This window comes from Mesorhizobium sp. LCM 4576 (genome assembly GCF_001854815.1).
Taxonomy (GTDB): Bacteria; Pseudomonadota; Alphaproteobacteria; order Rhizobiales; family Rhizobiaceae; genus Mesorhizobium; species Mesorhizobium plurifarium.
On record NZ_MDDT01000057.1, the window covers coordinates 403,699 to 634,384 of the forward strand.

Consider the following 230,686-nt stretch of genomic DNA (forward strand, 5'->3'; position numbering starts at 1 on the left):
CTCGGCACCGGCCTTTTCGACCGCGTCCATCTTTCCGACCGCGTCGCCTATCTCACCGCCTTGGCCGACATGCGCGAGGGCGCGCCGAAGCGCCGGCTTGATCTGCGCATCCGCTTGCCGCGCGAGGGTTCGAGCGCGTCCGACAATTTCCGCCCGTTCAGCCTCGAGCTGCTGCGGGGCGAGGCCGACCGCGATGTCTTCACCCTGGTCCTGCGTGAAAACGACGATGTCGCGGCACTTCGCGAGGAGCTTGCGGAAGCGAGGGAGGCGGCCGCGACCGCCGAAGTGGCCAAGGGCCGCTTCCTTGCGGTGGTCAGYCACGAGCTGCGCACGCCGCTCAACGCCATCATCGGCTTCTCCGACATGCTGCTGCATGAGATGTTCGGCGCCTTCAAGGATCCGCGCCAGAAGGAATATGTCGGCCTCATCAGGGAGTCCGGCCAGCATCTTCTGTCCGTCGTCACCTCGATCCTCGACGTATCGCGCATCGAGGCGGGCGCCTATGCGACCGAGCTGGAGCCGTTCCGCTTCGTCGAGGCGGTCGACATGTGCCGCTCGATGATGCGGCCGCTGGCCGACGCCAAGGGCATAGTTCTCGCCACGCAGATCGCGCCGGATGCGGGCGAGATCAATGYCGACCGCCGCGCCGTGCAGCAGATCCTGATCAATCTCGCTTCGAACGCCGTCAAGTTCACGCCCGATGGCGGCAGCGTGGTGATCGGCGCCAAGCGCGTCGGCTCGCGCCTGCATTTCTGGGTGAGCGATACCGGCATCGGCATCGCCGAGGAGGATATGGCCAATCTCGGCAAGCCATTCATGCAGATCCAGAACGACTACACGCGCCGCTTCGAGGGAACCGGGCTCGGCCTGTCGCTGGTCAAAGGTCTGGTGGCGCTGCACGACGGCACGATGTCGATCGAGAGCGCGCCGGGTGAGGGYACCACGGTGACGATCGGCCTGCCGGTGAACGGGCCGAAGCGGCATACCGGTGCGCCTTCCGGCGTGCTGGCCATGCCGGCGGCGAAGCCGAAGGGGGATAGAGATGGGGAGAGGAATGGCTCGCTCCGCAAAACGGCCTAAGGTCGTCGAACCCGAACGCGGCGTCCTTGCCGAAGGCGCGGTCGCGGTCGGTCAGCTGATCGCAAGCAATCCGGTCCTCGTCGGCGGTTCGACCGCCTTCCTGGTGACGCTGTTCTATGTCTCGGCCAATGCGCTCTGGTACCAGCCTTTTCCACATACCGGCGCCTTCTTTGCCACCCGCAGCATCGAGAATTTCCCGCACACCGTCTCCAACGAACCGGAAACCACCATCAACATCGTGCGCCAGGCACCGGCGCAGCCCGTGGCCAAGCCGGACCCGGTCGTCCAGCAGGTGCAGGGCATTCTGAAGGACCTCAATTTCTATGACGGTACGGTCGATGGCCTTACGGGTCCGGCGACCCGAAAGGCCATCCAGGCCTATCAGCTGAAGGTCGGGCTGCCGGGGTCGGGCGAGATCGACGGGGCGCTGCTCGACCAGCTTGGCGCCCGCCAGACGACGGCGGCCATTCCCCACCCGGCGCCGCGGCCGGCCGATGCGGCAGCCGCCACGCCGTCCGCCAAGCCATCGGTCATTCCGGTCTCGGCGCCGGCCGGTGACCCCACATTGTCTCCCGACGCCCGCATCGTCAGGATCCAGGCCGGCCTCAAGGCCTTCGGCAACAACGACATGCAGCTCGACGRCAAGGTCGGCGCCCGCACCAAGGCTGCGATCAAGGAGTTCCAGGCCCTCTTCGGCCTCCCCGAGACCGGCGAGCCGGACGAAGCGGTCTATGTCAAGATGCGCGAGATCGGCCTGACGAACTGAGCGACCGCATCCGATCGTTTCGGTTCCTTCACCGCTGCTGTAAGGAACCGCGCATGCCATCCGGAAACCTCCCATGCGCGTAACCACTGATCTCTGGGTTTCGGCCCTCGTCCGCCGCGTCTTCGGCGCCGGCGGTTTTGCCGCTATCGTCAAGCGCGGCGCGACCGAGGCGGGCGCCGTCTTCGTGCTGTCGCGCGGACGTCTGGGGGAGGTGGCCCTCTACGGGCCGGCGCCGCAGACGAGCTACGATTCGGCCAAGCCCGACGAGCGCTTCTTCACCCTGCTCGATTCAAGCGACGACAGCTCGGCCTTCGATGCCCGGCTGGAGCGGGAGAAGAAATTCGATCCGGACATCTGGGTGGTCGAGATCGAGGCGGGAGCCGTTCCGGTCGAAGAGCTTCTTTCCGTGAAGGCGGAGTAGCCGCGTCAGGAGGCCTTGAGGCCGGCGCGCGCCTCGTCGCTGTTCGAGGCTTCGCGGCTCTCGATGCTCACCGCGTCGGGAGCATTGCCGCGGATCGCCCGCGAAAGGGTCTCCGCCTTCCAGGCGCGTACCTTATCGAGCGCCGCCTCGCGGTGCATCAGCCGGTAGCGGTCGAGGAAGAGGCGGATCGCCTGCGGATGCGGGAACTCGCCGGGATAGACCGCGACCGCGATCAGGAAGGCCCTGTCTTCGCTGAGGTCGAGGGCGCGCAGCGCTGCAAGCAATGCGCCATAGCTCGATTGCCCGGTCACCGAGCGGGCCGTCGCGAAGTCGATCCCCAGCGCATCGGCAAGGGCGGTCTGGAAGAAGGCAGCGTTGCCGGTCAACGCCGTCTCGCGCAGCTTCACATAGGCCGGCTGGCCGAGGAATGTGTTGACGTCGGCAGCGTCTCCGGTCGGGCGCATCATCGACCGCAGGCGGCGCCGCGCGTTCTCCGCGGCTTCGCCGGAGGCGGGACGGTCGGAGTCGGTCTTTCCCGCGGGCTCCGGTTTCGGCGTGAGCTTCGTGACCGTCTCCGGCGGCCGCGTCTTGACCAGCGTCGGTCTTTCCAGCGCGCGGATGAGGTCGGCGATCGTCGGGTTGAGCTCCTTGCGGCGCGCGATGGCGCGCGCGTGCGGCAGCCCGTGCCGGCCGATCAGCGCGATGAGATCGATGTCGCTCAGCGCATTGGAGCGGGTGAGCAAGGGAGCTGCGGTCTCGACCGGCTCCTCGGYCAGCCGCCGCACCAGGGCTGTCGGCGCGTAGTCGCATTCGGAAAGGGCGGCGGCGACGTAGCGGCGCGACTCGACCGAGACCTCATCGAACAGCGGCAGCGTCAGATCCTCGAGCTGCGCGATCTCGCGGCGCGAGGGACGGGTCAGCGAGCAGAAGGCCGACACGGCGGCGCGGAACAGCCTTTCGGCCTTTCCCGCTTCGGTCCGGATAGCGATTTGCCTGAAATCCGAAGATGACACGGAGGATAYGCCCGACACTCGACACAATCCCGAACTTGCGCAATCCGGCCGGGCCGGTTTCGCGTCTTCAGGAAAAACAAACATCAAATTAGCGGCGATCCGTTAGCGCTCCGTTAACCCTCTACGCCCCTTAATCGACTTTGGAGGCGTTGCGTTGTGCTCCGGTCAAACCGAGAGGAATGCGCGAACCATGGGCATGGTCCTGTCTTTTGTGCCGCGTGCGGCACCTGTAAATCGAGCAAGTCACGACACCACGACGGCGGCGGCGGTCATTATCTTCCCCGGCGTCCGCTATGAGTTGCGTCCGCAGGCCGATGAGGCCCGGCCGGACAGCGGCGCTGACAGGCCGGGCTCCCCGCCACCCGCCAAGCCGCATCACTGATCGGCCCGCCTTTCTCAGTAGTCCTGCAATTCGCAGGCGCTCTGCTCGAGGAAGCGTGACACGATCGGCTTCCAGCTCTCGTCCGGCACGAAGGCGCGGACGACGAAGATACCTTCCTCGATCGGCGCTTCGACGAAGATCGCGCCCTGCAGATCCTCCGGAAGGTCGCGCCGCACATCGATCATCTGCGCCGGCGTCAGCACCACCGCATCGAGCTTCTCGCCATTGGCGTTGTGATCGTTGAAGGAATAGATGTTGTGGYCGTTGCGGTCGTAGACCGAGGCCGACCAGAACGGCACGTCGCCCGGCGCCCTGATCCTGACCAGCCCGTCCGTGAGATCGAACCGGCAGGCGGCGGCATAAAACAACGGGTCGACCGACTTGACCACCGGCGCGCCGCCGGCCTCGGCGTCCAGCCGCGTCATCTTGTAGAGGTCGGATGCCATCGCCAGCCGCGACCAGGCATCGCGTTCGGAAAATTCCGGCACCAGGAACAGCACCACGATATGCACGATGCCGGCGCCGAGCAGGCCGAGGATCAAGGCATGCAGCAGCTTACGCATTGCAGCCCGCCTTCAGGATGCGCGGCAGCGTGACGTCCGAGAGACCGGTGCTCGAGGCGATCGGCGTGTCGTAGAAGGTCAGCACGAAATACATCTTGCCGGAGCCGCCAGTCAGYAGCCAGTTGCCGGGAGCAGGGCGGCTRCCGACGGAAATGACGACCGAATTGTCAGGCCGGCGCAGGACTTCGTAGGACTGAAGCGCTGATTGCCTCGKCTTGCCTGTGTCGATCACCCCTAGCGACTGGTCGGCGGCATAAAGCGTCCAGAAGCGGGCGGCGGGATAACCGCCTTCGATCGTGTAGGTGCATTCGCGTTTCAGCGGCTCGCCGGCATCGTCGCGCTCGGCGACGAATGCAAGCCCCTCGGCCTGGCCKAGCGCCAGCACGCCCTCGCGTGCCACACGCGCCTTGGAGTAGGGGTCGGCGGCTAGAGTCCCGACTTCGGGGAAAGCGGTCCATTGGCCGATGCGGATCGCGCCGACGCCGTCCTGCGCATTAAGCGCATACCAGACGCTGTAGCCGCCGAGCCCGATGGCAATGGCAAGCGAAAGCAGCGTCAGGATGGCGTTCTTGAGCATGAGAGCCGCAACAGAGGAGATTGCCCGGGATATCGCGACGCGGGGTGCCGTGGCAAGCCGGCTTCACGCCAGCGCCGCCCTAAAGCGCATCGCAATTTTTCAGATTCGCTCCCTGCACTTTAGGTTTTTGATTTTACRCATGTCGTCATCCCGAAACCGGTTCCAACTTTCGGGAGACATGCTTTTTAAAGCGCCGAAAGCGTCTCCGGCAAAGCGGGGGCGCTGAGCACGGGCGCGGCCTGGAAAGCCTTGGTCATGTCCCGCAGCGTCTGACTGGTGCGGCTGGACAGCACCGGCGGGCGTTCGGCCTCGGCCTGGGCCGCCGCGGCGTCGGCTTCCTTCTTCGCCGCTTCCTCGGCCTTGGCTGCGACCTCTGGATCGACCCAAGGATGATCGATGCCCGGGATCGGCTTCAGGTCGATGTTCTGATGCGCATAGACCATCAGCCGCTGCCAGACCATCGCCGGCAGCGTGCCGCCGGTCATCTTGTTGGTCGGCGTGAAGTCGTCATTGCCGAGCCAGACGGCGGCCGTGTAGTTGCCGGTGAAGCCGACGAACCAGGCGTCGCGATAGGATTGGGTGGTGCCTGTCTTGCCGGCGACGACGATGTTKGGCAACTGGGCGCGCCGCGCCGTGCCGATCGCCGGCACCGCCGCCAGCATCGTGTTCATGTATTTCAGCGCCTTTTCCGACAGCACGCGGTGCGGCGGCGGCGCATCCTTGGCCCAGTCATAGACCACCTCGCCGGTGCGGGTGACGAGCTGGGTGATGCCATGGCGGRAGCCCACGAAACCGTTCTGGGCAAAGACGCTGTAGCCGGTCGCCTGGTCCWTCACGGTCATGCCGGACGTGCCGAGCACCATGGTCTTGTGCGATTCCAGCGGCGATTCGACGCCCATCGATTCGGCCATCGCCTTGATCGGGGGAATGCCCAGGTAGTCCTTGGCCAGCCGCACCGGCACGGTGTTGATCGACTTGGCGATCGCCGTGAGCAGCGTGACATTGCCGGCCGAGCCGCCATTGTAGTTATGCGGCGACCAGCCGCCCCAACTGATGGCGCCGCCCGAAACGACCGAATCCGGCGTGAAGCCATGCTCCATCGCGGTGGCATAGACGTAGGGCTTGAACGACGAGCCGGTCTGGCGCAGCGCCTTGGTCGCGCGGTTGAACTGGCTGGTGCCATAGTCGCGGCCGCCGACGATGGCGCGAACCGCGCCATTGGTCTCGATCACCACCACCGCGCCTTCGGTGACGTTGTATTCCTTGCCGAACTGCCGCAGATGGAATTCGACCGACTCTTCCGCGGCCTTCTGGATATTGGCATCGAAAGTGGTGTGGGCGACCAGCGAGTGCTGGCCGGGCTTGGCGATCTTCTTCACCTCGTCGAAGGCCCAGTCGAGGAAATAATCCGGGCTCTTCTGCTCGCCGCGGTCGACGACGTCGGCCGGATGCAGCCGCGCCTGCAGCACCTGGCCTTCGGTCATGAAGCCGGCGTCGACCAGGTTGGACAGCACCACATTGGCGCGTGCGCGCGCCGCCGRCAGGTTGATGTGCGGGGCGTATTTGGTCGGCGCCTTGAACAGGCCGGCCAGCATCGCCGCCTCGGCGAGGCTCAGGTCCTTGACGCTCTTGCCGAAATAGAAGTCCGCCGCCGCCTCGATGCCGAACGTGCCGCCGCCCATATAGGCGCGGTCGAGATAGAGCTGCAGGATCTCCTTCTTGGAGAGATTGGCCTCGARCCACAGCGACAGGAAGGCTTCCTTGATCTTGCGCTCCAAGGTGCGCTCGTTGGACAGGAAGAGATTCTTGGCGAGCTGTTGGGTGATGCTGGAGCCGCCCTGGACCACCGAATTGGCGCGCATATTCTCGAAGAGCGCACGCGACAGGCCGAGCACGTCGATGCCGTAATGGTCGAAGAAGCGCCGGTCCTCGGTCGCCAGCACCGCCTTGATGACGATGTCCRGCATCTCGTCGACCGGCACGGAATCGCGCTGGATGATGCCGCGCTGGCCGATCTCGTTGCCGTAGCGGTCCAGGAAGGTGACGGCGAAGTCGCCCTGGTTGYGCCAGTCGCCGGCGGTGATGTCGAAGGCCGGCATGGCGAGCGCCAACAGCACCACGAAGCCGCCGGCGCCCATGGTGAAACCCTCGCTCAGCACCTCGATGATGGCGCGGCGCCAGCCATGCACGCGGAAACGACGGGAAAAGATGGTCGCCGCTTCCCAGAATTCGCGCGCTTTGAAGCTGATCTCATAGAGCGAGGAATCGAGCCAGGCGTCGACGGCAAGAGCCGCCGAGGCGATCCGGCCTCTTCTCTTGCGTGGTTTCGAAGGACTTGCCATTCCAGACTTCCGCCCCAACGCGCTTTCGCCCGAAAACAGCATGCGGGCAGTTTCAGGGTGGCGCCCCTGTCGAAACTATTCGACCATTTTATCACCGCCCACAAGGGCAGCGAAGCCACAGCACAAGCTTTGTTGATTGGAAGTACGCCGTTAGCGGCCGATCGGTATCACCGCGCCGCGATGAAGCGCATGAAATGCGCCACATCCGCCTCGGTCGGCTCCAGCCCGGTGAAGGAGCGCAGATAGGCGGCGAGATGGCTGACGCGCGCCTCCACCGGCTCCTTGAGGTCAAGCACGTAATAGCCGATCTGCATGTAATAGAGCACGCGGGCGCGGATGAAGGCGTCCTCGCTCTCATAGCCGTGCCGGCGGTACATGTCGCGTATGGCCAGCAGGCGCTCCTCGTCGGCCTTGTCGATCATGCGCCGCACGTCGTCCGAGCGCCTTGCCCATTCGCGCACGGCGAAGTCGAGCCGCGGATCGAACAGGCGCTCGTCGGCCCAGCATTCGAACACGTTCATCACACCCATGATGATGGTATCGGCCGGCCGGCGGGCCCGCTCGACGATCGCCGTGGTGTTGGTCTCGTGCCAATGCTTGAGCAACTGGTCGAGCAGGTCCYGCCGGCTTTCGAAATACCAGTAAAAGCTCGAGCGCGAGACGCCGAGCTTCTGTCCCAGCGTCAGCACGCGCACGCTCTCGATGCCGTCGGAAATCAGCGTCTGCAGCGCGAGGTTGATCCAGTCCGCGCGGGTCACCTTGATATTGCCGGGCGGCGGCTCGTCCCGGGGAGCAGTCATGATCATGACCGAACAAGTGGCACGGCGCGCGGCGGCGTGCAAGCTCTGGACAGAAGTGTCTAGACACATATGTCCAGGAGATGTATCGTAAAAGCCTCCAACGAGAGGGAGAGGCTCGTGAAGTCGCATTACCGGGCAGTTGTCATCGGGGGAGGCGTGGTCGGCGCCTCCGTGCTCTATCATCTGACGCGTTTTGGCTGGAGCGATGTGGCGCTGATCGAGCGCGCCGAACTGACGGCGGGCTCGACCTGGCATGCGGCGGCCGGGTTCCACGCGCTCAACGCCGATCCCAATGTCGCGGCGCTGCAGGATTACACGATCAAGCTCTATCGCGAGATCGAAGCCGAGTCCGGCCAGAATGCCGGCCTGCACATGACCGGCGGCGTCAACATGGCGAGCGACCCGCAGCGCTGGGAGTGGCTGAAATCGGCCTGGGCGGTGTTCCAGTCGGTCGGCATCGAGACGGCGCGGCTGGTCACGCCGGAGGAAATCAAGGAGATCTGCCCGATCGTCGACGTGAATGGCGTGCTGGGCGGCCTTTATGATTCCAACGAGGGCCATCTCGATCCTTATGGCACCACGCACGCCTATGCCGGCGCCGCCAAGAAGCGCGGCGCCGACGTCATCCTGCGCAACCGCGTCGTCGAGCTGAAGCAACGCGCCGACGGCGGCTGGGACGTCGTCACCGAGAAGGGCACCATCGTCGCCGAGCACGTCGTCAATGCCGGTGGTCTTTGGGCCAAGCAGGTCGGGCTGATGGCCGGCGTCGACCTGCCGGTGACGCCGATGGAGCATCATTACTTCGTCACCGAGGACATTCCGGAAGTTGCCGCCCTCGACAAGGAACTCGGCCTGGCCGTCGATCTCGACGGCTTCTCCTATCTTCGCCAGGAGCGGAAGGGTGTGTTGCTCGGCGTTTACGAGCAGAACCCGAAACATTGGAACATGGACGGCGCGCCTTGGGACTACGGCATCGAGCTGATTCCGGAGGATATCGACCGCATCAGTCCCGAGCTTGCCAAGGCCTATGAGCGCTTTCCCTGCCTGGCCAAGGCCGGCATCCGCAAATGGGTCAACGGCGCCTTCACCTTCACGCCGGACGGCAATCCGCTGGTCGGTCCCGTCAGGGGGCTCAGCAACTACTGGGTCGCCTGCGGCGTCATGGCCGGCTTCAGCCAGGGCGGCGGCGTCGGCAAGTCGCTGGCCGAGTGGATGATCCACGGCGAGCCGGAAGCCGAYATCTTCGGCATGGACATCGCCCGCTACGGCGCCTTTGCCGCCAACCGGGAGTATCTGCGGCAAACCACGGGCCAGTTCTATGCCCGCCGCTTCGTCATGACCTTCCCCAACGAGCGCCTGCCTGCCGGCCGGCCGCTGAAGCGCCCAGGCGCGTATGAGGGCATGAACGCCGCCGGCGCCGAATGGACGGCGTCGTGGGGGCTGGAGATCCCGGCCTATTTCGCGCCGATGGGGTTCCGCGAGGAGACGACGCTGAAGCGCTCCAACGCCTTCGAGATCGTCGGCGACGAGGTGCTGCAGGTTCGCCGCGCCGCCGGCCTCGTCGATACGACGGCCTTCTCGCGCTATGCCGTGTCAGGCCCCGGCGCCGCGGCCTGGCTCGACAGGCTGCTCGCCTGCCGGCTGCCGAAGCCCGGCCGCGCGAAGCTGGCCCCGATGCTTGGCTCCGACGGCCGGCTGAAGGGCGATCTCACCGTGCTCAACTGGGGCGGCGGCGAATACTGGATCATGGGCTCCTACTATTTGCGCGAATTCCATATGCGCTGGTTCGAGGCGCATATCGCCGAAGGCGTCTCCGTCACCGACATATCGGATGGGATGTCCGGTTTCCTCGTCACCGGTCCGAACGCACGCCGGATCGTCGAACGCACCACGCATCAGGACGTCTCGGCGGCAGCCTTGCCGTTCATGGCTTGCGGTGAGTTCGACATCGGCATGGTGCGCGCCCGAGTGGCTYGGCTGTCGATTGCCGGCGAGCTCGGTTTCGAGATCAACGGCCCGGCCACCCTRCATTCGACCCTGCGCGAGACGCTGCTTGCCGCCGGCGAAGACCTCGGTCTRGCCGAGATCGGCTATTACGCGCTGAATTCGCTCAGGCTGGAAAAGAGTTTCGGCATCTGGTCGCGCGAATTCACGCAAGGCTACACGCCCGGCCAGACCGGGCTCGACCGCTTCATCGCTTTCGACAAGGGCGATTTCATCGGCCGCGAGGCGGCGCTGAAAGAGCGCGAGGCCGGCGTCTCGCGACGCATCGTGACGCTGGAGGTCGACGCCGTCGACGCCGACGCCAGCGGTTTCGAGCCGGTCTGGTCCAAGGGCCGGCGTGTCGGCTTCGTCACCTCCGGCGGCTACGGCTACACGCTTCGCAAGAGCGTCGCCCTGGCGTTGCTCGATGACGGTTTCGCCGGGGAGGGGACGGAACTTTCCGTACACATTGTCGGGGTCGAACGGCCGGCGCGCGTCATCGCGGCCTCGCCCTACGACCCCGAAGGCAAGGCGATGCGGCAATGAGGAGGAACCGCCATGATCGATGAGGCCGCACGTGATGTCCGGCGCGAGCGCCGGCGGGGACGCACCGGCGAGGCGGGCAGCGAATCCAGCCGCCACCCGAACTACCGGTCGCTGAAGAACCCCTTCCTGCCGCAGCCGATCTTTTCCGACGATCACGTCGCCGCCATCCACGCCACCGCGCTGCGCGTGCTGGAGGAGCTCGGCATCAAGGTGCTGCTGCCCGAGGCCCGCGCCGTCTACGCCAGGGCCGGCGCCTTGGTCGATGAAGACAGCCAGATGGTGAGGATCGGCCGCGACATGGTCGAGGCCGGGCTCGCCTCGGCGCCGCRCTCCATTCCTGCCTTTGGCGGCGACCGCTCGCGCGACCTGATGCTCGAACTCGGCTCGATGGCCTTCCTGGCCGGCTCCGGCGCCCCCAACGTCACCGACCTCGAGCGCGGGCGCCGGCCGGGCACGCTCCAGGCCTTCGAGGAATTCACCAAGCTGATCCAGCATTTCGACGTGCTGCATATGCTCGGGCCGTGCGTCGAGCCGCAGGACATTGACAATCGCTTCCGCCACTACGCCGTCAACCGGGCGCAGCTGACGCTCTCCGACAAGTTTCCCTTCGTGTTCGCGCGCGGCACACCTCAGGTCGAGGACAGCTTCGAGATGATCCGCCTGGCGCGCGGCCTCTCCGAGGACCAGTTCCGCGCCGGCGCCCATTGCTACACCGTCATCAACACCAATTCGCCGCGTCAGCTGGACATCCCGATGGCGCAAGGCATCATCGATTTCGCCAAGGCCGGCCAGGTTCTGGTCATCACGCCCTTCTGCCTGGCGGGCGCGATGGCGCCGATCRCGGTCGCCGGCGCGCTGACGCTGCAGCATGCAGAGGCGCTGGCGGGCCTGACGCTGGCCCAGATAGCGCGCCCCGGCGCGCCGGTGGTCTATGGCTCCTTCTCGTCCAATGTCGACATGAAGTCCGGCGCCCCGGCCTTCGGCACGCCGGAACACATCAAGGCGACGCTTGGGGCGGGGCAGCTCGCCCGCTACACCGGCCTGCCTTGGCGCTCCGGCGGCGGCAGCGCCGCCAACGTCTCCGATGCGCAGGCGGCGCATGAGACGCAGTTCGCGCTCTGGGGCTCGGTGCTGGCCGGCGCCACTATGTGCATCCACGCTGCCGGCTGGCTGGAAGGCGGCCTGAGCGTTTCCCTGGAAAAGCTGATCACCGACATCGAGGCGCTGCAGACCGTCGCCGAACTCTGYGCGAAGCCCCCGGGCGACGAGGATGCGATCGGCTTCGAGGCCATCGCCGAGGTGCAGCCCGGCGGCCATTTCTTCTCGGCGGCGCATACCATGACGCGCTACCGCACCGCCTTCTATGAGCCGGTGGTGGCCGACTGGTCGAATTTCGGCAACTGGACGCAGGCCGGCGGCAAGACGGCGACAGAGCGCGCGACCGGTATCTGGAAGCGGATTCTCGCCGACTTCCAGCCGCCGGCCTCCGCTGCCGCCGCCGGCATGCTCGACGAGTTCATTGYAAAGCGCACCGAGGAAGGCGGCGCCGCGCCGGTCTCCTGATTTGACGAAAACGTAATAAATTCGAGACCTTCGCCATTCACGTTATAGTCAAAACGATTCGCGATCTGGCTTCGGATCGCGAGCGCGGCTACGTTGTTGGGCCGCGGCGCGGAGACATGTGTTGGCGATGGACGGTAGATGACGGCGCCTGGCGATTTGATGCAGGCCTTGTTCCTGAGGCTGAAGACCGATGCGTCGCTATCGGCGCTGCTCGGCGGCGCCGGCCTGCTCGAGCAGGCGAACGACAAGGCGGCTTTTCCACACGTGACCTATGGGCGCACCAGCGCCTTCGACCTGGACACCGGAGCTGACAACAATGGTGACCAACTGATCACCTTGCATGTCTGGTCGAAAGCGCAGGGCGAGGCCGAGACGCGCCTCATCATGGACAGCATCAAGGCGCGCCTCGATGGCGCGGCACTGTCCATCGGCCCGCGTGGCCAGACGCGGCTGTCGCTGGAATTCGCCGAGGCGCGTTATGACGAGGACCTTGCGGTCCATCACGGATTGCTGCGCTTCCGCGCCTTGACACAGGAAGCCGTCTGAGACGCTGGCTAGCGCATGATCCCGAACCGAAGGTCAGCGCAGCAAAAAGTGGGAACCGGTTTTCGGAAAAGATCATGTTCAACAAGGAGTTGGATCAGGGTGACGATTCAACGAAACGTCATCCTGATCTAAGCTGCCCCTGGATGGCGGCCTTGTCGATGACCGACCACACCTCTCTTATGCGGCTGCCGTGGAACTCGTAGAAGACGTTTTCGGCGAAGGAAACGCGCTTGCCGTTGACCGGCAGGCCGAACAGCACGCCCTTGGGATGGCAGTCGAAATGCAGGCGCGCCGCCGCGCGCGGCGGCTCCGAGATCAGAAGCTCGATGTTGAAGCGCAAGTCAGGAATGGCCTCGAAATCGCCCTCCAGCATGCGGCGGTAGCCCGAAAGCCCGATCGTCTCGCCATTATACTGCACCTCCTCGCCGACGAAACGGCCGAGATTGTCCCAATCCTGGTCGTTCAGGCAGGCGATGTAGCCCCGGTAGAGATCGGCAATATTGTCGCGCGTCATCGCATGCTCCTATGATCGTCCGGCGTACCTGCACTAGCTAGCGCAGGATGGAGAATCCGCACCCGAAAAGCGTAGCCGATCGACTGTTTTTCCGGCTATGAATTCGAAGCCGGGCTTGAGGAAGCCTTGGCATCGGCACGCGGGGGAATGGCGGCATGAATTTTCGATCGTTCACCGTTCATTTCACGTTCAGCCCATATGCGGTAGAACCGTGATCATGAAAAATCTCGGCTTCCACCTCCGCAAAGCAGTGCTGGCGCTTGCCGCAGCCGGCCTCTTTGCGTCRCAGACGACGGCGATGCCGGTCATCGATCCGTCGGTCGATCAGCCCGTCGTGCTTGCCGCCGGCGATTGCTACGCCATCGGCCAGCAGGTCGCCGCGCAGAATGGCGGCACGCTGGCCAAGGCCTCGCAGGCGACGCGGGGGGGCCAGCAGGTCTGCGTCATCGTCGTGCTCGTTCCCGGCAAGGATGGACAGCGTCCGCGCCGCTCGGAAATCGTCGTCCCGATGGGCTGACCCCTCTCGTTTCCCTGGCTGGCGGAATCGGCCTATACGTCTACCCAACAACAGGCTTCAACCCATGCGCGTGCTCGTCGTCGAGGATGACAAGGATCTCAACCGGCAACTGGCCGAGGCGCTGGTCGATGCCGGCTATGTGGTCGACCGTGCCTATGACGGCGAGGAGGGGCACTTTCTCGGCGACACCGAGCCTTACGATGYCGTGGTCCTCGACATCGGCCTGCCGCAGATGGACGGCATCAGCGTCGTCGAGCGTTGGCGCCGCGGCGGCCGCAAGATGCCGGTGCTGATCCTCACCGCGCGCGACCGCTGGAGCGACAAGGTCGCCGGTATCGACGCCGGCGCCGACGACTATGTGACAAAGCCCTTCCATATCGAGGAGGTGCTGGCCCGGGTGCGGGCGCTGATCCGCCGCGCGGCGGGTCACGCGTCGTCCGAGCTCACCTGTGGGCCGCTGCGGCTGGACACCAAGGCCTCCAAGGCCGACGTAAACGGTGTGCCGCTCAAACTCACCTCGCACGAATTCCGACTTCTCGCCTATCTGATGCACCATATGGGCGAGGTGGTGTCGCGCACCGAGCTGGTCGAGCATCTCTACGATCAGGATTTCGACCGCGATTCCAACACCATCGAAGTGTTTGTCGGCAGGCTTCGCAAGAAAATGGGTATCGACATGATCGAAACCGTGCGTGGCATGGGCTATCGCATGCGTGAGCCGGAGGCGTGACGCGGAACCGCTGAAGCCAACGATGAGAACGTGGCTTTCAAGGCTGYGGCTCTGGCCGCGCTCGCTGACCTTTCGCGTTATCGCCTTTTCGACCATCTGGGCGATCCTGACGCTGGTCGTCATCTTCACCCTCATCACCACGCTTTACCGCCAGGCCAGCGAGCGCGGCTTCGACAGCCTCCTTTCGGCGCATCTGTTCAACCTGATCGGCTCCGTCGGCATTTCCGACAACGGCGCGCTGACCGGCTCGCCCGACCTTGGCGACCTGCGCTTTTCCGAGCCCAATTCCGGCTGGTACTGGTCGGTGGAGCCCGCCTCCGAAGGCGTGCACGGCGAAATCCATTCCTCCTCGATGACGACCTCGCTTCTGTCGCCGAGCGTCGCGGAAGTCCCATTCAACGCGAACTTCCAGCGCAGCTACTCGATGGAGGGCATCAAGGGCGAGCAGCTCGAAGTGTTCGAGAGCGAGTTCGTGCTGGACGCCAAGAACCGCGCCGCGCGTTTCCGCGTCATGGGCAACCACAGCGAACTGGAACAGGAGATCGCCAGCTTCCAGCGCCGCCTGCTCACCTATCTCTCGCTGTTCGGCGTCGGCATGATCGCCATCAACGCCATCGCCATCCTCTTGGGCCTCCAGCCCTTGCGCCGGGTCCGCAATGCGCTGGCCATGGTGCGCGAAGGCACCGCGCAGCGGCTCGACGGCAGCTTCCCGGCCGAGATAGAGCCGCTGGCCAACGAGACCAATGCGCTGATCGAGAACAATCGGCGCATCGTCGAGCGCTCGCGCACCCAGGTCGGCAATCTTGCCCATTCGCTGAAGACGCCTTTGGCCGTTCTGATCAATGAGGGCCGCGCGCTCGGCGGCGCCAAGGGCCAGCTGATCGCCGATCAGGCGGCCTCCATGCAGAAACAGGTCGACCACTATCTGCAGCGCGCGCGTGTCGCCGCGCAGCGCGACAGCGTTGTCTTCCGCACGCCGGTTTCGCCGCTGGTCGAACGCATGGTGCGCGTGCTGCGCAAGCTCAACCCGCAAACGAGACTGACGCTGTCCCTGCCGCCGGCCGAGATCGTCTTTGCCGGCGAGCGCGAGGATCTCGAGGAACTGCTCGGCAATCTGCTCGACAATGCGATGAAATGGGCAAAAAGCGCGGTTGCCGTGACGATCGCCACTATTTCGGGAAGCGGCAACCTGTTTGAAATCGTTATAGAGGATGACGGTCCGGGCATTCCCGAGGACAGCGCGCGAGAGGTGTTGAAGCGTGGCAAGAGACTGGACGAGACGAAGCCGGGAACAGGGCTTGGCCTTGCCATTGTCGCCGACCTCGTCAACGAGTATGGAGGCTCGCTGGCGCTGGAACGGTCCGGCATGGGGGGCTTGAGGGTGGTGGTGAGATTGCGGAGCCTTCAGTGATGTTTCTTATCGATTTGCGTGCGGCTGCCGACGGCCAAATTTCCGACAAATATCAACACTATGGCGATGACAACCTCCTGATGGCGCGCCCCCAGTCCATCCAGTTCCATCCCGCTGAAGAGAACCGGTTGTCGGCATGAAGATTCGCGTCGCGCTCGTTTCCGCCCTGCTCGCCGTTTCCGGCTGCACGACGTTGGGCAGAGGGGGTCCGACCTCTCCTGTCACGCCTGTTTCCACGCCGCCGCCCGGCGGCAAGGTCTCGACCAGCATCGTCTCGGCCATGAATGGCGGGCTTATCGGCGGATCGATCGGCTCGGGCCTCAGCGATGCCGAAAAGCGCAAGGGGCTGGAGGCGGAGTACAAGGCGCTGGAATACAACGCCAGCGGTCAGAAAGTGACGTGGAAGAGCGACAACGCCGCGCATTACGGCGAGGTGACCGCCGCCCAGCCCTACCGGGTCGGCTCGCAGGATTGCCGCCAGTACACCCACACCGTCTACACCAGCGGCGCGGGCGTCACCGCACGCGGCACCGCCTGCCGCAACGCCGACGGCAGCTGGACGCCGCTGACCTAAGGTAGGGGCAACAGCCGGCGCGATTTTTGATATCGATCAAGGCTGGGCGGCGCCTCTGCCGTCAAAGCGTCGCACGATGGTCGTGTTGGCAGGGCAGGACTCTGCCGTTATTGGAATAGGCATGCTGTTCTGGGTCATAGCCGCAATCCTCACGCTGGGCGCCAGCCTGGCGGTGCTGTTGCCGCTCACCGGCGGTATGAAGGGCGCGTCGCCGGCCGGCGATCACGATCTCGAAGTCTATCGCGACCAGCTTTCCGAGCTCGACCGCGACATGGCGCGCGGCCTGATCCAGCCCGGGGAGGCCGAGGAGGCGCGTGCCGAGATCGGCCGGCGCATCCTGCGTCTGGGCGCGGCTGCGCGGCCGGGCTCCGCCACGCCCAAGCCATCGCACGGCGCCAGATGGGTCGCCAGTGTGGCCGTGCTTGTGGTTCCCCTGCTGAGCTGGGGGCTTTACGGCATGCTTGGCTCTCCCGATCTGCCGTCGCAGCCGCTGGCCGAGCGTCTGGCCAAGAACCCGGCCGATTCCTCGGTCGACGAACTGGTCGCCCGCGCCGAGGCCCATCTCGCCGCCAATCCGTCGGACGGCAAGGGCTGGGACGTGCTGGCGCCGATCTATCTTAGGCTGCARCGCTTTCCTGACGCCGTGACCGCCTACCGCAACGCCATCCGCCTCGACGGCGACAGCGCCGTGCGCCAGTCTGGCCTCGGCGAGGCGATCGCCAGCGCCACCGGCGGCATCGTTTCGGCGGACGCCCAAAAAGCCTTCGAGGCGGCCCTGAAGCTCGATCCGGCCAACGCCAAGGCCAATTTCTACTTGGGCGTCGGCCTCGCTCAGGAAGGCAAGAAGGCCGAGGCCGTCGCCGCCTGGCAAAAGATGCTCGGCCAGCTCGCGCCGGATTCGCCTTGGCGCAGCGCCGTCCAGCAGGCGCTTGACGAGGCCGGCGGGCCTGCTGTCGCCGATGCCACGCCGGCCAACGGCCCCGACGCGCAGCAGATGGAAGCCGCGCAGCAGATGTCGCCGCAGGACCGGCAGGCGATGATCGAGACCATGGTCGCGGGGTTGGACGACAAATTGAAGCAGAATCCCCGCGACGAGGAAGGATGGATGCGGCTCATCCGTTCCTATGTCGTGCTTGGCAAGGCCGACCAGGCGCGGGGCGCGCTCGGCCGCGCTGTCGCCGCCTTTGGCGCGGACAGTGAACAGGCCAAGAAATTCACCGCCTTCGCCGCCTCGCTCGGCGTGACGGYGACGGAGTAAGGCAATGACGCGCAAGCAGAAGCGGTTGTCGGTGATCGTGGCGGGCCTGRCTTTCCTCGGGGCCGCCTCGGGACTCACCTTCTACGCGCTCGGCCAGAAGGCGTCCTATTTCTACATGCCGGCCGAACTGGCCACGGCAAGCCTCCAGCCTGGACAGCGCATCCGTCTTGGCGGCCTCGTCGAGAGCGGCACCGTGATGCGCGGCAACGGCGCAACCGTCGCTTTCTCGGTTACCGACACGCAGAAGTCGGTCAAGGTGACCTACACCGGTATCCTGCCCGATCTCTTCCGCGAGGGGCAGGGGGTCATAACCGAAGGCGCTTTCGGCCCGGATGGCGTTTTCGTCGCCGACAGCGTTCTGGCCAAGCATGACGAGCGCTATATGCCGAAGGAAGTCGCCGACGGGCTCAAGGCCAAGGGCGTCTGGGTGGAAAGCAAGAGCCAATAATGGTTGAGACCGGACATTTCGCCCTCGTGCTCGCCTTTGCGCTGTCGCTGGTGCAGATGCTGGTGCCGCTGGTCGGCGCCCGCACCGGCAACCAGCGGCTGATGGCGGTCGGCGGTCCAGTGACCGTCACCGGCTTCGCGCTCACCGCTCTGTCCTTCGCGGCCCTTGCGGGCGCCTATGCCGGTTCGGACTTCTCGGTGGCGAACGTGTGGGAGAATTCCCATTCGCTGCAGCCGATGATCTACAAGATCACCGGCACCTGGGGAAACCACGAAGGCTCGATGCTGCTGTGGGTGCTGATCCTGACCTTCTTCGGCACGCTTGTCGCCGTCTTTGGCAACAATTTGCCGGCAACGCTCAAGGCCAATGTGCTGGCCGTGCAGGGCATGATCGGCGCCGCCTTCTTCCTGTTCATCCTGGCGACGTCCAACCCTTTCATGCGCCTCAATCCGGCGCCGATCGAGGGCCGCGACCTCAACCCGATCCTGCAGGATCTCGGCCTCGCCATCCACCCGCCGATGCTCTATCTCGGCTATGTCGGCTTCTCGATCTGCTTTTCCTTCTCGGTCGCGGCGCTGATTGAGGGGCGCATTGACGCCTCCTGGGCGCGTTGGGTGCGGCCGTGGACGCTGGTCGCCTGGATGTTCCTCACCGGCGGCATCGCTATGGGTTCCTACTGGGCCTATTACGAGCTCGGCTGGGGCGGCTTCTGGTTCTGGGATCCGGTCGAGAACGCCTCCTTCATGCCCTGGCTCGCGGGCACCGCGCTGCTTCATTCGGCCATCGTCATGGAGAAGCGCTCGGCGCTGAAGATCTGGACGCTGCTCTTGGCCATCCTCACCTTCTCGCTGTCGCTGCTCGGCACCTTCCTGGTGCGTTCCGGCGTGCTTACCTCGGTGCACGCCTTCGCCACCGATCCGGCGCGCGGCGTCTTCATCCTGTGCATCCTGACTTTGTTCATCGGCGGCTCGCTGACGCTGTTTGCGCTGCGCGCTTCGCAACTGACGGCGGGCGGTCTATTCCATCCGATCTCGCGCGAGGGCGCGCTGGTGCTGAACAACCTGTTCCTCACCACCGCCACGGCAACGGTGCTGGTCGGCACGCTCTACCCGCTGGCGCTCGAGGCGCTGACCGGCGGCAAGATCTCTGTCGGCGCCCCCTTCTTCGACCTGACCTTCGGCCCGCTGATGCTGCCGCTGCTTGCGATCGTGCCGTTCGGCCCGCTGCTCGCCTGGAAGCGCGGCGACGTCATTGCCGCCTCGCAGCGGCTGATGGCGGCTTTCGCGCTGGCGATCGCCGCGATGCTGGTCACCGGCCTGTTCATCGACGGTGCCTCCGTGTTCGCCGCCCTCGGCGTCGGCCTCGCCGTCTGGCTGGTCGCCGGCGCGCTGACCGACCTTGCCGTCAAATCCGGTTTCGGATCCGTGGCGCCGGCCGCCGTGCTTCGCCGCTTCGCCGGCCTGCCGCGCTCGGTCTTCGGCACGGCGCTTGCCCATCTCGGCCTTGGGCTGACCTTGCTCGGCATCGTCGGCACACTCTGCTTCGGCACGGAGAAGATCCTCACCATGCGTGCCGGCGAAACGGTGGAGCTCTCCGGCCACACGCTGCGCTTCGAGGGGCTCGTCCCACAGAAGGGTCCGAACTTCACCGAGGATCGCGGCCGCTTCCTTCTTATGAACTCCGACGGCAACGCCGATGGCGCGATCACATCGGCCAAACGTTTCTACCCGGCGCGCCAGATGGTGACGACCGAGTCCGGCATCAGGACGCTGGGCTTGAGCCAGCTCTATCTGTCGCTCGGCGACGAGAACAATGACGGCTCCGTCGTCGTGCGCCTCTGGTGGAAGCCGCTGGTGACGCTGATCTGGGGAGGCGGGCTGGTGATGATGGCGGGCGCCGCCATGTCGCTGCTCGACCGCCGCCTGCGTGTCGGCGCGYCGGCGAGGCGGCGCAAGCCGGCCGGCGCCTTGGCGACCCCGACATGAGGTTGAGATTTTCGCTCGCCTCGCTGGTCCTGCTGCTGGCTCTCGCCTTTGCCGGCGCGGCGCAGGCGGTGAAACCCGATGAAGTGTTGCAGGACCCGGCGCTGGAGGCGAGGGCGCGTGCGCTGTCGGAAGGCCTGCGCTGCATGGTCTGCCAGAACCAGTCGATCGACGAATCCGACGCCGATCTTGCCCGCGACCTGCGTGTCCTCGTGCGCCAGCGGCTGGTGGCCGGCGACACCGACCAACAGGTGATGGACTATATCGTCTCGCGCTATGGCGAATTCGTCCTGCTCAAGCCGCGCTTCAGCCTGCGCAACGCGCTTTTGTGGGGCACGCCGGTGCTTCTGCTTCTGGCCGGCGGCCTGTTCATCGTGCTTGGTGCCCGCTCGCGCCGCCCGGCACCGGACAGCACTCTCRGTGCCGAGGAGAAGTCGGCGCTCGACAAGATGTTAGGCGATTAGTCCGGCCATTCCTCGGCTGGCCAATCGCGTGACGTATGAATAACGCGCAGAATGACAACGCTCTCACGACCTGCGACTGGCCGCAGTGCGTAGGCCACGACGTAGGGTAGGCGTCCGACGGGCTTTTCATAAGTCCCGGCCACGCGACCTGGTCGACCCGTTGCCATGTCGCCAAGATTTTGACCCGTGGCACGAATTCGATCCGCAACGCGTTTGGCTGCGGCCGGATTATCGCGCGCGATGAAGGCGACCTGCTGTTTGAAGTCGTCGAGAGCTTCTCGTGACCAGCGAACGGCCCGCTTCACGCCTTACCCGCGCGCTTGACTTCCGCTGCCTCGATTATCGCGTCGAGCTCGAGCATGGCTTCATCGTGGGACACGAGACGGTCTGCCTTAGCGTCCGCCAAGCCACGTTTGATACCTTCGATGATCTCGAGTTCCCGATCGACATAGTCCGAAACCGCTTCGGCCGCGAGAAAGGACTTACTGCGTCTTGTATCGGCGGCGATCCGCTCGAGTTTCTGTTTGGTTTCGGACGAGACTCGGATTGTCATGGTGGTGCTTGCTGTCATGAAGAAAGCCTTATGATTAGTTGTGTACACCATAGCACATATGGCCACCATTCCCAAGGGAGGGAATGAAAGCGAAGTGACGTAGAATCCAAACGACGAGCGGTCAGCCAACATTACAAAACTTTCATGTACCGGAAATGGCGCCGTAATGTGCGGCTCTCTAATCCTCTTGCCCGAGGATGCTTCGCCTGAGCGCATCCCTTCGAAAGAGGAAACGAAATCCCATGAATATTGCCCCCAATTCATATTCCCGCACCCGAAAGCGCCTGATGGCCGCCGTCGCTTCCCTGGCCGTTGTCGGCACGGTCGGCGCGGGCATGCTCGCAACCGGCACCGCCCCCGTGCTGGCCGACGCCGTGCGCGTCGAAGCCCCGCAGATGCCGAGTTTCGCTGATGTCGTCGAGCACGTCTCTCCGGCGGTCGTCAGCGTCAAGGTCAAGGCCAAGATCCAGCCGACCGCCGATGACGGCTCCGACGATCAGGACGGTTTCGACAACCTGCCCGACAACCCGCAGCTGCGCCGCTTCTTCAAGGAATTCCGCGGCTTCGGCGACCAGGGCGGCCAGTTCGGCATGCGTCGCTTCAATCACCGCGACCACGGCAATGGCCAGCCGCGTCCGATCGCTCAAGGGTCGGGCTTCTTCATCTCCGAGGACGGCTATCTCGTCACCAACAACCATGTCGTGTCGGAAGGCTCCGATTTCAGTGTCGTCACCAATGACGGCAAGGAGCTCGACRCCAAGCTGATCGGCACCGATCCGCGCACCGATCTTGCCGTGCTCAAGGTCGATGGCGGCGGCAACAAGTTCACCTATGTCGACTTCGCCGACGATTCCAAGGTCCGCATCGGTGACTGGGTGGTTGCGGTCGGCAATCCGTTCGGCCTTGGCGGCACCGTCACCGCCGGCATCGTCTCGGCCCGCGGCCGTGACATCGGCGCCGGCCCCTATGACGACTTCATCCAGATCGACGCTTCGGTCAACCGCGGCAATTCGGGCGGCCCGACCTTCAACCTCAACGGCCAGGTGATCGGCATCAACACTGCCATCTTCTCGCCCTCGGGCGGCAGCGTTGGCATCGCCTTCGACATCCCGGCCTCGACCGCCAAGCAGGTCGTCCAGGATCTGATGAAGAGCGGCTCGGTCCAGCGCGGCTGGCTCGGCGTCGAGATCCAGCCGGTCACCTCCGACATCRCCGAGTCGCTCGGCCTGAAGTCGGACAAGGGCGCGCTGGTGTCGAGCGCCCAGGATGGCGGGCCGGGCAAGAAGGCGGGCATCGTCGCCGGCGACGTCATCACCCAGGTCGACGGCAAGGATGTAGCCTCGCCGAAGGAACTCGCCCGCATGATCGGCGCGTTCGCGCCGGGCAAATCGGTCGACGTCACCGTCTGGCGCAACGGCAAGGACGAGACGGTCAAGGTCGATCTCGGCACGCTGCCCGCGAGCGACAAGCAGGCCTCGAACGACGACAACAACAAGCAGTCGGCGCCGGCCGCTAAGCCCGACACGCTTGCCGATCTCGGCCTGACCGTCACCAAAGCGGAAAAGGGCAAGGGCCTCGTGGTAACCGACGTCGATCCCGACAGCGACGCGGCCGATCGCGGTATCCAGCCCGGCGACGTCATCACCTCGATCAATTCGAACGAGGTGAACACGACCGACGACGTCTCCAAGGCGATGACCGATGCCGCCAAGGCCGGCCGCAAGGCCGTGCTGATGCAGATCACCCGCGACGACTCGAACCGCTTCGTGGCGCTGCCGGTCGGCAAGGGCTGATCTTTAGGATCTCGACTTTTCCCTGCGGCGGTATCAACACCCCCGAGCCGCCGCCGGGAAAACATGGGGCCGAGCACGTAAGTCAGTCACCGTGTTTCGCTCCTGGCGGCAGCGGGTTTCCCATCACCCGCTGCCGCTTTAACTTGAAGGCATGAAGAATGGCTGCCTCTCAACCTTTCAGTGAAATCGCGTATAACGGTCCCATGAAGATTCTCGTCATGGAAGACGATCGCGAGGCGGCGGATTACTTGCAGAAAGCCTTTGCCGAGGCGGGCCACACCGCCCATGTCGCTGGCGACGGCGAGACCGGCTTCGCGCTCGCCGATGCCGGCGACTATGACGTGATGGTGGTCGACCGCCTGATGCCGCGCCGCGACGGCCTGTCGGTGATCGCCGCCCTTCGCTCGCGCGGCAACACCACGCCGGTGCTGATCCTGTCCGCGCTGGGCGAGGTCGACGACCGCGTCACCGGCTTGCGCGCCGGCGGCGACGATTATCTCACCAAGCCCTACGCCTTTTCCGAATTGCTCGCCCGCGTCGAGGTGCTGAACCGTCGCGGCAGCGCGCGCGAGTCCGAGACCGTCTACCGGGTCGGYGATCTCGAGCTCGATCGGCTGTCGCATTCGGTCAAGCGTGCCGGCCGTGAGATCACGCTGCAGCCGCGCGAGTTCCGCCTGCTCGAATATCTGATGCGCCATGCCGGCCAGGTGGTCACGCGCACCATGCTCCTGGAAAATGTCTGGGACTACCATTTCGACCCGCAGACCAATGTCATCGATGTCCATGTCTCGCGCCTGCGCGGCAAGATCGAAAAGGGATTCGACAAGCCGATCCTGCACACGATCCGCGGCGCCGGCTACATGCTGAAGGGTGGGTAAAGCCGATCATGGCTCTTTCCCTGCCGGCCATCATGAAGACGACGGCGGCCCGGCTCTCGGCGCTTTATCTTCTGCTTTTCGCCCTCTGCGCGGTGCTGCTCGTCCTCTACATGACGTCGCTGTCGGCGCGCATGCTGACCGCGCAGACGCAGGAGACCATCAATGACGAGGTGCTGGGCCTTGCCCAAGCCTACCAGCGCGGCGGCCTGCCGGTGCTGGTGCGCGTCGTCGAGGCCCGTTCGCGCCAGCCCGGCGCCAATCTCTATCTGATCGCCGATGCCAACGGCCAGATCCTCACCGGCAACGTGCAGAGTCTGGAGCCCGGGGTGATCGAGACCGAGGGCTGGACGACCGAGCMCTTTTCCTACCAGCGCTTCGGCGAGGGTGAGCTCGACCGGCTGCGCAGCGGAGCGACCGACCAGCCCGCGCCGCAGGCCGGCGACGGCGCCAACGCTCCCCAGTCGACAGGAGAGGAGGGCCATAACGCCATCGCGCTGGTGCTGAGGTTGCCTAACCAGATGATCATGCTGGTCGGCCGCGACCTCGGCGAGCCGGAGCGCTTCCGCGCCGTCATCAGCCGTGCGCTGACACTGGCGCTCGGCATGATGGGGCTCGGTGGCATCCTGATCTGGTTCTTTGTCGGACGCGCGGCGCTCAAGCGCATCGACAGCGTCTCGGACGCAAGCCGCCGCATCATGGGCGGCGATCTCAGCGGACGTCTGCCGGTCACCGGCGCCGGCGACGAATTCGACCGCCTGTCGGAAAACCTCAATTCGATGCTGGCGAGGATCGCCATGCTGAACGAGGGGCTGAAGCAGGTCTCCGACAACATCGCCCATGATCTCAAGACGCCGCTGACCAGGCTTCGCAACCGCGCCGAGGCGACGCTCGCCGGCAGGCACAAGACGCAGGATTACCGTCAGGCGCTGGAAGGCGCGATCGCGGAATCCGACCAGCTCATCAAGACGTTCAACGCCATCTTGATGATCTCGCGCCTGGAGGCCGGCTATTCCTCGGAACAGACCGGCCCCGTCGATCTCGCGGCCACGGTGAGCGATGTCGTCGAGCTCTACGAGCCGGTGGCGGAGGAAGCCGGCGTCGCGCTGGAAACGACCGTGGCCGAGGCCTTCACGATCAACGGCAACCGCGAGCTGATCGGTCAGGCGCTTTCCAACATCGTCGACAACGCCATCAAATACTCGACCGACGCCGCCGAGGCGCCGAAAGTGCGTGTGGCGTTGGAGCGCCTCGGCAACGAAATCAAGCTTACCGTCACCGACAATGGCCACGGCATTCCCGACGATGCCGATCGCGCCCGCGCCACAGAGCGTTTCGTGCGCCTGGAAAAGAGCCGCTCGCAGCCGGGCTCGGGTCTCGGCCTCAGCCTGGCCAAGGCAATCATGACTTTCCACAACGGAAGGCTTGATCTTTTACCCGCCAATCCCGGATTGTCCGTGGTCATGAGTTTCCCGTCGCGGGAGGCGCATTGAAGCAGGTCGCGTGAAAAGGGATTCACGCGACCTGCTTCAGGTTTTTTGATTTAAGTATGTGTTTGTCCCGAATCCGGGCCCACTTTCGGGAGACATGCTTTGATGGCGCGGGTAAATGGCGAAGAAGAAAATCGAATCCGAGTTCCGGCTTAGCCCGACACTGGCGCTCCGCCCCCTGGACGCGGAGCATRCCCGGCGTGAACTGTCGGAAATCGCCGATGCCGCCGAGGAGGAGGGGCTTTCCCGCCTCGCTGCGTTCCTGGCGGGCGAGGGGCCGCTGCAGCACCTGCTGGCGRCCGTCTTCGACCTCTCGCCCTTTCTTCGCGATGTCGCGCGCCGTCGGCCGGCGATCCTTGACACGCTGTTCGACCAGACGATCGAAGCGCGGCTCGATGCCATAGGCGAGGCGATCGGCGGCGCGGCCAGGGCGGAAGACGCCTCGGAAACCAGCCTGATGATGGCGCTCAGGCAATGGAAGACCGAAGCGCATTTCCTGATCGCGCTGGCCGATCTTTCAGGCGAGGCGGAGACCTCCGCGACGGTGCGCCGGCTCAGCGATCTTGCCGATGGCTGCGCATGCGCCGCCGTCGATTTCCTGCTGCTCGACGCGGACCGCCAAGGCAAGCTCAAGCTGCCGCATCCGGYGGAACCGGCGAGGGATTCGGGCTGGATCCTGCTCGGCATGGGCAAGCTCGGCGCGCATGAGCTGAACTTTTCCTCCGATATTGATCTTGTCGTCTTCTTCGATCCCGAAGCGCCGGCCGTCATCGATCCGCTCGACGCGACCGAATTGTTCTCGCGGCTCACGCGTCGTCTCGTGCGCATCCTGCAGGACCGTACCGAGCACGGTTATGTCTTCCGCACCGATCTGAGGCTCCGCCCCGATCCCGGCTCGACGCCCCTGGCGATCCCTGTCGAGGCAGCGCTTCGTTATTACGAGGCGCGCGGCCAGAATTGGGAGCGCGCCGCAATGATCAAGGCGCGGCCGGTTGCCGGCGACCTTGCCGCGGGCGCCGCCTTCCTCAAGGAATTGCAGCCCTATGTCTGGCGCAAATACATGGACTATGCGGCGATCGCCGACGTCCATTCGATCAAGCGCCAGATCCATGCCCATAAGGGCCATGGCGAGATCGCGGTGAAGGGCCATAACGTCAAGCTCGGCCGTGGCGGCATCCGCGAGATCGAGTTCTTCGTCCAGACCCAGCAGCTCATCGCCGGCGGCCGCTTCCCGGAACTGCGCGGCCGCGAGACGGTGCCGATGCTTGCAGCGCTCGCCGCGCGCGGCTGGATCACCACCGACGCGCGCGATGCGCTCACCCGGCAATACTGGTTCCTACGCCGCGTCGAGCACGCCGTCCAGATGGTGGCGGACGAACAGACGCACATCCTGCCCGAGGAAGACGAGGAACTGAAACGCATCGCACTGATGCTGGGTTTTGCCGGCGAGGCGGAATTCACGCAGGCCTTCCGCGCCTCGCTGCAGCAGGTCGAGCGCCATTATGCGGCGCTGTTCGAGACAGCGCCCGAGCTTTCGGCGGGCGTCGGCAATCTGGTCTTCACCGGCGATGTCGACGATCCCGACACGCTGCAGACGCTGCATGGCCTGGGCTTCCAGCGGCCAAGCGACATCTGCCGCGTCATCCGCGGCTGGCATTTCGGCCGCTACCGCGTCACCCAGTCGGCGGAGGCGCGCGAGCGCCTGACCGAACTGACCCCGGCGCTGCTCAAGGCCTTCGGCCAGACGCGGCGCGCCGACGAGGCGCTGATGCGCTTCGACGAGTTCCTCGCCGGCCTGCCGGCGGGCATCCAGCTTTTCTCGCTGCTGCAGTCGAACCCGGCGCTCCTCAAGCTGATGGCGACCATCATGGGGGCCGCGCCGCGGCTGGCGGCCATCATCACGCGCCGTCCGCATGTCTTCGATGGCCTGCTCGACCCGGCGCTGCTCACCGAATTGCCGGACCGCGCCTATCTCTCGGCCCGGCTTGCCGCATTCATCGAAGGCGACCGCGCCTATGAAGATGTGCTCGACCGCCTGCGCATCTTCGCCTCCGAGCAGAAATTCCTGATCGGCGTGCGCCTGCTTGCCGGCTCGATCGATCCGGCGCGCGCCGGCCGCGCCTTCTCCGATCTTGCCGATCTYACCATCGAGGCGGCACTTCAAGCGGTGATCGCCGAGTTCGCGCAGCGCCACGGCGAGGTCGCCGGGGGCAGGCTGGCCTTGCTCGGCATGGGCAAGCTCGGCAGCCGCGAGCTCACCGCCGGCTCCGACGTCGATCTCATCCTGCTCTACGACCATGACGCGGATGCCGAGGACTCGAACGGCGAGAAGCCGCTGGCGCCCTCGCATTATTATGCCCGCATGACGCAGCGCCTGATCGCCGCCGTCTCGGCGCCGACCGCCGAAGGCGTGCTCTACGAGCTAGACCTGCGCCTGCGCCCCTCCGGCAACAAAGGACCGGTCGCCACCCATATCGACGCGTTCAAGAAGTATCAGCGCCAGGACGCCTGGACCTGGGAGCACATGGCGCTGGCACGGGCTCGCGCCATCGGCGGCGATGCCGAGCTCTGCGCCGAGCTCGAGACGGAAGTGGCGGCGGTGCTGACGCAGCCACGCGATGCCGCCAAGGTGAAAGCCGAAGCCTCGGAGATGCGGGCGCTGATCGAGAAGGAGAAGCAGCCGCGCGACCTCTGGGACATCAAGCTGATCCCGGGCGGGCTCATCGATCTCGAATTCATCGCCCAGGTTGCGGTCATCACCGGCAATGTCGAGGCCGGCCGCCGGGTCACCGCGACGGCCGACATTCTGGCGCGGCTGGCCCCCGGTTTCGCAGGCGGYGATATCCGTGAAGAACTAGGCGAAGCCTACCGGCTCTATCTGGCGCTGACCCAGATGATCAGGCTGTGCCTCACCGGCGAGTTCCAGCGCGACGATGTCCCGCCGGGGCTCTCGGATCTGTTGCTGGCGGTCACCGACCTGCCGGATTTCGCTGTGTTGGAGGCGCATCTCAAGGAGACGTCGCGGAAGGTCAGGCGGAACTTCGACCATCTGCTTCGCGCGGGGGCACGGCTAAACCCCTAGATTAACTCGCGCCTCATTCCTTCGCGCCCCCCTCTGTCCTGCCGGACATCTCCCCCACAAGGGGGGAGATTGGCAGCGTCGGCGCCTCGCTCATTCCTACGGCGCTGGAGATTGGCGAAAGCCGGCGCGACATCTGATCTCCCCCCAAGTGGGGGAGATGTCCGGCAGGACAGAGGGGGGCGCTGTCCCGCCAGCGTCTCAAATTGAAGCCGCAAATTAAGCCGCCGCCTTCACCACAGCTGGCGCCTTCTTCAGCGGAATGCRCACCGACACGATGGTACCGACGCCTTCGGTCGAGCGGATCTTCAGCGCGCCGCCCTGCAGCTCGGCCAGCGAGCGCGAGATGGCGAGCCCGAGGCCCGAGCCGGTGTGGTTCTTGGAGAACTGGTTCTGCACCTGCTCGAACGGTCGGCCGAGCTTGCCCAGCGCATGCTTGGGGATGCCGCAGCCATTGTCCTCGATGGTTAGCAGCAGGGCGCCGGAGGTGTTGCGCGCCCTGACCGTGATCTTGCCACCCTGGCCGGTGAACTTCACCGCATTGGAGAGCAGGTTGATGGCGATCTGCTTGATCGCGCGGCGGTCGGCGTAGACCCGCATCGTATCGGCGATGCGGGTCTCGACATTGATCGACTTTTCCGCCGCCTGCAGCGAGATCACTCGCACCGTCTCCTTGATCAGCGGACAGAGGTCGATCTCCTCGCGGTCGAGCGAGAACTGGCCGGCCTCGATCTTCGACATGTCGAGGATGTCGTTGATGACGCCGAGCAGGTATTTGCCGCTGCCGTTGATGTCGGTTGCATATTCCTCGTAGCGCTCGGAGCCGAGCGGCCCGAACAGGCCTTGCTGCATCAGCTCGGAGAAGYCGATGATGGCGTTGAGCGGCGTGCGCAGCTCATGCGACATGTTGGCAAGGAACTCCGATTTAGCGCGATTGGCCGCCTCGGCGCGCTCGGTTTCCTTCATGTACTTGCGGTTGAGCTCGACCAGCTCGCTCGCGCGTTCCTCCTCGGCGCGCCGCGCAAGGCTGAGATCGTGGATCGTCGCCATCAGCCGGCGCTCGCTGTCGACCAGCTTTTCCTGGTGCAGCTTGATCTGGGTGATGTCGGAGCCGACCGAGACGATGCCGCCGTCGCGGGTCCTGAGCTCGTTGACCTGCAGCCAGCGGCCGTCTGCGAGTTGGCGTTCGAAGCTGACGCCGCCCTTCGGCCCGTTGGCATTGGCGAGCCTGCGCTCCGAGGCGAAGGCCAGCATCCGCTCCTCCACCGCTTCGCGGAGAATRCCGGGCACGACGTCGCGGTCCGAAAGCCCGTTGTCCTTCTGGAACTTCGAATTGCACATGATCAGCCGCTCGGCGGCGTCCCATAGCACGAAGGATTCGTTGATGTTCTCGATCGCGGTCCTGAGCCGCATGTCCRCCGCTTCCGAGCGCAGCGCCAGGTGCCGCTGCTCGGTGAYGTCGACGGCGATGCCGATCAGTTGGATCTCCRGCGCTTCCGGATCGATCACCTGGGCGCGGGCCCGCATCCACACCCATTGTCCGTCGGCGTGGCGCATGCGGAAAACCTGGTCGATATGATCGATCTCGCGCTCGACGATGCGGTTGGCGAGTTCGAACAGGTCGCCGTCGTCCGGATGGATGATCTCGTCGACTTCGCCGAAGGAAAGCATCGTATCGCAGGGCTCKTAGCCCAGCATGTCATACATCGAGCGCGACCAGTACATCTTGCCGCGCACCATGTCCCAGTCCCACAGCCCGCAACGGCCGCGCACCAACGCCATGTCGATGCGTTGATGCGCCTCGAGATAGATGCGGTCCGCGGCCTGGGCGCGCGCCGCCTGGCCGAAATAGGCGTAGAGGATGACGATCAGCACGCCCGCAGTCAGCACGAACAGCGTGACGTTGAGCGACATCGACTTGCGCCAGCTGTCGAACACCGCTTCCTGCGGCACCAGCACGRCCGCGGCATGCTTGCGGTCACCGCTGAGGCTGACGGCGGCAAACCAGTCCTGTCCCGAGATGCTGACATCCATCACGCCGGCGCGGTCGCCGAACATGAACAGCGGCTGGCCGCCCAGCACGAGACTGTCCAGCGTGCGGCCCTGCCAGCCCGTCGACAGCGGCGAGACGGCGATGACCTTGAAGTTGGCGTCGGTGATGGCGAGCACATGGGCGCGGCTCATGGCGCCCTGGCGGCCGATGTTTTCCAGGAGGCTTATGGCGTTGGCGCCGGCCGCTGTGGGGTCGGCGGTGACGGCCTGCGCCATCTGGCCGGCGCCGAGCGCCAGCACCGCCTTCGCGTCGCGCTCGATCTCGTCATGCTCGTTCATCAGCGACAGGAAGCGCAGCGCGGCGATGACGATCAGGAAGATGATGATCAGCGCCGGGATCGAACGGCGCAGCAGCGGCTCGGCGGCTAGGAGCCGCTGATAGGCGGGTTCGGCGATCAGGCGCATGTTGCCGGCAAGTCCATCGTTCCTTGCCTTGCGACGCGCAAAAGCCTTCCCTCCGGGCGCGCCCCACGCGTCCGCCTTGGCCATAAATGGCACTCCCCGATCTGCCGTATACTGGATGATCCGGATACGCCGCACGCCCGAATCGCCATTAAAGAATCAAAGGTGATTCGCCTTGTCCAGAGGCGCGCGCGAAAAAGATTAAAAGTTAATTGAAATTTGCCTTTTTCCTTCTCCCACAAGGGAAGAAGGAAAGAGCGCTAAGCCAGCGTGCGCTCCACGATATCGCGCAAATCCGCCGACAGGTTCTCGGCCTTGGCCATATCGAGCAGCGTTTGCTTGGCCTTGGCTTGCCGCCCTGGCTCCAGCGAGCGCCAGGATCTGAGCGCGGTGGCCAGACGCGCCGCCACTTGCGGGTTGCGCTTCTCGACCTGCAGCACCGTCTCGGCGAACAGGCGATAGCCTTCGCCGTCGGGGCGGTGGAAGCCGGTCTGGTTGGCGCTGGAGAAGGTGCCGATCAGCGAACGCACCCGGTTCGGGTTGGCGATCGAGAAGGCCGGATGCCGCATCAGCGCGCRCACCTTGTYGACGGTCCTCGCGCCRGGCACGCCGGCCTGGATCTGGAACCATTTGTCGAGCACCAGCGCGTCGCCGCGATAGCGCGCTTCGAAGGCCGCCAGCGCCTCTTCGGCCTCGGCCGTGCCCGAATGACGATGCGCCAGCACGGCCAGCGCCGCGGCGCGGTCTGTCATATTGGTGGCGGCGTTGAAGTGCCACGCGGCAAGGGTGGCGCCTTCCGGCAGCAGCGAAAGATAGTCGAGCAGGATGTTGCGCAAGGCTCTGCGTCCGGCGCTCGCGGCATCGGGGCTGAACGGACCCTTGTCGACAAGGCTGTCATAGAGTGCCGAAAAGGCCGCGCGATTTGCTTCGGCGATCGCCCGCGCCAGCGCCTCGCGTGCGGCGAAGATGGCGTCGGGGTCGATGCCCTTGCCAATGTCACGGGCAATGTCCGCTTCGCCGGGTAGCGCCAGCGCCAAGGCCCGATATGCCGGCTCAAGCGTCTCGTCGCCGGCGATCCTGCCGGCGAGCTCGGCGAGGCGCCCTGCGAAGGCCGGCTGCTTGCCGCCGAGGATCTGGCGGAAGCCTGCGATAAGCGCGTCGGTCAAAAGCGTGTTGAACGCCTGCCAGCGCGAGAAGGCGTCGCTGTCATGCGCCGCCAGGAAGAACTGGTCGTCGGCCTTCTGCTGCACCGAAAGCGTGATCGGCGCCGAGAAGCCGCGGTTGAGCGATACCGAGGGCCGCTCCGAGATGCCAGAGAAGCGCACCGTGTGCCGGCGCTTGCGGATATGGATGACGCCRTCATCCACCGTTGCGCCCTCGACCGAGTCCCAAGCGACAGGCTTGCCGTCGGCGCCGACAAGTCCGAACGCAAGGGGAATATGCATCAGCCGCTTACGGCTTTCAGACGGCGTCGGCGGCACCGACTGCTCGATCTCCAGCGTGAACTCCTTGGCGGCGGCATTGTGCGCGGAGCTCACCGTCAGGTTCGGCGTGCCCGCCTGATGATACCAGAGCGCGAATTGCGCGAGGTCTCGCCCCGAGACGTCCTCGAACACCTTCAAAAAGTCCTCGATCGTCGCCGCCTCGCCGTCGTGCCGCTCGAAATAGAGGTCCATGCCGGCGCGGAAGGTCTCCGGCCCAAGGATGGTGCGGATCATGCGCACCACTTCCGAGCCCTTCTCGTAGACCGTCGCCGTGTAGAAGTTGTTGATCTCGCGGTAGCGCCGCGGCCTGACCGGATGGGCCAGCGGCCCCTGGTCTTCCGGGAACTGATGCKCGCGCAGCGTGCGCACCTCGGCGATGCGCTTCACCGCCCGCGAGCGCTGGTCGGCGGAGAACTCGTGGTCGCGGTAAACGGTCAAGCCTTCCTTCAGGCAGAGCTGGAACCAGTCGCGGCAAGTGATTCTGTTGCCGGTCCAATTGTGGAAATACTCATGCGCGATGATCGCCTCGATATTGGCGAAGTCGGCATCCGTCGCGGTCTCCTCGTCGGCCAGCACATATTTGTCGTTGAAGACGTTGAGGCCCTTGTTCTCCATCGCGCCCATGTTGAAGTCGGACACGGCGACGATGTTGAAGACGTCGAGGTCGTATTCGCGGCCGAAGGCGTCCTCGTCCCATTTCATCGAGCGCTTCAGCGCGTCCATCGCATAGCCGGCAAGCCGCTCCTTGCCGGGCTCCACATAGATGCCGAGCTCGACCTCGCGGCCGGACATGGTGGTGAAGCTGCCCGCCACCTTGCCGAGCGCGCCCGCCACAAGCGCGAAAAGGTAGGAGGGTTTGGGGAAGGGGTCGTGCCAGATCGCGTAGTGCCGGCCGTTGGCGAGCGCGCCGCGCTCGACGGGATTGCCGTTGGAGAGCAGCAGCGGCGCCTCGTTGTGCGGGGCCTCGATGCGCACCGTATAGACCGACAGGATGTCGGGGCGGTCGAGGAAATAGGTGATGCGGCGAAAGCCCTCGGCCTCGCATTGCGTGCAATAGACGTTGTTGGAGCGATAGAGGCCCATCAGCGCCTCGTTGCGCGAAGGCGCGATCTCGGTCTCCAGGCGAAGCTCGAAGCGCCGTGTCGCCGGCGGCTTCAGGATTGTCAGCCGGTCCGGCGTCGCCTCGTAATCGCTGGCCGACAGCGCCTGCCCGTCTATCGCCACGCCAAGCAGCATCAGTCCGTCGCCGTCGAGCACCAGCGGCGCCGGCGCGGCGACGCCCTCGCGTCGTTCGATTGTAAGCAGCGCGGTCACATGGGTCGCGTCCGGCGACAGGCGGARGTCCAGGCTGGTCGCGGGGATGAGATAGTCGCTGGCGCGATAGTCTTCGAGCTTGAAGACATGGCCGGTATCGGTGCGCATTCCTTGGGCTTTTCCTGTCGGTTTCGGGCGGAGAGCCAGCTTGGCTGGTCCAAGAATTTTGAGGTGCGCGCTCTTTACACGAAACGGCCACTCGACAAAACTGCGCAAAGGCTTCATTTGCGGCTTCGTTTTTCCGACCATCCTTACGAGGCAAGATGACCGTCGATCATGCCGTCGGCCACAACACGCTGCGCGGCATTACGTTGAAGATCGTCTCGGTGACGGTTTTCGTCGGCATGCAGACCTGCATCAAGGCGGCCGGCGACGTGCCCGCCGGACAGAYCGTCTTCTTCCGCTCCTTCTTCGCCATCTTCCCGATCATCGCCTTCCTCGCCTTCAAGGGTGAGCTGGCCACCGCATTCACGACTAGGCGGCCGTTCAACCACGTCGCGCGCGGCGTCGTCGGCGTCGGCGCCATGGGGCTCGGCTTCTTCGCATTGACCAGRCTGCCGCTGCCGGAAGCGATCACGCTGAACTACGCCCAGYCGTTGCTGGTCGTGGTGTTCTCCTCGGTATTCCTCGGCGAGACGATCCGCGTCTACCGTTGGAGCGCGGTTGCCGTCGGTCTTGCCGGTGTGCTGGTCATCTCCTGGCCGGAACTGACGCTGCTCAATTCCGATGAGGGCCTCGACGACCAGGAGGTGTTGGGCGTCATGGCCGCGCTGATCGCCGCCGCGATCTCGGCGGTCGCCATGCTTCTGGTGCGCAATCTCGTCCAGACCGAGAAGACGGCGACCATCGTTTTATGGTTCTCCTCGACGGCTTCGGTGTTGTCGCTCTTTACGTTGCCCTTTGGCTGGCAGGCGCTGACACCGATGCAGGCCGCGCTCCTTGTTTTTGCCGGCTTCTGCGGCGGGCTCGGCCAAATCCTGATGACGGCGGCCTACCGCCATGCCGAGGCTTCCGTCGTGGCGCCCTTCGAATACACCTCGATGATCCTCGGTGTCGTCGTCGGCTATCTCGTCTTCGGCGACGTGACCTCGCTCAACACGCTCGTCGGCGGCGTGATCGTGGTTGCCGCCGGCATCTTCATCATCTGGCGCGAGCGCCAGCTCGGCCTGGAGCGCACGCGCACCAGGACGGCCGCGCCGCCGCAGGGGTGAAGGCTACGAGGCCGGCGCCCGTTCCTTCGCCAGCCGCACGAGCACCGCTCGGGTCTGCTCGTCGACCGGGAAGAAGGATTCGATCGCCAGCTCCGACAGAGTGACATCGAGCGGCGTGCCGAACACGGTGATGGTGCTGATGAAGGACAGCACCGTATCGCCATGCGCGAGCCGCAGCGGATGCACGATGCCGCTTGGTTCTACCGGCGCCGGACGGCTGCTCTTCAGGCCGGACGGATAGGTGCGCAACTCCCGCTCCAGCTCGATCAGCACCGGGTCGCCGGTGGCGTCGTTCTGGTGTTTCAGCCKCTCCAGCAGATGCGCGCGCCACTCCGCCAGATTGACGATGCGCGGCGCCACGCCGCCGGGATGCAGGCTGAGCCGCAGCACATTGACCGGTGGCGTAAGCAGGGATCCCTCGGAAATGTCGGCAAGGAACGGGGCGATCGCGGTGTTTGCGGAAACGAGGTTCCAGTGCCGGTCCACCGCCAGCGCCGGGAACGGCTCGTGGCCCTTGAGCACGGTTTCGACCGCGGTCAGCGCCGGCGCCAGCGTGGCGTCGGTGAGCGGCTTTTCGCTGAAGCTCGGTGCGAAACCCGCGGCGAGCAGAAGCTGGTTGCGCTGGCGCAGCGGGATCGACAGTTGCTCGGCCAGATGCAGCACCATCTCGCGCRACGGCTGCGCGCGGCCGCTTTCGACGAACGAAAGATGCCGCTGCGAGATGTCGGCTTCCATGGCGAGATCGAGCTGGCTCATGCGCCGCCGCGTGCGCCACTCGCGGATCAGGCTGCYGGCGGAGGGTTCGGATGCGCTCATGGGGGGATGAGTAGGGTGGCGAGCGGAGTAATTCAATTACCTGGGAGGTTATAGCTCCACCTTCTCCCACAAGGGGAGAAGGGAAGGGCGGTCACGCCAACGCCTTCAACTTCGCCTTCACCTCGAGAAAATCCCGCCAGGCCAGCTTCTTGTGCGCCGGCGTCCTGAGCAGATAGGCCGGGTGCAGCGTCGGCATCGCCGGAATGGCTATGCCTGAGGCGGTCGTGTGCACCCGCCAGTTGCCGCGCAGGCGCAGGATGCCCTCGGTCGTGTTGAGCAGCGTCTTGGCCGACGGCCCGCCGAGATTGACCAGCACTTTTGGATTGACCAGCTCGATCTGCCTTTCGATGAAGGGACGGCAGATTTCGGTCTCGTGCGGCGTCGGCGTGCGGTTGCCCRGCGGCCGCCATGGGATGACGTTGGCGATATAGGCCGAGTTGCGGTCGAGGCCGATCGCCGCAAGCATGCGGTCGAGCAGCCGCCCGGAGCGGCCGACGAAGGGCAGTCCTTCGAGGTCCTCGTCGCGGCCCGGCGCCTCGCCGACCAGCATCAGGTCGGCGTTCGGGTTGCCGTCGGCGAAGACCAGGTTCTTGGCGGTGAATTTGAGGTTGCAGCCGTCGAAGGCGGCCATGTGCTGGCGCAGCTCGTCGAGCGTCGAAGCGCTCGCGGCAAGCTGCCGCGCCAGCAGGGCCTGTGCCTCGTCGGGAACGGCCGCGGCCGCCGGCACCCGGGTGGGTGCGTCCGGAATATTGCTGGCGTCGAGGCCGGATAGGGGCGCTGGCGGGTTCTCGACGCGTTCCGGAGCCTGGTCGGGTGCCGTTCGGCTTTCGGGCCTGGTTTCGCGTTGTGGCGCTGCCAGCGCCCGCTCGGCGGGCCTGCGGTCTGCCGGCCCCCGTCCAACTGGTATTGCCGCCGCTTCGGCGAACCGGTTGATCGGCGCGTCCTGGAGCGCGTCGTCGACGCCGGCGCTGGCATAGAAGGCGAGCAGTTCGGCGATCTCGGCTGGTGTGCTGGGGGAAGCGGCAGTCATGGCGCCACCATCGTCCGCGCGGCGCCGATTTGCAAGTTGTCAGCTCCGCCTTGGACGTCGGCGTAATTCACCCCGTCGGAATCCTTGGATCCTGAACGATGTAAAACGTCCAGCGCGGCGTGTAGTCGGTGATCAGGAAATCGAACGTCGCCGTCTTCAGCGGGTCGATCTTGCCGTTGCGGAACAGCAGCCGGTCATAGGGTTCGAACCGGCGGTCGAAATCGGCGAAGTTGCTCGACCAGATGTTGTCGGGTGTCTTGTTGCGCTGGTCGAAGGACAGGCCGTCGCCGAACACGCTGGGTTGGTCGAGGATCTCCTGCAGCTCGAACTGGAACTCCACCCAGGGGAGCGCGCTGTTGTTGAGCACGTCGATGCGCATATACATCACGCCGTTGGCGACCTCGCCGGCCTTGCCGAAGGGCTCGATCGGCTTGGTCGCGCGGATGGTCAGCGTCACTGGGGTTGCCGAGTTCAGCTCCTCCTTGATGACCAGGGGATCTTCCTTGGTGCCGATGCCGGAGGCTCCGGTGATGCGGAAGCCGCCCAGCTCGTCGGAGAAGGAATAGGCGCCGGTCGCCCACACCTTCACCTGATCCGCCCGGACTTGCGTGGTCGAAAGGGCCGGCATGGTCAAAAAGAGGAGCGGAAGAACCGCACGCCAGGCCGCGCCTGGCGTTAAGAGTAAGCGCTTCGATGGAAAGCCGGGCGGCTCTGGACTGCGCATGGCGCGAAGTATTGCCGATAACCGAGCCGTCGAACAATTAAAAACATCCCGGCGCCGCCTGGCCTGCCAACCAATTGGCGCTGGCCTATGCTTGGCCATAGCCGCTGCGTCTGCCTTTTCGTAGGGGAAAACCGCGACTTTTTGTCGAAATCGGCGTTGTCACGTCCGCGCCGGTTTCGCGTCGCGCATTGATGCGCTATGCAGCGCGGGAGCCAGCACAATGCGAGAATGCGGCAAGCCATAGAGGGGTCGATGAGCGAAATCGAACGCGAAAGCATGGAATTCGACGTGGTGATCGTCGGCGCCGGTCCCGCCGGCCTTGCCGCGGCGATCCGTCTGAAGCAAGTCAATCCGGACCTCTCGGTGGTCGTCCTGGAGAAGGGCGGCGAGGTCGGCGCTCACATCCTGTCCGGCGCCGTCGTCGATCCGATCGGCATCGACCGGCTGCTGCCGGGCTGGCGCGAGGAGAGCGATCATCCGTTCAAGACGCCAGTGACGGCGGACCATTTCCTGGTACTTGGGCCCGCCGGTTCGTTCCGCCTGCCCAACTTCCTGATGCCGCCGCTGATGAACAATCACGGCAACTACATCGTGTCGCTCGGCAATGTCTGCCGCTGGCTGGCGACCAAGGCCGAGGCGCTGGGCGTCGAGATCTATCCGGGCTTTGCCGCGGCAAGCCTCGTCTATAACGATGCCGGCGCCGTCACCGGCGTCATCACCGGCGACATGGGCGTCGAGAAGGACGRCACGCACGGCCCGGCCTACGCGCCCGGCATGGCGCTGATGGGCAAATATGTGCTTATCGGCGAGGGCGCGCGCGGCTCGCTCGCGAAGCAGCTCATCGCCAAATACCARCTTGCCGACGGCCGCGAACCCGGCAAGTTCGGCATCGGCCTCAAGGAGCTCTGGCAAGTCAAGCCGGAGAACCACAAGCCGGGCCTGGTGCAGCACTCCTTCGGCTGGCCGCTCGACATGAAGACCGGCGGCGGCTCCTTCCTCTACCATCTCGAGGACAACCAGGTGGCGGTCGGCTTCGTCGTCCACCTGAACTACAAGAACCCCTATCTGTCGCCTTTCGAGGAATTCCAGCGCTTCAAGACCCATCCGGCGATCGCCGGCACCTTCGAGGGCGCCAAGCGCATCGGCTATGGCGCGCGCGCCATCACCGAGGGCGGTTGGCAGTCCGTGCCGAAACTGTCCTTCCCCGGCGGCGTGCTGATGGGCTGCGCGGCAGGCTTCGTCAACGTGCCGCGCATCAAGGGCTCGCACAACGCGGTGCTGTCCGGCATGCTTGCGGCCGAGCATGTGGCCGAGGCGATCGCCGGCGGCCGCGCCAATGACGAGCTTGCGTCCTACGAAGAAGCCTGGCGCGGCAGCGACATCGGCAAGGACTTGAAGAAGGTCCGCAACGTCAAGCCGCTCTGGTCGCGCTTCGGCACCATCGTCGGCGTCGGCATCGGCGGCCTCGACATGTGGCTGAACACGCTGTTCGGCTTCTCGCCCTTCGGCACGCTGAAGCACGGCAAGGCCGATTATGCGACGCTCGAGCCGGCCTCCAAGCATCAGAAGATCGCCTATCCGAAGCCGGATGGCGTGTTGACCTTCGATCGTCTCTCCTCGGTGTTCCTCTCCAACACCAACCATGAGGAAAACGAGCCGGTACATCTGATCGTCGGCGACATGGCGTTGCAGCAGCGTTCCGAGCACGATGTCTTTGCTGGTCCGTCGACCCGCTATTGCCCGGCCGGCGTCTATGAATGGGTGGACAAGGACGGTAACGCCGCCGCCGATCCGTCGGCCAAGGACGTGCGCTTCGTCATCAACGCGCAGAACTGCGTCCACTGCAAGACCTGCGACATCAAGGATCCGAACCAGAACATCAACTGGGTGCCGCCGCAAGGCGGCGAGGGGCCGGTCTACCAAGGCATGTGAGCCACTCCCCCGATCGGCGACCATCCGCGGTTCCGGTCGGCCGGGTCTCTTACGCTTGAAATTGCAGCCGGCTTATAGTTCCTTCTCTGCGGATAGGGAGCAAATGGGCCATGCGCCTGGCGGTTCTTACATGTCTCATCATGCTCGGCGGCCTGTGCGGCGGCACCCCGGAGGCGCTGGCCGRCACCAAAGTGCTGGTCACGACGCGCAGCTATGACATCGCTGGYGCGACGGGCGCCGCGCTGGTCGAAGCGATGAACCGCAAAGGTCCCAAGCACGGCTTCATGACCCGCGCCATCGCCGACACCAGCTACGTCGTGAACTGGAAGCTGGACGTGGACCGTGCCGACGGGGTCTGCAGGTTGCRGGGCGCCGACGGAACGATGGAGCTCACCTACACTTTTCCTCGCCTGRCTTCGCCGCCGAAGCCCGAGCTCGAGCGGCGCTGGCGGCGCTTCCTCGCCGGCGTCCACGCTCATGAGCACCACCACGGCCGCATCGCCAAGGCCATGATGCGTGCCACCGACAAGTCCATTGCCGGCCTTAAGCTGGCCGACAATTGGTTCTGCACCGCCACTCATCGCGAGGCCAGGCGCCGGATCGACTCCGTCTACGCGCAATATGAAGCGAAACAGAACGCCTTCGATGCGCGCGAGCATCGCGACGGCGGCCATGTCGACCGGCTGGTCAATGCGTTGATGGGGAAGAACTGAAGAACTGAAGCTTCAGTCGTTCGCTTAAGAAACGGAGCGTCAACCCTGCGGTCTGTCCGGCGCCTCGTTCRCCGCCAGCGCCGACTTGTGCTCGTCCCCGGGCGCATCGCTGGCGGGCGGCAGCGTGAATTCGATCAGCACCGGCAGATGATCGGAGCCGGTATCCTCCAGTCGGGCCGACGACAGGATCGTCACTCCGCCCTTGCTGAACACCTGGTCGATCGGCAGGCCCGCATAGCGGCGCAGGAAGTCGGGCAGCGTGCGGTGGATCCAGGTCGGGCCGGCCGACGGCATCAGGGTCATGCCGCTGAGCCGCGCCACCCGACGCACCGCCGCGCTCCACGGCACGGCGTTGCAATCGCCGGCCATGATGGYGGTCTCACCGAGCCCGGCCAGCGGTTCCGCCAGTTCACCGATCTGCCAATATTGCTCCTTCGGCCAAGGCCAGCTCAGATGGATCGCAGCGACGTCGACCGGAACGCCATTGAAATCGATCGTGGCGGTGGCCATCGCGCCGCGCGGTTCGCAACGCGGCGCTGTGCCGGCGGCGAAGGGGCGGCGCGAGAGCAGCGCGACGCCGAATATGCCGTTGGGATAGTCGCAAAGGATGCGATAGGGGTAAGCGCCGGCAATATAGCCGAGCTCCTTCGACCACATGCCGGACACTTCGTCGAGCGTGATGACGTCCGGATTGGTTCGGCCGATCAGCGACAGCACCTTCTTCGGCGTCGGATTGTTGAAGCGCAGGTTCATCTGCAGCAGGCTGTAGACGATCCGGTCGGCCGGTTTCGCGATTGCCTGCTGCGTCGGCAATTTGGGCAGAGCGCTCGTCGTCGTGGCGAAGCAGACGATGGCGAAAACCAGCGCCGCGACGGCCTGCAGCCGGTAGGGACCGGCAAGCAGCGCCAGCGCAAGCAAGGCCGCAAGYGCGCTGAGATGCATGCGGAAATGCGAGAAGGAATCGAAGGCCGGATGCAGCGCGCCGAAGAACCCGGCCAACAACGCGGCCGAGCACGCCATCATCGCCAGGAATGTCAGCTGAGCCATCATGCTCAAGCGCGCACCGCCCGTAGTCATCTGCTCCGACCCGCCCGGGACATTTCACCGTTTCACGGAACGCCGAAAGGCCCTGTCTCCTTGTTCTGACCCGATTTCGAACGAAAAACCGCTCGCATTTTTCCTGAATTGCTCCAGTTCCGCTCTGACCRCTTATCGGCCAAATTGCGGCTCAAGCAAGACGACGGATTGCCTCGCCAGCAGCTGGCCGGGACGCGTCTACTGGAAGGCCGTCTCCGAAAAACTTCTGAGCTTGCGCGAATGCAGCCGCTCCATCGGCATTTCGGCCAGCTTCTCCATCGCCCTGATGCCGATGGTGAGATGCTGCGCCACCTGCCGCTTGTAGAACTCGGTCGCCATGCCGGGCAGCTTCAACTCGCCATGCAGCGGCTTGTCGGAGACGCACAGCAGCGTCCCATAGGGCACGCGGAAGCGGAAGCCGTTGGCGGCGATGGTGGCCGATTCCATGTCGAGCGCGATGGCGCGCGACTGCGACAGGCGTTGCACCGGTCCGCGCTGGTCGCGCAGTTCCCAGTTGCGGTTGTCGATGGTGGCGACGGTGCCCGTGCGCATGATGCGCTTGAGGTCGTAGCCGGAAAGGCCGGTGACCTCGGCGACTGCTTCCTGCAGCGCCACCTGGATCTCGGCCAGCGGCGGAATCGGCACCCAGACRGGCAGGTCGTCGTCCAGCACATGGTCCTCGCGCACATAGGCATGCGCCAGCACATAGTCGCCCAACGCCTGCGTGTTGCGCAGGCCGGCGCAATGGCCGAGCATGACCCAGGCATGCGGCCTCAGCACCGCGATATGGTCGGTGATCGTCTTGGCGTTGGACGGGCCGACGCCGATATTGACCATGGTGATGCCCCCGTGGCCGGGCTTCTTCAGGTGATAGGCCGGCATCTGCGGCAGGCGCTGCGGYGGCGTGCCTTCGCTCGGCGCGCCGGCACCCGCCTTGGTCACGACATTGCCCGGCTCGACGAATTCGCTATAGCCGCCTCCACCGCTCTCCATCAATTCGCGAGCCCGCGCGACGAATTCGTCGATGTAGAACTGGTAGTTGGTGAACAGCACGAAATTCTGGAAATGCTGCGGGCTGGTCGCCGTGTAATGCGTCATGCGGTGCAGCGAATAGTCGATGCGCTGCGCGGTGAACGGCGCCAGCGGCCGCGGCTCGCCGAACGCCACCTCGAAGGTACCGTTGGCGATCTGGTCGTCGGTTCCGTCGAGATCCGGTACGTCGAACAGGTCGCGGATCGGCCGTTTGATGCGCTCGGCGGCGGCGCCGTCGACATAGGTGCCTTCCAGGAAGGCGAAATGCAGCGGGATCGGCGTGGCCGACTCCGACACGGTCACCTGCACACCGTGATTGCGCATGATCAGCCGTAGCTGCTCGATGAGGTAGTTCTCGAACAGTTGCGGCTGGGTGACGGTGGTGGCGAAATGACCGGGCGTCGGCATATGGCCATAGGCCTGGCGCGAGTCGACCTGGCTGAACGAGGTCGTGGTGACGCCGATCTGCGGATAGAAGGCCCGGWAGCGCTTGCTCTCGTCGCCGCCCGCGGCAAGGGCCGCGAAAGAATCGCGCAGGAACTTGGTGTTGCGGTCGTAGAGCGTCTGGAGCGCCGCGACGGCCTTCTTGGCGTCGTGGAACTCCTGCTTGCCGAACGGCTCCGGCATGACGACCGATTCGATAGCTTGGGGGTAGATTCGCTTTTCCATGGCTCAATATAGAGACTTGGAAGAGCGGTTGGGAGGGGGAGGCGGGCGTCAAGCCGCCGCACGCGTCGTTTTTCTTCGGTGCGTTACCCGCGCTRCAGGCTGATCAGGAGCACGAAGCCCACGCTGGTGTTCTTGTGCGCCGGCGCCTCGATCGTGTGGCCCGTATCGGCCCGTATCGTCGGCACCGCCAGCACCGGCGCGGCCAGCAGCATCAGGATGAGCGTCGCCCGCGGCAGCAGCCTGAGGATCTTCGTTGCAGTGGCGGCGATGCGGTTCATTTTGGTGGTGTTCCGATTTTCAACTTGGTCGATTTTCAGCTTTGTCGTTTCGGCGTGTCACGAGGTTCACGGAGCCGAGAACGAAGCCACGGGCCGTTCCCATAAGCGGGAGGAATGGCCGCCCTCGGCCACCAGGATGGCGAAGAACATGCCGAACAGGCTCATCAGCAGGCAGACGATGGTGAAGCGACGCGCAAGCATTTCCCTCTCCTTCAATGCGGGAGAGAATGCCGGAATGCCTCTGAACCGGTTCTGAGACCGGTATTCATCTGCGGTTCAAATTGATTGACGAGGTCTGAGCAGGTGCCGGCGGCGCAGCGTCGGTGCGGCGGAGCGTCGCCGCTCCAAAAGAAAACGGGGCCGTTCGGCCCCGTTTCGGATGGTCTGCAGTTTGGCGATCAGAGCTTGTGCCAGGTCTGGCTCTTGCAGATCAGACCGCCGAGCACGCAGCCGCTCATCTTGAGCGTGGTGCCCGAAAGCGTCGCCTTGCCGGAATAGGTCTTGTCGTTCGCCGGGTCGGTGATTGAGCCGGCATATTTGTTGTCGCCGGCCGCCTTCAGCGAGCCGATCGTCTTGCYGGCATATTTGCCGGTCTTGAGTGTGATGGAGAACGAGCCGCCGCCGCCGATCGTCGCCGTCTCGCCGGATTGCGTTTTCCAGCTGCCTTCGATCGGGTCGGCCCACGCGGCACCCGCCATGATCAAGGTGGCCGCCAGGGCCAGGCTCATCTTTCGAAACATCTTGTCCACCTCCCTATGGGGTCGTGGCGGGCTCCGGTCCGCCTTCCTGCCCCTTACGCAAAGGTAAAGCTAATCCAGCTCTGGCCAAAACGAAAGCGGTGCCGCCACGGAAGGTTGCAAGGATTTTCGCCRCGCCGATGGCTGAAAATAAACGCGACCGGAAAAACGCTTCGGTTTCCGTGGTTAGCGAAGTCTTGATTCCGCGCGCGGCAATTTTCGTCGAATTTGATGCAAAATGGCTGAAACGCTGGATTCCCATGCTTAACGAATTTCCGCGTTTACCTCTTGTTTTAGCTTTGTTTTCCTCAAATTAAGCAAGCCATTTAACGGCGGATTCAAAGCCAGGCTTCATCCTCGAAAGCATCGAAAGAGCGGCCCGCCCCAAGGGACACCGAGGGAAAAGGAGGCAGCTCTCGGGAGCCAGACAGGGGATTGAAATGGCACGTTTTGAAATGCTTGAAGACGGCTTCGGCGCCATGGGGGCAACTGCCCAGGCCGACATTCTTTTCGAACTGGGCATGATGTATGCGACCGGCCGCGACTGCGACACCGATGTCGTCGCCGCCCACAAATGGTTCAACATCGCCGCCATCAAGGGCTCGGCCCGCGCCGCCGAGCTGCGCTCGGAACTGTCGGCCACCATGTCGAAGGTCGAGATCGCCACGGCGCTGCGCGAAGCCCGCGAATGGATGACGATGCACTGATCCTGCGGGTACAGCGCCCGAAAGCCTTCAGGGGACAAGGCCGCGATAAGACGGCTGGTTGACAAGATCAAGAACGCGGCAGGCCAACGAACCTCAAGCCGTGCACCAAAACAGGGAAGCGAGCGGGTTTCAGGCGCGGGGGCGTCTGGGGAGCTCGACTGCAAAAGCCGCGACCGACCGAAACAAGGCCGGCGCGGCTTTTTGYATTACGCTGGGTAATCACGCGGGCGCGTGGCCCAAGCAATCCCGGCAGAAATGAACCAAAACCTTCCGAATTGTCCTCTCGACAGTTCCAGCGAAGGGTGAAATTGTCCCGGCTCTGTGAAGGAAGCGCGGCCGGATGGCCATGCGCAAGTGGAGGAGTTCTTATAGTCATGAAAAAATTGGGTATTTTGAGCGCGGCCGCATTTGGTCTGATGATGAGCGCCCCGGTTGCCTTCGCCGACGACATCACCATTTCGGTGGTCGGCCCGATGACCGGCCAGCTCGCCACCATCGGTGACCAGTTCAAGCAGGGTGCGCAGGCTGCCGCCGACGCGATCAATGCCGCCGGCGGCGTCAACGGCTCGCAGATCAAGCTCGACATCGAGGACGACCAGTGCGATCCGAAGCAGGCCGTATCGGTGGCCAACCGCATCGTGGCCAACGGCGTCAAGTTCGTCGACGGCCATGCCTGCTCTGGCTCGAGCATTCCGGCYTCGGCTGTCTATGCCGAAGCCGGCACGCTGATGATGAGCCCCGCCTCGTCCAACCCGGTGCTGACCGATGCCGCCGCCAAGGCGGGCTGGCCGACCATCATGCGCCTTTACACGCGTGACGACGCGCAGGGCGCCTTCATCGGCCCGTGGATCGCCAAGAAATACGCCGGCAARAACGTTGTCATCCTGCACGACAAGAGCGCATACGGCCAGGGCGTCGCCGACGCTGTGAAGGCGACGATGAATGCCGGCGGCCTCAAGGAGGTCGACTATGAAGGCATCAATGCCGGCGAGAAGGACTATTCGGCCCTCGTCACCAAGCTGAAGGAGCTCAAGGCAGACGTCGTCTATTTCGGCGGCTACCACCCGGAAGCGGGCCTGATCCTGCGCCAGTCGGCCGAGCAGAACGTCAAGTTCCAGCTGATCATGCCGGACTCGATCGCCTCGCCGGAATTCTGGCAGGTCGCCGGCCCGGCTGGCGAAGGCACCATGTTCGTCTTCCCATCGGACCCGCAGGCGAAGCCCGAAGCGAAGGACGCGGTCGCCAAGATCAAGGCCGGCGGCTTCACGCCTGAAGGCTTCACGCTGTTCTCCTATGCCGTGATCCAGGCTGTGGCCGAAGGCGTCAAGCGCGCCGGCACCGACGATCCGGCCAAGGTCGCCGAAGCGCTCAAGGACGGCAAGCCGATCAGCACCGTCGTCGGCGACGTCATCTTCGACGAGAAGGGCGACCTGAAGAACGCCAGCTACGACATCAACCAGTGGCACGACGGCAAATACGCGCCGATCAAGCCGTAAGTCGGTTCCGCAGCTATCGAGGAAATGGCCGGGCTCGTCCCGGCCATTTTCGTCTCAGCCCTGGCCGTCTTCCACGAACCGCACCAGCACGGTGCCGTCGCTGACCTGCGCGCCCTCGGCCGCGATCTCGGCGATCACGCCGTCATGCGGAGCGGCGATCATGTGCTCCATCTTCATGGCTTCGAGGATCAGAAGCGGCTGGCCTTTGATCACCACATCGCCGGTCGCGGCGCGCACCAGCTTGACCAGCCCCGGCATCGGCGCGCGCAGGCTGCCTGAAGCCGCCCCCGCCTCGTCGGCTTTGGCCAGCGAATCGGGAACCGTGAACGTATAGCCAACCGCGCCTTCGAAGACGGTGACGTGGCCGGGCCAGCGGACGGCGCGCGGCATGGTCCTCAGATCATGCGTGTTCACCGCGTCATGCGGCGCTTCCAGCGCGACCTGGAAGCGGCCGTCCGGCCGTGCCGAAACCCTGGCCAGGATATTTTCCTCACCGTGGCGCAGGCGGATGCGGCGCGCGAGCGTGTGGAAATGCGCATAGCCTGAAAGCGTGGACCATGGATCGGCGGCGGGACCCGGCGCGCCGGCGTCCGTGGCAGCCAGCGCCGCGGCGGCGATCGTCTCGTCGCTGGGCGCGGGAATGGCGGTGAGCGCCTCCTGATGCCGGCCGATCAGCCCGGTATCGACGTCGCCGGCTGCGAAATCGGCGTCGGCGGCGAGTGCCGCCAGGAAAGCGGTGTTGACGGTCGAGCCGGCCACTTCCGTCCGCGCCAGCATCTCGCGAAGGGCATTGAGCGCCGAGGCCCGGTCCTTGCCGTGCACAACCAGCTTGGCGATCATCGGATCATAGAAAGGCGAAATCGCATCGCCGGCGCGAACGCCGGTCTCGATGCGCATCGCCGCACCCTCCGGCGCCGCGTCGGGGAATTTGAGATGATGCAGCGTGCCGGTCGCCGGCAGGAAGCCTTTCGCGGCGTCCTCCGCATAGAGGCGTGCCTCGAAGGCGTGGCCGGCAAGCGCGATCTCGCCTTGCGTCTTCGGTAGTTTTTCACCGGCCGCGATGCGCAGCTGCCATTCGACCAGATCGACGCCGGTGACCATCTCGGTGACGGGGTGTTCGACCTGCAGCCGCGTGTTCATCTCCATGAACCAGAAGCGGTCGGCTTTCAGTCCTTCGGAAGCATCGACGATGAATTCGATCGTGCCGGCGCCCGAATAATTGATCGCCTTGGCGGCCTTCACGGCCGCCTCCGTCATTGCCTTGCGCAGCGCTGGCGTCATCCCGGGGGCGGGCGCCTCCTCGATCACCTTCTGGTGGCGGCGCTGCGCCGAGCAGTCGCGTTCTAAAAGATGCACCGCATTGCCGAAATTGTCGCCGAACACTTGGCACTCGATATGACGTGGCTTGTCGACATATTTTTCGACGAGCACGCGATCGTCGCCAAACGCCGCCTTCGCTTCGCGCCGCGCTCCGGAAAGCGCTTCGGAGAAATCGTCGGGGTGGTCGACGCGCCGCATGCCCTTGCCGCCGCCGCCGGCGCGCGCCTTGATCAGGACGGGGTAGCCGATCTCGCGCGCCTTGGAAGCGAGCAGCACGATTTCCTGCGCTTCGCCGTGATAGCCGGGCACCACCGGCACGCCGGCCTTTTCCATCAGCCGTTTGGCGGCGTCCTTCAATCCCATGGCGCGGATCGAGGCGGCGGACGGACCGATGAAGACGAGCCCGGCAGCCGTCACCTGGTCGACGAAATTGGGGTTCTCCGACAGGAAGCCGTAGCCCGGATGGATCGCCTCAGCGCCGGTGGCAAGTGCCGCTGCAATGATCTTGTCGCCGCGCAGATAGCTTTCACCGACGGGCGAGGGGCCGATATGCACCGCCTCGTCGGCCATCTCGACATGCAGGGCCTTGGCGTCGGCGTCGGAATAGACGGCCACGGTCCGCACGCCGAGCTTGCGGGCGGTACGGATGACGYGGCAGGCGATCTCGCCGCGATTGGCGATCAGGATCTTGCCGAACATGGAGCCTCCGCATTGAGCGCGCGTTTCGGACGAGGCAGGCGTTCCTTCGCGCCCCCCTCTGTCCTGCCGGACATCYCCCCCACAAGGGGGGAGATTGGATGTCGCCGCCGCCTTCGCCAATTATCGACGTTGCCGCAAAGGCGCTGTCCGCAAAGCTGCTGATCCCCCTCCAAGTGGGGGAGATGTCCGGCAGGACAGAGGGGGGCGCTGTCCCGCCAGCATGTCCAAGCAGACAAATTGTTCGAATCGCTCATGCAGCTCAGCCTTCCCCAATGGCAGCAACGGCCCGTCGATATAGCTCCGCCATAGGCTCATCGAAGCAGCAGAAAGTAACCATCTCCGGCACTATGTTGCGCCGCAGGAAGTCGCTCACGGTGCCGACAGCAATGCCGGTCGCTTCGTCTTTCGGAAAGCGGTAAATACCGGTCGAGATCGCCGGAAACGCCACCGTCCGGCATTCATGGCCGAGCGCGATTTCAAGTGAGCGCCGGTAGCAGGAGGCGAGCAACTCGGCTTCGCCCTTGCCGCCGCCTTGCCAGACCGGCCCGACCGTGTGGATGACATAGCGCGCCGGCAGGCGATAGCCCTTTGTCAGCTTGGCATCGCCGGTCTTGYAGCCATTGAGCATGCGGCATTCGGCGACCAGCTCAGGCCCTGCCGCGCGGTGTATGGCGCCGTCGACGCCACCGCCACCGAGCAACGAGGAATTCGCCGCGTTGACGATGGCGTCGACCGCGAGCCTGGTGATGTCGCCGGTGTGGATGCGGATCCTGTCGCCGAAAGCGCTCATCGTTACATCCTGAACACGCCGAACTTCGTCTCCTCGATGCCGGCATTGAGCGCCGCCGAGAGGCTGAGCGCCAGCACCTCGCGCGTTTTGGCCGGATCGATGATGCCGTCGTCCCAAAGCCTTGCCGAGGAATAGAGCGGGTGACCCTCATGCTCGTATTTCATCAGGATCGGCTTCCTGAATTTGGCTTCCTCCTCGGCGCTCCATTCGCCGCCCTTGCGCTCGATGCCTTCGCRCTTGACCATGGCGAGCACCGTCGCGGCCTGCTCGCCCCCCATCACCGAGATGCGAGCGTTCGGCCACATCCACAGGAAGCGGGGTGAGTAGGCGCGGCCGCACATGCCGTAATTGCCGGCGCCGAAGGAGCCGCCGATGATCACCGTGAGCTTCGGCACCCTTGCGGTGGCGACCGCCATCACCAGCTTGGCGCCGTCCTTGGCGATGCCGCCGGCCTCGTATTTGCGGCCCACCATGAAGCCGGTAATGTTCTGCAAAAAGATCAGCGGAATGCCGCGCTGGCAGCAGAGCTCGATGAAATGCGCGCCCTTCAGCGCGCTTTCCGAGAAGAGCACGCCATTGTTGCCGATGATGCCGACCGGCATGCCATGCAGATGCGCAAAGCCGGTGATCAACGTAGTGCCGTAGTTCTGCTTGAACTCGTCGAACTCCGAACCGTCGACGAGGCGGGCGATCACCTCGCGCACGTCATAGGGCTGGCGCAGATCCGTCGGCACGACGCCGTAGAGTTCGCTCGGATCGTAAAGCGGTTGAATCGGCTTCTGCAAATTCAGGCTTACGGCCTTGTTGCGATTGAGGTTCTTGATGATGCGCCGGCAAATGGCCAACGCATGCTCGTCGTCCATGGCGTAGTGGTCGGCGACGCCGGACAGCCTGGTGTGGACATCGGCGCCGCCGAGCTCCTCGGCGCTGACATCCTCGCCGGTGGCGGCCTTCACCAGCGGCGGGCCGCCGAGAAAAATTGTCGCCTGGTTGCGCACCATGATCGTCTCGTCCGACATCGCCGGCACATAGGCGCCGCCGGCCGTGCAGGAACCCATGACGCAAGCGATCTGCGGGATGCCGGCCGCCGACATGTTGGCCTGGTTGTAGAAGATGCGGCCGAAATGCTCGCGGTCGGGGAAGACCTCGTCCTGGTTGGGCAGATTGGCGCCGCCTGAGTCGACCAGATAGACGCAGGGCAGGTTGTTCTGCAGCGCGATCTCCTGCGCTCTCAGATGCTTCTTCACCGTCAGCGGATAGTAGGTGCCGCCCTTCACCGTGGCGTCGTTGACGACGACCATCACCTCCGTGCCCTCGACGCGGCCGACGCCGGTGATGATGCCGGCCGACGCGATGTCCTCGCCATACATCGACCATGCCGCGAACTGGCCGACCTCGAGGAAGGGTGAGCCGGCATCGAGCAGTTGCGCCAGCCGCTCGCGCGGCAAAAGCTTGCCGCGTGAGACGTGGCGTTCGCGGGCTTCATCGGAGCCGCCGCGCTCGACGATTGCCGCCTTCTCGGAAATTTCAGCGACCAGCCCCCGCATGCGCTCGGCATTGGCGCGGAAGGTGTCGGAGGAGGGGGAGATCTGCGAGGTCAAGGCGGGCATTGACGAACCTCAGACGATATCATATTTCAGTATCACTTCGGGCCCTCGCCCTGACCCCAGAGGAACTGACCACAACGGTATTCGATTGGGGAGGGTGAAAGCCATGAAAGCAACGCACCGGCAGACACTGGACAAGATATTTGCGAACCCCGTCAGTGCTTCGATCAAATGGCGAGACGTCGAGGCGTTGCTGATCGCACTTGGAGCCGAGGTTTCGGAAGGCAGYGGATCGCGGGTCCGGTTTACCATTGCGGGCCAGACACTATTCCTGCATCGCCCCCATCCGTCGCCTGATACCAAGCGATGGGCGATCAGGGATATCCGCGAATTCTTGACGAACGTTGGAATAAGGCCATGAAGCTTTACAAGGGATATGCCGGCTCGATCGAGTTCGACGATGAAGACATGGTGTTCCATGGCCGCATCCTTGGCATTCGCGACATCGTTACCTTTGAGGCCCAGACCGCCGAGGAATTGGTGAAGTCGTTTCATGACAGCGTCGACGATTACCTCGTCTTTTGCAAAGAGCGCGGTGTCGATCCGCAGAAGCCCTATTCCGGCAAGCTGGCCCTGCGCACCACCCCGGAAATTCACGCCTTGCTTGGCAAAGCGGCCRCCAGCGATGGAAAATCGATCAACCAGTGGGTGTCCGATACACTTGCTGAAGCTGCCCGCAAGCGGATCGACGAGAGCTCGACGAAGGTCACAAACCGCGCTCACTAAATCCCCTCCGCCATGATCTCGCGGCCGATCAGCCAGCGACGGATCTCGCTGGTGCCGGCGCCGATCTCGTAGAGCTTGGCGTCGCGCAGCAGCCGTCCCGTCGGGTGATCGTTGATATAGCCGTTGYCGCCRAGCAGTTGGATGGCATCRAGCGCCATCTGCGTCGCCTTCTCGRCCGCGAAGAGCACGCAGCCGGCGGCGTCCTTGCGCGTGGTCTCGCCGCGGTCGCAGGCGGCCGCCACGGCATAGACGTAAGCCCGCGCGGCGTTCATCGTCGTATACATGTCGGCTAGCTTGCCCTGCACCAGCTGGAACGTGCCGATCGGCTGGCCGAACTGCTTGCGCTCATGCACATAAGGCACGGCGACGTCGAGGCAGGCGGCCATCAGCCCGAGCGGGCCGCCGGAGAGCACTGCACGTTCATAGTCGAGCCCCGACATCAGCACCTCGACGCCGCGCCCTTCCTCATGCAGCACATTCTCGAACGGCACCTCGACATTCTCGAACACCAGCTCGCCGGTGTTGGAGCCGCGCATGCCGAGCTTGTCCAGCTTCTGCGCGACTGAAAAGCCGGCCATCGTTTTCTCAACGATGAAGGCCGTGATGCCGCGCGAATGGCGTTCCGGATCGGTCTTGGCATAGACCACCATCGTTCCGGCGTCGGGGCCGTTGGTGATCCACATTTTCGAGCCGTTGAGGACATAGCGGTCGTTGCGCTTTTCGGCGCGCAGCCTGAGCGACACCACGTCCGAGCCGGCGCCAGGCTCCGACATCGCCAGCGCGCCGACCGTTTCGCCGGAGCAAAGGGCAGGCAGGTACTTCTCCTTCTGGGCCGGCGTGGCCCAGCGGTTGATCTGGTTGACGCATAGGTTCGAATGCGCKCCGTAGGAGAGGCCGACCGAGGCCGAAGYGCGCGAAATCTCCTCCATCGCCACGACATGCGCCAGATAGTTCATGCCGGTTCCGCCGAAATCGGGGTCGGCGGTGATGCCGAGCAGGCCGAGCGCGYCGAGCTCACCCCACAGATGCGCGGGGAACTCGTTGGAACGGTCGATCTCCGCCGCGATCGGCGCGATCCTGTCCTGGGCGAAGCGCCGCACGGTATCGCGTAGCGCCTCAATGTCGGGATCAAGTCCGAAGCTGAGCGTATTCGTGTACATGCGCAACCTCCCTGCCGTCGATCTTCGCGCCGACGAGCCGCATTGTCATGGAAAGATATGTCGTGGTGACTTCAGCGACCGACAGCCGTTCGCCTGGCCGGAACCAGACGATGACGCCCGTCATCATCTGGATCAGTGCCATGGCGGTGAGCCCGGTATCGTCGACTTGAAAGAGACCGGTTTCGGCGCCATCGCGCAGGATCGTGCGCAATTCCTTCTCATAGGTCGTGCGCATCTTGAGGATCTGCGTCAGCCTTTCATGCGAGAGGCTGCGCAACTCCATGTTGGAGACATGGGTGGCGCGACGCCGCTCGATGTGGAAAGCGATGTGGTTCTCGACATAGGCGGCAAGGCKGGTCACCGGATCGGCGGTGGCCGRCCGCGCCGCTTCCCAAGCCTTGAGCAGACCTTCCATATGCTCACGCATCAGCGTGAACAGAAGGTCCTCCTTGGTTGGAAAATAGCGGTAGAGCGCGGCCGCCTGCACACCGACCTCCGCCGCCAACTGCCGCATCGACATCGCCTCGTAGCCCAGCCGCGCGATCAGGCTGACCGCCGCTTCGCGGACGGCCGCTTCGGTCTTTTCCCCGTCGGACCCGGTTGTACGCGCCATATCCGCCTCCGGCGATATTAATAAAACGAACGTTCAATTAATTCAAGGTGGGAAGAAAGCAATTCCTCGCCCCCGCAAAGCGGGGGAGAGGTGGCTCGGGCGAAGCCCGAGACGGAGCGGGGGTTGCGGCGCTGGCGGGTTTGTTCTGAAATTCATCAAGATTGCGCTGTCCCCCTCTCCGTCGCGGCTTCGCCGCGCCACCTCTCCCCACTGTCGTGGGGCGAGGAATGGCCCTAGACGATGATCCTGAAATCAGCCGGCGCGTCGCCGGCCGCTTCCTCGATCTCGACCTTCGAGACAAGCGCTCCTCGCGGCCCTTGCCACAGGCGTTCGATCATCGCCGTGACCTCGCCATCGGCGCCGGCAAGCAACGCTGTGACCGAGCCGTCGCGCTCGTTGCGCACCCAACCCGTCAGCCCGAGTCGCATGGCCTCACCGCGCGTCCAAACCCGGTAGCTCACGCCTTGTACCCTGCCGGAAACGCGCACCCGAACGGCTCTTTGCTCACCTTGCATCGTCCGCTCCAGAATCGTCCCCATCAATCTGGAGCACGAGGGGTGAAATGCAATCGGTTTGAGGGCAGCAATTCCGCTGATAATTGACTCAGTCAACCAATGAGGGAATTATCGGACGCAATGCCCAAGGAGGCCAGCATGCCGCACGACGCCCTGGTCCATGAGATTCGCCGTTTCAACCGGTTCTACACCGGGCTGGTCGGGTTGCTCGACGAGACCTTGATGCAGAGCCCTTACACGCTGGCCGAGGCGCGCGTGCTGTTCGAGCTCGGGCGCAAACCCCGACCGGGCGGYGGACGGGCCGGTTTGCTGGCGCGCATGTTTCATCTCGACCTCGCGCCAGCGGYGTCGGAGTTGGCCGGCGAACTCAACCTCGCCCCTGCCTATCTCATGAGGGTGCTTCGGAAACTCACCGCCATGGGGCTGGCAGGAATGCGCGATGGCTCGGAGAACGGGCAGCCCGTTCTTTCGCTGACCAGGCGGGGCAGGGCCGCGCTGGTTGATCTTGAGGCGGCGACCAACCGCGACCTCGCCCGGCTGATCGTCAAGCTCGAGGACAAGGAAGCCGCGGAGCTTTCCGATGCGCTGAACCGCGTGACGCGCCTGCTGGCAGCCGCCGAAACGTGAATTGCCGGTCTGCTCCGGGAAGCAGGCATATGGGCCAGGGTTCGGTCAGTTCCCCCGCGCCGCCGCCAGCGCGCCGGGCAATTCCTCGGCGAAGATGTCGAGCTCATGGTCGAGGCCGACGCTCACCCTTATGCAGCGGTCGAGCCGTGGCGCCATCGGCTTGCGGATGAACACGTCGCGCGACAAAAGATTCTGCATCACTTTCAGCGCGAAGGCGCCGTCGCGGCCGCAGTCGATGGTGACGAAATTGGTTGCCGACGGCAGCGGCTTGAGATCGTTCCGCCTGGCGATGGTTGAAATGCGCTCGCGGCCTGCCGCCACGCGCGCCACCACCGAGTGCAGGTAGTCCTGGTCGGCCAGCGCCTCGAGGCCGGCGATCTGCGCCATGCGGCTGACGCCGTAATGGTTGCGGATCTTCTCGAAGTCGCGGATCACCTCCGCTTCCGCGACCGCATAGCCGCAGCGTATGCCGGCCAGTCCGTAAGCCTTGGAGAAGGTGCGCATGCGGATGACGTTCGGCCGCGCGACATCGATCGCCGGCAGCGCCGAGGCCGGCCCCAGTTCGCCATAGGCCTCGTCGAGCACCAGCATGGTGGTTTCAGGCAGCGCCTCGATGAAGCGGACGACATCCGGCGCCTCCCACCAGCTTCCCATCGGATTGTCTGGGTTGGAGAGATAGACCAGCGGCGCCTTTTCGCTCGCGACCTTGGCAAGAAGACCGTCGAGGTCCTCCTTGTCGTTGGCATAGGGGACCGTCACCAGGCGGCCGCCGACACCGGCGATATGGAAGTTGAAGGTTGGGTAGGCGCCGAGCGAGGTGACGACGGCCTCGCCTGGAGCGACATACATGCGCGCCACCAGGCCAAGCAGGCCGTCGATGCCTTCGCCCACCACCACGTTTTCGACGGCCACGCCGTGATGGGCCGCGGCCGCCACCTTCAGCTCGTAATTGTCGGGATCGCAATACATCCACTGATCACGTGCGACGGCCTCCATGCGGGCGATGACGCGCGGCGAGGGGCCGAAACTGCTTTCATTGGCGCCGATGCGGGCACGGAACGGCCGCCCGCGCTCGCGCTCCTGYGCCTCAGGGCCMACGAACGGCACCGTGGTGGGAAGCGCACCGATGATGGGCGTGAGGGAGGGGCGCTGGCGCATGGCAAAAGCTCGCGTGGAAGGGGCGTTCTTGCTAGCGTGACTGGTAGGTGGACGCAAGCCACGGCTGCTTGCACCTAGGATCGGGCGCCACGATTGCAATGTCGCCGGCTTGCTAATAGCCACGTCGACTGCTTGCCGGATCTTCATGCTGCAGCGCACCGGCTCGGTCGACATGCTTTGGYTGGATTCTTCCTCCCTCCTTTGATAGCAAACCGGATGAGCAATCGATTGCCGCCCGCCTGGGCCAAGCACCTCAAGACCCAGTCCACCGCCAAGGTTGGGTCCTCGAGGGCCGGTATGCCGAAAAGCAGTCCGCTGCCTGCGCAAGCGGATGGCACGTTGCTGAGGCAGGCACTCGAGCTGCAGAAAGAGAAACGCTTTGCCGAGGCGGAGGAACTTTGCCATCGCGTCCTAGCAAGGACGCCAGAGCATCCGCTTGCACTATATATCCTCGGCACGCTTGGGCTCGATTTCGAGCCCGCCCTGGCTATCCAGTACTTTGAACGCGCTCTCGCGCGCGAGCCGCGCAACCCCTTTTTTCGACTCAGTCTCGGGGAARCTTGGCTGAGCGTTGGCGAATATCCGTCTGCAATCACTCATCTGAAGCGCGCCTGCGAGTTGAAGCCCGACCTGGTGGAGGCCTACTGCAACCTGGCTTTGGCCTACGCTAAGTTCGATAGGGCCGATTTGGCGTTGCCCACCTATGAACGAGCCTTGGAGCTCGACAGGGATCACCCGCTTGCCCGGATGGGTATCGCACGTGCTTTGATAAGTTTGGGTCGCATGGACGATGCAGTCACTTATTTACAGGAGAATATTGAGCGGCGCGTGCACGTGGCAAAGGCATATTATGCCTTGGCGGATATCAAGAAGTTTTCCATCGAGCCGCCAGAGCTTGAATCAATTCTTGGTGAGATTGCGAAACCGGGCGTTTCGTCGGGAAGCGCGCATGATCTTCATTTTGCTRCAGGGAAGATACTCAATGATATCGGGYGATATAGCGAATCAATAGATCATTTTTTGGAAGCTAGAGCGTTCAAGGTTTGCGATTTTAATATTGAATACTATCGTAAGCGGGTTGACGCTCTGATTAGCCTCTTCGATCCGAAGTTGTTGGCCGAAAAAAGGGGATATGGGGACTCGTCTGACGTACCTGTATTCGTTTTGGGAATGCCGCGCTCCGGTACAACGTTGACTGAGCAGATAGTGTCGAGCCATCCTGATGTGCATGGCGCGGGCGAGCTCACCAAAATGGAATGGATCGCCGTCGCCAACGGCCTGAAGCGGGGTGCGCCTGTTGCCGATTTTGGAACGCTTGTACGCTCGTTGACCGGCACRCAATTGAGGTCATTGGCCAAGGATTATGTTGACAATCTTAGATTTTACTCGCAGACGGCGCTTCGAATTGTGGACAAAATGCCTCACAATTTCGAGCTGATTGGCCTGATAGCAATTATATTTCCTAACGCTCGGATTATCCACTGCAGGCGAAATGCTGTCGATAATTGTATTTCATGTTTCAGTTCAGATCTGAGGGAGGGGCATAGTTATAGCTACGACCTTAGCACTCTAGGGGCTTATTATCGGGAATACGATCGTCTGATGCGTCACTGGGAGGCGCTTCTGCCTGGACGAATTTTTCACAACCGATACGAGGACATGATTTCGGACCAAGAGGGGCAGTCGCGTCGATTGATAGATTACCTGGGGTTGCCTTGGGACGATGCCTGTCTCCGCTTCTTCGACAAGGAAGGATCCGTCAGGACACTCAGCCACTGRCAGGTTCGCCAGCCGATCTACACATCTTCGGTCAAGCGCTGGGAGAACTATGGAGAGAAAATCCAGCCATTGATCGATGCCCTTGGCGACCTGGCTGATATCTGAGCACCGAACGGTGGCGTTCGTGGTGAAGCCGTGGCGCRCCAAGTGTACGGCGCCGATGCCAAACTCGCTTCAATTGCCGTAGGACATCCCRCATGAACTGTCGACGGCGGCCGCTCGGTCACCGCCTTGCACAACTGTCGGATCCGGCTCCCGATCCACAAACGGTGTGAACTGAGACAGCGGCGTGTAGCTTGCCGGGTTGCTGGATTCTCGAGCCTGTTTTTGCTAGCCAGAAGCATGAGCAATCGACTGCCGCCCGCCTGGGCCAAACATATCAAGTCCGGCTCGATGTCCAGACCGTCCGCTGCGACATCCAGAGTATTGCCGCAGGCCAATCCGCCGAATCCGGATTCACATGCACGGGCCGACCACCTGTTGCTGAAGCAGGCCTATGAGCATCAGCAGGCCGGACGTCCGAAGCAGGCTCAGGATCTGTGCCTGCAGGTTCTGGCGCGCACGCCGAACCACCCGCGCGCGCTCTACATCATGGGAAGCATATGCCTGGGCTATGACGACGAGTTGGCGTTACAGTATYTCGCACGCGCCGTCGCAGAGGAGCCGCGGAACGCCCACTACCACCTCAGCCTGGGTGAAGCTTATCTAAAGGTCGGCGAACATTCGTCGGCGATCGAGCATATGCAACGCGCCCTGGAACTGCAGCCTGATCTTGTCGTGGCGCTCTGTGYCTTGGGACGCACCTACATCGAATCCGATAAGCCCGATCTGGCCGTGCCGCTTTACGAGAAAGCGCTGAAGATCAACCCCGATCATCCCGAGATCAGGGTCGGGCTGGCCAATGCCCTCAGCAGCGTGGGCCGCATGGATGACGCCGCCGTTTGCCTGAARCACGCGATAAAGCGGCGCATCGACCTGYCAGGCGCGTATTACCATCTTGCGCAGACGCAGAAGTTCACTGAGGAGCCTCCTGAACTCGGCGCCATACTCCGGGAGCTTGGCAACTCGAAACCGGGGTCAGATGGTGCTCGGCTGCTCCACCATGCCGCCGGCAAGGTACTCAATGATCTCAAACGCTATGATGAAGCGTTCGATCATTTCCGGAAAGGGAAACAGGCTTCTCAACCGTTCGATATCGACCAGTACCGCCGGTGGATCGACGCGCTGATCGAGGTCTTCACACCGGGGTTGTTTGCCGCCGCCGAGCACGGCTTTGGCGATTCCTCCGAACTGCCGGTTTTCGTGGTTGGCATGCCGCGCTCCGGGACGACGCTGACGGAACAGATCCTGGCCAGTCATCCTGATGTCTACGGCGCGGGGGAGCTTGCCAAGTTGGGGCGAGTTGCGAATGCCATCGGCCTCAAGCCCTCATTGGCCGGAAAGTTGAACGGGCTTGTCGATTCGATCACGCCGAACCTGTCGAAAACGTTGGCCAAGGAGCATTTGTCTTACCTGGCGGAACGGTCGGCTACGGCGCTGCGCATCGTCGACAAGATGCCRCACAATTTTGAGCTGGTCGGCCTTATCGCCTTGCTCTTCCCCAAGGCGCGCATCATTCACTGCCGTCGCGATGCCATCGACAATTGCGTTTCCTGCTTCGTTCTGCCCTTCAACGATCATCACARCTACAGCGACGACCTGAAGACCCTCGGTCTCTACTATCGCGAATATGACCGCTTGATGCAGCATTGGAATGACGTGCTTCCGGGCCGCATCTTCGAGAATCGCTACGAAACGCTTGTTGATGACCAGGAGGCACAATCGCGGCGCCTCATCGATTATATCGGGCTGCCGTGGGACGACGCCTGTCTGCGCTTTTTCGACAGGGAAGGGGCTGTCACCACACCGAGCCGCTGGCAGGTCCGTCAGCCGATCTATAAGTCGTCCGTCAAGCGCTGGAAGAACTATGAAAATGAAATTCGGGCGCTGCTGGAGGCGCTTGGCGACCTCGCGGATACTTAATGCGAGACGCGCCAATGACGGATGTGCCTTGGCGCCACGGGTACGCCATGAGCGCCGCCTGTAAGAGAATCTCCGCGCACAGTTGAGGCAATCCTGTGTCGGATCACAGGCGGCAATCGCGCTCCTTGAGCATCTGAGAGGTCCTTCGAACGATGGCTGCCTGCGTCCTTCGGACAGAGGCAGTTCGATCGACGCTGTTCCGACGGCCCCAATAAAAAACCCGGCGGTTGCCCGCCGGGTTCGATTTCAACAAGGCGAAATCTATTAGAAGTCGCGCTGGAAGYGGACGAAACCGCCGAGAGCGTTCTTCTTGCCGGGCTCCAGCTCGGTCCAGTTGTAGCCGTTCTTGTCGTGGTCGTTGTGAGCCCAGTCAAGTTCGGTGATGACCGAGAAGCCGGGAACGATCGTGTAGGCGACGTTCGCCGCGAGACCGAATTCCTTCTTCTGGTCATACGAGACCTGAAGGTTGAACGAGGTCTTCTCGTTGAACTTGTAGGTGCCACCGCCCMACACAGCCCAATTGCCACCCCACGGCTTGTAGAAGTTGCGCGGAGCGTTGTCATCGGTGCCGTAGCCGCCAATCACGAACAGCGACAGAGCATCGTTGACATTCACATCCAAGCGAACCTTGCCGGCCCACTCTTCCCAGTTGCTGTTGTAAGCGAYGACGCCGCTGATACCACCCCAGCCCTGCGTCCACTTCACGCCGCCGACGATGTGCGGCACGTAGCTGTCGATAAGCTCGCTGCCCTCATCGCCCCGGAGACCGTCAACAGTACGGAGGGAGCGGTCGGCATAATGATAGCCGCCGTAGRAGTTACCCTCTTCGAACGAGACAATGGCCGAGAAGCCGTTGCCGGCATCGAAGGTGTAGCTGATCAGGTTGGTGTCAAAGCCGCCGTAAGGAACGATCGTATCGTTGATGACGGCGCCCGCGTAACCCTGGAAGGTGTCGAAGGCCGATTCGTCAGCGCCGATGCGCAGACCACCGAGCTGGACCCAAGCAAAGTGCGAGTTGACCGACGTAGCACCGTCGCTGAAGTCGAAACGGGTCTCGGTATAGGTCTTCAAGGTGCCGAGCTCGGTTTCCTGGCCCGTCCAGGTCTTCAGCGCGAAGCGGGCGTTCTTGTGCCACGAACGCTGCGAGTCACCGTCCCGAACGTCCGTCGTCTCACGACCGGTGAACGAGCCCTGCTCGCCAGCCGAAGCGTCATAACGGAGATAGCCGCCGATGCGCAGGCAGGTCTCGGTGCCCGGGATGTAGAAGTAGCCGGCGCCGTAGACGTCGCAGATCTTGACGTATTCGGCCGGTTCCGGCTCGGCGACGGTCACCGCGTCGGCGGCGCGAGCACCGGAAACTGCGATCAGGGCCGCAGCTGAGCCGAGAAGAAGGCTCTTGATGTTCATTTTCTGACCTCCAGTCAAAAGTTAAAAAACGGGTCTGGGTATTTTTTGCTGAAGGACAGCGTTCCCTGCCCCATCCCCACTACCGAAAAAGATGCGCACCGCGCCGCTCCTTCGAAGCTGACATTACCCATGAGCCGGCGCCGTTCAACCACGATCGTGTCGCCGCAAGGGCTGTCCGGGCGCTATCGCCGGGCGTTGTTGCACAAATGACACGATTTGGCCTCACTCAGAAAGCTCTCGTTAACCATCGAGCCCCTCGAGGCCCTGAATCCGGGCGAATCCGGCAATAGGTCGACGGAATTACGGCGCGCCGGCGAGTCGGGCGCCAACCAGTTGCCGCAGAATCGCCTTGCGAGGGGGGGGTCGCGCGCGGCGCGGGGGAAGATGGCGGAGAGGATGGGATTCGAACCCACGAGAAGCTTTTGACCTCTACTCCCTTAGCAGGGGAGCGCCTTCGACCACTCGGCCACCTCTCCGTCGCGCCGCTGGATAAAGAAAAGCGTGAGCACAATCAACAAGCCGGCGCCATAATCGCCGAAAAATCCTTCGGCCGGCAGGTGCGACAGCGGGCGCTGTACCGGCATGACATCGGATCATGAGCAGCGAATCGGGACTTGCGCAGCCTTTTCGAGCCAGGCCCCGGCGACTTCATCCGAACTTCGTCGCCCATCGGCAGCCGGACGCGCAATCGCCCGAGTAAATACCTTTGGCTTCGCTGCTTAAGGCAAAAAAAGAAAGCAGTAACAAAGCATTGAGGGTGATTTCGGTCGAGAACGCCTGTCGCTCCCAGTCGATTCTGACTGGAGGTCAGAAAATGAACATCAAGAGCCTTCTTCTCGGCTCAGCTGCGGCCCTGATCGCAGTTTCCGGTGCTCGCGCCGCCGACGCGGTGACCGTCGCCGAGCCGGAACCGGCCGAATACGTCAAGATCTGCGACGTCTACGGCGCCGGCTACTTCTACATCCCGGGCACCGAGACCTGCCTGCGCATCGGCGGCTATGTTCGCTATGACGCTTCGGCTGGCGATGCCTACATGCACGGCTTCACCGGTGCTGATGCGACCGACGTGAAGACTGGGGACACCCAGGATACTTGGGCGAAGAATGCACGCTTCACGCTGAAGACCTGGACCGGTCAGGAGACCGAGCTCGGCACCTTGAAGACCTATACCGAGACGCGCTTCAACTATGGCAACGGYGCTCACACGGGCCGCCTTGGCTTTGATGGCAGCGACAATCTTGCTAGCAGCGGCGGGACCGGCACCAGCGTTTCGCTGAATTTCGCCTGGATCCAGCTTGGCGGCCTCCGCGTCGGTAAGGACGAATCGGCCTTCGATACGTTCAGCGGTTATGCCGRCAACGTCATCAACGATACGCTGGTTCCGTATGGTGGCTTCGATACCAATGTCATCCAGTACTATTTCGATGCTGGCAACGGTTTCTCGGCCGTGGTCTCTCTCGAAGAGGGCAGCGACAGCAGGTTCACCGTCGATGCAAATGGCGATGGCCTCTTTACCGAAAAGTACGTTGATTACATCGGTGTGATCGACAGCTACGTTCCGCACGTTGTTGTGGGTGCTAAGTACACCCAGGGCTGGGGCGCCATCAATGGCGTGGTCGCCTACGACAGCAACTACGAGACTTGGGCCGGCAAGGTCCGCTTGGATGTGAACGTCAACGACGCGCTGTCTCTGTTTGTCATGGGTGGTTATGGCCAGGAAAACTTCGACGGGCCGACGAACCCGACGGGTCATTCCTTCTTCAAGCCGTGGAACGGCAACTGGGCCTTCTGGGGCGGTGGCACCTACAAGTTCAACGAGAAGACCTCGTTCAACCTCCAGGTTTCGTATGACGACGGCAAGGACGTGGGCGTGGCGGCGAACATTGCCTACACGGTTGTCCCTGGCTTCACGGTCACCGGCGAAGTTGACTACCTCAACCACACCAGCACCAACTTCTATGGTGATAAGGGCGACGGTATCGGCGGCATCCTCCGCTTCCAGCGCGATTTCTAAGGGCTGGAACCCTACAGGTGGAATCCGGCCCGGGCGCTTTCACGCCCGGGCCGTTTTTTTGTTTTCGCGATTGGCGCCAAACGAAAGGATGGGGGTAAACGATAAGCAGAGCGAGATCTTATGCACGATTTCGTGGGATCCCATCGACGGATGGATCGGCATAAGACTCCAAGAACTCTTGAAAGGACGCCTTCAAGCGGGTAGAGCTGGCTCTAACCACTCGGGGGTGTGGTGTAAAAATGTCGAACGAAGCGATTCAAGAGGGGGGCTCCTCTGATCATTTCGCGTTTTTTTCTTCTCAGAATTCGAATTTTCGATACACCTACAACAAGATCAGAGAAGTAAAATCGTATAGGGTCGGGGAGCTGTTCGCAGCTTATCGGGATATACTCTGGGACGATGGGCGGCATAAATACAATGTCAGCTCTTTCATCGGTGAAATAGACGAGATCCTTCTGGGAGAGCGTTTCAGCACCTTTGACCAGAACACCCTGGACAATCTTATCGGTACATTGCGCCAGCGCGGCAACAGCAATGCAACCATCAATCGCAAGATGGCTGCCCTCAGCAAATTGCTGCGTAAGGCGCATAAGATGGGAGATATCCACAGCCTGCCCGAGTTCCGCCGCCAGAAGGAGCGGGCGGGACGGATTCGTTTCCTCGAAAGGGACGAAGAAGCGAGGCTGTTCGCGGCGATCAGGAGCCGCAGCGAGGATGCCTACCGGCTTTCCGTCTTCCTTGTCGACACCGGCTGCCGTCTCGGCGAGGCGCTCGGCCTGATCTGGAACGATATCCAGGAACACCGGGTCTCCTTCTGGATCACCAAATCCGGCCGCAGCCGCACCATTCCGATGACCGAACGAGTCAAGGACGTCATCAAGCTTCCGCCGAACACGGAAGGGCGCCGGCCGAAGGGYCCGTTCACCAAGCTGACGCAGGCGCAGTACCGCGCGATCTGGAACGAAGCGAAGGCGGAAGTCGGTCTCGGCGCCGATGAACAGGTGGTGCCGCACATCCTGCGTCACACTTGCGCTTCACGTCTCGTCCAGGGCGGTATCGACATAAGGCGCGTCCAGATGTGGCTGGGCCACCAGACATTGTCGATGACCATGCGTTACGCGCATCTGGCCACCAACGATCTCGATGGCTGCGTCGTCGTTCTGGAAAAGCCGCGCGGCGATGAAGCCTCGCCGCGGTCGGCGGAGAGCTCCGTGTTCGCATCGCCCCTCACCACGCCGACCTCCGCCCCATCGTCTCGGAAAGCGAAAGGGTCGGAACCGGCCAAGACGTCCCGCAAACGCTCGAAAGGCGAATAGAGCAATTCCAGGAAAAGTGTGAGCGGTTTTCCGTCCGGAATTGCGTAAAAGCAAAGACATAGGGTGTTTCGCCGTTTCCGTGAAACGGTGAAACGCGTTAGGCCGGTCGGATCGGCCTCGCCGACGGATAAAAATCTATATTTCGTGATAAAGCTCGAGGCTGATATAGTCTCGAGCTTTACTTTTGTTTGACTTGATCTTCTTCTCGATCGAGAAATGCGGCGATCTTTTCCGGCAAATCGCTGGCTTCGAGGAAGGGCGCGTGGCCCTGGCCTTCGGCGGTGATCGATTCCATGCCGGGATGCCGCTTCTGCATGTCGTTAAGTGTCGCCGTGGAAAGYAGTCTCGAGTTTGCGCCGCGAATGGCAAGCAGCGGAATGGCGGCAAGCGCGTCGAACTGCGGCCACAGGTCCGGCAGCGGCTTGCTGAAATCGATGCCGGCCAGCGTGTCGACCAGGGCCGGGTCGAAATCCGRCACCCAGCCGGCCTCCGTCTCGCGGCAGATTGCCCGGACCATTCGCGCCCAGTCGGCGTCGGTGAGCGCCGGAAAGTCGGCGCCATGCACGCGGCGCTGGGCATCCACCGCCTCGGCGAATGTTTTCGGTTTTGGCGCACGGTCGAGATAGGCGCGGATATGGGCGAGGCCCTCCGCCTCGATCACCGGGCCGATGTCGTTCAGCACGATGGCTTTCAGTGCGGCCGGCTTCAACGCCCCGAGCACATGGATGATCAGCCCGCCGCGTGAGGTGCCGATGAAGGCGGCCTGCTCGATGCCGAGCGCAGATAGCCCGGCAAGCACATCGCCGGCTTCGACCCCGACATTATAATGGCCGATATCGGGATCGTGGTCCGATTGCCCGCGACCGCGATAGTCGAAGGCGATGACCTTGCGCGGGTTCCTGGCCTTGTTGGAAAGGTAAAGGGCCAACTTGTGGAAATCGCGAGCATTGCGGGTAAGGCCGGGCAGGCAGACGACCGGCCAACCCTCGGCATTCGCCTTGCCGTAGAGCCGGGCATGCAGCTTCAGGCCGTCGGGTGCCGCGTAGAAGAAATCGGAAAAGCCTTCGTCGCTCGCCATCGGAGTGCTGTCCTCGCTGGGGGTGGYCGACAGCTACAGGCGAGAGTGGGGATCGTCAAACACTCTTCCTTCTCCCACAAGGGAGAAGGAAGAACCTCAACCTCGTCCGTTCACAAGGTCCCCCACGATGTCGTATTTCCCCGAAATACGCATCTTGTAGACCTCGTAGTTTTCCATCACGCGTTGCACGTAACTTCTTGTTTCCGTGTAGGGAATCCGCTCGATCCAGTCGACGACGGCGTCCACGTCCTTAGCGCGCGGGTCGCCGTATTTCGCCACCCACTGGGCGGCGCGGTTCGGGCCGGCATTGTAGCCGGCGAAGGTCAGCACATAGGAGCCGCCGAAACGGTCGAGCTGCTCGCCGAGGAAAGCCGAACCCAGCGTCGCGTTGTAGCCGGCATCGCTCGTCAGCCGCGCCTGCGAGAAACTCATGCCGGCCTTCTTAGCCAACTGCTTGGCGGTGGCTGGCATCAATTGCAGCAGGCCGCGCGCTCCGGCGCTGGAGACGGCGCCGACGTTGAACTCGCTTTCCTGTCGGGCGATGGCATAGGCAAGCGCCTTGCCGGACCCCGAGATATTGGCCGAATCGGGAATGACGCCCAGCGGATGCGACAGCGCRCCGACGTCGATGCCGCGCTGAGCAGCGATCTTGCCGACCTTCAGCGCCATGAAATGGTTGCCCTGCTTTTCGGCCAGCACCGCAAGCAGCGCCAGTTCGCCCGGGCTGGTCAGCTGCCCGGCAAGGTCGCGGTAGAGCGTTTCGGCGTAGCGGTCATAGCCCGCCTCCTGCAGCCGCTTGATCGCGTTCACCGCCTCGCGGCCCTCGAAGCTCTGGCGGTCGGCCGCGCTCGGTTTCGGATAGACGATGTTGAGCGTCCTCAAGCCCACGCGCTCGCCGGCGAGCTGGCCGTAGAAGGTCGTGCCGTAGCTGGCCGCGCGCGTGAAATAATCCTTGGCGCTGCCCGGGCCGCCCACTTCCGCCGCGCGGCCGAGCCAGTAATAGGCGCGCGACAGCGACACTGGTCCCTGCGCGAGCTCGGCGATGCGCTTGAAGTGGATGGCCGCGGCCGCCGGATCGTTGAGGCCGCGCAGCGCGTACCAGCCGGCATGGAATTCGGCCTCGGCGGCATTGGCCGGGCTTTCGGCCGCGTGCATGGAGACGATTTTGTAGGCGGTCTTCATGTCGCCCTGGTCGACCAGCTCGCGCGACAGCACGCGGCGCTCGACCCACCAGGCATCGGGATCGACCAGCGAATCGCGGTCCGTCGGCGCCTTCATCACGACGGTCGCCGCATCGGCGAATTTCTGCTGCTTGCGCAGGTATTCCGCCTCGGCGAAGAAATAGCCGGCCGAGCGCTGCGCCGCGGGCACCGCCTTCAATAGCCTGGCGGCGTTCTTGTCGCCCTTGTCGGCGGCCGCCCACGCATCCGCCAGCGGCTGCGCGCCGGCGAGCCCGGCGACCCGCAGCGCCGAAGACGGCCGGTTGGCGTAGAACATGCGCTCCATACGGTAGCGATGGTCGGCCGCCGGAATCAGCGTGCCGAACTCCTTGATGATGGCATTCTCATCCTTGGCTTCCAGCTTTTCGCTGCGCCAGAACGGCACCAGCACCGCGCGGGCGGCCGCCTGGTTGCCAAGCGCCACCTGCGAGCGGGCAAGGATGATGACGCCCTCCGGCGTCAGCGGCTGGCTGCGGCCGAACGCCTGCACCACCACTTGTGGCGGCGGGTTTTCGCGATAGAGCGCGCGCTCGCTGTTCTTGCGCAGCGCGATCGTGCCCGGCCACCCGGGCAGCATCTTGGCGGCATCGGCAATCTCGCCGCTCGGCACCTGATCGCCGCCGTAGAGCGCGATCGCCCACGCCAGGATGTGTCGGTCGAGCGAAATGGCGGGCAGCGTGTCGCGCGCATTGCGCGCCCCGGCAATGTTGTTGGCGGCGAGCGCGTCGAGGCCGCTCTTCAGTTGCGCTATGTCGGGGGCGGTCGACGTTAGGCCCGGCGCTTGCGGCGCATCGGGCACCGGGATTGCAGCCGTGACGCGCGCATCGACGCTGCCGCCGATCGCCATAGTCGGCGTCAGCGCGACGATCGCGCCCAAAAGCGCGAAGAAATGAGGCCGCCTCGTCGGCATGTTCAATCCTAGCACATCGTCAGCGGGTACGGCCTTGAAAGCCTAAACAGACTCTAAACTTAGGTGGTGAAGGGCTCGTAAACAAAAGGTTATCGAGGCCGTTCGAATTGCACCCGCTGGCTCTATTGCGATCCTTGCCGCTGAACCATGTCGAGACTATGGTGCGCGGCTTCGCTTTCGGTTAGAAGGCGCGCAAATAAGATACCGACGCATGTCGCCCGATGGCGGGAAAGAACGACATGCATAGACAACGAAGTTCCAAGGAGTTTGGACGATATGCTGAGAGGCTCGCTCACCGCGCTCGTGACACCGTTCGAAAAGAGCGGGCGCTTCGACGAGAAAGYCTTTCGCGCTTTCGTCGAATGGCAGATCGCCGAAGGCACCAAGGGCCTCGTCCCGGTCGGCACCACCGGCGAGTCGCCGACGCTCTCGCATGAGGAGCACCGCCATGTCGTGAAGGTCGCCATCGAGGTGGCCAGGGGCAGGGTGCCGGTCGTGGCCGGCGCGGGCTCCAACAACACCGAGGAAGCGGTCGGCCTCGTGAAGTATGCCGAACAGGCCGGCGCCGATGCCGCCCTTGTCGTCACGCCTTACTACAACAAGCCCACGCAGCGCGGCCTTTATGAGCATTTCGCCGCCGTTGCCCGCGCGACCAAGCTGCCGATCATCATCTACAACATCCCGCCGCGCTCGGTGATCGACATGATGCCCGAGACGATGGGCCGCCTGGCGCACGACTTCAAGAATATCGTCGGCGTCAAGGATGCCACCGGCAAGGTGGAGCGCGTCTCCGAGCAGCGCATGACCTGCGGCAAGGAGTTCATCCAGCTATCCGGCGAGGATGCTTCCGCGCTTGGCTTCAACGCCCATGGCGGCGTCGGCTGTATTTCGGTCACCTCGAATGTCGCGCCGCGCCTCTGCGCCGAATTCCAGGAAGCCACGCTTTCCGGCGACAGCGCCAAGGCGCTCGAGCTGCAGGATCGTCTCCTGCCGCTGCACAAGGCGATCTTCATGGAGCCTGGTGTTTCGGGGTCGAAATACGCGCTGTCGAAGCTCGGCAAGATCGAGAACGTGGTGCGCTCGCYGCTGGTGACGGTCGAGCCCTCGACCGCCGAGAAGATCGACGCGGCGCTAAAGCACGCCGGCTTGATAAATTAGGGATGAGGCGCCACCTCTCCGCATTATGAATCAAGCCAAGAAAGCCGACCCCAACAACAGGACGGTCGCCGAAAACCGCAAGGCGCGCTTCTCCTATGAGGTGCTCGACACGATCRAGACCGGCCTGGTGCTGACCGGCACCGAGGTCAAGTCGCTGCGCCAGGGCCAGGCCAACATCCAGGAGAGCTACGCCTCGGCCGAGGGCGGCGAGATCTGGCTGATCAATTCCTATCTGCCGGAATATCTGCAGGCCAACCGCTTCAACCACGAGCCGCGTCGCCGCCGCAAATTGCTGGTCTCCAAGCGCGAGATGGCGAAACTCTCGCAAAGCGTCGAGCGCGAAGGCATGACGCTGGTGCCGCTGAAAATCTATTTCAACGACCGTGGCCGCGCCAAGCTGCTCTTGGCGATTGCGCGTGGCAAGAAATTGCATGACAAGCGCGAGACCGAAAAGCAGCGCGACTGGTCGCGCGAGAAGGGCCGGCTGCTGAAGGAGCGCGGCTAAGCCTTCGCCCGATGGCGGAAACAGGCCGCCTGAAAAAAGGCCATCGCCGGTTCCTTGGTCCGGYGCACCTTGCGACGGGGGACGGATCTTGGGGAAGCGGATTGTTTTCTGGGGCCTCGCCGGCGTGGTTGTCGCCTGTGCCGTCGTGGCAGGCGCCTATTTCTGGTTCCGCGGCTTTTCACCTGACCGCGCGGAATTCCCGGTCCGGGGCATCGACGTCTCCCACCATCAGGGAAAGATCGACTGGCCGCGCGTGGCGGCCGACGATGTCGCCTTCGCCATCATCAAGGCGACCGAAGGCGGCACCCATGTCGACACCCTGTTCGCGACCAATCTGCGCGAGGCTCGCGCGGCCGGCCTGGCGGTCGGCGCCTATCACTTCTTCACCTTCTGCCGCCCTGGCGCCGACCAGGCGAGGAATTTTATCGCCGTGGTGCCACGYGGCGAGCCGCTTTTGCCACCCGTGGTCGACATCGAATTCGGCGGCAACTGCCCGCAGCGTCCGTCGCCCGAGCAGTTGAATATCGAGCTTGCCGCTTTCCTCGGCCCGGTCGAGGCGGCGTTCGGCAAGCAGGCGATCTTCTATCTGACCGACGAAGCGGCCGACACCTATTCCGGCAGCATCATGACCCGTCAGCGCTGGCTGCGTTCGCTGGCGATGAAGCCGCGCGAGAACGACTGGATCTACTGGCAGTATCATAATATGGGCCGCGTCGACGGCATCGAAGGCGATGTCGATCTGAACGTTCTGAAGGGTAGCCGCGAGACGCTGGCCGCGTTGTTCGCGCCGACGCCCTGAATTGCCGGCTCTTGAAGTGTCTGCCGTACCGCTGAAGGCTCACGATCCTGCCTGCGCGGCTGCATCAAGACGTTTGCTGGCAATCCRCCCTCCGATCGCCGACAAGCCCATCCCGGCGGYCATGATCGCGATGGCTGCGAACTGGATCGCCATCGGCGTTTCGCCAAGCACGGYCATGCCGACAACCACGGTGGCGATCGGTATGCCGGGCAGGAACAGCGATGCCGTCTGCGGCCCCAGTTGCCGGACGACGTAAGTATAAAGGAACATGGCTGCCGCGCCGGCCAGAATCCCCTGGACCACGATCTGGCTGATGATCTCCGTGGCGGCCGCCGCATGGATATGGCTTGGCGCGAAGAGATAGAGAGYCGGCAGCGGCAGGCAGGACAGGAGCGCCACCGCGGCCGTCGCCGTGACCGGATCGRCACGCCAGCGCCTGACAAGAACGGCATAGGCCGAAAACATCAGGCCCGATCCGATGAAAAGCATATCGCCGAAGAGAACGCCGCCGGTGCCGTCGCGCGCCGGCGCGACGAACAGCGACAGGCCGGCGATGATCGCCAGCACACCGATGGTCCGTTGCCGCGAAGCGCCGTCATTGAAGACGACGCGTGACAGGAGGAACGAAAAGAACACGATCGACGCGGGACAAAGCGCTGCCGCATGGGCGGCGGGGGCATGGGTCAGTCCCCAATTGATGATCAGCGGATAAGGCAATCCGGCCAGCGCCGCCAAAGCCAAGGCCCGTCGCCAGCCAAGCGCTCTCATGCTTGCGAAGCCGCCGCGCCAGACGATCGGCAGAAAGACCGCTCCCGCGCCGCCAAAGCGCAAGGCGGCCAGATCCGTCGCCGTGAGGTGCTCCCGGAGGCTGAAGCGCGCCGCGACGAATTGGATTGCGTAGATGCCGATCATGGTCAGGCCCGCGATGATCGCCAGCCCGGAGTTTCCTGAGTCTCGCGTGTCCGCCATGTCCTGCCGCCGTCATGACATCGCCACTGAAGATCGTCTCCGCGGAATTCGATGTAGGCACAGGCTATTGCCGAAAAGCCTGCGGTAAAATACGCTCCTTTATCGAAATTCGAGTGAAACTCGCAGATCAGAGGCAGATTTGGCGTGAATGCTGAAGCAGACGACCTCGACGCGGTCGACCGCAATCTCCTGCGGCTGCTGCAGGAGGATGGACGTCGCACCACACTCGATCTCGCGGCGCGCGTCGGCCTGTCGCCGACCGGCACCAGCCTGCGGGTGAAGCGGCTGTTTCGGGAAGGCTATATCACCGCGGTCAGGGCCGTGCTCAATCCGGCAAAGATCGGACGCGGCACGCTCGTCTTCATCGAGGTACGTCTCGATCACACGGCGCCGCATATTTTCGAGCGCTTCGCCGAAGCGGTGACCAAGGCGCCCGAGGTTCTCGAGTGCCACATGGTCGTCGGCGGCTTCGACTATCTGGTAAAGGCGCGCACCTCGGAGATGGCCGCCTATCAGGATTTCCTGACGCGGGTCATTCTCGCGCTGCCGGGCGTGAAGGAGACGCACACTTACGCCTCGATCGGCGACGTGAAGCCGGATGCCCTGCTGCCGGTATGAATGGGAAGTCGGACCGACAGGAAGCCGCTTGACTCTAGCTCTTCAGGAACGCCGCGATCTCGCTGAACACATTGACGAACATCTCTTCCGTCAGCACGCCGGTATTGGTGTTGTAGCGCGAGCAGTGATAGCTGGAAAACAAGGTGACGCCGCCGGCTTCCTGGCGCCCGCCATGGCGGAACGGCAAGGCGGCGACACGCCCGCCCAGCGCCCGCACCGTCGACTGATGCGCGATCGAACCCAGCGTCAGGATGGCGCGAAGGTTGGGGAAGCGCGCAATGGTGGGTTTCAAAAAAGTTCGGCATGTCGAGATTTCGGCGCCCACCGGCTTGTTCTCCGGCGGCACGCATCGCACCGCATTGGTGATGGCAGCGCCGACAAGCTCGAGCCCGTCGTCCGGCCGCGCCTTGAACTCGCCGCGCGCCAGGCCATGCTTAATCATCGTGCCGTAGAGCAGGTCGCCGGCATAGTCGCCGGTGAAGGGGCGCCCCGTGCGGTTGGCGCCGCGCAGGCCGGGCGCCAGCCCGACAATCAGGAGCTTGACCGAATTCTCGCCTTCCGGCGGCAGGAAGGTCGGCACCGGCGCATTGAACCAGCTCGGTTCGCGCTCGCGCCAGGCGGCGATGAAATCGTGCAGCCGCGGGCAGAGCGGGCAGTCACGGCCGGGCTCGGGGGAGGGTGCGGCGCTCAAGGCCGCCGCCCGTCAATAATCGTCCTCGTCGACTTCGGCGGGTTCAGGCCGGCGCACAGGCCGTTCGGACGGGTCGCGGCCGACTTCGCTCTTTAGTGTCATCAGGTCGATGAAATGGTCGGCCTGGCGGCGCAGATCGTCGGAGATCATCGGCGGCTGGGAAGCCATGGTCGAAATGATCGACACCTTGCGGCCGCGCCGTTGCAGCGCCTCGACCAGCGTGCGGAAGTCGCCGTCGCCGGAGAAGATCACATAATGGTCGACGACATCGGCAAGCTCCAGCGCGTCGACCGTGAGCTCGATATCCATGTTGCCCTTGATCTTGCGCCGGCCGGTCGAGTCGGTGAACTCCTTGGCGGGCTTCGTCACCACCTTGAAGCCGTTGTAGTCCAGCCAGTCGATCAGCGGCCGGATCGAGGAATATTCCTGATCCTCGACCAGCGCRGTGTAATAGTAGGCGCGCAGCAGGTAGCCGCGCTTCTGGAAGCTCGACAGGAGCTTGCGGTAATCGATGTCGAAGCCCAGCGCGCGGGACGTGGCGTAGAGATTGGCGCCGTCGATGAAAAGAGCGATCTTTTCACGGGGATCGAACATTGAAAAACATCCCTTTTCAAAAATTTCTGTCGTCTAAAAGCGTTTGACGAATAGGTCCGGCAAATGGGCCTCGGTACCGTCACATCCGAGATAACGCGCAATTTGTGGATATCCAAGGGCACGGCCCGCATTGCAAGCAATTGTGATCGCGACTATGTGAGCGCCATCATGGCGCGCTCCGATGATGAGCCGGGCAAGGGGCCGCGAAAGTCGGCGCCGGCRCCATAAAGCTTGTGTTTCGGCCGCGCTCGCGTTATGGAGCGCGCCAGCTTTCCATCAAATCCATCGCATGAAAGGGGCAGTCCATGGCCCGCGTAACCGTTGAAGATTGCATCGACAAGGTCGATAACCGTTTTGAACTCGTGCTGCTCGCCGGCCATCGCGCCCGCCAGATCAGCCAGGGCGCGCAGATCACCGTCCCGCGCGACAATGACAAGAACCCGGTCATCGCGCTGCGCGAGATCGCCGACGAGACGCTCTCTCCCGACGACCTCAAGGAAGACCTGATCCACTCGCTGCAGAAGCATGTCGAGGTCGACGAGCCGGAGGCCGAGGGCGAGGCGATCACCGACCAGACCGGCACGACCGCTGTCGCGGCCGACACCGACGACGCCGAGGAAAATATCGCTTTCGACCGTATGAGCGAGGAAGACCTGCTCGCCGGCATCGAAGGTCTGGTGCCGCCGGAAAAGAGCGACGACTACTAAGCGTCATGGGAACTTGCCTGGATCAAGCATCCGGCACTTCCGTCTCGTAAGTTTCGTGGCTATCTATGACATGCGCCGCAAGCAACAGCGGCGCATGATTCATTTCAGCACCGCGAGATTCCGCCCATGATGCGTCAGTATGAGCTTGTCGAGCGCGTCCAGCGCTACAAGCCTGACGTCAACGAGGCGCTGCTCAACAAGGCCTACGTCTATGCCATGCAGAAGCATGGCCACCAGAAGCGCGCCTYGGGCGATCCCTATTTCTCGCATCCCCTCGAAGTCGCCGCCATCCTCACCGACATGCATATGGACGAGGCGACCATCGCCGTTGCCCTGCTGCATGACACGATCGAGGACACGACGGCGACCAGGGCTGAGATCGACGAGCTCTTCGGCCCCGAAATGGGCAAGCTGGTGGAAGGCCTTACAAAGCTGAAGAAGCTCGATCTGGTCTCGAAGAAGGCCGAGCAGGCGGAAAACCTGCGCAAGCTTCTGCTCGCGATCTCGGAAGATATCCGCGTTCTTCTGGTCAAGCTCGCCGACCGCCTGCACAACATGCGCACGCTCGACCATATGCCCGAGTCCAAGCGCCTGCGCATCGCCGAGGAGACGATGGACATCTACGCGCCGCTGGCCGGGCGCATGGGCATGCAGGGCATGCGCGAGGAGCTGGAGGAAATCGCCTTCCGCTATATCAATCCAGAGGCTTATCGCGCCGTCACCGCAAGGCTTGCCGAGATTTTCGAGCGCAACAAGGGCGTCCTGCAGGAGATCGAGACGGCGCTGTCGGGCCTGTTCGAGAAACATGCCATCAAGGCGAGCGTGAAGAGCCGGCAGAAGAAGCCATGGTCGGTGTTCCGCAAGATGGAGGCCAAGGCGCTCTCCTTCGAGCAGCTCTCCGACATTTTCGGCTTCCGCGTCGTCGTCGATACGGTCGACGACTGCTACCGCGCGCTTGGCGCCATCCACACCACCTGGTCGATGGTGCCCGGCCGCTTCAAGGACTACATCTCGACGCCGAAGCAGAACGACTATCGTTCCATCCACACCACCATCGTCGGGCCGTCGCGCCAGCGCGTCGAATTGCAGATCCGCACCAAGGAGATGAACAAGATCGCCGAATATGGCGTCGCCGCRCATTCGATCTACAAGGACAGCGGCGGCAAGATGAATGGCGCCGGCCATGCGATCTCCAGGGAAACCAACGCCTATGCCTGGCTGCGGCGCACCATCGAGCAACTGGCCGAGGGCGATAATCCGGAGGATTTCCTCGAGAACACCAAGCTGGAGCTGTTCCAGGACCAGGTGTTCTGCTTCACGCCCAAGGGCATGCTGATCGCGCTGCCGCGCGGCGCCACGCCGATCGACTTCGCCTATGCCGTCCACACTGATGTCGGCGACACCTGCGTCGGCGCCAAGGTCAACGGCCGCATCATGCCGCTGATGACGGAACTGAAGAATGGCGACGAGGTCGAGATCATCCGCTCCAAGGCGCAGGTGCCGCCCGCCGCCTGGGAATCGGTCGTGGTCACCGGCAAGGCGCGCGCCGCCATCCGCCGCGCCACCAAAAATGCCATTCGCAAGCAATATTCCGGCCTCGGCGCCCGGATTTTGGAGCGCGCCTTCGAGCGCGCCGGCAAGACCTTCACCAAGGAGAGCTTGAAGCCGGTGCTGCACCGCCTGGCGCGCAAGGACATCGAGGACGTGCTGGCTTCCGTCGGCCGCGGCGAGTTGAGCTCCACCGACGTCATGAAAGCGGTCTTCCCCGACTATAAGGACGAGCGCGTCACCGTCGCCCCGCCCAAGCAGCGCGAGGAAGGCTGGTCGAAGATCCGCAACGCCGCCGGCATGCTGTTCCAGATGCCCGGCACGCGCGCCGCGAAGAAGGGCAAGGATCAGCCGCGCGACGGCGCGGTGCCGATCCGCGGCGTGCGCGGCGACCTGCCGGTGCGCTTCGCGCCGGAAGGCGCCGTGCCCGGCGACCGCATCGTCGGTATCATCCAGCCGGGAACCGGCATCACCATTTATCCGATCCAGTCGCCGGCGCTGCAGGCCTTCGACGATCAGCCCGAGCGCTGGATCGATGTGCGCTGGGACATCGACGAACGCACCAAGGAGCGGTTCCCGGCGCGCATCTCGGTCACCGCCATCAATGCGCCCGGTTCGTTGGCCGACATCGCCCAGGTCGTGGCGTCCAACGAWGCCAACATCCACACGCTGTCTATGATACGCACGGCACCCGATTTCACCGAGATGCTGATYGACCTCGAGGTCTGGGACCTGAAGCATCTCAACCGGCTGCTGTCGCAGCTGAAGGACAATTCGAGCGTCAGCGATGCGCGGCGTGTGAATGGGTGAATGTGAATAGTGAATAGGAATAGAGGGTGCTTTCACTACCATTCACCATTCACCATTCACCACTCACCATTCACTATTCACCACTCGCCAAAGGCATGGAGCGAACAATGAACACCGACGAAGTGCTGGGCATTTTCCGCGAGGCCGGTGCCRTTCTCGAAGGTCATTTCATCCTGACGTCGGGCCTGCGCAGCCCGGTCTTTCTGCAGAAGGCCCGCGTCTTCATGCATGCCGATAAGACCGAGCGGCTGTGCAGGGCGCTGRCCGAGAAGATCCGCAAGGCGCTGCCCGGCAGGATCGACTATGTCGTCGGCCCGGCCATCGGCGGCCTGATCCCGGCCTATGAAACCTCGCGTCATCTGGGTGTCCCGGCGATCTGGGTCGAGCGGGAAGGCGGCGAGTTCAGGCTGCGCCGCTTCGAGATCGCCAAGGGCGCGCGCGTCGTCATCGTCGAGGACATCGTCACCACCGGCCTGTCGATCCGCGAGACCATCGATTGCCTGCGCGAGCTTGGCGCCGAGGTCGTGGCGGCGGCCTGCATCATCGACCGCTCGGCCGGCAAGACCGACGTCGGCGTGCCGCTGATCGCGCTTGCCGAATATGAAGTGCCGGCCTATCCCGCCGACCGCCTGCCGCCGGAACTTGCCGCTATTCCAGCCGTTAAGCCCGGAAGCCGCAACATCTGACTCCGCAATGCATGACAACAAGCAGTTGGGCGTGTCGCTTGAATCTCTCCGGCAGCCGCCGGGGGCGCGATGATCGCCGGAATCGACCATTTCGTGCTGACGGTTCGCTCGGTCGAAGCGAGCTGCGACTTCTACGGGCGCGTGCTTGGCATGCGGCGGCTGGATGAGCCCAACCGGCCGACCGCGCTTTTGTTTGGCTCGCAGAAGATCAACCTGCACGAAACAGGCCGCACTTTCGAGCCGAAGGCAAAGGCGCCGACGCCCGGTTCCGGCGATTTCTGCCTCGTGGCGGCAGTGCCGCTCGCCGAAGTCCGGGCGAGCCTCGAAGCAAATGGCGTGGCGATCGAAGTCGGTCCGGTCGAACGCACCGGCGCGCGCGGTCCGATGATGTCGGTCTATTTCCGCGATCCGGACGGCAATCTGGTCGAGGTCAGCGAATACCGGCTCGACTGAGATCGAGCCGCATGGCGCAGCGCTGCTCCAAAGCCATGCCGTGCTCGGCCTCGTCGCTGAGCAGGCTGGCCAGCCGTCCGCCGATCTCGGCATCTTCCAGGACACGAAATCCGAACTTGCGGTAGAAGGGCGCGTTCCAGGGCACAGTGCGAAACGTGGTCAGCGTCACCGCCGCCAGGCCGCGCCGCCTGGCGTCCGCGACCGCCCGCTCGAGCAACGCGCGGCCAATGCCTTGGCCCTGCCGGTCGAGGCGCACGTCCAACTCCCAGACATGCAGCGTATCACCCTCGATCCCGGCGCTCAGGAAGCCGGCCGGCCGGTCCTCTTCGTCCGCGGCAATCCAGCATGCGCCCGCGGCAATCAGCGCGCAGTGTCGCTCGACGCTGACATTGTCACCGTCGGCAAGCCACGCCAGTTCCGGAATGGCGCGGAACGCCAGTCCGGCCGATTGTTCGATCGCCGGCAATGCCTCCGCGTCGTCGGCCCGCGCCGGTCGAATGGTGATCATTTGGCTCATCCCGGTTGTCTTCCTCAGTTTCGCCAGAATGACGGCCTTGTTACAGCCTGCGGCAGACCATCGCGGCGGCGTTTCGTTGTTACGCGGCCTGGGCGTCGCTATATCAAAGACTTGTTGCCTTTCTGCGCCATCGAAGCGCAAGATATGTGTGGCGCGACCCGGTGGTGGCAGGGGCAGCGCGTGTTGGACCGGGAACTGGAACAGAGTGCTTTTTCGACGCCGAGAGCCTGATGGCCTCCTTGAGCGGGTGCGTACTTATCTATGGCCGCGCCGCTCGTTCTCACGTTCCGTGCAATATTTCTCCAAGCGCATCCTGCGGCTGAAGGCGACGCCGCATTCGGTCGCCGCCGGCGTCGCCGCGGGCGTTTTTGCTTCCTTCTTCCCGCTCGGCTTCCACTTCATCGTCGCGGCCGTGCTGTGCTGGATCATCGCCGGCAATCTGGTTGCGGCTGCGCTCGGCGCCGTGTTCTTCGGCAATCCGCTGACCTTTCCGCTTTTGTGGGGCGCGTCCTGGGAAACCGGCAAGCTGCTGCTGCACGAACATCTGCCGAAGCACGGGCCGCCCGAGCATCTGGGCGAARTGATGCACAAGCTTTCCTTCGCCAAGCTCTGGCACCCCGTTCTTGAACCGATGCTGATCGGTGCGGTGCCGCTCGGCCTGGTCTTTGGGCTCGTTTTCTACGCCATCACCCGCTGGGGCATGACTGTGTTTCGCGAGCAGCGCAGGAAGCGCATGGCCGAGCGTGCCGAGAAGAAGGCAGGGCAGGGTGGACGGGAAGTGCCGGCGGAATGATCATCGGCATCGGCAGCGACCTGATCGACATCAGACGCATCGAGAAATCGCTGGAGCGRCACGGCGAGCGCTTCGTCCAGCGCATCTACACCGAKGTCGAGCAGGCCAAGTCGGAAAAGCGCGCCGCACGCGCGGCTTCCTATGCCAAGCGCTTCGCCGCCAAGGAGGCCTGCGCCAAGGCGCTGGGCACCGGCATGGCCGAGGGCGTGTTCTGGCGCGACATGGGCGTGGTCAACCTGCCGAGCGGCGCCCCGACCATGGCGCTGACCGGCGGCGCCGCGGCCAGGCTGGAGAAAATCCTGCCGAAAGGCCACCGTGCCCTCATCCATCTCACCATCACCGACGATTTCCCGCTTGCTCAAGCCTTTGTGATCATCGAGGCGGTGCCCGCCGAACAAGCGCCACATTGATTCCATCTGACCACGAGCGGCATGACGTTGCTCAGCGCGCGCCGAGACTCTATACCAACATCGCACAATCGAGGACGACATGAGCGTGGCTGAAAAATCGCAGAAGAAATCCGGCGGACTTRGTGAAACCGTCTCCGTCATCATCCAGGCTCTGCTGCTCGCGCTCGTCATCCGCACGCTGYTCTTCCAGCCCTTCTCCATTCCGTCGGGCTCGATGCGGCCGACGCTGCTCGAAGGCGACTATCTCTTCGTCACCAAATGGGCCTATGGCTATTCGCGTTACTCGCTGCCGTTTGGCCCCGATCTCTTCTCGGGCCRCATCTGGGGCTCGGAGCCCAAGCGCGGCGACGTGGTGGTGTTCAAGTTCCCGCCGGATCCGTCGGTCGACTACATCAAGCGCGTCGTCGGCCTGCCCRGCGACAAGATCCAGATGAAGGACGGTCAGCTCTTCATCAATGACGTCGGCGTGCCGCGCGTGAAGACCGGTCAGATCGACAATCCCGACGTCACCGAGGAAAACCGGCCGATCGACGTCTATCGTGAAACGCTGCCGAACGGCGTCAGCTACGACACGCTCGACATCAATTCCGATTCGATTGGCGACAACACGCGCGAATTCGTCGTGCCGGCCGGGCACTATTTCATGATGGGCGATAATCGCGACAATTCCTCCGACAGCCGCTTCGCCGTCGGCTATGTGCCGGCCGAGAACCTTGTCGGCCGCGCCAACCTCATCTTCTTCTCGATCGCCGGCAAGGCGAGCCCGCTCGAGATATGGAAGTGGCCGTCGCTGATGCGGGCCGGGCGCCTGTTCCATTTCGTCCAATAGAGCGATGGCGGCCAGCAAGCGTTYGACCGCCGATGCCTTGGCCGAGGCGCTTGTTGAGCGTACCGGCCATGCCTTCGCCGACCGCCAGCGCCTGCAGCGGGCGCTGACCCATGCCAGCGCGCGCTCGACCCATGCCGGCGTCGACTACGAACGTTTCGAGTTCCTGGGTGACCGCGTTCTCGGGCTTGTCGTCGCCGACATGCTGCTCGCGACCTTTCCCGATGCCGCCGAGGGCGAGCTGTCGCTGCGCCTCAACGCGCTGGTCAATGCCGAGGCGCTCTCCCAAATCGCCGAGGAGATCGGCTTGCCCGAGCTTATCCGCGCCGGCTCCGACGTGCGCAATCTCGACGGGCGCAAGCGCACCAATCTGCGCGCCGATGCGCTGGAATCGCTGATTGCCGTGCTTTACCTGGATGGTGGCCTTGAGGCTGCCCGCGCTTTCATCCATCGCTATTGGCAGCCGCGTTCGCAAGCGATCGGGGCTGCGCGGCGCGACGCCAAGACCGAATTGCAGGAATGGGCRCACCAAGCCGCGGCCGGCGCCGTGCCGGCCTATCGCGTCGACGGTCGCGAGGGGCCGGATCACGACCCGATGTTCACCGTCAGCGTCAAGGTCGGCTCTTTCGCTCCGGCGACCGGCAGCGGGCGCTCCAAGYGCGAGGCCGAGCAGGCCGCCGCGGCTACTCTTTTGCTGCGCGAAGGCGTATGGAGCGTGGCATGAGTGATACGCAAACCCCTGAAGCCCCCGCGATGCGCTCCGGCTTCGTTGCGCTGATCGGCGCGCCCAATGCCGGCAAGTCGACGCTGGTGAACCAGCTGGTCGGCGCCAAGGTGTCGATCGTCACCCATAAGGTGCAGACCACCCGCGCCATCGTGCGCGGCATCGCCACGCATGACAACGCGCAGATCGTCTTCGTCGACACGCCCGGCATCTTCAAGCCGAAGCGGCGGCTGGACACCGCGATGGTGACCACCGCATGGGGTGGCGCCAAGGATGCCGATGTCGTCGTGCTTCTGATCGACGCAGAGCGCGGTATCAAGGGCGATGCCGACGCCATCCTCGATCGGCTCAAGGACGTCCGGCAGCCGATGCTGCTCGTCCTCAACAAGGTCGATCGCGTCAAGCCGGAAACGCTTCTCGCCTTGGCCGYGACCGCCAACGAACRCGTGYCGTTCAAGCGCACCTTCATGGTCTCCGCGCTCACCGGCTCCGGCTGCAAGGACCTGCTCGACTATCTCGCCGAGACGCTTCCGGCCGGTCCCTGGTATTATCCCGAGGACCAGATCTCCGACCTGCCGATGCGCCAGCTAGCGGCGGAGATCACGCGCGAAAAGCTCTATCTCAGGCTGCATCAGGAACTTCCCTACTCCTCGCATATCGAAACCGAGAAATGGGAAGAGAAGAAGGACGGCTCGGTGCGCATCGAGCAGGTCATCTATGTCGAGCGCGACAGCCAGAAGAAAATCGTGCTCGGCCACAAGGGCGAGACGATCCGTTCCATCGGCCAGGCCGCGCGGACCGAAATCGCCGAGATCCTCGAGCAGAAGGTGCACCTTTTCCTGTTCGTGAAGGTGCGCGAGAACTGGGGCGATGACCCCGAGCGCTACCGCGAGATGGGGCTGGAGTTTCCGGGGTAAGCCGGGCAAGCCACGCTCATCCACATTGTGGCGAATTGGACGAGGCGCAACGGTGCGGGCCCAAAGACCGCCTAGCGCCATCGGCTTACAGGCTGTGCGCAGCGGAGCGCATTCCCTTGCGATGTCGCCCCGCCTACGACAGGATTGCCGCAACTGGAGATTAGTCTATGACACCGGACAGCTTGCGACCCGACCACCCGACGCCCCACACTCCGCCCGTGCAATACCTGAACCTGGACCCGTCGCTTTATGTCCGCGATGATATCTGGCAGCAGGAACGGTCCAACATCTTCGCGCACACCTGGCAATTCATGGGGCCTGTCGCCTCGGTCGCGTCGTCGGGTCAATACCTTGCCATCGACATCGCTGGCACGCCGATATTCGCCATCCGGGGCCGGGACGGGAGCTTGCGCGGATTTAAGAACGTCTGCCGCCACCGGGGGGCGAAACTTCTGGCCGATGGCGCGGGCAAATGTGGGCTGATCGTTTGTCCCTATCACAAATGGTCCTTTGCCGACACCGGACGGCTGGTGCAGGCCCCATGGTATGGCAAGGATCCCGCGATCATCGCCGAAGACTGGCCGCTGGAGACGGTGCAGTTATCCGAATGGCGCGGGCTGCTCTTCGCGGCACTCGATCCGAAGGAAAGTCTTCTGGATCAACTTGGCTCTCTGCCMGCCGAACTGGCGGACGAGCCGTTGGAGAGCTATGCCGCCACCGATCAGGCCACTGTCAGCTTTGCGGCGAACTGGAAGATCTACACCGACAATTTCGTCGAAGGCTACCACATCCCCGGCACGCATCCCTCGTTCTACGCTGCCATCGACTTCGAAGCTTTCCAGACCACCGCCCATCCCGGTTATGTCCGGATGACCGCACCGCCAAAAGACGGTTTGTTCTATCGCRGCAAATGGCTTTGGATGTGGCCGAACTGGACGCTGTCGCTTTTCGATGGCGGCATGAACGTTAGYCGGATCAACCCGACCTCACCGCATCACACAGACCAGCACTACCATTTCTTCTTTGCCGACACCTCTGCGGAAGCCTCCGAGAGCAGGGCGAAATCCGTGCAGGGCACCTTGGCCGTGGTACGCGAGGACTACACCATCTGCGCCGATACGCACCGCAACTATGCCGCAGGGGCCTATAGCTCCGGCCCGCTTTCGGGGCGGCATGAGCGAGGAGTGCAGTATTTCCAAGAACGGGTCCACGCGGCACTGGGGCTGTGACCACCCCGGCGCCGAGCGCAACCGAAAGAGTCGGCATTCGTGCTTGATCAAATTTTGCCTGAACCTCCGGTTGGAGGCRCATTGCTGCCATTCGGGACGCGACCGATGAAGGTCTCCAACGAGCATCAAAGCCGACAATTGGCCGGCGGGCCGCTCGTGTCCTTGATTTCGCCGTCCAACAGGTGAAAAGCTCCCGTCCATGGAATGGCGCGACGAGGGAATCGTTCTCGGCACCCGCAAGCATGGCGAAACCAGCGCCATCCTCGAGGTGATGACGCGCGCGCATGGCCGCCATCTCGGCCTGGTGCGGGGAGGGCGCTCGCGCAAGCAGCAGCCGGTGCTGCAGCCCGGCAACCGCGTCGACCTTTTGTGGCGAGCGCGGCTCGACGAGCATCTCGGCGTCTTCCAGGCCGAGGCGATCGAGATGAATGCGGCGCGGCTGATGGACAGCGCGGTCGCGGTCTACGGGTTGCAGACCATGGCCGCGCATCTGAGGCTCCTGCCGGAGCGCGACGCCCATGGCGGGCTTTACGAGGCGCTTGCCGTAATGATCTCGCATCTGGGCGATGCCGATGCGGCGGGGGAGCTGGTGGYGCGCTTCGAGCTGCTCATCCTCGACGAACTGGGCTTCGGCCTCGACCTCAGCCAATGCGCGGCGACCGGCGCCAGGCAGGATCTCGCCTATGTCTCGCCGAAATCCGGGCGCGCCGTGTCGCGCGCAGCGGGTGCTGCCTGGCACGACAAGATGCTGGCGCTGCCGGCTTTCCTCCAGCGCGGCTCCGGCCTGCGCGCCGATGCGGCAGCCCTGGAAGACGCGTTCCGGCTGAGCGGCTTCTTCTTCAACCGCCATGTCTATGAGCCGCGCGGCCTCGATCCACCCGACGCCCGCGCCGGCTTCCTCGCCGCGCTGCGTCGGCATCATGCCACGGTGAAGGTGATTGAGACCGGATAGCAGATAAGCGCGCCTAATCCGCGCTGCGCCGTTCCAGGAAATCGTCGAGCATGGGGCGCTGGCCCTTGAGGATCTTGACCGCGGCTTCGGACAGCGAAAACCAGCCGGCTCGATCCACCTCCGGGAATTCCTTCAGGCGTCCCGATTTCGGCGGCCACTCCATGGCGAACATGTTGCTCCTGACGGCATCCGCATCGACGTCCGCCTCGACACTCCACGCGATGACGATCTTCCCGCCGGGCTGCTTGTAGCTGCCGAGCGGCCGGAAATCGCCTTCGATGGCGACGCCGAGTTCCTCCTCGGCTTCCCGTTTGGCGGCCTCGAGCTCGTCCTCGGTGTCGCCGATCAGTCCCTTTGGGATCGACCACGCGCCTTCATCTTTTCTGGCCCAGAACGGGCCTCCAGGGTGGACGAGCAGGAATTCGAACATACCGGCAATGCCCCTGTGGATCAGCAGGCCCGCGCTTTTCTGCGCCATCGGTCACCTCGTGACATTGTCTTCGTCCGCGCGAGAATAGCACGAAGTATTTCGCGGCAGAGGTCGCGCGATCCCCCTTCAATGCCGCAGCCGGGCATTGGATAAACCGGCAAGTTGCTGGCAATCAGTCATGAAACATGCTCGATCTTGTTAGTCGGCAAGATGCTGATTTGCGTCAGCCGTCTCGTTGCCGCATTTGTTGCCCACGACTGGTCTGGTTTTGAGGGAAACCGCCATGTTTTTCAGCCTGATCGCCATTGCCGCCGTCATAGCTCTTTTCGTCATCGTTTCACGACAGCAGAACCGCATAGCGCTGATAGAGCGCGAATTGGGCGTCCTGCGCGGCCTGCTGCAGTCGGACGCTTCGCTGTCTGCGCCCAAGGCGGACGCTGCGCAGGAAGGCCTTCCCGAGGAGGCCAAGGCAGCCGCAGCGCCTGCCGCGCCGTTGGCTGACGGCACGACCGCGACCGAGGAGGTCGTCGCGACGCCCGAGCCCGAAGGCGAGGCCGTGGCCGGGCCCTGGACGAAGGGCAAGGCTGCCCCTGCGCAATCCGCCGGACCGGCCGAACCGGCGCAACCCGCCACCGTGGCCGAGACGCCTGCGGCAGGATCGCCCGCGCCCGCCAAGGCGGCGCCCCAGAGCGATGTTGAGACGGCGCTGGGCACGCGCTGGGCGGTCTGGGTCGGCGGTATCGCCCTGGCGCTGGGCGGCCTGTTCCTGATCCGCTACACCATCGAGGCCGGCATTTTCGGCCCCGGCGTGCGCCTCACCATGGCCGGCATCCTCGGCCTGGCGCTGATTGCCGGCGCCGAATTCATCCGCCGCACCGGCTTCAAGGTGCCGGTGCAGGGCGCCGCCGGCGCCTATATCCCGTCGATCCTGACGGCGGCCGGCGCCTTCATCCTGTTCGGCACGGTCTACGCGGCGCACGGCATTTATGGCTTTATTGGTCCGGCGACGGCCTTCGCGCTGCTGGGCGTCATCGGCGTCGCGACCATCGGCGCTGCGCTGGTGCATGGCCTGGCGCTGGCCGGCATCGGCCTCGTCGGCGCGATGGTCACGCCGGCGCTGGTCGCCTCGCAGGCGCCCAATCCCTGGGCCCTGTTCGTCTATCTGGCGATCATGCTTGCCGCGACCGCGGCAACCGCCCGCATCCGCGACTGGAAGGCGCTGGTGGCGGCTGCCTTCGCCGGCACAGGCATCTGGACCATTCTCTATATGGTCGACGCGCCGGACGTGAACCTCGCCGCCGTGCTGTTCATCAGCCTGGCCACGCTCGTCGTGCTTGCCTTCGTCTGGCTCGGCCTTTTCTCGGCGACTGGCCGCGAAGCTGCGGCGCGCGGCTTCGACTGGCCATCGATCGTGCCCGGCTTCTTCATCGCCCTGAGCGCGCTTGGCCTGTCCGTCGATCCGGCTTTTGCCAGCGCCGGCGACGCCTTGCACGGCGCTGTCCTGCTGGTTGCACTGGTCGCGGCGGCGCTCTACCGGCCGCGCGCGCTTCCGCTGGTCTTCGCCGCCGGCATCGCCACCGTGCTGATCTATCTCGGCATAATCCCGCCCGCCACGATCGGCGCCAACGCGCTCGATGTCGGGCTGGACGCTCAGCCTTTGGCGTCGTCCGACGCCCTGACTTTCCGCATCGGCATCGCGCTTGGCCTTGTCTTCATCGGCGCCGGTTTCTGGGCCGCGCGCCGCTTCGCCGCAACTGCTCCGGCGCGCGCGGCGTGCTGGGCCGCCTGGGGCGTCATCGTCCCGCTGGTGGTGCTCACCGCCCTGTGGCTCACCTTCGGCGATGTCGACCGCGATTTCGGCTACGCTCTGCCTGCGCTGTTGCTGACACTGGTCTTCGCCGCCGGCGGCGAGTGGATAGCGCGCTCCGAGCAGCCGCCGCTGGCCGGCGGCCCAGCCGTCTCCTTCGCGCTGGGCGGCGCCGGCATCGCCGGCCTGCTGATGTTGCATATGGCCTTCGGTTCGGGGTGGACGACCGTGCTGCTTGGAGCCGCTGCGGTCATCCCGGCGCTGGCCACGCGCTGGCGGTCGTATCCCGTGCTGGGCTGGATCGCGGTCGGCGCGGCGGTCGCCGTGCTCGGCCGTGTCGCCTTCGATCCGACCATCTTCGGCGCGGCGTTTCTCTCCAGGACGCCGGTCTTCAACTGGCTGCTGCCGGGCTATGGCATGCCGGCGCTCGCCTTTGGCTTTRCTGCCTGGCAGCTCGCCCGCACCACCGACGGCCGGCCACGCCTTGCCATGGAGGCGGCCTCGGCGCTGTTTGCGCTGCTMACCATCGCCATGCTGGTGCGCCACGCCATGCATGGCGGCGTCATCGACACCGGCACCGTGACCCTTGCCGAACAGGCGATCTACACGCTGATCGCGCTCGGCGCCGGCGCGATCCTCGTCGCCATCGATATGCGCTCGCCAAGCTCGGTTCTGCGCTATGGCTCGATGGCCGCCGGCGTGGTCTCGGCAGGCTTGATCGCGGTTCAGCATTTCGTGGTGCTGAACCCGCTGTTGACGGACGAGTCGACCGGCACGATCCCGGTCTTCAACCTCCTCTTCCTTGCCTATTTGTTGCCGGCAGTCGCCGCCGGCGCGCTGGCGCTCTATGTCCGCGATAAGCGCCCGCGATGGTATGCGGCAATGCTGGCCCTTATCGCCGCGTTGCTAGCCTTCGCCTATGCGACGCTGTCGGTGCGCCGCCTGTTCAAGGGCGAGTTCATCGCCTTGTGGAGCGGGCTCGGCCAGGTCGAGACCTACACCTATTCGGCGCTCTGGCTGGTCATCGGCGTGGCGCTGCTCACCGCCGGCGTCTGGCTGAAATCGCAGGTGCTGCGCATCGCCTCCGCGGTGCTGATCGCGGTCGCGGTGGTGAAGGTCTTCCTCTTCGACATGTCGGAACTGGAAGGCGTGCTGCGCGCACTCTCCTTCATCGGCCTCGGTGCCGTGCTGATCGGCATCGGCCTGTTYTATCAACGRCTGCTGACCAGGGCGGCGAGGGAGGGGAGAGCGGGCTAGGTTCCTTCGACGCTGCTGCTATTTCCGTACAACGCCCCGCAGYCGACGCTGGTTGGCTGCCTCTTTGATGAGGCCAGCAATCTTGCGCACGAACGCCGGACTGAAAGAACCGATCGGCTTGGTCGAGACCAGGTCGTAAGCTTCGTCAGTCCGCACCCGGTTGTATTCGTCGAGAATCAGCCATGATGGAAAATCGAGGCCGCCCCTCCGGCACTCGATCTCACTGATGGCAATATACGTGCGGGTCGCATCGGGTTGTTGCGAGGTGAGCGGGAACAGGAACAGCGCAGCCGGCGCGGTCGGCGTTCTGACGACTATGCAGACAGGGCGCGCCTTGCGGCCGGATTCCTCACCGGCGTCAGCCTGCCGCRCCCACAAATAGTAGTACCGGAGCAGATCGCCGGGCTCAAACATCCGGCTCATCGCCGGTTATGATGGCTTCCAACCCGGACATCAGTTCGTCGTGGACCTCGTCCGGTGCRCCCTCCAGCGTGTAAGCGGCGGCATGAGACGAACCAACGAGTTGCCGGTATTGTCTGGCCGATAGGATGATCAGCTTCTCCTTGCCGCGTTTTGTAAGAGCGACAGGCTCGATCATTGCCGTTTCGAGGATTTCACCCGACGCGCGGTTCATATCTGAAAAGGTGAATTGCTTCATTGGTCACCTCCTACGTGATATACCTAGTATACCTATATTACGTAATGAAACAATCCGTCCTGGACGACTTTGAGCTGGGAATAAACCGCCCTCCACCATCGTTATTCACGTGCTTGGGTAAACGCAGCGGTTCGGCCGCCTCGCGCTGACTGCTTGCACCGCGCCGGGAAGGCGCGTTCTATCGGGATGGAAAGCGACCTCGAAACAAGCGGTCATGGACGACAAGAAGGCAGCGATCCTGAGCGAAATACCGCGGTTGCGGCGCTATGCGCGCTCGTTGCTGCGCGAGCGCGATTCCGCCGACGATCTCGTCCAGGATTGCCTGGAGCGGGCGCTTGTGCGGCTCGACAACTGGCAGACTGGAGAGAGCCCCCGGAGGTGGCTGTTCACGATCATGCATCACTTGTTCATCGACCAGATGCGCAAGGTCAACCGGCGCGGCGAGGCGGCGATGCTGCCTCTCGAAGCCGGTGAGGCCCAAGCCGCGCCCGCCGATCAGGTCGAGACCATCGCCTCGCGCGAGATCATGGATGCCTTGCAGGCGATCAGCCCCGATCGCCGCGCGGCATTGGTGATGGTCGCCATCGAGGGCTTTTCCTATGCCGAGGCCGCCAACATCCTTGGGGTGCCGGCCGGCACGCTGATGTCGCGCATCGCGCGCGGCCGCGAGGAATTGCGAGGATTGCTCGACGACACATCGCGCCGCCGCTCGATAAGGATCGTTGAGAAATGACCCGCCACGATTTCTCCGAACGCGATATCCATATGGCCCTCGACGRCGAGCTGCCGGGCGAGGAGCGCATGGCTTACGACGCCTGGCTCGAGGCCAATCCCGAGATGAAGGCGAAGTCCGCGCGCTACATCGCCGACCGCGCCGCCATGCGCGCCGCCTTCGCGGGCGTGATGGACGAGCCGGTGCCGGCGAGGCTGCGGCAGGTCGTGCTTGGCGAGGCGCCCGTGAAGGTGCCGGCCTGGCGCTCGCGCTGGTGGCTGTCGGCTGCCGCGGCCGTGATGCTCGCGCTCGGCGGGCTCGGCGGCTATGTCGCGGGCATCGACGGCATCGCCCGGGGCGAGGGCGACGACCAGCTCGCCGAGCAGGCGATCGCAGCCCACGTCATCTACGCCGCCGAGAAGCGCCACGCCGTCGAGGTTCCGGCAAGCGACAAGGATCATCTCCAGACCTGGCTCTCGAACCGTATCGGGTTGAAGCTGGTTGCGCCCGATCTTGCGGCCGAGGGCTTCGATCTCGTCGGTGGCCGGTTGCTGCCTGCCGGAGACCAGGGCAAGGCGGCGATGCTGCTTTATGAGGACGCCAAAGGCGAGCGCGTCTCGCTCTACATCACCGCCGAATCGTCGGAGACATCCAAGGGCACCTATACTGCCGAGACCGGCGGGCCGGAGGCTGTCTACTGGCTGGACAAGGGCTATGCCTGCGCGGTCGTCGGCTCGTTGCCGCCGGAGCGCCTGTCGGATGTCGCAAAGAACGCCTACGGCCAGCTCGTGGCCGGCATATCGAGCTGAACCGGCTGCGTTTTTCGGCGACCGGCAGTGCTTTGAACGGCAATTCCGTTCAAGCGCCTGGGCGTTTCCTGCCGTGGCGGAAACTGTCACAATTCGGCCCTAATCAAGGAGCGATAGCGCTTGATGGATACTGGCGCTTCGGCCAGTATTCGCGACGCATCCACCGGGGCCGCTTCTTAAACCCAATCGAGGTTCTCCCTAGCCCGCATGCCTGCCGAGATCCGCAAGGCCCGCGCGTCAGACGTCGATGACCTCGCCGCCATCGAGAAGGCTGTTTTTCCGGGCGACAGGCTCTCGCGCCGCTCTTTCCGCCAGTTCATCGAACGCGAGACCGCCGAGATGCTGGTGGCCGAGAACGAGGGCCGCGTCGCCGGCTATGCGGTGGTGCTGTTTCGCAAGGGCAGCGGCGTCGCGCGGCTTTATTCCATCGCCGTCGGACCTTTCTTCGGCCGTCTCGGCATTGGCCGGCTTCTGCTGGCGGCTGCCGAGGAGGCCGCCTTCGAGCACGACCGGCTGCTGCTGCGCCTCGAAGTACGCGAGGACAATCATCGCGCCATCCGCATCTACGAACAGGCCGGCTATCGGAAATTGGGCCGCGAGCCCGACTATTACGAGGATGGCGCGACCGCGCTGCGCTATGAAAAGACGCTGCGCGGCGACACGCCGACCGCGACCAAGGTGCCGTTCTACCAGCAGACCTGCGAATTCACCTGCGGCCCGTGCTGCCTGATGATGGCGATGGCCAATTTCGATCGTGGCTTCGTGCCCGACCCGGTCATGGAAATCCGCCTGTGGCGCGAGGCGACCACGGTCTTCATGATGTCGGGTCCCGGCGGCTGCGAGCCCTTCGGCCTGGCCGTCGCCGGCTATGAGAGCGGGCTCGCCGCCGAGATTTTCGTCTCCTTCTACGGCGCCTTGTTCCTGCAGTCGGTGAGGAGCGAGGACAAGCGCCGGGTGATGGAACTCGCCCAAGTCGATTTCCGCCGCCGCGCCGAGCTTTACGGCATCCCTGTCAACTACCGTCCGTTCGGCATCGGCGACATCCGGGGCGCCCTTGCCGAGGGCAAGCTGGTGGTGGTGCTGATCAGCGGCTTCCTGATGTTCGGCAAGAAGGTGCCGCATTGGGTGCTGRCCATCGGCGACGATGGCGACCATATCCTGATCCACGACCCCTGGGTCGAGGATGAGAGGCAGGAAACGATCCTCGATGCCGCGAACATTCCGGTGCCCTACGACATTTTCATGAACATGGCGCAGTTCGGTCGCGACGGTTTGCGCGCCGCCATCACTCTGGGAAAACGCTGAGACAATGACCTGGGTTATCCTCACAGGCAGGCAAAACGACATCGATCAGGTGGCCACACCCCACAAGATCATCACCAATCGCGACTATCTCGCCCATCCGGCGCTGTTCCGCGGCCAGCGGCCAAAGGTGATCAACCTGTCGAACAACTACGGCTACCAGAGCCGCGGCTACTACGCCTCGCTGCTCGCCGGATCGCGCGGCCACAGGGTCATCCCGACGGTCGAGACCATGATCGACCTTTCGGAGCGCAAGCTCTACGAGCACGCGCTGCCGGAGCTGGAGCTTGCCTTGAACAAATGCCGCAAGGACCTCGGCGGCGCGTTCCCGGCCAAGGTCGCGATCTTCTTCGGCATCGGTCCGTCGAAAGTGTGGGACCGTTTCRCCAAGCTGTTGTTCGACTGGTTCCGCGCGCCGGCGCTCGAGGTCCACATCAAGGACAGCGCCGAATGGGCCTCGATCCGCAAGATCGGCTTTCTGCCGCTCGCCCGCATGACCGAGGACGAGGAAGAGCTCTTCCTGCAATGCCTGGAYACCTACACCAACCGCGAATGGCGCGACACCAAGGGCCGCACGCCGGYGCGCTACACATTCGCGACGCTGGTCGATCCGCATGAGGAACTGCCGCCGTCCGAGATTTCCTCGTTGCGCTATTGGGCGCGGATCGCCGAAAAGATGGGTGTCGAGGTCGAGCCGATCACCAAGAAGGACCTCGCCAAGCTCGCCAATTACGATGCACTGTTCATCCGCGAGACCACCTCGATCTCCAACCATACCTATCGCTTCGCGCGCCGCGCCCAGCAGGAAGGCATGCCGGTGATCGACGATCCGCTGTCGATGATCCGCTGCACCAACAAGGTCTATCTCAACGAACTGATGACCTACAACAAGGTGCCGGTGCCGCCGACGGTGATGATCGCCGGCACGTCCGATTTCGAGGTGGCGGCGCAGACGCTGGGTTTTCCACTGGTGCTGAAGATCCCGGATTCGTCCTTCTCGCGCGGCGTCAAGAAATGCGAGAACATGGCGGAGCTGACCAAGCTCGCGACCGAGTGGCTGGAAGATTCAGATCTCCTGATCGCGCAGAAATTCATCCCGACCGAATATGACTGGCGCGTCGGCGTGCTCGGCGGCCAGCCGCTGTTTGCCGTGCATTACCTGATGGCGAAGAAGCACTGGCAGATCGTCAACCACAAGGCCAGCGRCAAGCCCGACCAGGGCGGCATCAAGACCTTCACGCTGAAGCAGACGCCGCCGCATGTCGTCGAGACGGCGGTCAAGGCCGCAAAATGCATCGGCGACGGGCTCTACGGCGTCGACCTCAAGGAGACCAAGGATGGGGTCTTCGTCATCGAGGTCAACGACAATCCCAATCTCGACCATGGCTGGGAGGATTCCGGCGAGAAGGACGAGCTCTGGGTGCGGCTGACACAGTGGTTCCTGGAGCGTCTGGAGCGGCCGGAGAAGTAGCGGGGTGGGAAGGGGAAATGAGGAACTGAAGAACTGAGGAACTGAAGAATTGAAGAATGGGGTGCCTCGCGGAAAATCCGTCCTTGCACTATCGAATAATCATTTTCCTATCTCTTCAGTTCTTCAGTTCTTCAGTTCTTCAGTTCTTCAGTTCTTCAGTTCCTCAGTTCTTCAGTTCTTCAGTTCCCCATAACTCAACCGAGGGAAAAGAATGCTGTTCCTGGTGATCGAGGACTTTCACGGCGCGGACCGCAAGGAAATCTATCGCCGCTTCCGCGATAAGGGCCGGCTGAAACCCGACGAGCTCGTTGTCCACCACTCCTGGATCGCGGCCGACATGAGCCGCTGCTTCTTGTTGGTGGAGGCCGACGACGTCACGATCCTGCAGCGCTGGGCCATCGAGTGGAACGACCTCGTCGAGTTCGAGATCATTCCGGTGGCGACGAGCAAGGACATGGTCGCGGCTCTGGCCGGGCATCTTTGAAAGCCCTCAGCGCGCGTCGATTCCGGTCTCCTCGTCAAATGACCGCTATCGCGTCTACCTCTATGAGGTAGCCTGGAGACATGATCGCCACGCCGACAATCACATTCGCTGGCTTGTGATCTCCAAACAACGAGATCTGCGCGGCTTCGATCATCGGAACGTGTTCATCGCGGTCGTAGTCGACGATGTAGATCGTGATCTTGCAGACCTGGTCGGGCCGCGCGCCAGCCGCCTTGAGCRCTCGGCCGAGATTGGCGAATGACAGGCGCGCTTGCGCCGCAAAATCACCATGCCCGACGAGCTTGCCGTGTAGGTCTTCCGGCTGCTGACCCGAGATGAACACCAGCTTGGATCCCGTCGCGACGACGACCTGCGTGTACATCTCCGGAACCGGCAGGTCAGCCGGATTGATGAGTTCGAGCGACATTGAAAAATCTCCGACTTCGTTCGACTGAAAAGCGAGGCGGGCACGAAGGATTGGTGCCCGTCACCGTAGTTCCCTAAACGAGTTTCTCGGATGGCTGGGTGCCGAGCGCCGGTGATTTGACCGCGCGCACGCATTCCCCGACCAGCCATTGCCGGAACGCACCCACGATATCGCGCCTTGYGCTGCGTTCGGGGATCRTCAGGCAATAGGGCTGGYGCAGTTCCAAGGATTGTGCGGCGGCCCGCACCAGTCTGCCATCCTCCAGCGCCCGGGCGCAATAGATGCCCTGCGCCAGCGCCACGCCCAGTCCTGAAATGGCGAGATCGAGTGCTGCACGCGAGGAGTTGGCCGAAAGGCCGCGCTGCGCCGCGCGGCCCGGCTCGCTTCCCGCCGCCGCGAACCAGTTGCGCCAGGATGGAAAGGACGCTCCGGTCGGTCCCCAATCGGTGTGGATTAGCGGCAGGCCGGCAAGGCTCTCGGACCCGGTCGCGCCGGCCAGCGTCGGCGCGCAGACGGGATAGACGGCGTCCCTGACGACCTCCTCGGTCGGATGTTCCCGGTAGTGCGGACCGTAGGAGAGGCGGATGTCGATCAATTCAGGATCGAACGGCACCGGATCGTCATCCCCTCTCAGCGATATGTCGGCGGCTCCATGGGATGCAATAAAGCTGACGATGCGCTCCGAAAGCCAGCCCATCGCCATGGAGGGCGGCACCGAAACGACGAGCCTAKGGCGGAAGGCATCACCGCCGACGTCGCGGGCGACACTGCTGATCTCGCGGAAGGCCATGCTGAGCCGCGGCAGCATCTCCACTCCCGCCTCGGTCAGCACGGCCCGCCGGTTGATCCGATGGAACAATTTTCGCCCCATCTGCTCCTCGACGGTGCGGATAAGCTGGCTGACGGCCGCGGCCGAAATCGACAGTTCCTCCGCCGCGGCRGCGAAGCTGCCTGTGCGTGCCRCCGCTTCGAAAGCCTGAAGTCCGCGTAGGGAGGGAAGGGTGGCCATGATCATTTAAAAAGATAAGTTGACCTTATCTATTTTGCAGAAATCCTCGTTTTTCGAAAGGTTTCTTTCTGGGTATCGTGGCTGCATGAACGCAGTCGACCATCACGCAACCGTAGACCATCGCCAGGTCATAGCCTCGCTGACCAATGAGCAGCGCAGCCGGCTGACTGGTAAGTCCGATGGGCCGGGCCTTCTCCAGTTCGCCCTCCATCTCGGCGCGATCGTCGTCCTTGGCGCGCTGATCGGGGCACGTGTGCCGTACTGGCCGGTCCTGATGCTGCCGCAGGGCATCCTGATCGTGTTCCTGTTCACGTTGCTGCACGAGACCGTGCACAGGACCGCGTTCGAAACGCAGTGGCTGAACGATACGGTCGCGCGGTTCTGCAGCCTGGCGATCGCGCTGCCGGCCGACTGGTTCCGCTACTTCCACCTCGCCCATCACCGCTTCACCCAGGATCCCGAAAACGATCCGGAGCTGGCTTTTCCGAAGCCCGAGACGATGCGGCAATACATCGTCCATGTCTCAGGCCTGCCGGTGTGGCGCGGGCATTTCAAGACGCTCTACACCAATGCACTGGGGCGCTGCCGCGACAGCTACGTGCCGCCGAAAGGTCTGCCGAAGGTGAAGGCCGAGGCGCGGGCGATGATCGCCTTCTATGTCGTCCTGCTGGCGCTTGCCGTCTGGTTCAAGGCATGGGTGGTGCTCACTGTCTGGATCGTGCCGGCGCTGCTCGGCCAGCCGTTCCTGAGGCTTTATCTGCTGGCCGAGCACGGCCGCTGTCCGTTCGTCGCCAACATGCTGGAAAACACCCGCACGACGCTGACCAACGGGTTCGTGCGCAAGCTCGCCTGGAACATGCCCTACCATGCCGAGCACCACGCCTATCCCGGCGTGCCGTTCCACCAGCTGCCTGAATTCCATCGGCTGATCGAGCGGCATCTCAAAGTGGTCGAGCCCGGTTATGTGAGCTTCCACGAGAAATATGTCGGTGCGCTACGCTGACTGAGGGCGTCACTCAGCCCGATTGGCGCTGCAGTGCCTGCGAACGCAGCAGCCGGCTCATATCGGACGGCTTRCCCGGCAAGCCGATCAGATAGCCTTGCGCCTCGCCGCAACCGGCCTTGCGCAGCATGTCGAGCTGCGCTTCGGTCTCGACGCCCTCGGCGGTGACGGTGATGCCGAGCTCGGCTCCGAGCCCGATTACCGTGCGCACGATCGCTGCCGTGTCGCGCCTGTCGAGGTCGCGGATGAAGGAACGGTCGATCTTGATCTTGTCGACGGGGAAGCRCCGGAGGTAGCCGAGCGAGGAATAGCCGGTGCCGAAATCGTCGAGCGCGATGCGCACGCCGAGGCCGCGCAATTGGCTCAGCGTCCTCAGCACCGCGTCGCTTTCATCCATCATCACCGTTTCGGTGATTTCTAACTCCAGACGGTTGGCCGGCAGGCCGGAAAAGGCGAGTGCGGCGATCACACTGCGGGCGAAGCCGCCGCTTTTGATCTGCGCGGCCGAGACATTGACGGCCATGCGCATGTCACGAGGCCAATTGGCGGCGACGTTGCACGCCTTGCGCAGCGCCCAATCGCCGAGCTGCACGATCAATCCCGTCTCCTCGGCGGCGGGAATGAAGTTTTCCGGCGATACAAGGCCGCGCGACGGCGAGCGCCAGCGCATCAGGGCTTCCGCGCCGACGATTTTGCCGGAGCCGATGTCGAGGATCGGCTGGAAATCCAGCTCGAATTCGCGCTTGGAGAGTGCAGCCTCGAGATCGACCTCGAGCGCCCGGCGCTCCCGCATCAGCGCATCCATGCCCGGCTCGAAGAAGCGATAGACATTGCGGCCTTCGCTCTTGCCGCGGTAGAGCGCCATGTCGGCGTTGGGCAGCAGCGTATCGGCATCGTGTCCGTCGCCGGGATAGAGCGCGATGCCGAGGCTTACGCCCACATGCATTTCACGCCCCTTGTCGCGGTAGGGCTTGCCGACGATCTCGACGATGCGCTTTGCGAGCTTTTCGGCATCTGCGGCGCTCTTGATGCCCGACTGGATGATGGCGAACTCGTCGCCGCCGAAGCGTGCCACCACATCCTTGCTGCCGCGCACCGCATGCTGCAGCCGCTTGGCCACGCATTTCAGCAGCCAGTCCCCGGCCGGGTGGCCGAATGTGTCGTTGACGGCCTTGAAGCGGTCGAGGTCGAGCGAGAGGATCGCCAGCGGCTTGGCCTTGGCCTCGCCGAGCGCCTGATCCAGCTTTTCGCGAAACATCGAGCGGTTGGGCAGATTGGTCAGCGTGTCGTGATGCGCAAGATGCGTCATGCGCGCTTCGACACGGCGCCGTTCGGTCACGTCCTCGAAGGTCGCAACCCAGCCGCCGCCGGCGAGCGGCCGGCGGGAGACAAACAGCGTGCGGCCGTCGACGAGTTCGCGATAGCTCGACCGCGACTGGCCCGCGTCGAGGGCCGCCTTCGTCTTTGCCACCTCGATATCGACTTCAACAGGCACGAATATGCCGAGACCAACGAGTTTCGCCAGCATCTGACCATGCGTCATGCCGAGCGCGAAATCGGCGGYCTTCGCGTTGCACAGATCCAGGAAGCGCTGGTTGCGAACGATCAGGTGGCCCTCGGCGTTGTACATCAGCAGGCCTTGCGACATGTTGGCCAAAGCAGCGTCGAAGCGGCGATATTGCTCTTTCAGCTCGGCTTCGGCGCGCCGCTGCTCCGTCACATCCTCGTAGATCGACACCCAGCCGCCGACCGCGATCGGCCGGTGCGAAATGACGATGATGCGTCCGTCCGACAGAATTTCCTCATAGGTCGAAGGCTTGGCGCGGTCGATGTAAGGCTTGCGGATGGCATAAAGCTCGTCGGCGCTCTGCCCAGCGATGCCTATGTCGACGCTGTGCTGCAGGATGTCGAAGAAACGAATGCCTGGCTTCACCACCTTGGCGTCCAGGCGGAAGATGTCGATGTAGTTGCGGTTGCATATGATCATCCGCTCGTCGGCATCGAACATGCACAGCCCATGCGACATGTTCTCGACAGCCGCCGCGAAGCGTTCGTTCTGGGCCCGTAGTTCCTCCGCGATCCGTCGTGCCGGACCAATAGCGGCCGTTCTTCGCTTGCCGGCGGTGGAAGCCGTCTTGACATGAACGCCGGGCATGAGCACGCCTTCGGACCGTGACCGAACGCGATACTGTCCTGCTCGCCGGTTAATTTAGCGTTCTTATGGAACCGAATTTACCACAAGCGAGGATTGGCGCTTGGCTTCCAGCGCCTTGAAACGCTTCAGAAAAGCCGTTTGTGCCCAGGTCACGGATTTTGGCGTGAAGTCGAAGCGGTCGGCCGAAAAACCGCGCGGCCGGCCGAAATATTCGGTCGCCTCCGCCGTCGAGAAGCCGGCCAGCAGCGTCGCCTCGTAATAGGCGGCGATCTGGTCGGCACGCTTGATGTCCTTGCGCCAGGCCGCGTTAAGCTCCGCCGGCAGCGAGAAACGCAGGTGGATGGCGCGCTGTAGGCGCAACTCGCAGTCCTTGTAGGAGCCGCCCATCACCGATTTGAACGGCGAGATCATGTCGCCAATGACATATTCCGGCGCGTCGTGCAGCAGCGCGGCGAGCCGCGCCTCGACCGTGGCCTGCGGCGCCAATTCACCGTAAAGCGCTTCGACCAGCAGCGAATGCTGCGCAACGGAAAAGGCATGGTCGCCGCTGGTCTGGCCGTTCCAGCGCGCGACGCGTGCAAGCCCATGCGCGATGTCGGCAATCTCGATGTCGAGCGGCGAGGGGTCGAGCAGGTCGAGCCGCCGGCCCGAAAGCATGCGTTGCCAGGCGCGCGGCGGCGCGCCTGCCCGGTCGGCCGCCATCAGGCCTCCTCCGCGCTGGCCGCGTCCTGCGGGAAGGCGAATTTCGCCCAGGCGGGAATCGCGAGCTTCACCGGAGTCTCGCCCGCCATGATCGCTTCGCCGGCGTCGATCGCCGCCTTGACGCGGTCGATGCGGGCAACGGCAAGACCGGTCCGGCCGTCGACAGACCCGAGCGTCCCCACCGGCCGCCCGGCGACCGTGAGCTCGGCCCCGGCAGCGGGCAGGGGGCTATCGGCCGACGCTATCAGCACACGGCGTCTGGCGGTGCCGCGATGCTGCATGCGCGAGACGACCTCCTGGCCGATATAGCAGCCCTTCTTGAAGCCGACTCCGCCAGTTTCGTCKAGCAGCACATCATGCGGGAATGCGTCGCCAAGCTGGTAGTCGCTGCCGCTTTCGGCAATGCCATAGCCTATGCGAATTTTTTGCCAGGTATTTGGATCGTCACCGTCCTTTGTTTCGCCGCCATAAGTGCGGCTGATCGCAATGTCGCGAAAACGCGTGTCGRCAAGCGCCGTTGAATCAGAAACTGAGCGGCTTGAATCATCGCCCCATGCGATCGTGACAAGCGCCTGATCCTGCTTGGCAATATCGGCCTTCGCCCTTAGCCGGTAAARCATCAGGCGGCGCACGAAGTCGTYGGCGATGTCGGCACGGCATTCCAGGTGGAAGGCGTTGTCACCGGCGCGCGAGATCAGGAAATCGAACAGGATCTTGCCCTGCGGCGAAAGCAGCGCACCGGGCTTTGCCTCGCCGTGCCGGAGCGCATCGAGATCGGTGGTGAGGATGTTTTGCAGGAAATGCTCGGCGTCGGGGCCTGACACGGAAATGAGCGCGCGGTCTTTGAGCTGGGCAAAGGGCATGAGCGTGAAATCGGCCTGATCTTGCAAAACGGTCGGTCATTACGTAAGCCGGCCACACTCCCCCCGCAAGAGATTGGACCTGCCTATGGCAACCACCTTCGACCTCATCCTGACAGGCGGCACCGTGGTCAACCATGACGGCGAGGGTCGTCGCGACATCGGCGTGAAGGACGCACGCATCGCGCGGATAGGCGATCTCGGCCAGGCCTCGGCCGGCGAAACCATCGACTGCACGGGCCTGCACATCCTGCCGGGCGTCGTCGACAGCCAGGTGCATTTCCGCGAGCCGGGGCTGGAGCACAAGGAGGACCTGGAGACCGGCTCCCGCGCGGCGGTGCTCGGCGGCGTCACCGCCGTCTTCGAGATGCCGAACACCAATCCTTTGACCACCGGCGAGGCCGCACTCGCCGACAAGGTGCGGCGTGYCACGAACCGCATGCATTGCGACTTCGCCTTCTGGGTCGGCGGYACGCGCGACAACGCGCGCGATGTCGGCGAACTGGAACGGCTGCCGGGAGCAGCCGGCATAAAAGTGTTCATGGGCTCGTCCACCGGCGACCTGCTGGTCGAGGACGATGAAGGCGTCGCCTCGATCCTGCGCAACACCCGCCGCCGCTCCRCCTTCCATTCGGAGGACGAGTTCCGCCTGCGCGAACGGCTCGGCGAGCGCGTCGAGGGCGATCCATCGTCGCATCCCGTCTGGCGCGACGAGATCGCGGCGCTGCGCTGCACGGAGCGGCTGGTGCGCATCGCCAGGCAGACACGCGCGCGCATCCATGTGCTGCACATCTCGACCGCCGAGGAGATCGTCTTCCTCCAGCAGCACAAGGATGTCGCGACCTGCGAGGTCACGCCGCATCATCTGACGCTGACGGCGGACGACTATGCCAGACTTGGCACGCTGATCCAGATGAACCCGCCGGTGCGTGACGCCCGCCACCGCGACGGCGTCTGGCATGGCGTTGCGCAAGRCATCGTCGATGTTCTTGGCTCCGACCACGCGCCGCACACGCTGGCCGAGAAGGCGAAGACCTATCCGGCCTCGCCGTCTGGGATGACGGGCGTGCAGACGCTGGTGCCGATCATGCTGGACCACGTCAATGCCGGCCGGCTCACCTTGCAGCGCTTCGTCGACCTTTCCAGCCACGGTCCGCAGCGCATTTTCGGCATGGCCAGGAAAGGCCGCATCGCCGCCGGCTACGACGCCGACTTCACGATCGTCGACATGAAGCGCCGCGAGACCRTCGCCAACGCCCAGGCCGGCTCCAAGGCCGGCTGGACGCCCTATGACGGCAAGGAGGTCACCGGCTGGCCGGTCGGCACCATCGTGCGCGGCACCCGCGTCATGTGGGAAGGCGAGATCGTGACGCCCGGCCAGGGCAGGGCGGTCGAGTTTTCCGAGGCGCTGCCGGTTTAAAGCGGCTCAATCCCCGGCCACAAAGAACAGCCACTGGCCCGTCGGCGTGATGCCCACACGATAGAAAATGTAGGCGCCGAACTGCTTCATGTCGTCATAGTCGCTGGCTGTGACCAGCTTGAACAATTCGACGCGCTGCCTGGGGTCGAGCTTGTCGAGCGGCAGCGCGAAGAAATACGGCCAGACATAGAGTTCCTGCGGCGTGCCGGCGTCGACATGCACATAGCCGGCCGAAAGCACCTCTTCCAGGATGGCGAGGATCTCCTGGCCGTCGCCGTCGCCCGAGAGGCCCTTCAGGAAGGTGACCGGGTCGCCGTCAATGTCGCCCAGCGACAGTTGCGTCATGGCATCGCCCTTGCCGATCAGCGGCCTCAGCTTCTCGATGTCGCCGCTTTTACAGGCCTCGATGATCAGCCCATGCATGCGCTTGACGGGTTCGGGAAGCGTGTTGAGGTCGTAGACGACCGCAGGCGGCGGCGCGTCCGGATCGGCGCGCGGGCTGGTGATGCCGCCATTGGCGGGCGGCGTTTCCGGCTCCTGCTTATCGGTGTCGTCGGYCGGCTGTCCGCCGTCCGTGGGCTTGGTRCCGGGCGCCTCCGGCATCGGCACGGCGGTGCCGGGCGCGGCGCTGTCGCCGTTGGCGGGCGGGACGACCGGGGAAGGCAGGTCCTCGCGCTGGATCTCGCTCAGCGCGTAGGAAGGCGTGCTGGCGAGGCACAGCGGCAACGCCAGACAGGAAGCGGCGATCAGGATGCTGAGGGCCAGCCCGCGTGGCCGGCCTGACATCGAAAATCTCACCGCTTGCCTCTCCATTGTTACCCGGCCTGGCCCGGGCCGCGCTCCGAACAATCAAGCGCATGGGTATGATGCCCAAACGGCGCGCCCGCGTCAAAACTCACTGTCAAAAAGTCGCTGTCAAAACAGGTGACTAGTGCTTGAGCCGTTCCGGTTCGAAGGCGCCGGCAATCACCTTTTCGCGCATGCGGTCGAGCAGCGCCAGCGCCGAGGTCTCGCCATTGGCGCGCAGCATCTCGCCGAAAGCCGTCTCCAGTGCTGCTTCGGCGATGATTTCCGGTTCGATGCYAGCCGACAGGCCTTCCGCCCAGGCTTCGCTGTGGCTCTCCACGGCTGTCAGGCGCTTTTCTTCCCTGACCAACGCGTCGATGTCGCTGACACCATGTTCCATTTGCGATGTCCACCTTCTGCAAGCGGCGATCCGACGGACGGATCCGGCTTGGTCTGCCAGTTCGTCTGCAGTCTCACTTAAGCCGTTGTAAATACGACATTTTTGGGGTCGAAATCTACATTGTGGGCGAGACTGCCCTCAATCGATGCCGAGCTTAGCCGATTAGACCGGCTCGCGGCATCAAAACCTTCAGTTTGAGTTAATTCCGCAAGTGCGCGCTAACGTTTCATTAACGCTGTTGCGCAAGCGCAACACATGATTGCACCAGAGCGGGACAGGAGACAATAAGGCACCTCACATTGGCGCCGATTGCCGCAAAAAAACTGCGTAAAACCTTGCGCCGGACGAGCCGGGCTCAATTCCCGTAGCGGGAGGCGATGTCGCGTGACAGCGTCTCGCCTTCCTTCATGTAGCGGGCGATGGCCTCGGCCGCCGAAGGCGTGCATTGGGTGTAGGTGCCGCTGAAGGAGCGGTAGCCCCGATTGAACGAGGCGATGAAGCGGGCGCGCCGGTCGGGATCGGGATTTTCCGACTCGAGCAGCTTTTCCATCTGGATCCGCCACTGGTCGCCTTTTTCACCGCAGAGATTGCGCAGGAAATGCAGCGATCCGAGCACCTCGGCCAGCCVCATCAGCCCCGGCTCGAAAGGCGCCTCGGCGGCGAGCGCCGGGGGTGCCGCTGCAGCGACGCTGACGGCGAGGCACGCGGCGAGAAAAGCGGAAGCGCGGGTCATCAAAGCCTTGCGATGAAAGGGCAGGGCTTTGTGGCGAAACATTTTGTCGCCTGCAAGGCCATTCTGGATGCTCACCGCCTGGCGCCTTGCGCGGGGCCAAGCAACGCCTCGGCGACAGAGAACACATCGCCGGCAAGCGGCATCCCTGCCATTTCCGCCAGCGTGTAGAACGCCGCGGTCTCGGCGTCGTCGTTTGCCACGGGCTCGCCGCCGGCATAGGCGGCGCCGAACACCGTCAGCAGATAGTCGACCGCGTGGTTTTCAGCACGGCCGTCGATATGGATGTCGCGAAGCGGGCGATAGCCCGTCGCCTTGAGCCCGGTTTCCTCCAGCAATTCGCGCGCCGCCGCCTCCGCCAGCGTTTCGYCCGGCTCGACCTTGCCGCCGGGATAGGCATAGAGCCCTTGCGACGGCGCTCGCGCACGTTTGACCAGAAGCACGGTGCCGCCGCGAACGACCGCGACGGAAACGGCCGGTATGATCTTGCGCTGTTCCATGCGTGCCGATCTTCCTGCAGGCTTTTGTGGACCGATTGGGCGAAACCAGCTTTAGCCGTTGCGGCGCGGCGGTTCCATCGCCACTTTCATGGTCCGTCAATTGGTGAGCCCAAATCCATGTGCGGACGCTTTGCCCTGACCGCCACGCCGGATCAGACTGCCGCCTTTCTCGGTCTGGCCGAGCTGGAGGAATTTCCGGCCCGCTACAACATAGCGCCGACACAGCCGGTGCTGATGGCGCTTGCCGGCCCGCCGCGGGAACCTGGCTCGAACCTGCCGGACCGCCAGGCGATGCTGGTGCGCTGGGGCCTGATCCCGGCCTGGGTCGAGGACACCAAGGCGTTTCCGCTGCTCATAAACGCCCGCTCCGAAAGCGTGCTGCAAAAAGCCTCGTTCAAGGCCGCCATGCGCCACCGGCGCGCTCTTGTGCCGGCATCGGGCTTCTACGAGTGGCAGCAGTCGGGTGGGGCCAGGGGGCAACCCTACTGGATCCGCCCGCGACGCGCCGGCGTGCTCGCCTTCGCCGGCCTGATCGAGACTTACGCTGAGCCTGGYGGTTCGGAGATGGATACCGGYGCGATCATCACGACCGAGGCCAATGCCGGCATCGCCCATATCCACGACCGCATGCCGGTGGTCATCGAGGAGCGCGACTTCGCCCGCTGGCTCGATTGCCGCACGCAGGAGCCGCGCGACGTGCTCGATCTGCTAAAGCCGGCCGATCCCGATTTCTTCGAGGCGATACCGGTTTCCGGCCTTGTCAACAAGGTCGCCAACACCGGGCCGGAGATCCAAGAGCGCGGCATCGTTTCACCGCAGGCCGAAAAGCCCGGGCGCCAGAAACCTGGCGCGGACGAAAACCAGATGAGCTTGTTTTAGCGAAGACTATCGGCCATGCGAGGCTGATTCCGGAGGCCTTCATCTCCAGGGCGCTCTCTAGCGCCCTCATCGACGGCGTCCCCATCATCGGGGACCGTGCCGATCGTGCCTTCAGGCGGCGCGCGGCGAGACGATCTTCTGCGCGGGCTTCTTCTTCTTCGCGGTATGGAGGAGGGCGGCGACGATGGCCGCCGGGCCGATCGCGCGGTAGTGGCTGGTGAGAGCCGGCTGCGTTTGTCGGTTCTGTTCCTGCTTGCTGCGAGCCATGATTCTCTTCCCTGGTAACGGTTTCGTGTTCAGCGTTTGGCGGCCGATTCCGACCAAATCGTGACATCTGGCGGTCTAGCCGGCGAATGTTTCATCACTGTGCCGACATGTTTAATAAAATGTTTCGGCCTGTTTTTACCTGTGATCCAACGACATCTTTCCTCAGTGGAGCGACTTGACGGCAACACCCGCCAGCGCGATAAAGCCCCCATGAAAACGTCTTTCGCCATTTGTGGCATTTGCATTATTGGCTAGCCTCGCGCTGGTCCGGACGTTTTCGCCTCATCTTTCCCCAGATCGGAAAAACGCCCCGGCCAGCAGGCTGGAGCCTGATTTGCGCTTTCGGCGCAGACAAGGCTCCGACCAGAGCATGATCCCGAAAAGTGGACACCGGTTTTCGGATCAGATCATGCTCAACTGAAGTAACGGATCGGAAGGGCACGCATGTCGGACGCATCGAAGGGCCTCAGCCTCTACAACACGCTGACGCGGACGAAGGAACGTTTCGTTCCGATCGATCCGCRCAATGTGCGCATGTATGTCTGCGGCCCGACCGTCTATGACTTTGCCCATATCGGCAATGCCAGGCCGGCGATCGTCTTCGACGTGCTTTTCCGCCTGTTGCGCCATCTCTACGGCGAAAGCCACGTCACGTATGTGCGCAACATCACGGATGTCGACGACAAGATAAATGCCAGGGCGCTGCGCGATTTCGGCGGCGAGATCGCGGCCGGAAAGCTGTCGCTCAACGACGCGATCCGCAAGGTCACCGAAAAGACCGCCGACCAATACCACAAGGATGTCGCGGCCCYCGGCTGCCTGCAGCCGACTTTTGAACCGCGCGCCACCGAGTTCGTCGCGCCCCGCGCCGACGGCAAGGCCGACATGCTGTCGCTGATCCGGCAACTCATCGAGCGCGGCCACGCCTATGTGGCCGGCGGCGAGGTGCTGTTCGATACCGCCTCGATGCCGGACTATGGCGAGCTCTCGAAGCGCAATCTCGACGAGCAGCAGGCGGGCGCGCGCATCGCGGTCGACGCGCACAAGAAGAACCCCGGCGACTTCGTGCTGTGGAAGCTGTCCACGCCCGAAGAGCCCGGCTGGGAAAGCCCGTGGGGCCGGGGCCGGCCCGGCTGGCACATCGAATGCTCGGCCATGTCGGCCGCCTATCTCGGCGAGATTTTCGACATCCACGGYGGCGGGCTGGACCTGATCTTCCCGCACCACGAGAACGAGATCGCCCAGTCGCGCTGCGCCCACGGCACCAAGGTCATGGCCAACGTGTGGATGCACAACGGCTTCCTGCAGGTGGAAGGCCAGAAGATGTCGAAGAGCCTCGGCAATTTCTTCTCCATCCATGAGCTGCTGGAGACCGAGACGTTCGGCGGTAGGAAATGGCCCGGCGAGGTGCTCAGGCTGGCGATGCTGATGACTCATTACCGCGAGCCGATCGACTTTTCCGTGCGCAAGCTTGAGGAGGCGGAAAACACGCTGCGCAAATGGAAGCGGGCGGCAGACCTGGCGCCTGCGGCCTCGACGGATCTGCCGACCGGGGTCGTGGAAGCRCTGTCCGACGATCTCGCCACCTACGCCGCCTTCCAGGGACTGACGCAGCTCGCCAGCGAAGCGGGCGACGCCGGCGGCGAGAAAGCCGCCGCTTCGTTGAAGGCAGCGCTGGCCTTCCTCGGCTTCGACGTCGGCGCGGCCAAGGTGGACGAGGCGGCGGTCGCCAAGGCGATCGCGGACCGGCTCACGCTGATCGCGGCGAAGAACTGGGCGGAGGCGGATCGGGTTCGCGACGAGCTGCTGGCGCAGGGCGTGCAGCTGAAGGACGGCAAGGACCCCGCGACGGGCGAGCGCGTGACGACGTGGGAGATCAAAAGGTGAGGGGCGATGCTCTCTTGATGGAGAGGTTGGAGCGAGGCCCCCCTCTCTGTCCTGCCGGACATCTCCCCCTCAAGGGGGGAGATTGGACGTCGCHTTGGCTTTCGCCAATCGCCGACGTTGACGATTTGGCGCCGTCGGCGAAGCTGCCGATCTCCCCCCTTGAGGGGGRGATGCCCGGCAGGGCAGAGAGGGGGGCCTCGCGATGACCCATCATCATGTATCGCCCGTCAGTCGCGGCAATGCGCGCAAGATGCGCAAGGCAATGACCGATGCCGAATTGAAGCTCTGGAATGAAGTTCGAGCAAACAGGCTGATGGACCTTTCCTTTCGGCGGCAAATGCCTATCGCCGGCTACATCGTTGACTTTGYCTGCCCTGACAAAAAGCTGATCGTCGAGATTGACGGCTCTCAGCACGCCCTTGCGGAAGTCTCGACTTCCGACTCGGCGCGCACTGCGAAGCTTGAAGCGCTTGGCTGGACCATCCTGCGTTTCTGGAACGACGACGTGATCCGCGATATCGACAATGTCTGCCAGCACATCGTCATCGCGGCCGGGCTGGCCGCCGCGCCACTAACGGAGGAGCTCGTTCCATGATCGATCATCTCGGCATCACCGTATCCGATTTCGACGCATCCAAGGCTTTCTACGACAAGGCGATGGCGCCGCTGGGGGCGTCGCTGCTCTACATGGTGCCGCAGGAATATACCGGTGGCRCCAAGGTCGGCGGCTATGGCCGCGACCGGCCGGTGTTCTGGGTGAGCGCAGGCAAGGAGAAGCCGAAGGACCACCAGCATATCGCCTTCACCGCGCGCAGCCGCGCCGAGGTCGATGCCTTCCATGCCGCGGCTCTTGCCGCCGGCGGCAGGGACAATGGCGCGCCGGGCCTGCGCCCGCACTATCACCCGAACTATTACGGGGCCTTCGTCTTCGATCCCGACGGCAACAATGTCGAGGCGGTCTGCCATGACCCGGAGTGAGCCGATGACCAGGAGCGAGCCATGAGCCTCGACAACAGGCCGGTCTACACCGGCGGCTGCCAGTGTGGCGCCGTGCGCTTCCGTGTCGAAGGCGCGCTGGGCGACGCCTCGGTCTGCCACTGCCGCATGTGCCAGAAGGCGAGCGGCAATTTCTATCTGCCGCTGGTGTCGGTGCGCGGCGCCACGCTCGACTGGACGCGCGGCGAGCCGAAACGTTTCCGCTCGTCCAATGCTGCTTGGCGCGGCTTCTGCGCCGAATGCGGCACGCCGCTGACTTTCGAGGCTCCGGACGGCGTAGCGCTGGCGATCGCCGCCTTCGACGACCCGGCCGGCATCGCGCCCACCATTCAATGGGGTGTCGAGGCAAAGCTTCCCTATGTCGACGGCATCCCGAAACTGCCGTCGGAGGAGACGATGGGCGATGTCTCGTCGGCGCCGTATCTCGCCGAGCTCGTCTCCTATCAGCATCCCGATCACGACACCGACCAATGGCCGCCGGAGGAAAAACCATGACCGATGAAGTTCGAACCGGCGGCTGCCAGTGCGGCGCCGTGCGTTTCCGCATCAAGGGCAAGCTTGGGCGCCCGTCCATCTGCCATTGCCGCATGTGCCAGAAGCAGTTCGGCAATTTCTTCGGCGCGCTGGTGACGGTGCCGAAGGACGGCGTCGAATGGACCCATGAGGAGCCGAGCTATTTCCAGTCTTCGGTCAACATCGATCGCGGCTTCTGCGCCCGCTGCGGCACGCCGCTGACCTACCGCCAGCCCGGCGCGCTGGAGATCGCCATCGGCGCCTTCGACGACCGCTCCGACTTGGCGCCCCAGATCCAGGTCAACTACGCCGTGCGGCTGCCCTGGGTGGAGAAGATCTTCGAGGCGCCGATCCTCGACGACCCCGATTTCTATCGACGGCAGGAGCAGATCATCTCCTTCCAGCATCCCGACCACGAGACGGCCAACTGGCCGCAGCAGGGCTTGAAACTATGACGATACACAGCGGTTCCTTGCGCTCGCTCTATCCCGAGATCGAGCCGTTCGAGTCGGGTATGCTCGACGTCGGCGACGGTCACACCATCTACTGGGAGCGCTGCGGCACCAGGGGCGCCAAGCCCGCCGTGTTCCTGCATGGCGGCCCGGGCGGCACCATCTCGCCGAAACACCGGCGGCTGTTCGACCCGAAGCTCTACGACGTCATCCTGTTCGACCAGCGCGGTTGCGGYAAGTCGACGCCCAACGCTTCGCTTGAGGCCAACACCACCTGGCACCTCGTCGCCGACATCGAGCGGCTGCGCGAGATGGCGGGCTTCGACAAATGGCTTGTCTTCGGCGGTTCCTGGGGCTCGACGCTGGCGCTCGCTTATTCGCAGTCGCATCCGCAGCGTGTCAGCGAGTTGGTCGTGCGCGGCATCTACACGCTCACCCGCGCCGAGCTCGAATGGTATTATCAGTTCGGCGTCTCGGAGATGTTCCCCGACAAATGGGAGCGCTTCCTGGCGCCGATCCCCGAGGCCGAGCGCGGCGACATGATGGCCGCGTATCGCAAGCGGCTGGTCGGTTCCGACCGCAAGGCACAGGTCGAGGCGGCTCGCGCGTGGAGCATCTGGGAAGGCGAGACGATCACGCTGTTGCCTGAGCCCGAGACCAGCGACCCGTTCGGCCAGGACGACTATGCGATCGCTTTTGCCCGCATCGAGAACCATTACTTCGTCCATGCCGGCTGGCTGGAGGAAGGGCAGCTTTTGCGCGACGCCTGGAAGCTCAAGGACATCCCCGGCACCATCGTCCACGGCCGCTACGACATGCCATGCCCGGCGAAATACGCCTGGGCGCTGCACAAAGCCTGGCCGAAGGCGGATTTCCACCTCATCGAGGGCGCCGGCCACGCCTATTCGGAGCCCGGGATCCTGGATCGGCTGATCCGGGCGACGGATCGGTTCGCGGGGAAATAGTGATGTACGTTCGCGCTCCACACTGAAGGAGCGCGGCATTTCGAGCTACTGCCATGACAAAGCAACGCCTTTATCTGTTCGACACCACCCTTCGCGACGGCCAGCAGACGCCGGGCATCGACTTTTCCGTCGAGGACAAGATCGCGATCGCCAGGCTGCTCGACGAATTCGGCATCGACTATGTCGAGGGCGGCTATCCGGGCGCCAACCCGRCCGACACGGCCTTCTTCCAGAAGAAGCGGACGGAAAGCGCGAAATTCGTCGCCTTCGGCATGACCAAGCGGGCGGGAGTCTCGGCTTCCAACGACCCGGGGCTGGCGGCGCTGGTGCAGTCGAAGTCGGATGCCATCTGCTTCGTCRCCAAGAGCTGGGACTATCATGTGCGCGTGGCGCTCGGCTGCACCAATGAGGAAAACCTGGAATCGATCAACGCCTCGGTCGAGACGGCAGTCGCGGCCGGCAAGGAGGCGATGGTCGATTGCGAACATTTCTTCGACGGATTCAAGGCCAACCCGGACTACGCGCTGGCTTGCGCGAAGACCGCCTTTGATGCCGGCGCGCGCTGGGTGGTGCTGTGCGACACCAATGGCGGCACGCAGCCCTCGGAAGTGCGCGAAATCGTCGGCAAGGTCATCGCCGGCGGCATCCCCGGCGACCATCTCGGCATCCACGCTCATGACGACACCGGCCAGGCGGTCGCCAATTCGCTGGCCGCCGTCCAAGCCGGCGTGCGCCAGATCCAGGGCACGCTGAACGGCATCGGCGAGCGCTGCGGCAACGCCAACCTCATCACCATCATCCCGACGCTTGCGCTGAAGCCCGCCTTTGCCGATCGCTTTGAAACCGGCATTTCGGCCGAGGATCTGACCGGAATATCCAGGCTTTCCCGCGCCTTCGACGAATTGCTCAACCGCGCGCCGGAAGCGCAGGCGCCCTATGTCGGCTCGTCCGCCTTCGCCACCAAGGCCGGCATCCATRCCTCGGCTCTCGCCAAGGAGCCGGCGACCTATGAGCACGTGCCGCCGGAAGCCGTCGGCAACCGCCGCCGCGTCATGGTCTCCGACCAGGGCGGCAAGGCGAATTTCCTCGCCGAGCTGAAACGGCGCGGCATTGAGGTGCCGAAGGACGATCATCGGCTCGACGCGCTGATCGCCGTCGTCAAGGAGCGCGAGGCGGAAGGTTACGCCTATGAAGGCGCCGACGCCTCTTTCGAGCTACTTGCGCGCAAGATGCTGCATGGCTTGCCTGAGTTCTTCACCGTCACCTCGTTCCGCTGCATGGTCGAGCGTCGCTTCGACGCCAACGGCCAGTTGAAGACGGTCTCGGAAGCGATCGTGAAAGTGCTGGTCGACGGCGAGGAGAAGATGTCGGTGGCCGAGGGTCATGGCCCGGTCAACGCGCTCGACATCGCGCTGCGCAAGGACCTCGGCAAGTACCAGAGCGAGATCGTCGACCTCGAGCTCGCCGACTTCAAGGTGCGTATCCTCAACGGCGGCACCGAGGCTATCACCCGCGTGCTGGTCGAATCGCATGATTCCACCGGCGCACGCTGGTGGACGGTCGGCGTCTCGGAAAACATCATCGACGCCTCCTTCCAGGCGCTGATGGATTCGATCATCTACAAGCTGATGAAGAACCGCGAGATGGCGGGACTGGTGGCGGCGGAGTGAGGGCTCCTTTCCTCTCCCCCGCGAAGCGGGGGAGAGGTGGCCCGGCGAAGCCGGGACGGAGAGGGGACGCCCTCCGCGAAGCCAGAGTCGATGCAGGGGAGGGTGCYAGGGCTGATTACAACGACACTTATCCCGAAGCAGTAATTGTCAGCCGCCGCGCTGACCCCTCTCCGTCCCGGCTCCGCCGGGCCACCTCTCCCCACTGCGTGGGGTGAGGAAGGGCGCCGAGCTCGTTTGAACCATCACCAACAGTCCGTTGATCCATCATAATTTTGTGATGGTCTTGGACGGTGCGCTGGGCCATAGCGTTAGGCCATGGTCACCGCTACAGCCGATCTCGATCAGGACGCCAAGGGTCGCCGCGGCTTCCTACTGGCGCTCGGCGCCTATTTCCTTTGGGGGCTCTTGCCCTTCTACATGAAGGCGGTGGCGCATCTGCCGCTTGCCGAGGTGATCGCCAACCGCGTCGTCTGGTCGGTGCYGATCGCGGCGGCGGTGCTCATCTGGGCCGGCCGCACCGCCGACTTCAAGGCGGCGATCCGCTCGCCCAAAAGCCTTGCCATGGCCGCGCTGACGGCCGTGCTGATCTCGGTCAACTGGGGCATCTATGTCTGGGCGATCTCCGTCGGCCGCACCGTCGAGACGGCGCTCGGCTACTACATCAATCCGCTGGTGGTGATCGTCGTTGGGGCGGTGCTGCTCGGCGAGCGGCTCGACCGCTTGCAGATCGTCGCGGTGGCGCTGGCCGCGATCGCGGTGACGGTGCTTACCGTCGAGGCCGGCAAGCTGCCCTGGGTGTCGCTGGCGCTCGCCTTCTCCTTCGCCGCCTACGGCTTCTTCCGCAAGACGCTGCCGATCGGCCCGAGCCAGGGTTTCCTGCTCGAAGTGCTTTTGCTGTCGGTGCCGGCGCTTTGCTACATCCTCTACCTGATCGCCACCGGCCAGGATCATTTCATCTCCAGCACCGGTGCCGACACCGCGCTGCTGATCGGTTGCGGTCCGGTCACCGCGGTGCCGCTGCTGCTCTTTGCCTTCGGCGCCCGGCTGCTGCGCCTCTCCACCATCGGCATCATGCAATATATCGCGCCGACTATGGTGTTCCTGATCGCCGTGCTCGTCTTCGACGAACCGTTCGGCACGACGCAGGCGATCGCCTTCGCGCTGATCTGGGCCGCGCTTGCGGTMTACAGCTGGTCGATGTTCAAGGGGCGCGAGATCCGCCAGGCGGCTCCCGCGACAAGATAAGGCATCTGCCCTCAGACGCGCCCCAGCCGTCGCACGACCATATAGACGATGGCGGCGATGACGACCGAGATGGCCRTCACCACCCAGAATCCGGACGGCATGTCGACCAGCGGCACTCCGCCGACATTCATGCCGAACAGGCCGGAGATGATGGTCATCGGCAACAGCACCGCCGTCATGACGGAGAGGATATAGAGCAGCTGGTTCGACTGCTCGGTCAGCTTCGCCATCAGCTCGTCCTGCAGCAGCCTTGTTCGCGCCTRCAACTGCTCGCCGTCATGGTGCAGCGTGTGCGCCCGGTGCGAGAGACGTGTCGCCATGTCGTTGATCGGGTCGGGCAGCTCATTGCGATGCGAATGGTCTAGGTGACGGAAGAGGTTGRTGAGCGTCGCCATCTGCCGATGGATCAGCACCAGCTGCCGGCGCGCGTCGACCAGCGCCTGGCGCTCATTGTGCCATGCATCGCACACGATGCGGTCCTCGATGCCGTCGAGCGTGTCGCCCATCTTGTCGAGCTCGGCCGCCATGCCGTCGAGCGACTGACCCATCACCGCTTCGATCAGTTCGGCCGGCGTGCGGAATTTGCGCGTGCCGTTCTCCACCAGCTTGCGGATCTTGTCGACYGATTCCAGCGGCTGTTTGCGGGCGCCGACCAGCATCCGGTCGTTGAAAGCGAAGCGGAAATGGGTGAGCCCGCGCGCCTCGGCGAAATCGTGCCTGAGGTCGGGCAGGTCGCCATAGAGGAAGTCGTCCTCGAAGTCGATCTGGCAGCCATGRCTGGGCGACAGGAAGGCATCGCGCACCGGCGCCGGCAGGGCCTCTTCGGCGCCGATCTCCTGGCGGGCACGCATGTCGGTGATCTGGTAGCTGCGCCAAGTCCAGTGCGCCTCGGCGGGATCCTTGGTGCGGGAACCGTCGGCTTTGAAATGATAGATGAAGAACAGCCCGTGCTCGTCCGGCAGATAGGGCGAGAGGTCGGTGCCTTCGGCGGGGAGGGCGATGTTCATGGCGGCTTCGCCGGCTCTTGATGCGGTCGGGCTCGCGGGGGCGGCCAAGCAGCGTTTCTAGCATGCGCGACCCGTTTGGGTGTGACAGTTCGATGACGGCCGTCGCTCAGCCGTCTCGGTCCTGATTTCGCGCGTCTCAAAAAATCTTCCGCGTCCCGGGAATAAAGCGCGGGCCTTCCGGGTCTTGGCTGTAGCGAGGCCATCCTCCCAAGGCACGCATCAACCAACCCGGAAGGACTACGCATATGAACAGAACCGTCTTCGCCGCTCTCGCCATTCTCGTTGCCACCGGCAGCGCCTTTGCTGGCAGCGACCGTTTCCCCTGGACGAATGGCGGCCAGCAGGCCGTCGCCATCGACACCATCGCCACCGGTTCCATCGCGAAGCCGGACATGGACCGCCACGACATGAAGCCGGCGGCCAGGATTGCTGCGGAAGAGCCCGGCCAGGGCATTTGGGGTCGTTGAGCCGGCGGGACCGAAAGGTCCTCGCCTTGGAGCCGGGACCGAAGGTCCTGACGCCAGTGTGAGGAAGGCACGCCTCGCCCCGGCTCAACGACCAGACGTCCCGATCTCCCCGGCGCCGGCCGGTCTTCAGTCGCGACGGCCGGCGCCGGTTTCCGCAGCCGGCGGAGGGCAGCACCGGGCCCTCCGCCATTCCCCGCATGTCGCCCAAAACTGCGCAGCGCTTTGGGTGACATGCGGCAGACCAATGAATTACCGCCTAAAACCTGAAGCAGATTTGCAGCCACAAGAGGAGATTTCTGATGTTCAACATGACACGCCGCATGGTGCTCGGTTCCGCCGCCGCCGCTGCCGCCTTCGGCATTGCCGGCAAGCTGGAGTTCGCGCCCGCGGCTTACGCCGAGACCCCGGTCGAGCCGCTGGTCGGCTTCTACAAATACAAGGTGGGCTCGCTCGAGGTCACCGCCGTCTATGACGGCATCTGGCGCAAGCCTCACGACCCGGCCTTCATCAAGGACGTGTCGGTCGACGACACCAAGGCAGCGCTCGCCAAGGCGGGGCTGACCACCGAGTTCATGCCGATCCCGCTCACCGTCGTCGTTCTCCAGATGAACGGCCGCACCATCATGATGGATGCTGGTTCCGGCGTTGGACAGTGGCAGGCCAACGCCACGCATCTTCCGGCCAACATGAAGGCAGCCGGCATCGACTACAAGGCGATCGACACCATCATGATCWCGCATTTCCATCCGGACCATGTCTGGGGCCTGATGGAGAAGGGCACCAACAATCCGGTGTTCCCGAATGCGGAGCTCATCGTCAACGCCACCGAATACAATTGGTGGACGGATCCGAGCCGCCTGGCCAAGCTGCCCGAGGGCCGCAAGCCGGCGGGCAAGCGCATCGCCGAGAACTTCCCGAAGTGGAAGAACTGGAAGCTGGTCGACGACGGCACGGAAGTGGTGCCCGGCATCCGCCTCATGGCGGCGCCCGGCCACACGCCTGGACACTCGGTCTACCATGTCGATGCCGGCTCCGAGCAGTTCCTCGTCTCGGCCGACACCATGTACGTGCCGGCGCTGCTTGCCCCGCATCCCGAATGGCAGGGCAGCTATGACCAGGACGGGCCGATGGCGATCRCCACGCGCCACAAGATCATCGACCAGGTCATTGCCGACAATGTCCGCATCTGCGGCTCGCACTTCCCGTTCCCCGGCACAGGCAGCTTCGTCAAGGACGGCAACGCCTACGCCTTCACCCCAACCCAGATCTGATCGGAATCGGATCCTGAACAGAAAGCGACAACTCCCATGAAACACGTACTTTTCGCGGTGCTCGGCGCCATTGCGGTGCTGACCGCGGCCCCCATCGCCATCGCCGTTCCGGCCTATGCGGTCGACGACATTGAAGGCGCCGACGCGCCCGACCTGACGGCCGTGAAAGCCAAGATCGACGCCAAGGACTACAAGGGCGCGCTGGCTGACCTGCGCGATCTCGCGCAGGACAACCAGCAGGCCGACGTCTATAACCTGCTCGGCTTCACGCTGCGCAAGACCGGCGACTACCAGACCTCGCTGACCTATTACACCAAGGCGCTGGAGCTTAAGCCCGATCACAAGGCGGCGCATGAATATCTGGGCGAGCTCTATGTCGAGACCGGCGACATGGCCAAGGCCAACGAGCAACTCGCCTCGCTGCAGAAGCTATGCCCGTCGGGCTGCGAGGAGCTTTCCGACCTGAAGCAGGCCATCGACACCAAGGTGACGAAGTAAAGCGTCTATTTCCTCGCCCAGCAAAGCGGGGAGAGGTGGCCGCGAAGCGGCCGGAGAGGGGCCTGGCACTGACCTTGCCCCTACAAGTACCGACTTTTGGGCGCCACGGCGGTAGCGCCCGAAAACCGGAGCCGGCGTTCCTCTCCCTCGCGCCGGCTCCGACCTTTCTACTCGATCGCGCAGGCATGTCCACATGGACGCGCGACGCCAACCTGCTTTCCAAAGATTGGAGCCGACCATGACACCGATCGAACTTGTCGAAAAACTTCACGTCAGGGACGTGGTCCTGCTTGCCGGCCGACTGTTGCTGTCCCTGATCTTCGTGCATGAGGGACTGGAACTCGCGACCCATTTCGAAGGCGCTCAGAAGGCGATGGCCGCACTCGGCGTTGGCACGCCGCTGCTTGTCGCCACTATCCTGCTGCAACTCGGCGCCGGCCTGTCGGTGGCGCTCGGCATCCTGGCGCGGCTGGGCGCGATCGGCCTCGGCCTGTTTTGTCTGATGACGGCCAGCCTCTTCCACACCAATTTCGCCAGCCAGAACGAATTGCTGCATTTCGAGAAGGATCTGGCGATTGCCGGCGGCATGTTCATCCTGGCGCTCGCCGGTTCCGGCAGGCTGTCGCTGGACAGGGTGCTGGCGGGCCTCGTCAAGGACACCAAGATCGATCCGCCTATCGAGCAGCACCTGTCGGTGGGGGAGACCAGTCTGCCGGTTTGAGGCAGGGTCGGCGTCACGTCGCAACCCGACGGTGTTCGCGAGCCGACAAGGAAACTTCTTTGGATTGCCCGCGCCCGATGCTATTTGCTCGGGRCCCAACCTGAAGACGTCGCCTTGAATACGACAAGCCTACTGCGCCACATCAATGCAAGGCGTTGCCTTCGACTGCTGCAAAACGGCCGGCAGCTCTCGCGCGCCGAAATGGCCCGCCAGCTCGGCCTGACACGGGCGACCATCGGCAACGCCATGCGCGTCCTGCTCGATGCGGGCCTGGTCGTCGAGAGCGCCGAAATGTCCCCCGAATCGCGCAAGGGCCGTCCGGGCGTGGGCGTTTCGCTCAACCCTTCGGGCGCTTATTTTGTCGGCGCCGATGTCGGCACGCGTTCCTTGACCGRGGTTCTGCTCGACCTGCAGATGAACGTCGTCAGCCGGATCGTCGAGCCGACCGGCCCGCGCTACCGTGACGCCGGGCATATAGCGGCAAGGCTGCTGTCCCTGATCGAGAGGCTGCTCAACGAAAACCCCGCTCTGCAGGACAAGGTGGAGGGCATCGGCATTTCGGTGCCGGGCCTCGTCGGCCGCGACGGCAGCGTGGTGCATGCGCCGTTCCTGGAATGGCGCAACTATCCCCTGCAGGCGGAGCTGACGCAGAAGTCGCCGGCCGATTGGTCGGTCATGGTCTGCAACGACGCCTTCGCCTTCGCCAACGCCGAGCTCGCCGCCTCCGCCACGGCGAAGGCCGGCAGCATGCTGGTCGTGCTCCTGGCCGAAGGCATCGGCGGCGCCATCATCGATGACGGCCGCGTCGTGATGGGCGGCCACGGCTATTCCGGCGAAATCGGCCACACCATCGTTTCCGCCGGCGGCCGCGTCGATACGTTCGAGATGCTGGCCGGCGCGAAGCTCTTCACCCGGCTGTTCGAAGAGGGCCAGCCGGTGGCCGACGGCGTCCAGATGCTGCTCGCCAATGTCGGCGACAAGGATGTGGATGCTGTGCTCGACGCCTGGGTCAGTGGCCTTTCCGCCGGCCTCGTCAACGCCATCCACCTGCTCGATCCCGGTCGCATCGTGCTTGGCGGTCCGCTGGCCGGCCTCTACCCAAAACTCAGCCGGCGCATCCAGGCCGACATCAAGCGACGGCTTCTGGCGGGTTTCGCCATGCCCGAGATCAGTGTGGCGCAGTTCGGCGCCGACGGCGCGGCGATCGGCGCGGCGGCCACCATTCGCGACACGCTTTTCGCTCTGCCAGACCTCGAAGCCAGCACGCTGTAGTTTCGCGGCACCCGGTCGGCGATGTCCGCGTTGGTAGGGTGGCATGTCTTGGAGATTGRCCGAAACGCCCGCCCGAGTCGTCATCCACGGGCGGAGCAAGGAGCGGAGCGACGCGCGCAGACCGAGGATCCATTCCGTTACCTGTGAGTGTTGCAGCGCTTCAGAATGAGTACGGTTCTGCTCCGCCTTCATCCCTCGCGCAACGTCACGGAATGGATCCCAGGGTCTCCGCGACGCCGCTTCGCGGCTGCTCTGCCCAGGGATGACGAGGTTGGAAGGCCTTAGCCAATCCCCAGCGTTTGCGCCGATTCACTGAAATGAGGTGAGCAATCGCCGAAATTCTCATGAAGCGCCTTGACGCGCCGCCGTTTGTGATATTTGTTTTTGTATAAGACAAAAACAAATATCAGGGAGCGAGCCTGTGCCCGTCAAGAAAGACGCCCGTTGTCTGCGCATCGGTATCCTCGGTTGTGGACCAATATCCCAGTTCGCGCATCTGGAATCGGCACAGAAGGGCAGGAACGTCGTCCTCCAGGCCGTATGCGACGCTGATGTCGATCTGGCACGCCGCTTCGGCTCCTTCTACGATGCGATCAGCATCTACGACGACTATGACCGCATGCTCGCCGACCCGGAGATCGAGGCGGTCGTCATCGGCATTTCCGATGCCTTCCACGTTCCGGCGGCAATCAAGRCTCTTTCCGCCGGCAAGCACGTTCTCTGCGARAAGCCAATCGCCATGTCGGTCGAGGAGGCGGAGGACCTGAAAGCCCATGTCGAGCGCACCGGCCTGGTGCTRCAGATCGGCCATATGCTGCGTTTCGATCCGGGCATCCAGGCGGCGCATGAGTTCGTCACCAAGGAGATGGGCTCGCTGCTCGCGCTGAAGGCCTGGTACTGCGATTCCACCCATCGCTACACCATGACCGATGCCGTGCAGCCGGTGCCGAGGAACGGCGCCAAGGCATTGAAGCCGGCCGGGGATCAGAAAGCCGACCGCCAGCGCTATTTCATGCTGGCGCATGGCAGCCATCTCGTCGATCTCGCGCGTTATCTGGCCGGACCGATCAAGTCGGTCCAGGCGCGTCTGCTCGAACGCTTCGGCGCCCATTGCTGGTTCGTCGACACGGAATTCGAAAATGGCGCGCTCGGCCATCTCGATCTGACGCTGCCGATCCGGATGGACTGGCACGAAGGCTTCCAGCTCTATGGCGAGAACGGCAGCGCCGTCGGCAAGATTTTCAATCCCTGGTACTACAAGTCGAGCGAGGTCGACATCTTTCGCGAGAGCAGCGCTTCCTCCGAGCGCGTGCTCGGCGCCGACGGCCATTTCTACCGCCGCCAGCTCGAAGGCTTTGYCGACGTCGTGCTCACCGGCGTGCCGATGAACGGCGCTTCGATCGAGGATGGCGTCGCTTCCGTCCGCGCCATGGTGGCGATCGGCCAATCGGTGCGCAGCGGCAAGCCTGTCGATCTGGCGGACGCTTCGGGGCCGGTCTGATGTATCCCGCAATCTTTGCCCGGACCTATCCGCCCGGCCCCGCCGACCAGCTGCTCTCGTCGATCGGGCAGGATGGCTACGAAGGCATGCAGTTCAACCTGTCATGCCTCGGATTGCCCAGCCTTCCGGATACTGTTCCCGCCGGTGACCTGACGGCCTTTGCCGAAGCAGCCCGTGAGCGAAGCCTGGCGATCGCCGGCCTCTCCGGCACCTACAACATGGCGCATCCCGACGTGGCGGTGCGCCGTGCGGCCCGCGCCCGCTTCGCCAATGTGGTCGCGGCCGCGCCGCTGCTTGATGCGCCGATCGTGACGCTGTGCACCGGCTCGCGCAACGCCGACGACATGTGGGCAGCCCACCCCGACAACGCCTCGACGTCCGCCTGGGCCGACATGCGCGCCGAGCTCGACGCGGCGCTCGAGCTTGCCGAGAGGCACGACGTCAGGCTCGGCATCGAGCCCGAGCCCGGCAACGTGGTCGCCGATGCGGTTCTCGCGCGCCGGGTCCTCGATGAGGTCAGGAACCCGCGCCTCGGCATCACCCTCGACGCCGCCAATCTCGTCGGCGACAGGCTGAGYGACCAGGCCCGGGTCATGGAAGAGGCGGTCGACCTGCTCGGCGAGAACATCATCCTGGCCCACGCCAAGGACATCGACCGCGCCGGCAAGGTTGTCGCCACCGGCGCCGGCGCCGTCGACCTGCACCGTTTCCTGCGGCTCCTACGCTCCTGCGGCTACGGCCAGGCGGTCGTCGCGCATGGCTTCGAGCACAAGGATGCGGCCGCGTCGGGCGCGGCCTTGCGCGCGCTTCTCAAGGACGTGTCGTGACCGCCGGAACCTTCACCACCGCCGACGGCTGCGCGCTTGCCTTCGATGTCGAGGGTAAAGGGCAGCCGGTGCTGTGGCAGCACGGGCTCGGCGCGCCTCTCGACCAGCCGGTCGAAGTGTTCCCCGAAAACACCGGCCTGCAACGCATCACGCTGATGTGCCGGGGTCACGGCGCCTCCGCGCTTGGCGATCCGTCGCGCCTCTCGATCGCGCAATTCGCCGACGATGCGCTGGCGTTGCTCGACCATCTCGGCATCGAGCAGGCCGCGGTCGGCGGCATCTCGCTGGGCGCGGCAATTTCGCTGAGGCTTGCAAGCTTTCATGCCCAGCGCGTGGCAAAGCTGGTGCTGGCGCGGCCGGCCTGGGTGGACGGGCCTTCCATCGAGCGCCAGCACGGCTATCACGTCGCGGCGCAATACCTCGAAAAATACGGCGTCGATGAAGGCGCCGAGCGTTTTCGCGCCGCGCCTGAGTTCCTCGAGGTCATGGCGGCCTCGCCCGACAATGCGGCCTCGCTCATCGGTTTCTTCAGGCGCCCGCGGCCCGACACCACGATCCCGCTCCTGTCGCGTATCCCGCTCGACTGGCCGGGCGTGAGCCGCGCCCAAATCGCGGCGATCCGGCAGCCTGCGCTCGTCATCGGCAACGACCAGGACTACGTCCATCCGCTGGCCTATGCGCGCGAGCTGGCCGGGCTCATCCCGGGCGCCCGGCTGGCCGAGATCACGTCGAAGACGATCGACCGCGCGGCCTATGTCGCCGAGTTCCGGAACGCCTTGGCAGGCTTCCTTCCGGGCAGGGGAGGCGACCGATGACGCGCGCCTCGATCCGCTCGATCCTGGTCGTCGATGTCGGCGGCACCTCGGTCAAATGCGGCATGGTCGTCGACCGTGTTCCGCAGGCCGGCGAGCGGCTCTTCCCGTCCTCCTCGCTGCGCAACGCCGATCCCGTCGGCAGCTTCGCCAGGCTCGTCAGGGAGTTCTGTGCCGAGGCGGGCCTTATCCCCGACCTGATGGTCTCGACCGTTCCAGGCTTCATCGATACCGACGGCGACCGCGTGCTCTTCGCCGGCAATGTGCCCGAGCTCAACGGCCATCGTCTAGCGAGCGAGCTCGGCGCGCTGCTTGGCTTCCCCGTCATCATCGAACGCGACTCCGTGCTGGTGCTTGCGGGCGAGGCAATCGCGGGTGCTGCGAAAGGCGCCGACAGCGTGCTCGGCCTGTTTTTCGGCACGGGCKTCGGCGGCGCCTTCCTGCAGGGCAGCGAAGCCTTTCGCGGCGGCGGCTGGGCGCTGGAAATCGGCCACATGCCGTTCGGCAATGAGGGCAGGACGCTRGAAGGACTGCGTACCGACTGCCTGGAAACCTATGTTTCCGGYCGCGCTCTGGAAGTGATCGCCGCCCGGCACGGCGTTCCGGTCACCGAGGTCTTTGTCCAGTCCCGGCGCATCCCTGAGCTCAGCGCGGATGTCGACCGGTTCGTGCGTGATCAAGCGCTCGCCGTCGGCACGGYGGTGGCGCTGTTTTCCCCGGCCACCATCGTGCTCGGGGGAGGGGTCTGCGCGATCGAAGCATTCCCGCGCCGGCAGTTGGAGGAACTGGTGGCGCTGCGCGCGCCCTTCGCCGAGACGGGCCGCCCGATGGATCTGCGCTGGGCCGGGCTCGGCTGGCGCGCCGTCCTCTATGGCGGTCTCAAGGCCGCCGACGACTATGCCGCGGCGCGATCGATGCCGGCATCCGAAGCCAAGCAAGAACGGGAGTCCCTGCCATGAGCCTGTTGGAGCTGAAGAACATCTCGCGCCAGTTCGGCGCCATCCACGCCGTCGAGGACGTGTCGTTCAAGATCGAGCCCGGCGAGATCGTCGGCCTGATGGGCGACAACGGCGCCGGCAAGTCGACGCTGGTCAAGATGATCGCCGGCAACTTCCCGGCCTCGTCCGGCAGGATGATCTTCGACGGCAAGGAGGTTGAGTTCAGCCAGCCGTCCGACGCCCGCCGCGCCGGCATCGAGATCGTCTACCAGGATCTCGCGCTCTGCGACAATCTGAGCGCCGCCGCCAACGTCTTTCTAGGCCGCGAGATCATGCGCTCGGTCGGCCCGTTCAAATTCCTCGACCACCGCAAGATGCGCGAGCGCGCCGCAGAGCTGTTCCGCGAACTGCAGTCCGAGACGCGGCCGCGCGACGTGGTCAAGCGCATGTCGGGCGGCCAGCGCCAGGCCGTCGCCATCGCCCGCACCCGCCTGGCCGACGCCAAGCTGGTGCTGATGGACGAGCCGACGGCCGCGATCTCGGTGCGCCAGGTTGCCGAGGTGCTGGCGCTGATCAAGCGCCTCAAGGAGCGCGGCGTCGCCGTCATCCTGATCTCGCACCGCATGCCCGACGTGTTCGGCGTGTGCGAACGCATCATGGTGCTGCGGCGCGGCCACCTGGTCGCCAACAAGCTCGCTTCGACCAGCTCGCCCGAGGAAATCACCGCCTTGATCGTCGGCGCCAAGGCCGCGGCCTGAAGGCAACAGGGGAGGATTGAGATGAACAAGTCTCCGGACGCAAGCAACCTGGATTCGGTCTTCAGCCTGTCGGAACGCAGCAAGCTCGGCGAGATGCTGCGCAGCCAGGAATTCTGGATCGTCGTCGCGGTGCTGATCATCGGCGCCGTGGTCGGCATGATCGCGCCGCGCTTCCTCACCAGCGCCAACATGGCCAACATCCTGCAGAATTTCTGTTTCACGGCGCTGATGGCGATCGGCATGACGCCGGTGATCATGACAGGCGGCATCGACATCTCGGTCGGTTCCACGCTTGGCCTGACCGGCGTGCTGCTCGGCCTGTTCTGCGCCAGCGGCTATCCCTTCGCCGTCGTCGTGCTGTTCGTGCTTCTCGTCGGCACGTTCGTCGGCATCGTCAACGGCGCGCTGGTCTCGTACCTGAAGCTGCCGCCCTTCATCGTYACGCTCGGCATGATGAGCCTGGTGCGTTCGCAGACGCTGRTCGTCACCAACAACCAGGTGGTCTACGATTTCGGCAAGGCGGGCGACACGCTGCTGGCGCTGGGCAGCGGCTCCTTCCTCGGCGTGCCGAATGTGCTGTGGGCCGTGATCGTCTCGGCCGTCGTCATGCAGTGGCTCTTGTCGATGACCAAATGGGGCCGCTACGTGCGCGCCATCGGGGGCAATGAAAACGCCGCGCGTCTCTCCGGCATCCCGGTCGATCGCGTCAAGGTTTCGACCTATGCGCTGCTCGGCGCCATGACCGGCATGACCGCCATCTTCCTCGTCGGCTGGATGGGCGCCGCCACCAACGCGCTTGGYCAGGGCCAGGAACTGCAGGTCATCGCCGCGACCGTCATCGGCGGCGCCAACCTGCTCGGCGGCTTCGGCACGTCCTTCGGCGCCGTCATCGGCTCGGTGCTGATCGAAGTGATCCGCAACGCCCTGCTGCTCGCCGGCGTGAACCCGTTCTGGCAGGGCACCTTCGTCGGCCTCTTCATCCTGTTCGCGGTACTGCTTGAACGGTTCCGCTCCACCCGCGCCTAGCACCGTCCCGGACAGACCGAGCCCATGCGCCCGGTCCGCAGATCATGTCCGGGAGGGATCGCGCAATTCGTGCAGACGACACATCAAAAGAGAGGAGAAACATCATGACAGCCATCATCAACAGACTGACGTTGCGGCTGRCCGCGACCGCAATCGCGGCAGCGCTTGCCGCCGGCACGACGGCCGCTCCGRCTTCGGCCGAGACCTATGCGGTGATCGTCAAGACGGTGAATGACGTCTTCAGCGCCCCGGTCAAGGAGGGCTGCGAAARGGCCGCCAAGGACCTCGGCGTCGAGTGCTACTACATCGGCCCGTCGGAGGTGAACGAGGCCCAGCAGCTCCAGGTCATCAACGACGTGCTGACCAAGGGCGTCGACGGCATCGCGGTCTCCGCGACCAATCCGAAGTCCGTGGCCCGGCTGCTGGAAAAGGCCAAGGCCGCCGGAATCCCGATCGTGACCTTCGACGGCGACCTGCTGCAGGAGGACGCCGGCCTGCGCTCGACCTTCATCGGCACCGACAACTACAATTTCGGGGTCGAGCTGGCGAAGAAGGTCGTCGAATACAAGCCGAAGGGCGGAACGGTCTGCATCCAGACCGGCACGGCCGGCTCGCTCAATCTCGACCTGCGCGTCCAGGGCATTCGCGATACGCTGGCCAATGTCTCCAAGGACAAGCCGGTGAAGCGTCTTGCCGGCGAGAACGGCTGGACCGAGGTAGACGGCTGCCCGATCTACAACAATGACAACATCAGCCTCGCCGCCCAGCAGATGAACGACGTGCTGGTGGCCAATCCCAAGCTCGACGCCTTCGTCGCCGTCGGCGGCTGGGCGCAATACGCGCCGTCGGCCTACCGCCAGGCAGTTGGCCGCGTGAAGGACCGCGTCGATTCCAAGGACCTCGTCATTTCCTTCGGCGACGCCTTCGCGCCGCAGCTGCCGCTGCTCAAGGATGGGCTTGCCCACTACCTCGTCGGCCAGAGCCCGTACAATATGGGCTACAAGTCGATCGAGGCGCTGCATGACCTGAAGCAGGGCAAGACGGTGCCGCCCTATATCGACACCGGCTTCGTCAAGTGCACGCCCGACATGGCCGACACCTGCGGCAAGAACTGATCTTCAAACGGACCGGCGGGAATTCCCGCCGGCCTCCTTCCAAGGAAAGCGCAGTGAAGAAGCTGAAGGTTGCGATCCTCGGCACCGGAATGATCGTGCGGCGCGCCCATCTGCTCGCATTACTTGGCGATGCCAGGGTCGACGTGGCGGCGATCTACGGCCGCAACAAAGAGACCRCCAGTGAGTTGGCCGCCGAATTCGGGATTCCGACGGTTGYCCGGACCATCGAGGAGGCGACGGGCGTCGATGGCCTCAACGTGGTGGCGGTCGCCTTGCCGAATTTCCTGCACCGCCAGGCGGCCGAAGCCGCGATCAAAGCGCGGCTGCACATCTTGATGGAAAAGCCGCTCGCGACGTCGCTCGACGATGCCCGGGCCATGGTCAATGGGGCCTCGGCAGCCGGCATCGGCTTCGCCGTCAACCTGCCTCAGCGTCACCGGCCGTCCATGCGTTTCATCAGAGATGCGATCGAGACCGGCCGCATCGGCAATGTTCAGACGGTCGAGGTGCGCATGTTGCGGCGGGCCGGCATCCCTGGTTTCGGAACCTGGTTCACCCGCAAGCAGACCRCAGGCGGTGGCGTGCTGGCGGACCTTGGTCCGCATGTCATCGACCTGGCTCTGTGGCTGTCCGGGAGCGCCAGCGCGGCCGTGACCGAGTCACGGATCTGGCGCAGCTTGGGTCCCCTTGGCAAAGGGCTTGGCGATTGGAGCCCGCATCAGCCGGTCGAGGCGTCCGCAACCCAGTTCGACGTCGAGGACCGGGCCAGTGTCTCTCTGCGCTCGGACAAGGGCGTCGAGATAAGATGCGATGTGGCCTGGGCCTATGCCGGCCCCGACGAAAACCGCGTGCGCGTTATCGGCGACAAGGGAGGGCTGGACTACTGGCCCGAAGCCAATGGCGACCAGGAGCCCTTGCGCTATTTCGACGCCGATTTGAATTCTCGATCCATGGCGGTGGCCGGCGATCATGCCGATCTGACGCCTGCTTGGAAGCAATGTGTGGCGTCCTTCATCGACGACATTCGTTCGGGGCGCCCGCTGCCGCGCRGCGACGGCGCGCTGGCCGTGCATGAGATCATCGATCGGGTCTACCAACGATCCCGCGTGAACTAACCCGCCCGTTCAGCCTGGCCGGCAAGCGCCGAGAGGCTGCCTAAGAGCTTCGTCCGGTCCTTGCCGATCATCAGAACGCTGCTGTCGGGCGCGAGCAGCGCCGAGAAGGGCAGCATGGCCGCGCCGATCGGCGAGGCTTCGGGGCCGAACTGCCCCGGCACGATTTCCGGAGCGACAATGCCGATGGCGCTGACCCGGTTGAACTGGTTCTGCACCTTCGCCAGCAATTCGAGATGGATCGAGCGCGGCAGGATCGAGTCCAGCACGATCGCCTCGATGTCGATGACCGAGGTGATGGCGATGATCGCCTCGACCAGCGCGTTGGCGCAGTCCTCGATCCATTCGAACAGCGGTTCGCGCGCGCCGGGCGGCATGGGGTCGAGCTCGCGCACCCTGACGATCTCGATGCCGCGCGATTTCAGGTGATTGACCAGCACATAGATCGAGGCGCGGTGCAGCAGGCTCTGGTAGCGCGCCGGCTTCGCCGCCACCGAATCCAGGCTCGACGGCGAGACCGGCAGCGGGCCGAGCGCGGCGCTGTTGCCATGTGGGCCGGTATGCACCTTGCCGCTCTGCACCAGGCCGCCGCCGACGAAGGTGTCGATCGAGATATGCATGAAATCGTGGAAGCGCGCGCCGGCGCCTTGCACGAGCTCGGCCAACGCCGCCGAGGTGGCGTCGTTCTCGATGAACACCGGAACCTTTGGCGGCGTCGCGAAGAAGGTCATGAGGTCGATCGCTTCCCAGCGATCGCCGAGGTCGTCCGGAAAACCCAGCTCCTCGCTCCAGCCGCCGAGGAAATAGGGCGAGGCGATGCCGACGCCGACGATCGAGGCATCGTCGAGCCCGTCGACCAGCGCCTCGAAATTGGCGAGCGAGGTGTTGCCGGCCCTGCGCACCAGATCCGGATCCGGATAGCGGTACTCGTGCGATGCGCGCGCCCGCACCTCGCCGGCGAAATCGACCAGCACGGCTTCCAGCGCGCGCCGGCCGATCTTGATGCCGACGCTGTAGATGCGCTCCGGCGCCAGTCGATAGAGGATCGATGGCGATCCGCGCTGCCCGAACCTTTTTCCCACTTGCTTTACGAAACCGGCCTGCTCCAGTCCGTCGACGATATCGGCGACGGCGGCGGGGGTGAGGTGGGCGGCGCGCGCCAGGTCCGACTTGGATGCCTCCTTCAAGCGGCGGATGGCGTCGAGCACGAAACGCTCGTTATAGTGCCGAACCTTGACCGAATTGCTGCCTTTTCCCGACAAAACGCCATCTCCCAGGTCTTGCCGCGAGCGCGGCCGGCTCTATCCATGGTCACGGCCATAAGGCTGACGGATCACGGCTGAGCACGGCGCGACACTGCGCGTTGCGCCCGAGGAAGTCAATTTTCCGGTTGCGGGTTTGGTGTATTTAATATAGCAAACTGAAAAAATAACTACGACCAGGGAGGAAACGTGCTGCAGCAAGGCGCGCTTGGCGAAGCCGTCGCGACGGCGGCAAGGGCACCAGTGGCGCTGATCGGCGCCACCAAGGCCTTTGGCGGCACCGTCGCGCTGAAGGATGTTTCCTTCGACCTGCGTTCGGGCGAGGTGCTGGCGCTGCTTGGCGAGAACGGCGCCGGCAAGAGCACCTGCGTCAAGCTGCTCGCCGGCGTGTATTCACCCACGGACGGCCATGTCGAGGTCGACGGCAAACCCGCCAGCTTCCGCTCGCCGCACGACGCTCAAGCCGCCGRCATCGCGGTCATGCACCAGCATCCCGGCCTGTTTCCCGACCTGTCGGTGGCGGAAAACATCTATCTCGGCCACATGCCGCGCGACCGTTTCGGCGGCATCGACAATGCCGCCATGCTTGTCGGCGCCAGGAAGGTGCTGGCCACCGTCGGTCTTGCCGTGCCGGCCGATACCAGGCTCGGCGCTCTGCGCACTTCCGAGCAACAGCTGGTCGAGATCGCCCGCGCGCTGTCGCTCGAGGCGCGCGTGCTGATCATGGACGAGCCGACCGCGGCACTTTCGCAGCGCGAGGTGGAGCGGCTTTTCGCCGTCGTCGCCGATCTCAAGGCGCACGGCGTGGCGATGATGTTCGTCGGCCATCGCATGGACGAGATCTTCCGCATCGCCGACCGCATCGCGGTGCTGCGCGACGGCCGCCTGGTCGGCGTCAAGCCGAAGGTGGAGCTCGGCCGCGCCGCCGCGATCTCCATGATGGTCGGCCGCGAGGTCAGCGATCTCTACCCGGACCGGCGCGAAAAGCCCGGCGCGCTGGTGTTGGAGGCAAGCGGACTGTCGCGCGCCGGTGCCTTCGCCGATATCGACCTGAAGCTCCATGCCGRCGAAGTGGTGGGCTTAGGCGGTCTCGTTGGCAGCGGCCGCACCGAGATCGCGCGCGTGCTGTTCGGCATCGACCAGCCTGACGCTGGCCAGATCCTCATCGACGGCAGGCCGGTGCGTTTCGCCTCGGCGCGCGACGCCATGGATGCGCGCATCGCCTATGTCTCGGAAGACCGTATGGGCCAGAGCCTGGTGATGGATTTCGGCGTTCTCGACAACGCCGTTCTGCCGGTTCTCGACAAGGCATCTCGCTTCGGCCTCTACGGCGCCGACCGCGCCGTCGGCCTCGTTGCCGATTGGCTGAAGCGCATGAAGTTGCGCTTCGCCGGCTACGGCCAGCCGGTCAAGGAACTGTCCGGCGGCAACCAACAGAAGGTGGTGCTGGCCAAATGGCTGCGCACCGAGCCGCGTGTGCTCATCCTCGACGAGCCGACGCAAGGCATCGACGTCGGCACCAAGGCTGAGGTGCATGCCATGATCGCCGATCTTGCCGCGCAAGGCATGGCGATCCTGCTGATCTCTTCCGAAATGCCGGAGCTTATCGGCATGTGCGACCGCATCGTCGTCCTGCGCGAGGGCCATCRCACGGCTGAATTCGCGAGCGGCGAAGCAACCCAGGAAAAAGTGCTCGAGGCCGCGACCCGCACGGTCGAGCAGGCCGGCGCGACGACGCAGACGGAGCAGGCCGCTCTCGAGGAAGCAAGCAAAGGCCCGGCAAATATCCTCAAGCGCCGCGAGTTCGGCCTGCTCGCCGCGATGCTGGCGGTCGCCGTTCCGGTCACCATCATCAATCCGCGCATGGTCAGCGCCGCCAATTTGACAGCGGTATCGATGGATGCTGCGTTGCTGGTGGTTGCCGCCCTTGCCCAGATGCTGGTGCTGATCACCCGCAACATCGACCTTTCCATCGCGTCGGTGATCGGCTTGTCGGCCTATATGGCGGCGAGCATGGTGCAGGCCTATCCCGGCTTCGACATCGCCATTGGCCTTACGACYGCCTGCGCCGTCGGCACGGTCTGCGGGCTCATCAACGGCCTCGTCGTCACCCGGGGAAAGATCCCGGCGATCGTCGTCACGCTCGCCTCGATGTCGATCTTCCGCGGCTTCAACTCGATCTGGGCCGCCGGCGACCAGGTCAGCGCCGACGAGGTGACGCAGAGATGGCTCGACATGACCGGGCTGAAGCTCGCCGGCGTGCCGCTGATTGTCGCCATCGCGATCCTTATCCTCGGCGCCGGCTATGTGCTGCTCTACCGCACCGCGATCGGCCGCGAGCTGTTCGCCACCGGCTCCAATCCGGACGGCGCGCGCCTCATCGGCATTCCGGTCGACCGGCGCATCTTGATGGCCTTCGGGCTGGCTGGGCTGCTCGGCGGCCTGTGCGGCGCGCTGTGGGCCTCGCGCTACGCCACCATCGACGCCCGTGTCGCGCTGGGTTTCGAGCTGACGGTGATCGCGTCCGCCGTGGTCGGCGGCGTCGCCATCCGTGGCGGCTCCGGCACGCTGCTCGGCATCGTGCTCGGATCGCTGACGCTGCTGGTCATCAAGAACGGGCTGACCCTGGTGCGGGTCGATCCGCTGTGGCTGCAGGGCGTCTACGGCCTGGTGATCCTCGTCGCCATCGGCATCGACACCTTCATCGTGCGGCGCGCCGAGCAGGCCAGACAGGCGAGGATGAGATGAGCAAGTTCCTCCGCTCCATCGACTTCTGGGACTTGCTGCTGGCCGCCGCCTGCCTGGCGGTGTTCCTCTATGCCGCCGTTTTCGTGCCCAACTTCGTTTCCGGCTTCAACCTCTCGCAGCTGGCCGCCAGCGCATCGGAAAAGGCGCTGCTGATCCTGCCGATGACGCTGCTCATCATCTGCCGCGAGATCGACCTCTCGGTCGCCTCTGTGCTGGCGCTGACGTCGGTGATCTTCGGCCTCGCTGTCCAGGCCGGTATGCCGACCTTCGCCGCGATCCCGCTGACGCTGCTCTTCGGCGCATTGCTCGGCGCCTTCAACGGCTTTCTGGTGTCGGCGCTCGGCCTGCAGTCGCTGGTGGTGACGCTGGGCACGATGGCGCTCTATCGCGGCATCGGCTACATCCTGCTCGGCACCGGCTCGGTCAACATCCTGCCGCCCGCGATCGTCGATTTCGGCATAAACAACCTGCCGGGAACGCAGATCCCCTGGACCATCGTGCCCTTCGTGCTGCTGGCGCCGGTCTTCGCGATCGTCTTGCAGAAGACTGCGACCGGCAAGCGRCTCTATGCACTCGGCGGCAGCCCCGAGGTCGCGCGCTATTCCGGCATCGACACGCGCCGCATGGTGCTTTCGCTCTTCGTCGTATCGGGCGTCGTCGCGGCCATCGCCGGCATCGTCTACACGGCGCGCCTCGCCAATGCGCGCGCCAACAACGCGCTTGGCATGGAGCTCGACGTCATCACCATCGTGCTGCTCGGCGGCGTCAGCGTCTTCGGCGGCAAAGGCAAGCTCACCGGCGTCATGCTGGCGCTGGTGCTGATCGCCAWCATCCGCAACGTGCTCGCGCTCAACCAGATCGGCGGCGACGCGCAGGGGATGATCATCGGCCTGCTCCTGATCGGCTCGCTGCTGGTCGGCAATTACTGGCGTTCCCTGGAGGAGCGTCTCTCAAGATCGCGCGCCTTGCGCGAAACCAAGGGGTGATCTCGGGCCCCTTCCTGCAAGCCCGAATTAAACGGAGGAGTGTACAATGAAAGCGTTCGGACTAGCCCTGCTCGCATCGACCATTCTGCTTGCCCCAGCCTCGTTGGCCCTTGCCGACGAATGCGCCAAGGAGCCGGTGACCGTCGGCTTCCTGCCCAAGCTCGACACCGATCCCTATTTCAAGGTCGCCCAGCAGGGCGCGGAGGAGGCCGCCAAGGAGATCGGCGGCAAGGCGATCCAGGTCGCGCCGTCGCAGGCAACCGCGGAAGCGCAGATCGATTTCATCAACAGCCTCGTCACCCAGAAGGTCGGCGTCATCGCCATCTCGGCCAATGACRCCAACGCGGTTGCGCCCGCGCTGAAGYGCGCGGCACAGCAGGGCGTGAAGGTGGTGTCCTACGATTCCGACGTCGCCGGCGACGCGCGTGCGGTCTTCGCCAACCAGGCCAAGGGCGACAGCCTGGCCGAGATGATGCTGGAAAGCGCGTACAATCTGATGGGCGGCGAGGGTGACTTTGCCATCCTGTCGTCGACGCCGACGGCCACCAACCAGAACGCCTGGATCGACTTCATGAAGAAGAAGATGGCGGCCGAGCCGAAATTTTCGAAGATGAAGCTGGTGCAGGTCGCCTATGGCGAGGAGAGCGAGCAGGTCAACCAGCAGCAGGCGCTGGCGCTGGTCCAGGCCTTCCCCGATCTGAAGGCGATCATCGTTCCGGCCGGCATCGGCCTGCCGGCCGCGGYGCGCGCGCTGGAGGAAGCCGGCCTGATGGGYAAGGTCAAGCTGACCGGCCTGGCGCCGGCGACGCTCATCTCGAAATACATCAAGGACGGCTCCGCCCAGGACATCTGGTGGAACGTTTCCGATCTCGGCTACCTGACCTACCAGACCGCCCAGGCGCTGGCGCAGTGCAAGATCACAGGCAAGGAAGGCGAGAAGTTCAAGGCCGGCCGCCTCGGTGAATACACGATCGGTGCCGGCGGCGAGCTGGTGCTCGRCCCGGCCAAGATCGTGACGCCGGAGAACCTGGCCGAGTTCAAGTTCTGATCCTTTAAACTCGGCGGGCGCGCCAAGCGCCCGCCGCTCTTTTCTCGATCGCGCGGACGGTTAGGCAATGAAGATCCTGCTTGCGGGCGAAACCTTTTCGGCCACGACAACGGTGGCTTCCGGCGCCGAGGTGTTGACCAGCGCCGCCTACGTCAACGGCGCCGCAACGTTCAACGCCGCTCTGGAGACCGAAGGCATTTCGGTTACCCAAATCGGCGGCGAGCGTTGTCCGGCCGAATTCCCTTACGACCTCGAAGCGCTTGCTCCCTATCGTGCGGTGGTGATCTCCGACGTCGGCGCGCTGAGCCTGCTGGTTACGCCCGAGGCGCGCGCCGGCCGTGTCGGCGTCAATCGCCTCGACGTCCTGAAAGCCTATGTCGAGGGCGGCGGCGGGCTGATGCTTGYCGGCGGCTATATGGGCTTCCAGGGCATGTTCGGCACCGCGCGCTTCCACGACACGCCGGTGGAGGATGTTCTGCCGGTACGCTGCCTGCCTTTCAGCGATGGGCTGGAAGTGCCGCAGGGGTTGCAGGGCTCCATCCTGCAGACGTCGCATCCGATCCTTGCCGGCATCGAGGGGCCGCTGCCGCCGATCCTCGGCATGAACAAGACCGATTTCCGCCGTGACGGCTCCTCCCGGCTGCTCGCCTCCTGCCACTATCGTGGCGCGGACTGGCCGCTGCTTTCGGTGCGCGAGCTTGGCAAGGGCCGGACCGCCGCCTGGACGACCGACATCGGCCCGCACTGGCTGTCGCAGGATTTTCTCGCATGGCCGCTCTACGGCCGGCTGATGGCGAACATCATCCGCTGGATTGCGGGCGACTGACTCTCATACCTTTGACCAGTGCCGCTGCCTGGCCTCCCTCCGGGCATCGCCATGTTGACCGCCTTGGCGAGGCGGCGCTGGTCAAATCCCTTTCAATCCATGCAATCAGCCAAGACCCGAGGACCGACCGACCATGAGCGACTGGAACGATCTCGTCTCGCGCATCCTGGCGACCGAAGCTGGCGGCGCACGCACCATGATCGCCATCGCCGGGCCGCCCGCCGCTGGCAAATCGTCCATCTCGGAACGGCTGYTGGCGGAGCTCGCCGCCGAAAGCGCCGAAATCCTGCCGATGGACGGCTTCCACTATGACAATGYGGTGCTCGACCAGCTCGGCCTGCGCCAGCGCAAGGGTGCGCCGCAGACCTTCGACTTCGACAATTTCGAGCTGACCTTGCGACGCGTGCGAGACACCGCGCAAAGCGTCGCCGTGCCGACTTTCGATCGCCCGCTCGACCTGTCGCGCGCCGGCGCAAGGCTGATCGCGCCAACGACCCGCTATGTCATCGTCGAGGGCAATTACCTTTTGCTCGACCGCGCGCCATGGTCCGGCCTCGCCCGCCTGTTCGACCTGTCGGTCTTCCTAACCGCGCCGCGCGCCGAGCTCGAACGAAGGCTGCTGCAGCGCTGGACGGACCTGAGCTATCCGGATGAATACGCGGTCGCCAAGGTTCGCGGCAACGACCTGCCCAATGTCGACCTCGTGCTGGAACACAGCATGCCGGCGGATGTGACGTGGGAGTCTAGGTGAGGGACCTCTACAGCACACTCGTGATCCCGCCGTCGACCAGCAGCGTCTGCCCCGTCACGAAGCTCGCGGCGTCCGAGGCCAGGAACACCGCGGCGCCCGCCAGTTCCTCGACATCGCCCCAGCGCCGCATCGGCGTGCGGCCGGTGAGCCAGCCTGAGAATTGTTCGTCGGCGACCAAGGCGGCGTTCATCTCTGTCTTGAAGTAACCGGGCGCGATCGCGTTGACGCGCACGCCGTGCTGGCCCCATTCGCCGGCCATCGACTTGGTCAGCATGGTGATCGCCCCCTTGCTTGCGGCGTAGGGAGCGATCGAGGGGCGGGCCAGCGCGCTCTGCACCGACGAGACATTGATGATCACGCCCTTACGGCGTTGGATCATGCCCTTCGCCGCGGCGCGGCTGACCTTGAAGACGCCGTCGAGATTGGTCGCCATCAGTGCGTCCCAGTCGGCATCGGAAAAGGTCTCGAGCGGCGCGCGGCGCTGGATGCCGGCATTGTTGACCAGGATGTCGATCGGCGCGGTGCCGGCTTCGCTCGCCGCGATTGCCGCGTCGACCGACCGCGTGTCGGTGACGTCGATCACCGCTTCCGCCACAGCGTAGCCCTCGGCGCGCAGCCGGTCGCCGGCGGCTTTCAACTCATCGGCCTTGCGGCCGCCGATGGTGACGCGGGCGCCGGCGGYGGCCAGCGCTTCCGCGAAGGCGAGGCCCAGCCCGCGGCTGGCGCCGGTGACGAAGGCATGCCTGCCTTCGAGGCCGAAGAGGCGGCCGAGATAATCAGTCGAATGCAATTTGCACCTTCATCGATGTGTCGACGGGCATTGTCACCCTGCCCAACAGCTCAAGCAAGCRCAAGGCGTCGGCCAGCACGGTCACGCCTTTGCGACCTGCCTTAAGCCGCGAGCCAGACGTCGGTGAAGTCCAACTCGTAGGTCGGGTGGGCGTGGCGGTTCGTCACCTGCTTGGCCGAGTGGCAATAGAGCTTCATCCAGTAGGGTTGGATGATCACGCCGGACTGCTGCAGGATCGTTTCCACATCCTTCATCACCGCTTGCGCTTCTCGACATCGGCGGTCTTCAGCGCTTCGTCGAGCTTGGCGTCGAACTCCTTCGAGGCGAAGCCGCTCTCGTTCCACGCCTCGCCCGAGYGGTAGGCTAGCGCCAGCACCTGGACGCCCAGCGRCCGCATCGCCCAATTGGTGGTCGAATAGGGGAACTTGGCCCAGCCGTTCCAATAGGTCGAGGCCGGCAGCACGGTGCGCTTCACCTTGAAGCCCGCCTCGCGTAGCTGCGAGGCGATCGCGTCGGCGGTGTTCTTGCGGTAGTCGTCGTCGATCGAGAAGAGCTCGTGCTCGTAGCCCATCTGGCCGGCCTCGCTCATCAGGCGCTTGGCCTCGTCGAGGTCGCGCTTGATCGGCGGCAGCTCGGCATAGTCGGGATGGATGCGGCAGACATGGTGGTTTTCCGCCACCTCGCCGGCATCGGCGATGCCGAGCTTCAGCACCACCGAATTGTCGACGGCAAGCTGCAAAGCGCGCCGCACGCGCTCGTCCGTATAGGGCGCGGTCGCCGCATTGGCGCGGGCAACCACGGTGGAGGCCGAAAGGATCTCGCTTTTGGTCAGGCCCATGCCGTCGAACACGGAGATGAAGTCGCCATTGCTGTCGAGATTGGTGTGGACCTCGCCGGCCTCGAAGGCGCTGACCAGCGCGTTGGGATCGACGCCGTAGTCGATCATCTCGATGCCGTCGAGCAGCGCTTCGCCGCCCCACCATTTGCCGCTCGCGCGGCGCTTGAACACCGCCCGCTGGCCGACATCGAGCGACACCAGCTCGAAGGCGCCGGTGCCGACCGGATGCTTGGCGAGATCGCCGTCGGCGGCGTCGAAGTCGCGATGCACGAGCAGCGCCGGATAATCGGCGAGGTTGGGGATCACCGTGACATCGGGCGCCGAGAGGTTGAGCACGACCGTATGGTCGTCGACCTTCTCGATCGCGCCGGCGCGCAGCTTGCCGCTGTCGCCTTCGGTGAGGCCGGCAAAGCGCCGCGCCATCGAATTGCCGGCGGCCGCGGTATCGCACCAGCGGGTGAAGTTGAAGATCACGTCGTCGGCGCTGAAGGCATCGCCATTGTTCCAGGTCGCGTCCTTGCGCAGATGGAGCGTGTAGCGTGTGGCGTCGTCGTTCACCTCCCAACGCTCGGCGAGCATCGGCTTGAAGGTGAAGGTCTCGGTGTAACGCACCAGCGGCTCGAGGAACTGCCGGCCGATGTTGCCGAGGTCGGAGGAATCGAAGGTGCGCGGATCCTTCAGCCCCGGCACCAGCATCGCCACTTTTAGCACGCCGCCGCGCTTCGGCTCGTCGGCCCGCGCCTCGCTCGGCGCGGCAAGGCCCGCCATCGCGTAGGCCGCGGYGGTGGAGGCGCCGAGCGCGCTGGCCACGGCGAGGAACTCGCGGCGGTCGACCTTGCCTTGTCTCACCGCAGCCTCCCACCCGCCGAGGATGGAAGGCAGCTTGCGCGTGTCGGTGCTCATTGTTCGTTCCCCCTGTTGGTTGCTGACGATCAGGCGGCGGCCGGTCGTCTTGGCTTTCGCAGAGTCTTGACGCCGGCCATCTCGACGAAATTGGTCGCCGACTCCCACAGATAATCGCCGTAGAGGAAGGGCGCGAAATCGCTGGCGCCCTTGATCGGCAGCGGCGCGATCTCGGCGTCGACGCGCGGCTCGTAGAAGAAGGGGATGGAGTAGCGCGCCGTCTTCGGYGCGATCACCCGGTGGCGTGTCGCCTGCACCACGCCGCCTGTCCAGCGTTCCAGCAACTGCCCGAAATTCACCGCCAGCGTGCCGTCGGCGGGCGGCACGTCGATCCACTCGCCGGCATGGTTCCTGGCCTGCAGGCCTGCGACGCCATCCTGCGCCAAAAGCGTCACGAAGCCGGAATCGGCGTGCTCGCGGCCGATGACCAGCCGCCGCTCGCCCTTGTGCATGACCGAATATTCAGGCTTCGACAGGTCGACCACGCCGTCCTCGGTACGCAGCGGATAGCGGATCAGCCTGAGCGTCGAGATGCCGCCCTGGAAATGGCCGTCGAAAATGTCGTCCTCGAGCCCGAGGCTGCGCGCGATCGAGGCCATCAGCGCCGCGCCGACCTTTTCCATCGAGCGGTAGTAATGCGCGGCCGCCGCCTTCCATCCTGGAACGTCGCTTTCGGCCGGCAGCGGCGTGCGTTCGAGCAGCGGGTCGTCGGCGGCGAATTCGGCGTCGGCATGGGCGATGTCCGGCCCCATGTCGATGCCTTCCTTGTAGGACACCGCGGTCGGCTGCAGCGGGAACCAGCCGCGATAGTAGTTGGATTTCGACGGATCGAAATTCCAGCGCAGCAGCTTCTGCTTTTCCGCATCCGRCAGCTCGAAGATCTTCAGGAGCTCGCCGCGCCGCTCACGCGTCAGAAGCTCGGCGCCGGGAAAGCCGCGAGCGGTCATGAAGCCGATGCCGGAGGCGGCGGCGAAGATCTGGCGGTCGGCCTCGTCGCGGGCGGGCGAGGGCGGCTCGAACAGCGGCGCGATGTCGATGGCGGGGATGGTCTCACTCATCTTGCGATCCTTGCGATGCTTGGGAACCGGCGTGCCGCAATCGAAGTCGCCGACGCAGACGCGCACGCCGTCACGCGAGGGCCTCGCTCACTGTAGGTAACGATTTCTGGATTGCTTGGCATCGCGGGTCCGTTTCGTTCCGACGCCTTGCCGGTCGGAGAAAGCGGCTCGAACCCGGTGCCATGGTAGGAGGAAGCGTCCAACAGGGAGGCGGCTTTGTCAAGCGCCGGCAGGCGGTTGACAGATGCCCCGGCCTGAACGACAGTCGCGCCACCCCATGGCACAGGGCTTTCGAGGGAACGAGCCGCAATTCGACAGGTCGCAGCGCGACCAGCGGAGAAGCGAGATGCTCGACGAAAGCCGGATTTTCCAGACCAAACGTGATTTTCGCGGACGCCCATTGGCACGTGTTCGTTTCGCTGCGAAGCAACGCTAGGCGAGGGCGTTCATGTCCATCTCAGGCAAAAACGACATCGACTGGCAGGCCTTCGCCAGGGCGCTCGACGGCATCGAAACCTTCGACACGCCGTCGATCGTCAAGAGGCGCTCGCGCGACTTCTTCTGGTACAGCCCGATCCTCAGCCGCGAGCTGTCGTCCTGCTTCGGTGATCTCGTCGCGGCACCCGCCACGGTGGACGAACTGGCGCGCTGCCTGGCGGTGGCGGCTGAGTGGYGGTCGCCCGTCGTCATCCGCGGTGGCGGCACCGGCAATTACGGCCAGGYCGTGCCGATGGATGGCGGGCTGATCATCGACATGACCGGCATCTCGCGCGTGCTCGAGATCGGCCCCGACACCGTGCGCGCCGAAGCCGGCGCCCGCATCGGCGACATCAACGCGGCGCTTGCGCAGCATGGCCGCGAACTGCCGATCGTGCCCTCGACCGAGGCGATCGCCACCATCGGCGGCTTCATCGCTGGCGGCTCCGGCGGCATCGGCTCGATCCGCCACGGCATGCTGCGCGATGGCAGGAACATCCAGGCAATCACGGTGCTGTCAATGGAAAGGCAACCGCAACGCCAGGTCTTCACCGGTCCTGAAATTCTCGCCATCCATCACGCCTGGGGGCTGAACGGCGTTATCACCGACGTGACGCTCGGCACCGTCGCGTCACCGCGCTGGCGCAACGTCGTCGCCTCGTTCGACACTTACCGGCAGGCTTTCGAGGCCGGCATGGCGCTCGGCGGCGCGCGTGCGCTGAACCTCAAGCTGCTGACCACCGTGGACGGTCGCATCGCGGCTTCGATCGCCAAGCTCGGCGAGCTCGCGAAGCGCCGCCGCGACCTCGCCATCGTCATCGTCGCCGAGCCGGATGCGGCAGCGGTTCGCGATGTGCTGCGCCATCTTGGCGGCACAGTCGAGATCGACCTCGATGCGGAAGGCATCGCGGCCTCCGGCCTGCCGGCGCTGTCCGAGTTCTCCTACAACCATACCACGCTGCAGGTGCTGAAGCAGGACCGCACGGTGACCAATCTGCAGGTGACGTTCCCCGCGCCGCTCGACAGYCGCCCGATCGAGCCGCTGCAGAAAATCTTCGGCGACGAGGTGCTGATGCATCACGAATTCGCGCTGCTCAACGACAGGCTTGTCGCCTTCGACCTGCCGATCGTGCGCTACACAGACGACGCGCGCCTGCGTGAAATCGGGAGCATCTACGCCGCGCATGGGCCGAAACTGTCCGACCCGCACGTACCCTGTGTCGAAGGCGGCAGCATGAAGCCGGATTTCAAGCATCTGGCCTGGAAGAAGCGGCTCGACCCCGACGGCCTGCTGAACTCGGCGAAATCGCGCTTCTGGGCGGAGGTGAGGCATCTTTCCGCCGACGAGATCGAGGCGCTGCCGAGCCGGCGGAAGAAGGAGCGGGGATAGCAGCCGCATCAGCAACCGCCGCGATAGGTTCGGGTGACCCAAATCCGCTGTTGTTATTTCAGATGTCGCTAAAGCTGGAACTTGGCTCGCATGGGCGAATCTGCTGCTGTGGCTCGGCAGGCTATGGGGCGAATGATGCTTAAATGGGGCGCGATACTGGGCACCGTCGGCTTGCTCGGCGGCTTTGTCGGCCCGGTGATCTTCACGCCCGAGGCAAACCAGGGCCCGCTGCTCGGCATCTTCATCACAGGCCCGCTCGGTTTCGTGCTCGGCCTTGTCGTCGGCTTTGTCCTGCGGTTGCTACCTGAACGCCGTTAAGTTCGACCAAGTCTTGGCGCGGCCGCGTTCACATCTTTGCGAGCAGGGTGAGGCCTCGCCGGCCCCGGTCATACAGGCCGGCGCGCCGCGCCTCGATCGGCGCAATGTGCACCCTTGGCGGTTCTTGCATGTGGCCGAGTTGTCCTCCTAAAGCCTTGTCGCCATTCGTCTAAGGCCGGCGGTCTACGCTTCTTTGCCGCACGAATTTGCCGGCGAGACCGCGCTCCGCCCACCTCGCGATCCAACGCAATTTCCTAAGCCTAACCCATTCAAATTATTACAGGAATTTAATGGGAGCCGGAATTGCGCCGGAAAATCCACCTGCCTATGCTCCGRCCAAATCCCGGCTCAAGCGGCCGCTTTGACGCCCACGTTGGGCGCGGGGCCGGCAAAGGCGCAGGTGCCTCCTGGGTGCAGTTCGACGGATAGGTAACGAAGTGGACGACGAAGTCGCCAACCGGCTCCGGCCACCAAAGGAGGCCGTGATAGACGTCAAGCCGGCCGCCATGCGTCRCAGGCGGCGCGGCTGGATCGTTGCGCTGCTCCTCGTCCTGGCTGCGGCTGGCGCCGCGCTTTGGCTGCATCCCCTTCAGGTTCAGCAGCAGAGCGGCCATCGGGGCGGCGGCCGTTTCCGTGGCGGCGGCGATCTCGCGCAGCCGGTTGCCGTCGCTCCGGTGACGCAGGCCGATATCCCGATCGTGCTCGAAGCGCTCGGCACCGTCACCCCGCTATCGACAGTCACGGTGCGCGCGCAGGTCAGCGGCCAGATCACCCAGATCGGCTTCACCGAGGGCCAGAATGTGAAGAAGGGCGACTTCCTCGCCCAGATCGACGACCGCACGCTGACGGCCTCGCTGCATCAGTGGCAGGGCCAGCTGGAGCACGACCAGGCGCTGCTTGYCGATGCCAAGCTCGACCTCGACCGCGACCTGAAGCTCACCTCCAACGCCATCACGCAGCAGGCGGTCGACCTGCAGCGCGCCACCGTCCAGTCCGACGAGGGGACCGTGGTGTCCGATCAGGCGCAGATCGAGGCCGTGCAGGTCAACATCGCCAACAGCCACATCACGGCRCCAGCCGACGGCCGCATCGGCCTGCGCCTCATCGACCAGGGTAACTACGTCACGCCGGGCGACAGTACCGGCATTGCGGTGATTGCTGAGATGCAGCCGATCTCGGTGCTGTTCTCGCTGCCCGAGGACAGCCTGGCGCAAGTGCTGGAACAGACCCATGGCAATGYCGGGCTCAAGGCCACTTTGTTCGACCGCAACGACACCAAACAGATCGCCGAAGGCACGCTGCAGACGATCGACAACCAGATCGATCCGACCACCGGCACGRTTAAGCTGCGCGCCGTCTTCCCCAATGCCGACGGCGTGCTTTATCCCAACCAGTTCGTCAACGTGCATCTTCTGGTGCGCACCCTGACCGGCGTCAGCGTGCTGCCCAACGCCGCCATCCAGCACGGCGCGCCGGGCACCTTCGTCTACCAGCTCAACGACGACAGCACCGTCTCGGTGAAGACCGTTTCGCTCGGCCCGGGCAACGCCACCGTCACGCAGCTCCTGGCGGGTCTGCCGCAAGGCGCCAAGGTCGTGGTCGACGGCGTCGACCGGCTCAAGGACGGCGCCAAGGTCACGGTGCCTGATAATGGCGCCGCGCCGGCCCCCGGCGGAAGTGGCGCCGCGCCGCAGCCGCAAGCGACAGGTGAGGGCGGCGCGGCCGGCGGAGCTCCGGCCGCTAGCGCCGGCAACAACACTCCTGTGGTCAATCCAGCCGGCGCGCCGGCAATGTCGAACGGCCAGGGCACCGGTCCGGCAGGCGCGGGCGCAGGTGCTGCAGGCGACGCGTCCAGCGGCAAGCAAGGTCATCGCCATCATCGCGACGGCAGCGGCCGCCGCAATGGCGGTGCCGGCAATGCCGGTGCCCCCGACAATGGCGGCGACAGYGGCGCCAGCCAATGAACGCGCCGAGCGGTCTCGTTGCCGGCTGGCTGAACCCGTCGCGGCCGTTCATCCTGCGGCCGGTGGCGACCACGCTGATCATGGCCACAATCCTGATCGTCGGCATGATCGCCTACCTGTTCCTGCCGCTCTCGGCTCTGCCTGAGGTCGACTACCCGACGATCCAGGTGCAGACCTTCTATCCCGGCGCCAGCCCGGAGGTGATGACCACGTCGGTGACCGCGCCCCTCGAGCGCCAGTTCGGTCAGATGCCGGGGCTGGAGCAGATGTCGTCGGGCTCCTCCGCCGGCGCCTCGGTCATCACGCTGCGCTTCAGCCTCGACCTCAGCCTCGACCTCAGCCTCGACATCGCCGAGCAGGAAGTGCAGGCGGCGATCAACGCGTCGGGCAATCTTCTGCCCGCCGACCTGCCGGCGCCGCCGATCTACGCCAAGGTCAACCCGGCCGACGCGCCGATCCTGACCTTGGCGATCACCTCCAAGACGCTGCCGCTGACGCAGGTCGAGAACTATGCCGAGACACGGCTGGCGCAGAAGATATCGCAGCTTCCCGGCGTCGGCCTGGTCTCGATCAGTGGCGGCGAGCGGCCGGCCGTGCGCGTGCAGGTGAAGCTCAAGGCGCTGGCCGCCATGGGCCTCAACATCGACGATCTGCGCACCACGATCGGCACGCTCAACGTCAACACGCCGAAGGGCAGCTTCGACGGGCCGGCGCGCTCCTACACCATCAACGCCAACGATCAGGTCGCCGACCCGAAAACCTATGCCGACATGGTCATCGCCTATCGCAACGGCGCGCCGGTGCGGCTGGGCGAGGTGGCCGACATCATCGAAGGGCCTGAGAACTCCAGGCTGGGCGCCTGGGAAAACCGCACGCCGGCGATCATCCTCAACATCCAGCGCCAGCCCGGCGCCAACGTCATCCGCGTCGTCGACGGCGTGAAGGCGCTGCTGCCGCAGTTGCGCGCCGGCCTGCCGGCGGCGCTCAGCGTGGAGCCGCTGACCGACCGCACCACCACCATCCGCGCCTCGGTCGACGACGTCGAGTTCGAGTTGGCGATGGCGGCGTTGCTCGTCGTGCTCGTCACCTTCCTGTTCCTGCGCAATATTCCGGCGACGATCATCCCCAGCCTGTCTGTGCCGCTGTCCCTGGTCGGCACGTTCGCGGTCATGTATCTGTGGGGCTTCAGCCTCGACAATCTGTCGCTGATGGCGCTGACGATTGCGTCGGGATTCGTCATCGACGACGCCATCGTCATGATCGAGAACATCTCGCGCTTCATCGAGCATGGCGACGATCCGGTGACCGCCGCGCTCGAAGGCTCGGCCCAGATCGGCTTCACCATCATCTCGCTCACCGTCTCGCTGATCGCGGTGCTGATCCCGCTTCTGTTCATGGGCGACGTCGTCGGCCGCCTGTTCCACGAATTCGCCATTACCTTGGCGATCGCCATCGTCATCTCCGCCATCGTCTCGCTGACGCTGGTGCCGATGCTCTGCGCCAGGCTTTTGAAGCCGCCGGCCGAGCGCAGGCCAGGGGCGCTGGCGCGCTGGAGCGAGGGCGCCTTCGACGCGATCGCCAACTTCTATGCCGCCGCGCTGCGCTGGGTGCTCGACCGCCAGGCGCTGACATTGCTGGTGGCGGTCGCGACGCTTGCGCTTACAATCTATCTCTACGACGTCATCCCGAAGGGCTTCTTCCCGGTGCAGGATACCGGCGCCATCTCGGCCATCACCGAAGCGGCGGGCTCGGCGTCCTATGCCGATATGGCGGCGCACCAGCAGGCGCTGGCCGATGCGATCCTCAAGGACCCCGATGTCGCCAGCCTGTCGTCCTTCATCGGCGTCGACGGCCAGAACATGACCGCCAACAGCGGCCACATGCTGATCAATCTGAAGCCGCGCGACGAGCGCCAGGCCGACGCCAGCGCCATCATCAGGCGGCTGACGCGGGAGACCGCCCAAGTCACCGGGATCTCGCTGCACATGCAGCCGGTGCAGGATCTCACGGTCGATTCCACGACAAGCGCTTCGCAATACCAGTATGTGCTGCAGGATTCCGATCCGGTCGAGCTGGCGGCATGGACGACCAAGCTGACCGACCGGCTCTCGGCGCTGCCGGAGCTCGCCGATGTCGCGAGCGACAGCCAGCAGAGCGGGCTCGCCGTCGACGTCACCATCGACCGCGCCACCGCCGCGCGTTTCGGCATCACGCCGGCGACCGTCGACAATGCGCTCTACGACGCCTTCGGCCAGCGCATCATCTCGACCATCTTCACCCAGTCGAACGAGTACCGCGTCATCCTCGAGGCCGATCCGTCGGTCGGCCAGACGCCGGCCTCGCTCGGCTCGATCTATCTGCCGTCCTCGGGCTCGGGCCAGGTGCCGCTGTCGGCGATCGCCAGTATCCATGTTCGGCAGGCGCCGCTCCTGGTGAACCATTTGGCGCAATTCCCGGCCGCGACCATTTCCTTCAACCTCGCCCCCGGCGTCTCGCTCGGCGACGCCACGGCGGCCATCACCGCCGCCGAGAAGGACATGCAGCCGCCCGCCGGCCTGACGACCGGCTTCCAGGGCGCGGCGCTGGCGCTGCAGAGCTCGCTGTCCAACGAGCTGCTTCTGGTGCTGGCGGCCGTCGCCACCGTCTATGTCGTGCTCGGCGTGCTCTACGAGAGCTTCATCCACCCGCTGACCATCCTGTCGACGCTGCCCTCGGCCACCGTCGGCGCGCTGGTCGCGCTGATGCTCGCCGGCCATGACCTCGATGTCATCGGCATAATCGGCATCGTCCTGCTCGTCGGCATCGTCAAGAAGAACGCCATCATGATGATCGACTTCGCGCTGCAGGCCGAGCGGCTGCAGGGACTCGACCCGCGCGAGGCGATCTACGAGGCGTGCCTGCTGAGGCTCCGCCCGATCCTGATGACGACTTTTGCGGCACTCTTCGGCGCGCTGCCGCTTCTGGTCGGCGGCTTGGCCGGCTCGGAGCTGCACCAGCCGCTCGGCATCACCATCGTCGGCGGGCTGATCGTCAGCCAGGTGCTGACTTTGTTCACCACGCCGGTCATCTATCTCGCCTTCGACCGACTGACGCGGCGCGGCTCCGGTGTCGCCGAGGCCTCCGCCGGCGGGTCAGCGCCGTGAACCTCTCGGCGCCGTTCATCGCGCGGCCGGTCGCCACGACGCTGCTCGCGATCGGCCTCGCCGCCGCCGGGCTTATCGCCTATTTCAATCTGCCCGTGGCGCCTCTGCCCAAGGTCGATTTCCCCACCATCTCGGTGCAGGCCTCGATGGCGGGCGCCAGTCCGGACACGATGGCGACCGATGTCGCGGCACCGCTGGAGCGCCATCTCGGCCAGATTGCCGGCGTCTCCGAGATGACCTCGCGCTCGGGCACCGGCTCGACCAATGTCGTGCTGCAATTCGATCTCGACCGCGACATCAACGGGGCGGCGCGTGACRTGCAGGCAGCGATCAACGCCGCGCGCGCCGACCTGCCGTCGGACCTGCGCAGCAACCCGACCTATCGCAAATACAATCCCGCCGACTCGCCCGTGATGATCCTGGCGCTGACCTCGCGCACGCTGACCCCCGGTCAGCTCTACGACGCCGCCGCGACGGTGCTGCAGCAGCGCCTGTCGCAGGTCGAGGGCATCGGCAATGTCGACCTCGGCGGCTCCTCGCTGCCGGCCGTGCGCGTCGAGCTCAATCCCGGCGCGYTGTTCCATTACGGCATCGGCCTGGAGGATGTGCGCGCAGCCCTTGCCTCGGCCAATGCGCGCAGCCCGAAAGGTTTCGAGGAAGACGGCGCGCTGCGCTACCAGCTCTACACCAACGACCAGGCGAGCCACGCCGCCGATTTTCGCGATCTGGTCATCGCCTGGCGCAACAATGCGGCGGTCAAGCTGCGCGACATCGCCGACGTCGAGGATTCCGTCGAGGACGTGCGCAATCTCGGCCTCGCCAATGGCGAGCCGGCGGTGCTCCTGGTGCTCTACCGCGAGCCCAACGCCAACATCATCGAGACCGTCGACCGCGTCCGCGCGCTGATCCCGACGCTGCAGGCCTCCGTGCCGGCCGATGCGCGACTCAGCGTCGCGACCGACGGCTCGACCACGATACGCGGCTCGCTGCACGACACCGAGCTGACTTTGGTGCTGGCGGTGCTGCTCGTCATCCTTGTCGTGTTCTGCTTCCTGCGCGACTGGCGCGCGGCATTGATCCCGAGCGTGGCGCTGGTCGTCTCAATCCTCGGCACGTTCGGCGCGATGTACCTGCTCGGCTTCACCCTCGACAATCTGTCGCTGATGGCRCTCACCATCGCCACCGGCTTCGTCGTGGACGACGCCATCGTGGTCTTGGAAAACATCACGCGCCACATCGAGGACGGCATGCCGCGCGGCAGGGCAGCACTCGTCGGCGCCAGGGAAGTCGGCTTCACGGTGTTGTCGATGAGCGCCTCCCTGGTCGCCGTCTTCCTGCCGATCCTGTTGATGGGCGGCATACTCGGCCGCCTGTTCCAGGAATTCGCCCTGACCTTGTCGCTGTCGATCGCGATTTCGCTAATCCTGTCGCTGACCGTGACGCCGATGATGTGCGCGCATTTCCTGCGCCCGGGCGCAATCCCGTCGACGAGGCGCTCGTTCCTCGCCCGCTTCGGCGAGAGCGTCTTCGAGCGCATCCGCGCCTTCTACGGACGTTCGCTTGGCTGGTCGCTCGACAATTCGGAAATCATGCTCGTGGTGCTTTTCGCGGCCATCGTCTTCAACGTCTATCTCTACACGGTGGTGCCGAAGGGCTTCTTCCCGCAGCAGGACACCGGCGAGCTGATGGGCGGCCTGCGCGCCGACCAGGCCATCTCTTTCCAACTGATGCGGCAGAAATTCGAGCAGCTTGAGGCGATCCTGAAGAGCGACCCGGCGGTCGCGAACGTCGTCGGCTTTATCGGCGGACGGCAGACCAATTCCGGCTTCGTCCAGGTCGCCTTGAAACCGAAGGGCGATCGGGCGCCGCTGCAGGTGGTGCTGACGCGACTGCGCGCGCAGCTCGGGCAACTGCCGGGCGCGCAGCTCTTCCTCAATCCGCGCCAGGAGATCAGGGTCGGCGGCCGCCAGAGCCTTGCGACCTATCAATACACGCTGCAGGCCGACACGACCGCCGATCTCGACGAATGGACGCCGAAGCTGGTCGATCTCCTAAAGCGGGCGCCTGAGCTCACCGACGTCAACTCCGACCGYGACGAGGCTGGCCTCGAGACCAACATCACGGTCGACCGCGAGAGTGCGGCACGCCTCGGCCTGACGCCCGCCAGCATCGACGCCACGCTCTACGATGCTTTCGGCCAGCGCCAGGTGTCGACCATCTTCAACGCCCGCAACCAGTACCATGTCGTCATGGAGGTCGCGCCGCGCTACCTGCAGGACCCAAGCGCGTTGAACGGCATCTATGTCAGCACGTCCGGCGCCACGGCCAGCGGCACGCAGGCAACCAACGCCTTGGCCGGCAGCCTGACGGGTTCGCTGCGGAACCAGGCCACCAACGCCATTGCCGTCACCGGCCATGGCAGCGCCTCGAGCGGCGCGGCGGTCAGCACCTCGGCCGAGAAGATGGTGCCTCTGGCCGCCTTCAGCACCTATGGGCCGGCGACCATGCCGCTCTCGGTCAACCACCAGGGCCATTTCGTCGCCACGACGATCTCGTTCAACCTTGCCGAGGGCGCGACGCTCGGCGACGCTTCGGCCGCGATCGACCGCGCCATGGCCGAGCTGAAAATGCCGGTCACGATCCATGGCTCTCTGGCCGGCACCGCGCTCGCCTACCGCGCCAACCTGCTCAGCGAATTGCTTCTGATCGCCGCCGCGCTCGCGACGATCTATGTCGTGCTCGGCGTGCTCTATGAAAGCTATGTCCACCCGATCACCATTCTGTCGACGCTGCCGTCGGCGGGCATCGGCGCGCTGCTCGCGCTCATCGTCACCGGCATGGAGTTCGACGTGATCTCGCTGATCGGCATCATCCTGCTGATCGGCATCGTCAAGAAGAACGCCATCATGATGATCGACATGGCGTTGCAGGCCGAACGCCAGGAAGGACTGTCGGCCCGCGCGGCCATCCACAAGGCGAGCGTCCAGCGCTTCCGGCCGATCATGATGACGACCTTCGCCGCATTGCTCGGCGCGTTGCCGCTGGCGATCGAAACCGGCAAGGGCGCGGAACTGCGCCAGCCGCTCGGCGCGGCGATCGTCGGCGGCCTCATCGTCTCGCAGCTCCTGACGCTCTACACCACGCCGGTCGTCTATCTCTATCTTGACAGGCTCAGCGCGCGTCGACCATCGCCTCGGCTCGCGCCGGCGGAGTAATCCCGATCACCCGCCGGCAATACGCTGGTGCACGCGGCCGAGGACTTCCRCAAAAGTTTCGAACGCACCGTGCTCGGTCAGCTCGCGCAGCACCTGTTCGTTGATGCYGCCGCGCGTCGTGTACTCCTGCGACAGATGCATGAAATCTTCGTCCGGCACGGTGTCGGACGCGTTGGCCAGCGCCTTGTAGATGCTGGTGATATAAGCGCGGCTCTTGTCTCCAGCCACACCCTGGCTGCGCACAAAGGTGTCGATCGTACCGAGATATTTGAAATAGCTGGCGTAGTTCGCGGTGACGACGCTGAGCGCGTCGAATTCGGCCTGGTCCCCGACCTCAATCGCTCCGCCCAGCCTGCCGAAGAACGTCGCCATGATCGGGTCCGGCGGACAGATGATCGTCGCGCCCTGCAAGCGGGCGATCATCGGCATCGGCAGCGCCTTGCCGACACGCGCCGCCGGCGCCACGAGGCCGGCGATCCCCTCAAGCGATATCGTGGCGATGAGGCTGACAACATGATGGTCCGGCCGGAACCGCAGTTCCTTGAGAACTTCGTGCGCGATCTGCGGCCGCACCGCCAGCATGACGGTGTCGCACTGGTCAAGCACGGCCTGGTTGTCGGCGGCGATGCACACATCCGGGTAGCGCCTGGCAAGCTCCGCGGCGATCTCCTCGTTGCGCGGCGAGACCACCACCGGCGTCGTCTCGCCCGGCAGCGATTTCAGCCCGGTGACGATGGCCGAGCTCAATGTGCCCGTGCCGACAAAGCCAAGTTTCATGGATGTTCCGCCCCTTGTTTCGGATCGCCGCCGACAATAGCGACGGCTTCTTCTTCGGCAAAGGGAGCGAGTGGCCGTGATTACGGCTCCGAGGCGATGAGGCTGCCGTGCGGGACAACAGCCTCACTTGAAGTCGCACTTAGCGCTTCGGCCCGAACCCCGGATAAGGGTTGAGCGGCACGATCGCTGTGATRTCCATCATGCCGGCTTCGATCAGCGGCAGCGTGGCAAGATGGCCGCGCACGTCCTTCTCGTCGGCCGCCTCGAACATGATGCCGGTGCCGGGAATGTCGCCGCGGTTCCAGATCTGGCGTACCGCGCCTTGCACGTAGAGCGTCTTGCGCTGTTCGGACTCGGGCGGCAGCAGCGGCGCGAAATCGGCGTCGCTGAACTTTTCGGTGTTGCGGGTGAGCAGGGCAAAGAACTGCATGGCGATCTCCTTCGTGGCTGGTTGTTGCGGGAGATATCGCGCCGGCTGGTCGGACTGTCCAAGACTGATTAGGATAAAGTTCAGACCTTTGAGGACTTGAGGCTGGGAGCGGAAAAATGCTCGATCTGCGCCAGATAAGATATTTCGTCGCCGTCGCCGAGGCCGGCAATGTCGGCCGCGCCGCCGAGCAATTGCACATTTCGCAATCGCCCTTGAGCCGGCAGATCATGCAGCTCGAGGAGCAACTGGGCGTCGCCCTGTTCGAGCGGGYCAAGCAGCGCGTCCATCTCAACGCCGAGGGCAGGGCCTTCCTCGCCGAAGCCCGCGCATTGCTTGCCAACGCTGCGCGCCTGGAAGAGCTCGGCCACAACCTTGCCAGTGGCGCGACAGGCAGCCTCGCCATCGGCTATGTCGAGGGCGCGGTGCATTCGGGGCTTGTTGCCGCGATGCTGAAGGATTTCCGCCGTGCGCGGCCGGATTTTCATCTGCAACTCAGGAGCCGGCGAACGGCGGCGCAGTTCGAGGATCTGAGGCAGCGCGTCCTCGACCTCGGTTTCGTCTATTCCCCTGCGCCGGAGAGCGACCCCGATGTTGAAAGCATGCTGGTGCGGCGCGAGCCGCTGGTGCTGGCAATGCCGGAGGGCGATCCGCTGGTCGGTGTCGCCGACATCCAACCCGGCCACCTCGACGGCCGCGTCTGGATCATCGTCGTGCGCCAGCCCGCCGACACCAACCGCGCACAGTTCCTGGCGGCCTGCGCCGAATCCGGCTTCATGCCCGATATCGCTTACGAGACGAACGACCCGTTGACCTCGCTCGGCCTTGTCAGCGCCGGCCTCGGCCTCGCCACGGTCCAGGAGAGCCTGCGAAGCGCCGCACCCCCGGGCGTGATCTTCCGCGACCTGCCGTGGTTCAAGCGCAGCGTTTCGATCCATCTGGCATGGCGAAGGCAGGATCGAAGGGCGGTGGTTGGGGATTTGAGGAAGGCAGTAGGCAGTAGGGCTGTCTTCCTATTGCCTACTGCCTAATCCCTACTGCCTACATCTTATCGATCACCGACTGCACCCCTTCCGTCGGTGCGTCGACCGACGAGCCTGCCACCATGATAGCGGCGACGATCGCTTCGGGGTCGTCGACCACCAGCGGCTTGACCCGGTGCGCGGTGTGGATGAAGCCTTCCTCCGACATGTGCTCGATCAGCGCCAGCATCGGGTCCCAGAAACCCTTGACGTTGGCGAAGACGATCGGCTTGCGGTGATGGCCGAGCTGCGCCCAGGTCATGATCTCGACGATTTCCTCCACCGTGCCGATGCCGCCGGGCAGCGCCACAAAGGCGTCGGATTTTTCGAACATGCTGTGCTTGCGCTCGTGCATGTTGTCGGTGATCAAAAGCTCATCGAGCTTGTCGAGTGCGGTCTCGGTCGCTTCCTTGTTGATCAGGAAGCGCGGGATGATGCCGGTGACCTTGCCACCGGCCTTGAGCGCGCCATCGGCGACGGCGCCCATGATGCCCTTGGTGCCGCCGCCATAGATCAGGCGCAACCCGGATTTGGCAAGCGAGCGGCCGAGCGTGTGGCCGGCCTTGATATAGGCCTCGTCGCGGCCCGGAGACGAGCCGCAATAGACGCAAACGGATCGAATCGTGTTCATGGCGATGATTGGTGATGGGGACGGTTGGCGCGGTCAAGCCCGCGGACGGGCTTTTTCTTGTGAGCATGGAGAAAACACGCTAGACCGGGCGTTAGGTGGCTAAGGGGGCAATAAAGAATTATGGCTATCAATCCTTCTAAGGCGTTTTTGTTCGCGACGGGCGGCGTTGTCGCCATCGCGGCGGTCGCCTATGGATCGGGCGCGCTCGATCCTTACATCAGCAACCAGAAGCCGGCGCAGGTCGCGGCGCTGCCGCAGACCGATGCGAAACCGGCTGAATCCTCGAGCACGAGCACGGAGGCGCGCGTGCCCCAGGCTCCTGCAAACACAATGGCTCCTGCAAACACAATGGCTCCAGCCAACACGATGGCGCCCGCCAACAAGATGGCGCCGGCGAACAACGCCATGGCGCCGGCCGACAACGCGACGGCTCCGGCCGCAACGACGCCTGCCCAGGCGCCTGCCGCCGCGGCGGGTCCGATAGTGCCGACCTTCGACGTCGTGCGCGTCGAAGGCAATGGCTCGATCGTCGTCGCCGGCAGCGCCGCGCCCAACGCCAAGGTCGAGATCCTGAATGGCGGCACCGTGCTCGGCTCGACCGATTCCGGCCCCGACGGCGCCTTCGCCATCGTGCTCGACGACCCGCTGAAGCCGGGCGACTATACGATCACGCTCCGCCAGACGGTTGGCGGCACGACCGTCGCCTCGGCCCAGACCGCCGTCGTCTCGGTGCCGCAGAGCCCGACCGGGCAGGTTCTGGCGATGGTCGAGGAGCCGGGCAAGGCCTCGCAGTTGATCACCGTGCCGCAGGCCGAGACCAAGCCGGCGCCGCCGGCCGCGAGCGACCAGGCGGCACCGGCAGCCCAGGCCCCCGCAACGACCGCCCCCGCAACGACCGCGCCGGCTGCATCCGACACGGCGTCGGCCGCGACCGCGCCGGCCGCCACGGACCAGGCAACCGCGCCGGYTGCGGCCGCTGCGGCGGAGCCCAAGATCGCCGTCGAAGCGGTCGAGATCGACGGCAGCAAGATCTTCGTCGCCGGCACGGCCGATCCCGGCCGCAAGGTGCGCGCCTATGCCGACGCCATCCTGCTCGGCGATGCGCAGACCTCCGCCGACGGCCATTTCCTGATCGAGGCGACCCGCGACATTCCGGTCGGCAACTACACCATCCATGTCGATGGTCTCGACGATGACGGCGTCAAGGTCGTCGCCCGCGCCGCCGTGCCGTTCGAGCGCGAGCCCGGCGAGTCGATCGCCGCCGTCGCACCGAATGAGACAAAGACCGGCGAGGCCAAGCCGGCCGAGACCAAGCTGGCACAGGTCCAAGGCGCCGGATCCCAGGCCGTGGAAGCCGAAACCACCGCGCCTGCCGCAACGGCCGAAGCGGCTAAGCCCGCCGAGGCTCCGGCCAAGGTCGCCGAGGCGACGCCTTCGGCCGACGTGCCCGAGACCGTGGCGCCGAAGCTCGAACATGCCGACGGCGCCGTCATCATCCGCCGCAACGACACGCTCTGGCGCATCTCGCGCCGCGTCTACGGCCATGGCGTGCGTTATTCGACCATCTATCTCGCCAACAAGGATCAAATCCGCGATCCCGACCGCATCTGGCCGGGCCAGGTGTTCAAGGTGCCGTCCAAGTCGAAGGAAGGCGAGGACGCCGACATGAAGGCCATGGGCGAGCAGATGACAGCCGCGCCGACGAAGACGGAGTAGGATAACCCCGTCATCCTAGGGTCTGCACGCCGCTGCGCGGCGCTCCGCCCTAGGATGACGAACGTGAATGGCGCGCGCCGCATCTCAATCTACCCATCCGCCTAGCTTGCCCTCTCATCCTCCATCGTCTATCGGCGATGAACGATGACCGAATCCCCCGAAAGCAGCGCCATGGCGCTCCGCCTGGCCGCGCTCTCGCACCCGGCGCGCATCGAGATCCTGAAACGCCTCTCGGCCAGCGCCTGCTGCTCGTGCCGTGAGGTGGTCGACCATCTCGACCTTGCCCAGTCGACCGTTTCGCAGCACCTGAAGGTGCTGGTCGAGGCCGGGCTCGTCCGCTTCGAGGCCGACCGGCAGCGCTCGCKATATGCCGTGGACCACGCCGCGCTCGCCGGCGTTTCCGCTTCACTCACCCAACTCGTTGATTCCTGCTGTTCCGGCAGTTTACCCAAAAGGCAAGACTAGTGGCCGAAAAGACCGTATCCGCCGAAGCCGGCACCCTCACGACCCTGCGCAATCTCTGGCCCTATATGTGGCCGRCCGAGCGTGYCGATCTCCGGGCCCRCGTCACCTGGGCGACGCTGCTTCTGGTCGTCGCCAAGGTCACCCTGGTCGCCGGCCCGTATTTCTTCAAATGGGCGACCGATGCGCTGGCCCATGCCGCGAAGACGCCGCCGCCGCTGCCGGCCTTCCTGCTGGCGCCGGTTATGCTGGTCATCGCCTACAATGTGCTGCGTCTGATCCAGCTCGGCTTCAACCAGCTGCGCGACGCGCTGTTTGCCCGCGTCGGCCAGTATGCGGTGCGCCAGCTCGCCTACCGTACCTTCGTCCACATGCACGAGCTGTCGCTGCGCTTCCATCTCGAGCGCCGCACCGGCGGCCTGTCGCGCATCATCGAGCGCGGCACCAAGGGCATCGAGACGATCGTGYGCTTCATCATGCTGAACACGGCGCCGACCATCCTCGAATTCGCGCTGACGGYCGGCATCTTTGCCTTCACCTATGGCTGGAAATATGTTGCGGTCGTCGCCGTCACCGTCTGGCTCTATGTCTGGTTCACGGTCAAGGCGAGCGACTGGCGCATTTCGATCCGCCGCGACATGAACGACAGCGACACCGACGCCAACACCAAGGCGATCGACTCGCTGCTCAACTTCGAGACGGTCAAATACTTCACCAACGAACGGATGGAGGCCGAGCGTTTCGACCGCTCGATGGCGCGCTACGAGATCGCCGCGACCAAGACGTGGACATCGCTCGGCTGGCTGAACTTCGGCCAGGGCCTCATCTTCGGCCTGGGCACGGTCATCGTCATGTGCATGTCGGCGTTGGAAGTRCAGGCCGGCACGCAGAGCGTCGGCGACTTCGTCTTCATCAACGCCATGYTGATCCAGCTCTCGGTGCCGCTCAACTTCATCGGCTTCATCTATCGCGAAATAAGGCAGGGGTTGACCGACATCGAGCACATGTTCGACCTGCTCGACGTTCGCCAAGAGATCGTCGACAAGCCCGACGCCAAGCCTTTGAAGGTCGGCCCCGGCAAGGTCGAATTCCGCGACGTTCATTTCTCCTACGACCCGAACCGCAAGATCCTGAAAGGCGTCTCCTTCGAGGTGCCCGCCGGCAAGACAGTGGCGATCGTCGGCCCGTCCGGCGCCGGCAAGTCGACCATTTCCAGGCTGCTGTTTCGCTTCTACGACGTGCAGCGCGGCCAGGTGCTGATCGACGGCCAGGACATCCGCGACGTCACGCAGGAAAGCCTGCGCGCCGTGCTCGGCATGGTGCCGCAGGACACCGTGCTCTTCAACGACACCATCGCCTACAACATCCGCTACGGCCGCGTCGGCGCCAGCGAGGACGAGGTGCGCAAGGCGGCCGAACTCGCCCAGATCGGCCCCTTCATCGACAAGCTCCCCGAAGGCTACCGCTCGATGGTCGGCGAGCGGGGCTTGAAACTGTCGGGCGGCGAAAAGCAGCGCGTGGCGATCGCCCGCACCATCCTCAAGGCGCCGCCGATCCTGATGCTGGACGAGGCGACCTCGGCGCTGGACACCCAGACGGAGCAGGAGATCCAGGCGGCGCTCGATCTCGTCAGCAAGGGCCGCACCACCATCGTGATCGCGCATCGCCTGTCGACGGTGATCTCGGCCGACGAGATCATCGTGCTGAAGGACGGCCAGATCGCCGAGCGCGGCACGCATGCCGCACTTCTCGCCAAACACGGCCTCTACGCCTCGATGTGGGACCGCCAGCGCGAAGCGACCGAAGCGGAAGAGCGTCTGCGCATCGCACGTGAGGGCGATGAGCTAGGGGTGATCGTGCGCAGACGGACGTCGGAGGTGAGCTGAGACGGTTGAGCGCCAATCTCCCCCCTTGTGGGGGAGATGCCCGGCAGGGCAGAGGGGGGCGCTGTCCCGCCGACCCTGTCAACGCTTTCCACATCCACAAACATCTGCCGGCTCGCGGTTCCACCTCGCTGAAATCAGAAAGGCCGCGTTCCTTCGCGCCCCCCTCTGTCCTGCCGGACATCTCCCCCACAAGGGGGGAGATCAGCAGCTTCGGCGCCGCGCCTCCCAACAGTCGAAAATTCCCCTTGACCTCAACCTATCTTGAGCTTRCAAACCGTCTCCGAGCGCCTGCGAAGCAACGCGTCCAAGAACGGAGACAGATCGAAATGAGCACCAACAACCACCGCACCGGCAGTGTCTTCCGGGTCGACAAATTCGTCGTGCCGATCGAAGCGCGCGACGAAATCCTGAGCAAGGCCAGGATGACGCATGAATTGCTGCGCCAGCAGGAAGGCTTCGTGCAGGATTTCCTGCTCGAGCAATTCTCCGGTCCCGGCGAGTTCAACATCGTCACCATGGTCGAGTGGGAAAGCCAGGCCGCGGTCGACAAGGTGGTGCCGATCGTCAAGGCCGCGCACGAGCGCATCGCCTTCAGCGCGCAGGAAACCATCGCGCGTCTCGGCGTGAAAGCCGACATCGCCAACTACCAGCGCGTGCCGGAGGTGTAAGGATATCCTAGCGGCGCCCAGTTGATGGGCGTCGCTCATTCCTATTCAATAGATCAGCCAAGGGCTTTTATCTTCAGCGGCGCTGATATGGTGTCGGCAGAAATAGTCGTCTCATTTACTTTGGACTACGGAAAATTTTCGATGTTCGAATTCTTCTCGCGAAAATCCAAAGAAGCCTCCAAGAAGAAATCGCAGGCCGCCGAGGATAAGCGAGGCCTCCTCGTACCTCTGATTGTCGTGCCTCGTTCAAAGATCGAACAAGGCGACGGAGAGGCATTTCATCTCGTCTTCGCCGTCATGCAATTTGTCGTGACGATGGTTTCCAAAGGGCTCTATCGCTATCCGGAGATCAACCCTAAGGCGTTGCAAGTCTTTCACGCGGACCAGTACTCCTTGGAGGTGAAGAACGGCGGTCATAGTCAATTCATCCACAATGCCGGCAGCGAAATCGACAGCATGATTTCCAACGCCAGAGCCGGCCTCAGCGCGTGTGGGRCAAAAGGGCAGCTGGCAACTTTGGAAAAGATGTCAGCCTGGATTGCYAGGCATCCTGACGAAGCTGCGAAACAAACGGGCTTCGARGGGGGGCGCGACGATTTCCTGGATACACTTGATGATGCATTCTATGAGGCCGATGACGCCATGCCGATGGAGGATTTGCTCGCGCGCTGGATCRCATCTTGGCCCGATCTGCAAATTGTCGACGATGACAACTACGATGATGCGATCGATCGACTGGTGCGGTCCAACCCCCAGCGCGAAGGCAGGCTTCTTCATGAGTCTGTCAGCAAGCTGGTGCGCCAGATGCTGAGCCAGCGCGAAGTCGGCGCCGGCCTCGCCTGCGCAACRATATCGCCATCGGAGATCAAACTGGGGTTCGGCATGGCGAGGATGCTGGACGTCGAAGGCGAAAAGCAAATGGTCTTCCAGCTGCGTACCGATGCCGAAGAGCTCCGGTTATGCGCCCCGACAAAGACACATGTCGCGGTTTACGAGTGTATCCCCCCTGAAGATCCTCCAGTAATCCGGCCGGGTGAGAACCCGTTGGGAGCTAACGCACCGAGTGTCGGGACACTGCTTGGACGCGCGGAACAGTCGGAGATTGACACAGTTATCCAACTGTCTGAACAAAATCATGCTCCCGTTGCTGTCGACCTTCTGCTGCGCAAGGCTGGCTTTGATCCGCTAGGTGCCATCGTTTCAGCTAACTCGGTGCCGCAAGCGGCGGAGGGGCCAGTTGTGAATTGGGTAGTGCTGGCGTCTGACCGAACCTTCCTCTCCCTGTCTTCGCCGAACGGCAGTGTGCTCTTGGATGGCAAGAATTACGAGAAGCTCGCCGAAGCTTCGAGGCCTGAACTCCGCGCGCACTTTGATCGCTCCGCTGCCGCTCGGTAATTACCTGCCCGCGTTCGCGGTATCCGTGCCCCGCCTCATCCTCCATTGTTGCGTTGCGGGGAGGGGGGCTTTCCGCTATTGAGGCGCAACCTGAAACAGGGACCGCCCCCAGCCCTATGACGCTTCTCGACTCGGTCAAGAATACGTTCGTCCCGATCCATCGCGAAGGCTATCCCTTCATCGCGGCCTTTGCCGCGGCGACGCTGTTTCTCGGCTATTTCTCCTCGATCCTGTTCTGGATCGGGCTGATCCTCACCGCATGGTGCATCTATTTCTACCGCGATCCCGAGCGCGTCACGCCGGTCGACGACCGGCTGGTGGTGAGCCCGGCCGATGGCGTGATCTCGGCGGTTGGCCCGGCCGTGCCGCCGAGCGAACTTGGCCTGGGCTCGGGCGAGATGACCCGCATCTCGGTGTTCATGAACGTGTTTTCCTGYCACATCAACCGCGCTCCGGTGCGCGGCCGCATCACGCGCATCGAGCATAAGCCCGGCAAATTCCTCAATGCCGAGCTCGACAAGGCAAGCGCCGAGAACGAGCGCAACGGCCTGGTCATTGACAGCCCGAACGGCACCATCGCCGCCGTCCAGATCGCCGGCCTGGTAGCGCGGCGCATCGTCTGCTGGGCCGAGACCGGCGGCACGATCGCTATCGGTGAGCGTTTCGGCCTGATCCGCTTCGGCTCGCGCGTCGATGTCTTCCTGCCGTCGAATGCTGTGCCGCGCGTCGCGGTCGGCCAGACGGCTGTGGGTGGCGAGACCGTGCTTGCCGAGTTCGGCGGCGCGGCGGTGACGCCCTTGGTCAGGATTTCCTGAGCGTTGGGCGCGCCGTTCAAGAAATTCGAGGCCCATGCCAGCGGCGGTCCGCGCATCCGCGAGATCCCGATGCGCATGGTGCTGCCCAATCTGGTCACGGTGCTTGCCATCTGCGCCGGGCTTTCGTGCATCCGCTTCGCCTTCGAGAACCGCTTCGAGATCGCGGTGGTCATGGTGCTGCTCGCCGCCTTCCTCGACGGCATCGATGGGCGGCTGGCGCGCATRCTGAAGGCCACCTCGAAATTCGGCGCGCAGATGGATTCGCTGGCCGATATCGTCAATTTCGGCGTGGCGCCGGCCCTGGTGCTATACGCCTTCCTGCTCGATCGCGCCGGCTCGCCGGGCTGGATAGCGGCACTCCTTTTCACCATCGCTTGYGGCATGCGGCTCGCCCGCTTCAACGTGCTGGCCGAAGACCACGACCAGCCCGCATGGCAGACTGAATATTTCGTCGGCGTGCCGGCTCCGGCCGGAGCGGTGCTGGTCATGCTGCCGCTCTATCTTTATTTCCTGCGGCTGGGGCTCGAGCCTTCCCGGCCGGCCGCCTTCGTCGCCACCGGCTTCACCGTGCTCATCGCTTTCCTTCTGGTCAGCCGCCTGCCGGTTTACTCGGGCAAAAGCGTCAAGGTGCCGGGCGACAGGGTGCTGCCGGTCATCCTCGGCGTGGTGCTCTACATCCTCCTGTTGATGACCTACCCCTGGTACACGCTGACCGCTTCGGTCGCGGGGTACCTGCTGTTCCTGCCGTTCTCGGTGCGCGCCTATTCCAAGCGCGCCATGCGCGAAGGCGAGAAGGTGCCGCCGTCGGATATCGGGTAGAGCCAGCGTTCGATCTCCCCCATAAGGGCGAAGATAACGCTGCGCCTACGCCGCCGCACTTAACCCCAACCTATCGATCGCCAGTTTGCGCGCCGAGATGTAGTCCGTCTTGCCCGAGCCCAGCACCGGGATTTCTTCCACCTTGATGATGTCGTTGGGCACCATCAGCTCGGCCGCGCCAGCCTTCCTGCCGAACTGGCGCAACTCCTCGGCATTGGCGTCGTCCGCCGTGGTCACCAGCACGATGCGCTCGCCGCGCCGCTTGTCCGGCACGGCAACCGCGGCGTGGCGCTCTTSCGGCCACAGCGACTGCACCAGCATCTCGACGGCGCCCAGCGACACCATCTCGCCGGCGATCTTGGCGAAGCGTTTGGCCCGCCCGCGGATAGTGATGAAGCCCTCGCGGTCGATCGAGACGATGTCGCCGGTGTCGTGCCAGCCTTCCAGTGGCTGCAGTTCGCCCGGACGGTCGGCGCTCATGTAGCCCATCATCATATTCGGCCCGTCGAGCCACAGCCGGCCGCCCTCGGCGATGCCTTCGACCGGCTCCAGCTTCATGCGGATGGCCGGCAGCGGCCGCCCGACCGTGCCGTCGCGGCCGTGGATGGCGGTGTTGACCGCCACGACGGGCGCGGCCTCGGTCAGCCCGAAACCTTCGACGATCGAGGCCTGGAAACGGTCGCGATAGGTTCGCCGCGTCTCCGGTTTCACCGCTTCAGCGCCGGCCACGACGAAGCGCAGGCTGGAGAAGTCGCCGTCCTTGGCGGTGCGGGCATAGTTGGCGAGGAACGTGTCGGTGCCGAACATCACCGTCGGCTTCACCTTGCGGGCGATCTCGGGGATGRTCTTGTAGTGAAGCGGCGAGGGGTAGAGGAACAGCTTTACGCCCAGTACCAGCGGCAGGATGGTGCCGCCGGTCAGGCCGAAGGAGTGGAAGRCCGGCAACACGTTGAGCAGGATGTCGGCCGGCGAGACGGAGACGCGCGCCTCGGCCTGCATGACATTGGCAAGCAGGCTGCGGTTCGACAGCACCACCGCCTTCGGCATGCCTTCCGAGCCGGAGGTGAACAGGATCACCGCTGGTTTGCCCGCCTGCTGCCGCTGCAGCGGGAAGCGCCACAAAAGCGCGGCCGCGATCTTGTCCAGCGCCGTCACGCCGGCGCGCACGTCTTCCAACCACAGCATCTTCGCRCCGCCCGCCTCGACCGCGGCAATGATGTCGTCGATGCCTGCCTTCTCGATGAAGGCGCGAGAGGAAACGACCGTCCTGATGACGGCGGTCCGGATCGCCGCGGTCACGCTCGCCGGACCGGCGGTGTAGTTGATCATGGCCGCAACGCGGGCCGCAGAGATCAGGCCGACGAAGGTAAGCACCACGCCGTTGGCATTGGGCAACAGCACGCCGACCGCCTCACCCGGCGCCGTCACCGCCTCGAAACGGCGGCCGAGCACGCGCGCGCCGATGAACAGCTTGCGGTAGCTGAGCGAGCCGGAAATCACATCCTCGATGATCGGGCGCGAAGGGCCGATGCGGTCGGCGGCGTCGCGCATGGCGAGGAACAGGCCGCGGTCGAGATTGGTGCCGTAGAGGCGCGCCTCGGCGAAACGGTCGAACAGCGCGTTGGTGTTGGAGGCCATATCGGGATTGCGCGCCACCAGTTCGGCGATGGTCATCGGCTCCAGCGCGCTCACCGAAAGCCGCGGGAACCAGTGCCTGGGTGCTTTCTCCTTCGGCGTCAATGAAACAGGCAGGTCGCGCGTGCCGGAGACGAAGATCGGCACGATGCGGGCATCGGCCTGCATGGCGATGCGGGTGATGGCGCGAAACAGGCGGAAGGATTTGACGTCCGGCTCGACATTGTCCGGCAGGTAGACGGCAAGCCGCCCCTTGCCCTTCAGAACGCGCACCAGCCGCCGGCTGACGAAGACATGCTCGGCATTGAAGGCGATGGTGCGCGCAAGCTCGCGCCACGGCTCCAGCCAAGGCGAGCGCGCCGAGGCTTCGTCCAGGATGTGCAGCGTGTCGTCGGGAAGCAGCGACAGCATCAGCGCCGGCTCGATGCGCGACTGATGCGAGACCACATAGATCACCGGCGTGTTGGCGCTTCGGGCAACGCGAATGCGGTTGTCGGCTATGCGATAGGCGAGCTTGAACGGCACATAGAGCAGCGCCTGCGTGTAACGCAGGTCGAGCCGGAACCTTTCGATCACCGCGATCAGCAGCCAGGCAAAGACAAGGCCCGCCAGCAGCGCCAGGGTCAGGATCATGCCGCTCTCTCCCAGTCTCCTCCAGGGCGCGGCTCTTGAGCGGCCGCTTCGGTGGCAGAGGGTAGCGGAAGCGCGGGCAAGGTCAATGTGGGGGTGAGGCCGGGCTCCCCTTCTCCCCTTGTGGGCCTGTTCTCGCTGATTGCGCAACAGTCCCACAAGGGGAGAAGGGATAGGCGCCTACGCCGCCTTCAGCCTCCCGCTGATGAAGCGGAACTCCTGGGTTTTGCCGCCGTAGCCATAGGCGGCCGCCGGCACCTCATGCACGAAGGCGTAGCTTTCCTCATGCACGCCGCCCAGCAATCGGCCGAAGGCCTCGAAGATCGCCGTCAGGTAGGCTTCGAGCTCGAGCTTGGTGTTGGTGCCGTCGACCACCTTGATATCCAGCCAGAACGTGTCGGTGCCGTGCTCGGCCAGCGACTTGCCGCCGGYGAACCAGTGCTGCGGGTCGATGTAGTTGACCGCGACCGCGGTGATCGTCGGATCCTTGCGCAGCTCCTTGGCGGTGATCTCGGTGATGTCCTTGGCAATGGCGGCGGACAGCTTGGCGTCGGGCTTGCCGGTGACACTGATGTTAATGATCGGCATTTTTCTCTCCTGTGGCTTCTCGCGTCGTGCCTTCGATGGGAGAGATATGGATCTATCCATTCATCAAGAAAATCGAATTGTTTTTGACGATTGCTTCGATAATGTCGAAGTATGGAAACGCTCGATCCCGACCTCCTGAAAACCTTCCTCGCCTTTGTCGATGGCGGCTCGCTCGCCAGGGCCGCGTCCGCCGTCGGCCGCACGCCGTCTGCGGTGACCGCGCAGATGCAGCGGCTGGAAGACATCGTCGGCGAGCCGCTGCTCACCCCGCAGGGCAGGGGGCGCGGGCTGACGCCGGCCGGCGAGGACCTTGTCGGCCACGCGCGGCGTATCCTGGCCGTCCACACCGAGGCGTGGCTGGCGCTGAAAGGGGCGCGCGCCGGCGGCCGCATCGCCATCGGCACGACGCAGGATTTYGCCGATCACGGCCTGCCGGACCTGTTGCGCGCCTTCGCCGCCAGCCATCCGCGCGTCCGGATCGAGCTGCGCGTCGGCCGCTCGCTGGAACTCGGCTCGGCGCTGCAGGCAGGCCAGCTCGACCTCGCGATCACCATGCGCCATGCCCCTTCGCCGGATGAAGCAGCTGTGATCAGCGAGCCGATGCTTTGGCTCTGCTCGGAAAAAGGACTGGCGGCGCGGCAGGAATCCGTGCCGCTGGCGCTGCTCGACCCCTATTGCGGTTTCAGAGAAGCCGCACTCAATGCGCTCGACGCGGCCGGCCGCCGCTATCGCATTGCCGCCGGCAGCGCCAGTCTTGCCGGCCTGCGCAGCGCGGTCAATGCCGGCCTCGCGCTGACGCCGCGCACCCGGCGTTTCGCCCATTCCGGCATCGTCGAGGCATCCGCCGATTTCGACCTCCCGCCGCTGCCGGTGGCCGATTTCGCCATCCGGCTCGGCCGCGAAGCCGCCCGCCCGGCGCGGGATCTGGCGGAGCTTCTCGGCGACGGGTTGGCCCTGTCGTCCTGAATAAACCGCGGCGACTTTCCGGGATTCCCCGAACCGAACAATTCCCAAAGAAAAAGCCGACCTTTTTGCGGGTCGGCTTCTAGTCGGACGGGTCGAGGGGTTTGGGGGGACTTGGGGGGTGACCCGTCGATCTAACAATGCCTGAGTCGGATGAATGGTTCCGTGACTGGCAAAATATTTTTACGAGGCCGCCGATTTCGCCTTCAGCCAGTCGCGGYCGGCATGGGCAAAGACCGCGCAAAGCACGATGGCGCCGCCGATGATGCTGGCCATCGGCGGGGCCTCGCCGAGGAACAGCAGGGCAAACAGGATGGCGAAGGGCACTTCGGCCGAGCCGAGCAGCCCGGCTTCCGCCGACGGGATAAGCCGCGAGCCTTCCGTCCACAGGATCGAGGCCAGGGCGAAGGAGCAGCCGAAGGTGGCGAGCAGCACCACGTCGCGCGTCGAGACGGCCAACGGATCGGTGACGAACCAGCCGAGCACGAAGAGCAGGAAGGCGGAGACAGCGCCGGCCCAGACGACCGGCGAGTCGCGGAAGGCGCGCACCATGATCATGTAGAGCGCGCTGCCCGTGGTCATCAAAAGCGCCAGCCCGTCGCCGAACAGATGGCCGCTGCCGAGGCCAGCGCTCACCATGATGGCGACGCCGCACAGCGATACGGCCGCCGCGATCATGGTCTGCAGCCGGAATTTCTCCCGCACCAGAAGGAAGGCAAGAAGCGCGGCGATGAAGGGCGAGGTCGCGTAGATGACGGCGACATTCGCCACATAGGTGAACTTGAAGGCCGAGATGAAGGCAATGCTGGCAGCAGCACCCTCGACCGCGAGCAGCCAGCCGCGCCAACCCAATCTCAGGCTCTCGCGCCCGCCCGAGCGGCGCCGGCGCCACAGCACATAGAGCGTGATCAGGATCGAGCCGAAAAAACCGCGCCAGCAGGTGATGGTCAGCGGATCGGCATGGATCGACTTGGTCAGCACGCCAGTGAGCGCGAAGGCGATGGCCGATGCCGACACCAGGATAATGCCGAGCGTGCGCTCGGCCGCCACGTCGGCGGYGGTAGGCGCAAGTTTTTCAGGCATGTCGAGCGTATCCGTCATGGCGCCAGCCTAACCAGTTGCTCCTGACACCCCTCTGTCATGAGGCGTGCTCCCGTCGGCGGAAATGCTCGTTGCCGACGATGAGCAGGCCGGCGCCGATGATCAGCGCCGCGCCCATGAACACTTCCGTACGCGGCAGATCGCCCCAGATGGCGTAGCCCAGCGCGAAGGCCCAAACCAGCGAGGTGTATTCGAACGGCGCGATAATCGACACCGGCGCGCGCTTCATGCCTTCGAACAGCACATATTGCGCCACTCCGCCAAGCGCCCCGACGCTGACAAGCAAAAGAAGCTGCCGCCAGTCGGGCATGCGCCACCAGAGCAGCGCCGGCACGGCCGAGAAGAGCAGGAAATAGAAATTGTTGAGCACGAGCTGGATCATGGTGCGCTCCTGCATGGCGGTCTTGCGCAGCAGCACCACCGCGATCCCCCAAAGCACGGCCGCCGCCAGCACCAGAAGCACCGGGGCAGAGAGGCCGAGCCGCGTCGGATCGCAGGCGATGAACACGCCGACGAAACCGATGAACACCGCCAGCCAGCGCAGCAACGGCACCGTCTCGCCCAGGATCAGCACCGACAGCACGGTGACGATGATCGGCGCGGCGTAATATATGGTGGTGAGCTCGGCAAGCTGCAGCGAGCGGGCGGCGTTGTAGTAGCAAAGCCAGGCGGCGAGCGTGAAGGCGCTGCGCACCAGCATCGGCTTGACGATCGGCGAGTCGATCGTGTCGGCGAACAGCCGCTTGCCGCCGATCGCGCCGCAGGCGACGAGCACGGTGATCGAGCGGACGAACATGATCTGCCAGACCGTCATGCCGACGACCAGAAGCTTGATCGAGGCATCCTGCGCCGAAAACAGGAAATAGGCGGCGGCCGTGAACAGGATGCCGGCCAGCACCCTTTCGCGGCTTTCGAGGACGACGACATCGGCCATGCGGTTTCAGCGTGTTTGCGTGAGGCGGTTCCGCTCCGGTCGGGACCGTTGCTTCAGCTATACGGGCGAAAGCTTGCACGGCGCTGCTCCAGCGCGGCGCTTGCGTTGGCGCAGGTCGTTTGCCCGGGGCAGTCGCGGATTACTGCGTCGCCTGGAAGAGCTCCGATGCCGCATCCTTCAGCGCTCGCCGCCCGTCCGGCCTCAGATACATCATATGGCCGCCCTCGACGACGTCGAGGCGGATCGGCTTGGCGTCTGATAGCGAAGGAACCTGGTTCACCAGATAGCGCGAGGCGAGATAGGGGGTGACGAGGTCGGTATAGCCATTGACGATAACGACACCGAGGGCAGGGTTGAGCGAGCGTGCCCGCTGCAGGTCGTTCATCACGCCGGCATAGCCCTGGCCCGATGTGCCGTAATCCCAGTTGCGGCTGATGTCGCCATTGAGCAGCCGGTAGCTGACATCGGTGCGGTAGTTCAGCTCGTCGCGAGCGTAGGCGACGAAGGCGGAGGTCAGCACCGGAACGCTGCGGTCGAGCACCGGATCGGGTCCGGCGTCATGCGTGCTTTGCGGTGCGATGTCGGCGGTRCCGATGGTGGCGTCATAGGGGCTGAGYACCTTGCCCGTGGCGCGCTGGAATTCCTTGGCGAAAAGCCCGGTGGGGATGCGGGCGAAATTGCGCTGGACGAGGTCGAGCGGCAGGCCRGTGATCTCCGAAACGCGACCGCTGGCCAGCTTTCCGCCTTGCTCCAGCCCGCTGTTCAGCGCCGTCAGGTAATCGCCGAGCGCGTAATGCTCGACCTCGGCCAGCCTGTCGCGCAATGCGTCGCCGCTCACGCCATCGGCCTTGAGCCGCGTCGCCGCCAGCGAAGGCAGCTCCAGCGCCCAGTGCAACTGGTCGAACTGGTCAGGCCGCACCAGCATGAACTCCAGCGCCGGTGAGATCAGCACGATGCCGCTCGGGCTCAGGCCCACATCTTCCTGCAGCGTGCGGGCAAGAAGTGCCGCGCGAAACCCGCCATAGCTTTCGCCGGCGAGGAACAGCGGCGATCCGGTGCGTCCGTTCTGGGCCAGATAGAGCCGGATGAAGGCGCCGACCGAGCTGGCGTCGGCGTCGACGCTCCAGAATTCCTTCGGCTCGTGCCCCGGGGCTTCGCGGCTGTAACCGGTGCCGACGGGATCGACGAAGACGAGATCGCTCATGTCGAGCCAACTGTCGGGATTGTCGATGAGCTTTTGCGGCGGCCGCCGGAATTCGCCGTCGGCGGCGGTCTCGACGATGCGGGGCCCGATCGCACCGAGATGCAGGTAGGCCGAAGCAGCACCAGGCCCGCCGTTGAAGACGAAGGTGATCGGCCGCTCTTTCGCCGGGGCGGGCGACTGCTGCGTGTAGGCGACATAGAAGATCTCCGCCGTGACCTCACCCTTGCCGGACAAGAGCGACAGCGTGCCGGCCTTGGCCTGGTAATCCAGCTTGCGCCCGCCAAGCGTGATCGAATGCTCGCTCACCTGCGGCGGCGGCAACAGCGACAGCACGCCGCCGGTCGGCGCCGGCCGTTCCGGTGTTTCGGCGAGGGCCGGCTGCGCGAAGGCGGCGAGCGCCAGGAGGGCGAGGGGGACGAGTTTGGACCGCATGAGAGCTCCGCTGGGATGGCATCCGCAAAGGTATGGCTAGGGCGGCGGATGTCAAAGGGGGCGTCTCAAGACTTGGTTCCTCGCCCCCCGCCAAGGGCGGGGGAGAGGTGTCCGCGAAGCGGACGGAGGGGGCCTTCGTAGGGCGCTCCCCTCTCCGTCTCGGCTTCGCCGAGCCACCTCTCCCCATTTCATGGGGAGAGGAACCCAAGCTGGAATTATGTGCTATCTACCGTCAAAGACGGATCGAAAGGACAACAAAATGGATGCAACCGCGCTCAAGGCCATGCAGGCTCCGCTCAAGGACGCCTATCGAGACGATGCCGCCAAGGCGCTGATCACGCTGAGAGCCCGCGGCACGCTCGACGATCAGTCGATCGCCTGCAAGGTGGAGACGGGCAGGGCGCTCGCCATTGCCGGGCTTCATCCCGCTACCGGCGGCTCGGGCCTCGAGCTCTGCTCGGGCGACATGCTGCTGGAGGCGCTGGTCGCTTGCGCCGGCGTGACGCTGAAAGCGGTGGCGACGGCGCTGGAGTTCAAGCTCGGCAATGYCGCCGTCGAGGCCGAGGGCGACCTCGATTTTCGCGGCACGCTCGGCGTTGCTCGCGACGCGCCGGTCGGCTTTCGYGAGATAAGGCTGAAATTCGACCTCGACACCGACGAGCCGCAGGAGCGGATCGATTCGCTCATGAAGCTCACCGAGCGATACTGCGTGGTGTTCCAGACGATCAACAACAAGCCGGCGTTGAGCGTGAGCGCGGGGCGCTGAAGCGCGACGCCCCCTCATCCGGCCGCTACGCGGCCACCTTCTCCCCGGTGGGGAGAAGAGGTTTGCGCCGGCGCTGACAGCCTCCTCTCCCCAGCGGGGAGAGGTCAGCCGAGCGAAGCGGAGGCTGGGTGAGGGGGAGTGCCCGCTACTGCGCCGACGGCGTCTCCGCGTCCCCTTCGTCGGTAAACGGCGAGGCGCTCGGCACGCATTGCACGGCCCAGCCCTGCGGTGTYGGCTGCTTCTGATATTCGGTGATGGCGTTGGTGCACTGTTCGCGGGTGTCGAAGGTGCTGGGCAGCACCACCATGCCGCCTTGCGGGCCTGCGATCACCAGATACCAGACCAACGCTACGCTGGGGGTGGCAGCCATGGGTATTCCTCACTTTGTTCGAATGTCGGAGTCGGACCGATCCTAGCAACTCCCTCGGCACGGCGAAAGCAGGGCGGGGGCACACGCTTTCCCCGCCCCGTTCACAGACCCGTGAACCAAAGCAATTCCAGGAAAAGTGTGAAGCGGTTTTCCGTCAGGAATTGCGTCAACAAAGAGATGGATAGATCGGTTCGTCGTTTCCGCGAAACGATGACCCGATCTAGCCGCTCACTCGACCGCGAAGCAGTAGAACAGCCCGTCGCCGCCGGTGCCTTTCAGGGCGTCCTGGCTGCAGCCGCCGCGCGAGGCATGCGAGGAATTCCACGACTTCGCCGCCGCCGAATCGTCGAGCCCCGTGCGGTCATGATGGCCCATCATGGCGGCACCTTCGGCGCCGCTCATCGTCCAGTCGCCACAGGTCTGGTCGGCGATCTTCGTGCCGTCGGGCTTTGAGCCGGTCAGCATGTCGTGACGGTTCGGCGTGTCGCCGCGGCCGTTGACCGTCTCGCCCTTTTCGGTCAGCGCCGTCTGCTTGGTGATGCCGTTGGCATCGCTGTGCAGCGAGGCGACATCGTCGGCGATCTTCTCGCCCTTGGCGTTGAACCATGGGCCCTTACCGATGYGATCGCGCGCATCCTCGGTGCTGGAGGAAAGATAGGCGTGCCAGGTCTTGCCGGTGACGCCGGCCGCTTCCGCGAGCGACGCGCAATGGGCATCGGCGCCTTTCAGGCCGCCCAGATCGGCGCCCTTGCCGGAGCCGACGCTGGTGACGAAGAAGCTCATGGTCTTGTCTTGCGAGAGCGCTGTGCCGGCAGATGCGGCAAGTGCCGCGGCAATGGCGGTGGCGGCAACGAGAAGAAGTTTACGCATGTCGGTCCTCCGGTTTCGAATGCCTTGCATTCGAAGAACGTTGCCGGAGCCCGGTTTAATCCGGTCCGAGCTTCGTTTATTCCGGCTGCCGGTAGGAGACGAAGCGGTTGTGCTTGGCCTGGAAGATCAGGCCCGTCTCCTTCAGCTCAGGGCTTGCCAGTGGCACGATGCGCCTGGCGATCTCGGACGGATGCGGCAGCGTCTCCGGATCCTCGCCGGGCATGGCCTGGGCGCGCATGGCCGTGCGGGTCGCACCCGGATCGGCGGCGTTCACCCTCAGCGGCAAGCTCTCCGTTTCATGCGCCCAGGACCGCATCATCGTTTCGACCGCGGCCTTGGAAGCCGCATAGGGCGCCCAGAAGGCGCGCGCCGAATGCGCCGCGCTGGACGACAGGATGATGGCACGGCCGGCGTCGGAGAGCCTGAGCAACGGATCGACCGAACGGATCAGCCGCCAGGTCGAGGTGACGTTGAGGGTCATCACCTTCTCGAACGTCTTGGCCTCGACATGGCCGATCGGCGAGATGACGCCGAGCATGCCGGCATTGGCAACCAGTATGTCGAGCTTGCCCCAGCGCTCATGGATCGCGCCGCCCAGCCGGTCGATGCCGGGCATGTCGGTCAGGTCGAGCGGCACCAGCGTCGCCTGTCCGCGGCCATCGGCCTTGATCTCGTCGTCGAGCTCCTCAAGGCCGCCCACCGTGCGCGCCACCGCGATCACATGCGCGCCGGCCGCGGCCAGTTCCCTGGCGATGAAATAGCCGATGCCGCGCGAGGCGCCGGTTACGACCGCCACGCGGCCGGAAAGGTCGAGGGTCATGCGAGATTGTCCGTGAGCTAAGCAATTCCGGGAAAAGTGTCTAACGGTTTTCCGTCCGGAATTGCGTCAAAACAAATATTGCGGCTTACGACCCGCCGCTCGCCAGCAGCGACAGCGTGCGCACATTGTCGTGGCCTTCGAAATCGAGCAGGCGGGTGGGGTACTGTCCGGTGAAGCAGGCGTCGCAGAATTGCGGCTGGTCGTTGTCGCGGCGCGCCTCGCCGACGGCGCGGTAGAGGCCGTCGATCGACAGAAAGCCGAGCGAATCGACGCGGATGAATTCGGCCATCTCCTCGACCGACATGCGCGATGCCAGGAGCTTCGACTTCTCCGGTGTGTCGACGCCGTAGAAGCAGGACGCGCTGGTCGGCGGCGATGCGATGCGCATATGCACTTCCTTCGCGCCGGCGTCGCGCACCATCTGCACGATCTTCTGGCTGGTGGTGCCGCGCACGATCGAATCGTCGACCAGCACCACGCGCTTGCCCTCGATCATGCGACGGTTGGCGTTGTGCTTCAGCTTGACGCCCATGTGGCGGATCGAATCGCCCGGCTGGATGAAGGTGCGGCCGACATAGTGGTTGCGGATGATGCCGAGTTCGAAGGGAATGCCGGCGGCCTGTGAGAAGCCGATCGCGGCCGGCGTGCCGGAATCCGGCACCGGCACGACGATGTCGGCCTCGACCGGATTTTCCTGCGCGAGCTCGGCACCGATGCGCTTCCTCACATCGTAGACGTTGCGGCCCTCGACCGAGGAATCCGGCCGCGCGAAATAGACATATTCGAAGATGCAGAAGCGCGTCTTCTGCGGCTCGAACGGGAAGATGCTTTCGATGCCCTTGGAGGTGATCACCACCATCTCGCCGGGCTTGATGTCGCGCACGAAGCGGGCGCCGATGATGTCGAGCGCGCAGGTTTCGGAAGCGAGGATCCAGGCACCGTCGAGATCGCCTAGCACCAGCGGGCGGATGYCGAGCGGATCGCGGCAGYCGATCATCTTCTTGGCCGTCATCGCCACCAGCGAGAAAGCGCCCTCGACCTGGCGCACCGCGTCGATGAAACGCGAGTTCAGATCGCGCTCCTTGCTGGTCGCGACCAGGTGCAGCAACGTCTCTGTGTCGGAGGTCGAGGAGAAGATCGAGCCCTGCTTCTGCAGGGTGCGCTGCACGGTGAGCGCATTGGTGAGGTTGCCGTTATGGGCGACCGCCAGCCCGCCTTCGGCGAGCTCGGCGAAGAAAGGCTGGATGTTGCGAATGCCCGCGCCGCCGGTGGTGGCGTAGCGCGTATGGCCGATGGCGCGGTTGCCTTGCAGGCGGTCGAGCACCTGCTGCTTGGTGAATGTGTCGCCGATCAGYCCGACATGGCGCTCGACATGGAACTGGGTGCCGTCGTAGGAGACGATGCCGGCCGCTTCCTGGCCGCGATGCTGCAAGGCGTGAAGGCCGAGTGTGACGATGGCCGCGGCGTCCTGCCGGCCGAAAATGCCGAACACRCCGCATTCGTCATGGAAATGGTCGTCGGCCTCGGCGGAAAGGACTTTGCCTCTATCTGCCGTTGAGTCTGCCATCTGGTGCTCAAGCTCCGCTAAAGCTGCCATATAGGGCTATCGCCGGCTGAACGCAACGTACGCCGTCAGGCATTCACAAAATGCCTCAGGCCAACTCTATGGCTGGCCTGGATTTCAATTTGCCGGCGCTGGAGCGGGGGCAGGCGCTGGGGCCGGCTCGTTGTCGGCCGGGGCCTCGCCCTCGCTGTCATCAGGCGCCGTCGCGTTGTCGTCGCCGGTGGCCGGCGGCTCGGCCGCAGGCTGGTCGGTCGTGGCCGGCGCGCCGGCCTGCGGCGTGCCCTTATGCGTGTATTTGTTGACCAGTTCCTCGGTGTTCTCCGGCAGCACACTTTCGAGCTTGGCGCCGATCGTCTCCAGCAGCGGCCGCGACTTGGCGTTGGCGATCCAGGCGGGCGCCTTGGCGCCGGCGAGCCAGTTGAAGAACAAAAGCGCTACCGCGACAACCAGGACGCCGCGCGCCGCGCCATAGAGGAAGCCGAGCGTCCGGTCGAGCGCGCCGATACGCGAATCGATGATCCAGTCGGCGAGCTTCATGGTGATGACGGAGACGACGATCAGCGCGATGAGGAAGACGATGCCGGCGGAGGCCGCCATCGCGATCTTGTCGTTGTCGATATAGGGCTGAACATAGGGAAGGACCGGCTTGTAGAAGAAGAACGCCGCCGCCGCCGCTGCCGCCCAGGAAACCACCGACAGCACTTCGCGGGAGAAGCCGCGCACCATGGCGAGCATCGCCGAGACCAGGGTGAAGCCGACGAGGATTCCGTCAAGCAGCGTAATCGGCATGGTTCTCGCCCCACTTCCTGTCTTACGGCTTGATGAGCCGCGTCACTCCTCGTCGTCGGCACGGCCTCGCCGTGAGCCGGCTATGCGCGCCACAAGGTCGGCAAGCTCGGTGGGCTGGAACGCGCCGGCCCCGATCCCCCCGGCAACTTCCTCGCTGCCGAGCGGCAGCACCGCGCTTCCAAAACCCAGCTTTTCGGCTTCCTTGAGACGCTGCTGYGCATGCGCGACCGGCCTCACGGCGCCCGATAGGCTGATTTCGCCGAAATAGACGCAATCGGCGGGAAGGGCAAGACCGGTGAGCGACGAAACCAATGCGGCTGCGACCGCGAGATCGGCCGCCGGCTCCGAAATCCGGTAGCCGCCGGCGACGTTGAGATAGACGTCATGCTGGCCGAAGCGCACGCCGCAATGCGCCTCGAGCACGGCGAGCACCATCGACAGCCGCGCGCCGTCCCAGCCGACGACGGCGCGGCGCGGCGTGCCGAGCGAGGACGGCGCAACCAGCGCCTGGATCTCGACCAGCACCGGCCTGGTGCCTTCCATGCCAGCAAAAACAGCGGCACCCGGCGATTTCGCATGCCGTTCGCCGAGGAAAAGCTCGGATGGATTGGAGACCTCGCGCAGGCCCTTGTCCGACATTTCGAAGACGCCGATCTCGTCGGTCGGCCCGAAACGGTTCTTCACCGTGCGCAGGATGCGGAAGTGGTGATTGCCTTCGCCCTCGAAATAGAGCACGCCGTCGACCATGTGCTCGACGACGCGAGGGCCTGCGATCTGGCCTTCCTTGGTGACGTGGCCGACAAGCACGATGGCAGCGCCCGTGGATTTCGCGTAGCGGATCATCGCCTGGGCGGCGGCGCGCACCTGGGTGACGGTGCCCGGCGCCGAATCGGCAAGGTCGGTCCACAGCGTCTGGATGGAATCGAGGATGACGAGGTCCGGCCGCTTGCCGTCGGCGATGGTCGCCAGGATGTCCTCGACATTGGTTTCGGCGGCAAGCTCCACCGGCGTCGAGGCGACGCCGAGGCGCTGTGCCCTCAATCGGATTTGCGCCACCGCTTCCTCGCCCGAGACATAGACGATGCGATGGCCTTTCGAGGCGAGCGCCGCCGCGGCTTGCGTCAGAAGCGTCGACTTGCCGATGCCGGGATCGCCGCCGACCAGCAGCGCCGAGCCGCGCACGAAGCCGCCGCCGGTGGCGCGGTCGAGCTCGCCGATTCCCGACACGATGCGTGGCGCGTCCTCGATGTCGCCGGCGAGGCTGGTCAGCACCACGGCGCGGCCCTTGCGGGCGTTGCGCGTATTGGCCGGCCCTGAGCCGATGCCGCCGGCCGTGCCTTCCTCGACCAGCGTGTTCCACTCGCCGCACGCATCGCATTTGCCGGCCCAGCGCTGATGCACCGAGCCGCAATTCTGGCAGATGAACTGAACGCGGGGTTTGGCCATTAGACGCAGCCCGACATTGAATAGGCTGGCGGGACAGCGCCCCCCTCTGTCCTGCCGGACATCTCCCCCTCAAGGGGGGAGATTAGCAGCTTCGCCGACGGCGCCCATCTTGCAACGTCGGCGATTGGCGAAAGCCGACGCGATATCCAATCTCCCCCCTTGAGGGGGAGATGTCCGGCAGGACAGAGAGGGGGGCGAAGGAACGAGGCCTTTCTCAAGAGCTACTCACCAAACCTCTCCGGCAGGTGATGCTCCTCGGCCAGATCGGAGAATCGCGTGAACTCGCCGTGGAAGGCGAGRCTGACGGTGCCGGTCGGTCCGTGGCGCTGCTTGGCGACGATGCACTCGGCCTTGCCGCGCGCCTCGTTCATCTCGTTTTCCCACTTGACGTATTCTTCGGTGCCAAGCTTCGGCTCGCGGTTCTTGAGGTAATATTCCTCGCGGTAGACGAACAGCACCACGTCGGCGTCCTGCTCGATGGAGCCGGATTCGCGCAGGTCCGAAAGCTGCGGGCGCTTGTCGTCRCGGCTTTCGACCTGACGCGACAGCTGCGACAGCGCGATGATCGGCACGCCGAGCTCCTTGGCAAGCGCCTTGAGGCCCGTGGTGATCTCGGTGATTTCCTGCACGCGGTTCTGCGAGGCGCGCGCACTCGATCCCTGCATCAGCTGGATATAGTCGATGACGATGAGGTCGAGCCCGCGCTGGCGCTTCAGCCGCCGCGCCCGGGCGGAGAGCTGCGCGATCGAGATGCCGCCGGTCTGGTCGATGAACAGCGGGATCTTCTGCATCGTCTGCGAGCAGGCGACGAGTTTTTCGAAATCCATCTCGGTGATTTCACCGCGCCGGATTTTTGACGACGAAATCTCGGTCTGCTCGGAGATGATGCGCGTGGCGAGCTGCTCCGACGACATTTCCAGCGAGAAGAAGCCGACAACGCCGCCATTGGCGGCCTTGAACGTGCCGTCGGCCTGCTGCGCCGGCACATAGGCCTCGGCGATGTTGAAGGCGATGTTGGTCGCCAAGGAGGTCTTGCCCATGCCTGGGCGCCCGGCGAGCACGATCAAGTCGGAGGGCTGCAGGCCGCCCATACGGCGGTCGAGGTCGCGCAGGCCGGTGGAGATGCCGGACAAGTGGCCGTCGCGCATATAGGCTGCATTGGCCATGTCGACGGCGGTCTTGACCGCATCGTTGAAGCTCTCGAAGCCGCCGTCGTAGCGGCCGGTTTCGGCGAGCTCGAACAGCCGCCGCTCGGCGTCCTCGATCTGCTCGGACGGCGACATGTCGACCGGCGCGTCATAGGCGATGTTGACCATGTCCTCGCCGACGGTGATCAGCGCGCGTCGCGTGGCGAGGTCGTAGATGGCGCGGCCATAGTCGGTGGCGTTGACGACGGTGACCGCCTCGACGGCGAGCCGCACCACATATTGCGCCACCGTCATGTYGCCGACCTTCTCGTCGGCCGGCAGGAAGGTCTTGAGCGTGATCGGCGTCGCGATCTTGCCCATGCGGATGAGCTCGGACGCGACCTCGAAGATGCGGCGGTGCAGCGRCTCGTAGAAATGCGCCGGCTTGAGGAAATCGGAGACGCGATAGAAAGCGTCATTGTTGACGAGGATGGCGCCGAGCAGCGCCTGCTCGGCCTCGATGTTGTTCGGGGCCTCGCGATAAAGCGGCGTCTCCGCCGCGCCGAATTTCAGTGCCGCCTCTGCCATGATGTCCCCGATTTCGATCCCGTCTCCTCGATATCAGAACGGCAGGATTCGGTGCTGACCTTTCTGCAACACTCCGCGGCCCAACCGGCTTGATGCCCAATGTTCACAGGATCGGCGAACCATCCACAGGACAGTATTCCGGTGGCCCGATTCCGTTTGACTCGGCAAGTCGTGATTCTTACCGGCGGGCATGGAACGAAGCAAGAACAATTTTACGGCGGGATTGGCCGAAACGCCTGAGCTTCGTCATCCACGGGCGGAGCAAGGAGCGAAGCGACGCGCGCAGACCCGAGGATCCATTCCGTGACCTCGGAGCGTTGCGGCGGCGCAGAACGATCCTAATTCTGCACCGTCTCCATTCGTTGCGAGAGGTCACGGAATGGATCCTCGGGTCTACGCGCCGCTGCGCGGCGCTCCGCCCGTGGATGACGAAGTGCCTACGGTATCGCCCCAGTCCGCCCGCCGCGCGGTCCTGAAAACCTCCCCGTCGCGCTTGCTGAACAACTGCTCGCCGGCGCTGCCGTCGGGCCGACAGAGTTTCAGCACCACCTTGCCGGAGCCGCTTTTCGGCGGCGCGAGCACCCGTGCCGGGTGAACAGGCGCCGGCTGCCGGGAGGCGGCGAGATAGATGAATTTCTCATCCTCCCACGGCACGTCGGCTTCCTTGACCAGGCGATGCAGGCGCGAGCGGGCGACGCGGCGCGAAAAATGGCACCAGTCGGGCGGCGCGAGCGGGCAGGGCGCCGCGTGCGGGCAGGGCGCCAGCACGTGAGCGCCGGCTTCGATCAGTTGCCGCCGCGCGGCAAGGATGCGCTGCCAGCCGGCGGGCGTGCCGGGCTCGACCACAAGCAGCGTGTCGGCGGTCAACTGCCAGAGGCGACCGACGAGCCTCGGCAGCGAAGCCGGCGCGACCTCGTCGAGCACATAGGCGATGCTGACGAGGTCGGCGGRCCTGAGGTCGTCGAGATCGATGGTGGCGTCGCCGGCGATCCATTCGGTGCCGGCGGCGATCGCGCCGGCCGCCAGCGACTGCCCGACCTTGCGTACCGCGCCRCTCGCTTCGACCAGAACCGCCTGTTCCAGGTCCGGCCAGGCATCGAGCGTGGCCCAAAGCATGGTGCCAGGCCCGGCGCCGATGTCGAGCAAGGTCTTCGGCTGGAAATCCGGTCGCGCGCTGGCCAGCGCATCGAGGCTGGCGCGGACCGCGGCATAGGTGGCCGGCAGCCGCGTCGCCAGATAGGCCTTGACCGCCATCTCCTCGCCCATATGCAGGCGGCCGTCGCGCAGCTCGGCGCGGTAGCGCTCGGACAGCGTCCGCGCCGCCTGTTTCAGCGCCGGCAGCGGCACGTTCTCCAGGAGGCCGTCGACGCCTTGCCGCAATTGAGYGGGGAGTTCCATCCCTCAAGCCCCGCGCGGCGCAAGCAGGATGACGAAGGCGCCGACGATGCAGATCGCCGCGCCGGCCAAGTCCCATCGGTCGGGGCGCGCGCCTTCGACCAGCCACAGCCAGCCGAGCGAGGCCACGATGTAGATGCCGCCATAGGCGGCATAGGCGCGTCCCGCCACGTCGGTGTCGACCAGCGACAGCAGGAAGGCGAACAGCGCCAGCGAGACGAGGCCAGGAACGAGCCAGAGCGGCGACTTCTCCAGCCGCCACCACGCCCAGAACGAGAAGCAGCCGGCGATCTCGGCAAGGGCGGCTGCGGTGTAGATGAGGTAGGTCATGAAAAAGGTCTCGCGAACGAGACCTTTTTCATGGCGTCAGGCCACAATGGCAAGCGGCATTGCGCGCCTATTCAACCTTCTTGCGGCGGGTCGGCTTGGAGGGGGCAGTCGCCGCCGGCTCCTTGTGGCCGATGTCGCGCAGCTCCAGCGCCTTCTCGCATTTGGCCATGTAGTCGCGCGTCATCGGCAGCGTGTCGTTCTTCTTGGCGATCTGGAACTGGAAGATCACCAGGTCCTGCCAGCGGAAGGCGGCCTCGGAGGCGGCGAGGTAGAACTCCCACATCCTGCAGAAGCGCTCGTCATAGATCGCCTTCGCCTTGTCGCGGTTGGCGGCAAAGCGCGCGCCCCAATGCTTGAGCGTGTCGGCGTAATGCAGCCGCAGGATTTCGATGTCGGTGACGACGAGGCCCGACTTCTCGATCGCCGGCAGCACTTCCGACATCGCCGGGATATAGCCGCCGGGGAAGATGTACTTGCGGATGAAGGCGCTGGTCGCCCACGGCACGCCGGAGCGGCCGATGGTGTGGAGCAGCATGACGCCGTCCGGCTTCAGAAGCGTCGCGGCCTTGTCGAAGAAGGTGCGGTAGTGGTTGACGCCGACATGCTCGAACATGCCGACCGAGACGATGCGGTCGAAACGCTCGTTGATGTGGCGGTAATCCTTGAGATCGAAATGCACGCGGTCCTGCAGCCCCTGCGCATGCGCGCGGTCGGTCGAGACGCCGTGCTGCTCCGTCGACAGCGTCACGCCCTGCACGTCAACGTCGAAGGCCTTGGCGAGATAGAGGCCGAGCCCACCCCAGCCGGAGCCGATGTCGAGCACCGTCTGGCCCGCCTTGAGCCTGAGCTTGGCGGCGATGTGGCGCTTCTTGGCAAGCTGCGCTTCGTCCAGCGTCATGTCGGGCTGCTCGAAATAGGCGCAGGAATACTGCATGTCCTCGTCGAGGAAGAGCTTGTAGAGCTCGCCGGAGAGGTCGTAGTGCCGCTCGACGTTACGGCGCGAGCGCGAGGCGGTGTTGATCTGCTGCAGCCGGCGGAAGGCGTGGCGCAGGCCCTCGATCGCCTTCGACCAGGTCACGTCGATGCCGCTCGAGCCCATATTCTGGAACGCGATGCGCATCAGGCCGAGAACGCCGCCCTCGAGCACGTCGAGTTCGCCGTCCATGTAGGATTCGGGCACCGCGAGCATCGGGTCGAAGGTGATGGCGCGCTCGGCATGCGAGGTCTTGATATGGATATGYACCGGTTCGCCGCTGCCGTCGCCGAACTTGTGCGTCGTGCCCTTCGGGCCGGTCACCTTGAGGTCTCCGACGCGCACCAGGCGTTCGAGAACGTGTTTCAACAGGATGTTCATGACCAAATGTCCCCTCAGTCGGATCACCCGGTAATCGGACTGGAATGCCAAAGCGAAAGTGCCACAGCGCGCGGCCCGCGTCCAATCGACGCGCTACGCTGTAATGTGCACAAGATATGGGGTGTCGAAAAGTTCCATTTGGCACAAAAAAGCCCGGGTCGGAGACCCGGGCGTTGGTCCAGAAATCCTGGACATGTGTGAGCCGAGGCGATGCCTCGGAAACTGTGCCGGTCAGGCCCGGCGATCAGGCGTTCTCTTCGCCGCCTTCGAACTCGGCGTTCGGATCGAAGAAATTCTCCGGCCGCGCATTGTCGTTGATGTCGTCGCCATAGATGGCTTCGGCGGTGGTCAGCGTCTCGCCCTTGGCCTGGCGCTCCGCCTCGTCGGCCGAACGGGCGACGTTGAGCGTCACGGTGACCTCGACTTCCGGATGCAGCGCGATCGCGACATTGGAGAGGCCGATGGTCTTGATCGGCTGGTTGAGCTCGATCTGGTTGCGGCTGACGGTGAAGCCTTCGGCGGTCAGCAGCTCGGCGATGTCGCGGGTCGACACCGAGCCGTAGAGCTGGCCAGTCTCGCCGGCCGAGCGCACGACGATGAAGCTCTTGCCGTCGAGCGTCTCGGCGATCTTGGAGGCCTCGGACTTGCGCTCCAGGTTGCGGGCTTCGAGCTGAGCGCGCTGGCCTTCGAACTTCTTCTTGTTGGCTTCGTTGGCGCGCAGCGCCTTGCCCTGCGGCAAAAGGAAATTGCGGGCGAACCCGTCCTTGACCTTGACGGTCTCGCCCATCTGGCCGAGGCGGGAAATGCGCTCGAGGAGAATGACTTCCATGGTTTCGTTCCTTTCGGTTGGCRCCATCTGGGACGGCGTCGGATTCGTTGGAACAGGTCAGGAAGCAAAAAGGGCGTCGCCGCCGGTGTCGCTGTCCWGCCTGTCTCGGCAGTTAGAGGCTATTCGCCCCAACTCGGGATTTGACTTCAAACCGCCATGGCGCCCGTCRCCGCGGGGTGGAAGCGGGCGGCAAGCCGSCCGCCTTGAACTTCATCAGGCCTTAGCGGACCACGTAGGGCAGCAGGCCGAGGAAGCGGGCGCGCTTGATCGCCTTGGCGAGCTCGCGCTGCTTCTTCTGGCTGACGGCGGTGATGCGCGAGGGCACGATCTTGCCGCGCTCGGAAATGTAGCGCTGCAGGAGACGCACGTCCTTGTAGTCGATCTTCGGGGCATTGGCGCCGGAGAACGGGCAGGTCTTGCGGCGGCGATGGAACGGGCGCCGGGTCGGGATCTGGTTGATGTCGACCATTATTCTGCACCCCCTTCAAAGCCTTCGCGCGGACGGCGCGGGCCACGGTCGCCGCCTTCACGGTCGCCGAACGAACGCGGACCACGGTCGCCGCGGTCGCGGTCGCCGAAGGAACGCGAGCCACGATCGCCACGGTCACGGTCGCCGAAGCCGCCGCGCTCGGAGCGCTCTTCGCGCTTCTGCATCATTGCCGAAGCGCCTTCCTCATGCGCCTCGACCTTGATGGTGAGGAAGCGCAGGACGTCTTCCGACAGGCCCATCTGACGCTCCATTTCGTTGAGCGCGGCCGGCGGGCAGGTGATGTCCATCAGCGTGTAGTAAGCCTTCCGGTTCTTCTTGACCCGGTAGGTGAGGGACTTCAGTCCCCAGTTCTCGATCCGGCCGACCGATCCGCCATTCGCGGTGATGACGCCCTTGTACTGTTCGACAAGCGCGTCAACCTGCTGCTGCGACAGGTCCTGCCGGGCAAGAAACACATGTTCGTAAAGAGCCATTATGTCTTTCTGCCTTTCTTCGTTTCTCTGTCCGGCCCTCGCGGCTAAGCCTCTGCAACTTGTCTGACCCGACGGAACGGGGAAGAAAGGAGCATCACGAGACGGTCGAGAGCGGAGACACGGGAGGCTAAAAAGCGCTTCTGGCTTCGTGTCGCGGCTTCGAAAAGCCACGGCCCTCCGTTCAGCCCCCAGCAAGGACCGGCAGATTGCGGGCGTCTATATAGCAATTTCCGGCGAAGGCAAGGCCGGGTCGTGTGTCAGACTGAATTTCTGCTATGGCCGAGAAACAAGTCGCCGCTATGTCACCAATGGCCGAAAGCGTGAACGGCCGATGGACGAGGGGCACCTCTTGCTGGGGAAGAACGTTAGGATGAGCACTGACCGGGACACCGTGCGATCCTATGATGCAGACGCGGCGCAGTACGCCGCCGAGGCCGCGGCGATGCCCCAATGGGTCGCGGCCGAGATCGATGCGTTCGTGGCCGAACTTGGCGGCTCGGGAAGAGTGCTGGAGATCGGAAGCGGCGGCGGGCGAGATGCAGTCGAGCTTGAGAAGCGGGGGATCAGCGTCCGACGTACCGACGTTGCACAGGGCTTCGTCGAACTTCTTCGCAAGAGCGGCTTTGACGCCGACCTCTTGGACCCGCTGACCGACGACCTGACAGACCCGCACCGTCCCGGCATGCCGTACGAYGGTATCTGGGCCTGTGCCTGTATGATCCACGTCGCGCGCGAGGATTTCGGCACAGTGCTTGGAAGACTTGCCGAGGCGACCAGGACCGGCGGCCGGCTGCATGTCTCGGTCAGAGACGGCGACGGCGAGGATGTCTCGATAGGCGGCAGCGCTGCGGCGCCACGACGCTATGTCGAGACATACTGGCGCGAGGCCGCCCTGCGGTCCGAACTGACAGACGCTGGCTGGACGGTCAGCGAGATACGTCGGTGCATGGGTAGGCCCGATGATTGGTGGCTGAGCGCTCGGGCGAGCCGTGCATGAGGTCCATTGCATTTCGGGCAGGCGGTGCGCCAGCGCGACCGATACCCGATCTTGCGGTAATCGGGCTTTAACCACCCCAAAAGGTTGCACCCGGTTGTAACCGCGCGTTTATCATGAAAGGAGCATGAGAGGCGCGCGGGCCGCAAGGCGGCCGGAAATCGGCCGATTCCCATCAAGCAATTCCAGGGGGTAGGGAATGCTTCTCAGGCAGTTTTGGCGCTCTCGGCGCGGCAATTTCTCGTTGATGCTGGCGGTGGGCATGCCCGCCATGCTGGGCGCGGTGGCGTTTGCGACCGACGTCTCGACGCTGATGCGGGCCAAAAGCAATCTGCAGAACGCGCTGGACGCGGCGAACCTCGCTTCCTCGCATCTGGGCGACGCCGAGGTGACGCGCGCCGATGCCTTCAACAGCTATTTCCAGGCCAATATCGCCAGCCACGGCGAGCTTTCCAACCCGAAGGCCACGCTGACGGTCGACAGGGGCGTCAACTTCGTCAAGACCAGGGCCACCGCCTCGGCGGACGTCAATCTCAACTTCGCATTCCTGTTCGGCGCCGAAAAGCACATCAGCGTCGACGCTTCCGCGGTCGAATCCAACAACCAGCTCGAAGTGGTGCTGGTGCTGGACAACACCGGCTCGATGGCCGGCGCGCGCATTACCGCGCTGCGGACGGCGACCAAGTCGCTGCTCGATTATCTCGAAGCGGTCAAATCGCCGACCCGTTCCGTCCGCGCCTCGCTGGTGCCCTTCGTCACAGCCGTCAACGTCAATGGCCCCGAATTCGACCCGTCCTGGCTCGACATGGACGGCAAGTCGTCCACCAACGGCGTCAATTTCCCGATGATCGACGGCAAGCGGCCGAACCATATGGCGCTGTTCAGGCAGCTTGGCCAGAAGGGCGGATGGAACAACACGGGCTGGAAGGGCTGCGTCGAGGCGCGGCCAGGTGCCTTGAACATTTCCGATACGCCGCCGGACCCCTCGAAGCCCGATACGCTGTTCGTGCCGTATTTCGCGCCGGACGATCCGGACGTCGCCAAGAAGCCGTCGGCCTCCTACGGCAATTCGTCGACCGGCTACAACAATTCCTATCTGGACGACAGTATCGACAAGACCAAGCTGAACCAGAACATACTGGGCATCGATCTGAGCGGGCTGCTGACGGGCGATCTGACGACGATCGCGAAATACGTCGCCTCGACCGCGAAGATAATCACCGAGACTGGCAGCACGATCACCATCGGTCCGAACCGCGCCTGCCCGACGCCGATCATTCCCCTGACCGACGACTTCGACAAGCTGCGCCTGGCGGCAAGCCAGATGAGCGAGTGGAACGGCTCCGGCACCAACGTGTCGGAGGGCTTGAGCTGGGGCCAGCGGGTGCTGTCGCCGCAGCCGCCTTACACCGACGCCGCCCCTTACAAGACGGCCGGCGTCACCAAGGTGGTGATGCTTTTGACCGACGGCGAGAACGTCGTCTACGGCGCCTCCAACACGCCGCAGAAATCGGACTACACCTCCTACGGCTACCTTGCCAGCGGCCGTTTCGGTTCAAGCAACCAGACGACGGCGGCGCGCAACGTCGACGGTTGGACCAAGGATGTCTGCGCCCAGCTGAAGAGCCAGGGTGTCCAGATCTACACCATGGTGCTGCAGGCCGACACGGCGGYCAACCGCTCGCTCTACAGCGCCTGCGCATCCGACCCGAGCGACTACTACGCCGTCGAGGACCCGGCCAAGCTGCCCAACGTGTTCCAAACGATCGCCAACAAGTTCTCCAGGCTGCAGCTCACCAACTGACGGGGGCGCCGCGGCCATGACGACGGGCGGCACCTGCAACGAAGCGGCGCTACGCGGCGGGAAATATGGYGCGCCAAGTCAGCCTTCTGYGCCRCTTAGTCCCCGCATCCGCATTCGACAAGAGCCTGCGAAAGCAGCTCGGGCTGCCGGTCTGAAGCTGAAATCAAGGGCATCCGAGACCGACGGCAAGCTGACACACGACGAAATCGTCTTTCGCAACTCATCTCAGCTCGTATGCGCCACCAGCTTGTCCACCGTCTCGGGGAAGAAGTCGGGCGCCGAGTGGCGCTTGCCGAACATCATGTCGTACTGGATGAGGCGGAAATCGTTGATCCGCGGATCGATCTGCTTTTGCCTCGCCCAGTCCGGCGTCGCTTCGCCTGCGGGCGACAGGAGCAGATTGCGGTCGACCACCCGGTAATGCTCGCGCAGCGCGCCGAGGAAACCGGTGTAGTAGGGGTGGGTGATGCCGGCCGTGGTCAGGATATGGTAGGGCAGGAAGGCCGGGCTGACCGAGCCCAGGTTCTGCACCGGACCGGAGCGGTTCGACCAGATGATCAGCGGCGTGTCGTGGTGCTCGAGCGCGGCGTCGCTAGGCTCCTTGCGCGGCGCGACATTGTCCTTGAGGAAGCCGGTCTCGACATAGACCGGTCCGAGCGGCGGCAGATGGTCGCCGAAGAAGGCGATGATGGTCGGCCGCGGGCGGGCCTTCGCCCAGTCGATCAGCCGCTGCAGGCCGCGGTCGGCGTCGGCCGAGCCCTCGGCATAGGAAAGCAGCGATTCCCGCGCCCAGGAACTGATCGGCGCATCGACCGAATGCGTCGGATTGTAGTAGCGGTAGGGCTCGTAAGGCCCATGGTTCTGCAGGCTGACGGCGAACAGGAACACCGGATCGTCGCTGGCGTCCGCCTCGCGGATGATCTCGTCGGTCATCGCCGCGTCGGAAGCCAGCGGCCCGCGCTTCTCCATCGGCGGCAGCGTCTCTTCCGAGCGGAAGTCGTTGAAGYCGAAATCGGCATAGACGGCGCCCCGGTTCCAGAACCAGTTGGTGCCCGGATGGATGGCGTGCGCCCGGTAGCCCTCGCTCTTCAGGAAAGTCGCCAGCGAGGGCGTTGGGGTGCGCACATATTGCTGGTAGGGGATCGAGCCGGCCGGCAAGAAGGCATTGGAAAAGCCGGTCAGCGCCTCGAATTCGATATTGGCGGTCATGCCGCCGAACTCGGGCGAGAACATCGAGCCGGAGCGCAAGGCGCGTACTGTCGGGATGGGGTCGGGCTTGATGCTGACGCCGGGCAGCTGTGTCGGATCCCAGAAGGATTCGCTCATCACCACCACGATATCCGGCTTATCGTCCGGCACGGAAGCGGCGACATCGGGCCGCTGGATCGCATCCATCGTCTTTTGCGAATAGCCGGGAGGCGCCRAGACATGCGCCATCGGCACGTTCATCGCGAAGGCCAGCGCAAAGCCGTTGGAGGCGTAGTTCTCCTTCTGGTCCCACATGATCGGGATGATCTGCAGCCGGTCGCGCGTCCACGAGAAGGTGGCGTAGTCCATGATCGAGACGAAGAAGGCGAGCAGCGGCACGGCAAGCGCCAACCGCGCCAGGCGGCCCTTGCGGCTGAGGATCGGAACCCGCCGCCGCCAGGTCCGCCAGCAATAGACGAGCAGCGTCAGGCCGCCGATTATGGCCGCGGCCARCATGACCGCCGTCCACGGCCGTTCGCGCACCAGAAGCGRCATCAGCGCCACGATCTGGCGGGCAAACAGGAAATCGGTCGGATAGAGCGGGTCGCCGAGATAATGCGATTTCTGGTGGCCGACAAAGGCAAGCGCCAGCGTCAGYGGCGCCACGATCATCAGGCTCTGGTGGCTGCGGCCCAATATGGCGTCAAGCCCGACCAGCACCAGCGCGAAGAGGATGATGGTGGTCCAGCCCGGCTTGAACGGCTGCAGGAAGAAATCGACCGTGCCGAAGAAATCGCCGCGCACGATCCATTCGATCGCGAAGACAAGCAGGGCCGCCGCGAGAACTGTAGTCAGGCCATAGCGTACGGTCGGCCAGGTTCGTMCGGGCAGATAGCCGGTGGACGGATCGTCTTCCAAAAAGCCCGGCACGGGCTTGGCCACGCCTTTTCTGGTCCTTGCCACTCTGTTTTCCCCCGGCCCACGCAACACGCCTTCCACGCCCGTCACGCTTCTGTCATCGAAGTGTCACGCAAAGCTAGCGCCTGTGGCGGAAATAAGAAGAGCCAGCAACCCAAACGTGAGCGGTTTTCATCAGGTGTGATCGCCAAAAAGCCTTTCGGAACAGGCAGTCGRCAACCTTTTCCGGCCGAATTGCGGATCCAAAGGGCGCCGGCGGGCTTGACTTGGCCGTCCGCCTTGCGCCAGAGGCAGGAAAAAACCAGCCTCGGGAGAGACTTCAATGGCCGTCGCATTCACCTTTCCGGGACAGGGCAGCCAGGCCGTCGGCATGGGCAAGGACCTCGCCGACCAATTCCCGGAAGCGCGCCGCGTCTTCGAGGAAGTGGACGCCGCGCTCGGCGAAAAACTGTCGAAACTTATCTGGGAAGGGCCGGAAGAGACGCTGACGCTGACCGCCAACGCCCAGCCGGCGCTGATGGCGGTGTCGCTGGCGGCGATGCGGGCGCTCGAAGCGCGCGGCTTCTCGCTGAAGGACAAGGTGGYCTATGTCGCGGGCCATTCGCTGGGCGAATATTCCGCGCTTGGCGCGGCCGGCTTCGTTTCTGTCGGCGACGCCGCTCGGCTGCTTAGGACCCGCGGCAACGCCATGCAGGCGGCGGTGCCGGCCGGCGAGGGGGCGATGGCGGCCATCATCGGGCTGGAGCAGGCCGATGTCGAAGCGGCTTGCGCGGAAGCGGCCAAGGGCTCGGTCTGCCAGGTCGCCAACGACAATGGCGGCGGCCAGCTGGTGATTTCGGGTGCCAAGGCGGCGGTCGAACTGGCGGCGAAGCTGTGCACCGAAAAAGGCGCCAAGCGGGCGCTGATGCTGCAGGTGTCCGCTCCCTTCCACTCGGCGCTGATGGCGCCGGCGGCCGACATCATGCGCGAAGCGCTGGCTGGTGTCGCGAAATCGGCGCCCGTGGTTCCGATCGTCTCCAATGTCACCGTGACTCCAACCAGCGACCCGGACGAGATCGCCCGTCGCCTGGTCGAGCAGGTGGTTGCCCGCGTGCGCTGGCGCGAGACGGTGGAATGGTTCGGCGCCAATGGAGTGTCGACGCTTTACGAGGTCGGCGCCGGCAAGGTGCTGTCGGGCCTGGCGCGTCGTATCAACCGCGAGATCGCCACCGCCGCCGTCGGCACTGCGGCGGAAGTCGAGGCGGCGCTGGCGACGCTCGCCTGACAGGCTGGCGATTTGACGGCACCTGTGCCAAGGGTGCCTCTCTGAGATCAGGAGAGAAAAATGTTCGAACTGACCGGCCGCAAGGCGCTCGTCACCGGCGCAACGGGCGGCATCGGCGAGGCGATCGCCAGGGTGCTRCACAGCCAGGGCGCCATCGTCGGCCTGCACGGTACCCGCGTGGAGAAGCTGGAAGCCCTGGCCGGCGAGTTGGGCGACCGGGTAAAGCTGTTTCCGGCCGATTTGACTGACCGTGACGCGGTCAAGGCGCTCGGGCAGAAGGCGGAAGCCGACCTCGAAGGCGTCGACATATTGGTCAACAATGCCGGCATCACCAAGGATGGCCTGTTCGTGCGCATGTCGGACGCCGACTGGGACAGCGTGATCGAAGTCAACCTGACCGCCGTGTTCCGGCTCACCCGCGAGCTCACCCATCCGATGATGCGCCGCCGCCATGGCCGCATCATCAACATCACTTCGGTGGTCGGCGTCACCGGCAATCCCGGYCAGACCAATTACTGCGCCTCCAAGGCCGGCATGATCGGCTTCTCCAAATCGCTGGCGCAGGAGATCGCCACCCGCAACATCACCGTCAACTGCGTCGCTCCGGGCTTCATCGAATCGGCCATGACCGACAAGCTCAACGACAAGCAGAAGGAGACGATCATGGCCGCGATCCCGACAAGGCGCATGGGCACCAGCGCCGAGGTTGCGTCCGCCGTCGCCTATCTTGCTTCCAATGAGGCGGCTTACGTCACCGGCCAGACCATTCATGTGAATGGCGGCATGGCGATGATCTAAGGGCGATCTGGGGCGCCGGGCGCCTGTGAAAACAGCCATTTCGGCTTGGACGCCCGTCATTTTTCGTGTAATGCGGCCCGCAACCCGGCGGTTCGGGCAAAAACCGGTCCTGTGGCGTTGCGTTGCCCGCAAGACCATCTTTCAGCTTGATTAGCGGCATTCCGCCCGCTAACGAAGATAGACAACATAAGACGAGGATTGCCCCAAATGAGTGACACCGCAGAGCGCGTCAAGAAGATCGTCATCGAGCATCTCGGCGTCGATGCCGACAAGGTGACGGAGCAGGCGAGCTTCATCGACGATCTGGGCGCGGACAGCCTCGACACGGTCGAACTCGTCATGGCGTTCGAAGAAGAGTTCGGCGTCGAAATTCCGGACGATGCCGCCGAGACCATCCTGACCGTCGGCGATGCCGTGAAGTATATCGACAAGGCCTCGGCCTGAGTTCTTTCGCGGGCATCACCGGGGAGGACCTGCGATGAGGCGTGTCGTCGTCACGGGCCTTGGCCTGCTTTCGCCGTTCGGCATGGGCTTTGAGCACAGCTGGCGGGAATTGCTCTCCGGCCGCAGCGCCTGCCGCCGCGTCACCGAATTCGAGGTGGACGATCTTGCCTGCAAGATCGCCCACATCATTCCGCGCGGCGACGGCTCGAATGGAACCTTCAATCCGGAGGCCGTGCTCGAGCCGAAGGAATTGCGCAAGATCGGCGACTTCATCCTTTACGGCATCGCGGCCGCCGACGAGGCGCTGGCCGATTCCGGCTGGAAGCCCGAAACACATGAGGACCAGTGCGCCACCGGCGTGCTGATCGGCTCCGGCATCGGCGGAATCGACGGCATCGCCGAGAACGCGATGATCCTGAAAGATCGCGGCCCGCGTCGCATCAGTCCCTTCTTCATCCCCGGACAGATCATCAATCTGGTTTCGGGCCAGGTTTCCATCCGTCACGGCTTGAAAGGCCCGAACCATGCGGTGGTCACCGCCTGCTCGACCGGCGCGCATGCCATCGGCGACGCGGCCCGGCTGATCATGTGGGGCGATGCCGACGTCATGGTGGCGGGCGGCGCCGAAGCGCCGATCACCAGGCTGTCGATCGCCGGCTTCGCCGCCTGCCGCGCGCTCTCCACCGAACGCAACGACGCGCCGGAAACCGCTTCGCGTCCCTATGACCGCGACCGCGACGGTTTCGTCATGGGCGAGGGCGCCGGCGTCGTCGTGCTGGAAGAGCTCGAGCACGCCAAGGCGCGCGGCGCCAAGATCTATGCGGAAGTCACCGGCTACGGACTGACCGGCGACGCCTACCACATCACCGCCCCCGCCGAGGACGGCGACGGCGCCTTCCGCTGCATGACGGCGGCGCTGAACCGGGCGAAGCTTTCGCCGGCCGATGTCGATTACATCAACGCCCATGGCACCTCGACCATGGCCGACACGATCGAGCTTGGCGCGGTCGAGCGGCTGGTCGGCAATGCGGCCTCGAAGATTTCGATGTCGTCGACAAAGTCGTCCATCGGCCATCTGCTGGGCGCCGCGGGCGCTGCGGAAGCGATCTTCTCGATCCTCGCCATCCGCGACAATGTTGCGCCCGCCACCATCAATCTCGACAATCCGGAACGCRAGACGGCGATCGACCTCGTGCCGAACAAGCCGCGCCAGCGCCAGATCGACGTCGCGCTGTCGAACTCCTTCGGGTTCGGCGGCACCAACGCCTCGCTCGTGTTCCAGCGTTATAATGGCTGAGTAGCAACCGGAGCAGTCCCACGGAGCGCGCGGTTTCCCCTCCGAATTGCTCAGAGACAGACTAATCGGCAGTCCGCCAACTGCCGTCATTTTTGCCAAATTCGCCCCTAGCTTTTCGGCGGGGGATTCGTTGCAAGATCAGACGGCAGGGCGTCATGAACACTAATCCGAGCGACGGGGAATTCGGACGGCAAGGCGCGAAGGGGCCGATCGTGCCGAAGACCGCCGCCGAGGCGTTGCGTCCGGAAGCCGGCACACCACCGCCGTCGAAGCGTTCGCGCGCCTCGCGCAGCCAGGTCGTCGTGTTCCTGAATTTCTTCCTCTCCTTGGTCATCCTGGTGGTGCTCGCCTCGGGTGCGGCGCTCTATTTCGGCATGCAGGCTTTCATCGAGCCTGGCCCGTCCGCCAATGGCGACACCTTCATGATCAAGCCGAACACCGGCGTGCAGGAGATCGCCGACCAGCTCGAGCGCCGCAGCCTGATCAGCGATGCCCGCATCTTCCGGCTCGGCGTGCGCGCCACCGGCAATGAATCGGCGCTGAAGGCCGGCGAATACGCCATCAAGCCGCGCGCTTCGATGCGCGACATCATGGAGCTTTTCAAGAGCGGCAAATCGGTGATGTACTCGCTCACCATTCCCGAAGGGCTGACGGTCGAGCAGGCGCTGCAACGCGTGGCCGATCAGGAGGCGCTCACCGGCGACATGCCTGCGACCTTGCCGCCGGAGGGCAGCATTGCCACCGACACGCTGCGCTTCACCCGCGGCGCTACCAGGCAGCAGATGGTCGACAAGCTGATCGCCGACCAAAAGAAGCTGGTCGAAGACGTCTGGTCGCATCGCGCGCCCGATCTGCCGATCGCCAACATCGATGACTTCGTCACGCTCGCCTCGATCGTCGAGAAGGAAACGGGCAGGAGCGACGAGCGTTCGCGCGTCGCCGCAGTGTTCCTCAACCGCTTGGCCAAGGGCATGCGGCTGCAGTCTGACCCGACCATCATCTACGGCCTGTTCGGCGGCAAGGGAAAGCCCGCCGACCGCCCGATCTATCAGTCGGACCTCGACAAGCAGACGCCTTACAACACCTACATGATCAAGGGCCTGCCGCCGACGCCGATCGCCAATCCGGGCCGTGCGGCGCTCGAAGCGGTCGCCAATCCGTCGAAGACCGACGACCTCTATTTCGTCGCCGACGGCAATGGCGGCCATGTCTTCGCAGCGACGCTCGAAGAGCACAACCAGAACGTCGCCCGCTACCGGGCGCTGCAGAAGAAGCAGGCGGACGCCGCCGCCAAGGCTTCCGGCCAGACGACGGCGCCGGCCGCTCCCGATGGCAATGCCGACGGCGGTAACAACAGCGACGGCGGCGAGAATGGCGACGCCGGCGGCGACGCCGCGCAGTAGGCTTGCCGCACGCGTCCTTTGACGCGGGGCCATATTCATGTTTTGAGGGGGCGCCGGCAGATTGCCGGGCGATTTCTGGGGCGCGCAGCGCGCTGGGCCACGCATGCCTGGGCTGCGACAGGGGGACGACAGGGCAATGAGCCTGCAGAGCATGACCGGTTTTGCGCGGTCCGCCGCCGAAAGCGATGGCACCTCGATCGCCTGGGAGGTGAAATCGGTGAACGGCAAGAGCGCCGAGGTGAGGCTGAGGTTGCCGCAGGGCTTCGACCGGCTGGAAACCGGCGTCCGCCAGACCGTTCAGAAGCGCTTCGCGCGCGGCAATTTCCAGGCGACGCTAACCGTCGGTCGCGCCGCCGCCAGGCAAACCCAGCCGGTGGTCAACGAGGCCTTCCTCAAGGATCTGGCGGGGCTGGCCAAGCGCTTGCAGGAGCAGTTCGGCACCGAGCCTGCCACCGCCGACGGCCTGCTCTCGCTGCGCGGTGTGCTCGATGTTCCCGAGGCCGTCGAGACCGAGGAGGAGCGGGCCGCCCTTGACGCCGCGATCCTGTCGGCGCTCGAGGCGGCGCTTACCGGGCTGGAGCAGGCGCGCCGAGGCGAGGGCGCGGCACTTGGCGCGCTGCTCGCGGGCCATATCGACATCATCGAGGCGCTGACGCTGAAGGCGGAGGCCGATCCCTCGCGCGAGCCTGCGGCAATCCGCGAGCGCATCGCCGAGCAGGTGCGTCTGTTGATGGACGCCTCGGCCAACCTCGATGCTGTCCGGCTGCACCAGGAAGCTGCCTTCCTCGCCACAAAGGCCGACATCCGCGAGGAGATCGACCGGCTGAAGACGCATGTCGCATCTGCGCGGGCGCTGCTCAAAAGCGGCGGCGCCGTCGGCCGCAAGCTCGATTTTCTCGCGCAGGAATTCAACCGCGAATCGAATACGTTGTGCTCGAAGTCGAACGCCGCCGCGGTGACCGCGATCGGGCTTGAGCTCAAGGCGGTGGTCGACCAGTTTCGCGAGCAGGTCCAGAATCTGGAGTGACGGGAATGGTTGCCAAGGAGCCGACGGCTGCCAGGGATCTGGGATCCCGCATCCGCCGCCGCGGATTGATGCTGRTGCTGTCGTCGCCCTCGGGCGCCGGCAAGTCGACGATCGCGCGCAACCTGCTGGAAAAAGATTCAAGTCTGGAGTTGTCGGTATCCGTCACCACACGGCCGCGCCGTGGCTCGGAGATCGATGGCGTCCACTACCATTTCACCACCATGCGCGAATTCGAGAGGCTGCGCGATTCCGACGCGCTGCTCGAATGGGCCGAAGTGCACGGCAACTGCTACGCGACGCCGCGCGAGCCCGCGGAAGTGGCGCTGGCCGAGGGCCGCGACATGCTCTTCGACATCGACTGGCAGGGCGCCCAGCAGCTCAAGGAGAAGATGCGCGCCGACATCGTCTCGATCTTCATCCTGCCGCCGTCGATGAAGGAGTTGAAGGCGCGCCTGAAGCGCCGCGCCGAGGACCAGGAATCCGTCATCGAGACCAGGCTGAAGAACGCCCGCCTCGAGATCGAGCATTGGAAGGAATACGACTTCGTCATCGTCAACGACGATCTCGACCGCGCCTTCGCCGAGGTCCGCGCCATCGTCACCGCAGAGCGTCTGCGCCGCGACAGGCGGCCTGGCCTGTTCGACTTCATTTCGGGATTGCTGGACGAGAAGACGGGGTGAGGCAGGCCGGACAAGCCGGATAGCGTCAGCTATCTGTACGATCGTCGGGCCACCGCTGTGCTCCGTGAAGCACGCGAAGGATTCGAATCCTGCTCTCGACTAACTGATAGACCGCGACATATGGCGTGCCCACGATGACAAGCTCTCGTGTTCCTGAGAGTCTGCCGGTACGGYCGCTCTCGGGAAAGTCGCGGAGATGGCCTGTCGCGGTAACAATCCGCTCATCGATCGCAATTGCGGCGGCAGGGTTGTCAGCCTCGATATACGTGAATATCCCGTCGCGATCCGAAAGTGCGAATGCCGACCAGACGATCTTCAAGATTTAGGCTCGTTGATCTTGCGACGCGCTGCAGCGCGTCTTTTAGAGAAATGCGCCTCGACTTGTTCGTCAGGGATGTCGGCTCGGGTGTCGTCCAGTGCTTCGCGCACTTTGGTGCGAAACCACGCGTCGTACGCCTCGCTATTTGCGAGCAGATYGATGGGCAGCACACCCTCGTTGGCGGTTCGGGTGAGAAGGATCCGAACCGCATCTGAAACCGTAAGTCCCATACTTTCGAGCACTGCCGAAGCCCGATCACGGATATCAGCATCGATGCGCGTCTGAACGAGTGCGTTCGCTGGCATTGGAAATCTCCTAGATCTTCAATGTAATGCATCTGAATGACAAATGCCAGCCTGCTGCATCGGATCAGTGGACTGATGGAGAAGCTGAGGCGCTGTGGCTAAGGCGTCCCTAACTGGCTACACCGCGTTGGTCAGCCTCACAAACTCCTCGACGCTCAGCGTTTCGGCCCRCCGCGTCGGGTCGATGCCGGCGCGCAGCAGCAAGGCCTCGCCGCCGAGGCTCTTCACGCTTTGCCTGAGCATCTTGCGGCGCTGGCCGAAGGCGGCTTCGGTGACGTGGCCGAGCTTTTTTGCCTCGGCGGGCAGGGGCGACGAGCGCGGCACCAGATGCACGACGGAGGAGGTGACCTTGGGCGGTGGAATGAAAGCCTGCGGCGGCACGTCGAAGGCGATTTTTGCTTCCGCGCGCCAGCCGGCCAGGACGCCGAGCCGGCCATAGGCGTCACTGCCGGGACCCGCGGTGATGCGCTCCGCCACTTCGCGCTGGAACATCAGCGTCATCGACTGGTAGAAGGGCGGCCAGTCGGCCACCGTCAGCCAGCGGATCAGAAGCTCGGTGCCGATATTGTAAGGCAGGTTGGCGACGATCTTGACCGGCTCACCATTCGCCTCGCCGGCAAGTGCGGCAAAATCCGTTTTCAGCGCATCGCCTGGTATGACATCGAGGCGTCCGGGATAATGGCTGGAGATATCCGCCAGCGCCTCCAGGCAGCGCTCGTCGCGCTCGATGGCGACCACGCGGTGCGCGCCGTTGAAGAGCAGTGCCCGYGTCAGCCCGCCGGGACCAGGRCCGACCTCGATCACGGTCGCCTTGCCGAGATCGCCGGCCGCGCGGGCGATCTTGCTTGTCAGATTGAGGTCGAGCAGGRAATTCTGCCCGAGCGCCTTCTTGGCCTGCAGGCCGTGCCGCTCGATCACTTCGCGCAGCGGCGGCAACCCGTCGATCGTGGTGCGCGCGTTCAATTGAGCCTCATGCTGCGGCGGTCCGCCCCCGCCGTCCGCTGTCGGCCAGCCGGCCCGCCAGCCTCAGCGCGGCGATCAGGCTGTCGGGGCGCGCTATGCCCTTGCCGGCGATGTCGAAAGCGGTGCCGTGATCGGGTGAGGTCCGGATGAAGGGCAGGCCCAGCGTCACGTTCACCGCCTCGTCGAAAGCCAGCGTCTTGGCCGGGATCAGCGCCTGGTCGTGATACATGCAGAGCGCCGCGTCATAGGAGGTGCGCGCACGCGGATGAAACATCGTGTCGGCCGGCAGCGGCCCGATCGCGTCGATGCCTTCCGCTTTCAACGTCTCGRCCGCCGGGGCGACGATTGCGTTATCCTCGGAGCCCATGGCRCCGCCTTCGCCGGCATGCGGGTTGAGCCCGGCGATGGCAAGCCTCGGCCGGGCGATGCCGAAACGGCTCTTGAGATCGGCGGCGGTGATGCGCGCGGTCGCGACGATCAGCTCCGTCGTGAGCACCTTCGGCACCTCGGCCAAGGCGATGTGAATGGTGACCGGAACGGTGCGCAGATCAGGTCCCGCCAGCAGCATCACCGGCGTCACGTCCCTGCCGGTGTGCCGCGAGGCCAGATGCRCCAGATATTCGGTGTGGCCGGGAAAGCCGAAACCGGCATCGTAAAGCGGCTTCTTGGCGATCGGGCAGGTGACCATCGCCGCCGCGCGGCCGGCGAGGCAGTCCGCGACRGCGCGGTCGATGGCTTCGACGGTGCCGGCGGCATTGGCCGGGTCCGGCTGTCCTGGGCTGTCGAAATGGCGCGCATCGAGCGGTACGACGGGAAGCATCCGGGAAAAATGATGCGCTGCCTGTCCCGGCAGCGTCTCGGCAATGGTGACATTTGCGCCGACGAGCCGCGCGCGGGCTTCGATCAAAGCTGGGTCGGCAATGAGATAGAAGGGCGGCACGCCGGCGCTCTCGCCCGCTTGCCAGGCGGCGATGGCGATCTCGGGTCCGATGCCCGAGGGGTCGCCGACGCTGAGCGCAAGCGGGGCACCGGTCTTTTGCATGCTCATACCAGGGCGCGGACCAGGCCGCTCATGGTTTGGGCGAACTCGCTGCTGCGTCGAGACACGCTTGTCGCTCTAGCGCTCGACGATCTTGGCCTTCTGGCGCAGTTCGGCGACGTATTTCTTGCTGAGCTCTTCGGCGTCCTTGTCGTTGCCGCCTTCGGCCTGGAACACCATCTGCGCGGCCTTGTCGTCGGAGACCTCGCGCGAGGAGCAGACGCCGATGAACTCGACGCCACGCTCGGTCTCGCGGGTCGGCGTCGCGCCGCCGGTCTTGGTCGCCTTGATCTGCTCGGCCCAGTCGGACGGCAATTGCGGCGCCAGAAAGCGGCCGAGATCGCGCACGGTGACGTCGAGCAGGCCCTTGGCGAAGTCGCGCGTGGTGTTACAGCCGTTGAAGCGGGCACGCATGGCGTCGGCCTCGCGCTTGCGTTTGGCGAGCGTGGCGGCGCGCTCCGATGCCGGYACCACGAAGATCACCTGCTGCAGCATATATTCCGTCGCCGTCGGCTTGGCGCCGCCCTTGTCAAGCATGCGCCGCACGGCGTCCTGCTCGGTTACCGAGCCGCCTTCGCCGGAGCGGTAGCGTGCGCTGAGCGCCTGGTTCCAGGCCATCTGGGCGCGGATGAATTCCTTGAAATGCTCCTTGGTGACGCCCGATTGCGCCATGATCGCGTCCAGTYTCGCCAGCGGCATCTTGTTGCCTGAGGCGAAGCGCTGGTAGGCAGCGTCGACCTGCTGATCGGAGATGCGGATGCCGAGTCGCTTGGCTTCGGCCAGCCGCAGCGTCTGATCGATCATCTCCTCCTTGGCATCGCCCTTCTTGTGCTGCAGCTTGAAGAAGGCGGTGCGGTGCGCGATGTCGCCGGAGGTGATCGGTATGCCGTTGACGACATACTTGATCTCAGCGGCGAAAGCAGGCTGCACGGCAGCCGTGACCGAAACCGAGGCCGCCGCCACCAGAAGCGCCAATCCCGCTGAAAACAGGTATTTCCTCATCTTACCTTCCCGATCTTTCCCCACCATGACGGCGCCGCGCGTCCTCCGAACGCCTGCGCCATGCAGTCGATCCCATGCCCGTCCTATGCGGCGAAACGATGTCGCCGGYGCATGGCCCTGAGAATCAGGCCCATTCTCGAAGGATCACGCTCCAAATCAAGACCAAAGCCCCATCGGCGCGCGCGCCTGCCGCTTGGTCACTGGATGGTATCGACCGCGCTTGTTGACGAACCGAAATCGCCGAGCGTGCGGAACGACAGGTTGAAACCGATGTTCTGCGACACTTCCTTGGTGACGGTGTCGCGCGTCTGCGAATACGTCATGATGTAGGTGAAGCAGGAATCATTATAGGCGAAGCCGACACCGTCCTTGACCAGCACATTTGTCTGGAGGTCGTAGGTGCCCGTGCCGAACAGCCGCCAATTCTGCGCCAGATGCGTCGAGGCGCCCAGCGTGAGCTCGTGGCGGTCGGTGGTGAAGCCATAAAGCGGCTGCGCCTCGATGAAGGCATATTTGGCGCTGAGCGATATCGGCAGGCTGGAATAGGCAGCCTTCACTTCGGCGCGCCTGACCTCCCAGGTCTGCTCGTCGAAACGACCGCTCAGCGAGCCGGAGAAACCGCTCGGGCTGTTGAAGCCTACGAGGCCGACATAGTCCGAGGTCCGCTTGTCCAGGCCGGACTCTGCCCCGACATTGACGAGATCCGGTGCGGCAAAGGAGTTTTCGCCGGCGAGCTGGTAGGACTGGCCGAAGATGGCGTTCGTGGCCCAGCCATTGTCGTAGGCGCCCGAGTACCGGAAGCCGACATTGGCGCGCGTGCCGCCTTCGATCCGGTCATAGCCGGAGAATTTATCGCGCTCGAACAGCGTCGTGGCGTCGAAGACGAAGCTCTGCGCGTCTTCGTTGGGGATGGCCAGTCCGCCGACATATTGTTCGTTCGGACGCACGAAGACCTGCGCGGTCGGCTCCAGGATGTGGCTGGAGCTGGGCATCGAGAACAGGAGCGGCCAACGCGCCTCGAGGCCGAGGGTGGCCATGTAGCGGGCGAGCGAGGAGCGCATGTCGACGTCTTCGCCCAGATTCGATCCCATCTGGTTGACGGCGGCGAGCGAAGCCGAATTGGCGTTGACGTAGCCGGCGTCGCYGCGGAAGGCGAGCAGTGGCGTCAACTGCAGGCCGCCATCGGTGGTGAAGGTGCGCTTCCACTCGGCTTCCGCACTCAGCCGGCTCGATTCGCCTTCGATGCCGCGCACATTGTTGATCRAATCCGGGTCRYTGGCATTAGCGAGCACGGYGTCCAGCCGGTTGYGGCTGATCACGCGCGCGTTGACGTTGAACGACAGCTGTCYGCCGGCCACCGAGGTGTCGGGGATATAGGCATAGTCGAACGACGGCAGCACCCAAGGCTGCTTGGCGGAGCGCGACGTCGGATCGCTGGAGAGCGTGTCTTCCTGAACCTCGAAGCGCATGGCGCGGACGTCGAAATAATTGCGGTCGCTCAAGCCGGTCAGATAGATCGACGACTGGTGGACGAGGTCGCTGTAGCCTTCGATATTATAGGTGCGCGAGAATTCCTTGTCGGTCTGGAGCAGCACGTCCCAGCCGAAATTCCAGCGCTCGTTGATGGCGAACTGGCCCTTGGTGCCCATCATGCCGCGGAACTTGTTCGGATCGCCGGGTTCGCCGGAATTCACATTATGGCCGGCGGAATCGATGAATGCGTCGGGATCCTGCTGATTGATGCCGGCGATCTTTAGCGTGTACTGGCCGTTGTTGAAGCGCTGGCGCCACTCGGCCTCGCCGAGGAAACCCTGCTTGGTATATCCGCTGCCGGTGACGGTCAGGTCATAGGTCGGGGACAGGGCGAAGTAATAGGGGACTTTGACGCCGACGCCGAGATGGTTGTTGTAGACGATGCCGGGGATCAGGAAGCCGCTCTTGCGCTTCACCGTCGGGTCGGCGATCTCGAAGGCCGGCAGGTAGGCGAGCGGGAAGCCGAAGAACTCGAAATTCGAGTTCTCGAAGCGGACCGTCTTCTTCTCGCCGTTCCAGATGATCTTCCGCGCCTTGACGCGCCAGGTCGGCGCTTTGTCCGGCTTGTCCTCGCAAGGTTCGCAGGCGGTGTAGACGCCGTTGTGGAAGGTGGTGAGCACGCCGCCCATGCGCTCGGCGCTCTCGGCGGCGAAGTAAGCCTTGTCGATCGTCTCGACGCGCAGCGCGTTGAGAAAGCCATCGGCGAAATCGTCGGTGATGTCGATATGGTCGGAATTGACCTTGGTGCCGTCGCTGTTGATCAGCTCGACGGCGCCGCTGGCGACGAGCCGCTTGGTGTCGCGGTTGTACACCACGCGCTGGGCGACCAGCTTGTTGCCGCCATAGTCGATCTGCACACCACCGACGGCCGTCACCGTGTGCTTGTCGTTGTCATAGACAAGCGTATCGGCGGCCAGCAGCATCTGCGAGCCGGAGGGGACGGGCTTGGCAGTAATCTGCTGCGCCAGCGCGGGTGCCGTCGGCACCGCACAAGCGAACAGACACGCCAAGGCGGTCGCCCCATAGAGGCGTGCCAAACCGGCCTGCCTATGGCTGCGCAATCCAGCCTCCCTCACTAGCCGTCTTCCTTGTATAGCAGAAACGTCACCCCAAAGAACATAGCCACGACAACCGGAACCCATGCAGCCACCACCGTAGGCACGAATCCGGCTACACCGAATGCCTTGACCAGTACCGAAACGACATAAAGCAGAAAGCCGGCCACGACGCCACCCAGAATCATCGTTGCCGACTGCCCCATTCGCGCAAATCGCATTGAAACTGTTGCGGYAATCAGCGTCATGGCCACGAGAAGGAACGGTAACGCCACCAGCGAATCAAATTGCATGGCGAAGGCGTTGGCCTTCAGGCCGAAGGAGCGGGCGACCTCAATCTTGCGCGGCAGCTCGTAGAAGGGGATGGTTTCCGGGCGCGCCAGGCGCTCCTGCACGAATTCCGGCTTGAGATTGGTCGGCACCTTGTCGGACGCCAGCGCCTGGATATTGCCGCCCTTGAAGACCTTGACGTCCTGCAATTCCCAGTAGCCGTCGCGCAGGAAAGCCTTGGCGGCATCCTTGCGCTCGGCGATGTTGCCCTGCGGGTCGAGGATGAAAAACACCGCATCCGCCATCTCCAGCCCCTGGTTGAGGATGGCGCGAGCGCCGATGATGGTGTCGCCCGATTCGGTCTTTTGCCTGAGCCACGGCGTGACGTTGGTGGTGACCGCATTCGACTTGCCGGCCCTGAGGTCGTTCTCCATCTGCTCGGACCAGGAAAAGCCATGCGCGGCGATCGGGTTGATGATGGCGACCGACAGCACGCCGAACATCAGTGCGCCGACGCAGCAGGGGAACAGGAACTGCCAGGCCGAGACGCCTGCCGAACGCGCGATGACCAGCTCATAGCGGCGGTTGAGCGACACCAGCGTCGCCATCGCCGAGAACAGCCCGACGAACRGCACCGTCTGCAGCATGATCATCGGCATCCTGAGCGCCGAAATGGCGAAGGCTATGCCGTAGGTGAAGCCGGGCAGCCCGGTCGTGCGGCCGGAAAGCTCGGTAAAGTCGATCAGGAACACCAGCGCCAGCAGGCCCAGGAAGAACCAGAAAGTGATCGAGACGTAGCGGAAGAAGAAATAGCGGCCCAGCGTCCAGCCCATGGTCAGRCTCCCTGGCCCGAAGTGCGGCGCGCGAGCCAGAGCTTGAATGCCGTCCAATTGTCGCCGGCGCGCTTGGCGAGGCCCGTCAGCCAGTCGGCCCAGCTGACCGGCAATTCCATGGTGCGGGATGAGACGATGAACCAGATCGACACCGCGGAGGCGATGAGCGGTATGCCGTAGAGCAGGTAGACATAGTACCAGACCTTATCGGCTTTGCCGGCGGCGAAGAAGCCCAGCCATCGCACGAAARGCGCGATCGCGATCGCCGTGATCAGCGGATTGATGCGTGCTTCGCGATGCGAGCGCGCATCGCCCGCCACCGCAAGCGCGATCAGCGCGAACACCAGCGAATAGGACCATTCGGCGAAGCGCTGGTTGAGCTCCGCACGGTAGTTGCCAGGGTCGCGCTGGAACATCTTGTCATTGGGATCCGGGTTGAGCAGATACGCCGTCGTCCGGTCCTTGGGCAGAAGCRTGATGTCGTTCGCCGCCGACATGAAGGCCGACATGTCGAAGGCGTAAGAGGTAAAGCGGATGACGGAGAGGTCGCCGGTCACCGATTTGCGGTTGATGACGCCGTCATTCATCATCAGCACCTTCTCGTCGCCCTTTTCGACGATGCTGCCTGTCTTGGCATAGTAGGTGAGGCTGGCGCCTTCCTCGCGCGAATCGGCGACGAAGATGCCGCCGAGCCGGTTGCCGGGAAGTCGTTCGCCGACCTGCAGGTAGAGGCCGTCGTCGATCTTGCGGAATGTGCCTTCCTGGATGATCAGCGACACGAGGTCGGCGCGCGAAGCCGCTACCAGCTGGCGGTTCTTCTGCCTGGCATAGGGGTCTATCGCGTTGTCGACGATGAAGGAAAAGGCGCAAGCAAAAGCCGCGAGCAGCAGGATCGGCCGCGCGATCGTCCAGCGCGAGGCGCCCGCGGCGCTGAGCACTGCCAGCTCCGAATCGGTATTCATCGCGCTTAGYGTCTGCGCCACCGCGACCACGAGGGCGAACGGCACCACGATCGGGATGATGGAGGGGATGATGAGCGCCGCGACCTCGAAGAAGGTCAGCGCCGATTGGCCGTTGTCTGTGACGAGGTCGATCTTGGCCAGCACCTGCGTCGTCCACACGATCGCCAGCGTCCAGGCCAGCGCGGCGAGGAACATCGTCAGCGCCCGGCGCATGATGTAGCGTTCAACGACCTTCATGAAGGCTTTTCTCAATTTTGCCGAACGGCATCATGCCCGCCGACAAAGTAGTGATCCGGCGACGCGTGCACAACTGGGTCATAAGCGGCTCGCTCCGGATTGTCGCCCTACGCCGCGTGCCCCGGCGCGGCGGAGTCTCCGCGCCAATGGATAAGAAATGCAAAACATCGATGGTTAACAGCAGGTTACGGCAGCAAGCTAACGCCGTGCCGAGGCGAATCCTTTGTCCATTGTGGCGCTGATATAGACAGCGATTTCGGCCAAAGTCTTGCCAAATGGCTCAAAACGACCAAATGTCGCGCACGCTTGCCAAACCCCTTGCTCGCTCAAAAAACCTTTGCCGGCACCTTCCGGCCATCCCCGAAAGCAGGACCTGATGACGTCGAGACCTTCCATTTCTTTCGCCAAGTTTGCCGCACCGAAAAAAGGCAGTGTCTTCGTCTTCGCGGCCGATGGCGATGGGCTCGGCGAGGCGGCGAAGGCCTGCGATCCGGCCGGCGCGCTTACGCGTGCCTTTCCGATCGCCGATTTCTCCGGCAAGTTCGCAAGCTCGGTTGAGGTGYTGGCGCCGGAAGGAACGTCTGTCGATCGGCTTGTGGCGATCGGCGCCGGCAAGGTCTCAACCCTCGACGACAATGCCTGGCAGAAGCTCGGCGGCGCCGTCGCCGCTTCACTGCGCAAGGCGACCGATGTGGACGTCATCCTCGATCTGCCCGACCTGCAGCCCGACGGCCGACAGGCGGCCARCCTAGCCGCCGGCATCCTGCTGCGCAGCTATTCCTTCGACAAATACAAGACCAGGAAGGACAAGGAAGACGGGCAATCCGATTCGAAGGGGGCAGACGCCAAGAAGGCCGAGACTGCGAAGCCCGCCAAGATAACCATCCATTGCGCCGATCCTGCCGCCGCCAAGAAGGCTTTTGTCGGCGAGGAAGCGGTGGTGGATGGCGTTCTCCTTGCGCGCGACCTTGTCAACGAACCGGCCAATGCGCTGGGGCCCGTCGAATTCGCCGATCGCGTCAAGCAACTGGAATCGCTCGGCGTCGAGGTCGAGATCCTGACCGAGAAAGAGATGAAGAAGCTCGGCATGGGCTCGCTGCTCGGTGTCGCGCAAGGCTCGCCGCGCGGCGCGCGCCTCGCGGTGATGCGCTGGAACGGCGGCAAGGCCAAGGACGCGCCGCTCGCCTTCATCGGCAAGGGCGTCACCTTCGACACCGGCGGCAACTCGATGAAGCCGGCTTCGGGCATGGAAGACATGAAGGGCGACATGGGCGGCGCGGCCGCCGTCACCGGGCTGATGCGCGCGCTGGCCGCGCGCAAGGCGAAGGCCAATGTGGTCGGCGTCATCGGCCTGGTCGAGAACGCTGTCGACGGCCATGCGCAGCGCCCCGGCGACATCGTCACCTCGATGTCGGGCCAGACGATCGAAGTCTTGAACACCGACGCGGAAGGCCGCCTCGTGCTCGCCGACGCGCTCTGGTACGCCAACGACCGTTTCAAGCCGAAATTCATGATCAACTTGGCGACGCTCACCGGCGCCATCATGGTGGCGCTCGGCCAGCATTATGCCGGCCTGTTCTCCAACAATGACGAGCTCGCCGGCCGGATTTTCGGCGCCGGCCAAGCCAGCCAGGAACGGGTCTGGCGCATGCCGCTCRGCCCCGAATACGACAAGCTGATCGATTCCAAGAATGCCGACATGAAGAACATCGGCGGCCGCTACGGCGGCGCCATCATCGCCGCGCAATTCCTGCAGCGCTTCGTCAAGGACACCCCCTGGGCGCATCTCGACATTGCCGGCACCGCGATGGGCGCGCCGTCGAGCGAGATCAACCAGTCCTGGGGCTCGGGTTTTGGCGTGCGCCTCCTGGATCGGCTGGTGCGCGATCACTACGAAGGGTAGGGGATGGCCGACATCCTGTTCTACCATTTGACCGAATCGACGCTCGAGGAGGCGCTGCCTGGCCTGCTCGAGCGCAGTGTCGAGCGCGGCTGGCGCGCGGTGGTGCAGACCGGCACCGAAGAGCGGCGCGACGCGCTCGACCAGCATCTGTGGACCTTCCGCGACGATTCCTTCCTGGCGCATGCCACCGACCGCGAGGCCCATCCGGCCGAACAGCCGATCTTGCTCACCACGGGCGAAGCCAACCAGAACGCCGCGCAGATCCGTTTCCTGGTCGACGGYRYCAACCCGCCYGAGCTTTCCGGCTACGAGCGCGCCGTCTTCCTCTTCGACGGCCATGACGCGGCCCAGCTCGAAGCCGCGCGCGGCCATTGGAAGACGATGAAGGAAGCCGGCCACGCCGTGACCTACTGGCAGCAGACACCCGACCGGCGCTGGGAGCGCAAGGCCTAAGGCCGTCAGCGATCGAGTTCTTCTCAGGCGCCCGCCGCTCCTCGCACGGCCTTGGCCGCCGTGGCCGATCCGCTCTATAGGTAAGTTGACGCAAGCTCATGCGGCGAGGGGGAGAATGCGGGTCAGGATCGTCGGAACCGGCAGGGCGGTACCGGCTGAGCGGATTACCACGCGCGCGCTGGAAGAGCGGCTCGGCCTTGGYCAGGGCACGCTGGAAAACGCCACTGGCGTCGTCGAGCGCTATGTCTGCAATGCCGAATCGCAAATCGATCTCGCCTGCGCCGCTGCCGCCCTTGCGCTTGAGGACGCCGGCCTCGAGCCCGGCGCCGTCGACCTGATCGTCGGCGGCTGCGGCGTGCCTTACCAGCCTCTGCCGGCGACCGCGCCATTGGTCATGCAGCGCCTTGGGCTAGCTGACGGTTCCGCCGCGGCCTTCGACGTCAACAGCACCTGTCTCGGCTTCCTCACCGCTTTCGAGACCGCCGGCCGCATGATCGAAGCCGGGCAATGCGAGACGGCGCTGGTGTTCTCGTCCGAAGTCGCCTCGCGCGCGCTGCCCTGGCACGACGCGCCGGAGATCGCCGCCCTCTTTGGCGACGGCGCGGCAGTGGCCGTGTTGCGCAAGGCCAGGCCAGGCGAGGGCAAGGTCGCGGCGAGCCTGATGCGCACCTATCCGTCGGGCTGGGAGGCCTGCGGTATCGGTTCGGGCGGCACGCGCTTCGACTTCCGCAAGGACCAGGAAGCGTTCGCCGCGCACAGCCTGTTTCACATGGACGGCAAGGAATTGTTCCGGCTCACCTCTCGCCATTTCAACGGCTTCGTCACCGCTCTGCTGGAGCGCGCCGGCTGGTCGCATGACGACGTCGATCTCGTGGTTCCGCACCAGGCGAGCCCTTTCGCGCTCGCCCACATGGCGCGCCAGACCGGCTTTGCGCCGCAAAAGCTGGTCGACATCTCCGCCAGCTTCGGTAACCAGATCGCCGCCTCCATGCCCTTCGCGCTGGATGTCGCGCGCCGCCAGGGCCGCGTCGCGCCAGGCATGAAGCTGCTCTTCCTGGGCACGTCGGCCGGCGTCTCCTTCGGCGGCATGGCACTGGAGGTCTGAGCGATGGCCGTCCTCGTCACCGGCGCCAGCGGCTTCCTCGGCGCCCATGTGCTCGAGCGGCTGGCGGAATCCGGCACGCTGGCGCTCGGGCTCGGCCGCGATGAGGAACGCTGCGCCGCGCTCGAAACCTTGGGCCATCGCATCATCCGCCACGACCTTGCGGAGCCGATCGATCAAGCGCTCGACCCCAGGCTTGGCCGGGTCGAGCGGATCATCCATTGCGCGGCGCTCTCGTCGCCCTTCGGCCGGCTCGCGGATTTCGAGGCGGCCAATGTCACGGCAACGCGCAACCTTGTCGATTTCGCCAGCCGGCAGCGTGTCAGCCGTTTCGTCTACATCTCCAGCCCATCCGTCTGCTTCGCCTTCCGCGACCAGCTTGGCCTGACCGAGGACGCGGCCTTGCCGGAGCCGGTCAATCACTATGCCCGCACCAAGCGCTTGGCCGAAAAGATCGTGCTCGGCCAGCCCGTTATCCATCCGGTGGTGCTGCGGCCGCGCGGCATCTACGGCAAGGGCGATCGGGCGCTGCTGCCGCGCCTGATCAAGGCGGCGAAAAGCCGGCCGCTGYCGCTGTTTCGCGACGGCCGGGCGGCCATCGACCTCACTTATGTCGACGATGTCGTCGACGCGGTCATGGCGGCGCTCGCGGCGCCGGAGGAGGTGGAATATCAGGTCTTCAACGTCTCCGGTGGCGAGGTGCTGCCGGTCCGCCGCATCGCGGACGCGGCCTGCAGCCGCGCCGGCCTCAAGGCGCGCTGGCGGCCGACGCCGCTCATGCCGGCGATGCTGACGGCGGGCCTGATGGAAGCGGTGGCGCTGCGTCTGCCCGGTCGGCCCGAGCCGCCGGTCACCCGCTATGCGCTGGGCCTCTTCGCCTATGCGCAAAACCTAGATCTTTCCAAGGCGAGACGGATGCTCGGCTGGGCACCGAAAGTCTCGTTCGAACGAGGGCTTGACCGCACGTTTGCCGACGGGTCCGGGCCATGAAGCTTGTCTTCGCCAACAGCGCCTGGGTGAGCGCCGCCGAGCGGCTGATCCTGCGCGGCGGCACCTGGCAAAGCGTCAGGCTGCGTGTCCGCTACGGGCTGTTCTTCCACCCCGCCGCCGGTCCGGTGCTGGTCGATACCGGTTACACGCCGGACGCGCTGAGCGGCGACCGGCGCGGCCGGATGCTGCGGCTCTACGGCGCGCTGCTGAAGCCGCAACTCAACGCTGCCGAACAGGTCCTGCCGGTGCTCGAGCGTTTCGGCCTATCGCCCGATGACATCCGCACAATCATCGTCACGCATTTCCACGCCGACCACATTTCGGGCCTGTCGCTGTTCCGCAACGCGCGCTTCATCGCCAGCGATGCCGCCTGGGCACGGCTCAAGGCGCGCGGCTCCAGGCAGAATCTGCGCCATGGCATCTTCACCGAGCTCTTCCCGCCGGATTTCGGGGCGCGGCTGGAAGGCATCTCCGCGAAGCCTCGCATTGCACCGCAGGGCGACATCCCGGGCGGCGCCGATCTCTTCGGCGACGGCAACGTGATCGCGGTCGATCTTCCMGGCCATGCCGATGGCCAGTTCGGCCTGCTGTTCAATGGCTTCGCCCGGCCGCTGCTTTACGCCGTCGATGTDCAATGGCTGCTCACTGCCTTGACGGAAACCCGCACACCGGGTTTCCCCGCGACCCTCATCGCCGAGGATGCGACGGCGATCGAGCCGACCAGCGCCATGCTGCGCCGCTTCCTCGGCTCGGGCGGCGAGGTGATGCTCTGCCATGATCCCACGCCGACATCCTACGATCTCGCGCCGGAGGTGGCATGAACGGGCTGGCGGAAGCGGCAGGCTCCTTCGCCTTGACACGCTGGGTCTCGCGCAAGAGCCGCGCAGACTTCGAACGCTGGCAGGCGGCCGCCATGCGGCGCTTTCTCGACCGCGACCTGCCGCGCGCGCCCTTCTACGGCAATGCGCCGACGCGTCTCACCGATCTGCCGGTGACGGATAAGGCGCTGCTGATGGGGTGCTTCGACGAATTCAACGTCCATAGCCTCACCGCCGCGTAAGCCTGGGAGGCTCTGGCGCGTGGCGGCCGCGCCGGCGCGCTTACCGTCGGCGCCAGCACCGGCACCTCCGGTAATCGCGGCCTGTTCGTGATCTCCGAGGCAGAAAAGTATCGCTGGTTGGGCGCGATCCTCGCCAAGGCGGCGCCCGATCTTGTCTGGCGCGGCATGCGGGTCGCCGTCATCCTGCCGCAGAACGCCGGGCTTTACGACAGCGCCCGCAAATCGCGGCTGATCAAGCTCGCCTTCTTCGACCTGACCTTGGGGCCGGAAAGCTGGCGCGGCGCGCTCGAAGCCTTCGACCCGACAGTCATCATCGCGCCGCCAAAAATGCTTCGGCATTTCGCGGCCGAGAACGTCCGGCTCCGGCCGAGGCGTGTCTTTTCCGCGGCGGAAACGCTGGATCCGGTCGACCGTCCGGTTATCGAGGATTTCTTCCGGCTGCCGCTCGATCAGATCTACATGGCGACCGAGGGCCTGTTCGCGGTGACCTGCCGGCAGGGCGGGCTGCATCTTGCGGAGGACTCCGTCTTCTTCGAATTCGAGCCGGCGGGCGAGGGGTTGGTGACGCCGCTGGTGACGGCCTTTCGCCGCCAAATCCAGATCATGGCACGCTACAGGATGAACGACCTGTTGCGCTTGTCCAAAGAACCTTGCCGCTGCGGTTCGCCGCTGCGCTGCGTCGATGAGATCGTCGGCCGCATGGACGATGTCTTCCGGCTCACTTCGCCGGATGGCCCGATCCTCGTCACGCCGGATGTGCTGCGCAATGCCGTGCTCAAGGCCGACCGCCGCATCGACGATTTTCGCCTCATCCAGACCGGGCCTGACACGGTCGAGCTTCGGCTTCCACCGACGCTCGCGGATGATGCGGCAGTCGCCGCTCACCAGGCAGTCCGCGCGCTTCTGGAAACGCGAAAGGCGGTCGCCACACTCTCGCTCATCCGCGCGCCGCTGCCGCTGGAAACAAGCCGCAAGCTGCGCCGCGTCGAATGCCGCCTGGAGCGGGCGCGATGAGCGGCGCGGCGGCGATGGACAGGCCCACGCAGCAGGTCGACCGGGTCGAGAACAAGCCGGCAAAGGTCGAGGCTTTTGTAAGGCTTTTCAACGAGTTGCCGGTGCGCGATCTCATCGCCAATCTCAAGACGAAGATCGAGACGTTCGACGTCGCCGGTCGGGTTTTTCCGCTGACGCTGAATGACGCCGATGATGCGCCCAACTGCTATATCTGCTGCCCGACCAGCGCCTATATCGACTACGCGATGGACGAGACGCGCAACTTCGCCGCTCACCCGCTGCTCCGGCGCGCGCTCAACGCCCTGATCGGCGCCTGTGCGCCGCTGGTCAGGGCAAGCGGTCTCGACCATCAGGCGCAGGTCAACAACTGGCTCTATTCGACCAACCCGATGCCGCTGCTCGACCGGCCGACCGTCGCGGCGCTGCGCGCGAACCTGATCGAGCGTTTCCCGGATCGCACCATCGTCATCCGCTCGTTGAACGATATCGCCGATCCGGCGACCATTGCCGCCTTGAAGGCCGAGGGATTCCGCATGCTGGCGGCGCGGCAGATCTACATTTTCGCCGACCGCAGCGCGGCGCCCGCGATGACGCGCGACATGAAGCGCGACCGCGCCCGCCTGCGCGCGACACCTTTTGAAAGGGTCGGCAATGGCGATTTCACCGAGGCTGACTATGTCCGTGCCGAGCAACTCTACACCATGCTCTATCTCGATAAATACACGCCGCTCAATCCGCACTACACGGCCCGCTACATCGCCGAGATGCACCGGTGCGGCATCATCAGCCTTGCGGGTTTGCGCCGGCCGGGCGGCGAGCTGGTCGCCGTCACCGGCCTGTTCGAAAACGGCGTCACGCTGACCCAGCCGATCGTCGGCTATGATACAAGCCTGCCGGTCGGCGAGGGGCTTTATCGCATGATGATGGCGATGGCGCAGGATCACGCCACGGCGCGCGGCTTGTTCTTCAACATGAGCGCGGGCGCCGCCGGTTTCAAACGCCGGCGCGGCGCGGTCGCCGCGATCGAATTCAACGCCGTCTTTGCCGGGCATCTTCCGCGCCGTCGTCGCGTGGCGATCCGCGTCATGGAGACGGTGCTGGCGCTGGTCGGCATTCCGCTGCTCAGGAGGTTCGAGTTGTGAGCGAGCGTCGCGGTGAAGCCTATTGGCAGGCAGTTGCCCTGTCAGCCGACATCGGCAGGCGGCCGAAGCGCATCCTGTTTGATGGTGCGCCTGTGGTGCTTTTCCGCGCGGCGCAAGGCGTCGCCGCTCTTTTCGACCGCTGCCCGCACCGACTGGTCGAGCTGTCGACCGGCAAGATCGTCGGCGGCGAGATCGAATGCCCCTATCACGGCTGGCGCTATGACGGCGAAGGCCGCTGCACCGCGATCMCCGGCCATGTCGGCGCCATGCCGCATTACCGGGTGCGGCGCTATGCCGCGATCGAGCGCGAYGGCGTCGTCTTCGTCTCGTCCGGCACGCCGCAGGGCGAGCCTTACCTGCACTGCATGCAGGGCAAGAACATTATCGTGCGGCGGGTGCGCTCGTCGACCCAATCGACGGTGATCGATGCCGCCGAAAACATCCTCGATGCTACCCACACCCATTTCACCCATAAGGGCCTGCTGCGCGGYTTGACCTCGAAACRCCATCTGGTGYKGGTCGAAGTGACGGGGGGCGAGGGCTGGGTCGAGGCGAGCTATACCGGCGAGGAGCGCCAGCAGGGCCTGATCAGCCGGCTCCTGGAAGGCGAGCGCGCGAGGACCATCGGCCGCTTTCGCCATCCGGGCATCGCCGAACTCGAATATTGGGGCAAGGACGGGCTGGTCTTGGYCACCACCTTCCATCTGCGCCAAGCTGACGATCGCACCGTCGAAGGCGTCGGCTGGCTGATCGGCCGGCGCCAGGGCCTGCTTGGCGAGCTGAAGGCGCTTGCCTTCAAGCCATTGTTCAATGTCGCTCTTGAGCAAGACCGCCGGGTGCTGAAATCGGCAAGCGACAACGCCCGTTTCGCCCCGCAGGCCTTGCCGGTGATCGGGCCGTTGGATTTCCTGCGCCGCGACATCGCCGCGATCATGGAGGGAAGGGTGCCGCCGGCGGCGAGCGAGCCGCGGGTGCATGAAATCGAATTGTGAACTGAAGTTCACACATCTTGACCTGAGCGTCTGTGTGAATTATAGTTCACGCATGATCGAGGTCCGGCAGACTGACGAATTCAGGAAGTGGCTGCGGGACCTTAAAGATATCCGAGCCGCGAGGAAGATTGCTCAACGGATCATTCGTGTTGAAGCGGGCTTGCGGGGGACGCGAAGTTCTTCGAAGGCATAGGCGAGCTTCGGATCGACTATGGACCGAGCTACCGTGTCTATTTCATCAGGCGCGGTAACACGGTCATCATCCTGCTTTGYGGAGGCGACAAATCCTCTCAAGACAGGGACATCAGAAAGGCCAAGCAGATGGCAAGCGAGGTTTGACATGGCTCTTAAAATCACACCATTCGATGCCGCTGAATATTTCGACGATGCAGAGTCTCAGGCCGAGCTCCTTGCCGACGCGTTCGAGACCGGTGACGCAACCTATATTGCACACGCACTCGGCGTCATCGCGCGAGCTCGCGGCATGACCGCCGTGGCTAAGAACGCCGGTGTCACCCGCGAGGCGCTTTACAAAGCGCTGAGCGATAAGGGCGACCCACGCCTCAGCACACTGCTGGGTGTCACCAAGGCACTTGGTCTGCAACTTGACGTGAAGCCTATCGGCCCTGGCTCGCTCGGGGCATGAGCATATCAGCCCGGCCCGTTCCACTCGATATCCCGCGTCGACGCTGCCTGCAGGCTGATCCGCTCACGCCAAGCCATCCCGGCGATCTCCGCCAGCGCCGGCCATTGCGCCCTTACCGGGGCTGAATCGCCCGGCCAATCGAGCAGTTCCTCGCCCTCGCGCATCGCTTGGCGAAAGYGGGCGAACCCGCCCGAACGCAACGTCGCCGGCAGCCCATAGATCCACATCGCGAGCCGCACCGTTTGCGGCGCGATGACGTCCGGCCTGATTTCCTGGCCGTCGCCGAGCAGGGCATCCGCGAAGCGCGCCGGATCGCGGAAGAAATGCAGGCCGCTCACCGCGCGCGGGTTGCATTCGAGCGGCAGCACGCGGCCATCCGGCTCGCGCATCAGGTCGAAGGAGATCTGCCCGGTCCACGCGGTGCCGGCGACGATGCGCTCGACCAGATCGCGCGCCGCATCGTCCTCGGCCCGCTCGAAGAAGATGCCGGCGCCCTTGCCTGCACGATAAGGGGAGCGGTAGAGCGCCAGCGCCTTGAGCCTGCCTTCGCGCGCCACCGCATAGGCGCTGATCTCCTCGCCCTCGACAAAACGCTGCGCCACCCAAGGCATGGCGGGCGAAGGTGTGATCGCATCGAGGAAATCCGGCGTCGGACGCAGCAGAACATGGCTCGCGAAGCGCGACCAGACCGGCTTGAACACCAGGTCGCGCGAGCGGGCACGCACCGCCTCCAGATCGTCGCGGGAATTCAGAAGCGTGGTCTCCGGCACCGGCAGGCCAAGCCGTTCAGCCAGCCGGATGAAGCTGTGCTTGTCGTGGACCTCCGCCAGCAACCCGATATCGGGTGCGAACAAAAGCGCCGGCATGGTCCTGTTGCGCCAGGCAAGCGCAAGGTGAAAGACTTCCTCGCAGGTCGGGATGACGAGGCTGATGCCCTCGACCCGGATCAGCGCCTCCACCGCCTCGCGGTAGGCCTGCGGCTCGAAGCGCGGCGGCGGCAGCCGATGATAGCGCGCGCAGGCCCTGCTTGCCGCCGCGATCGGCCGCGCCGGCGTGTCGGCCAGGATCACCCTATGTCCGGCACCATGGAGAAGGCGCGCCAGATGCAGCGCCACCGGAGCGCGCGCCCCCGTGATCAGGATGGTTCCGTCAGCCCCCGGCATTCGGTCACGCGGTCGTTTCAGCCGCGATGACCGTTGCGCGAAATCGCCGTGCTTGGCAATCGCGCTACTGCACGTCGAGATGCGTCCGCGACTACAGCTTTGCCTTGAAGCGTTTCACCTTCCTGCTGGCGTAGTCGCCATTGCGCAGGTCCGATTTGCCGTGGCGATTCCGGAACTCATACCAGGTACCGCTCGGAGATTCGCGCTGGTAGATCACCTTGCCAGCCTGGCGATGCTCGAAGCAGCTCAAGGATGTCTTGGCGCCCCACGAGCCGTGCCAGGTTGCCCGGAAACACAGTTTGCCGTGGCCAGGCATGAACCAGAGACCCTCGCCATAGCTCTTGCCCCCCTTGGTGGACCACGCTGTAAACTGCCGCTTCTGCACCGCAAAATACGCAGCGCCGTGGTTGCCCCAGCGCCATGAGCGGTTCTTGTAGAGCTGATAGACGCCTTCATCGGAAACGACGTCGGCCTTCGCCGCCTTGGCGTCGATCCTGTTCGCTGCTTTGGCCGTTGCGGCACCCTGCGGGCCGACAACAAAAACGGAGCAGACAAGCGCCACTCCGAGAAACTTCCCCACTGCACYTTTCACGATTTTACTCCGCCCACTGATTTACGCATACGCTTTACCACCCGCCAAGCCAGCCCGGCGGCAATCACACTTTAACACTTTTAGCCGGAGCCCGTCCCGGTCCGGCCGGGACGAACGTGGTCGCGCCGTTACGGCAGGACGTGCTGGGTTACCCGCCAGTCGGGCAGCCCATAGCCGCCCAGCCACGGCCAGACTTCCTTCTGGTTGAAGTAGACGACCGAGGTCAGGGCCGGAAACTCGGCATAGGACTTGCGCGAGTCCTCTGCCCATTTCGACACGTAGTCCTGCTTTCCGACATAGCCCAACTCGGCAACGATGACCGGCTTGTTKAATTTCGCGACACGCTCATAGCCTGGCTTCAGCGTCTCTTCGAAGGTCCGGTYGCGGCCGACTTCGTCATTGTCCTTCTTCTGCAAGCCGAACACCGAGAGGCCGATCACATCGACATAGTTGTCTCCGGGATAGTATTTCTCCAGGCCTTCGACGCCCTTGGGCGACCACATGTATTTTGCCGCCGGCGCGGCCTTGCGGCACACGTCCACCTCGCGCTTGTAGGCGGCGATCCAGTCCTTCGGCGCCCAGTTGGCCCAGGTGAAGCGGCCGTTCTTGTCTTCCATCTCTTGCGCCCAGCGGATGGTGACCGGGCTCTTCATTTGCCCGACAAGGCTGCAGATCGCCTGCATGTTGGCGTCGTATTTGCCGCTCAATATGCCGTCGCGCAGTTCGGGCGGCGTGATGCGCCAGTCCTTCGACCATGTCCAAGGCTCGATGGTGATCAGCAGCGAACGGCCGCGTTGCTGCGCATAGGCGTCCGCGAGCGGCAGCGTCGACAGGTCGACGTCTTCCCAAGGCAGGAACAGTTCCTCGATGGTGGCCGACTTGTCGTTGCTGAAATCGCCGTAAGGATCGTAGGAGCCGAACGCCGACGCGGCCGAGCTCGTCTTGATCGGATCCGTTCCCGTCTGCGAACCCGCCGACGCTGGCAAGGCCACGCCGATGATAAGCGCCGACACAAGCGCGGTTGCTGTGGAGAGTTTCATACCCGCCTCCCATGGGCTTCAGTGTCCCGCCGGACCTTGAAGCTTGCCACGACGTGCCGACCGGCACGCAAACCCAAATATCGGCCGCTGAGGTGAAGATGCGGGTTTTCTGAGCGACTGGGACTGGCGCGCTTCACGCTCTGCCGTCCACTATTGTTGTCTCTGTCGGCCTTATACATAGGCCTTGAGACGGGGTCGCCGCGATACTCACAAATTCGCGTCAACGTTACGATATTAACCCTTTCTCATATAAGAGCCTATGCTCGACGAGAGTCAAGCGCAATTAACCGTTACTTAACCTTATCGCCACCGGCATGGTTAACCGGAAGGATGAGTCGCGCCGGCTCCGAACAGTGAAGCGCCTAAGACAAGCCGGCGTTGCGGCCGCGCCCCGGAAGATGAAGGGCTCGGAGGCCGTGGCTTGGTTAACCAGTTCCCAACAAGCTTGGTTAACGAAAGCCTAATTTTGTTGACTCTGCATTAGCCAAAGCTGATTCTGTAGCGGGATGAGTGCGTTCGWCCGGCTTAGCCGGGCGGGCAGGGCGTGGGTAGTATGGGCGTATCTGGGGATGCCGGCGTCGGCGGCGGCAAAACGACGTCAATGGGCCAGGTTGGCGAGGTTTCGACCGGCCACGGCCCCAAGGGTCCTTATCTCGTGCCCGTGCTCACGCCGCGCCAGCAATCGACTTTGYGGTTGGGCCTCGCTTTCTGGTTCGTCACGCTGGCTTTCTTCTGGTCATGGTGGCTGCGGCCCGARCATATCGGCCATGTCGGGCCCTTTGCCTTAGCCACCATCGTGCTGGCCTGGCTGACCTTGATGCCGATGTACTTCCTGCTCAACGTCCATGCCTCGAGGAAGTCGTCCAAGCTGCATACGATACCGAAGCGGTCGCGCGTCGCCATGGTGGTCACCAAGGCGCCGTCGGAGCCTTTCGCCGTGGTGCAGCGCACGTTGGAAGCGATGCTGGCGCAGGACTATCCGCACGACACCTGGCTTGCCGACGAGGATCCGACCGAGGCGACGGTTCGCTGGTGCGACGCGCATGGCGTGCTGATTTCAACCAGGCGCGGCCGCGAGGACTATCACCGCAAGACCTGGCCGCGCCGGACCCGCTGCAAGGAAGGCAACCTGGCTTTTTTCTATGATCAGTACGGCTATGAACGCTATGACTTCGTCGCTCAGATGGATGCCGACCATGTGCCGTCGCCGACCTATCTGAGGGAAATCCTCTATCCCTTCGCCGACCCCGGCGTCGGATATGTCTCGGCGCCCAGCATCTGCGACAACAATGCCGACCAGAGCTGGGCCGCCCGTGGCCGCCTGTTCCCGGAGGGCATGTTCCACGGCCCCTTGCAGTCCGGGCACACAGGTGGGGGCGCGCCGCTCTGCATCGGTTCGCATTACGCCGTCAGGAYGCGGGCGCTGCGCGAGGCCGGTGGCCTTGGTCCGGAACTGGCCGAGGATCATTCGACCTCGATGCTGATCAACGCTGCCGGCTGGCGCGGCGTRCACGCCATCGACGCCATCGCCAACGGAGATGGCCCGCAGACCTTTGCCGATCTCGTCACCCAGGAATTCCAGTGGTCGCGCAGCCTGGTGACGATCCTGCTCGAATACACGCCGAAATACTTCGCCAGGCTGACGCCGCGGCTGAAGTTCCAGTTCCTGTTCTGCCAGCTCTGGTATCCGCTGTTCGCGGTCTTTGCGCTGATGATGTATGCGATGCCGATCTATGCGCTGTTCACGGGACGCAACTTTGCCAACGTCATGTATGCCGAGTTTGTCTTCTACTATCTGCCGAATTCGGTGGCGCTGGTCGGGCTGGTGATCATGCTCAAGGCCTTCGGCCTGTCGCGGCCGCTGACGGCGAAGACGCTGAGCTGGGAAGGCACGCTGTTCCTCTTCTTCGCGCGCTGGCCCTGGGTGCTGTGGGGAACGCTGTCGGCGCTTCGCGACTATGTGACAAAATCCTTCGTCGACTTTCGGGTCACGCCGAAGGGTAGCGGCCCTAAGCATCTTCTGCCGGCGCGCGCCTTCGCGCCTTATGTCGTGCTGGCGATTGGCGCGGCTCTGCCGGTACTGCTGGTCAAGCATCCGTTCGACGCCACAGGCTTCTACTGGTTCGCCACCTTCAACGCTTTCCTTTATGGYCTTCTTGTCGTGGTCATCATTGCCAGGCATGTCCGCGAGAACAGGATTTCACTGCGCGCCAACGCCGCGAAATTCGCCCTGCATGCTTCTCTCGCGCTGGTCGCGCTAGGCGTCCCGATCGCGGGTTTCTACGATCGCGGGCTCGAGGGTATCTACGGGCTGCAGCAGGGGGCCGGCGGTTTTCGCATCGTCCGGATCGCCTATGTGATTTCCGGCGCCGGCATGGGCGACATCGGCTCGCGCAAATTCTATTTCGACCCCGGCTGGGAAGTGCCGCGCTGAGCTGAGCGCGTGTGAGAGGCCGTTTGCTCGCATGGTGAGGCCGCTGCCTCATCACGGCGCTCCCGAAAGAAGATCAAATTTTAATAGTAATCGATCGAGTCGCGAAAGATCGCGCTCATCATCTCGTTTGCACGAATTTTAATAAGTCCCCTCTAATATTAAGCCACGATATGAATGGCGACGAGCCGTTCACGCGGCGCGGAAGCCAAGGAAAGAGAAAATATATCCGCGCAAAAACAAGGCGTATTTCGTGGCAGGGGACGACAATGAACGATTTCATGAATGAAGCAGCGGCTGTCGGTAAGAGATATGCTTGCGCCATTGCCGCCATTGCACTGGCCTCGGTCGTGTCTGGCTGCCAGAGCATGGACACGACGAAGACCAGCTCGATCGGCACCATGCCGGYAGCCCACACCACTACAAAGAAGGTGCAATACGTCAAGAAGCATCGGCTGCATCGCGTTCACCGAAAGCCGCTGACGCAAATGTCCAGTGTGACGCGCGTCAGGGGAGAGGCCTATGCCGTCTTCGTACGGTCGCAGCCTGTTCGCGTGCCGCGGCCCGTCAGGATTTCCTACAGCGTGGGCGGCGTCGGTCCGCTGCTTGGCCACTCGCCGTGGATTTGYGGCCCGAGTGGTTTCGGTCAGCGCTCGGCTTGCAGGGCGCGCTAGCTAGAGCATGTCTCCCGAAAGTGGTAACCGGTTTCGGGACAAAGACATGCGCAAAATCAAAAGCCTAAAGCGCATGGAGCGAATCTGAAAGATCGCGACGCGCTTTAGATAAGCGCTATCGCCGGGGGCTTGACCACGGGAGCAAGGGGAGGGACGCACGCCGTCGGCGGACCGCCTCTTGCCTTCCGGTCGCCCGCGTGTCGCGGTGTTGGTCGACCGGCCGCCGCGGGACTACTTGCGGCGCGGCTTCGCCTTTTCGCTCGCCGGCTTGCTCGGCCAGTGCCAGCCATCGCCTTCGCCATGCGCGGGCTGTGGCCGCGCCACATAGGCGAGCGCGCCGTTGGCCTCCAGATAGACGCGCGACAGCATCTCGGCGAGCACGCCCGACGTCACAGCCTGCAGTCCGGCGATCACCAGGAAGAAGCCGGTGATCAGCATCGGCCTCGTGCCGATATCCTGCCCCCAGAAAACCTTGATCGCGAACAGATAGGCCAGGATCAGCGAGCCGAGCACGCCGAGCACGATGCCGATGCCGCCGAAGAAATGGCCGGGCCGTGTGCGATAGCGCAGGAAGAAGAACATGAAAACGAGGTCCAGCACCACGCGGAAGGTGCGCGAGATGCCGTATTTCGATTGGCCGTGGATACGGGCGTGATGCGTCAYCACCTCCTGGGCGATGCGGCGCGGCGTCGTCACGGTCGCGAGCCACGCCGGGATGAAGCGGTGCATCTCGCCATAGAGCCGGACGCTGCGGATGACGCTGCCGCGGAACACTTTCAGGCTGCAGCCATAGTCCTTGAGCTTGACGCCGGTGACGCGCGCGATCAGTCTGTTGGCGATGCGCGAGGGCAGGCGGCGCAACCAGAACCCTTCCTTGCGGTCCTTGCGCCAGCCGGCAACGAGGTCGAGATCCTCGGTCAGCAGGCGATAGACCATGCGTGGGATATCGAAAGGGTCATTCTGCAGGTCGCCGTCGAGCGTCGCGATGACGTCGCCGCGCGCGGCGTCGAGACCGGCTTGCATGGCCGCGGTCTGTTTGTAGTTGCGCACCAGCTCCACGCCGTGCACATGCGGCCCGTATTGAACCGCCAGCCGGCGGATCTCGGCGGGCGTGGCGTCGGTGCTGCCGTCGTCGACCAGAACCACTTCCCAGGGCTGGCTGTAGTTCTCCATCGCCTGATGGATGCGCACCAGCAGCGGCTCGACATTGTCGGCCTCGTTGTACATTGGAATGACGATGGAGAGCTTGTGCTCGGGCATGACGGCGCCCTCGGGCAGTCCCGATGCGGGGATGGGAARCACGTTCATGGCGGTCATTTCCTTGCCGGTCCCGCCGCCGGAGTTTCGGGCAGCGTCGATTTGGAGGGGAACAGCCAGGCGATCGCGCCGGTTGCGACCGCCGAGCACAAGATGAAGAGATGCAGCGCCAGCGCCGCCTGCAGGCCGTCCTTCATGGCGATGCCGGAATAGAGCAGCGCGGCGGCCGCGCCCGCCTCATAGGTGCCGAAGCCTGCGACGCCCTGCACCGGCAGGATGGCGGCGGCCTCCGCGCCGACAGCGCCCGGAAAGGCGGTCTGGAACGAGGTGTTGAGCAGCATGGCGAGCAGCCAGCCCTGCACGCCGAGCTTCAGCGCCCAGTTGGCGATCGTCCACCACCAGCCATAGCGCGACCGTCCCGTCGCTTCCGTGAAGATGTCGCGCAATTTTCCGAGCTTCGAGACGATCCTGCCGCCGGCCGTCCAGTTGTGCGGCGCGCGCGCCCAGCGCGGCAGGTACCATGCGGCGGCGATCAGCGCCGCGATGCCGGCGGCCCTCAGCGCCGGGTGCAAACCCGGCCACACCAGGCAAGCCAGCACGCCGACGACGAAAGCATCCTGCAGCCTGAACCACAGCAGCGAAGCGCTGGCGCGCACGATCGAGACGCCGAACACCTGGCGCAACAGGATCGGGAAGGCCGTCTCGCCGCCACGGAACGGCACGATGTTGATCATGGCATTGTGGATCAGGATGACGCGCAGCGTGGCGCCGAAGCGGCCGTTCACATCGTCGCGGAATTCGTCGCAGACGCGCAGCGCCCGGAGCACATAGGTGACGAACAGCGCCGCCGCGACCGCCAAGAAAGCGCCGGGCGTGATGGAGGCGAAGGCATCGCCGACCATCTTCCAGCGTTGGTCGCTGGCAAGCCATGCCAGCAGCGCCAGAGTGACGACTATCGATATCGCTCTCTTCAACCAATTCTCCGATGGCGCCACCGCCGCGTCGGAGCGGCTTATCCGGTGGTTCGACAATTCACGCCTTCATCCGCGGATCGCTTCGCCGGCGCGCCTCGAACGGCGGGCCGTCACGGGCGGGTGATCCTATAGACCAGCATCGTATCCGAATCCACAAGCTTGGTCGCGGTCTTGTCGAGGTGGTCGATCACCCCGTCATGATGTTTCATGAACTGCCGGTCCTGTTTGTCGGCGGCGTTCTTGGCCGCGCCGAAATAATCCGCGCCCTGCGCCCGTAAGTCCTCGAGCTGCGCGATCGCGGTGGCATCGTCCTCGACGAATTTCGACCATTCGACGTCGCCGCCTCCGGGCGGGAACACCCAGCCGCGCGCCCGGCTGTAGTAGACCGCGACCGGATCGCCGGCCTCCGGCGCGATGGCGACGACAAGCTCGCCCGGCTGGGCGACCCGCGCCAGCTGCTCGCCGAGCAGCTTGCCGTTCATGGYGATTGGCGCCTTCATCGTCTTGAGCAGCGGAAAGGTGGAGAGCGTGAGCGCCAGCGCCGCGATGAACACCGAGCGCAGCATCACAGCCGGCGCGAGAACTGGTCCGGTGCCGAGCGTCGCCAGCACGAGCGCGCCGCGGCCGCAGAACATCGCCAGCGRCACGTGGAAGATATGGTAGTTCCACGGATTGCTGGTGATCTCGCGCGCCGCCGCGACATAGACCACCGCCGCTGCCGCGAGCCAGGCATAGGGAACGGCAGACAGCGCCCGCTCGCCGCTTGCGGCGGGCTTCGGTGGCATCCAGAAGCCAATGGCGATGAGGATCATGAACGGATAGCCGTAGAACCACCAGACCGACGTGTTCCAGACCGATTTGAGGTAGAAACTGTTCTTGAAGAACGTCCAGAAGCCGGAATCCCAGATATAGCCGGAGYCGGCCACGTGGTAGGGCGGGTAGCTGCGGCCGAGATAGATGGCCCAGCCGAAATAGGCGGTGATGACCACCAGGCTGATCAGTCCGCTGARCAGAACCCGCGCGGCCTGCCTGTAGCGCCGTTGGAGGATCCAGCAGACCGTCAGGTAGAAGATGACGGCCCCGGCGGCGAGCCCTGGCGGCTTGGCCAGCGCGCCAAGCGTGAAGCTCAGCGTCGCCAGCGGCAGCAGCCACGGTTTGCCGCCTGCCCAGTATTTCGCGAACAGCCACACGCCGAGCGTCACCAGCGCCAGCATCGATGGATCGGGCAGGAACGAACTGTCGATCATCGCCGCCCCCGGCATCAGCGCATAGGCAAGGGCTGCCGCATGCGCATGCACCTCGTCCCAACAGAGCGCGGTCAACCTGTGCAGCGAAAACACCGTCACCATGCCGAACAGCGCGGCGACCATGCGGCCGAACCAGTCGTGCCAGCCGAAGAGTTGGTAGAGCAGCGCGGCGGAATAGCTAACGATCTGGAATTCCCGGCCCTGGTAGCTGGGTCCCGGGCCGGTCCAGCTGACCTCGGGAAAAAAGATGTTCCAGCTATGCTGCTGGAAATTGTCGRCCATCATCGCGGTGCTTGTCTCGCGCCAGCTGAAGGCGTCGACCAGTGGCTGGGTGATGTTGTGAAAACGCGCGATGGCGGCAACCAGCAAGATCGCCAGCAGGATTGCGGTGTGGATGCGTGCTGCGCCGACAGCCCGGCGCATGCCGGCAAACGCCGCGCCTTGCAACTCGGTCGTTCCTGCGCTGTCTAACATGTGGAGCAGCCCCCCGCCGAAGCTATTCTGGCGACATCCAATCGCCAAACAAGGTCAGACTATCACAACATTGTAATATCTCTGGTTAACTAACGGCTTGCAGTGATCACTTGAGCCTCGATTCAGTTGACATCGCAACACCCGCGGCTGTTAATGGTCTCAAGGGCGCTGATCGCGCCGCCATCGGGCCGACAGGCCCGGGCATCGTGACGGCTCGCGGAAAGCCCGAAGAAACATCTTCCAGATCATGGTTCATCGGCCCCGCCGTATCGGGGTCGAAAGGGGGTATCGATATGCGCATGTTCATCGGGACGACAGTTGAAACCACATCGCCATGTGAACCGGCTCGACTTGAGTTCAGCCGGCCCCATCGGCTTGCGGGAGGCGGCTGGCTGGTTGCGCTGCTGGTCGCCTGCGGCCAGCTTGCTCTTAGCGGCCCCGCCAGCGCGGCCCCACAGAGGAACGGCGCGACAGTCGAGGCGGYCGCCAAGCCCGACATTGCTCCGACGGCTTTCGAGCTGCAGCTTCTCTATGCCGATCGCACCTGGAACTGGAAGAACGGCGCCGCCTATTTCGGAATGGACAGACGCCTGCATGCCTGGACGAAAGGGGAGGATTCCCCCGCCGTCGGCGAGGGCCGCTGGCTGGTGACGGAAAAGGGCAAGATGTGCATGGAACTTGCCTGGCGCGCCAAGACTTATTCCACCAAGCCGCAACGCACCTGCTACAGCCATCGTGTCAACAAGGGCAACATCGAGCAGCGCAAGGACCCTGACGGTACCTGGTATGATTTCAAGCACGCCAAGGACGATCCCGCCGACGAGCACCAGAAGTTCGAGGCGGGTAACACCAAGGGCGCGCAGTTCGACGAGACCCGCAAACTGGTCGACAGCAAGAGCTGAAGCAATTCCAGGAAAAGCGTGAGTTGGCTTCGGCGGTTTCGCCGTGGCCTCCGTCCAGATTGCGCTCGCGCAACCGGCTGCAAAAATAGGAGGCTCGCTGAGACGGCCTTAGCCGAACTCAGCGAGCCCACGCCCCGACACATTACTCACAGGGCCGACCGTCGGCCTTGCGGGCCGGCGTTTCTGATTGACGCTCGCGCCACGCGGCGCGCGCAATGCGCGCGCCGCGGCGGCCGAAACGCCGGAATTGGGCAAGGCCGGGCCTAGCCCGAAGAAGGGAGCGGCCGTCCTCACGATGGTGTCGATGTCGGAAAGCTGCGCCACAAAGCCCAGCTGTTCGCGGGCAAGGCTGGGGTCGGCGAAAAGCCCTGCCGGATCGCCAGGGCGGCGCGCCTTGTACGTGGCCGGGACGGGCCGCGAAGTGATCCGCTCGACCGCGTCCATGATCTGCCTGATCGAGACCCCGCGGCCGGTGCCAAGGTTGACCGCAAGGCTTTTGCCGCCGGCCTCCAGATGCAGCAGGGCCTTTAGGTGCGCCCGGGCGAGGTYGCTGACATGGACGTAGTCGCGCACGCAGGTGCCGTCCGCCGTCTCGTAGTCGGTGCCGAAAACCTCGATCGCCTCGATCATGCCGGACGCCGCCATCAACACCCTGGGAATGAGATGGGTTTCCGGCGTGTGCCATTCGCCGAGCTCGCCGTCGGGGTCGGCGCCACAGGCGTTGAAGTAACGCAGGATTGCGTATTTCGTACCGTAAGCCGAGCCATGATCCCTGATGATCTGTTCGCCCATCAGCTTGGTACGGCCGTAAGGGCTGATTGGGTTCTGAGACGAGGTTTCGCGCACGGGCAGCGTCTCGGGCATGCCGTAGGTCGCGCAACTGGAAGAGAAGATGATGTTGCCGATGCCGTTTGCCCGTGCGGCCTCGAGCACGGCGATCGTCCCGCCGACATTGACCGAATAATAGTCCGCGGGGTCGCTGACCGACTCGCCGACATAGGCAAGCGCGGCGAAATGGATCACCGCCTGCGGCCGGTGGATGGCGATGGCTCGCTCGAGCGCGCCGCGGTCGCGGATATCGCCGACCACCAGCGGGCCCCAGGCCACCGCCTGCTCGTTGCCCCGGCTGAGATTGTCGAAGACCACGGGCAGATAGCCGGCTGCCGCCAGCTGCTTGCAGGTGTGGCTGCCGATGAAGCCTGCGCCGCCCGTCACCAGGATGGGTCGGGCACTCATAGCGCCAAAGCCTCGCCGGAGGACAAATGGCCGCCACGTGAGGTTCCGGGCTGACGGCGGCCCAGCAGGGCTTCGAAATAGCCCGCGGTGTAGGCCAGCCCCTCGCTCAGCGGGACCTTTGGCTTCCAGCCGAGCTGCTGCTCGGCGAAGCTGATATCGGGCCTGCGCTGTCGGGGATCGTCGACCGGCAACGGCCTGTGTACGATCCGCGAGCGGGAGTTGGTGCAATCGAGAACGAGCTCGGCCAGTTCCATGACGGTGAACTCGCCGGGGTTTCCGAGGTTGACCGGATGTTTCGGCGCCGTCGGCGACCGCATCAGCTGAACAAACCCTTCGATGAGGTCGTCGACATAGCAGAAGGAGCGCGTCTGCGTGCCGCTGCCATAGACGGTGATATCGTCTCCGCGCAGCGCCTGGACGATGAAGTTGGACACCACGCGTCCGTCATCGGGCTGCATGCGCGGCCCATAGGTGTTGAAGATGCGMGCGACCCGGATGTCGAGGCCGTAAGTTCTCGAATAGTCGAAGAACAACGTTTCGGCTGAGCGCTTGCCTTCGTCGTAACAGGCGCGCGGGCCATGTGTGTTGACGTTGCCGAAATAGCCTTCGGGCTGCGGATGCACCAGCGGATCGCCATAGACCTCGGAGGTCGAAGCCTGGAATATCTTGGCGTTGTGGYGCCGGGCGAGTTCCAGGAGGTTGATCGCCCCGAGCACGCTGGTCTTGAACGTGTGGATGGGATCGGCCTGATAGTGGGGTGGCGAAGCTGGGCAAGCGAGGTTGTAGATCTCGTCGACGACGATATCCGTCGGCAGGGTATCGACAACGTCGTGGCTGATGCAGGTGAAAGAGGCGTCCCGCGCGATACTGGCTAGATTGTATCTTTTGCCGGTGTGGAAATTGTCCAGGGCGATGACTTCATAGCCGTCCGCAAGCAGCCGCTCGCACAAATGAGAACCCAGGAAGCCCGCTCCGCCRGTGACCAGGGCTCGGCCACGATCGATACCCTTTCGACCCGATAGCGCCGGCTTCAGAACTTTGATGACCCTATTCATGGCAACCCCGTACGCACACACACTACCGTTCCGGGACGGGCCTTGCCCGACCAGGTTACAAAGGCGGTTCCTCCGCATAGGCGAAACCGCCAGCACTGATGTGCGTCATAATTTTCTGAGTTCGCGGGGCCGTTGCTCTACGGCATGTCTCTGCCGCTTAAGCGTCCCTTGCGCCCCTAAATCGCGATCCACGAGTCGGTTGCCACCACCGCAGACTGCTCGCCCAAATTGCACACCCAACGCATATAAAGATATACCCGTATCGCGGGTAGTCAACTAAATTAGCGTTTTGTTAACCTCACGCCTTCGCGAGCGGTTAACCGTGAAGGGTGCTTCCTCTGCCCGTCGCCGGTGAGGCCTTGCCTTGGAGCGCCCTGTAACCGTCGTTGCATTCGTCGGACTGCGCAAGCATGTCGAAAGCAGCCTTCGGCGTCACCCTTCAAGTCTCGAAGCAACGCCATCTTGACGCCAGGTCGAGATTGCCGCGCCCTGTCTAGATGTTCTCGGCGAAAGCCCCGGAATTTCTGGCGAAGCAATGCGACTGCTGTCCGAAGCCGCTTGGGCCGCAAACGAAAGCAGCGTTCCCAAGATAAGGGTTGGCGCTTGCAACAGGAGCYGGGCGAGGCGGATTCCCTGTCTGGGCTGGCCGGCTCGGCTTCAAGTCAATCAAGGCGGCGTTGCCGCTTTGCGAGACGCTGAATGAAGTCGATTGGCCAAAATTGAAGTATTGGCAACCGGAAGTTGCCAGCAACGCGCCTAAAAGAAAAAGACCGGACAAGGCCTTGATTGGCATGCGGAAATTGTTGTTGGGGCAGGATCGGCTTAAGCCGCGGTAAGCCATGAGCATGAACTGGTGTCCCCTCAAGGGCGTGACGCTTATGTTCGAATCATCGATAGCCATCCACCTGGCTCATTATGGCAAAACTGATTAATTTAGCGATAGCTGTTTGAATGCGTCCACGGTTTTTCCGCCGCCGCAAGAGGGCAGAACGGCTTGATGGCTGCAGGCGCCGCCATCCGCGTGACGATGGACGAACGGAGGGTAGTCGCGGCCCAACAAAATGGYCCGCGTCCGAGCGGGCCATTTTGTCGTCTACGGCGTCTGATGCCTGCCCCTTACTCCCCGCCCATCTCTTTCTTGAACTGGTCGAAATCGACCTGCATGCCGTTGAAGATGGTGCTCCAGTGGCGTGTCAGCGCCGCCATGGCGACGGCTTCCTGGATCTCCTCGTCGGTCGCTCCGGCGTGCTTGGCGTTCTCGGTGTCCGACCAGATGCRGTAGCTGCAGGGGATTTGTGCTGCGACCGCCAGCGAGATCAGCGACTTCACCTTCGGCGGCAGCGCCGTCTTGTCGCTGAGCTCGATGGCCTTGACCTCGGCCCAGGCGCCGGGCAGWCCGGCTTTCGGGAACTGTTTGACGAAGCTCGGCACGCCGCCCATCGTCGACTGGATGTCCTTGAGGGCGGCGTCGTAATCATCGGCCCGGGCAGGCCCGGACGCCAGCACGGTGGCGAATACGCCCGCGGCGGCGATGAGCGAGGCGGAACGAAGGCAGGAATGCACGGTTGAGACGATGCGAATGACCGACATGATGTTCTCCTCTGGTTTTTGTTAGCCTTACGATGTAAGGTATGCGGAAGATGAACCTTACAGTGTAAGTTGTCAAGCGCGACCATGGATGCACCGAGCAAAAAAAAGCGAACCCGCGGAAAACTTTCCCGCGAGATGATCGAGGACGCCGCCTTCGAGGTGATCGAGCGGGAAGGGCTGTCCGGCTTTTCGATGCGCAAGCTCGCTGCCAGGCTCGGCTGCGAGGCGATGAGCATCTACCACCACTTCCCCTCGCAGGCGCACCTCTACGAGGCGCTGGTCGATCGGCAGATGAGCGGTCTCATCATCCCCGACGACAGCCTGCCCTGGCGCGAGCGGGCCCRCATCGGCATGCAGGAATTCCRCCGTGTCGCCACCGAGCATCCGGCCTTCGCGCCGTTCATCGTCGTCTACCGCATGAACTCGCCGCCCTGCCTTGCCAAGCTCAACGCCATCATCGGCCTGTTCGAGGATGGCGGCTTCGGTCCCGAGCTCAGCGCCCGCCTGTTCCGCGCCGCCGGCTACTATCTGATGGGCGCGATCCTCGACGAGACGGCCGGTTACGCCAAGGGGCCGTCGGCGGTCACCACCGTCGGCGAAGAGGAGTTGGCCCGCGACTATCCGAGCGTCGTGAAGGCCGGCGCCTATTTCGGCGCGGCCGGCTTCGACAAAACTTTCGAGCTTGGCCTGGAAATGTTTCTGGACGAGATGGAGCGCGTCCGCGAAGCTGCCCGAAGCGAAAGCCGCTAGTCAGAATGGCGRCCAGCCGCGCACCGAAGAAAACAACCAAGGGTTTGAATGCGCTTCCTCTCAGTCCTTCTCCTCATCGCCGGTGCCGCCATCGGCATCTTCTATCCMTGGGCGATGAGCAATTTTTCCGGCCATGCGATCGGCACTTACCGCGTCTATGAGGGCGRCCGCTTCCGGCCGGTCACCGTGCAGCTCGCCGCAGGCGACGCCCCGGTGAGGGTGCTGGTCGACTTGACCGCGCGGGCCGAGCGCGTCGCCGGCCAGCAGCGCGCGGTGCTAACGCTGACCGCGGCGAGCGGCGGCCGCACGGCGCTGGCCTCGGCGCTCTCCTTCAACCACACCGACAATCCGCGCGAGGCCAGCCCGCAACTGCCCGACAAGATCTTTCGCGACGAGGCAGGCGTCATCGATAGGGTCGCGCCCGGTCCTTATGTCTTCACGGTCGGCCCCGGAGATGCCGACGGCATCGACATGCGTGCGGTCGATCTCATCCTGCGCGCCGGCACCGGCTCGATCGACGAACGCGCTGAGCCGGCCGGCTATACGCTGATGGGCGTAGGCCTTGCCGGGCTGGTGCTGTCGCTTGTCTTCGGACGCGGCGGCGGAGGCCGCCCACAGAATCCCAATTCGCAGCCGCCACCGCCGCGCTGGGGCCGCAACGGTTCGCCACGAGCATGATGCCGAAAAGTGTGAAGCGGTTTTCGGTCGACATCATGCTCCTTGGAGGTCGGCGCGCATGAACTATCGCCATGCCTACCACGCCGGCAATTTCGCCGATGTCGTCAAACATGCCGTGCTCGCGCGCCTCGTTGAATACCTCAAGCAGAAGGACAAGGCGTTTCGCGTCATTGATACCCATGCCGGTGTCGGCCGCTACGATCTTGCCTCGGTGGAGGCCGRCAAGACCGGCGAGTGGCAGGGCGGCATCGGGCGGCTGGCCGAGGCGATGCTCGAGCCGCAAGCGGCGGCGCTGCTTCAGCCTTATCTGGAAGCTGTGCGCGCRCAAAATCCCGATGGTGGGCTCAAGCATTATCCCGGCTCGCCGCTGATCGTGCGCCATCTCCTGCGCAACCAGGACCGGTTGACGGCGGTCGAGCTGCACCCCGAGGATGCCGCGCGGCTGAAATCGGTTTTCGCCGGCGATTTCCAGGTAAGGGTGATCGAGCTCGACGGCTGGTTGGCGCTCGGCGCGCAATTGCCGCCGAAGGAAAAGCGCGGCCTCGTCCTCATCGATCCGCCCTTCGAGGAGGAGGGCGAGTTCTCCCGGCTCGTCGAAGGGCTGCGCAAGGCGCACCGGCGCTGGCCGGGCGGTATCTACGCGCTCTGGTATCCGATCAAGGATCGCAAGGCGGTAACCGCTTTCCGCGCGGCGCTGAAGGAGACCGCCATCCCGAAGCTGCTCGACATCGCCTTCGAGATACGGCCCGCCTCGGACGAGCCCAGTCTCGACGGCAGCGGGCTGGTGGTGGTCAATCCGCCCTATACGCTGGAGAGCGAATTGCGGCTGTTGCTGCCGGCCCTGCACAAGGTACTCGCCGTCCGGCAGCCGTCGCGCTGGACCTTGGAGTGGTTGGCAGGCGAGTAGGGCGTCCGCGTCGCTTTAAGCCAGCGCCGAGGGGGTCACGCCGGTCAGCCGCCGGCTTTCACGGATCAGATGCGCCTGGTCGGTATARCCGGCCTCGACCGCCAGCAGCGCGGTAGAGGCATCGCTTTGCTGTCGTTGCAGGCGCCGGTACCGGTGAAAGCGCAGGATGCGGTCGAGCGTCTTCGGGCCATAGCCGAAGGCGTCCTCGAAGCGGCGTCGCAGCGTCCGTTCGCTCATATGCAGCTGGCGTTGCAGGAACGGAACCAGTGGCGTTTCCGGAGGCAAACCTTCGTGGATGACGCCGAAGGCCCGATCCATCTGCGGGTCGAGCGCGTCGCGTCCTTCCGTGCGTCCTCCGATCGTCTCTTCCAGGTGACGAACCAGGTCGGCGAGGTTGGGCGTCGGTCTGATGCGGTCGGAAAGCTCCCGACAACGCGTGCCCCACAAATCGCTGAGGTCGAGCYGCCCGCCGACGATCTCGCCGGCCGGCACGCCCAACCAGCCGGCGGYGGCGCCCGGACGGAAGCGGAAGCCCACGATCACCGCGCCGGCGGCAGGCCGCTCAATCTGCGGCTCCTTGTCCGGTCCGGCCACGCGGAAGCGGCCGTCGATCCATTGCAGGTCGATCGYTGCGTCCGGCGTGATGAGGATGGGTGGAACGGCGCGCTCGTCCATGCGGTGGACCCAGACCGCACAGAAGGCAGCGGCCAGGCCGCCAGCGACGGGCCGTTCGCTAAACAAGCCGGTGGTCTGCGCCAGGACCGGTTCCATTCTCTCTCCGATCTGCTCCAGCGGGAGTTGCCGGATCGGTGCAACGGTTATTTTGGCCGAAATATTCAATGCCGGCCACGTCATCCATGACAAAACGGGTGGAACTTCAACGCGCTTCACGCGCTCGCATCAGAACCGCATCCGTTTGCGGCTGTGGTCACGAATATAGAAAGGAGTGAGAGAAATGAAAGCTCGCATCACCGTATTGACGCTCGGCGTCGACGATCTGGAAGCCTCCCTCAAATTCTATCGCGACGGCCTCGGCCTGCCCACCGAAGGCATCATCGGCCGCGAATTCGAGCATGGCGCCGTCGCCTTCTTCGATCTCGCCGGCGGCCTGAAGTTCGCCATCTTCGAGCGTTCGAGCATCGCCCACGACGCCACGGTGCCGCAAAGCGGCCGCAGCCCGACCGAATTGACCATCGGCCACAATGTCGGCAGCGAGGCCGAGGTCGACGCCGTGATGGCCGAGGCCGTGAGGGCCGGCGCGCGCGTGGTCAAGCCGGCGCAAAAAACCTTCTGGGGCGGCTATGCGGGCTACTTCCAGGATCCCGACGATCACCTGTGGGAAGTCGTCCACAACCCGGCCTTCGTCCCCGAGGCCTGAGCGGAGCGACGTATATCATCGAGAGGAGGTCGCCATGCCTGTTCAATCCATTCAAGCGCTTGGCGCTCTCCTTATCGGCGGCGTGTTCGTCTTCGCCGGCATCGAGCATTTCCTGAAATTCGGGGCGATGCGCGACTATCTGGCCGCGCAGAAATTCCCGGCCCCGGCCTTGATGCTGGCCGTCGGTTCGGCGATCGAGGTCATCGCGGGTCTCCTGCTTGCCATCGGCATGGCCCGGTCCTTGGCCGCCGGCGCGCTGGTCGTCTTCACCCTGGTGGCGAACGCGATGCTGCTGCGTTTCTGGGCGAGCGCGGAGCCGGAGCGCCAGGTGCAGCGCAACGCGTTCCTGATCAACATTGCCGTCATCGGCGGGCTGCTGCTTGCCGCCACGTTTTGATGGACGGATGAAGCCTGGAACGAAGTTTGCGGAAACCCCCAAAAGTCTCTTCCGAAAAACCTTTATTTCGCGACCGCTTGACCGCCGCCAAGCGAATCCGCACAGTGCGCAGAACCGACCTCGAGAGGCTGTCATGACTCGCTTCGTCCATTCCGCCCTTGCCGCGCTGGTTGCGCTGTCCACTCCCTTTGCCGCTCCGCTGGGCTTTACCCAGGCGGCGCAGGCCGCCGACCTTTCCGTTTACAGYGGTGACGATGGCAGCGTCTGCGGCGAAAGCTGGGTGCTGAACAAGATCACCGACCGCTTCTCCTATCAGGTGCATCACGTGCCGCATCTGCCRGACGTCGCGATCACCGATTTCCGCAACATCCGCCAGCATCGCTATGAGCCGGCGAGCGACGAGTGGCCGATCGGCCGCCATTATTGCCGCGCCACCGTCAACCTGTCGGACGGCCGCGACCGCTCGATCTTCTATCTGATCGAGGAAGGCCAGGGCTTTGCCTCGATCGGCGACAATGTCGAGTTCTGCGTCTCGGGCTTCGACCGCTGGCTGGTTTATAACGGCCGTTGCCGTGTGCTGCGGTAGGCTGTGCCGATATTCAGGTGATGCCGGCCTGCGAATGGCGGCGCCCTCCGCTTCCGGTGCTCACGTACTTTAAGTACGCTCCGCTCCGGTTCTCGGACGCCGTCATTCTCGACTCGGCCTGACCTGAATCTCGACACAGCCGGGCACTTAACTTCCTACCCTATGTCAAGCTCGGGCCAGCCCGCGCCATTAGCAGCGCGCGCTCCCGCTCATTGCCGGTCAGGTCGGCGGCGCGGCGAAACTCCGCGCGCGCTTCCTCCATCCGTCCGAGCTTGGCCAACAGGTCGCCGCGCACCGTGGGCAACAGATGCGTATCCTTGAGCCGCGGCTCGTCCCGCAACGCATCGGCGATGGCCAGTCCTTGCGCCGGTCCGAACGCCATGCCGGCCGCGACCGCACGGTTGACCTCGACGATCGGCGAGGGGRCCGCCAGCGCGAGCGCCTGGTAATAAGCGGCGATCGCGAYCCAGTCGGTGTCGGCCGCGCTCACCGCGCGGGCATGGCAGGCGGCAATCATCGCTTGCARCTGATAGGGACCTGGCGTCGGCGTGAGCGTCATCGCGCGTTTCAGCCCGTCGAGGCCGCGCCGGATCAGCGACCAGTCCCAGCGGCTGCGATCCTGATCCGGCAGCAGGATCGGATTGCCCGCCCCGTCGGTGCGGGCGCCAAAGCGTGAGGCGCTGAGCTCCATGAGCGACAGGAGTCCGATCACCTCCGGTTGCTCCGGCATCAACGTCGCGAGCAGGCGGCCGAGGCGCAGGGCCTCGCCGCTGAGATCGGCTCGCAGCCAGTCCGGTCCGGAGGACGCGACATAGCCCTCGTTGAAGATCAGATAGATCACTTCCAGGACGGCGCCCAGGCGCTCGCGCCGCTCCTGCCCGCGCGGCGTCTCGAAGGCGATGCCAGCGTCGCGTAGTGTCCGTTTGGCGCGCACGATGCGCTGGGCGACGGTGGCCTCCGGCACCAGGAAGGCGCGTGCGATCTCCGGCGTCGACAGCCCGCCGAGCATCCGCAAGGCGAGGGCCGCGCGCTGCTCTGCCGGCAGCACCGGATGGCAAGAGGTGAAGATCAGGCGCAACAGATCGTCGTCGATATCCTCATCGAGCGCCGCCTCGATGTCGGGCATCGCGCGCTCCAGCTCCGCAAGATCGACGGCCAGCTGCCGATGCTTTCCATCGATCAGCACGGTACGGCGCAGCCGGTCGAGCGCCCGGTTGGTGGCGACCCGGGTCAACCAGGCRGCCGGGTTATGCGGAATGCCGTCGCGGGGCCAGCGCTCCAGCGCCAGCACGAAGGCATCCTGCACCACCTCCTCGGCCAGCCCGACATCGCGCAGGGTGCGAGTGAGCCTGGCGGCGAGCTTCGGCTGCTCGATCCGCCAGACCGCTTCGATGGCCGCGGCTGCGGTCAACTCTTCAGCCCGCTGAAACCTTCGGCCGCCTTCTGGACATCCTCGGGAAAATCGCTCATCTCCTGAACGCGGCGGACCTCGATGACGTCATTGTCCCCGGCGGGGCAGCGGCGGGCCCATTCGATGGCCTCCTCGCGCGAACGTACGTCGATCATCCAGTAGCCGCCGAGCACTTCCTTGACCTCCGCGAAGGGCCCGTCGGTGACAACCGGCTTGCCGCCCTTGAAAGACACCCGCGCCCCAACTGACGGCGGATGYAGCCCATCGAGCGCAAGCAAAACGCCGGCCCGCTTCAGCTCCTCATTGTATTTCATCATCGCCTCCACCGCCTCGGCACTCGGCATCACGTCGGGAGCCGCGGTCGCATAGCCGCCGGGGATCATCAGCATCATGAAGCGCATCAGTATCTTCCTTTCGATCGGGTTGCTTCGATCCTACGACGAACGAGGATCGGCGGAATCGACACAGTGCAAAAAATTAGTCCGATCTATCCTGGGCACCGTGTGGACCGCGGGACATCGCCGTCGTCACAGGCGCACGCCTTGGCCGGACACATACGCGCAGATCAGCTCGATGAGCTGCTTCTGCAGCTCCGGCGCATCGAGCATGTTGCGCCGTGCCGCGTTGTGGATCACGCCCTCGACCGCCGAGGAGAGCACGCGCGCCATCGTCTCGGTGTCCTTGCGGCGCTTGCGATATTGCGCGACGGCGGCCGCGTAATGTTCGAGATAGCGCGCCTGGAACGAGGCATGCGCGGCGCGTGAGCCGCGGTCGCCCGGCGCCTCGTCGAGCAGCACCTGATGCAGCGTCGGATGGATCGAGTGCGCGCCGATCATGCCGCGCACCAGCTCGCGCGCGAATTGCTTGAGCGGCTTCTCGTCCGCAGCCGCTTCGCGAATCACCGACAGCACATGATCGAAGTGACGGCGCCGGATCGCTTCGACCAGAGCCAGCTTGTCGGGGAAATATTGATAGAGCGAGCCGATGCTGACGCCGGCGGCCTCCGCCACCTTGTTGGTGGAAAAGCCCGCCCAGCCGAGCTCGCTCAGAACGTGAGCACCGGCTTCGATGATTGCCTCGACCGTGGCGATCGAACGCGCCTGGCGCGGCTGCTTGCGCATGCGTGCGGCCGGCTTTGCAATGCGAGTAGACATGCTGGCCCGTCTCCCGAGAATATAAACAGGATACTCACATTCATTTCGCCAACGCAAATGGGGCCGCAAAGATGAGCGCCAAGACCTTGTTGAAGGGCATGCTCGCCTATCAGGCCTGGGCGAACGATGAGCTCGTTGAGAAGCTTGCCGGAATGGGTCCGGCTCGCGACGCCGGACAACGCCATGCCGCGCTCCGTCTGATGAACCACATCCATGTCGTGTCGCGGATTTTCGCCGCGCATCTGAAGGGTGTCGCCCATGGCTATGCGGGCGACAATACGCCGGATACGCCTCAACCGCTCGAGCTGCGCGTCGCATTGACTGAGGTCGATCGCTGGTATCTCGATTATCTGGAAACCGTTTCGGAGCAAGGGCTTGCCGACCCGGTCGCCTTCACCTTCACCGACGGCGACAAGGGTTGCATGACGAGGCAGGAGATGCTGACCCATGTCGTCCTGCACGGCGGTTACCATCGCGGCGAGATCGGCCGCATGCTGGCCGCGACCGCGGTCTCGCCGCCCTGGGACACCTATGCCGTCCATCTTCATCGCTCCGAGCCGGTGCGCCGTCTGCAGGGCTAACGCAAGCCGGCAATAAAGATTGGTGGCGGGGGCTGAAATATGAGCTTGAAGCTCACTTTCAAGCGTCCAAGCTTTGATCGTCTCACCTGGCAGGTTCATCTGTAGATGTTTTCGCTGGACAAGATGAAGCTGGCGTTCGGCGGCATGTACTCTATTGTGAGCGCCCTGCTCACATTTGCGATACAAGCTTATGCCGCGCATGGATGGATGATCGGGTGATAGAAGCCGCGCGAAGATCTGTGCGGCAGGCCGTCACTTCGAAAGTGACAGATTCGCTCACAATTTTTCAACGTGATGCGTTTGGTGTAACCAAAATTCAATAACTGAAAATCATTGTGTTGCTTCGCTGGCTAGACAGTCGCGAGTCAGATATGCATAGACACGCCGGGTCACTCACGACCATTGGCAAAACGCAAGGGGCATCGCATGGCAAAGACGACAACCAAGGCGCCGGCAGCGAAAGCGCCGGCAAAGAAGCCGGCAGCTAAGGCTGCCGCGAAACCTGCAGCAGTGAAGAAGGCAGCGGCACCGAAGGCAGCCGCCAAGGCTCCGGCCAAGGCAGCAGCCAAGCCCGCCGCCGCCAAGAAGCCGGCGGCCAAGGCCGCGGCAAAGCCCGCCGCCAAGGCAGCCGCCAAGCCGGCGGCCAAGGCAGCAGCCAAGCCCGCCGCCAAGAAGCCGGCAGCGAAGGCAGCGGCCAAGCCCGCAGCCAAGGCTCCGCTGAAGGCCGCCGCCGCCAAGGCGCCGGCAGCCGTAAAGAAGGCAGCTCCGGCGAAGAAGCCGGCCGCCAAGAAGTAATCGCGTAGCTTCGCTTGGCTGGCGCAAACAGGTGAGGGCGGGTGCCACCAGGCACCCCTCTCGCCAATTCGGTGTCAGAGCGGGCGGAGTCGGAGCGGACGCTCCTCCTAAAGCTCTCGGAAATTTTGCTGCCAGCAAAAACTTCCGGGAGCTTTTTTGTTGGCGCGCCTGCGCAGGCAAACAGCGTTGGCTGATCCGGATCGGCCCGCTGGCCGTTGCCCTTCGGACCCCGGTCGGTCAACAGTGCCGCAAACAACCGGGAACCCGATCATGCCGAAACTGCTCTATGCCTCCACATCCCCTTATAGCTCGAAGGTCCGCATGGCGGCCGCCTATGCCGGAATCGCCATCGACCTCGTGCCAGTCAAGACGGAGGACAAGCCCGCCGAACTGATCTCGGCCAATCCGCTCGGCAAGATCCCGGTGCTGGTGCTGGAGGACGGCCGCTCGATCTATGACAGCCGCGCCATCACCCAGCATCTCAACCGCCTGTCGAAGAGCGCGCTGTTCCCGCGCAATCCCGACAAGCGGCTCGACGCGGAGGTTCTGGAGGCGCTTGCCGACGGCATCTGCGACTGCGCGCTGTCGATGGTCTATGAGCGGCGCACGCGGCCGGAGGCGATGGTCTATCAGCCCTGGCTCGATCGGCAATGGGGCAAGATCACGACCGCCCTCGACCTCATCAACGCCAACCCGCCGAAGCTGCCGAAGAAGATCACCGCCGGCCATATGGCGCTGCGCGCAACGCTTGGCTACCTGGCGCTGCGCTTTTCCGGCCAATGGGAGAAGGGCCGCGGACGTCTGGTCCGCTG

The 230,686-nt window shown here is 64.5% G+C and carries 223 protein-coding genes, 1 tRNA gene and 3 pseudogenes (2 of these 227 running past the window's edge); 130 read left to right on the plus strand and 97 right to left on the minus strand.

Annotated elements, in window-relative coordinates:
• The 3 genes from LCM4576_RS27650 to LCM4576_RS27660 form a co-directional block, all read left to right on the plus strand.
• Positions 1-1,080: the 3' portion of a HAMP domain-containing sensor histidine kinase gene (locus tag LCM4576_RS27650; RefSeq protein ID WP_071035616.1), read on the plus strand. It extends 657 nt beyond the left edge of the window; only the last 1,080 of its 1,737 coding nucleotides appear in the window; its start codon lies off the left edge, out of view; its stop codon occupies positions 1,078-1,080.
• A complete protein-coding gene (locus tag LCM4576_RS27655) occupies positions 1,055-1,846 on the plus strand; it encodes a peptidoglycan-binding domain-containing protein (RefSeq protein ID WP_071035617.1) in 792 nt (263 codons plus the stop codon). The genes LCM4576_RS27650 and LCM4576_RS27655 overlap by 26 nt, the downstream gene beginning before the upstream one ends.
• A 73-nt stretch (positions 1,847-1,919) precedes the next feature.
• Entirely contained in the window at positions 1,920-2,267 is a 348-nt protein-coding gene (locus tag LCM4576_RS27660; RefSeq protein ID WP_041005403.1) for a DUF1491 family protein, read from the plus strand.
• A 5-nt stretch (positions 2,268-2,272) separates the two neighbouring features.
• On the opposite strand, the gene LCM4576_RS27665 is transcribed toward LCM4576_RS27660, so the two are convergent.
• The 5 genes from LCM4576_RS27665 to LCM4576_RS27685 all read right to left on the minus strand — a co-directional run bounded on the left by LCM4576_RS27665 (position 2,273) and on the right by LCM4576_RS27685 (position 7,950).
• Positions 2,273-3,280, minus strand: coding sequence for a DUF2336 domain-containing protein (locus tag LCM4576_RS27665; protein ID WP_071035906.1), 1,008 nt, complete (start codon positions 3,278-3,280; stop codon positions 2,273-2,275).
• A gap of 396 nt (positions 3,281-3,676) precedes the next feature.
• The gene (locus LCM4576_RS27670; protein WP_071035618.1) at positions 3,677-4,225 is read right to left on the minus strand and encodes a DUF1254 domain-containing protein; all 549 of its coding nucleotides are present in this window, start codon (positions 4,223-4,225) and stop codon (positions 3,677-3,679) included.
• Complete coding sequence (locus tag LCM4576_RS27675) at positions 4,218-4,802, minus strand: DUF1214 domain-containing protein (RefSeq protein WP_071035619.1); 585 nt, start codon at positions 4,800-4,802, stop codon at positions 4,218-4,220. Before LCM4576_RS27675 ends, LCM4576_RS27670 begins: the two co-directional genes overlap by 8 nt.
• 185 nt (positions 4,803-4,987) lie before the next feature.
• On the minus strand, positions 4,988-7,144 hold the full coding sequence (locus tag LCM4576_RS27680; protein ID WP_071035620.1) for a transglycosylase domain-containing protein: 2,157 nt from the start codon (positions 7,142-7,144) through the stop codon (positions 4,988-4,990).
• 167 nt (positions 7,145-7,311) lie between these two features.
• Positions 7,312-7,950 (minus strand): TetR/AcrR family transcriptional regulator, encoded by a 639-nt coding sequence (locus LCM4576_RS27685; protein WP_071035621.1) that lies wholly within the window; start codon positions 7,948-7,950, stop codon positions 7,312-7,314.
• 111 nt (positions 7,951-8,061) lie between these two features.
• Here LCM4576_RS27685 and LCM4576_RS27690 point away from each other — a divergent pair, with 111 nt between their 5' ends.
• From LCM4576_RS27690 to LCM4576_RS27700, 3 genes are all read left to right on the plus strand, one after another.
• The gene (locus tag LCM4576_RS27690; RefSeq protein ID WP_071035622.1) at positions 8,062-10,473 is read left to right on the plus strand and encodes an FAD-dependent oxidoreductase; all 2,412 of its coding nucleotides are present in this window, start codon (positions 8,062-8,064) and stop codon (positions 10,471-10,473) included.
• 12 nt (positions 10,474-10,485) lie between these two features.
• Positions 10,486-12,036, plus strand: a complete 1,551-nt coding sequence (locus LCM4576_RS27695) for a trimethylamine methyltransferase family protein (protein WP_071035623.1) — start codon at positions 10,486-10,488, stop codon at positions 12,034-12,036.
• A 138-nt stretch (positions 12,037-12,174) separates the two neighbouring features.
• Positions 12,175-12,582, plus strand: a complete 408-nt coding sequence (locus tag LCM4576_RS27700; protein ID WP_040991354.1) for a DUF3168 domain-containing protein — start codon at positions 12,175-12,177, stop codon at positions 12,580-12,582.
• A gap of 118 nt (positions 12,583-12,700) precedes the next feature.
• Here the strand turns inward: LCM4576_RS27700 and LCM4576_RS27705 are convergent, their stop codons facing one another.
• Positions 12,701-13,096, minus strand: a complete 396-nt coding sequence (locus tag LCM4576_RS27705; protein WP_071035624.1) for an ester cyclase — start codon at positions 13,094-13,096, stop codon at positions 12,701-12,703.
• A 217-nt stretch (positions 13,097-13,313) separates the two neighbouring features.
• On the opposite strand from LCM4576_RS27705, the gene LCM4576_RS27710 reads away from it, so the two are divergent.
• The 9 genes from LCM4576_RS27710 (at position 13,314) to LCM4576_RS27745 (ending at position 20,480) form a co-directional block, all read left to right on the plus strand.
• The gene (locus LCM4576_RS27710; RefSeq protein WP_040991358.1) at positions 13,314-13,613 is read left to right on the plus strand and encodes a hypothetical protein; all 300 of its coding nucleotides are present in this window, start codon (positions 13,314-13,316) and stop codon (positions 13,611-13,613) included.
• 64 nt (positions 13,614-13,677) lie between these two features.
• Entirely contained in the window at positions 13,678-14,343 is a 666-nt protein-coding gene (locus tag LCM4576_RS27715) for a response regulator transcription factor (RefSeq protein WP_071035625.1), read from the plus strand.
• A gap of 22 nt (positions 14,344-14,365) precedes the next feature.
• On the plus strand, positions 14,366-15,754 hold the full coding sequence (locus tag LCM4576_RS27720; protein ID WP_071035907.1) for an ATP-binding protein: 1,389 nt from the start codon (positions 14,366-14,368) through the stop codon (positions 15,752-15,754).
• Positions 15,754-15,894 carry a hypothetical protein gene (locus LCM4576_RS36615; RefSeq protein WP_157900489.1) on the plus strand — a complete coding sequence of 47 codons (141 nt, stop codon included), beginning with the start codon at positions 15,754-15,756 and terminating at the stop codon, positions 15,892-15,894. Before LCM4576_RS27720 ends, LCM4576_RS36615 begins: the two co-directional genes overlap by 1 nt.
• Positions 15,891-16,328, plus strand: a complete 438-nt coding sequence (locus tag LCM4576_RS27725) for a hypothetical protein (RefSeq protein WP_071035626.1) — start codon at positions 15,891-15,893, stop codon at positions 16,326-16,328. Before LCM4576_RS36615 ends, LCM4576_RS27725 begins: the two co-directional genes overlap by 4 nt.
• A gap of 121 nt (positions 16,329-16,449) precedes the next feature.
• A complete protein-coding gene (ccmI, locus tag LCM4576_RS27730) occupies positions 16,450-17,586 on the plus strand; it encodes a c-type cytochrome biogenesis protein CcmI (RefSeq protein WP_071035627.1) in 1,137 nt (378 codons plus the stop codon).
• A gap of 4 nt (positions 17,587-17,590) precedes the next feature.
• Positions 17,591-18,034 (plus strand): cytochrome c maturation protein CcmE, encoded by a 444-nt coding sequence (ccmE, locus tag LCM4576_RS27735; protein WP_071035628.1) that lies wholly within the window; start codon positions 17,591-17,593, stop codon positions 18,032-18,034.
• Positions 18,034-20,019, plus strand: a complete 1,986-nt coding sequence (locus LCM4576_RS27740; protein ID WP_071035629.1) for a heme lyase CcmF/NrfE family subunit — start codon at positions 18,034-18,036, stop codon at positions 20,017-20,019. Before ccmE ends, LCM4576_RS27740 begins: the two co-directional genes overlap by 1 nt.
• A complete protein-coding gene (locus tag LCM4576_RS27745; RefSeq protein WP_071035630.1) occupies positions 20,016-20,480 on the plus strand; it encodes a cytochrome c-type biogenesis protein in 465 nt (154 codons plus the stop codon). Before LCM4576_RS27740 ends, LCM4576_RS27745 begins: the two co-directional genes overlap by 4 nt.
• Here LCM4576_RS27745 and LCM4576_RS35310 read toward each other — a convergent pair.
• Both LCM4576_RS35310 and LCM4576_RS27750 read right to left on the minus strand, forming a co-directional pair.
• The gene (locus LCM4576_RS35310) at positions 20,477-20,785 is read right to left on the minus strand and encodes a type II toxin-antitoxin system RelE/ParE family toxin (protein ID WP_082048795.1); all 309 of its coding nucleotides are present in this window, start codon (positions 20,783-20,785) and stop codon (positions 20,477-20,479) included. The two genes, LCM4576_RS27745 and LCM4576_RS35310, sit on opposite strands and share 4 nt — an antisense overlap.
• Positions 20,782-21,051, minus strand: a complete 270-nt coding sequence (locus LCM4576_RS27750) for a CopG family ribbon-helix-helix protein (protein ID WP_040991430.1) — start codon at positions 21,049-21,051, stop codon at positions 20,782-20,784. Before LCM4576_RS27750 ends, LCM4576_RS35310 begins: the two co-directional genes overlap by 4 nt.
• 224 nt (positions 21,052-21,275) lie before the next feature.
• Here LCM4576_RS27750 and LCM4576_RS27755 point away from each other — a divergent pair, with 224 nt between their 5' ends.
• The 4 genes from LCM4576_RS27755 to LCM4576_RS27770 all read left to right on the plus strand — a co-directional run bounded on the left by LCM4576_RS27755 (position 21,276) and on the right by LCM4576_RS27770 (position 28,273).
• Positions 21,276-22,826, plus strand: coding sequence for a Do family serine endopeptidase (locus LCM4576_RS27755; RefSeq protein ID WP_071035631.1), 1,551 nt, complete (start codon positions 21,276-21,278; stop codon positions 22,824-22,826).
• Between the two features lie 203 nt (positions 22,827-23,029).
• Positions 23,030-23,704, plus strand: a complete 675-nt coding sequence (locus LCM4576_RS27760; protein WP_071035632.1) for a response regulator transcription factor — start codon at positions 23,030-23,032, stop codon at positions 23,702-23,704.
• 8 nt (positions 23,705-23,712) lie between these two features.
• Positions 23,713-25,194 carry a HAMP domain-containing sensor histidine kinase gene (locus tag LCM4576_RS27765; protein ID WP_071035633.1) on the plus strand — a complete coding sequence of 494 codons (1,482 nt, stop codon included), beginning with the start codon at positions 23,713-23,715 and terminating at the stop codon, positions 25,192-25,194.
• A 115-nt stretch (positions 25,195-25,309) separates the two neighbouring features.
• A complete protein-coding gene (locus LCM4576_RS27770; RefSeq protein WP_071035634.1) occupies positions 25,310-28,273 on the plus strand; it encodes a bifunctional [glutamine synthetase] adenylyltransferase/[glutamine synthetase]-adenylyl-L-tyrosine phosphorylase in 2,964 nt (987 codons plus the stop codon).
• Between the two features lie 216 nt (positions 28,274-28,489).
• Here LCM4576_RS27770 and LCM4576_RS27775 read toward each other — a convergent pair whose 3' ends face one another.
• Complete coding sequence (locus tag LCM4576_RS27775; RefSeq protein ID WP_071035635.1) at positions 28,490-30,811, minus strand: PAS domain-containing sensor histidine kinase; 2,322 nt, start codon at positions 30,809-30,811, stop codon at positions 28,490-28,492.
• Positions 30,812-30,984: 173 nt separating this feature from the next.
• Entirely contained in the window at positions 30,985-33,630 is a 2,646-nt protein-coding gene (pepN, locus tag LCM4576_RS27780) for an aminopeptidase N (protein ID WP_071035636.1), read from the minus strand.
• A gap of 155 nt (positions 33,631-33,785) precedes the next feature.
• On the opposite strand from pepN, the gene LCM4576_RS27785 reads away from it, so the two are divergent.
• Positions 33,786-34,733 (plus strand): DMT family transporter, encoded by a 948-nt coding sequence (locus tag LCM4576_RS27785; RefSeq protein ID WP_071035637.1) that lies wholly within the window; start codon positions 33,786-33,788, stop codon positions 34,731-34,733.
• 3 nt (positions 34,734-34,736) lie between these two features.
• Here LCM4576_RS27785 and LCM4576_RS27790 read toward each other — a convergent pair whose 3' ends face one another.
• The 3 genes from LCM4576_RS27790 to LCM4576_RS27800 all read right to left on the minus strand — a co-directional run bounded on the left by LCM4576_RS27790 (position 34,737) and on the right by LCM4576_RS27800 (position 37,303).
• Positions 34,737-35,489, minus strand: a complete 753-nt coding sequence (locus LCM4576_RS27790; protein WP_407067407.1) for a helix-turn-helix domain-containing protein — start codon at positions 35,487-35,489, stop codon at positions 34,737-34,739.
• Positions 35,490-35,640: 151 nt separating this feature from the next.
• The gene (locus LCM4576_RS27795; RefSeq protein WP_071035639.1) at positions 35,641-36,579 is read right to left on the minus strand and encodes a uracil-DNA glycosylase family protein; all 939 of its coding nucleotides are present in this window, start codon (positions 36,577-36,579) and stop codon (positions 35,641-35,643) included.
• Between the two features lie 67 nt (positions 36,580-36,646).
• Positions 36,647-37,303 (minus strand): hypothetical protein, encoded by a 657-nt coding sequence (locus tag LCM4576_RS27800; protein ID WP_116390229.1) that lies wholly within the window; start codon positions 37,301-37,303, stop codon positions 36,647-36,649.
• A gap of 252 nt (positions 37,304-37,555) precedes the next feature.
• Here LCM4576_RS27800 and LCM4576_RS27805 point away from each other — a divergent pair, with 252 nt between their 5' ends.
• Together LCM4576_RS27805 and LCM4576_RS27810 are read left to right on the plus strand one after the other, a co-directional pair.
• Positions 37,556-39,235 (plus strand): electron transfer flavoprotein-ubiquinone oxidoreductase, encoded by a 1,680-nt coding sequence (locus LCM4576_RS27805; RefSeq protein ID WP_071035640.1) that lies wholly within the window; start codon positions 37,556-37,558, stop codon positions 39,233-39,235.
• Positions 39,236-39,345: 110 nt separating this feature from the next.
• Positions 39,346-39,948: a DUF922 domain-containing protein gene (locus LCM4576_RS27810; RefSeq protein ID WP_071035641.1), complete on the plus strand. Its 603-nt coding sequence runs from the start codon at positions 39,346-39,348 to the stop codon at positions 39,946-39,948.
• 39 nt (positions 39,949-39,987) lie between these two features.
• On the opposite strand, the gene LCM4576_RS27815 is transcribed toward LCM4576_RS27810, so the two are convergent.
• The 5 genes from LCM4576_RS27815 to LCM4576_RS27830 all read right to left on the minus strand — a co-directional run bounded on the left by LCM4576_RS27815 (position 39,988) and on the right by LCM4576_RS27830 (position 43,744).
• On the minus strand, positions 39,988-40,998 hold the full coding sequence (locus LCM4576_RS27815) for an endonuclease/exonuclease/phosphatase family protein (RefSeq protein WP_198540337.1): 1,011 nt from the start codon (positions 40,996-40,998) through the stop codon (positions 39,988-39,990).
• A gap of 225 nt (positions 40,999-41,223) precedes the next feature.
• Complete coding sequence (locus tag LCM4576_RS27820; RefSeq protein WP_244510937.1) at positions 41,224-42,684, minus strand: AMP nucleosidase; 1,461 nt, start codon at positions 42,682-42,684, stop codon at positions 41,224-41,226.
• A gap of 125 nt (positions 42,685-42,809) precedes the next feature.
• The gene (locus tag LCM4576_RS27825) at positions 42,810-43,004 is read right to left on the minus strand and encodes a hypothetical protein (protein ID WP_071035644.1); all 195 of its coding nucleotides are present in this window, start codon (positions 43,002-43,004) and stop codon (positions 42,810-42,812) included.
• A 66-nt stretch (positions 43,005-43,070) separates the two neighbouring features.
• On the minus strand, positions 43,071-43,205 hold the full coding sequence (locus tag LCM4576_RS37585; RefSeq protein WP_274534987.1) for a hypothetical protein: 135 nt from the start codon (positions 43,203-43,205) through the stop codon (positions 43,071-43,073).
• A gap of 197 nt (positions 43,206-43,402) precedes the next feature.
• A complete protein-coding gene (locus LCM4576_RS27830; protein WP_071035908.1) occupies positions 43,403-43,744 on the minus strand; it encodes a DUF2147 domain-containing protein in 342 nt (113 codons plus the stop codon).
• Positions 43,745-43,881: 137 nt separating this feature from the next.
• On the opposite strand from LCM4576_RS27830, the gene LCM4576_RS36620 reads away from it, so the two are divergent.
• From LCM4576_RS36620 to LCM4576_RS27840, 3 genes are all read left to right on the plus strand, one after another.
• Positions 43,882-44,058, plus strand: coding sequence for a hypothetical protein (locus LCM4576_RS36620; protein WP_157901241.1), 177 nt, complete (start codon positions 43,882-43,884; stop codon positions 44,056-44,058).
• Between the two features lie 123 nt (positions 44,059-44,181).
• Positions 44,182-44,448, plus strand: coding sequence for a sel1 repeat family protein (locus tag LCM4576_RS27835; RefSeq protein ID WP_040984294.1), 267 nt, complete (start codon positions 44,182-44,184; stop codon positions 44,446-44,448).
• Between the two features lie 374 nt (positions 44,449-44,822).
• Complete coding sequence (locus tag LCM4576_RS27840; RefSeq protein WP_040984292.1) at positions 44,823-45,944, plus strand: ABC transporter substrate-binding protein; 1,122 nt, start codon at positions 44,823-44,825, stop codon at positions 45,942-45,944.
• Positions 45,945-45,998: 54 nt separating this feature from the next.
• Here LCM4576_RS27840 and LCM4576_RS27845 read toward each other — a convergent pair whose 3' ends face one another.
• The 3 genes from LCM4576_RS27845 to LCM4576_RS27855 form a co-directional block, all read right to left on the minus strand.
• Positions 45,999-47,963 (minus strand): acetyl/propionyl/methylcrotonyl-CoA carboxylase subunit alpha, encoded by a 1,965-nt coding sequence (locus tag LCM4576_RS27845; protein ID WP_071035645.1) that lies wholly within the window; start codon positions 47,961-47,963, stop codon positions 45,999-46,001.
• A gap of 259 nt (positions 47,964-48,222) precedes the next feature.
• Positions 48,223-48,753 (minus strand): O-acetyl-ADP-ribose deacetylase, encoded by a 531-nt coding sequence (locus LCM4576_RS27850; RefSeq protein WP_071035646.1) that lies wholly within the window; start codon positions 48,751-48,753, stop codon positions 48,223-48,225.
• Positions 48,754-48,755: 2 nt separating this feature from the next.
• The gene (locus tag LCM4576_RS27855; RefSeq protein WP_071035647.1) at positions 48,756-50,363 is read right to left on the minus strand and encodes a carboxyl transferase domain-containing protein; all 1,608 of its coding nucleotides are present in this window, start codon (positions 50,361-50,363) and stop codon (positions 48,756-48,758) included.
• A 103-nt stretch (positions 50,364-50,466) separates the two neighbouring features.
• Between LCM4576_RS27855 and LCM4576_RS35325 the strand changes: the two genes are divergently transcribed.
• A complete protein-coding gene (locus tag LCM4576_RS35325; RefSeq protein WP_071074709.1) occupies positions 50,467-50,721 on the plus strand; it encodes a type II toxin-antitoxin system HicA family toxin in 255 nt (84 codons plus the stop codon).
• Positions 50,718-51,086, plus strand: a complete 369-nt coding sequence (locus LCM4576_RS27860) for a type II toxin-antitoxin system HicB family antitoxin (RefSeq protein ID WP_071035648.1) — start codon at positions 50,718-50,720, stop codon at positions 51,084-51,086. Before LCM4576_RS35325 ends, LCM4576_RS27860 begins: the two co-directional genes overlap by 4 nt.
• Here the strand turns inward: LCM4576_RS27860 and LCM4576_RS27865 are convergent.
• From LCM4576_RS27865 to LCM4576_RS27875, 3 genes are all read right to left on the minus strand, one after another.
• Complete coding sequence (locus tag LCM4576_RS27865) at positions 51,083-52,246, minus strand: isovaleryl-CoA dehydrogenase (RefSeq protein ID WP_071035649.1); 1,164 nt, start codon at positions 52,244-52,246, stop codon at positions 51,083-51,085. The genes LCM4576_RS27860 and LCM4576_RS27865 overlap by 4 nt on opposite strands.
• On the minus strand, positions 52,215-52,859 hold the full coding sequence (locus LCM4576_RS27870) for a TetR/AcrR family transcriptional regulator (protein WP_071035650.1): 645 nt from the start codon (positions 52,857-52,859) through the stop codon (positions 52,215-52,217). The genes LCM4576_RS27865 and LCM4576_RS27870 overlap by 32 nt, the downstream gene beginning before the upstream one ends.
• A 233-nt stretch (positions 52,860-53,092) precedes the next feature.
• The gene (locus tag LCM4576_RS27875; protein WP_071035909.1) at positions 53,093-53,374 is read right to left on the minus strand and encodes an acylphosphatase; all 282 of its coding nucleotides are present in this window, start codon (positions 53,372-53,374) and stop codon (positions 53,093-53,095) included.
• Positions 53,375-53,512: 138 nt separating this feature from the next.
• Here LCM4576_RS27875 and LCM4576_RS27880 point away from each other — a divergent pair, with 138 nt between their 5' ends.
• On the plus strand, positions 53,513-54,001 hold the full coding sequence (locus LCM4576_RS27880; RefSeq protein WP_071035910.1) for a MarR family winged helix-turn-helix transcriptional regulator: 489 nt from the start codon (positions 53,513-53,515) through the stop codon (positions 53,999-54,001).
• A gap of 45 nt (positions 54,002-54,046) precedes the next feature.
• On the opposite strand, the gene LCM4576_RS27885 is transcribed toward LCM4576_RS27880, so the two are convergent.
• Positions 54,047-55,159, minus strand: coding sequence for a pyridoxal phosphate-dependent aminotransferase (locus tag LCM4576_RS27885; protein WP_071035651.1), 1,113 nt, complete (start codon positions 55,157-55,159; stop codon positions 54,047-54,049).
• Positions 55,160-55,375: 216 nt separating this feature from the next.
• Here LCM4576_RS27885 and LCM4576_RS27890 point away from each other — a divergent pair, with 216 nt between their 5' ends.
• Both LCM4576_RS27890 and LCM4576_RS27895 read left to right on the plus strand, forming a co-directional pair.
• Positions 55,376-57,043 carry a sulfotransferase gene (locus LCM4576_RS27890; protein WP_071035652.1) on the plus strand — a complete coding sequence of 556 codons (1,668 nt, stop codon included), beginning with the start codon at positions 55,376-55,378 and terminating at the stop codon, positions 57,041-57,043.
• A 237-nt stretch (positions 57,044-57,280) separates the two neighbouring features.
• Complete coding sequence (locus tag LCM4576_RS27895; RefSeq protein ID WP_071035653.1) at positions 57,281-58,960, plus strand: sulfotransferase; 1,680 nt, start codon at positions 57,281-57,283, stop codon at positions 58,958-58,960.
• A gap of 264 nt (positions 58,961-59,224) precedes the next feature.
• On the opposite strand, the gene LCM4576_RS27900 is transcribed toward LCM4576_RS27895, so the two are convergent.
• From LCM4576_RS27900 to LCM4576_RS36625, 3 genes are all read right to left on the minus strand, one after another.
• The gene (locus tag LCM4576_RS27900) at positions 59,225-60,367 is read right to left on the minus strand and encodes a porin (protein ID WP_071035654.1); all 1,143 of its coding nucleotides are present in this window, start codon (positions 60,365-60,367) and stop codon (positions 59,225-59,227) included.
• A gap of 385 nt (positions 60,368-60,752) precedes the next feature.
• Positions 60,753-60,843, minus strand: a tRNA-Ser gene (locus LCM4576_RS27905).
• The gene (locus tag LCM4576_RS36625; RefSeq protein ID WP_157901242.1) at positions 60,805-60,951 is read right to left on the minus strand and encodes a hypothetical protein; all 147 of its coding nucleotides are present in this window, start codon (positions 60,949-60,951) and stop codon (positions 60,805-60,807) included. The genes LCM4576_RS27905 and LCM4576_RS36625 overlap by 39 nt, the downstream gene beginning before the upstream one ends.
• 230 nt (positions 60,952-61,181) lie before the next feature.
• Between LCM4576_RS36625 and LCM4576_RS27910 the strand changes: the two genes are divergently transcribed.
• Together LCM4576_RS27910 and LCM4576_RS27915 are read left to right on the plus strand one after the other, a co-directional pair.
• Positions 61,182-62,381, plus strand: coding sequence for a porin (locus tag LCM4576_RS27910; protein WP_071035655.1), 1,200 nt, complete (start codon positions 61,182-61,184; stop codon positions 62,379-62,381).
• A gap of 239 nt (positions 62,382-62,620) precedes the next feature.
• Positions 62,621-63,697, plus strand: a complete 1,077-nt coding sequence (locus LCM4576_RS27915) for a site-specific integrase (protein WP_071035656.1) — start codon at positions 62,621-62,623, stop codon at positions 63,695-63,697.
• 178 nt (positions 63,698-63,875) lie between these two features.
• Here the strand turns inward: LCM4576_RS27915 and LCM4576_RS27920 are convergent, their stop codons facing one another.
• Positions 63,876-64,775: an alpha/beta fold hydrolase gene (locus LCM4576_RS27920; protein ID WP_071035657.1), complete on the minus strand. Its 900-nt coding sequence runs from the start codon at positions 64,773-64,775 to the stop codon at positions 63,876-63,878.
• Between the two features lie 96 nt (positions 64,776-64,871).
• Entirely contained in the window at positions 64,872-66,905 is a 2,034-nt protein-coding gene (locus LCM4576_RS27925) for a lytic transglycosylase domain-containing protein (protein WP_071035911.1), read from the minus strand.
• Positions 66,906-67,181: 276 nt separating this feature from the next.
• Here LCM4576_RS27925 and dapA point away from each other — a divergent pair, with 276 nt between their 5' ends.
• The 3 genes from dapA to LCM4576_RS27940 all read left to right on the plus strand — a co-directional run bounded on the left by dapA (position 67,182) and on the right by LCM4576_RS27940 (position 69,367).
• The gene (gene dapA, locus LCM4576_RS27930; protein WP_071035658.1) at positions 67,182-68,063 is read left to right on the plus strand and encodes a 4-hydroxy-tetrahydrodipicolinate synthase; all 882 of its coding nucleotides are present in this window, start codon (positions 67,182-67,184) and stop codon (positions 68,061-68,063) included.
• 25 nt (positions 68,064-68,088) lie between these two features.
• Positions 68,089-68,568, plus strand: a complete 480-nt coding sequence (smpB, locus tag LCM4576_RS27935) for an SsrA-binding protein SmpB (protein ID WP_071035659.1) — start codon at positions 68,089-68,091, stop codon at positions 68,566-68,568.
• An 88-nt stretch (positions 68,569-68,656) separates the two neighbouring features.
• Entirely contained in the window at positions 68,657-69,367 is a 711-nt protein-coding gene (locus LCM4576_RS27940) for a GH25 family lysozyme (protein ID WP_040984260.1), read from the plus strand.
• 39 nt (positions 69,368-69,406) lie between these two features.
• Here LCM4576_RS27940 and LCM4576_RS27945 read toward each other — a convergent pair whose 3' ends face one another.
• Positions 69,407-70,336: a DMT family transporter gene (locus LCM4576_RS27945; protein WP_071035660.1), complete on the minus strand. Its 930-nt coding sequence runs from the start codon at positions 70,334-70,336 to the stop codon at positions 69,407-69,409.
• A 144-nt stretch (positions 70,337-70,480) separates the two neighbouring features.
• On the opposite strand from LCM4576_RS27945, the gene LCM4576_RS27950 reads away from it, so the two are divergent.
• Positions 70,481-70,954 (plus strand): Lrp/AsnC ligand binding domain-containing protein, encoded by a 474-nt coding sequence (locus LCM4576_RS27950; protein ID WP_071035661.1) that lies wholly within the window; start codon positions 70,481-70,483, stop codon positions 70,952-70,954.
• A gap of 34 nt (positions 70,955-70,988) precedes the next feature.
• Here the strand turns inward: LCM4576_RS27950 and LCM4576_RS27955 are convergent, their stop codons facing one another.
• Together LCM4576_RS27955 and LCM4576_RS27960 are read right to left on the minus strand one after the other, a co-directional pair.
• Positions 70,989-71,645, minus strand: coding sequence for a uracil-DNA glycosylase (locus LCM4576_RS27955; RefSeq protein ID WP_040984253.1), 657 nt, complete (start codon positions 71,643-71,645; stop codon positions 70,989-70,991).
• Positions 71,646-71,657: 12 nt separating this feature from the next.
• Entirely contained in the window at positions 71,658-72,239 is a 582-nt protein-coding gene (locus tag LCM4576_RS27960) for an NYN domain-containing protein (protein WP_040984251.1), read from the minus strand.
• Positions 72,240-72,544: 305 nt separating this feature from the next.
• Here LCM4576_RS27960 and rpoZ point away from each other — a divergent pair, with 305 nt between their 5' ends.
• From rpoZ to LCM4576_RS27980, 4 genes are all read left to right on the plus strand, one after another.
• The gene (gene rpoZ, locus LCM4576_RS27965; RefSeq protein ID WP_071035662.1) at positions 72,545-72,946 is read left to right on the plus strand and encodes a DNA-directed RNA polymerase subunit omega; all 402 of its coding nucleotides are present in this window, start codon (positions 72,545-72,547) and stop codon (positions 72,944-72,946) included.
• Between the two features lie 126 nt (positions 72,947-73,072).
• The gene (locus tag LCM4576_RS27970) at positions 73,073-75,304 is read left to right on the plus strand and encodes a bifunctional (p)ppGpp synthetase/guanosine-3',5'-bis(diphosphate) 3'-pyrophosphohydrolase (protein WP_071035663.1); all 2,232 of its coding nucleotides are present in this window, start codon (positions 73,073-73,075) and stop codon (positions 75,302-75,304) included.
• 107 nt (positions 75,305-75,411) lie between these two features.
• Positions 75,412-75,990 carry an orotate phosphoribosyltransferase gene (gene pyrE, locus LCM4576_RS27975; protein ID WP_071035664.1) on the plus strand — a complete coding sequence of 193 codons (579 nt, stop codon included), beginning with the start codon at positions 75,412-75,414 and terminating at the stop codon, positions 75,988-75,990.
• A gap of 69 nt (positions 75,991-76,059) precedes the next feature.
• Positions 76,060-76,443, plus strand: coding sequence for a VOC family protein (locus LCM4576_RS27980; protein WP_071035665.1), 384 nt, complete (start codon positions 76,060-76,062; stop codon positions 76,441-76,443).
• On the opposite strand, the gene LCM4576_RS27985 is transcribed toward LCM4576_RS27980, so the two are convergent.
• Positions 76,421-76,951, minus strand: a complete 531-nt coding sequence (locus LCM4576_RS27985) for a GNAT family N-acetyltransferase (protein WP_198540323.1) — start codon at positions 76,949-76,951, stop codon at positions 76,421-76,423. The genes LCM4576_RS27980 and LCM4576_RS27985 overlap by 23 nt on opposite strands.
• A gap of 214 nt (positions 76,952-77,165) precedes the next feature.
• Between LCM4576_RS27985 and LCM4576_RS27990 the strand changes: the two genes are divergently transcribed.
• From LCM4576_RS27990 to recO, 7 genes are all read left to right on the plus strand, one after another.
• Complete coding sequence (locus LCM4576_RS27990; protein WP_071035667.1) at positions 77,166-77,753, plus strand: DUF2062 domain-containing protein; 588 nt, start codon at positions 77,166-77,168, stop codon at positions 77,751-77,753.
• Positions 77,750-78,163, plus strand: a complete 414-nt coding sequence (acpS, locus tag LCM4576_RS27995; RefSeq protein WP_071035668.1) for a holo-ACP synthase — start codon at positions 77,750-77,752, stop codon at positions 78,161-78,163. The genes LCM4576_RS27990 and acpS overlap by 4 nt, the downstream gene beginning before the upstream one ends.
• Before the next feature lie 79 nt (positions 78,164-78,242).
• Positions 78,243-78,992 carry a signal peptidase I gene (gene lepB / locus LCM4576_RS28000; RefSeq protein WP_071035669.1) on the plus strand — a complete coding sequence of 250 codons (750 nt, stop codon included), beginning with the start codon at positions 78,243-78,245 and terminating at the stop codon, positions 78,990-78,992.
• 4 nt (positions 78,993-78,996) lie between these two features.
• Complete coding sequence (gene rnc / locus LCM4576_RS28005; protein WP_071035670.1) at positions 78,997-79,713, plus strand: ribonuclease III; 717 nt, start codon at positions 78,997-78,999, stop codon at positions 79,711-79,713.
• The gene (gene era, locus LCM4576_RS28010; RefSeq protein ID WP_198540324.1) at positions 79,698-80,630 is read left to right on the plus strand and encodes a GTPase Era; all 933 of its coding nucleotides are present in this window, start codon (positions 79,698-79,700) and stop codon (positions 80,628-80,630) included. The genes rnc and era overlap by 16 nt, the downstream gene beginning before the upstream one ends.
• Positions 80,631-80,797: 167 nt before the next feature.
• Positions 80,798-81,859, plus strand: coding sequence for an aromatic ring-hydroxylating dioxygenase subunit alpha (locus LCM4576_RS28015; RefSeq protein WP_083361549.1), 1,062 nt, complete (start codon positions 80,798-80,800; stop codon positions 81,857-81,859).
• 199 nt (positions 81,860-82,058) lie between these two features.
• A complete protein-coding gene (recO, locus tag LCM4576_RS28020) occupies positions 82,059-82,811 on the plus strand; it encodes a DNA repair protein RecO (protein ID WP_071035672.1) in 753 nt (250 codons plus the stop codon).
• 13 nt (positions 82,812-82,824) lie between these two features.
• Here recO and LCM4576_RS28025 read toward each other — a convergent pair whose 3' ends face one another.
• Positions 82,825-83,289, minus strand: a complete 465-nt coding sequence (locus tag LCM4576_RS28025) for an NUDIX domain-containing protein (RefSeq protein WP_071035673.1) — start codon at positions 83,287-83,289, stop codon at positions 82,825-82,827.
• A gap of 235 nt (positions 83,290-83,524) precedes the next feature.
• On the opposite strand from LCM4576_RS28025, the gene LCM4576_RS28030 reads away from it, so the two are divergent.
• On the plus strand, positions 83,525-86,305 hold the full coding sequence (locus tag LCM4576_RS28030) for a DUF2339 domain-containing protein (RefSeq protein ID WP_071035674.1): 2,781 nt from the start codon (positions 83,525-83,527) through the stop codon (positions 86,303-86,305).
• Between the two features lie 18 nt (positions 86,306-86,323).
• Here the strand turns inward: LCM4576_RS28030 and LCM4576_RS28035 are convergent, their stop codons facing one another.
• Positions 86,324-86,719, minus strand: coding sequence for a hypothetical protein (locus LCM4576_RS28035; protein ID WP_071035675.1), 396 nt, complete (start codon positions 86,717-86,719; stop codon positions 86,324-86,326).
• Complete coding sequence (locus LCM4576_RS28040) at positions 86,712-86,963, minus strand: type II toxin-antitoxin system Phd/YefM family antitoxin (RefSeq protein ID WP_071035676.1); 252 nt, start codon at positions 86,961-86,963, stop codon at positions 86,712-86,714. Before LCM4576_RS28040 ends, LCM4576_RS28035 begins: the two co-directional genes overlap by 8 nt.
• A 214-nt stretch (positions 86,964-87,177) precedes the next feature.
• Between LCM4576_RS28040 and LCM4576_RS28045 the strand changes: the two genes are divergently transcribed.
• The 5 genes from LCM4576_RS28045 to LCM4576_RS28065 all read left to right on the plus strand — a co-directional run bounded on the left by LCM4576_RS28045 (position 87,178) and on the right by LCM4576_RS28065 (position 91,741).
• Positions 87,178-87,696, plus strand: coding sequence for an RNA polymerase sigma factor (locus LCM4576_RS28045; protein ID WP_040984221.1), 519 nt, complete (start codon positions 87,178-87,180; stop codon positions 87,694-87,696).
• The gene (locus LCM4576_RS28050; RefSeq protein ID WP_071035677.1) at positions 87,693-88,484 is read left to right on the plus strand and encodes an anti-sigma factor; all 792 of its coding nucleotides are present in this window, start codon (positions 87,693-87,695) and stop codon (positions 88,482-88,484) included. The genes LCM4576_RS28045 and LCM4576_RS28050 overlap by 4 nt, the downstream gene beginning before the upstream one ends.
• Before the next feature lie 207 nt (positions 88,485-88,691).
• On the plus strand, positions 88,692-89,789 hold the full coding sequence (locus LCM4576_RS28055; RefSeq protein WP_071035678.1) for a GNAT family N-acetyltransferase/peptidase C39 family protein: 1,098 nt from the start codon (positions 88,692-88,694) through the stop codon (positions 89,787-89,789).
• A 4-nt stretch (positions 89,790-89,793) separates the two neighbouring features.
• A complete protein-coding gene (locus LCM4576_RS28060) occupies positions 89,794-91,257 on the plus strand; it encodes a RimK family protein (RefSeq protein ID WP_071035679.1) in 1,464 nt (487 codons plus the stop codon).
• A 211-nt stretch (positions 91,258-91,468) separates the two neighbouring features.
• On the plus strand, positions 91,469-91,741 hold the full coding sequence (locus tag LCM4576_RS28065) for a DUF3303 domain-containing protein (protein WP_040984213.1): 273 nt from the start codon (positions 91,469-91,471) through the stop codon (positions 91,739-91,741).
• A gap of 34 nt (positions 91,742-91,775) precedes the next feature.
• Here the strand turns inward: LCM4576_RS28065 and LCM4576_RS28070 are convergent, their stop codons facing one another.
• Both LCM4576_RS28070 and LCM4576_RS28075 read right to left on the minus strand, forming a co-directional pair.
• Complete coding sequence (locus tag LCM4576_RS28070; protein ID WP_071035680.1) at positions 91,776-92,168, minus strand: RidA family protein; 393 nt, start codon at positions 92,166-92,168, stop codon at positions 91,776-91,778.
• Between the two features lie 73 nt (positions 92,169-92,241).
• Complete coding sequence (locus LCM4576_RS28075) at positions 92,242-93,177, minus strand: LysR substrate-binding domain-containing protein (protein ID WP_071035913.1); 936 nt, start codon at positions 93,175-93,177, stop codon at positions 92,242-92,244.
• Positions 93,178-93,262: 85 nt separating this feature from the next.
• Between LCM4576_RS28075 and LCM4576_RS28080 the strand changes: the two genes are divergently transcribed.
• Positions 93,263-94,180 carry a fatty acid desaturase family protein gene (locus LCM4576_RS28080; RefSeq protein WP_071035681.1) on the plus strand — a complete coding sequence of 306 codons (918 nt, stop codon included), beginning with the start codon at positions 93,263-93,265 and terminating at the stop codon, positions 94,178-94,180.
• Positions 94,181-94,193: 13 nt separating this feature from the next.
• Here LCM4576_RS28080 and LCM4576_RS28085 read toward each other — a convergent pair whose 3' ends face one another.
• From LCM4576_RS28085 to LCM4576_RS28095, 3 genes are all read right to left on the minus strand, one after another.
• A complete protein-coding gene (locus LCM4576_RS28085) occupies positions 94,194-96,335 on the minus strand; it encodes a bifunctional diguanylate cyclase/phosphodiesterase (protein WP_071035682.1) in 2,142 nt (713 codons plus the stop codon).
• 63 nt (positions 96,336-96,398) lie between these two features.
• Complete coding sequence (locus LCM4576_RS28090; RefSeq protein WP_071035683.1) at positions 96,399-97,037, minus strand: YfbR-like 5'-deoxynucleotidase; 639 nt, start codon at positions 97,035-97,037, stop codon at positions 96,399-96,401.
• Positions 97,037-97,900, minus strand: coding sequence for a folate-binding protein YgfZ (locus LCM4576_RS28095; RefSeq protein ID WP_071035914.1), 864 nt, complete (start codon positions 97,898-97,900; stop codon positions 97,037-97,039). Before LCM4576_RS28095 ends, LCM4576_RS28090 begins: the two co-directional genes overlap by 1 nt.
• 85 nt (positions 97,901-97,985) lie before the next feature.
• On the opposite strand from LCM4576_RS28095, the gene LCM4576_RS28100 reads away from it, so the two are divergent.
• On the plus strand, positions 97,986-99,317 hold the full coding sequence (locus tag LCM4576_RS28100; protein ID WP_071035684.1) for a dihydroorotase: 1,332 nt from the start codon (positions 97,986-97,988) through the stop codon (positions 99,315-99,317).
• A 6-nt stretch (positions 99,318-99,323) separates the two neighbouring features.
• Here the strand turns inward: LCM4576_RS28100 and LCM4576_RS28105 are convergent, their stop codons facing one another.
• From LCM4576_RS28105 to LCM4576_RS28120, 4 genes are all read right to left on the minus strand, one after another.
• Positions 99,324-100,115 (minus strand): hypothetical protein, encoded by a 792-nt coding sequence (locus LCM4576_RS28105; protein ID WP_071035915.1) that lies wholly within the window; start codon positions 100,113-100,115, stop codon positions 99,324-99,326.
• 130 nt (positions 100,116-100,245) lie between these two features.
• Complete coding sequence (locus tag LCM4576_RS28110; RefSeq protein ID WP_071035685.1) at positions 100,246-100,503, minus strand: hypothetical protein; 258 nt, start codon at positions 100,501-100,503, stop codon at positions 100,246-100,248.
• Between the two features lie 355 nt (positions 100,504-100,858).
• The gene (locus LCM4576_RS28115) at positions 100,859-101,236 is read right to left on the minus strand and encodes a TIGR02301 family protein (protein WP_071035916.1); all 378 of its coding nucleotides are present in this window, start codon (positions 101,234-101,236) and stop codon (positions 100,859-100,861) included.
• Between the two features lie 71 nt (positions 101,237-101,307).
• Positions 101,308-101,733 carry an NUDIX hydrolase gene (locus tag LCM4576_RS28120; RefSeq protein ID WP_071035686.1) on the minus strand — a complete coding sequence of 142 codons (426 nt, stop codon included), beginning with the start codon at positions 101,731-101,733 and terminating at the stop codon, positions 101,308-101,310.
• A 117-nt stretch (positions 101,734-101,850) separates the two neighbouring features.
• Between LCM4576_RS28120 and LCM4576_RS28125 the strand changes: the two genes are divergently transcribed.
• On the plus strand, positions 101,851-102,612 hold the full coding sequence (locus LCM4576_RS28125; RefSeq protein ID WP_071035687.1) for an SOS response-associated peptidase: 762 nt from the start codon (positions 101,851-101,853) through the stop codon (positions 102,610-102,612).
• Between the two features lie 111 nt (positions 102,613-102,723).
• Here LCM4576_RS28125 and LCM4576_RS36055 read toward each other — a convergent pair whose 3' ends face one another.
• A complete protein-coding gene (locus LCM4576_RS36055; protein ID WP_116390227.1) occupies positions 102,724-102,879 on the minus strand; it encodes a hypothetical protein in 156 nt (51 codons plus the stop codon).
• A 444-nt stretch (positions 102,880-103,323) separates the two neighbouring features.
• On the opposite strand from LCM4576_RS36055, the gene cysS reads away from it, so the two are divergent.
• The 8 genes from cysS (at position 103,324) to rarD (ending at position 110,607) form a co-directional block, all read left to right on the plus strand.
• A complete protein-coding gene (gene cysS, locus LCM4576_RS28130; RefSeq protein ID WP_071035688.1) occupies positions 103,324-104,766 on the plus strand; it encodes a cysteine--tRNA ligase in 1,443 nt (480 codons plus the stop codon).
• Between the two features lie 202 nt (positions 104,767-104,968).
• Entirely contained in the window at positions 104,969-105,361 is a 393-nt protein-coding gene (locus LCM4576_RS28135; protein ID WP_071035689.1) for an endonuclease domain-containing protein, read from the plus strand.
• A complete protein-coding gene (locus LCM4576_RS28140; protein ID WP_071035690.1) occupies positions 105,358-105,744 on the plus strand; it encodes a VOC family protein in 387 nt (128 codons plus the stop codon). The genes LCM4576_RS28135 and LCM4576_RS28140 overlap by 4 nt, the downstream gene beginning before the upstream one ends.
• 21 nt (positions 105,745-105,765) lie before the next feature.
• Positions 105,766-106,257 carry a GFA family protein gene (locus LCM4576_RS28145; protein ID WP_071035691.1) on the plus strand — a complete coding sequence of 164 codons (492 nt, stop codon included), beginning with the start codon at positions 105,766-105,768 and terminating at the stop codon, positions 106,255-106,257.
• The gene (locus LCM4576_RS28150; protein ID WP_116390226.1) at positions 106,254-106,730 is read left to right on the plus strand and encodes a GFA family protein; all 477 of its coding nucleotides are present in this window, start codon (positions 106,254-106,256) and stop codon (positions 106,728-106,730) included. Before LCM4576_RS28145 ends, LCM4576_RS28150 begins: the two co-directional genes overlap by 4 nt.
• Positions 106,727-107,692 carry a prolyl aminopeptidase gene (gene pip, locus LCM4576_RS28155; protein WP_071035692.1) on the plus strand — a complete coding sequence of 322 codons (966 nt, stop codon included), beginning with the start codon at positions 106,727-106,729 and terminating at the stop codon, positions 107,690-107,692. Before LCM4576_RS28150 ends, pip begins: the two co-directional genes overlap by 4 nt.
• Before the next feature lie 53 nt (positions 107,693-107,745).
• Positions 107,746-109,362 (plus strand): citramalate synthase, encoded by a 1,617-nt coding sequence (gene cimA / locus LCM4576_RS28160; protein ID WP_071035693.1) that lies wholly within the window; start codon positions 107,746-107,748, stop codon positions 109,360-109,362.
• Between the two features lie 315 nt (positions 109,363-109,677).
• The gene (rarD, locus tag LCM4576_RS28165; protein ID WP_071035694.1) at positions 109,678-110,607 is read left to right on the plus strand and encodes an EamA family transporter RarD; all 930 of its coding nucleotides are present in this window, start codon (positions 109,678-109,680) and stop codon (positions 110,605-110,607) included.
• Positions 110,608-110,618: 11 nt separating this feature from the next.
• Here rarD and LCM4576_RS28170 read toward each other — a convergent pair whose 3' ends face one another.
• Positions 110,619-111,614, minus strand: coding sequence for a transporter (locus LCM4576_RS28170; protein ID WP_071035695.1), 996 nt, complete (start codon positions 111,612-111,614; stop codon positions 110,619-110,621).
• A 245-nt stretch (positions 111,615-111,859) separates the two neighbouring features.
• On the opposite strand from LCM4576_RS28170, the gene LCM4576_RS28175 reads away from it, so the two are divergent.
• The 13 genes from LCM4576_RS28175 to LCM4576_RS28235 all read left to right on the plus strand — a co-directional run bounded on the left by LCM4576_RS28175 (position 111,860) and on the right by LCM4576_RS28235 (position 123,935).
• Positions 111,860-112,081, plus strand: a complete 222-nt coding sequence (locus LCM4576_RS28175) for a DUF680 domain-containing protein (RefSeq protein WP_040984544.1) — start codon at positions 111,860-111,862, stop codon at positions 112,079-112,081.
• A 299-nt stretch (positions 112,082-112,380) separates the two neighbouring features.
• A complete protein-coding gene (locus LCM4576_RS28180) occupies positions 112,381-113,352 on the plus strand; it encodes an MBL fold metallo-hydrolase (RefSeq protein ID WP_071035696.1) in 972 nt (323 codons plus the stop codon).
• Positions 113,353-113,388: 36 nt separating this feature from the next.
• Entirely contained in the window at positions 113,389-113,850 is a 462-nt protein-coding gene (locus tag LCM4576_RS28185) for a tetratricopeptide repeat protein (protein ID WP_071035697.1), read from the plus strand.
• A gap of 238 nt (positions 113,851-114,088) precedes the next feature.
• Positions 114,089-114,571: a DoxX family protein gene (locus LCM4576_RS28190; RefSeq protein ID WP_071035698.1), complete on the plus strand. Its 483-nt coding sequence runs from the start codon at positions 114,089-114,091 to the stop codon at positions 114,569-114,571.
• Between the two features lie 114 nt (positions 114,572-114,685).
• Positions 114,686-115,843 (plus strand): ROK family transcriptional regulator, encoded by a 1,158-nt coding sequence (locus LCM4576_RS28195; protein ID WP_071035699.1) that lies wholly within the window; start codon positions 114,686-114,688, stop codon positions 115,841-115,843.
• A 421-nt stretch (positions 115,844-116,264) separates the two neighbouring features.
• The gene (locus LCM4576_RS28200; protein ID WP_071035700.1) at positions 116,265-117,344 is read left to right on the plus strand and encodes a Gfo/Idh/MocA family protein; all 1,080 of its coding nucleotides are present in this window, start codon (positions 116,265-116,267) and stop codon (positions 117,342-117,344) included.
• The gene (locus tag LCM4576_RS28205; protein ID WP_071035701.1) at positions 117,344-118,171 is read left to right on the plus strand and encodes a sugar phosphate isomerase/epimerase; all 828 of its coding nucleotides are present in this window, start codon (positions 117,344-117,346) and stop codon (positions 118,169-118,171) included. Before LCM4576_RS28200 ends, LCM4576_RS28205 begins: the two co-directional genes overlap by 1 nt.
• The gene (locus tag LCM4576_RS28210; protein ID WP_071035702.1) at positions 118,168-118,986 is read left to right on the plus strand and encodes an alpha/beta fold hydrolase; all 819 of its coding nucleotides are present in this window, start codon (positions 118,168-118,170) and stop codon (positions 118,984-118,986) included. The genes LCM4576_RS28205 and LCM4576_RS28210 overlap by 4 nt, the downstream gene beginning before the upstream one ends.
• Complete coding sequence (locus LCM4576_RS28215; RefSeq protein ID WP_071035703.1) at positions 118,983-119,942, plus strand: ROK family protein; 960 nt, start codon at positions 118,983-118,985, stop codon at positions 119,940-119,942. The genes LCM4576_RS28210 and LCM4576_RS28215 overlap by 4 nt, the downstream gene beginning before the upstream one ends.
• Positions 119,939-120,679: an ATP-binding cassette domain-containing protein gene (locus LCM4576_RS28220; protein WP_041009479.1), complete on the plus strand. Its 741-nt coding sequence runs from the start codon at positions 119,939-119,941 to the stop codon at positions 120,677-120,679. Before LCM4576_RS28215 ends, LCM4576_RS28220 begins: the two co-directional genes overlap by 4 nt.
• Positions 120,680-120,700: 21 nt before the next feature.
• On the plus strand, positions 120,701-121,705 hold the full coding sequence (locus tag LCM4576_RS28225) for an ABC transporter permease (protein WP_071035704.1): 1,005 nt from the start codon (positions 120,701-120,703) through the stop codon (positions 121,703-121,705).
• A gap of 104 nt (positions 121,706-121,809) precedes the next feature.
• The gene (locus LCM4576_RS28230) at positions 121,810-122,820 is read left to right on the plus strand and encodes a sugar-binding protein (RefSeq protein WP_071035705.1); all 1,011 of its coding nucleotides are present in this window, start codon (positions 121,810-121,812) and stop codon (positions 122,818-122,820) included.
• Between the two features lie 53 nt (positions 122,821-122,873).
• Entirely contained in the window at positions 122,874-123,935 is a 1,062-nt protein-coding gene (locus tag LCM4576_RS28235) for a Gfo/Idh/MocA family protein (protein ID WP_071035706.1), read from the plus strand.
• On the opposite strand, the gene LCM4576_RS28240 is transcribed toward LCM4576_RS28235, so the two are convergent.
• Positions 123,932-125,194, minus strand: a complete 1,263-nt coding sequence (locus LCM4576_RS28240) for an ROK family transcriptional regulator (protein WP_052467912.1) — start codon at positions 125,192-125,194, stop codon at positions 123,932-123,934. The two genes, LCM4576_RS28235 and LCM4576_RS28240, sit on opposite strands and share 4 nt — an antisense overlap.
• Positions 125,195-125,383: 189 nt before the next feature.
• Between LCM4576_RS28240 and LCM4576_RS28245 the strand changes: the two genes are divergently transcribed.
• The 5 genes from LCM4576_RS28245 (at position 125,384) to LCM4576_RS28265 (ending at position 131,553) form a co-directional block, all read left to right on the plus strand.
• The gene (locus tag LCM4576_RS28245; RefSeq protein ID WP_116398026.1) at positions 125,384-127,942 is read left to right on the plus strand and encodes an ATP-binding cassette domain-containing protein; all 2,559 of its coding nucleotides are present in this window, start codon (positions 125,384-125,386) and stop codon (positions 127,940-127,942) included.
• Entirely contained in the window at positions 127,939-128,928 is a 990-nt protein-coding gene (locus LCM4576_RS28250) for an ABC transporter permease (protein ID WP_071035707.1), read from the plus strand. Before LCM4576_RS28245 ends, LCM4576_RS28250 begins: the two co-directional genes overlap by 4 nt.
• Before the next feature lie 46 nt (positions 128,929-128,974).
• On the plus strand, positions 128,975-129,976 hold the full coding sequence (locus LCM4576_RS28255) for a rhamnose ABC transporter substrate-binding protein (RefSeq protein ID WP_071035708.1): 1,002 nt from the start codon (positions 128,975-128,977) through the stop codon (positions 129,974-129,976).
• A 67-nt stretch (positions 129,977-130,043) separates the two neighbouring features.
• Positions 130,044-130,802, plus strand: coding sequence for a glutamine amidotransferase (locus LCM4576_RS28260; protein WP_071035709.1), 759 nt, complete (start codon positions 130,044-130,046; stop codon positions 130,800-130,802).
• Positions 130,803-130,935: 133 nt separating this feature from the next.
• A complete protein-coding gene (locus LCM4576_RS28265) occupies positions 130,936-131,553 on the plus strand; it encodes a nucleoside/nucleotide kinase family protein (protein WP_071035710.1) in 618 nt (205 codons plus the stop codon).
• 7 nt (positions 131,554-131,560) lie between these two features.
• Here LCM4576_RS28265 and LCM4576_RS28270 read toward each other — a convergent pair whose 3' ends face one another.
• The 3 genes and pseudogenes from LCM4576_RS28270 to LCM4576_RS28280 all read right to left on the minus strand — a co-directional run bounded on the left by LCM4576_RS28270 (position 131,561) and on the right by LCM4576_RS28280 (position 135,142).
• A complete protein-coding gene (locus tag LCM4576_RS28270) occupies positions 131,561-132,343 on the minus strand; it encodes a glucose 1-dehydrogenase (RefSeq protein WP_071035711.1) in 783 nt (260 codons plus the stop codon).
• Between the two features lie 101 nt (positions 132,344-132,444).
• Positions 132,445-134,084: pseudogene (locus LCM4576_RS28275) on the minus strand (ABC transporter substrate-binding protein).
• Between the two features lie 29 nt (positions 134,085-134,113).
• On the minus strand, positions 134,114-135,142 hold the full coding sequence (locus LCM4576_RS28280) for an isopenicillin N synthase family oxygenase (protein WP_071035918.1): 1,029 nt from the start codon (positions 135,140-135,142) through the stop codon (positions 134,114-134,116).
• A 448-nt stretch (positions 135,143-135,590) separates the two neighbouring features.
• On the opposite strand from LCM4576_RS28280, the gene LCM4576_RS28285 reads away from it, so the two are divergent.
• From LCM4576_RS28285 to LCM4576_RS28305, 5 genes are all read left to right on the plus strand, one after another.
• Positions 135,591-137,009: an FAD-binding oxidoreductase gene (locus tag LCM4576_RS28285; RefSeq protein WP_071035712.1), complete on the plus strand. Its 1,419-nt coding sequence runs from the start codon at positions 135,591-135,593 to the stop codon at positions 137,007-137,009.
• 132 nt (positions 137,010-137,141) lie between these two features.
• Positions 137,142-137,327, plus strand: a complete 186-nt coding sequence (locus tag LCM4576_RS28290) for a hypothetical protein (RefSeq protein WP_040984570.1) — start codon at positions 137,142-137,144, stop codon at positions 137,325-137,327.
• Between the two features lie 437 nt (positions 137,328-137,764).
• Entirely contained in the window at positions 137,765-139,291 is a 1,527-nt protein-coding gene (locus tag LCM4576_RS28295; protein WP_071035713.1) for an efflux RND transporter periplasmic adaptor subunit, read from the plus strand.
• Between the two features lie 29 nt (positions 139,292-139,320).
• Positions 139,321-142,434, plus strand: a complete 3,114-nt coding sequence (locus LCM4576_RS28300) for a multidrug efflux RND transporter permease subunit (RefSeq protein ID WP_071035919.1) — start codon at positions 139,321-139,323, stop codon at positions 142,432-142,434.
• Positions 142,431-145,649, plus strand: coding sequence for an efflux RND transporter permease subunit (locus tag LCM4576_RS28305; protein ID WP_071035714.1), 3,219 nt, complete (start codon positions 142,431-142,433; stop codon positions 145,647-145,649). Before LCM4576_RS28300 ends, LCM4576_RS28305 begins: the two co-directional genes overlap by 4 nt.
• Before the next feature lie 6 nt (positions 145,650-145,655).
• Here LCM4576_RS28305 and LCM4576_RS28310 read toward each other — a convergent pair whose 3' ends face one another.
• Entirely contained in the window at positions 145,656-146,426 is a 771-nt protein-coding gene (locus LCM4576_RS28310) for a pyrroline-5-carboxylate reductase (RefSeq protein ID WP_071035715.1), read from the minus strand.
• A gap of 139 nt (positions 146,427-146,565) precedes the next feature.
• The gene (locus tag LCM4576_RS28315; protein ID WP_071035716.1) at positions 146,566-146,856 is read right to left on the minus strand and encodes a muconolactone Delta-isomerase family protein; all 291 of its coding nucleotides are present in this window, start codon (positions 146,854-146,856) and stop codon (positions 146,566-146,568) included.
• A 116-nt stretch (positions 146,857-146,972) separates the two neighbouring features.
• Between LCM4576_RS28315 and LCM4576_RS28320 the strand changes: the two genes are divergently transcribed.
• On the plus strand, positions 146,973-147,884 hold the full coding sequence (locus LCM4576_RS28320; protein ID WP_071035717.1) for a LysR substrate-binding domain-containing protein: 912 nt from the start codon (positions 146,973-146,975) through the stop codon (positions 147,882-147,884).
• A 10-nt stretch (positions 147,885-147,894) separates the two neighbouring features.
• On the opposite strand, the gene LCM4576_RS28325 is transcribed toward LCM4576_RS28320, so the two are convergent.
• The gene (locus LCM4576_RS28325; protein ID WP_041009449.1) at positions 147,895-148,506 is read right to left on the minus strand and encodes a TIGR00730 family Rossman fold protein; all 612 of its coding nucleotides are present in this window, start codon (positions 148,504-148,506) and stop codon (positions 147,895-147,897) included.
• A 120-nt stretch (positions 148,507-148,626) separates the two neighbouring features.
• Here LCM4576_RS28325 and LCM4576_RS28330 point away from each other — a divergent pair, with 120 nt between their 5' ends.
• The 7 genes from LCM4576_RS28330 to pssA all read left to right on the plus strand — a co-directional run bounded on the left by LCM4576_RS28330 (position 148,627) and on the right by pssA (position 156,267).
• The gene (locus LCM4576_RS28330; protein WP_071035718.1) at positions 148,627-150,222 is read left to right on the plus strand and encodes a LysM peptidoglycan-binding domain-containing protein; all 1,596 of its coding nucleotides are present in this window, start codon (positions 148,627-148,629) and stop codon (positions 150,220-150,222) included.
• Positions 150,223-150,366: 144 nt separating this feature from the next.
• Entirely contained in the window at positions 150,367-150,687 is a 321-nt protein-coding gene (locus LCM4576_RS28335) for a helix-turn-helix transcriptional regulator (RefSeq protein WP_071035719.1), read from the plus strand.
• On the plus strand, positions 150,687-152,570 hold the full coding sequence (locus LCM4576_RS28340; RefSeq protein ID WP_071035720.1) for an ABC transporter ATP-binding protein/permease: 1,884 nt from the start codon (positions 150,687-150,689) through the stop codon (positions 152,568-152,570). The genes LCM4576_RS28335 and LCM4576_RS28340 overlap by 1 nt, the downstream gene beginning before the upstream one ends.
• A 326-nt stretch (positions 152,571-152,896) precedes the next feature.
• The gene (locus LCM4576_RS28345) at positions 152,897-153,238 is read left to right on the plus strand and encodes an antibiotic biosynthesis monooxygenase (protein ID WP_071035721.1); all 342 of its coding nucleotides are present in this window, start codon (positions 152,897-152,899) and stop codon (positions 153,236-153,238) included.
• 24 nt (positions 153,239-153,262) lie between these two features.
• Positions 153,263-154,633, plus strand: coding sequence for a DUF4375 domain-containing protein (locus LCM4576_RS28350; RefSeq protein WP_071035722.1), 1,371 nt, complete (start codon positions 153,263-153,265; stop codon positions 154,631-154,633).
• Between the two features lie 77 nt (positions 154,634-154,710).
• Positions 154,711-155,448 carry a phosphatidylserine decarboxylase gene (locus tag LCM4576_RS28355; protein WP_274534990.1) on the plus strand — a complete coding sequence of 246 codons (738 nt, stop codon included), beginning with the start codon at positions 154,711-154,713 and terminating at the stop codon, positions 155,446-155,448.
• A gap of 3 nt (positions 155,449-155,451) precedes the next feature.
• A complete protein-coding gene (gene pssA / locus LCM4576_RS28360) occupies positions 155,452-156,267 on the plus strand; it encodes a CDP-diacylglycerol--serine O-phosphatidyltransferase (RefSeq protein WP_071035724.1) in 816 nt (271 codons plus the stop codon).
• A 45-nt stretch (positions 156,268-156,312) separates the two neighbouring features.
• On the opposite strand, the gene LCM4576_RS28365 is transcribed toward pssA, so the two are convergent.
• Both LCM4576_RS28365 and LCM4576_RS28370 read right to left on the minus strand, forming a co-directional pair.
• Positions 156,313-158,535 (minus strand): AMP-binding protein, encoded by a 2,223-nt coding sequence (locus LCM4576_RS28365; RefSeq protein ID WP_071035725.1) that lies wholly within the window; start codon positions 158,533-158,535, stop codon positions 156,313-156,315.
• 177 nt (positions 158,536-158,712) lie between these two features.
• Complete coding sequence (locus tag LCM4576_RS28370) at positions 158,713-159,120, minus strand: 4-oxalocrotonate tautomerase family protein (RefSeq protein ID WP_071035726.1); 408 nt, start codon at positions 159,118-159,120, stop codon at positions 158,713-158,715.
• Between the two features lie 111 nt (positions 159,121-159,231).
• Here LCM4576_RS28370 and LCM4576_RS28375 point away from each other — a divergent pair, with 111 nt between their 5' ends.
• Positions 159,232-160,086, plus strand: coding sequence for a LysR substrate-binding domain-containing protein (locus tag LCM4576_RS28375; protein ID WP_071035727.1), 855 nt, complete (start codon positions 159,232-159,234; stop codon positions 160,084-160,086).
• A 180-nt stretch (positions 160,087-160,266) separates the two neighbouring features.
• On the opposite strand, the gene LCM4576_RS28380 is transcribed toward LCM4576_RS28375, so the two are convergent.
• The 3 genes from LCM4576_RS28380 to LCM4576_RS28390 form a co-directional block, all read right to left on the minus strand.
• Positions 160,267-161,184 (minus strand): DMT family transporter, encoded by a 918-nt coding sequence (locus LCM4576_RS28380; RefSeq protein WP_244510938.1) that lies wholly within the window; start codon positions 161,182-161,184, stop codon positions 160,267-160,269.
• A gap of 37 nt (positions 161,185-161,221) precedes the next feature.
• The gene (locus tag LCM4576_RS28385; protein ID WP_040984602.1) at positions 161,222-162,118 is read right to left on the minus strand and encodes a DMT family transporter; all 897 of its coding nucleotides are present in this window, start codon (positions 162,116-162,118) and stop codon (positions 161,222-161,224) included.
• A 139-nt stretch (positions 162,119-162,257) separates the two neighbouring features.
• Positions 162,258-163,754, minus strand: a complete 1,497-nt coding sequence (locus LCM4576_RS28390; RefSeq protein ID WP_071035728.1) for a S10 family peptidase — start codon at positions 163,752-163,754, stop codon at positions 162,258-162,260.
• 259 nt (positions 163,755-164,013) lie between these two features.
• Between LCM4576_RS28390 and LCM4576_RS28395 the strand changes: the two genes are divergently transcribed.
• Positions 164,014-164,520 (plus strand): OsmC family protein, encoded by a 507-nt coding sequence (locus tag LCM4576_RS28395; protein WP_071035729.1) that lies wholly within the window; start codon positions 164,014-164,016, stop codon positions 164,518-164,520.
• A gap of 145 nt (positions 164,521-164,665) precedes the next feature.
• Here LCM4576_RS28395 and LCM4576_RS28400 read toward each other — a convergent pair whose 3' ends face one another.
• The 13 genes from LCM4576_RS28400 to rpsF all read right to left on the minus strand — a co-directional run bounded on the left by LCM4576_RS28400 (position 164,666) and on the right by rpsF (position 176,965).
• Positions 164,666-164,890: a hypothetical protein gene (locus LCM4576_RS28400; RefSeq protein WP_041008353.1), complete on the minus strand. Its 225-nt coding sequence runs from the start codon at positions 164,888-164,890 to the stop codon at positions 164,666-164,668.
• 228 nt (positions 164,891-165,118) lie between these two features.
• Positions 165,119-165,760 carry a hypothetical protein gene (locus LCM4576_RS28405; RefSeq protein ID WP_071035730.1) on the minus strand — a complete coding sequence of 214 codons (642 nt, stop codon included), beginning with the start codon at positions 165,758-165,760 and terminating at the stop codon, positions 165,119-165,121.
• 76 nt (positions 165,761-165,836) lie between these two features.
• Complete coding sequence (locus LCM4576_RS28410) at positions 165,837-166,580, minus strand: SDR family NAD(P)-dependent oxidoreductase (protein WP_040984613.1); 744 nt, start codon at positions 166,578-166,580, stop codon at positions 165,837-165,839.
• An 85-nt stretch (positions 166,581-166,665) separates the two neighbouring features.
• A complete protein-coding gene (gene purF / locus LCM4576_RS28415) occupies positions 166,666-168,147 on the minus strand; it encodes an amidophosphoribosyltransferase (RefSeq protein ID WP_071035731.1) in 1,482 nt (493 codons plus the stop codon).
• 114 nt (positions 168,148-168,261) lie between these two features.
• Positions 168,262-168,933, minus strand: a complete 672-nt coding sequence (locus LCM4576_RS28420; RefSeq protein ID WP_071035732.1) for a CvpA family protein — start codon at positions 168,931-168,933, stop codon at positions 168,262-168,264.
• Between the two features lie 42 nt (positions 168,934-168,975).
• A complete protein-coding gene (gene radA / locus LCM4576_RS28425; protein WP_040984619.1) occupies positions 168,976-170,379 on the minus strand; it encodes a DNA repair protein RadA in 1,404 nt (467 codons plus the stop codon).
• Between the two features lie 221 nt (positions 170,380-170,600).
• Complete coding sequence (locus LCM4576_RS28430) at positions 170,601-172,094, minus strand: replicative DNA helicase (protein ID WP_071035733.1); 1,494 nt, start codon at positions 172,092-172,094, stop codon at positions 170,601-170,603.
• Positions 172,095-172,487: 393 nt separating this feature from the next.
• Entirely contained in the window at positions 172,488-173,492 is a 1,005-nt protein-coding gene (locus tag LCM4576_RS28435) for a small ribosomal subunit Rsm22 family protein (protein ID WP_071035734.1), read from the minus strand.
• Between the two features lie 3 nt (positions 173,493-173,495).
• The gene (locus LCM4576_RS28440) at positions 173,496-173,819 is read right to left on the minus strand and encodes a YnfA family protein (protein ID WP_041010741.1); all 324 of its coding nucleotides are present in this window, start codon (positions 173,817-173,819) and stop codon (positions 173,496-173,498) included.
• Positions 173,820-173,886: 67 nt separating this feature from the next.
• Positions 173,887-175,173, minus strand: a complete 1,287-nt coding sequence (locus LCM4576_RS28445; RefSeq protein ID WP_071035735.1) for a cyclopropane-fatty-acyl-phospholipid synthase family protein — start codon at positions 175,171-175,173, stop codon at positions 173,887-173,889.
• A gap of 244 nt (positions 175,174-175,417) precedes the next feature.
• Complete coding sequence (gene rplI, locus LCM4576_RS28450) at positions 175,418-176,002, minus strand: 50S ribosomal protein L9 (RefSeq protein ID WP_040984793.1); 585 nt, start codon at positions 176,000-176,002, stop codon at positions 175,418-175,420.
• A gap of 220 nt (positions 176,003-176,222) precedes the next feature.
• Entirely contained in the window at positions 176,223-176,471 is a 249-nt protein-coding gene (gene rpsR / locus LCM4576_RS28455; RefSeq protein ID WP_006203718.1) for a 30S ribosomal protein S18, read from the minus strand.
• Complete coding sequence (gene rpsF / locus LCM4576_RS28460; protein ID WP_040984630.1) at positions 176,471-176,965, minus strand: 30S ribosomal protein S6; 495 nt, start codon at positions 176,963-176,965, stop codon at positions 176,471-176,473. The genes rpsR and rpsF overlap by 1 nt, the downstream gene beginning before the upstream one ends.
• A 370-nt stretch (positions 176,966-177,335) precedes the next feature.
• On the opposite strand from rpsF, the gene LCM4576_RS28465 reads away from it, so the two are divergent.
• From LCM4576_RS28465 to LCM4576_RS37385, 3 genes and pseudogenes are all read left to right on the plus strand, one after another.
• Positions 177,336-177,962, plus strand: coding sequence for a bifunctional 2-polyprenyl-6-hydroxyphenol methylase/3-demethylubiquinol 3-O-methyltransferase UbiG (locus tag LCM4576_RS28465; RefSeq protein WP_071035921.1), 627 nt, complete (start codon positions 177,336-177,338; stop codon positions 177,960-177,962).
• Positions 177,963-178,158: 196 nt separating this feature from the next.
• The gene (locus LCM4576_RS28470; protein WP_071035736.1) at positions 178,159-179,763 is read left to right on the plus strand and encodes a pilus assembly protein; all 1,605 of its coding nucleotides are present in this window, start codon (positions 178,159-178,161) and stop codon (positions 179,761-179,763) included.
• Between the two features lie 32 nt (positions 179,764-179,795).
• Positions 179,796-179,918, plus strand: a pseudogene (locus tag LCM4576_RS37385) (short-chain dehydrogenase/reductase); the annotation flags it as partial.
• Between the two features lie 70 nt (positions 179,919-179,988).
• Here LCM4576_RS37385 and LCM4576_RS28475 read toward each other — a convergent pair.
• Positions 179,989-181,914 (minus strand): LTA synthase family protein, encoded by a 1,926-nt coding sequence (locus tag LCM4576_RS28475; RefSeq protein WP_071035737.1) that lies wholly within the window; start codon positions 181,912-181,914, stop codon positions 179,989-179,991.
• Positions 181,915-182,191: 277 nt separating this feature from the next.
• On the opposite strand from LCM4576_RS28475, the gene fabD reads away from it, so the two are divergent.
• From fabD to gmk, 7 genes are all read left to right on the plus strand, one after another.
• Positions 182,192-183,133 (plus strand): ACP S-malonyltransferase, encoded by a 942-nt coding sequence (gene fabD / locus LCM4576_RS28480; protein ID WP_071035738.1) that lies wholly within the window; start codon positions 182,192-182,194, stop codon positions 183,131-183,133.
• 60 nt (positions 183,134-183,193) lie between these two features.
• The gene (gene fabG, locus LCM4576_RS28485; protein WP_041010746.1) at positions 183,194-183,931 is read left to right on the plus strand and encodes a 3-oxoacyl-[acyl-carrier-protein] reductase; all 738 of its coding nucleotides are present in this window, start codon (positions 183,194-183,196) and stop codon (positions 183,929-183,931) included.
• A 207-nt stretch (positions 183,932-184,138) separates the two neighbouring features.
• Entirely contained in the window at positions 184,139-184,375 is a 237-nt protein-coding gene (locus LCM4576_RS28490) for an acyl carrier protein (protein WP_006203723.1), read from the plus strand.
• 34 nt (positions 184,376-184,409) lie between these two features.
• Complete coding sequence (fabF, locus tag LCM4576_RS28495; protein WP_071035739.1) at positions 184,410-185,672, plus strand: beta-ketoacyl-ACP synthase II; 1,263 nt, start codon at positions 184,410-184,412, stop codon at positions 185,670-185,672.
• Positions 185,673-185,827: 155 nt separating this feature from the next.
• The gene (gene mltG / locus LCM4576_RS28500; RefSeq protein WP_071035740.1) at positions 185,828-187,075 is read left to right on the plus strand and encodes an endolytic transglycosylase MltG; all 1,248 of its coding nucleotides are present in this window, start codon (positions 185,828-185,830) and stop codon (positions 187,073-187,075) included.
• A gap of 136 nt (positions 187,076-187,211) precedes the next feature.
• Positions 187,212-188,102, plus strand: a complete 891-nt coding sequence (locus LCM4576_RS28505; RefSeq protein ID WP_071035741.1) for a YicC/YloC family endoribonuclease — start codon at positions 187,212-187,214, stop codon at positions 188,100-188,102.
• A gap of 5 nt (positions 188,103-188,107) precedes the next feature.
• Positions 188,108-188,782, plus strand: coding sequence for a guanylate kinase (gmk, locus tag LCM4576_RS28510; protein WP_071035742.1), 675 nt, complete (start codon positions 188,108-188,110; stop codon positions 188,780-188,782).
• 25 nt (positions 188,783-188,807) lie between these two features.
• On the opposite strand, the gene LCM4576_RS28515 is transcribed toward gmk, so the two are convergent.
• The 9 genes from LCM4576_RS28515 to LCM4576_RS37050 all read right to left on the minus strand — a co-directional run bounded on the left by LCM4576_RS28515 (position 188,808) and on the right by LCM4576_RS37050 (position 197,696).
• Positions 188,808-189,101: a type II toxin-antitoxin system mRNA interferase toxin, RelE/StbE family gene (locus LCM4576_RS28515; RefSeq protein ID WP_071035743.1), complete on the minus strand. Its 294-nt coding sequence runs from the start codon at positions 189,099-189,101 to the stop codon at positions 188,808-188,810.
• Positions 189,098-189,406 carry a type II toxin-antitoxin system RelB/DinJ family antitoxin gene (locus LCM4576_RS28520; protein ID WP_071035744.1) on the minus strand — a complete coding sequence of 103 codons (309 nt, stop codon included), beginning with the start codon at positions 189,404-189,406 and terminating at the stop codon, positions 189,098-189,100. The genes LCM4576_RS28515 and LCM4576_RS28520 overlap by 4 nt, the downstream gene beginning before the upstream one ends.
• A gap of 117 nt (positions 189,407-189,523) precedes the next feature.
• Positions 189,524-190,369 (minus strand): 16S rRNA (adenine(1518)-N(6)/adenine(1519)-N(6))-dimethyltransferase RsmA, encoded by an 846-nt coding sequence (rsmA, locus tag LCM4576_RS28525; RefSeq protein ID WP_071035745.1) that lies wholly within the window; start codon positions 190,367-190,369, stop codon positions 189,524-189,526.
• 7 nt (positions 190,370-190,376) lie between these two features.
• Positions 190,377-191,411, minus strand: coding sequence for a 4-hydroxythreonine-4-phosphate dehydrogenase PdxA (gene pdxA / locus LCM4576_RS28530; protein ID WP_071035922.1), 1,035 nt, complete (start codon positions 191,409-191,411; stop codon positions 190,377-190,379).
• Positions 191,412-191,486: 75 nt separating this feature from the next.
• Positions 191,487-192,410, minus strand: coding sequence for a peptidylprolyl isomerase (locus LCM4576_RS28535; protein ID WP_071035746.1), 924 nt, complete (start codon positions 192,408-192,410; stop codon positions 191,487-191,489).
• A 197-nt stretch (positions 192,411-192,607) separates the two neighbouring features.
• Complete coding sequence (locus LCM4576_RS28540; RefSeq protein WP_071035747.1) at positions 192,608-195,019, minus strand: LPS-assembly protein LptD; 2,412 nt, start codon at positions 195,017-195,019, stop codon at positions 192,608-192,610.
• A complete protein-coding gene (gene lptG / locus LCM4576_RS28545) occupies positions 195,019-196,101 on the minus strand; it encodes an LPS export ABC transporter permease LptG (RefSeq protein WP_071035748.1) in 1,083 nt (360 codons plus the stop codon). Before lptG ends, LCM4576_RS28540 begins: the two co-directional genes overlap by 1 nt.
• Before the next feature lie 2 nt (positions 196,102-196,103).
• The gene (gene lptF, locus LCM4576_RS28550) at positions 196,104-197,300 is read right to left on the minus strand and encodes an LPS export ABC transporter permease LptF (protein ID WP_071035749.1); all 1,197 of its coding nucleotides are present in this window, start codon (positions 197,298-197,300) and stop codon (positions 196,104-196,106) included.
• Between the two features lie 198 nt (positions 197,301-197,498).
• Positions 197,499-197,696, minus strand: coding sequence for a hypothetical protein (locus tag LCM4576_RS37050; RefSeq protein ID WP_131803308.1), 198 nt, complete (start codon positions 197,694-197,696; stop codon positions 197,499-197,501).
• Here LCM4576_RS37050 and LCM4576_RS28555 point away from each other — a divergent pair.
• The 11 genes and pseudogenes from LCM4576_RS28555 to LCM4576_RS28595 all read left to right on the plus strand — a co-directional run bounded on the left by LCM4576_RS28555 (position 197,677) and on the right by LCM4576_RS28595 (position 206,602).
• Entirely contained in the window at positions 197,677-199,203 is a 1,527-nt protein-coding gene (locus LCM4576_RS28555; protein WP_071035750.1) for a leucyl aminopeptidase, read from the plus strand. The two genes, LCM4576_RS37050 and LCM4576_RS28555, sit on opposite strands and share 20 nt — an antisense overlap.
• A 3-nt stretch (positions 199,204-199,206) precedes the next feature.
• On the plus strand, positions 199,207-199,656 hold the full coding sequence (locus tag LCM4576_RS28560) for a DNA polymerase III subunit chi (RefSeq protein WP_071035751.1): 450 nt from the start codon (positions 199,207-199,209) through the stop codon (positions 199,654-199,656).
• A gap of 115 nt (positions 199,657-199,771) precedes the next feature.
• Positions 199,772-200,761: a 3-oxoacyl-[acyl-carrier-protein] synthase III C-terminal domain-containing protein gene (locus LCM4576_RS28565; RefSeq protein WP_071035752.1), complete on the plus strand. Its 990-nt coding sequence runs from the start codon at positions 199,772-199,774 to the stop codon at positions 200,759-200,761.
• A gap of 3 nt (positions 200,762-200,764) precedes the next feature.
• A complete protein-coding gene (locus tag LCM4576_RS28570) occupies positions 200,765-201,748 on the plus strand; it encodes an NAD(P)-dependent oxidoreductase (RefSeq protein ID WP_071035753.1) in 984 nt (327 codons plus the stop codon).
• Positions 201,745-202,569 (plus strand): MBL fold metallo-hydrolase, encoded by an 825-nt coding sequence (locus tag LCM4576_RS28575; RefSeq protein WP_071035754.1) that lies wholly within the window; start codon positions 201,745-201,747, stop codon positions 202,567-202,569. Before LCM4576_RS28570 ends, LCM4576_RS28575 begins: the two co-directional genes overlap by 4 nt.
• Positions 202,566-202,808 carry a hypothetical protein gene (locus tag LCM4576_RS36940; protein ID WP_198540327.1) on the plus strand — a complete coding sequence of 81 codons (243 nt, stop codon included), beginning with the start codon at positions 202,566-202,568 and terminating at the stop codon, positions 202,806-202,808. Before LCM4576_RS28575 ends, LCM4576_RS36940 begins: the two co-directional genes overlap by 4 nt.
• A gap of 87 nt (positions 202,809-202,895) precedes the next feature.
• Positions 202,896-203,822, plus strand: coding sequence for a CoF synthetase (locus LCM4576_RS28580; protein ID WP_198540328.1), 927 nt, complete (start codon positions 202,896-202,898; stop codon positions 203,820-203,822).
• On the plus strand, positions 203,819-204,964 hold the full coding sequence (locus LCM4576_RS28585) for a GNAT family N-acetyltransferase (protein WP_071035755.1): 1,146 nt from the start codon (positions 203,819-203,821) through the stop codon (positions 204,962-204,964). The genes LCM4576_RS28580 and LCM4576_RS28585 overlap by 4 nt, the downstream gene beginning before the upstream one ends.
• Positions 204,961-205,956: a Rieske 2Fe-2S domain-containing protein gene (locus LCM4576_RS28590; protein WP_071035756.1), complete on the plus strand. Its 996-nt coding sequence runs from the start codon at positions 204,961-204,963 to the stop codon at positions 205,954-205,956. Before LCM4576_RS28585 ends, LCM4576_RS28590 begins: the two co-directional genes overlap by 4 nt.
• Positions 205,957-206,008: 52 nt before the next feature.
• Positions 206,009-206,295 (plus strand): annotated as a pseudogene (locus LCM4576_RS35345) (type II toxin-antitoxin system RelE/ParE family toxin).
• Position 206,296: 1 nt separating this feature from the next.
• Positions 206,297-206,602, plus strand: a complete 306-nt coding sequence (locus tag LCM4576_RS28595; RefSeq protein WP_040984676.1) for an addiction module antidote protein — start codon at positions 206,297-206,299, stop codon at positions 206,600-206,602.
• A 5-nt stretch (positions 206,603-206,607) separates the two neighbouring features.
• Here the strand turns inward: LCM4576_RS28595 and LCM4576_RS28600 are convergent, their stop codons facing one another.
• From LCM4576_RS28600 to LCM4576_RS28610, 3 genes are all read right to left on the minus strand, one after another.
• On the minus strand, positions 206,608-207,765 hold the full coding sequence (locus tag LCM4576_RS28600) for an ATP-grasp domain-containing protein (protein ID WP_071035757.1): 1,158 nt from the start codon (positions 207,763-207,765) through the stop codon (positions 206,608-206,610).
• A gap of 91 nt (positions 207,766-207,856) precedes the next feature.
• A complete protein-coding gene (locus LCM4576_RS28605; protein ID WP_071035758.1) occupies positions 207,857-208,357 on the minus strand; it encodes a DUF995 domain-containing protein in 501 nt (166 codons plus the stop codon).
• Between the two features lie 128 nt (positions 208,358-208,485).
• A complete protein-coding gene (locus LCM4576_RS28610; protein ID WP_071035759.1) occupies positions 208,486-209,397 on the minus strand; it encodes a glycoside hydrolase family 26 protein in 912 nt (303 codons plus the stop codon).
• Positions 209,398-209,998: 601 nt separating this feature from the next.
• On the opposite strand from LCM4576_RS28610, the gene LCM4576_RS28615 reads away from it, so the two are divergent.
• Complete coding sequence (locus tag LCM4576_RS28615) at positions 209,999-211,831, plus strand: glycosyltransferase family 2 protein (protein ID WP_071035760.1); 1,833 nt, start codon at positions 209,999-210,001, stop codon at positions 211,829-211,831.
• 266 nt (positions 211,832-212,097) lie between these two features.
• Entirely contained in the window at positions 212,098-212,502 is a 405-nt protein-coding gene (locus tag LCM4576_RS28620) for a hypothetical protein (RefSeq protein ID WP_071035761.1), read from the plus strand.
• Positions 212,503-212,733: 231 nt separating this feature from the next.
• On the opposite strand, the gene LCM4576_RS28625 is transcribed toward LCM4576_RS28620, so the two are convergent.
• The 3 genes from LCM4576_RS28625 to LCM4576_RS28635 form a co-directional block, all read right to left on the minus strand.
• Positions 212,734-213,810: a glycosyltransferase family 2 protein gene (locus LCM4576_RS28625; RefSeq protein ID WP_071035762.1), complete on the minus strand. Its 1,077-nt coding sequence runs from the start codon at positions 213,808-213,810 to the stop codon at positions 212,734-212,736.
• A 5-nt stretch (positions 213,811-213,815) separates the two neighbouring features.
• Positions 213,816-214,733 (minus strand): lysylphosphatidylglycerol synthase domain-containing protein, encoded by a 918-nt coding sequence (locus tag LCM4576_RS28630; protein ID WP_071035763.1) that lies wholly within the window; start codon positions 214,731-214,733, stop codon positions 213,816-213,818.
• Positions 214,734-214,843: 110 nt separating this feature from the next.
• Positions 214,844-216,403, minus strand: a complete 1,560-nt coding sequence (locus tag LCM4576_RS28635) for a glycosyltransferase family 39 protein (RefSeq protein WP_244510947.1) — start codon at positions 216,401-216,403, stop codon at positions 214,844-214,846.
• A gap of 344 nt (positions 216,404-216,747) precedes the next feature.
• Between LCM4576_RS28635 and LCM4576_RS28640 the strand changes: the two genes are divergently transcribed.
• On the plus strand, positions 216,748-217,356 hold the full coding sequence (locus tag LCM4576_RS28640) for a DUF995 domain-containing protein (protein ID WP_244510940.1): 609 nt from the start codon (positions 216,748-216,750) through the stop codon (positions 217,354-217,356).
• Between the two features lie 108 nt (positions 217,357-217,464).
• Here LCM4576_RS28640 and galE read toward each other — a convergent pair whose 3' ends face one another.
• The 4 genes from galE to LCM4576_RS28655 all read right to left on the minus strand — a co-directional run bounded on the left by galE (position 217,465) and on the right by LCM4576_RS28655 (position 221,237).
• Positions 217,465-218,592: a UDP-glucose 4-epimerase GalE gene (galE, locus tag LCM4576_RS28645; protein ID WP_083361553.1), complete on the minus strand. Its 1,128-nt coding sequence runs from the start codon at positions 218,590-218,592 to the stop codon at positions 217,465-217,467.
• Positions 218,589-219,647: a UDP-glucuronic acid decarboxylase family protein gene (locus LCM4576_RS28650; RefSeq protein WP_071035765.1), complete on the minus strand. Its 1,059-nt coding sequence runs from the start codon at positions 219,645-219,647 to the stop codon at positions 218,589-218,591. The genes galE and LCM4576_RS28650 overlap by 4 nt, the downstream gene beginning before the upstream one ends.
• 493 nt (positions 219,648-220,140) lie before the next feature.
• Complete coding sequence (locus tag LCM4576_RS36400) at positions 220,141-220,548, minus strand: hypothetical protein (RefSeq protein ID WP_131803309.1); 408 nt, start codon at positions 220,546-220,548, stop codon at positions 220,141-220,143.
• Positions 220,549-220,763: 215 nt separating this feature from the next.
• Positions 220,764-221,237, minus strand: coding sequence for a carboxymuconolactone decarboxylase family protein (locus LCM4576_RS28655; RefSeq protein ID WP_071035766.1), 474 nt, complete (start codon positions 221,235-221,237; stop codon positions 220,764-220,766).
• Between the two features lie 135 nt (positions 221,238-221,372).
• Between LCM4576_RS28655 and LCM4576_RS28660 the strand changes: the two genes are divergently transcribed.
• From LCM4576_RS28660 to LCM4576_RS28670, 3 genes are read left to right on the plus strand one after another with little or no spacing between them, the layout of a single operon-like run.
• Positions 221,373-221,987 carry a TetR/AcrR family transcriptional regulator gene (locus LCM4576_RS28660; RefSeq protein WP_244510941.1) on the plus strand — a complete coding sequence of 205 codons (615 nt, stop codon included), beginning with the start codon at positions 221,373-221,375 and terminating at the stop codon, positions 221,985-221,987.
• A 48-nt stretch (positions 221,988-222,035) separates the two neighbouring features.
• The gene (locus tag LCM4576_RS28665) at positions 222,036-222,665 is read left to right on the plus strand and encodes a hypothetical protein (protein WP_071035768.1); all 630 of its coding nucleotides are present in this window, start codon (positions 222,036-222,038) and stop codon (positions 222,663-222,665) included.
• Positions 222,666-222,723: 58 nt separating this feature from the next.
• Positions 222,724-223,572, plus strand: a complete 849-nt coding sequence (locus tag LCM4576_RS28670) for a 23S rRNA (adenine(2030)-N(6))-methyltransferase RlmJ (RefSeq protein WP_071035769.1) — start codon at positions 222,724-222,726, stop codon at positions 223,570-223,572.
• Positions 223,573-223,587: 15 nt separating this feature from the next.
• Here LCM4576_RS28670 and LCM4576_RS28675 read toward each other — a convergent pair whose 3' ends face one another.
• Positions 223,588-224,343 carry a helix-turn-helix domain-containing protein gene (locus LCM4576_RS28675; RefSeq protein ID WP_071035770.1) on the minus strand — a complete coding sequence of 252 codons (756 nt, stop codon included), beginning with the start codon at positions 224,341-224,343 and terminating at the stop codon, positions 223,588-223,590.
• Between the two features lie 184 nt (positions 224,344-224,527).
• Between LCM4576_RS28675 and LCM4576_RS28680 the strand changes: the two genes are divergently transcribed.
• From LCM4576_RS28680 to LCM4576_RS28690, 3 genes are all read left to right on the plus strand, one after another.
• Entirely contained in the window at positions 224,528-224,950 is a 423-nt protein-coding gene (locus LCM4576_RS28680) for a VOC family protein (protein ID WP_071035771.1), read from the plus strand.
• Between the two features lie 34 nt (positions 224,951-224,984).
• Positions 224,985-225,347 (plus strand): DoxX family protein, encoded by a 363-nt coding sequence (locus tag LCM4576_RS28685; protein ID WP_071035772.1) that lies wholly within the window; start codon positions 224,985-224,987, stop codon positions 225,345-225,347.
• Between the two features lie 133 nt (positions 225,348-225,480).
• Complete coding sequence (locus LCM4576_RS28690) at positions 225,481-225,933, plus strand: hypothetical protein (protein ID WP_041008407.1); 453 nt, start codon at positions 225,481-225,483, stop codon at positions 225,931-225,933.
• Between the two features lie 160 nt (positions 225,934-226,093).
• Here LCM4576_RS28690 and LCM4576_RS28695 read toward each other — a convergent pair whose 3' ends face one another.
• The 3 genes from LCM4576_RS28695 to LCM4576_RS28705 all read right to left on the minus strand — a co-directional run bounded on the left by LCM4576_RS28695 (position 226,094) and on the right by LCM4576_RS28705 (position 228,465).
• Positions 226,094-227,344, minus strand: coding sequence for an RNA polymerase sigma factor (locus LCM4576_RS28695; protein ID WP_071035773.1), 1,251 nt, complete (start codon positions 227,342-227,344; stop codon positions 226,094-226,096).
• Positions 227,341-227,745: a YciI family protein gene (locus tag LCM4576_RS28700; RefSeq protein WP_040984707.1), complete on the minus strand. Its 405-nt coding sequence runs from the start codon at positions 227,743-227,745 to the stop codon at positions 227,341-227,343. Before LCM4576_RS28700 ends, LCM4576_RS28695 begins: the two co-directional genes overlap by 4 nt.
• A gap of 126 nt (positions 227,746-227,871) precedes the next feature.
• On the minus strand, positions 227,872-228,465 hold the full coding sequence (locus LCM4576_RS28705) for a TetR/AcrR family transcriptional regulator (RefSeq protein ID WP_071035774.1): 594 nt from the start codon (positions 228,463-228,465) through the stop codon (positions 227,872-227,874).
• A 104-nt stretch (positions 228,466-228,569) separates the two neighbouring features.
• On the opposite strand from LCM4576_RS28705, the gene LCM4576_RS28710 reads away from it, so the two are divergent.
• The 3 genes from LCM4576_RS28710 to LCM4576_RS28720 form a co-directional block, all read left to right on the plus strand.
• Positions 228,570-229,079: a DinB family protein gene (locus tag LCM4576_RS28710; RefSeq protein ID WP_071035775.1), complete on the plus strand. Its 510-nt coding sequence runs from the start codon at positions 228,570-228,572 to the stop codon at positions 229,077-229,079.
• Positions 229,080-229,505: 426 nt separating this feature from the next.
• Positions 229,506-229,874, plus strand: a complete 369-nt coding sequence (locus LCM4576_RS36945) for a hypothetical protein (RefSeq protein ID WP_052468041.1) — start codon at positions 229,506-229,508, stop codon at positions 229,872-229,874.
• 270 nt (positions 229,875-230,144) lie between these two features.
• Positions 230,145-230,686, plus strand: the 5' portion of a protein-coding gene (locus LCM4576_RS28720) for a glutathione S-transferase (RefSeq protein ID WP_071035776.1). Its footprint extends 55 nt past the window's final position; only the first 542 of its 597 coding nucleotides appear in the window; the start codon lies at positions 230,145-230,147; its stop codon lies off the right edge, out of view.

What these genes read in the sequence shown, in the direction of transcription:
- LCM4576_RS28685 (WP_071035772.1), top strand. Translation starts at nt 224,985, where the DNA reads ATGCCTGTTCAATCCATTCAAGCGCTTGGCGCTCTCCTTATCGGCGGC.
- LCM4576_RS28190 (WP_071035698.1), top strand. Translation starts at nt 114,089, where the DNA reads ATGACACCGATCGAACTTGTCGAAAAACTTCACGTCAGGGACGTGGTC.
- LCM4576_RS28080 (WP_071035681.1), top strand. Translation starts at nt 93,263, where the DNA reads ATGAACGCAGTCGACCATCACGCAACCGTAGACCATCGCCAGGTCATA.
- LCM4576_RS27800 (WP_116390229.1), bottom strand. Translation starts at nt 37,303, where the DNA reads ATGCGCAGTCCAGAGCCGCCCGGCTTTCCATCGAAGCGCTTACTCTTA.
- LCM4576_RS36945 (WP_052468041.1), top strand. Translation starts at nt 229,506, where the DNA reads ATGGCAAAGACGACAACCAAGGCGCCGGCAGCGAAAGCGCCGGCAAAG.
- rplI (WP_040984793.1), bottom strand. Translation starts at nt 176,002, where the DNA reads ATGGAAGTCATTCTCCTCGAGCGCATTTCCCGCCTCGGCCAGATGGGC.
- LCM4576_RS28145 (WP_071035691.1), top strand. Translation starts at nt 105,766, where the DNA reads ATGAGCCTCGACAACAGGCCGGTCTACACCGGCGGCTGCCAGTGTGGC.
- LCM4576_RS28220 (WP_041009479.1), top strand. Translation starts at nt 119,939, where the DNA reads ATGAGCCTGTTGGAGCTGAAGAACATCTCGCGCCAGTTCGGCGCCATC.
- LCM4576_RS27705 (WP_071035624.1), bottom strand. Translation starts at nt 13,096, where the DNA reads ATGACGCGCGACAATATTGCCGATCTCTACCGGGGCTACATCGCCTGC.
- LCM4576_RS27980 (WP_071035665.1), top strand. Translation starts at nt 76,060, where the DNA reads ATGATCGCCGGAATCGACCATTTCGTGCTGACGGTTCGCTCGGTCGAA.
- LCM4576_RS28090 (WP_071035683.1), bottom strand. Translation starts at nt 97,037, where the DNA reads ATGGCGGCCGACCGGGCAGGCGCGCCGCCGCGCGCCTGGCAACGCATG.
- rpsF (WP_040984630.1), bottom strand. Translation starts at nt 176,965, where the DNA reads ATGGCTCTTTACGAACATGTGTTTCTTGCCCGGCAGGACCTGTCGCAG.
- LCM4576_RS28185 (WP_071035697.1), top strand. Translation starts at nt 113,389, where the DNA reads ATGAAACACGTACTTTTCGCGGTGCTCGGCGCCATTGCGGTGCTGACC.
- LCM4576_RS28710 (WP_071035775.1), top strand. Translation starts at nt 228,570, where the DNA reads ATGAGCGCCAAGACCTTGTTGAAGGGCATGCTCGCCTATCAGGCCTGG.
- mltG (WP_071035740.1), top strand. Translation starts at nt 185,828, where the DNA reads ATGAACACTAATCCGAGCGACGGGGAATTCGGACGGCAAGGCGCGAAG.
- LCM4576_RS27985 (WP_198540323.1), bottom strand. Translation starts at nt 76,951, where the DNA reads ATGATCACCATTCGACCGGCGCGGGCCGACGACGCGGAGGCATTGCCG.
- LCM4576_RS28290 (WP_040984570.1), top strand. Translation starts at nt 137,142, where the DNA reads ATGATGCTTAAATGGGGCGCGATACTGGGCACCGTCGGCTTGCTCGGC.
- LCM4576_RS36055 (WP_116390227.1), bottom strand. Translation starts at nt 102,879, where the DNA reads ATGGCTCGCAGCAAGCAGGAACAGAACCGACAAACGCAGCCGGCTCTC.
- LCM4576_RS28325 (WP_041009449.1), bottom strand. Translation starts at nt 148,506, where the DNA reads ATGAACACGATTCGATCCGTTTGCGTCTATTGCGGCTCGTCTCCGGGC.
- LCM4576_RS28410 (WP_040984613.1), bottom strand. Translation starts at nt 166,580, where the DNA reads ATGACCCTCGACCTTTCCGGCCGCGTGGCGGTCGTAACCGGCGCCTCG.
- LCM4576_RS27750 (WP_040991430.1), bottom strand. Translation starts at nt 21,051, where the DNA reads ATGACAGCAAGCACCACCATGACAATCCGAGTCTCGTCCGAAACCAAA.
- LCM4576_RS28175 (WP_040984544.1), top strand. Translation starts at nt 111,860, where the DNA reads ATGAACAGAACCGTCTTCGCCGCTCTCGCCATTCTCGTTGCCACCGGC.
- LCM4576_RS36620 (WP_157901241.1), top strand. Translation starts at nt 43,882, where the DNA reads ATGGCTGAAAATAAACGCGACCGGAAAAACGCTTCGGTTTCCGTGGTT.
- LCM4576_RS36615 (WP_157900489.1), top strand. Translation starts at nt 15,754, where the DNA reads ATGTTTCTTATCGATTTGCGTGCGGCTGCCGACGGCCAAATTTCCGAC.
- LCM4576_RS28045 (WP_040984221.1), top strand. Translation starts at nt 87,178, where the DNA reads ATGGACGACAAGAAGGCAGCGATCCTGAGCGAAATACCGCGGTTGCGG.
- LCM4576_RS36625 (WP_157901242.1), bottom strand. Translation starts at nt 60,951, where the DNA reads ATGCCGGTACAGCGCCCGCTGTCGCACCTGCCGGCCGAAGGATTTTTC.
- rpsR (WP_006203718.1), bottom strand. Translation starts at nt 176,471, where the DNA reads ATGGTCGACATCAACCAGATCCCGACCCGGCGCCCGTTCCATCGCCGC.
- LCM4576_RS28705 (WP_071035774.1), bottom strand. Translation starts at nt 228,465, where the DNA reads ATGCGCAAGCAGCCGCGCCAGGCGCGTTCGATCGCCACGGTCGAGGCA.
- LCM4576_RS27700 (WP_040991354.1), top strand. Translation starts at nt 12,175, where the DNA reads ATGACGGCGCCTGGCGATTTGATGCAGGCCTTGTTCCTGAGGCTGAAG.
- LCM4576_RS27835 (WP_040984294.1), top strand. Translation starts at nt 44,182, where the DNA reads ATGGCACGTTTTGAAATGCTTGAAGACGGCTTCGGCGCCATGGGGGCA.
- rpoZ (WP_071035662.1), top strand. Translation starts at nt 72,545, where the DNA reads ATGGCCCGCGTAACCGTTGAAGATTGCATCGACAAGGTCGATAACCGT.
- LCM4576_RS28025 (WP_071035673.1), bottom strand. Translation starts at nt 83,289, where the DNA reads ATGGCGCAGAAAAGCGCGGGCCTGCTGATCCACAGGGGCATTGCCGGT.
- LCM4576_RS27660 (WP_041005403.1), top strand. Translation starts at nt 1,920, where the DNA reads ATGCGCGTAACCACTGATCTCTGGGTTTCGGCCCTCGTCCGCCGCGTC.
- LCM4576_RS27875 (WP_071035909.1), bottom strand. Translation starts at nt 53,374, where the DNA reads ATGCAAGGTGAGCAAAGAGCCGTTCGGGTGCGCGTTTCCGGCAGGGTA.
- LCM4576_RS28150 (WP_116390226.1), top strand. Translation starts at nt 106,254, where the DNA reads ATGACCGATGAAGTTCGAACCGGCGGCTGCCAGTGCGGCGCCGTGCGT.
- LCM4576_RS28385 (WP_040984602.1), bottom strand. Translation starts at nt 162,118, where the DNA reads ATGGCCGATGTCGTCGTCCTCGAAAGCCGCGAAAGGGTGCTGGCCGGC.
- LCM4576_RS28420 (WP_071035732.1), bottom strand. Translation starts at nt 168,933, where the DNA reads ATGCCGATTACGCTGCTTGACGGAATCCTCGTCGGCTTCACCCTGGTC.
- LCM4576_RS36940 (WP_198540327.1), top strand. Translation starts at nt 202,566, where the DNA reads ATGAACGGGCTGGCGGAAGCGGCAGGCTCCTTCGCCTTGACACGCTGG.
- LCM4576_RS28440 (WP_041010741.1), bottom strand. Translation starts at nt 173,819, where the DNA reads ATGACCTACCTCATCTACACCGCAGCCGCCCTTGCCGAGATCGCCGGC.
- LCM4576_RS28065 (WP_040984213.1), top strand. Translation starts at nt 91,469, where the DNA reads ATGCTGTTCCTGGTGATCGAGGACTTTCACGGCGCGGACCGCAAGGAA.
- LCM4576_RS37050 (WP_131803308.1), bottom strand. Translation starts at nt 197,696, where the DNA reads ATGGAAGGTCTCGACGTCATCAGGTCCTGCTTTCGGGGATGGCCGGAA.
- LCM4576_RS27725 (WP_071035626.1), top strand. Translation starts at nt 15,891, where the DNA reads ATGAAGATTCGCGTCGCGCTCGTTTCCGCCCTGCTCGCCGTTTCCGGC.
- LCM4576_RS28595 (WP_040984676.1), top strand. Translation starts at nt 206,297, where the DNA reads ATGGCTCTTAAAATCACACCATTCGATGCCGCTGAATATTTCGACGAT.
- LCM4576_RS28680 (WP_071035771.1), top strand. Translation starts at nt 224,528, where the DNA reads ATGAAAGCTCGCATCACCGTATTGACGCTCGGCGTCGACGATCTGGAA.
- LCM4576_RS28345 (WP_071035721.1), top strand. Translation starts at nt 152,897, where the DNA reads ATGAGCACCAACAACCACCGCACCGGCAGTGTCTTCCGGGTCGACAAA.
- LCM4576_RS28585 (WP_071035755.1), top strand. Translation starts at nt 203,819, where the DNA reads ATGAGCGGCGCGGCGGCGATGGACAGGCCCACGCAGCAGGTCGACCGG.
- LCM4576_RS28490 (WP_006203723.1), top strand. Translation starts at nt 184,139, where the DNA reads ATGAGTGACACCGCAGAGCGCGTCAAGAAGATCGTCATCGAGCATCTC.
- LCM4576_RS37585 (WP_274534987.1), bottom strand. Translation starts at nt 43,205, where the DNA reads ATGCTTGCGCGTCGCTTCACCATCGTCTGCCTGCTGATGAGCCTGTTC.
- LCM4576_RS28505 (WP_071035741.1), top strand. Translation starts at nt 187,212, where the DNA reads ATGAGCCTGCAGAGCATGACCGGTTTTGCGCGGTCCGCCGCCGAAAGC.